This is a genomic window from Streptomyces sp. NPDC047853 (assembly GCF_043204535.1).
GTDB lineage: Bacteria > Actinomycetota > Actinomycetes > Streptomycetales > Streptomycetaceae > Streptomyces.
Genome location: NZ_JBIDCI010000005.1, coordinates 1 through 225,063, shown reverse-complemented (window position 1 = coordinate 225,063; position 225,063 = coordinate 1). Strand labels below are relative to the sequence as shown.

Here is a 225,063-nt window from a genome sequence, read left to right as displayed (position 1 = left end):
GGGCCGGAGGTCCGCCCCGGGGCGAAGAGGCTGAGCCGGGCCGTGCCGTCCGGCAGCAGGACCACCTTGGACGCCTCCAGACCGCCGTGCGTGACGCCCGCCGCGTGCAGGGCGGCCAGCCCCCGTGCCAGCTGGGCGCCCACCGACACCGTCAGCGGCGGCGGCAGACGCCGGTCGGCCGACCGGGCGAGCGTGTTCAGCGCGATGCCGTCGAGGTGCTCCATGACGACGTACGGCACGTCGCCCTCGATGCCGCAGTCCAGGACGGTCACCACGTTCGGGTGCGCGATCTCCGTCAGGCGGTGGGCATCCCGGAGGAACGCCTCGCGTGCCGCGGGGCCGTCCTTCGCGCCGTGCAGCCGGATCGTCACCGTCCGGTTCGTCTGGTTGTCCTCGGCCAGCCACATCCTCCCGGTCGGCGCCAGCCGCCGCACCGGCCGGTAGCGCGCGCCCAGCGCGGCGGGGAAGGGCGACGGGGCCGGGGGCCGCTCCCGCGCGGCCAGTTGCCGGGCGCTCTCCTGGCTGATCGCCGCGAACGCCTGCTTGCCGTCGGCCCGTTCGGTGCCGTCCCGGTCGGGGATCAGCGCGCGGAACTCGCCGGGGGCCCGCCCCGCCCGCTCGTCGATCAGCCCGCCGGTGCGCAGCAGCAGGTCGTGGGTGCGGTTGCGGGCGGTGCGGGGCAGCCCGCGCAGGAGCAGGTCGCGCACGCCGGGACGGAACGCGTACGAGCCGGGCGGCCCGGCGACCGTGGTGAGCAGGCCGCTGAGGATCACCTCGGCCAGGTGCTGGGGCAGTGGGTGCGGTTCGACGGCCGCCTGCACCAACCGCATCACCGGCAGGTCCGGACGCCCGAGCGCCAGATGGCCGGCCAGCCGGAAGGCCGGCGGGGACGCGCTCGCGCGAAAGCGCAGGACCAGTTCCTCGGCGGACAGGCGCGCCACGTCGGTGCGGTCGTCGGCGTCGGCCGGCAGGGGGCGGTGCAGCGCGGCGGCCGCCGCCGGGTACGCCGTGCCGCCCGGACCGGCGACCAGCGCGGCCCAGTTGGCCAGCCATTCCGGCCCCGGTTCCAGGACGGGGACGTGCACCGCCGTCCCGGGCGTCCGGGGAGCGGTGCCGTCGTACGGCGTGAAGGTGAGCGACGCGCTGGGCGCGGCCCGGTGCGGCGCCGACAGCCGGCCCGGGACCGGGGGCAGTGCGGTGTCCCGCCACAACTGCTCCGGCAGCGGCTGGAGCACGGCCAGGGGTGTCCGGTGCGCCCAGCGGCGCAGCGTGTCGAACCAGCGGGTGCCGGCCGGGCCCTCGCGCCACTGCGGTCCCATGCAGTCGCTGATCAGCAGGGTGACCGTACGGCCGTCGGAGGGCGTGTCGGCGCCGCCGCCGCGGACGCTGCCGTCGGGGTCGGCCCGGTGCAGGGCGACCGTGCGGAAGACGCCCGACTGGACCAGGGCGGCGTGCAGTTCGCGCACGAGGGGCTGCCAGACGGGCATCGTGGGGCCCGCGTCGGCCACCAGGTCCAGCCGCAGCCAGCGCTCCCGCACGGGGCGCAGCACCGGCAGCCACCACCGGGGGTCGGCGCCGAGCCGGGCGATGCGGTCGGCGGTCGCCGCCTCGTCCACCTCGTGGCCGACCGGCGCGTCGGTGCGGCGCTTGAGCGGACGCAGGGCGCGTTGCAGGGCCAGGGGGTGGCGCAGCATGGGCGGAGCGGGCGCCAGCAGGGCGCGGTGCGGTTCGGCCGCCGAGGTCCTGGGGGCGGGTGCCGGGGCGGGCAGGCGCAGCGGGGTGCGGAGGGTGTCGGGCACGGGGGCCGGTTCGGCCGGCCGGCCGGGCCGGGGCGCGCGGTCCTGCCGCCGCCGCTGGTCCTGCTCCGGCGCCGTCCGGGGCGCGGGCGGGGTCGGCCCGGGGGCTCGCGCCTCCTCCCCCGGGAGGGGCGCGTCCGTCCCGGCGGTGCCCATCTGCCCGGCCAGCCAGAGGACTTCGGCCAGCTCCAGCGGGGTCGGGCGCGCGTCCGGATCCGTCCGGCCGAGGATGTCGGCCAGGCGGGGCAGGGGCGCCGGGGACCCGGGACGGTCGGCGGGCATCAGAACGCGTCGGGCTGCGCCGAGCGGCCCAGGTACGGCATGAGCTGCTCCGCCAGCTCGTCCAGGGAGTCGGCGCCCAGACCGGAGGAACGGGCCAGGTAGATCGCGTTGAGGAGCTGGTCCGTGGCCAGTTCACCGCTGCCAACCCGGGACAGGAACCGGTCGATCAGCCGCTGCGCGTACGCGTCGGGCCGGCCCAGGTGGGCGCGGACGATCTCGGTGAGGTGGTCGTCGTCCGGCTGCCGCAGGCGCAGCGAGACGCAGCGGCGCAGGAAGGCGGGCGGGAACTCGCGTTCGCCGTTGCTGGTGAGGACGACGAAGGGGAAGGCCCGGCAGCGGACCCGGCCCCGCTCGACCGGCACCCGCTGGTCGGTGCCGTCGATCAGCACCTCGGCCCGTCCGCCGGGGGTGTCCCGGGAGGCCCGCACGAGTTCGGGGATCTCGTACTGGCCCTCCTCCAGGACGTGCAGCAGGTCGTTCGGCAGGTCGAGGTCGCTCTTGTCGATCTCGTCGATGAGCAGGGCGCGCGGGCGGGTGTAGGGGAGGAGGGCGGTGCCGAGCGGTCCGAGGCGCAGGTGGTTCTCGATGCCGGCCCCGGCCGCCGGCTCGTCGGGCCGTTCCGCCGCCTGGTGTGCCGCGTACAGGCGGGAGAGCGGGTCGTACGCGTAGAGGCCGTCGTGGAGGGTGCTGCGGCTGGTGATGTTCCACCGGAGGACCGGGCCGAGCCGCAGTTCCCGGGCGACGGCGTAGGCGAGCGACGACTTCCCGGTGCCGGGAGGGCCGGTGACCAGCAGCGGGCGCCGCAGGTAGAGGGCCGCGTTGACCAGCTGCACCGTGTCCTCGGTGGCCTGGTAGGTGGCGGCGCGGTGGACCCGGTCGGGCGAGGCGGCCGGGGTGTCGCCGTCCGGGTCCGGCGGGTCGAGCACGGGGTGGCCGTCGAAGGCCCGCCAGGGCGGGGGAGGGGGCAGCTGCGCGATGCCGTCGTGCGGGACCGGCGCGCCGGTGTAGACGGGCCACAGGGGCATGGTTCTTCACTCCGAGCGATCGGTGCGGTGGGGCTTCGGCGGGCGGTGGGTGGTCCGGCGGCGGGGTGTCCGGTGGGGTGGGGGGGGTGGGGGGCTGGACGGTGGTGGGCCGTTCCCGGGCGGGGCGGGCGGCGGGCGGTCAGCCGACGGGCGAGTGCAGCAGGGCCGTGGGCTCGGCGAAGCAGCGGGGGTCGTCCCACAGGAGCTGGAGGTCCCTGGCCCAGTGCCCGTCCGGGTCCTCGGCCGCGTCCGCCGTCTCGCGCAGCTCCATGACCAGGCGGGGGAGTTCGGACGGTGGTACGCCCGCCACGGACACGGCCAGCTCGTCGAGGAAGGCCGTGCCGGAGCAGGGACCGTCGTGCCCGTCACCGGGGCACCCGCCGCGTGGCCACAGCAGTACCGGGACCGGCACGTGCAGACCGACCTCGAAGTGTTCGCGCGCCACCCCGGGCGGGGTGGCGAAGCCGGCCAGCTCGGCGTCGTCCCGCAGCCGCTTGCGCAGTCCGGCCGGCCGCTCGCGGGTCCCGCAGTCGACGCGGTGCAGTGTCCCGCCGGGGCTGACCCCGAGCTTGCGCCACTTCTTGCGCAGCTGGTGGCGGAGGCGTCCGCTGCGGTGGCGGTTGCGGTCGGTCACCACCAGCGGGTAGGCGCAGCCCAGGGGCGTGGGGTCGTCCTCGCTGCACGCCCAGTGCGTTACCGGCTCGTTCAGCCACTCGCGCGGCAGCACGAAGGTGAGCAGCTCCTCGGCGCCCGGGTCGAGCTGGGCGAACGCCTCGTCGATGCGCTCCTGCACGAAGGAGCGCACCGCGCCGCGGGCCAGCCGGCGTGCGCCCACGGGGCGGCGCTGCCCGTCCCGGTAGGCGGACACCTCGACGGTGACCTGGTCGGCGCCGGCACCGCTGTGGTCGATCTCCACGACGATGGGCGACCAGGTCGCCGGGCGGGGCGGCGGGGCGTGCAGCAGCGCCTCCAGCCGGTCGGCGAACCGGGCCACCGCGTCCGGCTCGGGCACCTCCCACTGCACGTAGGCGGCGGCCTCCCGCAGCGAGGCGAACCCGCCGTCCGGGGGCGGAGGCGCGAAGGCGTCCATCGCGGAGACGTAGAGCCGCTCGGGGTCGCAGGTCAGGCCGGTCTCCTCGGCCCGGCGCACCAGCGCGTACAGGCGCCTGCGCGCGTCCGCCCGGTGCCCGGGCGTGGGCACCAGCTCGCCCAGCTCCGGCCAGTAGCGGGCCATGACCTCGACGGGCAGCATCCGGCCGACGCGGACGTCCTTGGCGCCGGCGACCGCCGAGACCATGCCGACGACCGTGCCGTCGGCCAGGGTCGCCGCCGCGCCGCTGAATCCGGCGGCCAGCGGCTGCCCGTGCCCCGTGAGCGCCTCCAACTGCACCCACTCGTCCGAGATGAGCGGGCCGGGCAGGGCCCGGTAGGAGGCGAGCATGCCCTCGTCGTACCCCTTCGGGAAGCCGTAGGCGACCAGTTCGGGGACGGGCGCGGTCCGCTCCGCGCCGGGGCGGGCGAAGGCGGCGGGGCTGAGCGGCACCTCGCGGTCCAGCTCCAGCACGGCCAGGTCGCCCACGTCGGCGGCGCCACCCCGCCAGCCGCCGTGCACGGCGACCGTGGCGGACAGCTCGCCCAGCTCCCGGCGGCCCGGGAAGGAGACCGTGACCTCCGCGTCCCCGCTCCACCTGACGACATGGGCGCAGGTCAGCAGCCGACGGGCGGAGACCAGGAACCCCGCGCCGACCTCCTTGCCGCACGCGACGCGGGCGTGCCAGGCGGCACCGCTCATGACCGGCCGGCGGCGTCCGGGCCCAGCGGGCGGGTGGGCGACGACTCCGGCGACCAGCTCAGCCGCACCACCAGGTGCCCCTCCGCCGAGCCCTTGGCGATGACCGCGCCGGCCTCCGCGCTCAGCTTGACGCCGAACTCCAGTTCCACCGAGTCGGGTCTGAGCGAGCCGTCACGGAAGACCCGCAGCGCGGACGCGGCGGCGGCCCGCACGCCGTCCAGGGAGTCCTCGAAGGTGCGCGCCGCCCGAGCCGGTCCGTCGCCGCGGGAGACCAGTCGTGCGCCGTCCTCGCCCTCGACGCCCTCGACGACCACGTGCACGCCGTCCTCGGTCCTGAACTCGACCAACCCGTCCATGGCGCCGCTCGCTCCCCGTGTCCGTCCGTACCTGTGCGGAATGCCATTGTGACGGACGGTACTTGGGCGTGTCCCGCGTTCCCCGGCCGGTCCGGACCCGGACTGGCGGAAACCCGCCAGGGCGCCATTCCGCCACGTCCGGTCAACTCGTCCGTCCCGTACGCCCCCTGAGACTGCTCGCAGCACTCTACGACGACACGAAGAGAGACGTGGATGAGCAGAGGACCAGTCAGACGCGGGGCGACCCTCCTGTCGGCGGGGCTCGTGATCGCGCTGCTGCCGGCCGGGACGGCGGCGGCGCAGGATCCACCCATGGGCAAGGCACGCACCCCGGCCGCTGCCGCCGCCGACACCGTCACCCTCGTCACCGGTGACCGGGTGACCGTGACCGAGCTGGGCGGCGGCCGGAGGACCGTCACCGTGGAGCGGCCCGAGGGCGCCACCGGGGCGGTGCACACCCGCAGTTCCGGCGGCCGGACCACGGTCGTACCCGACGAGGCGCTGCCGTACCTGCGCGACGGCAGCCTCGACGAACGGCTCTTCGACGTCGGTGAGCTGATCGAGCAGGGGCTCGGCGACTCGGCGACCGGTGAGCTGCCGCTGATCGTGACCTACGAGAAGGGCACCCGGGTGGCCACCCCGCGCGGCACCCAGCGGACCCGGGCGCTGCCCAGCGTGCGCGGGGCGGCCGTCGAGGCCGACAAGGGGCGGAACTTCTGGCGGGAATTCACCCGTCGGGGCGCCGGTATCGACGGAGTGTGGCTCGACGGTCGGGTCACCGCCGCGATGGCCGGGTCCAACGCGCAGATCGGCACCCCCGAAGCCTGGCAGGCCGGACTGACCGGCAAGGGCGTCACCGTGGCCGTGCTGGACAGCGGCGTCGACGCGGGCCACCCCGACCTCGCCGGGCGGGTCGCGCAGAGCCGGAGCTTCATAGCCGGGGAGGAGGTGGCCGACCGGCACGGCCACGGCACGCACGTCGCCTCCACCGTCGGCGGCAGCGGCGCGGCCTCCGACGGCGCGGAGCGGGGCGTCGCGCCGGGCGCCACGCTCGCGGTCGGCAAGGTCCTCGACGACTCCGGCTCGGGCAGCGAGTCCGAGATCATCGCCGGCATGGAGTGGGCCGCCCGGGACGTGGGCGCGGACATCGTCTCCATGAGCCTCGGCTCGACCGAGGCCAGCGACGGCACCGACCCGATGGCCGAGGCCGTGAACACCCTGTCCCGCGAGACCGGTGCCCTGTTCGTCATCGCGGCCGGGAACACCGGCGCCCCGTCCTCCATCGGTTCGCCCGGCGCCGCGGACGCCGCGCTGACCGTGGGCGCCGTCGACTCCGCCGACGAAGCGGCCTACTTCACCAGCGCCGGACCCCGCCACGGCGACAACGCCCTGAAGCCCGACCTGTCCGCCCCCGGTGTCGACATCCTCGCCGCCCGGTCCCGGCTCAGCGAGGGCAGCGGCGACTACACGTCGATGAGCGGTACGTCGATGGCGACGCCGCACGTCGCCGGGGTCGCCGCCCTGCTCGCCGAGGAGCACCCCGACTGGTCCGGCGCGCGGCTCAAGGACGCGCTGATGTCCTCGTCGAAGCGGCTCGACGCCTCCGCCTACCACCTGGGCGCGGGCCGGGTCAGCGTGCCGGACGCGATCGGCGCCGCCGTCACCGCCACCGGCAGCGCGGACCTCGGCTTCTTCGCCTGGCCGTACGAGGGCAACGAGCCGGTCACGCGGACCGTCACCTACACCAACGACTCCGACTCCGCGGTCGAGTTGGCGCTGTCCGTGCAGGGCGCGCCCGAGGGCGTCGCCACCCTCGCCGACACCGTCCTCACCGTGCCCGCGCACGGCACCGCCTCCACGACCGTCACCGGGGACGGCGCCAAGGCCCCGGTCGGGACGACGAGCGGCCGGATCGTCGCGACCGGTACGGACGGCACGGTCGTCGCGCACACCGCGTTCGGCATGGTCAAGGAGGAGGAGCGGTACACGCTCACCGTGCGGGTCAAGGACCGCGCCGGTGCGGCCACGCCGGCCGACCTGGTGGTCCAGAAGCTCGCCGAGGGCGTCGACCCCGTCCCCGCGCACGTCGGCGAGTCGGGCACCCTGGAGCTGCGGCTGACCCCGGGGACGTACAGCCTCACCTCCTTCCTGGACGTGCGCGGCAGCCGCGGCGCCGACTCGCTCGGGCTCGGCTTCCTCGCGGCGCCCGAGGTCGTCGTCGACCGGGACCGCGAGATCACTCTCGACGGCCGGACGTTGCGCGAGATCGGCGCCGACGTCGACCGGCGCACCGAGACGCGGCAACTGCTCATGGAGTACGACCGCAGCGGCGGCGGCTCCGACCTGTTCGGCGCGGTCCAGGTGCCCCTGACGTACGACAGCGTCTTCGCGGCGCCCACCGGCCGGAAGGTGACCGAGGGCGACTTCGAGTACCGGACCGTGTGGCGGCTGGGCAAGCCGCTGCTGGAGGTGAAGGGCGTCGGTGAGGCCACCGTCCAGTCGGGCGGCACCCTGATCGAGGGCCGCAGCCGGCTGCCGCTGGTCGACGTCGGGGACGGCCCCTTCCCCGGCGGTGTCCGGGGCAAGGCGGTCCTCGCCCGGCTCACCGAGGGCACCGAACCGGCCGATCTCGCCCAGGCCGCCCAGGACGCGGGCGTCAAGGCGCTGTTCGTGACCGACGACGCGCCCGGCCGGCTGATGCGGTGGTGGGGCACGGACGACAACGCCGACCGGCCGCTGCAGATCGCCACCGTCGGCGCGGCCGACGCGGAGCGGCTGCGGGACGCCGGGCGGGTCGACATGACCGGCACGCGCAACACGCCCTACACGTACGACCTCTCCGAAGGGCACCGCGGTGCCGTGCCCGACCGGGACCTCACCTACGAGCCCGGCCGCCGGGACCTCGCCGAGCTGCGCACCCGCTACCACGCGGCCGAGCCGGCGAGCGGCGGTGAGTTCCGTTACTCGATCACCGACGCCTTCCCCGTCGGGCTGGGTTTCCGGGAGCGGATCGACTACCCCGCCGAGCGCACCGAGTACGTGTCGACCGGACCCGGTCAGCTGTGGCACGAGTCCGTGACGGCCGCCGGCGACGCACTGGAGCAGCGGTCCGGGACCGTCCGGTACGAGGGCGGCTCGCGCGAGGAGCTGAACTGGTTCAAGCCCGTCTGGCACCCCTACCTCGGCACCGGGCTGGGCTGGGGCCAGCAGCGCGCGGGCGACCGGCTCCAGTTCAACGCCCCCGGGTGGGGCGACTCCGGCCCCGACCACACCGGCTTCGGCGACGTGTGGAGCGAGGGCAGCGGGATGTCGCAGACCACGTCGGTGTACCTGGACGGCGAGCTGGTCGACCAGGGGCCGTCCTCCGCCGCCTACGTGTACGGCGCGCCGGCCGACGCGCGCACGTACCGGCTCGTCACCGACACCGCGCTCGACGCCGGACGCTGGAAGCTCGGCACCGAGGGGCACGCCGAGTGGACGTTCCGCTCGGCGGCCACGCCCGGGGACCGGTGGACGTATCTCCCGCTGATCAACCTCTCCTTCGACGTCGACACCGACCTCGCGGGCGAGGTGCGCGGCGGGAAGAAGGTGCGGATCGGGCTCGGCGCGCAGTACGTGGCGGGCGCCCCGGACACCGGGCGGCTCGGCGGCGGGAAGCTGGAGGCCTCCTACGACGGCGGGAAGTCCTGGCAGCGCGTGTCGCTGCGCGGCGGTGACGGGCCGGCGTCCTGGCAGGGGACGCTGAGCGTGCCCCGCCACGCCGAGCACGTGTCCTTGCGGGCCTCGGCACGGGACGACCGGGGCGGCTCGGTCACGCAGGAGATCGTGCGGGCGGTGGCCGTGCGCTGACGCGGGCCGTTCGCCGGTACGCGGACGGCGCCGCCTCCCTGGGACGGGGAGGCGGCGCCGTCGTGTCTCCCGGACCGTCAGACCAGCCAGCCGACGAAGTGGACGAGGCCGGCGAGGATGTCGGTGAGAAGGTTCATGATCGTGCAGCTCCTTGCGCTGTGCATGTGGGGGCCACCCTGGGTGGGACCCCCGGGGGACATGTGCGTCGATCACGGTCTGCAGCCCGTCGCTCGCACACCGTGAGTATCGCTGGTCCCGGCAGCCGCATTCGCTCCTACGGGCGACGATCACCTGTTCCAGGGAACAACTGATCGCCTGTTCGGATCACGCCCAGCTCCGCCAAGTCCTGCGGCCGCAGCCGCAGTTGGTCCGCCGTCGCCTCCACCTGCTCGGGCGGGCGTTTGAGGATCGCCGCCGCCGACTCCGGCGCGATGACGGAGAAGTAGCTGTCCGGGGTCGCCCAGGTGCTGCCGGGCGCGGCCAGCGCCAGCGCCCCGCCCGAGCCGCCCTCGCCGATCACCAGCGTGGTGACCGGCGTGCTCACCGACGCCACCGCGGTGAACAGGTCGGCGATCGCCGCACCCGCGCCCTGCCGTTCCGCCGCCGCGTCGTTCGCCGCGCCCGGGGTGTCCACCAGGGTCAGTACCGGGACGCCCAGCCGGTCCGCGAGCCGGATCAGCCGGGCGGCGGTGCGGTACCCGGCGGGCCGGGTCGCCGTCCCCGTCTGGGCGGCGTACGCGACCGTCCGCCCCGCGTGCTCGCCGAAGCCGCAGAGCATGCCGTCCGGGTCGGCGCCCCCGCAGCGGTCGCCGGAGAGGGCGACCCGATGGGTGAAGTAGGCGTCCAGGTACGCCCCGGCGCGCGGTCGTTCGGGGGAGCGGGCCCGCCGCACCGCGTCCCAGCCCGTCTCCGGCAGGTCCCGCGCGCCGAGCGGTGCGGGCACGGGTGCCGGGTCGTCGGACGGCGCCGTCAGCAGCCGCAGCCACCGGCCCAGCGTGCCGCGCAGCTCCCCGGGCGGCACGACGGCGTCCGCGCTGCCCACCGCCACCTGCGCCTCGGCCGTGTACGCCGCCGGATCGGCGTCCGGCGGCCGGACCCGGGAGCCCGCGAAGCCGACCTGGGCGCCGGGCAGCGCGAGGACCACGTCGGCGCCCGCGCCCAGCGTCGCCCAGCCGCCCCCGGTGGCCGGGTCCCGCAACACGGCGATCTGCGGCAGCCCGGCCGCGCGGGTGAGCGCCGACTGCCGGGCCACGCGCTGGAGCTGGGTCAGCGCGAGCATCCCCTCCTGCATCCGGCTGCCGCCCGTGGCGACCAGCGGCACCACCGGCAGCCGCCGCTCGCGCGCGTGGGCGTACGCCGCCTCCAGCCGGTCACCGGTGCGCCGGCCCAGCGAGCCGCCGAGGAAGCCGAACTCGAAGGCGAGGAACACGGCCGGGGTGCCCAGGACGTGCCCGGTCCCGCAGACGACGGACTCCTCCTCGCCGGTGCGCCCGGCGGCTCGGGCGCGGGCGGCGTCGTAGCCGTGCCAGCCGAGCGGGCCGTCGGGCTCCGACGTGCCCGGGGGGTGCGGCAGTTCGGTGAAGTCGTCGGTGAGCAGGGCGAGGAACGCGCGTGCGGACAGGCGGTCAGTCATGGCTCAGCGCCCGCTTCATGATCTTCCCCATGTCGTTGCGGGGGAGGGTGTCCAACAGGCGCAGGACCCGGGGCCGCTTGTGCGGGGCGAGCCGGCCGGCGACGTGGTCGGCCAGCGCGTCGAGGGTCGGCGGCGCGGCGGGGTCGGCCGGCACGATCCACGCCACGATCCGCTCACCGAGGTCGGGGTCGGGCTCGCCGGTGACGGCGGCCTCGCGCACCCCCGGGTGTTCGAGCAGCGCGTTCTCGATCTCACCGGCCCCGATCTTGTAGCCGCCGCTCTTGATCAGGTCGGTGGCCTTGCGGCCGACGATGCGGACGTAGCCGTCCGGGTCGCGCACCGCCATGTCGCCGGTGCGGAAGAAGCCGTCCGCGGTGAAGGCGGCGGCGGTGGCGTCGGGGCGGTTCAGGTACTCGGTGAACAGGTTCGCGCCGCGCACCTGGATCTCGCCGACGCTCTCCCCGTCCGGCTCCGCGATCGGTGTGCCGTCGTCCTCCACCAGCCGCAGCTCCACCCCCGGCAGCGGTACGCCCACCGTCCCGGCGCGGGGCTCGCCGTCCGCCCGCACGCTCGTGTTCATCAGGGTCTCCGTCATGCCGTACCGCTCGATCACCCGCCGGCCGGTCGCGGCGGCGATCCGCTCGTGGTCGTGCACGGGCAGCGCGGCCGACCCCGACACCAGCAGCCGGGCCCCGGCCAGCGCCTTCGCCAGCTCCGGGTCGCCGGGCAGCGCCTCGGCGATCCGGTGGTACATCGTCGGCACCCCGAACAGCATGGTCGCGCCGGCGTTCAGCTCCCGCGCCGCGCCCTCGGGGGAGAACCTGCCCAGGTGCCGCACGGACCCGCCGCGCCGCAGCGGACCGAGGACGCCGAGCACCAGTCCGTGCACGTGGAACAGCGGAAGCCCGTGCACCAGCACGTCCTCGCCGGTCCACGCCCAGGCGTCGGCGAGCGCGTCCAGGGTCGTCGTCAGCGCGCGCCGGGGGATGACGGCGCCCTTGGGCGGCCCGGTGGTGCCGGAGGTGTAGACGACGAGCGCGGGGTCGCCGTCGCCGGCGCGGTCGTCCCCCGGCGCGCGGACCGGCCCGCGGGCGGCCACGTCGACGTCGACGCGCTCCAGGCCGGCCAGGGCGGGCGGCAGTTCGTCGCCCGGGGCCGCCAGGACGAGGGACGGCTCGCTGTCCGACAGGATGTGCGCGAGCTCCTTGTCGCCCGACTTCGGGTTGAGCGGTACGGCGGGGACGCCGGCCAGCAGCGCGGCCACCACGGCGACCGCGGTCTCCAGCGCCGGGGTCGCCCAGACGGCGACCCGGCCGGCGGCCCCGATCCGGCCGGCCGTGCCGCCCGCCGCGGCGGCCAGTTCCGCGTAGGTCAGGGAACGCTCGCCGAAGCGCAGGGCGGGCCGGTCGGCCGCGGCGCTCGCGGCCGGGAGGAGGGCCGGGAAGAGAGAGGACACGCGTCGTACTCCTTGGTCGTTGCTCGCTGTCACCGGATTACCGGTCGTCCGACGGGACCTACCCGAAGCCGGGCACCACCAGCACCAGCCAGGCCAGCGCGGGTACGGCCGCCACCACGATCCCTCCGTACACCATCAACTGCCGGAAGAAGCGCTCTCGATCGACGTCGGGGGCCGCGGCCAGGACCAGTGCCCCGTTCGTCGAGAACGGACTGACGTCCACCACCGTCGCCGAGACCGCGAGCGCCGCCACCATGCCGACCGCCCCGATCTCGCCCTGCGCGAGGAACGGCACCGCCAGCGGGATCAGCGCCCCCATGATCCCCACCGAGGAGGCGAAGGCCGAGACGAGCGCGCCGATGTAGCAGAGCAGCACCGCGGCCAGCAGCGGTACGCCGATGCCGCCGACGCCCTCGCCGGCCCAGGTGATGGTGCCCATCTCCTCCAGCACGCCGACGTACGTGAGGACACCGCAGATCAGCAGGACCGTCGACCAGGCGATCTCGCCGACCGCGCGGCGGCTGTCGTCCGGCCAGACGGTGCTCAGTACGACGGCGAGGGAGACCGCGGTCAGGCCCGCGTCCAGGTCGAAGCCGAGGACGGCCACGACGAGGGCGACCAGGGCGACCAGGGTGGCGGTCCGGGCGGGGGTCAGGCGCGGTCCCGCGCCGTCGTCGCCGCAGTCACCGCCGTCGCCGGCGGTGTCCTGGCCGGGGCGGACGGCCACGGCGGTGGGGGCGGTGCCGGTGGCCGTACCGGTGCCGGTGGGCACCGTGCCGGAGGTGCCCGTGGCCGGGCCCGCCGTCCCGGTCTTCCCCGTCCCCGCCGTCCCGGTCTTCCCCGTCCCCGCCGTCACCGTGCCCGCACTGCCGTCGCCCGTCCGACCGCCGTCCTCCGGCGCCACCGCCCCCCGCGCCCACAGCTTCCGTCCGCCGAAGAGCGCGAACAGCACGCCCGCGATGAGGAGGTTGGCGATCAGCGAGGCCAGGAAGAGGGTGATCTCGCTGCCCGGCAGGTCCTCGCGCTCGACGATGCCGTTGACGATCGAGCCGTAGATGCTGATCGGCGAGAAGCCGCCCGCCTGCGCGCCGTGCACCACCATCGTGCCCATGAGCAGCGGGCTGATCGCGTACCGGGTGGCGAAGCTCAGCGCGACCGGCGCGACGATGGCGACCGCCGCCGGGCTCACCGCGCCGATCGCCGTGAGGGCGCCGGTGAGCGCGAACATCACCCACGGGATCAGCGCCACCCGCCCCCGCACCAGCCGGACGGCCGCGTGCACCAGCCAGTCGGTGGTGCCGTTGGCCCGGGCGATGGCGAACAGGTAGGTGACGCCGACGAGGACGACGAACAGGTCGCCGGGGAAGCCGGCGAAGATGCCGTCCGCGTCGAGGTCGGCGACGAGCGTACCCACCCCGAAGGCGGCGGCGAAGGCGAGCGCGCCCATGTTGACGGAACGGGTGGTGGCGATGACGAACACCACGACGAGGACGAGGATCGAGACGAGTTCGGGGGACATGCGGGGGCTCCCGAGGGCTGACCTGATTGGCTGAGTGGCTGAGCCACTTGAGTCGTGCGGTTGGTCGGTCAGCGTGGGCCCGCGCCGGGCGGCCGTCAAGGGGTCGCGCACGAATTGGCTCAGCCACTCGGCCACCCGCCGCCCGGTGCTACGCTCCCGGCGAGAGGGGGACCTCGTGACCGACGCCCTGCGCCCCATGGCCAAGCAGCGCCTGTACGAACAGGTGCTGGAGCGGCTGCGCCAGTACGTCACCGACGGCGGTCTGCGGGCCGGGGACCGGCTGCCGCCCGAACGGGACCTCGCCCAGCGGCTCGGCGTCAGCCGGGCCTCGGTGAAGCAGGCGATCGTGGTCCTGGAGGTCCAGGGACTGGTGGAAGCGCGGCACGGCGGCGGGACGTACCTGGTCCGGGACAGCCTCGACGTGGAACCGGTCGAGGACATGGTGGAGCGCCGGCGGCGGCTCCCGGACGTCCTGGAGGCCCGCGAGGCGCTGGAGACGAAGCTCGCCGAACTGGCCGCCGAGCGGCGCACGGAGGACGACCTGGCGGCGATGCGCTCCGCGCTCGCGGTGATGGCCGAGGAGATCGAGCGGGGCGACCACGGCGTCGAGGGCGACCGGCTGTTCCACGCGGCGGTCACGGCGGCGGCGCACAGCAGTCTGCTCGCCGAGTTCATGCGCTCCATCGCCCACCAGATCGCCGAGAGCCGCACCGAGTCCCTGCGCCAGCCGGGCCGGCCCGGCCGCTCCCTCGCCCAGCACCAGGACATCCTCGACGCCGTCGCGGCCGGCCTGCCCCGGCAGGCGGCCGGCGCGATGCGCCGCCACGTCCGCACGGTCGCCAAGGTCCGGCTGCTGGACTGGGACCCCGGAGAGGAGCGGTAGCCGGACCCGGCGGCGGACGGGGTTGCTAGCCTGCGGAGCCGTCACCCGCGCCGTACGAAGAGGGAGCCCGCCGTGCCCCGGATAGCACTCGTCACCTGCCGCCCCGGCCCGCAGATCAGCGTCGACCGCGATCTGCCGGTGCTCGCGGGGGCGCTGGAGGCGGCGGGGGCCGAGGCGTCCGCCGAGATCTGGGACGACGAGGAGGTCGACTGGGCGTCCTTCGACCTCGTCCTGATCCGCTCCACCTGGGACTACAGCTGGCGGGCGGGCGAGTTCACCGCGTGGGCGGAGGAGTGCGGCAAGCTGACGCGGCTGTCGAACCCGGCGGCGGTCGTGCGCTGGAACACCGACAAGCGCTACCTCGGCGACCTCGCGGCGGCCGGTGTGCCCGTCGTCCCCACCCGCTGCATCGCCCCCGGCGAGGCGCCCGACCTGCCCGACGGCCACGAGTACGTCGTCAAGCCCACCTCGGGCGCCGGGGCCCGCTTCGCCGCCCGCTACACGCCCGACGAGCACGCCACCGCGCGGCGGCAGGTGGAGCGGATGCACGCCGAGGGGTTCACGGCGATGGTGCAGCCCTACATGCGCAGCATCGACACCGCCGGGGAGCGGGCGCTGCAGTTCTTCGGCGGGCGCCTGCTGCACGCCTCCCGCAAGGGCGCCGTCCTCACCCCCGGGACGCCGTACGACGAGCGGAAGGTCGCGCACCCCGGCCTGGAACCCTGGTCCCCGACCCCGGCCGAACGTGCGGTCGCCGAGAGCGCCCTGGCCGCCGTACCGGACGCCCCCGAGCTGCTGTACGCCCGGGTGGACCTGGTGGACGGGGAGGACGGGCGGCCCCGGGTGATGGAGCTGGAGCTGGTCGAGCCGAACCTCTTCCTGTGGCTGCACGAGGAGTCGCTGCCGCGGGTCGTCGAGGCGGTGCTGGTGGCGGCCCGCTAACGGCCCCCGACGGCCGTCCGCTGGAGCAGCCCCCAGGTGAACTCGGCGGTGACCTCGTGCCGTCGGCCCCGCGCGTCCGGTGCGGCGAGGGCGAGCCCCCAGCGGGTGGGGGCCGAGCCCTGGAGGGGGCGGGCGGGTGCGAAGGCGCGGGCGACCTCGTCGACCGTGCAGGACCAGGGGGTGAGGTCGTCCAGGGTGCGCAGCTCCGGCCCCTGGGCGCCGGGGGCCCGCACCAGCCACTCGTTCCAGACGACTCCCCGGTCGGCGACCAGCACCTCGAAGCGCAGGTCGGGCCAGAGGGGAAGCCGCCACCGCCGGGCCTCGCACTCCAGGTCGCCGATCCGGCGCGGCGCCGACGACTCGGGTTCGCCGAGGACGGAACGGTACCGGGAGGCGGCCGAACGGGCGCGCGGCGAGCGGAGCATGGCCTGCCAGCGCTTGTTCGCCTCCCGCTGGTCCGCGAGCGAGGCGCCCAGCGCGCGGCGGGCGTCCTCCACCAGCCCGGGGTTGTGGTCGGCCATGCGCCGCAGCAGCACCAGCTGGAAGTCGAGCGGGGTGAAGGGGGCGGGGGGCCGCTGACCGGTGGGCATGGGGACCATCGTCGCCCACCGGCCGGGCGGGCGGTGCGCGGACGCACGCCCATTGCCCCGGGAAACGCGATGTGAGTAGCCTGTGTTCGCTATTCCGATCGCCTGTTGAAATTTCGAACACTAAGGGAGGGGGCCGGACATGGGACGCCTCGTACCAGCCGTGACCCGGGCTCTCGACATACTGGAGCTCTTCCTCGACGGGGACGGCACGCTCTCCGCCCCCGACATCGTGCGCCGGCTCCAGCTGCCGCGCACCACCGTGCACGAACTGGTCACCACGCTCTCCGCCCGCAAGTACATCGTCCCCGTGGCCGGTCAGCCCGGACGGTACCGGCTCGGCGTGCGGCCGTACCAGCTCGGCGCCCGCTACGCCGAGCACCTCGACCTCGCCGCCGAGGGCCAGCAGGTCGCCCGGAGCGTCGCCGAGACCTGCGACGAGACGGTGCACGTGGCGATCCTGGAGGACACGGACGTCATCTACATCGCGAAGGTGGACTCCACGCACGCGGTGCGCATGGTGTCGGCGGCCGGGCGCAGGCTGCCCGCGCACTGCACGTCCGTCGGCAAGATGCTGCTCGCCTCCCTGCCCGAGCCGGAGCTGGCCGCCCGCTTCCCCGACGACGCCCGGCTGACCGCGATGACCCCGAACAGCATCACCGACCCGGCCGCCCTGCGCGAGGCGTTGGCCGGTATCCGGGAGCGGGGCGTCGCGGTGGAGAGCCGCGAGTCCAACCCGGACGTCTCCTGCGTGGCCGCCCCGGTCCGCGACCGCAGCGGCCGGGTCGTCGCCGCGCTGTCGATCTCCGTGCCCATGATCCGCTGGAGCGAGGAGCGTCTCGGCGAGCTGGAACGGCTCGCCGTCGGGGGTGCGGCCGACCTGTCCGAGCGGCTCGGCCACCGGAGCGCGGCATGAGCGCGAGCCGTCCGCCGTACGAGGTGGCCGTCCGGGCGGAGGCGGCTCTCGGCGAGGGCCCCACCTGGGACCCGGCGACGGGACGCCTGCTGTGGATCGACATCCTCGCCTCCCGCGTCCACACCTACGACCCGGCCACCGGCCGGCGTACGGTCCGCCGCACCGAGCAGCACGTCGGCGCCGCCAAGCCGCGCGCGGGCGGCGGGCTGGTGCTCAACCTGCGCGACGGGATCGGCCTGGTCGACCCCGACGACACCTTCCGCTGGCTGCACCGGGAGGTCGTGCCCGGCCGCCGCGGCAACGACGCCGCGGTCGCCCCCGACGGCACCCTGTGGGCCGGCACCATGCGCTACGACGAGGCGACCGGCGGCGGGACGCTGTCCCGGGCCGCGGGGGACGGCACGGTCACCCCGGTGCTGACCGACGTCACGGTGAGCAACGGCACCGGCTGGAGCCCCGACGGCCGGCTGATGTACTACGTCGACACCCCGACCCGGCGCATCGACGTCCTCGACGTCTCCCCTGCCGACGGCCTGGTCTCGGGGCGCCGTCCGCTGGCCGTGATCGAGGACGGCGCCGGCTTCCCCGACGGCCTGTGCGTGGACGCCGAGGGCTGCGTCTGGGTCGCGCTGTGGGACGGGGGCGCGGTGCGCCGCTACACCCCGTCCGGCGACCTGGACCGGGTGATCCCCCTCCCGGTCCCCCGGGTCACCGCCTGCGCCTTCGGCGGCCCCGGTCTGACCGACCTGTACCTCACCACCGCCCGGGTGGGACTGGCGGCACCGCACCCGCTGGCGGGCGCGGTGCTGGTGGTGCCGGACGCGGGGCGGGGGGTGCCCCAGCCGGCGTTCGCGGGCTGAACGGGCGGCGGGGCCGGGGCGGGTGGCCTGCCGCAGGCGCCCGGCCGCTCACGCCCCCGTGCGGTCCAGCCCCCGCAGCACCTCGCGCTCGCCGGGCGTCAGCGGCGGCTGTGCCGGTGGCGGGAGCGCGGGACCGGCGAGGGCGGCCAGGACCGCGTCGGGACGGAACAGGCGGGTCGGCGGCGTGCGCATGCTGGTGACGTCCCACAGGGCCGAGGCCGCCGCGTACGAGCCCGTCGCCGCCCTCGTCAGGCGCCGGGTGTACACCGTCACCACGCGGTCGGCGGCGCCCGGCCGCCCGCCGCGCACCCCCGGGTAGTGGACGTCCTGGCCGACGGCCAGCGACCACGCCGCGTCCACCGAGCGGGCCGCGCCCCGCAGCACCCGCCGGCCGAGACCGGGCGCGCCCGGACCGCCCCGCTCCAGCTCCCGGCCGAGGACCCGCGCTCCGAACGCGGCCACCGTCATGCCCTGCCCGTACGCCGGATTGAAGGTGGCCAGCGCGTCCCCGAGGACCACGAACCCCTCCGGCCAGTGCGGCGACCTCTCCAGGTACCGCCGCACGTTGCTGGTCGACCGGCTCAGGTGCACGTCGGTGAGCGGCTCGGCGCCGGAGATCAGCCGTCCCACGATCGGGTCCGGCAGCGCGAGCGTGTACCGCAGGAAGCCCTCCGGGTCCGCCGGCGGCTCACCACCGCGCGAGCCGCCGCAGCTCACCAGCCAGCGGCCCCCCTCGACCGGCATCACCATCGCGCTGCGGGCGGGCCGGGACACGTACGGGTCGGCCTGCACGACCGTCAGCGGGAACCGCTCCGCACCCACCGGGACCCGGTAGACGCGCGAGGCGTTGACCAGGCCCGAGTCCACGGTCCGCTCCCGGACGCCGGACAGCCCGAGCCCGTCCAGCCAGGCGACGACCCGCGTGCCGCGTCCGCTCGCGTCGACGACCAGGTCGGCGTCGAGGTCCGTGTCCCCGCCGGGCGCGGCGATCCGCACCCCCCGCACCCGCCCCGCGTCGCCGGTCAGCCCGATCACCGCGGCCCGGCGGATCCCGACGGGTCGGTGTTCGAGCACCGCGGCCCGCACCGTCCAGTCCAGCAGCGCCCGGGTGCAGGTCAGCATCACGGGCCCCTCGCGCCGCCATCTGCGCAGCCAGCCCTCGGGCGTGCGGGCCAGCATGCCCGAGCTGAGGGACACCTCGTGGGCTCCGGCGGCGACCAGCCGCTCGCGCAGGCCGAGGCCCGGCACCAGCTCCTCCATGGCGGCCAGGCCGCCGGCCATGAGCAGATGCGCGTGCCGCCCCTGCGGCAGCCCGCGCCGGTGCTCCGGCCCCGGCGGCAGCTCGTCGCGGTCCACCACCACCACCTCGTCGACGCCCGCGGTGGACAGCACGGCCGCGGCCAGCATGCCGGCCAGACCGGCACCGACGACGACAGCTCTACGCGACATGGGGCTCCTCGGGTTCGGCCAGGGATCCGGTCAGGGAGGTGCGCGCCGCTCCGTCGGGCGCGAGGGCCCCGGCGGGTGGACGCACCAGCGCCTGCGCCAGCTCCACCAGCCCGCTCGGGCCGGAGACCTCGGTGGCGTGCAGCCGGTACGAACCGGCGCTCTCGGGTGGTTCCTCACGGGCGCGGGCCCGCCGCGCGGCGTCCGCGAGCATCGCCGCCTCCGCCGCCAGCCGGGCCTCGTGGGGAGTACGGCCACCGCGCAGGGCCGCGTCCCGCACCCGCTCCCGGACCCGGTGGTCGAAGTACGGCGCCAGCGCGAGCAGGGCGTCGTGGATGGACACCTCGCGCCACTGGAGGCGGGCCCGGGGCAGCTGCCACCGGGCGGCCGGCGGTCCGGGGGCGGTGGACACCGGCTCGACCAGGGACCACAGCGGCTCCAGCCGCCGGTAGTCCTCCAGTCCCCGCCAGTGGGCGACCACGGGCGGCAGCAGCCTCGGCAGCACGAACCCCGCCGAGACCAGCAGGGCCGCCAGCGAGGCCATCGGCGGGGCCACCGTGGTGGACAGGAAGTCGAGGTCGTGACCCGTCCAGCGCGCCACGACCGCCGTGTACTTCGCCAGCTGGAACCCCACCACGTCCAGCAGCGCCCCCAGCAGGATCAGCCGCAGCCCGGTGCGCAGCAGCCCGCCCACCTCGCGGCCCCACTTGAGGCAGACGGCGCACATGACCAGCATCGCCGCGCTGTGGCCGAGCAGGTACAGCAGGATCATCTCGCGCATGAACGGGGTGCCGGCGTAGTACGTGTCGAGGTCGGTCAGCCGCTCGGTGTGCGCGTCGGCGAGCGTGAACAGCACGACGATGGCGACCACCAGCAGCCCGTAGGCGGCCATGCTGCGCAGCACCATCCGCCGCACCCGCGCGCGGGGGCCGCCCCGCCAGTTGATCAGCAGCACGAGCACCGCGCAGCTGTACGCGGAGAGCATGCCGTAGGTCAGCGGGGCGCCGAAGTTGGGGACGCCGGTGAGGTCGTTGACGGTGGCGAGGGTGGCGGGGGCCGCGCAGACGAAGACCAGGGCGCCGAGGACGACCGCCGCGCAGGTGGACAGGGTCAGCGGGTTCCGCATGGCCGTGCGCGGCCGCCGGAACAGCAGGACGGACGTCATCCCGAACACCAGGGCCGCCAGATACACGACGAGGCTCACGCCGCCCTCCTCCCTTCGCCGGGGGCCCGGTTCACGGGGTCCCCGCCGTGGTCGTACCGCTCGGCACCGCGGGGACCGCGGGCACCGGCGCGGTGCCGGCCAGCGCGTCGGCGATCCGGTCGAGGACGGCCGGGCCGGGCAGCCGGGCCGTGCCGCGGGCCGCCGGGTGCCGCCCCGCCGGGTCCGCCTCGCGCCGTACCGCGTCGCTGATCACGGCGGCCCAGGCGGCGGCCTCGGCCCGCTCCGGGGCGTCGGTCGCCGCCAGCGCCCCGGCGTGGACCCGGTCGTACAGGTCCCCGTCGAAATACGCGTCCAGGTGGCCGAGCGCGTTGTGGATGCTGGTCCGGCGCCACATCAGCAGGGTGGCGGGGGAGGCGAACCGGGGCCGGGGCAGCCTGAGCGCCCGGCGGGTGAGCAGACCGTCCAGCGCCCGCTCCAGCGGACCGAGCCGGGCGTACGCCCGCCGCGCCCGCCGCCACGCGGTCACCCGGGGCGCGAGCAGCGGGACCAGGACCCCGACGACCGTCAGCAGGGCGCCGAGGCCGGCGGCGGCCGGGGAGACGGTGGTGCCGAGCGCCGACCAGTCGTGCCCGGACCAGCGGGCGCCCACCGCGACGAGCTTGACCACGCTGTAGCCGGCGCCGCACAGCGAGCCGATGCCGAGCAGGGTCAGGCCGGCCCGCAGCCCGCCCCGCACCCGGCGCGCCCAGCGCAGCGCGGACACCGCGGTGACGGTCGCCGCGGTGAGGTGCGCGACCAGGTACAGGACGATCATCTGGGCGAGGAACGGCGTGCGCGCGTAGTAGGTGTCCAGGTCGGTGCGGCGCTCCTCGGGCGCGTCGCCGAGCGCGAAGGTCCCCGCGATGCCGAGGACCACGAGGGCGTAGGCGAGGGCCCAGCGGCGGGCGGTGCGCCGCACCCGGGGCCCGCCGCGCCAGTGGACGACGAGGATCTGGGAGGCGGCGCAGTACCCGGTGATCGCCGCGTAGGTCAGGGGGGCCGCCAGGTTCGGCACCCCGCTCAGCCGGTTGACGGCGCCGACCGTCGGCGGCGCCCCGAGCAGGAAGCAGAGGCCGGCCAGCCCCAGCACCGCGCACAGGGCGCGCAGGTACGGGTCGCGGCGGTGCCGGAGCAGGTCGGGGGCCTTCACCAGCAGACCGAGCCACAGCACTCCGCAGCTCACGTAGTTGATCAGGGCGTTCACCGCGTGGTCCCGCGGTAGTTGAGCGCGGCCCCGATGCGTCCGGCGAGGTCCTGGGGGTCGTCGGGATCGCCGCCCTCCGCGGCGAAGACCGAGTCGGTGGAGGCCTCCAGCCAGGTGCGCAGCCGACCGCCCATCAGCATGCCGAAGCGGTCCGCCTCCTGCTCCTCGGCGAGCGAGAAGTCGGTGCGCGCGGCGACGGGCCGGGGCTGTCCGCCGGCGGCCTCGTCGGGGGCGGAGCGGCGGCGGCTCATGTGCCACACCTCGTGGCAGAGGATCACGATCTGGTGCCACACGGCGGCGCGTTCGTCCACCACCACGTCGTCGTGGTGCTCGCGCTCCAGCCACAGCCCGCTCGCGGTGTGCGGCGGGAACGCCGCCCGGTGCACGACCACGTCGCGGCCCCGCCAGGCGCTGACGGAGGCGACGAGCGCTTCGAACAGGACCTCGGGATCCGCCGGTACCGGCACCCGGATGGGGTCGATGAGGGCGTCAGCGAGACGACGCATCTCCTTCCTGGTACGCACCGCTGTCTCCCTGTTCGCCTGGGTGTGGCTCGGTCACCAGTGCAATATGCCAAGACGGCCGCCGTGCGGGCCAGTTCCGCGTGCCGAGCGGTCACCGGGTGACCGCCGCGGTGTCCCGGGGTGCCGGGGCGCGGGCGCGGACCACGGGCTGCCATGGTGTCCCCCCGCTCTCACTCGCCGCCGTGCTCAAGGCCGTTCGAGCCTACGCGGGTGGATGTGTCCGCGTCATGCGATGCGGGGAGTGAGCGCGGCGCGTGGACGTCCCGGTCCGGATCCCTGCCCGAGTTCTTGCCCGAACCATTGACGCGAAAGCGCTTCCCACCTACGGTCCCGTTCGAAGTTACGAGCGATATTCGATATCTCGAACACCGTGAGCGGATATCCCTGAGCAGATAGGGCAGGGCATGGGACGACCTGGCCTCGATCGCAGGCAACTGCTCGCCGCGATGGGCGGGCTGACGGCCGCCGGGAGCTTCGGCTTCGCGGCGCTCGGTACCGGAGCCGACGCGCTCGCCTCCGGAGCGGACACCCGGGTGCGCTACTGGAACCTCTTCAGCGGCGGCGACGGCTACAACATGATCGCGATGCTGGACTCCTTCCGGAAGGACAACCCCGGCATCGACGTGAAGGACTCCACCCTCCAGTGGGGCAGCCCCTTCTACACCAAGCTCGCCATGGCGGCCGCCGGCAACCGCGCGCCCGACCTCGGCGTCATGCACCTGGGCCGCGTCACCGGCTTCTCGCCGGGCCGCCTCCTGGACCCCTGGGACATGGACCTCCTCGCCCGGTACGGCGTGCGCGAACAGGACTTCAACCCCGCGCTGTGGAAGCGCGCCGTCATCGACGGCAAGCTCTACGCCCTCCCCCTCGACATCCACGTCCAGCTCTGCTTCTACCGCAGGGACGTGCTGAGGAAGGCCGGCCTGCTCGACGCGGACGGCCGGATGGTCCCGGTGACGTCGGCCGACGAGTGGTTCGACGTACTGAAGGAGGCCAAGGCGGCCACCGGGAAGGGACTCCAGACCATCGGGCTGTGGGTCAACGACCAGAACTTCCAGTGGTGGTTCTTCGTCGCCTTCTACACCCAGCTCGGCGGCACCTGGTTCAACGCCGACCACACCGAGGTCACCTTCGACACCGACAAGGCCACCCAGGTCCTGGAGTTCCTGCGCCGGCACATCACCGACGGGTACGCCGACCCCGGCTTCGCGGGCGGCGCGGGCGCCGAGCAGTTCGTCAACGGCGGCCCCTTCGTCTGGGAGGGTAACTGGTCCGTGCCGGTCTTCGACGGAGCGAAGCTCGACTACGGGGCGATGCCGCTGCCGCCCGTCTTCGGGAAGCAGGCCACCCACGCCGAGTCGCACGCCTTCGTCCTGCCCCACCAGGCCGGCCGGGGCGGCCCCGGGAACGAGGGCGCCCACCGACTCGCCGCCTACGTCGTCCGGCACGCCCGGCAGTGGGCGGCCGGCGGCCACATCCCCGCCTTCACCCCGACCCTGTCCACGGCCGCGTACCGGGAGCTGAAGCCCCAGAGCGAGTACGTCTCGGCCATGGACCACCAGGCCACCGAGCCCAAGGTGTGGTTCGCCGGGTCCACCGGCATCCTCGCCCAGCGCGTCGGACCGATCGTCGTCTCCTCCACGCTGGGCTCCGCGAAGCCCGACGCGGTGGCCCGCCGGATGAGGAGCACGCTCGCCCGGCTCCTCGCCTCGAAGAACCCGATGGACGGGAAGACCGCCGCCGAGGGAGGTGCCGTCGCATGACGACCACCAGCGCCGAGACCGTCGTCCGCCCGGCCCGCGCCCGGAGCGCCGCCGCGACCGCCACCGTCCGCCGCAGGCAGGGCTTCCAGCACGGCGGCTGGTTCGTCGCCCCCTTCCTCGTGCTGTTCGGCCTCTTCGTGATCTGGCCGCTGCTGCGCGGCGTGTGGCTCAGCTTCACCGACGCCAACATCTCCGGCGACGCCGCGCGCTTCGTCGGCCTGGACAACTACCGCGAGGCCCTCGACGACCCGCTGATGTGGGACGCCCTCGGGCACAGCGCCTGGTTCACGCTGCTCGTGGTGCCCTGCATCACCGTGCTCGCCCTGCTGCTGGCGCTGCTGGCCCACCACATCGAACGCGGCAAGTGGCTCTGGCGGCTCTGCTTCTTCCTGCCGTTCCTGCTGCCGTCCACCGTCGCCGCCAACCTCTGGCAGTGGCTCTTCAACCCCGGCACCGGCATGGTCAACCACGTCCTCGGCCTCGACACGGCGTGGCTGACCGACAAGTCGTACGCCATGCTCGCCGTCGTCGTCTGCACCCTGTGGTGGACGGTCGGCTTCAGCTTCCTGCTCTATCTCGCCGCGCTCCAGGGCATCCCCGCCCACCTCTACGAGGCCGCCGAGCTGGACGGCGCGAACGCCTGGCACCGCATGCTCCACATCACGCTGCCGATGCTGCGCAACATCACCGGTCTCGTCGTGGCGCTCCAGATCCTCGCCTCGCTCCAGGTCTTCGACCAGGCCGTCGTCATGCAGGACTTCGGGCCGGGACCGGAGGACTCGACGCGCACCTTCGTGCAGTACACCCTCGAACAGGGCTTCACCAGCTACCGCGTGGGCTACGCCTCCGCGATCTCCATCATCTTCTTCGTGCTCATCGCGGCCGTCGCCCTCGCGCGGATGTGGCTGCTGCGCAACCGTGAGGAGGGCGGCCGATGACCACCGCCGCACCGGTACACAAGGACCCGCGCCGCCCCTGGACGCCGAGCCAGATCGCCCTCACCCTGCTCGCCACGGCCGTCTCCGCGGTGTTCCTCGCCCCGCTGGTGTGGGCGCTGTTCACCTCGCTGAAGTCGGAGACCGAGGCCGTCGAGGTGCCCACGCACTGGCTGCCCGAGGACTGGACGGGCCAGGCCTGGAAGGCCCTCTTCGAGACCGGCAACATCACCGCCTGGTTCGTGAACTCCTTCGTCGTGTCGGTGTGCGTGACGACGATCGTGCTGGTCGTGAGCGCGCTGGCCGGATACGGCTTCGCCCGCACCGAGTTCCGGGGGAAGTCCGTCCTGATGGGCGTGGTGATGGCGGGCCTCATGGTCTCCCCGGCCGTGCTCGGTGTCCCGCTGTTCACCACCGTCCAGCAGATGGGGATGGTCGATACCTACTGGGGCATGATCCTGCCGCAGTGCGCGCCCGCCGCGATGGTCTTCATCCTCTACAAGTTCTTCCAGGGCGTCCCGCGCGAACTGGAGGAGGCGGCCTTCATCGACGGCGCCGGCCGCTGGCGCGTCTTCCTCACGATCATCGTGCCGCTCTCCCGCCCGTCCCTGGCGGCGGTCGGCATCTTCACCTTCATCAGCTCCTGGAACAACTTCCTGTGGCCGTACATGGTCACCAACAACCCCGACCTGATGACCATGCCGAACGGCATCGCGACCGTCATGAACTCCTACGGCATCCAGTGGGCCCAGCTCATGGCCGGCGGCCTCATGGCGGGCCTGCCGCTGATCGTCGTCTTCGTCTTCTTCCAGCGCCAGATCGTGGCGGGCGTCGCCCACACGGGCCTGGCCGGCCAGTAGCGCCCCCGAAGAGCCCCCGGGCGCAGCCCCCGGGCAGAGTCCCCCGAAAGGAAAAGATGCGTACCGCCCGCTTCACCCTCGACCCCGCCTTCACCGTCGGCGCCGTCGACCCCCGTCTCTTCGGCTCCTTCGTGGAGCACCTCGGCCGCTGCGTGTACACCGGCGTCTTCGAGCCCGGACACCCCACGGCCGACGACGCGGGCCTGCGCCAGGACGTGCTGGACCTCGTCCGCGAACTCGGCGTCACCGCCGTCCGCTACCCCGGCGGCAACTTCGTCTCCGGCTACAAGTGGGAGGACTCCGTCGGCCCGGTGGAGAACCGCCCCCGCCGCCTCGACCTGGCCTGGCGCTCCACCGAGACCAACCGCTTCGGCCTCTCCGAGTTCATCGCCTTCCTGAAGAAGGTCGGCCCCCAGGCCGAGCCCATGATGGCGGTCAACCTCGGCACCCGGGGCGTCGCCGAGGCCCTGGAACTCCAGGAGTACGCCAACCACCCGGCCGGCACCGCCCTGTCCGACCTGCGCGCCGAGCACGGCGACAAGGACCCCTTCGGCATCCGGCTCTGGTGCCTCGGCAACGAGATGGACGGGCCCTGGCAGACGGGCCACAAGACCGCCGAGGAGTACGGCCGGATCGCCGCCGAGACCGCTCGCGCGATGCGCCAGATCGACCCCGGCGTCGAACTCGTCGCCTGCGGCTCCTCCGGCCAGTCCATGGAGACCTTCGCCGCGTGGGAGGCGACGGTCCTTCAGGAGACGTACGACCTGGTCGACCACATCTCCCTGCACGCCTACTACGAGCCGCTCGACGGCGACGTCGACTCCTTCCTCGCCTCCGCCGTGGACATGGAGTCCTTCATCGAGAACGTCGTCGCCACCTGCGACCACGTGGGCGCCCGCCTGAAGTCCAAGAAGAAGATCAACCTCTCCTTCGACGAGTGGAACGTCTGGTACATGACCAAGACGCAGGCGGAGGTGAGCGCCCTGGACTGGCCCGAGGCGCCCCGCCTGCTGGAGGACAACTACAGCGTCATGGACGCGGTCGTCTTCGGCTCGCTGCTCATCGCCCTGCTCCGGCACGCCGACCGCGTCACCGTCGCCTGCCTCGCCCAGCTGGTCAACGTCATCGCCCCGATCATGACCGAGCCGGGCGGCCCCGCCTGGCGCCAGACGACCTTCTTCCCCTTCGCCCAGGCCTCCCGGTACGGCCGCGGCGAGGTCCTCGACGTGCGGGTGGACTCGCCGACGTACGAGACGAAGAAGTACGGCGAGGCCGACCTGCTGCACGCCACCGCCGTGCGCGCCGAGGACGGCTCCGTCACCGTCTTCGCCGTCAACCGCTCCCGCACCGGGGCCCTGCCGCTGGACGTCGCCCTGAGCGGCCTGGACCTGACCGAGGTCGTCGAGCACAGCGCCCTCGCGGACGCCGACCCCGATGCCCGCAACACGCTCGCCGAGCCCGAGCGGGTCGCCCCGCACCGGGTCGACGGCACGGCCCTGGCGGACGGCAGGCTCACCGCCTCGCTGGAGCCGCTGTCCTGGAACGTGATCCGGCTGCGCTGAGACCGCCGGGGGGCGCGGGCGCCGGCCGGGGTGGCGCGGGCCGGGGAGGGCCGCCGGATCAGCGTCGGCCGGGGGAGGCGACCGGTTCCACCGGCACCCCTCCGGCCGCGCTGCCGAGCAGCTCCAGCCGTACCCGGCCCGGCCCCGGGGCCGTGTCGCCGCCCGACAGGACCGCGAGGGCCAGGGTGTTGGCGGCGGCGCGGGTGCGCAGGATGCCGTTCGGCAGGACGAAGGTCCCCGGCGAGTCCGTCAGGTCGCCCGCGTACTCGCCCATGTTCCAGCCGTTCAGGAAGACCTGGGCGCGGTTGCCGCGGCCCCGGCCGGCGTCGAGGGCCAGGCCGACCGAGGCGTCGACGTCCGGCGGGACGTCTAGCCGGAAGGTGGTCCGGTACCAGGTCACGCCCTGGCGCCGGTCCCCGCCGGCGTCCACTCGGGTGGGGGTGACGGCCTCCCAGCGGCCGTCGTCGTAGCCGGGCAGGTGCCAACCGTGCCGCTCTCCGTACAGCCCGCCCGTGTTGAGCGGACCGCGCACGGGGTCGGGTGCGACCGCGCCCCGGATGCGCCACTCCGCCTTCGGTGACGCCCCTTCGAAGGCGGCCGAGACGAGACCGCGGGCCGACCGGTGGGCGTCCTGGTCGTGCCGGGTACGCCGGACCAGGACGGACAGGACGGGGGAGGCACCGGCGTCCGGCCGTCGCCGCCGGCGCTCGCGCAGCGCGGCCGGGAGCCGGAAGCGGGCCGTGGCCGCCCACGTGCCCCCCTCCCCCTCCCCGCCCGTGCGGTGCGTGCCCAGCGGCTCCCCGTCCAGCCACGCCATCAGCAGGCCCCGCGCACCCGTGCGGTAGGCGAGGGACACGGACTCCAGGCCCGCGGCCGCGGTGAGCCGGCCGCGGTACCAGACGTCGCCGTAGTGGAAGCCGTAGTCGTCGGCGAAGAGCACGGGCTGTCCGTCCGGCACGGGGGTCGTGCCGTGCGAGGTCCGCAGGTCGGCGGTCCGCCAGCCGGAGTCGTCGTAGTCCGGCGCGGACTCGGGGTTCTCCGCGCGGCGCCGCCAGCCGTCGAGCGCGGGCAGCACCAGCTCGGGCACCCCGGGCAACTGCCAGGTGGCCAGCAGGCTGTGGGCGCGGCTGACCGACGTGCTCACCGGCTCGCCGTTCCAGGTCACGTCGGTGATGCCGCGGGGTGCCCACACCTCCAGGGAGCACTCCTCGACGGTGTCACCGGTCAGCCTGACCGTGGAGCCGTCCAGGGCGACGTCGCGCAGCAGCGCCGGGCCGTGCACGAGGACGCGGCCCGACGGGGTCTCGTACGGCCACAGCCGCAGCGAGGCGGCGTCGTCGGCGAAGAGCAGCAGCGTGGTGCGGTCGGACTCACCGCTGCGGATGCGGACCCGGGTCAGCCCGTTCTCGCGCAGCGGCACCGTGACGTGCAGTCGGCCGTGGTCGTACGCCCAGGCCGCCTCCTCGTCGAGCCGGGTCGGCCACGGCTCGTGCGGGCAGTCCAGCACCAGGTGGGCCATCTCCCCGGCCCGGCCCGTGAAGGCGGCGATGTCCAGCCGTCCGACGCTCAGGGTCGCCATGGGCTGCACGGTGGCGTACGCGAGCTTGCGGCCCGAGCCCACGGGCAGCCCGGTGGCGTACAGCCGGGCGTCGCGGGCGGGGACGGTGACCTCCACGTCGGTCCCGCCCATCGGCAGCGTCGACGTCACGTCGGCGGCAGAGTCGTTGCGCAGGACGTACGCGTGCGTGCCGGTGTCCGGGTTGGTCAGGTGCCGCACCTGGAGGCGGGCGTCCGCGGCCCGGACCCCGGGCGCCTCGTCGAGCCGGGTGAAGTCGGGGACGTGGCGCAGCAGGTGCCCGAGCTGGTGGAGCGGGGCGAGCCGGTCCGTGGGCCGGCGCGCCTCGTCGATCGCCGCGGTGGGGTCGTAGGTGGGCGCGGGGGCCGAGGAGGCGGCCAGCCAGCCCCACGAGGTGCCGCCGAACGCGGTGCGCACGCTGTGCAGCGTGACCCCCCGCGCGAGGTGCGCCAGGTGGACGCGCCGTGCCTCGGCGGCGTCGCGGCTGTGCTCGGCCTCCCCCCGGGGGACCGGGGCGCCGGCGTGCAGGACGGGCACCTCGATGCCGTCGGCGCGGAGCCGGTCGTGCAGGCGGGTCAGGCCCGCGCGCTCGGGGGCGTCGACGCGGTAGAGCAGGACGGTGCCGGTGCCGCGGGTGTACTGGTGCCGGGCGGCGACGGCGTTGACGCGGCTCAGCCACTCGTCGGCGTGGCGCGCGTACCCGGCGTCGGTGGTCCCGGCCCCGCCCGCGGCGGACCTCAGCCAGCCCGGGAGGCCGCCGCCGTCCACGTCCGCTCCGATGCGCGGGCCGGGGTGCAGGACGACGTACAGGCGGCTCTCGGCGGCCGTGCGCAGGAACAGGTCCAGGTCGCGGACGCCGGTGAAGTCGTAGGCGCCGGGGGCGGGGGAGTGCTGGTTCCAGGCGAGGCGGACGTCGACCGCGTTGTAGCCGTACGCCCGCATCTTCTGCAGGACGTCCCGCCACAGGGAGGGGCTGGGCAGGCGGAAGGGGTGCAACTCGCCGGACCACAGGCTCAGGCGTCTGCCGTCGACCAGCAGGCTGTACCGGTCCAGGGCGACCCGGTGGCGCACCCCGTCGGCGCCGGGCGGCCCGGGCGGCGGCCCGGTGGGCGCCGGGCCGGCGGCGCCGGAGGCGGGCAGCGTCCGGCCGCTCACACTGCCGCCGAGCGAGAGACCGAGGACGGTGGTGCCCGCGAGGGCGCTGAACGCTCGTCTGCTGAGCCTGCTGAGCTCCAAGGGAGCCTCTCCTGTTGCCGTACTTCCTGCTGCGCCGTACTTCCTGCTGCGCTGCCGGCCATTCTCCACAAGGACCCGGCGATGCGTTAAATGGCCGGACTTCCCGCTGTTCGCGTCCCGCGGGGGTGCCTACCATGCGACCGTTCTGTGAATGTCATGTGCACAACATGTGTAGATGGCGGACGCATTCAACAACACCCACCCCCCACCGAACCGAAGGGGAGATCCATGGCCACCGGCCTGCTCCTGAGCGGCACGATCGCCGCGCTCCTCACCTCCGCGCTGCCGGCGCAGCCCGCCGACGGGTTCGAGGACCCGCCGCCGGACCGGATCGTCATCAAGGTCGCCACCGTGAACGGCTCCGGCTGTCCCCAGGGCACGGCGGCGGTCGCCGTCTCCGACGACAACACCGCCTTCACCGTCACCTACAGCGACTACCTCGCCCAGGCCGGCGGCGACTCCGCCCCCACGGCCTTCCGCAAGAACTGCCAGCTCAACCTGCTCGTCCACGTGCCCCAGGGCTTCACCTACGCCGTCGCCAGCGCGGACTACCGCGGCTTCGCCGCCCTCCAGCCCGGCGCCAAGGGCACCCAGCGGGCCTCGTACTACTTCCAGGGCTCCCCGAACACGGAGTACCGCACCCACCCCTTCAGCGGCCCCTACGACGACAACTGGCAGGCCACCGACACCACCGACTGGGCCCAGCTGGTGTGGGCGCCCTGCGGGGTCCAGCGCAACTTCAACATCAACACGGAGCTGCGGGTGAGCACGGGGACGTCCGACCCCGCCGAGGTGAGCTTCATGACGATGGACTCGACCGACGGCGACATCAGCACGGTCTACCACCTGGCGTGGAAGGAGTGCCCCGAGTCCTGACGGGTGACCCACGGAGGGCGCGGGCCGGCGTCACCGCTCGGCCGGCCCGCGCGCCTGTTCGACGAGGTCGGCGACCTCCTCGCAGTTGACGGCGGACGACTCCGTCGGCGCCGACTCCTCGGCGGGACCCGGCGTCCGACCTCACCCAAGTGCCTTCCGCATGACGCCGGTTCAGGGAATCGGCGCGTTCGAACGGGTCAAGCGTAGAGGGCGGCGTCTCACGGTCCGCCCGGGCGGCACACCAGTGGCTTGTCGAGTTCGGCGCAGGGGCGGTGGCCCTTGGAGCGGATGACGTCCTTGCCGACCTCGTCGGCGAGGTAGCGCAGGAATCCCGCGGCGATCGAGTCCGCCGGCGGCTCGCCGTAGGTGTAGGCGATCTCGGTCTCCCAGAAGGGGTACGCGCCCTGGTCGGCGCCCTCCAGCGTCGCGGGATAACCGTCTATGCGGACCTGCCGCACGCCCTCGTGACCGGTGGCGGAGCCGACCTCGCTGTGGCCGAGGGCGCCGGGCGTGGAGGCGACGGTGTCCAGCAGGGACGGTGTGCCACCGACCTCGCAGCGCCCGGGCCGGACGGCGTCCAGGCTCCGGCAGTCGTTCGTGGTGACCGCGGGCAGCGGCCGGCCGCCCAGGACCCGCTGTTCGAGGGCGGCGCGGGTGCCGGAGCCCGGATGGCGGCTGACCAACTGGATCGGCAGGTCGCGGCCCTTCACCTGGCTCCAGTTGGTGATCCTCCCGGCGTAGATGTCCCGCACCTGCCGCAGGGAGAGGTCCCGCACCCCGGCGTCCTCGCTCACCACCAGGGTGAACAGCGACAGGGCGACCGGCCTGGGAAGCAGCTCCGGACGGCCCTCCGTCTTCGGCCCGTCGCTGAAGGCCAGCCGGTCGCCCAGCCCCGCGGTCCCGTCGGGCGCCGCCTTCCCGCCGGCCGCGACGAGGGTGTCGAGGCCCGGGACGCTGCCCCGGAACGAGTCGTCGGACAGCGGTATCCGGGCGTCCGGACACGTCCTGGTGTACTGCGCGGCGGCCAGTTCCAGCACCGGCCTGAAGGCGGTGGAGCCCGACAGGTGCAGCGTCCCCCGGGCGCAGTCCAGCGGCGCGGCGACCGGGTCCTCGCCGCGGGCGAAGGTGGACGCGGACTGGGCGACACTGACCAGGACGAGCACGGCGAGCAGCCAGCGGACCGGCCGGGACGCGAAGGGGGAGTACTCGGTCTTCCTGGCGGTCCCGCCGCGCACCCCGCCGACGACGGCCGCGGTGACCTCAGGGTCGGGGAACTCGGGCTCGGTGAAGCCCTCCTCACGGTCCAGGACCGCCAGCACCTTGTAGTGGGCCCGGCGGTTGAGTATCACCTTCGGCAGCCGGATGATGCCGTCCGTGGCGGCGAACCCGGGCCGGTCCGGCGTGAAGAAGCTGCGCGGCACGTGGCGGCTGCGCTCGGTCACGGCCATGCCGACCACCCGCCGGCCCGGGAAGGCGATGCTCACGCCCACCGGGTCGGCGGCGGGCGCCACGTAGTCGCCCTCGACGATCGGGGACCAGCCGGCGTTCTCGATGCGCAGCAGCACGACCGACGGGTCGGTCAGCGTCCTGCCGTCCCACTGCATCCGCTGGAACACGCGGGTCTCGGGACCGGAGGTGGACGAGTCCCGGACGGTGGTGTCCATCTGCACGCGGTAGCCGAGCCGTTTGCGTCCCGCCAGGAAGAACTCCCACAGGGCGGCGATCACGGGCACGGCGAGGCCGAGCACGGCGATCACCGACTCCCACGGCACACCGTTCATGACCGACTCCCGAGGCAGGACGGACGTACAGGGACGGGGAGGCCATGGTGACGGCGGGGAGGCGTGTCCGGGCGACGCGCTGCTGACCGTCCGTCAGCAATTCACCGGCGCGTCATGTGAGAGGCGCGGTGTTCCCCGGGCGTTGGTTGCCGGCGTTGCGCGAACCATTGACGCGCAAGGGGTTCGATTCTACGTTCCCGTCCGAAAAGGCGATCGCTGTTCGAAATGCCGGACACGAAGGAGCGTCCCCCCATGACCATCGCGACCATGACGCGCAAGAGAACCGCACTCCTCGCCCTCCCCGCCGCGGCCCTGCTCGCGCTCGTCCCCACCACGGCGTCGGCCTACCCCTACCCCGGCCGGGTCACCGGCTCCGTCGTCACGCACGACCCGACGATGATCCGCACCGCGTCAGGGCAGTACCAGCTCTACGCCACCGGCGGCGGGATCAGCAGCAAGACCTCCTCCGACCGCACCGCCTTCGCCGCCGGAGCGGACGCCTTCGGCTCCCGGCCGAGCTGGTGGTCCCGCTACTCCAGCGTGCCGGAGGCCTGGGCGCCCGACGTCTCGTACCACGGCGGCAAGTACCTGATGTACTACTCCGTCTCGAAGTTCGGCTCCAACACCTCCGCCATCGGCCTCGCCGCCTCCACCACCGGCCGGCCGGGCAGCTGGAGCGACTACGGCATCGTCTACACCTCCGGCTCGTCCAGCGACTACAACGCCATCGACCCGAACCTCTTCGTCGACGACGACGGAAAGTGGTGGCTGTCCTTCGGCAGTTGGTGGACCGGGCTGAAGATGATCCGGATCGACCCGTCGACCGGGAAGCAGCTCTCGTCCGACACCACCCGCCACTCGATCGCCTCCCGGCCCTCCGGGACCAAGGCCGTCGAAGCCCCGTACATCGTCAAGCGGAACGGCTACTACTACCTCTTCGCCTCGTACGACACCTGCTGCGCCGGCACCGGCTCCACGTACAAGGTCAAGGTGGGCCGCGCCACGAGCGTCACCGGGCCGTACCGCGACAGGAACGGCGTCTCGATGATGAACAACGGCGGGACGCCGGTCCTGGAGTCGCACGGCAGCGTCATCGGCCCCGGCGGCCAGTCGATCATGAACGACGTCGACGGCGACCTGATCGTCTACCACTACTACGACGGCAACGACAACGGCACGCCCAAGCTGGGCATCAACCTCCTGAACTGGAGCAGCGGATGGCCCGTCGCCTACTGACCCTGCTGGCCGCGCTGCTGCTCGCCCTCTCGCTGGGGCAGCCGGCCGCGCAGGCGGCCTCCTTCGCCAACCCGGTCAAGGCGCAGAAGGGCGCCGACCCCTGGATCACGTAGCACGACGGCGACTACTACCTGGTGTCGACGAGCTGGAGCGACGTGATCACCGTCCGGAAGTCCCCGACCCTGGGCGGGCTGTCCACCGCGCCCGGCGTGCAGGTGTGGCAGGGCGACGCGGCCTCCCGGTGCTGCAACATCTGGGCGCCCGAACTGCACCACCTGAACGGGCGCTGGTACCTGTACTACGTGGCCGGCCAGGACGTGGCCGACTACAACCCGACCCAGCGCAGCCACGTGCTGGAGAGCGCGGGCCCGGACCCCATGGGGCCGTACACCTACCGGGGGCAGCTCAACTCCGCCTGGATGCTCGACCCCACGGTCGCCACGATCGACGGGCAGCTCTACCTCTTCGGCAGCACGCACGACGGGACGCAGAACATCGTCGCCGCGCGCATGTCCACCCCGTACACGGTCAGTTCCTCCTTCACGACCGTGTCCACGCCGACGTACGACTGGGAACGCTCCGGCGCCCCGGTCAACGAGGGGCCGGAGATCCTCCGGCGGGGCGGCAGGACCTTCCTGGTCTACTCCGCGAGCGGTTGCTGGACCCCGGACTACAAGCTGGGGCAGCTCGAACTGACCGGGTCCTCGCCGACCTCCGCGTCCTCCTGGACCAAGAAGTCCACGCCCCTCTTCCGGCGCAGCGACGGCGACGGCGTCTACGGCCCGGGGCACAACGGCTTCTTCACCTCGCCGGACGGCACCGAGAGCTGGATCGTCTACCACGCCAACGACGCCGCCACCGACGGCTGCGACAACGGGCGTACGGCGCGGGCGCAGAAGTTCACCTGGAACGCCGACGGCACCCCGAACCTGGGCACGCCCGTCCGGCTGGGGGCCGCCCTGCCCGGGCCCTCGGGGGAGCCGTCCACGGTCCGCAGGACGTACACCGTCACCAACCGCAACAGCGGCAAGTGCCTGGAGGTGACCGGTGGTTCGGCCGCGGACGGGGCCGACGTGCGGCAGTACACCTGCAACGGCGGCGCCCACCAGCGCTGGCGCCTGGAGGACCTCGGCGACGACACCCACCGGCTGCTCAACGCGGCCACCGGGAAGGTGCTGGACACCGCCGACTGCTCGGCCGCCGACGGCGCCGACCTGCGGCAGTGGTCCTGGCTGGACAACACCTGTCAGCGGTTCCGGTTCCTCGCCACCGACAGCGGCCACGTCCGGATCGTCAACCGGGCCACCGGCAAGGTCGCCGACGTCGCGAACTGCTCCACCGCCGACTCCGCCGACGTACGGCAGTGGTCCTGGCTGGACAACGCCTGTCAGCAGTGGCGACTGGACCCGGTGTAGGGCGCACCGCTCCGGCCCCGCGCCCTCACCCGGTGCGGCCCATGCCCGCCGCGTTCGGCCAGTTCTGCTGGGCCGGCCAGCCCGCCGCCGGTACCGACTCCAGCCCGTTGGTGCCCCGGACCTGGGCGGCCGTGAGTCCGCCACGGGCCGGGACACCGGGCGGGGTGGGTGCCGGGTAGGGGTCCGCCGCGGGGGCCGGGGCGGGCACGGGCTGCGGGACCGGTGCCGGGTGGGGGACCGGCACCGGCCCGGGGTATGGCGCCGGGTGGGGGACCGGCGCCGGTTGCGGGACCTGCGGCGGCGGGGCCGGCACCGGCATCGGGCCGAGGGCGGCCGCCGCCGGGGCGACGGGCACCGCGGCCGGGAGCGGCATGCCGGTGCCGGTGGCCGCCGGGACGGCCGGTCCCGGGGTGGAGCCACCGTCGGCGAGCGCCCGCAGGCCCGCGCCGTCGGTCTGGCTCAGCAGGCGGTCCACCACCGCCGTGCCCGAGCTGTAACCGGTCCCGGTGGCGGGCTCGGGCACGGCGGCTCCCCTCCCGGTCCCGTAGAGCACCTGTTCCAGGCCGGACACCAGGCGACGGACGTCGGCCTGGGGGCGCACCACGAGACGCAGGAAGCGGCTGGACGAACCGATCTTGTTGCCGCACTCGCGGACCAGGACCCGGTGCTCGGTGAGCATCCGGTCCCGGACGACGGTGCCCTCGGCGCCCACGGGCAGGCGCACGAAGAGGAAGTTGCCCTGGGAGGGGTAGACGGTCAGGCCGGGCAGCGCCGACAGCTGACCGGACATCTCCAGGCGGTCCCGGCGGACCTGGTGCAGGCTCCGCGCGTACTCCGGACCGTGATCGCGCAGCATGAACACCACGTGCTCGGCGAAGGAGTTGAGGTTCCACTTGGGGAGCATGGCGCGCACCCGGCCCGCGAGCGCGGGGTTCGCGACCAGGTAACCGAAGCGGATGCCGTGCAGGCCGAAGTTCTTGCCGAGGCTGCGCAGGACGACGACGTTGGGCCGCAGCATCGCCTCCTGGACCACGCTGGGCTCGGCCTCCGCGTCGGCGAACTCCAGGAAGGACTCGTCGATCACCACCAGGTCCCGGTCGGCCATCGCGTCCATGAACTGCACGAGCGCCTGCTTGTGCAGATAGCCGCCGTCGGGGTTGTTGGGGTTGCAGACCACCACCGCCCGGGTGCCGCGGGCCCGGATGAACTCGGCGTAACGCGCGAGGTCGAGGGCGAAGCCGCCGGACTCCTGGAGCGGGAACATGTCGACCCGTTTGCCGGTCTCCATCGGCTGGTCGGTCCAGCGGCCGAAGGTGGGGACGGGGACGGCGAGGGACTCGCGGACCAGCAGGTGGTCGATCCAGGTGATCAGCTCCGTGGAGCCGTTGCCCATCGCCACGCACTGCGGGGGCAGTTGCAGCAGGCTGCACAGCTCGGCGGTGATGGTGTCGGCACTGCTCGGGTAGTACGTGATGATGTCGCGCAGCCGGGCGGCCATCTCGTCGAACATCGCCGGGGTGGGGAAGTACGGGTTGCAGGGGATGCAGAAGTCCACCGGTCCGGCGCCCGCCCCGCCGCTCTCCCGCGCCAGCGCCGCCATCGACGGGCTGTGTGCCGCGGTGCTGCGGAACAGCGAGGTGACGTTGCCGGACAAGTGGACCTCCGTCGGTGGGGGGCCCGCGGGGGAGCGCGGGCCGCCCCTACATACGGGGGACGGAGTGACACTGTTCAACGCGTGTGAAGAAAGTGTGTTCCTCGTGCGCCCCCGCACGCCCCCGCGCGCCGCCGGACGGCCTCACGCGCCGCCGGACGGCCTCACGCGTCGAACGAGTGCACCGTCGTCGTCCGGTACGTCTGCCCGGGCCGCAGCACCGTCGAGGGGAACGACGGCTGGTTCGGCGAGTCCGGGAAGTGCTGCGTCTCCAGGCACAGGGCGTCGCCCTGGCGGTAGAGGGAGCCGCCGGTGCCGGTCAGGGTGCCGTCGAGGAAGTTGCCCGAGTAGAACTGCAGGCCCGGCTGGTCGGTCGCGATGCGCAGGGTGCGGCCGGAGGCCGGGTCGCGCAGGGTGGCGATGTGCTCGGGGCGGTCGGTGACGCCCTTGTCCAGCACCCAGTTGTGGTCGAAGCCCTTGGCGGTGACCAACTGCGGGTGGGCGTCGCGCAGGTCCCGGCCGACGGTCTTGGCCCGGCGGAAGTCGAAGGGCGTGCCGGACACCTTCGCCCGTTCGCCCGTCGGGATCAGGCCCGCGTCGGTGGGCGTGTAGCGGGACGCCGCGATCGACAGCTCGTGGTCCTCGATCGTGCCGCTGCCCTCGCCCGCCAGGTTCCAGTAGACGTGGCTGGTGAGGTTGACGACGGTGGCCTTGTCGGTGGTGGCCTCGTAGTCGATGCGCCACTCGCCGCGTCGGGTGAGGGTGTACGTCACCTTCGAGCGGAGCGTGCCCGGGTAGCCCATCTCCCCGTCGACGCTGGTGTAGTACAGGACCAGGCCGACGTCGGAGCCCGCGGTGAACGGCTCGACGTCCCACACCCGCTTGTCGAAGCCCTGGGCGCCGCCGTGCAGGCTCTGCTCGCCGTCGTTGACGGAGAGCTGGTAGGCCTTGCCGTCCAGGGTGAAGCGGCCCCGGCCGATGCGGTTGCCGTAGCGGCCGATGAGGGCGCCGAAGTACGGGCTGGACGCCACGTAGTCGTCGAGGTTGTCGAAGCCCGCGGAGACGTTCGCGTACCGGCCCCGGCGGTCGGGGACCTCGAGGGACTGGACGACTCCGCCGTAGGACAGCACCTTCATCCGCGTGCCGCCGTTCTCCAGCGACCAGCGGTACACCTTCGTGCCGTCGGCGAGCCTGCCGAAGAGCTCCTTCACCGGCTTCCTGCCTCCCGTGGCGTGTGCCGTGCCGCCGACCGCGGAGGCGGCGAGGCCGGCGGCTGCTGCTGATGCGATGACCGTGCGTCTGCTCAGTTCCATGTGCGGGCTCCTGTACTTCCGGGAAAGAAGCGGGCCCCGCCTCGGTCGGCGGGGCCCGGGGGACCTACGAACCGACCCTGCGTTTGTTCCACACGTCGAAGCCGACGGCCGCCAGCAGCACAGCGCCCTTGATGACCTGCTGCCAGTCGGTGCCGATGCCGACGAGGTTCATGCCGTTGTTCAGCACGCCCAGGACCAGACCGCCGATGATCGCGCCGAGGACCGTGCCGACCCCGCCGCTCATCGACGCGCCGCCGATGAACGAGGCGGCGATGGCCTCCAGCTCGAAGTTGAGGCCGGCCTTGGGAGAGGCCGCGTTGAAGCGGGCGGCGAAGACCAGACCCGCCAGGGCCGCGAGCATGCCCATGTTCAGGAAGACCAGGAAGGTGACCTTCTTGTCCTTCACGCCCGACAGCTTGGCCGCGGGCAGGTTGCCGCCGATGGCGTAGATGTGGCGGCCGATGATCGCGTTGCGCATCAGGTAGCCGAAGCCGACGACCAGCGCGCCCAGGATGAGCAGCACGATCGGGGCGCCCTTGTAGCTGGCCAGCAGCAGCGTGACCACGAGGACGGCGGCGACCAGCGCGACCAGCTTGAGCAGGAACATCTTGGCCGGCAGCACCTCGAGCGCGAACTCCTGCTGCCGCTTGCGGTCGCGGACCTCCTGGTACACCACGAACGCGATCAGCGCGAAGCCCAGCAGCAGCGTGAGGTTGTGGTAGTTGGTGTCCGGGCCGACCTCGGGCAGGAAGCCGTTGGCGATCTTCTGCAGGTCCTTCGGGAACGGGCCGAGGGTCTGGCCCTCCAGGAAGATCTCGGTGAGACCGCGGAAGAGCAGCATGCCCGCGAGGGTCACGATGAACGACGGTATGCCGAGATAGGCGATGAAGAACCCCTGCACCGCGCCCGCGACGGCGCCGATGGCCAGGCACAGCACCACCGCGACGGGCCAGGACAGGTCGTTCTCGACCATCAGCACCGCGGCCATCGCGCCGATGAACGCGGTCAGCGAGCCGACCGACAGGTCGATGTGGCCCGCGATGATGACGAGCATCATGCCGATCGCGAGGATCAGGATGTAGCTGTTCTGCAGCACCAGGTTGGACACGTTGCGCGGCAGCAGCAGGTCGCCGTCCGACCACACCGCGAACAGCGCCACGATCAGGCCGAGGGCGATCAGCATGCCGTACTGCCGCATGTTGCGGCGCATGCCGTCCAGCATCAGCCGCAGCAGTCCGTCCCCGGCGGCCGACCCGCCCCGGCCGGACGGCGCGGGGGCCGGCGTCTTGGCGGTCACGTCCGTGCTCATCGGGTTACCTCTTTGTCCTTCGTCATCCGACGCATCAGCGCTTCCTGCGAGGCCTCGGCCCGCGAGAACTCACCCGTCAGCCGGCCCGCGGCCATGGTGTAGATGCGGTCGCACATACCGAGCAGCTCCGGCAGTTCGGAGCTGATGAAGACGACCGCCTTGCCCTCGGCGGCCAGCTGGTCGATGACCGTGTAGATCTCGTACTTGGCGCCCACGTCGATACCGCGCGTGGGCTCGTCCAGGATCAGCACCTCGGGACCCGCGAAGATCCACTTGCTGAGGACGACCTTCTGCTGGTTGCCGCCGGACAGCTTGCCCACCGGCTCGAAGACGGTCGGCGCCTTGATGTTCATGGACTTGCGGAAGCCCTCGGCGACCTGCCGCTCCCCGTGCTCGTCGACGACCCCGCGCCTGGCGACCTTGCCCAGCGCGGTCAGCGAGATGTTCCGGTTGATGGTGTCGATGAGGTTGAGGCCGTAGTGCTTGCGGTCCTCGGTGACGTACGCGATGCCGTGCCCGACCGCCTCCGGGACGGTCTTCGTACGGATCTCGGTGCCGTCCCTCAGGACCGTGCCACCCGCGTACCGGCCGTAGGTGCGGCCGAACACGCTCATCGCGAGTTCCGTGCGGCCCGCGCCCATGAGCCCTGCGATGCCGACGATCTCGCCGCGCCGCACCTCGATCGAGACGTCGTCGACGACCTTGCGCTGCTGGTCGATGGGGTGGTGCACGGTCCAGTTGCGGATCTCCAGGGCGGGCGCGCTGCCCTCCTCCGGGTGGTGGGGGGTCCGGTCCGGGAAGCGGTTCTCCAGGTCCCGGCCGACCATCCCGCTGATGATCCGGTCCTCGGTCGTCTCCGCAGCCTTCACGTCGAGCGTCTCGATGGACTGCCCGTCACGGATGATCGTGACCGAGTCGGCGACCCGGCGGATCTCGTTCAGCTTGTGCGAGATGATGATCGAGGTCATGCCCTGGTCCTTCAACTGAAGGATCAGGTCGAGGAGTTTGCCGCTGTCCTCGTCGTTGAGCGCCGCCGTCGGCTCGTCCAGGATGAGCAGCTTCACCTTCTTGGAGAGCGCCTTGGCGATCTCCACCAGCTGCTGCTTGCCCACGCCGATGTCGGCGACCCGGGTCTCCGGGTGCTCGTCCAGACCGACCCGCCGCAGCAGTTCGGTGGCGTGCCTGAGGGTGTCGTTCCAGTTGATCAGCCCGCGCTTGGCGTGCTCGTTGCCGAGGAAGATGTTCTCCGCGATGGACAGATACGGCACCAGCGCCAGCTCCTGGTGGATGATCACGATGCCGTGCTGCTCGCTCGCCCGGATGTCCTTGAACCGGCAGGTCTCGCCCTCGAAGAGGACGTCCCCCTCGTAGCTGCCGTGCGGATGGACGCCGGAGAGCACCTTCATCAGGGTCGACTTCCCGGCGCCGTTCTCCCCGCAGATGGCGTGGACCTCGCCCTGGCGGACGGTCAGCGTGACGTCCGACAGCGCTTTGACACCGGGAAAGGTCTTGACGATCGAGCGCATTTCCAGGACGGGTCCCGCCATGGTCGTGCCTTCCAATCCTTGAGAGAGCCCGGTTACTTCAGGTCGTCGGCGGTGTAGTAGCCGCCGTCGACGAGCTCCTTCTCGTAGTTGGTCTTGTCCACGCTGACCGGCTGGAGCAGGTAGGCGGGGACGACCTTGGCGCCGTTGTCGTAGGACTTGGTGTCGTTGGTCTCGGGCTTCTTGTCGTTCAGGACCGCGTCGACCATGTTGGAGGCGACCTTGGCGAGCTGGCGCAGGTCCTTGTAGACGGTCTGCGTCTGCTCGCCCGCGATGATCGACTTCACCGAGGCGACCTCGGCGTCCTGTCCGGTGACGACGGGCATCGGCTTGGCCTTGGAGCCGTAGCCGTCCGACTTGAGGGCCGACAGGATGCCGATGGAGATGCCGTCGTACGGCGAGAGCACCGCGTCCACCCGGGCGCTGCGATAGCTGGAGGTGAGCAGGTCGTCCATGCGCTTCTGCGCGGTGCCGCCGTCCCAGCGCAGGGTGGTGACCTGGTTGAGGGCGGTCTGCTTGGAGCGGACGATCACCTCGCCCTTGTCCATGTAGGGCTTCAGGACGTTCATCGCGCCCTGGAAGAAGTACTTGGTGTTGTTGTCGTCGTTGGAGCCGGCGAACAGCTCGACGTTGAAGGGGCCCTTCTTGCCCGCCTTCAGACCGAGCTTGTCGACGATGTAGCCGCCCTGGAGCTCGCCGACCTTCTCGTTGTCGAACGAGGCGTAGTAGTCGACGTTCTCCGTGCCGAGGATCAGCCGGTCGTAGGAGATGACCGGGATGTCGGCGTCCTTGGCCTGCTGGAGCACGTTGTTGAGCGACTTGTTGTCGATCGCGGCGACGATCAGGGCGTCCACGCCCTGGGTGATCATGTTCTCGATCTGGGAGACCTGCTGGTCCGGGTCGTCCTCGCCGTAGACGAGCTTGGTCTCGTACCCCTTGGCCTTCAGCTCCTTCTCGACGTTGGCGCCGTCGGCGATCCAGCGCTCGGAGGACTTGGTCGGCATCGCGATGCCGATCGTGCCGCCGTCGGCGCCGCCCTTGTCCTCTTCACTGCCGCCCTCCCCGCTCTGGCCGCAGGCGGTCAGCGTGAGGGCGAGGGAGGCGGCGGAGGCCATCGCGGCGAGTGCGGCTCTGCGGTTGCGCATGGTCATCATCCTTGATGTGGGTGCAGGGTTCGGTCGGGTGGTGCCGACCCGCGAAGAGCTGAGGGTGGATCGACCGATGACAGGTGTGTGTGGGATTGTGCGCGGTCGTGTCTTCTTTTGTGAAGCACGTTTCCGGAACGTTATGACGAGATCTCGAACCGGTGGAGCGGGCCCGGTTCCCGCGAGCCGAGCGGAGCCATGTCCCCGTCCGCCCCGTGCCGCGCGAGCAGGTCCAGCGCCAGCCGGCCGCGCCGCACCCGCTCCTTCGCGGTGGCCAGCGTCAGTTCCCTCAAGTGGTGGCCGTACGGATAGATCCCGGGGGTCTTGGAGAGGCCGAACTTCAGGTACAGCGGGGCGCCGCGCCGGATCAGCTCGGCCACCTCGTACATCCGCACATAGCCGCCGAGGTCGTCGGGAGCCTCGATGTACATGTCCATGGGCGCGGCCGAGACCCGCCGGATCTCGCTCAGGTGATCCGTCGTCAGGTCGCTGGGCACGTTGATGGAGTCGGCGCCGAGCCGCTCGTAGACCGCGTACGAGGCCGGGTTGACCGGCCCCACGAGCGCGGAGAGCTTGAGCGTGGTGCCGGCCGGGAGGAGGCCGGCGGCGCGCGCCCGGTGCAGCGTCCACAGCACGCCCTCGTCGGCCACCAGCAGACACTTCACGCCCAGCTCCGTGGCGCGCACGGCGTCCTCGACACACCCGGCGACCGCGTCGTGGCCGCGTGCCCGCAGACCCGCGCCGCCCGAGTCGGTCCGGGTGGAGCCGCCGATGTCCCAGGTGCCGCGCGGACCGGTGAACAGGCAGAGCTCGATGTCGCGTTCGGCGGTGGCCTCGACCATCTCGGTGATCTCGGCGTCGGTCAGCATCCACACGCCGCTGCCCTGGCTGATCCGGTGGATCGGCACGTCCAGCCGCGAGGACTCCTTCAGCACCACCCCCAGCGCCTCGGGACCCTCGACGGACGGGATCTCGGTGCGCCAGCGGCCGCCGCCCGGGAAGGAGTGCGGCGAGGCGTCGGCGGGGTCCGGGGCGGGCGCGGCCAGGCCGAGCGCGGCGAGCGCCTGCTCGCCGGGCCTGCGTGCGGCGGCCTTGGCGGAAGCGTCGGTCACAAGCTGTCCTTAATGTTCGGTATTTCGGACGGGGTTCGCGGCTCTGGGGACGGGAAGCCCGTGCGGATGGGCGTACGCCGGTACGGGGGCCGTCAGGTCGCCCCCGTACCGGCGTACGGCTCGGGGGGGGCGTGGTCAGGGACGCAGCAGCACCTTGCCGACCTTCGGGTCGCCGGACCCCACCAGCTCGATGGCCTCGGCGAACCCGTCGAGCGGCAGCTCGTGCGTCACCAGCGGCCCCGGGTCGAGCAGGCCGGCCGCGAAGACCCGCACGGTGTGCGCCCAGGCCTCCGGCGGCGCCCCGAACACGGTGTGCACCTCCAGCTGGCGCACCACGAGGTCGGTGGGGTCGAGCCCGTCGGCGCCCGGGGCGGGGATGCCGGTCAGGACCAGACGCCCGCCCCTGCGGAGCAGCGCGGCGGCGGTGCGGGCCGCGTCGGCGGACCCGGCGGTCTCGATGACGACGTCGAAGTCGTCGGGGAGGGGCCGGTCCTTGGTCCGGAAGTCGCTCGCGCCGAATTGCCGCGACAGCGCCTCCCGGTCCCCGCGCGTCCCGACGACCAGCAGCTCGCCCGGGGACGCGGCGCGCAGGAACTGCACGGCGAACATGCCGAGCGTCCCGGTGCCGACGACCGCGACCCGCTCGCCGGGGCGGGCGTTCGCCTTGAGCGCGGCGGCGGCGATGCAGGCGGCGGGCTCCAGCAGGGCGGCGGCGGTGAGGTCGGCGCCGTCCGGCAGGACGTGCAGGAGCCGGGCGGGCAGGGTGAGGGTGGGCGCCATGGCCCCGGGCTCGGTGAAGCCCGTCTCCGCGTACCCGGCCGTGCACAGCGTCGTCTCGCCCGCGTGGCAGCGGTCGCAGACCTGGCAGTTGCGGAACCCCTCACCGACGACCCCGCGTCCGACCAGGCCGGCGGGGACTCCGGCGCCGACCCGCTCCACGGTCCCGGACCACTCGTGACCGGGGGTGAGCGGGTAACGCACGTACCCCTCGGGCCGGTTGCCCTGGTACACCTCGCGGTCGCTGCCGCAGATCCCGGCCGCGTGCACCCGGACCAGGGCCTCACCGGGACCGGGCTCGCGCGGCTCGTGCGGCACGATCCGGTGCTCGCCCGGCGCGTCGACGACGACCGCGCCGCTCATGCCCCGGTCCCCTTCGGCTTGCGCTGCTCCCAGCCCTCGGCCCACAGGTCGAACCGGGCCTGCTGCTGCGGGAACTCGGCCGCCGCGTCGGTGTCCAGCTCGACGCCGAGGCCGGGGGCGTCGGACAGGTGGAAGCACCCGTCCTCCGGGTCCACCTGCGGGGCGCCCTTGACCACCTTCTTGATCTCCGCGTCGGCGAAGTCGTTGAAGTGCTCCAGGATCTTGAAGTTCGGGGAGGTGAAGCCGACCTGGAGGGAGGCCGCGGTGAGCACCGGCCCGCCCACGTTGTGCGGGGCGACCAGCGTGTAGTGGGTCTCGGCGGTGGCGGCGAGCTTGCGGGTCTCCCAGATGCCGCCGATGTGGCCGACGTCGGGCTGGATGATGTCCACGGACTGGTCCTCGAACAGCTCGCGGAACTCGATCCGGTCGTGGATGCGCTCACCGGTGGCGACGGGGATGTCGACCTTCTCGGCGACCTTCCGCAGCGCCTTGAGGTTCTCCGGCGGCACCGGCTCCTCCAGCCAGGCCGGCTTGAAGGGCGCGAGTTCGCGCGCGAGCCGGACGGCGGTGGAGGGCGAGAAGCGGCCGTGCATCTCCAGCATCAGCTCGGCGTCCGGCCCGATGGCGTCCCGCACGGCCTCGATCAGCGAGACGGCGTAGTGCGTCTGCTGCTGGTCCAGCTCGAAGTGCCCGGTGCCGAACGGGTCGATCTTCAGCGCCCGGTACCCGCGCTCCATGACCCCCTGTGCGGCCTTGTGGTACGCCTCCGGGGTCCGCTCGGTCGTGTACCACCCGTTGGCGTACGCCTTGACCTTGTCGGTGACCTTGCCGCCGAGGAGCTGCCAGACCGGGACCCCGAGGGCCTTGCCCTTGATGTCCCAGCACGCCATCTCCACCACGGCGATACCGGACATCACGATCTCGCCCGCCCGGCCGTAGTCGCCGTACTTCATGCGGCGGACCAGGTCCTCGACAGCGAACGGGTCCGATCCGAGAATGTGGTTGGCCTCGGCTTCCTTCAGGTAGCCGAGGAGAGCGTCGGTGTGCCCCAGCATCCGGGTCTCGCCGACTCCGGTGATGCCCTCGTCGGTGTGCACCTGGACGTAGGTCAGGTTGCGCCACGGCGTCCCGACCACGTGTGTGCTGATTCCGGTGATGCGCACGGCGGTTGCCCCTCGCTGTGTTCGATATTTCGTCACTCGTTCGAAATGCTGGCGTGACAGTAAGGAGGGGACGGCGGGGGTGTCAATGGGTCGGACACATAACGGTTTCGGCAGTTTCCCGAGGCGGCGCGGAGCGGTCCGGACCGCTTCCCCACACAACCTTCACAGCGGCCTCTAGGAACACCGCTGTTGCGGAACTTAACCTTCCCGCGTCATGGACTACTGCCTCCCGTGCCGACGGCACCTCAACGGCGCCCTCGCCTGCCCGGGCTGCGGCACCCCAGCCGACGAACTCCACCCGCCCGAGCCTCACTTGCCGGGGCATACGCCGTACGCGGGCCCCACGGAGCCCCCGCGGCACACGGCGCCCGTATGGCCGGCCGCCGAGGAGGCGGACCCGTCGGCCGACACCCCCGACGGCGCTCCCGACGGCGCTCCCGACGGCGCCCCGGACGGCGCCCCGGACGACGCCTTCACCGGCGGCCGGGCCGGCCGCCGCGACCGCAAGGCCGCCGCCCACCGCCGCCGACGTCGCCGGACCCTGTTCGTCGCCGCGGGATTCGTCCTGGCGGCCGGCGGTCTGAGCCTCGCGGAACTCGGCCTGGACGCCCCGGGCTCCCCGGCGACACCGGCGGCCGCCGGGGACGAGACGACGGACGGCGGGGTGACCCGCGAGGTGGGCGAGACCTCGGCCGCACCGGTCGACGGCACGTCGAGAACGACGCCCCCCTCGGGCACGCCGTCCCCCGAAGCCTCCGTTTCCGCCTCTTCCTCCTCCTCGGCCTCGGCGTCGGCATCGGAGTCGGAGTCGGAGTCGGGGTCCCCCGAGGCGGAGGACCCGCGGACGCCGGACCCGGACGAGGACTGGTCCGCGCCCTCGGCCCCGGAGCCGGGGAGCACGCCGCCCCCGTCGACGACCCCGGACGACCCGCCCCCGGCCGCGACCCCCACCCCGGCACCGACGACCCCGACCCCGACCCCGACGGAGACGTGCGACCGCTTCCTGTGGTGGTGCACCTAGGGGCTCGCGTCGCGAGGCTCGCGCCGTCCTCCGCCGCGGAGCGGGCGTCCCGTCGGCGCCGGCCACCGGTCACCGGCGACCGCCCACGCGCGCCCGCCGCCTGCGCAGCGAAACGCAAGCGCCCCCCGCTCAGTCCCGCAGCATCCTCCGCAGCGCGTCCCGCAGAGCCACCCGTTCCCCCTCCGACAACCCGGCCAGCGGCTCCCGGGCGAAGCGCAGGGACTCCCGCAGGCCCCGTGCCACCCGGCGGCCCTCCTCCGTCGCCGCCGCGACCTTCACGCGCCGGTCGGCGGGGTCGGGGCGGCGCTCGACCAGGCCCCGCGCCTCCAGCCGGTCCACGATCCCCGTGACGTTCGACGGCTCGCACTTCAGCTTCTGGGCCAGCTTCCGCATCGGCAGCGGCTCCAGCGACAGCAGGCTGAGCAGCTTGGCCTGCGCCCCGGTCAGGGCGCGTTCGGCGGCCGCCTCCTCGTAGTCGGCGTGGAAACGGGCCACGACCTCGCCGATCAGCTCGACGACTTCCAGGGTGAGCGCGTCGGGTCGGCGGGGGGTGTCGCGTGGTGTGGCCATGGAAACCAGGGTACCCATTTGTTTGACAAGGTGAAATGTTCAGACGCATGGTTGTTTCAGAGGCTGAAACATCGCCTGTGATCCCCGACCACCGGAAAGGCGCCCTCATGACCGACTCCCCCGCCCTCCCCACCGTCAACCGCGAATGGCACCTGCTCAGCCGCCCGGTCGGCTGGCCCAAGCCCGAGGACTTCGCCCTCGTCGAGGCGGAGCTGCCCACCCCGGGCGAGGGCCAGGTCCTGGTGCGCAACCTGTACGTCTCCGTCGACCCGTACATGCGCGGCCGCATGAGCGCCGCCAAGTCCTACGTCGCCCCCTACGAGCTGGGCAAGCCCATGCAGGGCGGCGCGGTCGGCGAGGTCGTCGCCTCCAACGCCGAGGGCCTCGCCGTGGGCGACCACGTCCTGCACTTCTTCGCCTGGCGCGAGTACGCCGCCGTGGACGCGAAGAACGCGGTCAAGGTGGACCCGCAGGCGGCGCCGCTGTCGACGTACCTCGGTGTGCTCGGCATGACGGGGCTCACCGCGTACGCCGGTCTGCTGCGCACCGCCGCCTTCAAGGAGGGCGACTCGGTGTTCGTCTCCGGCGCCGCCGGTGCCGTCGGCAGCCAGGTGGGCCAGATCGCGAAGCTCAAGGGCGCCTCCCGGGTCATCGGCTCCGCCGGCTCCGACGAGAAGGTGAAGCTGCTCGTCGACGAGTACGGCTTCGACGCCGCCTTCAACTACAAGGACGGCCCGGTGAGCGAGCAGCTGCGCACCGCCGCCCCGGACGGGGTCGACGTCTACTTCGACAACGTGGGCGGCGATCACCTGGAGGCGGCCATCGGGTCCCTCAACCGGGACGGCCGCATCGCGATCTGCGGCGCGATCTCCGTCTACAACAACACCCAGCCCGCCCCGGGCCCGAAGAACCTCGCCCGTCTCATCCAGACCCGCGGCCGGATCGAGGGCTTCCTGGTCGGCGACCACTACGACCTCCAGCCGCAGTTCGTCCAGGAGGTCGGCCCCTGGGTCGCCTCCGGTGAGCTCAAGTACCGCGAGACGGTCGTCGAGGGCATCGAGAACAACCTGGAGGCCTTCCTCGGCGTCCTGCGCGGCGACAACACCGGCAAGATGATCGTCAAGCTCTGAGGCCCCCGAGCGAGTCCCCCGAGGCCGACGCCGGGTACCCGGCGCCGGCCTCGCGCGGGAGTGCCCTTCCCGGACTTTCCGGCATGCGGTAGCGTCTTTCCGAAATCCGTCGTGATCGTGGGCGCGAGTCACGGCGGACCGAGGAGGAAGACAACCGCAATGCCGATTCAGCAGTCCGAGGTCCTCTACACCGCCGTAGCCACCGCCGAGAACGGCCGTGACGGCCGGGTGGCCACCGATGACGGCAAGCTCGACGTGGTCGTGAACCCGCCCAAGGAGATGGGCGGCAGCGGCGCCGGCACCAACCCGGAGCAGCTCTTCGCCGCCGGGTACAGCGCCTGCTTCCAGGGCGCGCTCGCCGTCGTGGCCCGCCAGGAGGGCGCCGACGTCACCGGTTCGACCGTCACCGCGAAGGTCGGCATCGGCAAGAACGACGACGGGTTCGGCATCATCGTCGAGATCTCCGCCGAGATCCCGTCCGTGGACGCCGCCACCGCGCGGTCGCTGGTGGAGAAGGCCCACCAGGTCTGCCCCTACTCGAAGGCGACCCGCGGCAACATCACGGTGACGCTCGTCTGACCGGGGCCGTCCGGCACGGACGGGCCGAAGGCCCGACCCGGGACCACGGGGTGCGGCCTCCGGGCCGTCCCCCGGGCTCCCCGGGCCGGTGTGACGGTGCCCGGTAGAGTTCCGCCCATGCGCGATCTCGGGGCGGGTTTCGGTCATCTGATGAAGGGCCAGCGTTGGGTGGCCCGGCACGGCAGGAGCTACGGCTTCGGCCTCCTGCCGGGTCTGATCACCCTGGTCCTGTACGCGGCGGCACTGGTCGGACTGGCCCTGTGGGGCACCGACTTCGTGGCCTGGGCGACCCCCTTCGCCGACGACTGGTCCAGCCCCTGGCCCGGACTCTTCCGCGGCTTCCTCACCGCCGTCCTGTTCGCCCTCGCCCTGCTGCTGGCCGTCCTCACCTTCACCGCCGTCACGCTGCTGGTGGGCCAGCCGTTCTACGAGAGCCTCTCCGAGCGGGTCGACCGTGACGTCTCCCCGGACGGCACCGCCCCCGAGTCGAACCTGCCGCTCCTGCGCGAGCTGTGGATCTCGGGCCGCGACAGCCTCCGGATCCTCGTCCGCGCCCTCGGATGGGGCGTGCTGCTCTTCGCCGCCGGCTTCATCCCGCTCATCGGGCAGACGGTGGTCCCGGTGATCGGCTTCTTCGTCACCGGCTTCTTCCTCACCGAGGAACTGACCTCGGTCGCCCTCCAGCGCCGCGGGGTCCGGCTCCGTGACCGCCTCGCCCTCCTGCGCTCCCGCAAGAGGCTGGTCTGGGGCTTCGGCACGCCGCTCGGCGTGGCCTTCCTGGTGCCGTTCGTCGCGGTCTTCCTGATGCCGGGCGCGGTCGCCGGCGCCACCCTCCTCGCCCGCGAACTGCTGGGCGAGGAGACCCGCGACGGCGACGACGACCGCTCCGACGGCGGCTCCACGGACCCGGCGGTCAGCCCCGGTCCGGCCCCGGCGCACTGACCGCCGCGGCCACGATCGCCCGCACCTGCGCCACGATGTCCAGCCGGCTCCGCACGAACGCGGGGTCGGTGACCGTCCCGGTCGCCGGATCGGTGTTCCCGGCGCCGAACAGCAGCACCGGGGTGTGCACGTGCCCGCCCGGCAGCGTGCCGTGCAGGCCGAGCCGGTCCCGCAGCAGCGTCGCCCGGTAGGCGATCTCGTTGGACAGGTAGTCCCCGCCGCCCCCCGCGCGGGCCGTCGACCCGGGCGTGGGCCCCTCGGGCCGCACGACCGGCTCGGTGGCGCCCGCCGGAATCTCGGTGACACTCGTGTTGTCGTACACGGGGAAGCGCCCGGTGTCCGCGGCCGTGATCGCCGCGTAGGGCAGCGTGGTCGTCGTCCACTGCGGCTGCGTGGCCGGGTCGGCGACGGGCACCGTCTCCGTGCGGGAGACGTTCTCGTTGTCCGCGAAACCGCCCCGCCAGGCCCCGTTGGTCCGCTCCACGTCGAAGCGTCCGACCCGCCCCTGGCTCACGGTCGTGAACAGGTCCACCCGCGGCAGGTACGGGCGTAGCGCCCGCTCCACCGCCCCGTCGGCGAAGTCCCGCCAGCGCACCGGGAACACGGCCGTCTCCACGCGCGCGGGCCCCTCCGGTGTGTCGATCACCGTGCCGTCGAGGGCGAGCGCGGCGGCGCCGGAGGGGTTGGAGATCCGGATGTCACGGTCGAGGGTGAAGGGGTCGAAGCCGGTCAGCAGGACCCGCCTGGTGCGCTCGTCCCGCTCACCGCGAGGCAGGCGGAGGTCGCTCTGGCCGCGGGAGGCCTGCTCCAGCCCGTCGAGCAGCGCCGCCCGCCGCTCCTCGGACAGCCGGAAGCCGGGCGCCCAGGCGCGCAGTTCCCGCGTCATCCCGAGGCGCGCCCAGTACAGCGGGCGGTCGTCGTCCCGGCTGAGGTCCCCGCGCGCCGGGCCGCGCCCCTGCGCCCGGTCCACGGCCCGCCGCCACAGCGCGGTGCCCTCGCGGGCGACGACCCGGCGGGCCTCCCGGTAGGAGTCCGCCCGGTCGAGTCCGCGGGCGAACGCCGGCGCCACCCCGGCGAACCCGGAGCGCCGCAGGATCTCGCGGGGCACCTCCCCGTCGAGGCGCCGTTCCTCGACGGTGGGGGCGGAGGAGACGGAGGAACTGGAGGAGCCGGGGGAGCCGGGGGAGGCGGGGGAGGCGGAAGAGGGGGCCGGGGGAGCCGCCGTGGCCGTCGCCGGGGCCACCAGCCCCGCCACCAGGGCCAGTCCGAGTACGCCGGTCCGAACGCGTAGGTGTGTCAAGGGAGTCCAGGTCCTTCCGTCGCCGTGGGGTGCGCTGCCGGACGGCGGCAGTATCGCGTGACGGAAGGGGCGTGCGCTACGGCACACCTCGCCGAGGAGGGCGAGGAAGCCCCGAAGGTGCCCGGCATGTCCACCGACGCCGAGGTCGTGGACGGGGTGACCGGCTCGTAGGCGTTTGTGAAGGGTTCGTACGAACTCGTGAGCGGACGCTCGATCGCGGACCGTCGGATCACCGCGACGATTACCGTCTGAACCGGGACGTCTCCAGACGGCGTCCCCCCGCGGACAGCCCCGGCCCGGAACCTGACGGCCGGGCCGGGGCTCGCCGGGCCGGCCCGCGGGCACGGGTCACCGTGCCGAGAAGCCGTACACCGTCTCCGAGCGGAACACCTCGCCCGGCCGCAGCACCGTGCCGGGGAACTCCGGCCGGTTCGGGGAGTCCGGGAAGTGCTGCGTCTCCAGCGCGACGCCCGCACCGGGCGCGAAGGGCTCGCCCAGGTGGTCGGCGGTGTAGAGCTGGAGGCCAGGCTCGGTCGTCGACACCGTGAGCACCCGCCCCGACACCGGGTCGGACAGCTCGGCGACCTCCACGGCGGTGTCCGTCACCCCCTTGTCCAGGACGAAGTTGTGGTCGAAGCCCGAACCGACCTGGCGCGCCCGCCGGAAGTCGAAGCGCGTGCCCGTCACGTCCCGCAGTTCGCCCGTCGGGATCAGCGCGGCGTCCACCGGCGTGATCCGGGAGGCGGCCAGCCGCAGCTCGTGGCCGCCCGCGTGGCTGGAGCCGGCCAGGTTGAAGTAGCTGTGGTTGGTCGGGTTCAGCACGGTCGGCGCGTCCGTCACCGCCTCGTAGGCGATCCGCAGCGCGCCCGACCCGTCCAGCGTGTACGTCACCGAGATCTCCACCCGGCCGGGGAAGCCCTCCTCGCCGTCCGGGCTGACCCGGCTGAGCCGGACGCCGTGCCCGCCGTCCCCGACGGGCTCCACGTCCCACACACGCTTGTCGAAGCCCCGCTCGCCGCCGTGCAGCGAGTTCGGCCCCTCGTTGCGCACCGTCGTGTACGTCCGCCCGTCCAGCGGGAAACGGCCGCCCGCGATCCGGTTGGCGTACCGCCCGACGAGCGCGCCCAAGTACGGCCCCGGGTGGGCCAGATAGCCGTCCAGGTCAGCGAACCCCAGCACCACGTCGGCGGTGTGGCCGTCCCGGTCCGGGACCTCGGCCGACTGCACGATCCCGCCGTACGACAGGACCCGGACCCGTACTCCGGACCGCTCCAGGGTCCAGCGGTGGACCGGGGTGCCGTCGGAAAGTGTGCCGAAGAGTTCGCTCATGTGCGGAACTCTAGGACACCCGCAGGTCAGGGCGGTTTCAGGGTTTCTTCGCGGTCACCGCGCGGTACGCGATCTCCGCCAGCCGGGCCTGGCCGCTCACGCTCGGGTGGAACCAGTCCCAGCGGCTCAACTGGTCGGTGCCGAACCGGAATTCGTGCACCGCACCGCCGTCGGTACGGCACCGGCGGTCCTTCGCGCAGACGTCCCGCAGCACGTCGTTGTAGGCCCGCACCCGGTCCCGCACGGTGTTGCGGCGCTGCGTCGCCGCCGCGTCCAGGGCGTCCGCGTCGCCCAGCATCGAGGGGCACAGGCCCAGCTTCCACACCTGCTTGCCCAGCGGGTTGGTGCGCCCCTCGGACCACAGCCGCTTGAGGTCAGGGATGCTCGCCACGTACACCTGGGCCTTCGGCAGCTTCGCGCGCAGGGTGGCCATGGCCTCCTCGAACCGGTCCCGGAAGTCCGCCACCGGGGTCATCGCCGAGGTGGTGGCGCGGCAGGCGTCGTTCGCCCCGACCATCACCGCGACGAGCTGCGGCCTGCGCGCCACCGCCCGCGTCATCTGCCCGGGCAGGTCCTCCATCCGGGACCCGGTGACCGCGTAGTTCCAACTCCGCCCGGCCGCCCCGGCCTGCCCGAGCAGCCGCACCGCGAGGCTGTCGACCTCGGCACTGCTGCCGGTCGCCCACGAGACCTCGGGACAGTCGGACAGGACCGTGCAGGCGTCGAAGCCGCGCGTGATGGAGTCCCCCACGGCGGCGACCGACGCCGGGCTGGTGTCCCAGACCGGGGCCGGACTCGTCCGCTTCGAGGCCGAGGCGGACGGGCCGGGGGAGGCGTCGCCCCCCACGGCGTCGCAGCCCGTCACGCCCAGGACGGCGGCCGCGAGCACGGCGAGCGCGGCACGCGAACGGCGACGGACACGCCGCGCACCCTGCTCCGACCCCTGACCCATGTGGCTCCCACCCCTCGCCTCGTGCCTCCAGTGTCCTCAACCCATGACACCGCGCGGGGGTTCCCGCGAGCGCCGATGCAACGGCCCACACCCGTACAAGCGTCCTACTGGGTGAATACCTGAGGTTTGTCGGCACCGGGACCGACGGTACGTCACACTCCGCCCCCCGGCGCACGGTAGCCTCGGCCTCAACGTGGCCCGCCCGGCCACAGCCGTTCCGCCCGTTCCGAGATGTCCCGCTCAGCCCGGAGGTTCCGGTGACGACACGTGGAGTTCTGTACGTGCACTCCGCGCCGCGCGCGCTGTGCCCGCACGTCGAGTGGGCCGTCGCCGGGGTGCTCGGCACGCGCGTGAGCCTGGACTGGATCCGGCAGCCGGCCGCGCCCGGCACCTGGCGCTCGGAGTTCTCCTGGCAGGGCCGGGCCGGCACCGCCTCCCAGCTCGCCTCCGCGCTGCGCGGCTGGCAGCTGCTGCGCTTCGAGGTCACCGCGGAACCGTCCGCGAACGCGGAGGGCGAGCGCTACAGCTGCACCCCCGACCTCGGCATCTTCCACGCCGTCACCGGCATCCACGGCGACATCCTCGTCCCCGAGGACCGGCTGCGCGCCGCCCTGGTCCGCTCCCGGAGCGGCGAGAGCGACCTGGAGTCCGACCTCGCGAGACTCCTCGGCAAACCCTGGGACGACGAACTGGAGTCCTTCCGCCACGCGGGCGAGGGCGCCCCGGTCCGCTGGCTCCACCAGGTGGTCTGACCGCCGCCGTACGCCGCACACGCAAGGGAAGGGCCCCCACCGACCGGTGGGGGCCCTTCCCTTGCGTCTCGGGTGCGGCTCAGACCGTGCGGAAGGCCAGCACCACGTTGTGTCCGCCGAAACCGAACGAGTCGTTCAGCGCGGCGATCCGGCCCTCGACGGGCAGCTTGCGGGCCTCGCCGCGGACGATGTCCGCCGCGGCCTCGGCCTCGGGGTCGAGGTTCTCGACGTTGATGGTCGGCGGGGCCACCCGGTGGTACAGGGCGAGCACGGTCGCGACGGACTCGACGCCGCCGGCCCCACCGAGGAGGTGACCGGTCATCGACTTGGTGCCGGAGACCGCCATGTGGTCCACGTCGTCGCCGAGGACCTTGCGCAGCGCCTTCAGCTCGGCGATGTCACCGGCCGGCGTCGAGGTGGCGTGCGCGTTGACGTGCACGATCTCGGCCGGGTCCAGGTCGGTGCGGTCCAGCAGGTTCTGCAGGGCGTGCGAGATGCCGCGGCCCTCCGGCTCCGGCTGCACGATGTCGTGGCTGTCGGCGGAGATGCCCTGGCCGACCGCCTCCGCGTAGACGCGGGCACCGCGTGCCTCGGCGTGCTCGGCCGACTCCAGGACGAGGACGCCGGCGCCCTCACCGAGGACGAAGCCGTCACGGCCCGTGTCGAAGGGACGCGAGGCGCCCTGCGGGTCGTCGTTGTTCTTGGACATCGCCATCATGTTGCCGAACGCGGCGATGGGCAGCGGGTGGATCGCCGCCTCCGTGCCACCCGCGACGACGACGTCGGCGCGGCCGGTGCGGATCATCTCGATGGCGTAGCCGATGGCCTCGGCGCCCGACGCGCAGGCGGAGACGGGCGTGTGCACGCCCGCCCGGGCGCCCACGGCCAGGCCCACGTTGGCGGAGGGGCCGTTGGGCATCAGCATGGGGACGGTGTGCGGGGAGACGCGGCGGACGCCCTTCTCCTTCAGCACGTCGTACTGGTCGAGGAGGGTCGTCACGCCACCGATGCCGGAGGCGATGACCGCGCCGAGACGGTCGGGGTCGACCTGGGCCGCCCCCTCCTCGGCGGGGCTCTCGCCCGCCTTGCCGGAGTAACCGGCGTCCTTCCAGGCCTCCTGCGCCGCGATCAGCGCGAACTGGGCCGAGCGGTCCAGACGGCGGGCCTGGGGCCGCGGGATGACCTCGGAGGGGTCCACGGCGACCGGTGCGGCGATGCGGACCGCCTGGTCGGCGGCCCACTCCTGCTCCAGGGGCTTGACGCCGGACTTGCCGGCGACCAGGCCTTCCCAGGTAGAGGCTGCGTCGCCACCCAGCGGTGTGGTTGCGCCGATACCGGTGACGACCACGGTGCGATTGGTCGAGCTCACGGGAATTCTTTCTCCAACGGGATACGGGATTCGTACGGCGCCACCGCCGGGTGGCGGGGCAGTCAGCCCAGGGACGTGATCGGTGGATCAGCCCTGGTTCTTGAGGATGTAGTTGGTCGCGTCGCCGACCGTCTTGAGGTTCTTGACGTCCTCGTCCGGGATCTTGACGTCGAAGCGCTCTTCGGCGGCGACGACGACCTCGACCATGGACAGCGAGTCGACGTCCAGGTCGTCGGTGAAGGACTTGTCCAGCTGGACGTCCTCAACCGGGATGCCGGCGATCTCGTTCACGATCTCGGCGAGACCGGCGACGATCTCTTCCTGAGTGGCGGCCATGATGGCGCTCCTTCGTAGTTTCCATAGGGTGTGGCGGCCCGCCGCGTCGGCGGCGGGTTGGTGCTGGTCTCCGTCCCGGACCGGATGATCCGGCACGGAGTGCCTAGGGGAGGGTAACGACCGTCGCGGCGTAGACGAGACCCGCCCCGAAGCCGATGACGAGCGCGGTGTCGCCGCTCTTCGCCTCGCCGGTCGCCAGGAGCCGCTCCATCGCGAGCGGGATCGAGGCGGCCGAGGTGTTGCCGGTGGTGCGGATGTCACGGGCGACCATGACGTGCTCCGGCAGCTTCAGTGTCTTCACCATCGAGTCGATGATCCGCACGTTGGCCTGGTGCGGGATGAAGACGTCCAGGTCGTCCGGGCTGATCCCGGCCGCGTCCAGCGCCTGCTGGGCGACCTTCGCCATCTCGAACACGGCCCAGCGGAACACCGCCTGGCCCTCCTGCGTGATCGCAGGAAACTTCACGTTGCCCTCGCTGTCGAGGGGCAGCTCCGAGACGTCGCCGATCGCGAACCGGTCCCAGGAGACCGTCTGCTTGATCGTCTCGGACTTGTCGCCCTCCGAGCCCCAGACGGTCGGGCCGATCGCCGGCTCCTGGGAGGGGCCGACCACGACCGCGCCCGCGCCGTCGCCGAAGAGGAAGGCCGTGGCACGGTCCTCCAGGTCGGTCAGGTCGGAGAGCCGCTCCACGCCGATGACCAGGACGTACTCCGCCGAGCCCTCGACGACCATGCCCTTGGCGAGGGTCAGGCCGTAGCCGAAGCCCGCGCAGCCCGCCGAGATGTCGAAGGCGGCGGCCTTGTCCGTGCCCAGCTTGTCCGCGATCTCGGTCGCGACGGCCGGGGTCTGGCTGAAGTGCGACACGGTCGAGACGACCACCGCGCCGATCTGCGAGGCGGCGATCCCGGCGTCCGCGATGGCCTTGCCGGAGGCCTCGATCGACATCGCCGCGACGGTCTCCTCGGGCGAGGCCCAGTGCCGCGTCTCGATGCCGGAGCGCGAGCGGATCCACTCGTCGGACGAGTCGATCTTCTCGAGGATCACCTCGTTCGGCACGACCCGCGTCGGGCGGTAACCGCCGACGCCGAGGATGCGCGCGTACGGGGCGCCCTTGCTGGGCTTGATCTTCGACATGCTCTCGCGCTCCTTGTCAGGCCTGCTGGGCGTGCTCGGCGACGAGCTCGCGGGCCGCGTCGAGATCGGCGGGGGACTTCAGGGCCAGCGTCTTCACGCCCGGCAGCGCGCGCTTGGCCAGCCCGGTGAGCGTGCCACCCGGGCACACCTCGATCAGCGCGGTGACGCCCAGCTCCTGGAACGTCTCCATGCACCGGTCCCAGCGGACCGGGTTGGCGACCTGGCCGACCAGCCGCTCCAGCACCTCGGCACCGGAGGCGACGGCCCGCCCGTCCTTGTTGGAGACGTACGTCACCTTGGGGTCGGCCGGCGTCAGCGCCTTCGCGGCCTCCGCGAGCTTGTCGACGGCGGGCGCCATGTGCTGCGTGTGGAAGGCACCGGCCACCTTCAGCGCGACGACCTTGCGCACGCCCTCGGGCTTGTCCTCGCTCAGCGCGGCCAGCTGCTCCACGGTGCCGGCGGCCACGATCTGACCCGCGCCGTTCATGTTCGCCGGGGTCAGACCGAGCTTCTCCAGGTGCGCGACGCTCACCTCGGGGTCGCCGCCGAGCAGCGCGGACATGCCGGTCTCGGTGACGGCGGCGGCCTCGGCCATCGCCAGGCCCCGACGGCGTACGAGGGACACCGCGGCCGTGTCGTCGAGGACGCCCGCGAAGGCGGCGGCCGTGAACTCGCCGACACTGTGGCCGGCGACGGCGCCGGGCGCGAGGTCGGCGATGTCACCGAGTGCCGCGGCCGAGAGGATTCCGGCCGCCACGAGCAGCGGCTGTGCCACGGACGTGTCTCGGATCTCGTCCGCGTCGGCCTTGGTGCCGTAGTGGGCGAGATCGAGTCCAATGGCGTCGGACCAGGCGGCGACGCGGTCAGCGGCGCCGGGCAGGGCGAGCCAGTCAGTCAGGAAGCCGGGCGTCTGGGCGCCCTGGCCGGGAGCGACGAGTACGAGCACTCTCACACTCTCTCTTGAGGACGGCCACGGCCGCCCGTGGGGACAGGGACGAAGAACGGGAGGGGGTTTTGTGGACCCCCGACAAAAGCTTAGAGTTGCGGATCTCCATCGGCCAGACGCCCCAGGATGAGCGCGATCCGCAGTGTGAACGCAGACCGTACATCAGAGGGTGACCATCCGGTGACGTCAGTCACACGTCGGAGCCGGTAGCGCACGGTGTTCGGGTGAACGAAGAGCATCCGGGCGGCGCCTTCGAGACTGCTCGCCTGTTCGAGATAGACGCTGAGCGTCTCGAGCAGGGCTGCACCGGCCTCCTCCAGCGGTCTGTAGATCTCCTCCACCAACTGCTCGCGGGCCGAGGGGTCGGAGGCGATGGCGCGCTCCGGCAGCAGATCGTCGGCCAGCACGGGGCGGGGCGCGTCCTGCCAGGCGGTGCACGCCTTGAGCCCGGCCGCGGCGGCCTGCGCGGACCGGGTCGCGGCCAGCAGGTCCGGCACCACGGGACCGGCCACGACCGCGCCCTGGGCGAACGGCCCGATCAGCGACTTGGCCACCGCGAGCGGGTTGTCGCTGCCCCCCGCGATCACCACCAGCCGGTCCCCGAGCACCCCGGTCAGCACCTGGAGCTTGGCGTGCCGGGCCGCGCGCCGGATGGCCTCCACGGTCAGCTCGGAATCGCCGTCGGGGGCGGTGCCCAGCACGACGCACACGTGCTCGGGCGAGTTCCACCCGAGGGCGGCGGCCCGCGACACGGCTCCCTCGTCGGCCTCGCCGCTGAGCACGGCGTTCACGACCAGCGACTCCAGGCGCGCGTCCCAGGCACCGCGTGCCTCGGCGGCCTGCGCGTAGACCTGGGCGGTCGCGAAGGCGATCTCCCGGGCGTACACCAGCAGCGCCTCGCGCAGGACCGACTCGTCCCCTGGAGCGGCGACCTCGTCGATCGCGGACTCCATGACCTCGATCGTCGTCCGCACCATCTCCACGGTCTGCCGCAGCGTGATGGCCCGGGTCAGCTCGCGCGGCGCGGTGCCGAAGACGTCGGTGGAGATGGCCTGCGGGGCGTCCGGGTGCCGGAACCACTCGGTGAAGGCGGCGATGCCCGCCTGGGCGACCAGCCCGATCCAGGAACGGTTCTCCGGTGGCATGGCCCGGTACCACGGCAGTGTCTCGTCCATCCGCGCGATGGCCTGCGCGGCGAGCGATCCGGCGGACTGCTCCAGCCGCTTCAGGGTCGCGGTGTGCGAGTGGACGGGCCGGGTGGGGGCGTCGGGCTTGCCGGTTTCGGGTTCGGGCACGGGGACAAGACTGCCTTATCGGGACGGGCGGGTGTGCCGCCGGGGCTACGGTGAACGACGTGATGGACGTACGCCGCGCCGACGAGCGCTTCCCGGGCGGTGATCCGGCAGCCGGGATCGTCTCCCGCCACGCCTTCTCCTTCGGCCCCCACTACGACCCCGACCACCTCCGCTTCGGCGCGCTGATCGCCTGCAACGAGGAGCGTCTCGCCCCCGGCGCCGGCTTCGACGAGCACCCGCACAGCCACACCGAGATCGTCACGTGGGTGGTCGAGGGCGAGCTGACCCACCGCGACACCGCCGGCCACGAGACGGTCGTCCGCGCCGGCGACGTCCAGCGCCTCAGCTCCGCGGCCGGCGTCCGCCACGTCGAGCGCAACGACGGCCCCGCGCCCCTGACCTTCGTCCAGATGTGGCTGGCCCCGCTCACCCCCGGCGGCGACCCCGCCTACGAGATCGTCCGCGGCATCGCCGACTCCACCCCGTACGCCGTCCCGGAGGCCGGCGCGATGCTCCACGTCCGCCGCCTGGCAGCGGGGGAGCGGACGGCGGTGCCGGACGGGGCGTACGTGTACGTGCACGTGGTGCGGGGCGAGGTGACGCTGGGTGGCGAGACCCTGGGCGCGGGCGACGCGGCCCGCGTCACGGACGCCGAGGGGGTGGACGCGGTGGCGGTGACGCGGGCGGAGGTGCTGCTGTGGGAGATGGCGGGACAGTGACGATCCCGGACCCGCCGAAGCCCGTACGGCTTGACTTCGACGGGTCCGGGAAGCGGTCAGGTCAGCGGCTCCGTGAACGGACCCGCCGCTCTCTCGAAGGCCGAAAGGGTGATCGCCGGAACGAGAACGGAATCGTCCTCCATTCCCTCGGGCAGGTGCGCGCGCATGCCCTCAGGGCAGAGGAACGCACCGCTGGGAAGGAGGATCCCCGCCCCGAGCCGGTCCGTCAGCTCGACGATGTAATCCGTGGTGCCGTCTCCGGTTTTCTCCGCCCCAGCGCGGACGGGCGAGAGCACCGCCCGGACCACCTGCAGGTCGGGCGCGGCCAACTCGCCGTCCGAGAACCTGTAGAGGCTCAGGCTGTAACTCACTGCGCTTCCGGCGGTAGCCGCAGGGCTCGGACTGCCTACCGCAGGCCCTGGACGAAGGCCCGCCAGGCGTGTGCGCCGACGGTGAGGACCGGGCCGGACGGGTTCTTGCTGTCGCGCACGGGAACGGAGTCGGCGGCGTGGCCCTCGGCGACCTCGACGCAGTCACCACCGTTGCTTCCGCTGTAGCTGGACCTGCGCCACTCAACGTTGCTCAGTGCTGTGCGGGGTCGCATAGCGTTCCTCCATCACGCGGGTGATCAGTCTCACCGAGTCCTCGGGGGAGAGGGCTGAGGCTTGCAGTCGAGCGTAGCCGAACGAGCGTTCCTTGATCACGTCCGGGCTGGCGGTCATGTGGCCCTGGTCGTAGCCGTCCATGTAGAAGAGGTCGGGGTCCGTATCGAACCGCAGCAGATTGAACGTCCCCATCATGCCCGCGTGTTGGCCCGAGGTCAGCGGCAGGACCTGGATCTGCACCCAGGGCGCGGTCGCGTAGTCCAACAGGCGGGCGAGTTGCCCGCGCATCACGTCCCGGCCGCCGATCTCCCGCAGCAGGGCGGCCTCGTCCAGGATGACCCACAGGGCGGGCGGCCGGTGGCGCAGGAGGATGCGCTGACGCTCCATCCGGGCGGCGACCATCTCGTCCACGTTGCCCCGGTGCTCCACGTCCAGCACCGCCCGCGCGTACTCCTCCGTCTGCACCAGCCCGTACACCAACTGCGCCTGGTACGTGGAGATGTACGTCGCCCTCGCCTCCATCTCCGCGTACGGCTGGAACCACGTGGGCAGTTGGCTGCGCAGCACCAGGCCGATCAGGCGGGAGAAGAGGCCGTCCGTGCCGAGGGCGGCGTCGACCCGTTCGGAGAAGTCCCGGGTCGGGACCTTCTTCGTGGTCTCGATCTGGCCGACCAGTGAGCCGGTGCAGAAGATGATCTCGCCGAGCTGGGCCTGGTTGAGGCGGTGGGCCTCGCGTTGGCGGCGCAGCTCCCAGCCGTAGTAGTCGAGCGGGGAGGCGGTCGGGTCGAGGGACTGGATGTGGGCCACTGCGGTACCTCACTCACTCCGGACTACGGGCGGGGCGGGCGGCAACGTCCGGGGACGTTCGTTGCCCTGTGTAGTCGAGCGTATGCGGAGCGCGTCATCCTCTGTGGTGTGAATCGTGTAACTGGTCCGCCGTCGGCGGACGTTCACTCGAACCACACCGTCTTCCCCTGCCCGTCGCCGTACGGCGTGACGCCTCAGCCGCGCAGTTCCGCCAGCACCGCGTCCGTGAAGGGCGGCCACGCCTCGACCGCCCACGGGCCGAAGGCGCGGTCGGTCAGGGCCACGCAGGCGAGTCCGGCGTCCGGGTCGATCCACAGGAACGTGCCCGACTGGCCGAAGTGGCCGAAGGTGCGGGGCGAGGAGGCGGCGCCCGTCCAGTGGGGGGACTTCCCGTCGCGGATCTCGAAGCCGAGGCCCCAGTCGTTGGGGCTCTGGTGGCCGTAGCCCGGCAGCACGCCCTTGCGGCCCGGGTACTGCACCGTCATCGCCTCGGCGACCGTGCGCGGGTCCAGCAGGCGCGGGGCCTGGACCTCGGCGGCGAAGCGGAGCAGGTCCTCCACCGTGGAGACGCCGTCCTTCGCCGGGGAGCCGTCCAGGGTCGTGGACGTCATGCCCAGCGGCTCCAGCACCGCCTGGCGCGCGTACTCGGCGAACGGCATGTCCGCCGCCTTCGCGATGTGGTCGCCGAGCTGCTCGAAACCGGCGTTGGAGTACAGCCGCCGCTCCCCGGGCGGGGCGGTCACCCGGTGCTCGTCGAAGGCCAGCCCGGAGGTGTGCGCCAGCAGGTGGCGGACCGTCGACCCGGGCGGTCCTGCGGGCTCGTCCAGCTCCACGGCACCCTCCTCGTACGCGACCAGCGCCGCGTACGCCGCGAGCGGCTTGGTGACCGAGGCGAGGGCGAAGCGGTGCGCGAGGGGGCCGTGGGTGCCCAGGATCGTGCCGTCGGCGCGTACGGCACCCGCCGCGGCGGTGGGGACGGGCCAGTTCTCGATCGACGCGAGGCTCTTCAAGGACATGCCCGTGAGCCTAAGCGGGTCACAGGTGCAGCCGCATGGAGGGGTCGGTGTCCCGGGTGAACCCCATCGACGCGTACAGCGGCTCCGCGTCCGGGGACGCGGTGAGCATGACGTGGCCGGCGCCCCGCTCGCGGAACCACTCCAGCAGCTCCTCCATGCACGCGCGGGCGTACCCGCGACGCCGGGCTCCGGGGTCCGTGGCGACGCTGAAGACGTACCCGGTCAGCCCCCGCGGATTGCCGGCCCGCCCGATCCGGTACTCCACCGTGCCCACCACCAGCGCCGCCAGCGCGTCCGGCCGCTCCGGGTGGTCGACGACGAACGCGGCGAAGTCCCCGTCGGGGTCGGCGAGCCGCGCCCGCAGCGTCGGCAGGGAGCCGGCGTGCCAGTCGGTGGAGGGCGGACGGCCCACCGCGTCGAGCATCACCTGACGCAGGCGGAGCACTTCGGCCGCGTCGGCGGCCACGGCACGGCGTACGGGACTCATGCCCGCACGCTAGTGACCCGCCCCGTCGGCTGTCCCGCCCTTTTCCCCCCACCACCGCCTTCTCCCCGCGGGCGCTTGCCTGGAGTGCACTCCAAGGTCATAGCGTGGAACCCATGACGGTGATGCAGACCACGGCCGGGACCCCCGCGCCGCACGCCACCAGAACGGACATCTGCTCCGCCCCGCCCCCGCGCCACCCACGCCCCGACGGGCAGGACCGCTACACCATCAGCGAGGTCGTCGCCTTCACCGGCCTGACGGCCCACACGCTGCGCTGGTACGAGCGGATCGGGCTGATGTCCCACATCGACCGCTCGCACACCGGCCAGCGCCGCTACAGCAACCGCGACCTGGACTGGCTGGACTTCGTCGGCAAGCTGCGCATGACCGGCATGCCGGTCGCCGACATGGTCCGGTACGCGGAGCTGGTGCGTGAGGGGGAGGGCACCTACCACGACCGGCGGGAACTCCTGGAGTCCACGCGCCGCGACGTGCTGACGCGCATCGCCGAGCTGCAGGACACCCTCGCCGTACTCGACCGCAAGATCAGCTTCTACGGGGACGCCGGACGCGCCCGCGGAACGGAGACGACCCGATGACCGACAGCAGCATCCCGACGGTACGGCTCGGCGACGGAGGCCCGCCGGTGGGCGTCCAGGGCCTGGGCTGCATGGGCATGAGCTTCGCCTACGGCCCCGTGGACACCGAGGCGTCGCGGGCGACCCTGGAGCGGGCGCTGGAGCTGGGCGTCACGCTCTACGACACGGCGGACGCGTACGGGGCGGGCGACAACGAGCGGTTCCTGTCGCCGTTCTTCAAGGCGCACCGCGACGAGGTCGTCATCGCGACCAAGTTCGCCCTGTCGATCCCGCCGGACGACCCGACGAAGCGGATCATCCGCAATGACGCGCCGTACGTCCGCCAGGCGGTCGAGGCGAGTCTGCGGCGGCTGGACGTCGACGTCATCGACCTCTACTACATGCACCGGCGCGACGTGAACGTGCCGATCGAGGAGACCGTCGCCGTCATGGCCGACCTCGTCCGCGAGGGCAAGGTCAAGCACCTCGGGCTGAGTGAGGTGACGGGCGCGGAGCTGCGCGCCGCGCAGGCGGTGCATCCGATCGCCGCCGTGCAGTCGGAGTGGTCGCTGTTCAGCCGGGACATCGAGGCGGGCGTGGTGCCGGCCGCCCGCGAGCTGGGCGTGGCCCTGGTGCCGTACTCGCCGCTCGGCCGGGGCTTCCTCACCGGTTCCTTCGTCCACGCCGACCGCGACCTCACGGACGGCGACTTCCGCCGTCAGCAGCCCCGCTTCACCGGCGACAACGCGGCGGCCAACGCGGCCCTCCTCGACCCCGTCCGCACGGTCGCCGAGGCCCACGACGCCACCCTCGGCCAGATCGCCCTCGCGTGGGTCCAGCAGCAGGCGCGGGTGCACGGCCTGCCGGTGATCCCGATCCCGGGGACGCGCAGGCCCGCCCGGGTGGAGGAGAACACGGGCGCGACGCGGATCGTCCTCACCGAGGAGGAACTGGCGGTGCTGGAGCCGATCGCGGGGAAGGTCGCGGGCGACCGGTACGCGGACATGACGTTCACGTCCGCCGGACGGGAGTAGAGCAGCGTCACAGCTCCGCCAGCAGCTCGGCCTTCTTCGAGGAGAACTCCTCGTCCGTGACCAGTCCCTGCTGGTGCAGCTCGCCCAGGTGCCGGATCCGCTCGGCGATGTCCGCGGGGTCGCGCCGAGGCGCCGGGACCGGCACCGGCACCGGGGCGCCCCCGCCCCGCTCCCGTACCGCCGCCAGCACCGCGGCAGCGAACGGCAGCGACTCGTGCACCGGCCCGTACCCGAGCCCGAACACGACCGAGGCGGGGTCCTGGTCGGCCTGCGGGGCGACGGGTGCGGCCTCCCTCGGCAGCAGCCGCAGGTACCCCTCGAAGGCCTCGGGGGACCGCCACTCCACCCCGCCCAGGTCGGCGACCAGGAAGCTCTGGTCGCCGGCCTTCCACTTCGCCGACGAGGCGCCCGTCCAGGACCAGCGGAAGGACACCGCCTTGCCGTCGAAGGACGCCTTCCCGTCGTACGCCTTGAAGTGCAGCGGCGCCTCGGGCGCCGCGACGAGGTACCGCTCGGTCTCGTCGGACCCGGTCAGCAGCGCGCGCAGCTCGTCGGCGTAGTACTCCGCCAGCGTCTCCCGCTCGGCCGGCAGGACGAGCCGGTACGGGTCACCGCTCTCCTTCAGCTGCCCGGCCGCCGCCTCCATCAGCGGGTCGGCGCCCGGGCGCAACTCCATGCGCAGCACGACCGTGCCCCGCCGGCCGGGCGTGAGCGTCACCCCGGCGATCGCCTCGACGGGGACACGGCGTTCCCCGAGGGCCTGGAACAGCTTGGGCGTCCGAATCCCCCGTTCGTAGCGGATGAGCACGGAGTCGGACTCGAACTCCCAGGCGGCATGAAATCCGGCCAGTACGTCACCCATGCGGCTCATCGTATGCGGCACGAGCTCTTCCGTCCCCTCCCCGTGCAAACCGGAGTATCTGCGCCTCTACGCGCGTCAGGCCGCCGCCGTCGCGGACAAATCCGCCCGGCATGTGTCGTTCTCGCCGGCGCAGGCGACCGTGGGGTATGCGCCAACGCCGATCTGCGCGAAGTTCCGGAGGCTCTCCGTGCCCGGCACGAAGTAGCCGCTGTGCCCCTGGGCGCCCCGCGCGGACAGCAGCCGCGCCCCGAACGCCGGGGACACCGGGTCGGCGCCGTGCCCGAGGCCGCCGACCTCCAGGTACGGCACGTCCTGGATCCAGTCGTCGGCGTCCCGCATCGCCCACACCCGGGCCGAGGTGTGCAGCTGGGCGGCCTTCTCGACCCGCATGCCGGGGCTGCCGGCCACCGCGATGTCGGTCACCCGGCGGGGCAGCGCGTCGGCGGCTACGCCGCACACCACCGAGCCGTAGCTGTGGCAGAACAGCGAGACGGGGGCCCGGCCGGGCAGCGCCCGCAGCAGCGCGTTCAGCCGGGCGGCCCCGTGCTCGGCGCGGATCGCCGTGGCCGCCTCCATGCCGAGGCCGCTGGGGGAGGTGTAGTCGGCCCAGGCGATCACGGCCGTGCGGGTGCCGGGGCTCGCCGCGCGCTCGGCCGCGTGGAGCGACTCGGCCATGCCGACGGGCGCCGAGTACTTGCGACGGGTGCGCTGGAAGGTGAGCAGCTCGGTGTCGACGCCGGGCACGACGACCGACACGCGCTCGGCGCGGCCGAGGTCGCCGAAGACCTCGGCGACCTTGCCCGCACCCGCCGGATCGAAGGCGAGGATGTGCCGGTCGCGGTGGAGCAGCGCCTCGTACTGCTGCGCACGCCGGCCGGCCTCGTGCTGGCCCGACAGCGACAGGCGCTTGTCGTTCATGCGCAGCCGCTCCACGGCGCGGGCCTTGCGCAGCGCCGCGCGGTTGGCGAGGTAGCGCAGGTCGACGGGGGCACCGTTCATGTTGCCGACGGCCAGGGAGTAGCGGCGGGCGAGGCTGGTGCGCTGCCACTCGGTGAGCGAGGCGAAGAAGCGGGCCAGTCGGGCGGGGGACGACTGCGCGTCGGGCAGTCGGCGCCCGTCGATCCGGCCGTGCTCCCAGGCCGTGACCGACGCTTCGAGGGCCGTGGGGCCCCGCTGGTTGCGCAGGGCGGTCCAGCCGGTGGTCGCCAGCATCACGAACACCACGGCCAGGGCGAGCAGTGCGCGCCAGACGTTCAGCTGCGGGGAGGTGTCGAAGGAAGTCACTGGGAGGACACACTAGGAGAACGGGACGGTCTCGCGGGAATCCAGTGACACGGATCACGTTTCGATCATGTGCTACGGGGTTGGTTCCGCCCGTCCGGCCCCGTGGGCGCTCCGCCAGTCGCCCGTGAGCGCGGGTTCCACCTGATCGAGGTGGGCGGCGGTCAGCTCGCGCAGCGCCGCGAGACTGGCGTCGCCGCGCGCCGACCAGATCCGTTCCGTCACCCGGATCACCGCGCCGAAGACGGCCACGACCACGCGGGGGCGCGGGTCCGCGTCGAGGTCGAGGCCCTCGCGGTCGGCGACGACCCGGGCGATCTCCTCCTCCAGTTCCGCCGCCCGCCGCAGATGGGCGGCGAGCAGCGCGGGCGTCGACTCGATCACCTGGTAGAAGCGCATGTGCAGCTCCAGCGGGACCAGCCGCTCCACGGCCTCGCCGATGGTGTCCCAGCTCTCGTCGAGCGCCCGGCGCATCGCGGCCGGCGGCGCCTCGCCGGGCGGGCGGCGGCGCACCGCCTCGACGAAGTGCGACTCCGCGAGCCGCGCCACGAAGAAGGCCGCGTCCTCCTTGCTGGCGAAGTAGCGGAAGAAGGTGCGCTGCGAGACATCGGCCGTCTCGGCGATGTCGTCGACGGTCGTCTCCTCGTAACCCCGGTCGGTGAACAGCTCCAGGGCGGACCGCAGCAGCGTGTCCCGGGTGCGCCGCTTCTTGCGCTCACGCAGGCCCGGTGGTGTGGCCGTGTCCGCCATGTTCAAAAGGTTCGCTCCTCGGGTCGGCGCCGGCCTGCTGCCCCGCCGTCGTTTCCGCAGTTCAGGCTAGAGGGAGATGACATGTCAGTTACCGACTAGTGAAATGGTTTGTCAACTGTCAGTGACTGTCACTAGCCTCGAACGTATGACTAGTCAGACCACCATCGACAAGACGGGACCGGGGGACGGGGGGACCTCGTCCGGTGTGTCGGGCCCCGCACCGGCCGGCGGACTGCGCGGCCACCCGTGGCTCACCCTCGTCACCGTCGCCGTAGGGGTCATGATGGTGGCCCTCGACGGCACCATCGTGGCCATCGCCAACCCGGCCATCCAGGTCGACCTGAAGGCCAGCTTCGCCGACGTCCAGTGGATCACCAACGCCTACTTCCTCGCCCTCGCGGTCTCGCTGATCACCGCGGGCAAGCTCGGTGACCGCTTCGGCCACCGGCAGACCTTCCTCATCGGCGTGGTCGGCTTCGCCGCCGCCTCCGGTGCCATCGGCCTGTCCGACAGCATCCCGCTGGTCGTCGCCTTCCGCGTGCTCCAGGGCGTCTTCGGCGCCCTGCTGATGCCGGCCGCGCTCGGCCTGCTCCGGGCGACCTTCCCGGCCGAGAAGCTCAACATGGCCATCGGCATCTGGGGCATGGTCATCGGCGCCTCCACCGCGGGCGGCCCGATCCTCGGCGGCGTCCTGGTCGAGCACGTCAACTGGCAGTCCGTGTTCTTCATCAACGTGCCGGTGGGCGTCCTCGCCGTGGTCCTCGGCGTCATGATCCTGCTGGACCACCGCGCGGAGAACGCCCCGCGCTCCTTCGACGTCCTCGGCATAGCCCTGCTGTCCGCCGCGATGTTCTGTCTGGTCTGGGCGCTCATCAAGGCCCCCGAGTGGGGCTGGGGCGACGGAAAGACGTGGCTGTTCCTCGTCGTGTCCATCGTGGGCTTCGGGCTGTTCGCCTTCTGGGAGACGAGGGTCAGGGAGCCGCTGATCCCGTTGGGGCTGTTCCGTTCCGTCCCGCTGTCGGCGGGTGTCGTCCTCATGGTCATGATGGCGATCGCCTTCATGGGCGGCCTGTTCTTCGTGACGTTCTACCTCCAGAACGTGCACGGCATGAGCCCCGTCGACGCCGGCCTGCACCTGCTGCCGCTCACCGGCATGATGATCGTCGGCTCACCGCTGGCCGGCGTGATGATCACCAAGGTCGGCCCGCGCATCCCGCTCGCGGGGGGCATGGCGTTCACCGCGCTCGCCATGTACGGCATGTCCACGCTGGAGAAGGACACCGGCAGCGGCGTCATGTCGCTCTGGTTCGCCCTGCTGGGCCTCGGCCTCGCGCCCGTCATGGTCGGTGCCACCGAGGTCATCGTCGGCAACGCGCCGATGGAGCTGTCCGGTGTCGCCGGCGGTCTCCAGCAGGCGGCGATGCAGATCGGCGGCAGCCTCGGCACGGCCGTGCTGGGCGCCGTGATGGCCTCCAAGGTCGACAACGACCTGGCGGGCAACTGGGCGGACGCCGGCCTTCCGAGGCTGACGCCGGAAGAGCTGGGGCAGGCCTCCGAGGCGGTCCAGGTCGGTGCGGCTCCGGTGGCCGAGGGCATGCCGGGGCCGATGGTCGCGAAGGTCACGGAGGTCGCGCACGACACCTTCCTCTCCGGCATGAGCCTCGCGTCGCTCGTGGCCGCCGGTGTCGCGGCCGTCGCCGTGCTGGTCGCCTTCCTCACCAAGCGCGGCGCGAACGCGGAGGCCGGCGCGGGCGTGGGCCACATCTGAGGAGTTCCGCGCGTACCGGCCCTGTTTTCGCCCATCCGGGTGACAGGGCCGGAGAACCCTCCCCTCCCACCGACCGTGCAGGTCACAGTGGGTCAAGTCCTCCGCAGGGCACGGGGGCGAGAGGCTGCGGCGCGCTGCCGGAGGGGGGCAGCGCGCGGGCAGCACCTCCGCGGCAGGCATGAGCCGCCGCAGGGGGGTACCCGAACTCCACGATGAGTTCAGGGAGTTGATGATGGCAGGCTTCGGCACCGGATCGCGCAGGCTCCCCCGCTCACGTGGCCGGACGTGGTCACGGACCGGGCCGGATCGCGCGACCCTCGCCGTCGTCGGACTCGTCTGCGCGGTCGCCGGTTTCTTCGTGCTGGGGATCGTCCTCGGCCCCGCCGCGATCGTCTGCGGCCGACTGGCCATAGGCCGCACCGGGGCGGGCCCCCGCCCGGTTCCGGCCGTGGTCGCGGTCGTCCTGGGGGTCATCGACACGGTCCTGGCGGTCCTGTGGCTCATCGGCGCGGCACCCCTGGGCAACGGTCTCCTCTGACCTGCGACCACGTCGGGGGGAGAGTACCCGCGCCTCCGCTACTCCGCGGTGTCGGAGGCGGCGGGGACACGCTCCGAGGCGGGAACGGACGCGGGACCGGGAACGGACGCGGGACCGGGAACGGACGCGGGACCGGGCTCCGCGGGACCCCTCAGCCCCGCGACCTCCGCCCGCAGGGCCCGCACCTCCTCCGTCAGCGCCCGGATCGCCTCGGTCTGCCGCCGCTCCTCCACGTCGTCCCGCTCGAAGCGCGCGAGGAACCACGCCGCGATGTTCGCCGTCACCACACCGAGCAGGGCGATGCCGGACAGCATCAGGCCGACGGCCAGCAACCGCCCCACCCCGGTGGTCGGCGCGTGGTCCCCGTACCCCACGGTCGTCATCGTGGTGAACGACCACCACAGCGCGTCCCCCAGCGTGCGGATGTTCCCGCCGGGCGCGTCCCGCTCCACGGACAGCACCGCGAGCGAGCCGAACATCAGCAGCCCCACCACCGCCCCGGCGACATACGTCGTCAGCCGGATCTGCGGGGCCATCCGGGCACGCCGCCCGACCAGCAGCAGGGTGGAGACCAGCCGCAGCAGCCGCAGCGGCCGGAGCATCGGCAGCGCCACCGCGCACAGGTCCAGCCAGTGCGTACGGACGAACCGCCGGCGGTCCTCGCTGAGCACCAGCCGCACCACGTAGTCCACGACGAAGGCCGCCCACACCAGCCACTCCGCCAGCGCGCACGCCCGGGTCAGGGAGCCGCTCGCGGAACTGTTCACGATGGGGACCGCGTACGCCACCGCGAACAGCACGGCCAGCGCCAGCAGCGGCCGCTGGGTGCGCCGCTCCCAACGCTCCCGTGCCGTCCGCCCCTCGATGCCCTCGCCCGTGCGCGCCATCCCCGCATCGTAGGGAGCCCGGAGGCCGCCCGGGGCGGCGGAGTCGGAACCCCGCCGCCCCGGGCGGCCGTGCGCTCCTAGGCGTCCCCGCCGGCCACGCCCGGGTCGGCCGCCGTTACGTCGAGCAGCCGGTACCGGTCCACCGCCTGCTTCAGCACCGACCGGTCGACCTTCCCCTCCCGCGCCAGCTCGCTCAGCACTCCCACCACGATCGACTCCGCGTCGATGTGGAAGAACCGCCGCGCCGCACCGCGGGTGTCCGCGAAGCCCCATCCGTCCGCGCCCAGCGACTGGTACGTGCCCGGCACCCAGCGCGCGATCTGGTCCGGCACCGCGCGCATCCAGTCGGAGACCGCCACGAACGGGCCCTGCGCACCGGCCAGCTTGCGCGTCACGTACGGGACCCGCTGCTCCTCCTCGGGGTGCAGCAGGTTGTGCTCCTCGCAGGCCACCGCGTCGCGCCGCAGCTCGTTCCAGGAGGTCGCCGACCAGACGTCGGCCCGCACGTCCCACTCCTCGGCGAGGATCCGCTGCGCCTGGACGGCCCACGGCACCGCGACCCCGGACGCCATGATCTGCGCCGGGATCGAACCGCCGGTGGCCTCGCTGAAGCGGTGGATGCCCTTGAGGATGCCCTCGACGTCCACGTTCTCCGGCTCGGCCGGATGCCGGATCGGCTCGTTGTAGACGGTGAGGTAGTAGAAGACGTCCTCGCCGTGCGGGTGCTGCTCGTCCCCGCCGTACATCCGGCGCAGCCCGTCCTCGACGATGTGCGCGATCTCGAAGCCGAAGGCCGGGTCGTACGCCACGCACGCCGGGTTCGTCGAGGCCAGCAGCTGCGAGTGGCCGTCCGCGTGCTGGAGCCCCTCACCGGTCAGGGTCGTGCGGCCCGCGGTCGCGCCCAGTACGAAACCGCGCGCCAACTGGTCACCCATCTGCCAGAACTGGTCGCCGGTGCGCTGGAAACCGAACATCGAGTAGAAGACGTAGACCGGGATCAGCGGCTCGCCGTGCGTGGCGTACGCCGATCCGGCCGCGATCAGCGAGGCCGTGCAGCCGGCCTCCGAGATGCCGTCGTGCAGCATCTGCCCGGTCGGCGCCTCCTTGTAGGCCAGCAGCAGCTCCCGGTCCACCGACTCGTACTGCTGCCCGAGCGGATTGTAGATCTTCGCACTCGGGAAGAAGGAGTCCATGCCGAACGTGCGGTACTCGTCCGGCGCGATCAGTACGAACCGCTTGCCGATTTCCTTGTCCCGCATGAGGTCCTTCAGGAGCCGCACGAAGGCCATCGTCGTCGCGATGGACTGCTGGCCGGACCCCTTCTTCACGGTCGCGTACGTCTTGGCGTCCGGCAGCGCGAGCGGCTTCGACCGCACGACGCGGGTCGGGACGTAGCCGCCGAGACCCAGCCGGCGGTCGTGCATGTACTGGATCTCCTCGGTGTCCCGGCCGGGGTGGTAGTACGGCGGCGGCCCGGACTCCAGCTCCTTGTCGGAGATCGGCAGGTGCAGCCGGTCGCGGAAGCGCTTGAGGTCGTCGACCGTCAGCTTCTTCATCTGGTGCGTGGCGTTGCGGCCCTCGAAGTTCGGCCCCAGCGTCCAGCCCTTGATCGTCTTGGCCAGGATGACCGTCGGCTGGCCCTTGTGCTCCAGGGCCGCCTTGTACGCCGCGTAGATCTTCCGGTGGTCGTGACCGCCGCGGCCCAGGTGCAGGATCTGGTCGTCGGTCATGTTCTCGACCATCGCGCGCAGCCGGTGGTCGTCGCCGAAGAAGTGATCGCGGATGTAGGCGCCGGACTCGGTGGCGTAGGTCTGGTACTGGCCGTCGGGCGTGGTGTTCATCCGGTTGACCAGCACGCCGTCGCGGTCCTGCGCGAGCAGCGGGTCCCAGGTGCGGTCCCACACCAGCTTGATCACGTTCCAGCCGGCGCCGCGGAAGACCGACTCCAGCTCCTGGATGATCTTGCCGTTGCCGCGCACCGGGCCGTCCAGGCGCTGGAGGTTGCAGTTGACCACGAAGGTCAGGTTGTCCAGGCCCTCGCGGGCGGCGATGGAGAGCTGGCCCAGCGACTCGGGCTCGTCCATCTCGCCGTCGCCGAGGTAGGCCCACACGTGCGAGCGCGAGGTGTCCGCGATCCCGCGCGCGTGCATGTAGCGGTTCATCCGGGCCTGGTAGATCGCCCCGATCGGGCCGAGTCCCATCGAGACCGTCGGGAACTCCCAGAAGTCCGGCATCGACCGCGGGTGCGGGTACGACGACAGCATGTGCGGCGCCTTGGACTTCTCCTGCCGGAAGCCGTCCAGGTGCTCCTCGCTGAGCCGGTCGAGCAGGTACGCGCGCGCGTAGATGCCCGGCGAGGCGTGGCCCTGGAAGAAGACCTGGTCGCCGCCGTCGCCCTCGTCCTTGCCCCGGAAGAAGTGGTTGAAGCCCACGTCGTACAGGGACGCCGAGGAGGCGAAGGTCGCGATGTGCCCGCCCACGCCGATGCCGGGCCGCTGGGCGCGCGAGACCATCACCGCCGCGTTCCACCGGGTGGCGTTGAGGATCCTGCGCTCGATCTCCTCGTTGCCCGGGAAGAACGGCTCGCTCTTGGTCGGGATGGTGTTGACGTAGTCCGTGCTGCGCATCTCGGGCACGGCCACGCGCTTCTCACGGGCCCGCTCGATCAGCCGCAGCATCAGGTAGCGGGCCCGCTCCCTGCCGCGCTCGTCGACGGCGGCGTCGAGGGAGTCGAGCCACTCCTGGGTCTCCTCGGGGTCGAAGTCGGGGACCTGACTCGGGAGGCCGCCAATGATGATCGGACTGCGATCATTGCGATCGGATGCGGAAGCCACGCTGTTCCTTCGCTGTCGGAGGGCCACTTTGCCGGGTGTCTGCGCCGATTCCCCGCCGATTCACCATCGTGTACCTCGCGAGGGCAAACGTCATCTGTACCGTGGGGTAACCGGTTCCCCCATGGGGATCGGGGGCACGTTCATTCGAGTCTCGTACCCACACGTGGTTCCCAAATACGCAAACGGGGCAGATAGGTGTGGTGTACGTCACCTTCGGTCTGGACGGCATGGCTGGAGTTGCGGCGACACGGCCGGGATCGTCACCGTTTCGGCGGTCCCAGTCGCCGGGTACTTGCGCGATCCGTCCCGCCCGTGTGGACTACGGCCAATGCTTCGCGCACGCGCGTGGCTGAGACATTCACCAAGACATGATCAGGAGGCAACCCGTGAGCGCGACCGCGGACCACGCGGAGGAGCGGACGAACCCTGCCGCCAGGCTGGGTTTCCAGCCCGGGCAGGTGGTCCAGGAGATCGGCTACGACGACGACGTCGACCAGGAGCTCCGCGAGGCCATTGAGGGCGCCGTCGAGGGCGAGCTGGTGGACGAGGACTACGAGGACGTGGCCGATGCCGTCGTGCTGTGGTTCCGTGACGACGACGGCGACCTGACGGATGCGCTGGTGGATGCCACCACGTACATCGAAGAAGGCGGGTCGATCCTCCTTCTGACGCCGAAGACCGGCCGGTCTGGGTACGTCGAGGCCAGTGACATCTCGGAAGCCGCGACGACGGCCGGACTGACGGCGTCCAAGAGCGTCAGCGTCGGCAAGGACTGGAGCGGCAGCCGACTGGCCACGCCCAAGGCCGCCAAGTCCAAGCGGTAGCCGGCCGGGCTCCGCACCACCCGACTCCGGACGGGCCGACCGCCGTCGGCCCGTCCGCGGGTCCGTGAGGGTCCCTGCGTAGGGTGTTCCCAGCGAACCATCCTCGGAAGGGACGAACAGGACATGGCGATCCAGGTCGGCGACAAGGCCCCCGACTTCGAGCTGAAGGACAACCACGGCGCGACCGTCCGGCTGTCCGACTTCCGCGGCCGCAGGAACGTCGTGCTGCTCTTCTACCCGTTCGCCTTCACCGGCGTGTGCACCGGTGAGCTGTGCGAGGTGCGGGACAACCTTCCGCAGTTCTCCGACCGCGACACCCAGGTGCTCGCCGTGTCCAACGACTCCATCCACACCCTGCGCGTCTTCTCCGAGCAGGAGCGTCTGGAGTACCCGCTGCTGTCCGACTTCTGGCCGCACGGCAACGTCTCGCGCGCGTACGGCGTCTTCGACGAGGACAAGGGGTGCGCCGTCCGCGGCACCTTCATCATCGACCGGGAGGGCGTCGTCCGCTGGACCGTACGCAACGGCCTGCCGGACGCCCGCGACCTGAGCGAGTACGTGAAGGCGCTCGACTCCCTCTGATCCCTCTGACCGACACCGACCTCGACATGCGGCCTCGACACCGAGTGATTTGTCGGTCCCAGGGCCTGCGGGGGGCGGGAACCCGTCACTAGGATCGAATCGTTGATCCGATATCCACGCACTACGGGGCTCCCCGCCCCTGGACACCAATGGAGGACTCGTGGGAGTCAGCCTCAGCAAGGGCGGCAACGTTTCGCTGACCAAGGAGGCCCCCGGCCTCACCGCGGTCATCGTCGGTCTGGGGTGGGACATCCGCACCACGACCGGTACCGACTTCGACCTCGACGCCAGCGCGCTGCTGCTGAACAGCGGCGGCAAGGTCGCCAGCGACGCGCACTTCATCTTCTTCAACAACCTGAAGAGCCCGGACGGATCGGTCGAGCACACCGGCGACAACCTCACCGGTGAGGGCGAGGGCGACGACGAGCAGATCAAGATCGACCTCGCCACCGTCCCCGCCGACGTCGAGAAGATCACCTTCCCGGTCTCGATCTACGACGCCGAGAACCGCCAGCAGTCCTTCGGCCAGGTGCGCAACGCGTTCATCCGCGTCGTCAACCAGGCCGGCGGCGCCGAGATCGCCCGGTACGACCTGTCCGAGGACGCCTCCACCGAGACCGCCATGGTCTTCGGTGAGCTGTACCGGCACGGCGCGGAGTGGAAGTTCCGCGCCATCGGCCAGGGCTACGCCTCGGGCCTGCGCGGCATCGCGCAGGACTTCGGCGTGAACGTCTGAGTCATCGCCACATCCGGGGCGACAGCCCCGACCGTCCGGCGCCGCACGGTTTACGTGCGGCGCCGGACGCGCAGGAAACCCGAGAACCATCACCCGGGGAGGGATCACCATGGGCGTCACGCTTGCCAAGGGGGGCAACGTCTCCCTGTCCAAGGCCGCACCGAACCTCACACAGGTACTGGTCGGGCTGGGCTGGGACGCGCGTTCCACCACCGGAGCACCCTTCGACCTGGACGCCAGCGCGCTGGTGTGCAGCAGCGGCCGGGTGCTCGGCGACGAGTGGTTCGTCTTCTACAACCAGCTCAAGAGCCCGGACGGCTCCGTCGAGCACACCGGGGACAACCTCACCGGTGAGGGTGACGGTGACGACGAGTCGGTGCTGGTCGACCTCTCGGCGGTACCGGCCCACTGCGACAAGATCGTCTTTCCGGTCTCGATCCACATGGCCGACGAGCGGGGCCAGACCTTCGGCCAGGTCAGCAACGCCTTCATCCGGGTGGTCAACCAGGCCGACGGCCAGGAGCTCGCCCGGTACGACCTCAGCGAGGACGCCTCCACGGAGACCGCGATGATCTTCGGTGAGCTCTACCGTTACCAGGGGGAATGGAAGTTCCGCGCGGTGGGGCAGGGGTACGCGTCGGGTCTCCGGGGCATCGCTCTAGACTTCGGAGTCAACGTTTCGTAAAGCCGCGTACGGCGCGGGGGAGCCCCGTACACATACGATTGGGTAGCCAGTGGTTCTGAAAACCTTCGGGTGGTCGTTCGCGGTCACCGCGCTCGGCCTGGTGGCCGCGGTCTTCTACGGGGGGTGGGCCGCCTTCGGCGTCGTGGCGATCCTGTCCGTCCTGGAGATCTCGCTGTCCTTCGACAACGCGGTGGTCAACGCCGGGATCCTGAAGAAGATGAATGCCTTCTGGCAGAAGATCTTCCTCACCATCGGCATCCTGATCGCCGTCTTCGGCATGCGCCTGGTCTTCCCGGTCGTGATCGTCGCCATCAGCGCGTCGCTCGGGCCGATCGAGGCCGTCGACCTCGCCCTCACCGACAAGGACCGCTACCAGGAGCTGGTGACGGACGCCCATCCGTCGATCGCCGCCTTCGGTGGCATGTTCCTCCTGATGATCTTCCTCGACTTCATCTTCGAGGACCGGGAGATCAAGTGGCTCGCTCCGCTGGAGCGCGCGCTGGCCAAGCTCGGCAAGGTCGACATGCTGTCGGTCTGCATCGCCCTGATCGTGCTGCTGGTCTCCGCCATCACCTTCGGCGCCCACGCCCACCAGCACGGCGGCACCCACGCCGACAAGGCCGAGACGGTCCTGCTCTCCGGCATCGCCGGTCTGATCACCTACCTGGTCGTGGGCGGCCTCTCCGGCTTCTTCGAGGACAAGCTCGAAGAGGAGGAGGAGCGCGAGCACGAGGCCGAGGAGCAGGCCGAACGGGCCGGCAAGCCCAAGTCGGCCGTCAAGCTGGCCGGCAAGGCCGCGTTCTTCATGTTCCTCTACCTGGAGGTCCTGGACGCGTCGTTCTCCTTCGACGGCGTCATCGGCGCCTTCGCCATCACCAACGACATCGTCCTGATGGCCCTGGGCCTCGGCATCGGTGCCATGTACGTCCGGTCCCTGACCGTCTACCTGGTCCGCGAGGGCACCCTCGACGACTACGTCTACCTGGAGCACGGCGCCCACTACGCCATCGGCGCCCTCGCCGCCGTCCTCCTGGTGACCATCCAGTACGAGATCAACGAGTTCATCACCGGCATGATCGGCGTGGTCCTGATCGGTGCCTCCTTCTGGTCCTCGGTCCGCCGCAACAAGCGGCTCGCCGCGGCCGGGGGCGACGGCGGCAAGGAGAAGGCGGAGGTCTCCTCCGGGGTGTGAAACCCTGCTCTTCCCGGGCCGGGTTCACCCCCGGTGCGCCTGCTCCGTTGGTGTGAACAGGGCCCGGACGAGGAACGCTCTGTGCGGGGCGGTCGACGAGGACGTTTCCTCGGGGCCGCCCCGTCGGCGGTCTGCGTCAGCGGTCTGTGTCGGCGTTCGGCGTTCGACGGTCGATGAGATGGGGGCGGGAATGGGTTTCTTGGACGGGCTGTGGCGCGGCCGCGAGAGCGAGTTCGACTCGGGCAGCGCGGCGACCAACTCCATCCAGCTGACCAAACGGCACAGCCAGGTCTCCCTGGACCGGCAGGGCGCCGCCACCGGCAACCTGCGCGTCAACCTCACCTGGCGGATGCGGACCTCGGACATCATGGGTTCGCAGCGCGAGAGCCTGCTGCGGCACCCCCTCAAGGCGCTCAAGCCCCCCGAGGTCGTCGGCCACAGCCAGAGCATGGTCAACGTCGACCTCGACCTCGGCTGCCTCTACGAGCTCCAGGACGGCACCCGCGGGGTCGTCCAGCCGCTCGGCGGCTTCCTCGGCGACGTCAACGCCCCGCCGTACGTCAAGCTCAGCGGCGACGACCGGTTCGGCTCCGCCTCCGGGGAGACGATCTACGTCAACCTCGACCACAAGGACGCCATCAAGCGCCTCCTGCTCTTCGCCTACATCTACGACCAGACCCCGGCCTTCGACCGGACGCACGCCATCGTCACGCTGTACCCGAGCAACGGCCCGCGCATCGAGATAGGCCTCGACGAGCGTCACCCGCAGGCCCGGTCCTGCGCCGTGGTGATGATCGAGAACGTGAAGGGCGAGATCCTCGTCCGCCGCGAGGTGAAGTTCGTGTACGGCTTCCAGGGCGAGCTGGACCGGCTGTACGGGTGGGGCCTGCAGTGGGGCCGGGGCCACAAGAGCAAGGCCGAGCGCTGACGCCCGGCCGTGCCTCCCGTGCCCGCTAGCGTCCGATGAACTGGGGGCCCTGCGGCGGCAGCCGGAAGTCCGGGTCGGGCGTCCCGGTGGCCGGCGGCGGGTAGCCGTAGCCGGACTGCGCACCGGTGACCCCCGCCGCGGCGGGCGCCTGCGGGTACCCGTGGTCGGGGCGGCCGGCCGGCTGCGGATAGCCGTAGGTCGGCGGGGCCGCCGGCGGCTGCTGCGGATAGCCGTAGGCGGGCTGGGCCGGTACCCCCGGGGGCTGCTCCGGCGGCAGCGGACGCGAGACCTCCGGGAGGGGCTGCACGGTCGTCGGCTCGTCCGGACCGGCCGTCGGCGGGGCGGGCGTGGACCGCGGGGGCGTGGACCGGTCCGAGGTGTGCGCGGACGATCCGGGCCGCGGGGCCGCCATGGGGTCCTCCGCCCCCTCCGACTCGTCCACCGAGATGCCGAAGTCGGTCGCCAGGCCCTTGAGCCCGTTCGAGTAGCCCTCGCCCAACGCCCGGAACTTCCACCCCTCCCCGCGCCGGTACAGCTCGCCGCAGATCAGCGCCGTCTCCTGGCCCGTCTCCGGCTTGACGTCGAAGTACGCCAGCGGTTCCGCGTCGGCGGCCGAGGCGTCGTGCAGCAGGATGCGCAGGGAGCGGACCCGGTCGAAGGAGACGCCGTCCGCCGACGCCACCAGCAGGATGCGGCCCACCGAGGCCTCGACCCCGGTCAGATCCGTCTGGATCGTGTCGGTCAGGTCCTCGCCGACCCGCTTCTTGCCCAGCCGCCAGACCTGGCCCGAGGGGTGCCGAGGCTGGTTGTAGAAGACGAAGTCCTCGTCGGAACGCACGCGGTCGTCCGGCCCCAGGAGCAACGCGGAGGCGTCGACGTCGGGGACCCCCTGCCCGGGCGTCCAGCGCAGTACGGCGCGTACCGTGGTGGCTTGCAGCGGGACGTTCGACCCCTTCAGCATCGCGTGCGTCATGCCGTCATCCTGCCCTCTCGGTCCTGGTCACGACAATGCGGGGGGCGGGTACCCGGTCCGTGTCGCCTCGCCCCCGGTCGCCGCCGTCGACACGACCGGGTTACCTGGAATTCATGCCCGGTGGGAACCTCCGACATGGATACGTACGTACTATTACCGGCCACCTTCGGACAGTTCGCAGGTCGCCCAGACACTAGCGGGGGAGTTCTCATGCGTCATTTCGGGCAGATTGCCCCCGAAGTGCGGAAGCGCCTCTTCCACAAGGAGCCCTGCACCTTCACCGCGGACTCCCCGGCCCGGCTGCTCGCCGCGGCCCTGGGCGCCACGCTGTACAGCCCGGCCACCCGGCCCCGACTGGCCGACGACATCCTCAAGCAGGGCGCCGCCGGTGTGGTGTCGATGGTGCTGTGCCTGGAGGACTCGATCGACGACGCCGACGTACCGGCCGGCGAGGAGAACCTCGTCCGCCAGCTCACGGACCTGGCGGAACGTTCCGGCGCCGACGTCCCCCTGCTGTTCGTCCGGGTCCGCACCCCCGAGCAGATACCCGACCTCGTCCGGCGCCTCGGCCCCGCGGTGCGCCTGCTGTCCGGCTTCGTGCTGCCGAAGTTCACCGAGGAACGCGGTGTGCCCTTCCTGGAGGCCCTCTCCGCCGCCGAGGCCGCCTGCGACCGCAGGCTCTTCGCCATGCCCGTGCTGGAGTCGCCCGACCTGCTGTACCGGGAGTCCCGCGTGCAGACGCTGGAGGGCATTTTCCGCGCGGTCGACAAGTACCGCGACCGGGTGCTGGCCCTGCGGCTCGGCGTGACCGACTTCTGCTCCTCCTACGGGCTGCGCAGAGGCCCCGACATGACGGCGTACGACATCCAGATCGTCGCCTCCGTCATCGCCGACGTGGTCAACATGCTGGCCCGCGTCGACGGCACCGGATTCACGGTGACCGGCCCGGTCTGGGAGTACTTCCGCGTCCAGGAGCGGATGTTCAAACCGCAACTGCGCCAGAGCCCCTTCCTGGAGGGCCAGGCCGTAGCGCTGCGTCAGAAGCTGATCGAACACTCCATGGACGGTCTGCTGCGGGAGATCTCCCTGGACCGCGCCAACGGCCTGTTGGGCAAGACCTGCATCCACCCCTCGCACGTCCTGCCCGTGCACGCGCTGTCCGTCGTCAGCCACGAGGAGTACAGCGACGCGGCGGACATCCTTCGGCCGGAACGCTGCGGTGGGGGTGTCCTCAGGTCGGCGTACACGAACAAGATGAACGAGGTGAAGCCCCACCGCGCCTGGGCCGAACGGACGCTGCTGCGTGCCGAGGTCTTCGGGGTGGCGAACGAGGACATCGGCTTCGTGGAACTGCTCGCCGCCGGCCTGTCCGAATGAACGCAAGGAACCCATGACCGACGCAAGGACCCCTGCCACGGTGGACCACGGGAGGCACGAGTACATGACGGAGAGGGCGCGCGCCGAGGGGCGGGCCGGAGTCTGGTCCGGAAGCTGGGTGGCCGAGCGGCTCGGCGTCGAAGTCACCGGCGACGAGACGCTGACCGGCATGCTGGGCCTCGCCCTGCGCCGCAACCCCAAGCGGGCGCACCTGCTCGTCTCGAACGTGCTCGGCAAGCACGTCCCCCAGGCGCCGTCCGTGGTGTACGGCCACGGGGTCGCCCTCGGCCGGCGCGTCCGCGACCTGCTCGGCGAGGAAGCGGCCCGGAGCGCCGTCGTCCTGGGCTACGCGGAGACCGCCACCGGCCTCGGCCACTCGGTCGCCGACGGCCTCGGGCCGGCCCCGTACCTGCACTCCACCCGCCGCCCGGTCGCCGGGGTCGCCCGGGCGGGCGGCTTCGAGGAGTCCCACTCGCACGCGACCTCGCACCTGCTGCTGCCCGAGGACCCGGCGCTGCTGGCGGGGGACGGGGCGCTGGTGCTCGTCGACGACGAGTTCTCCACCGGCAACACGGTGCTCAACACCGTGCGCGCCCTGCACGAGCGCTACCCGCGCGAGCGGTACGTCGTGGTGGCCCTGGTCGACATGCGCTCGCCCGCCGACGCCGGCCGGCTGGAGGAGTTCGCCCGCGAGATCGGCGCCCGCGTCGACCTGGTGACGGCCGCCTCGGGCACGGTCCGGCTGCCGCCGGGGGTGCTGGACAAGGGGCAGGAGCTGGTCGCGCGCTACGAGGCCCCGAGCACGGATGCGGATGCGGATGCGGGTGCGGGAGCCGGGACCGGGGGAGCCGCCGGCCGTGTCGCCCGCGTCGACCTGCGCTGGCCCGACGGCGTTCCCGACGGCGGGCGGCACGGGTTCACGGCCGCGCACCGGGAGCGGCTGGAGCAGGCGCTGCCGGAGATGGCGGCGCGGATCGCCGGGGCACTGCCCGCCGGTGCCCGCCGCGTGCTCGTCCTCGGCTGCGAGGAGCTGATGTACGCCCCGCTGCGCCTGGCCCACGCGCTGGAGGGGACCGTCGACGCCGAGGTGCGCTACTCCACCACCACCCGCTCTCCCGTCCTCGCGGTCGACGACCCCGGCTACGCGATACGCACCCGCCTGGTCTTCCCCGCGCACGACGACCCGGCCGACGGCCCCGGCGAGCGCTACGCGTACAACGTCGCGGGCGCCGGCTTCGACGCCGTGGTCGCCGTCGTCGACTCGGCCGCCGACACCCCCGCCCTGCACGCCCGGGACGGACTGCCCGCCCGGCTCGCCGCCCACGTCCCGCACGTCCTGCTCGCGGTCGTCCCGTCGTACGTCCCGACGGCCCCGCACGCCCCCGAAAGGCCCTCCATGCTGCCCGAGCCCCTGCGCGGCCCCGACTTCTCCTCGTACCCGCCCGACGAGGTCGGGTGGCTGCTCCAGGACCTGTCGGACGTGACGCTGGAGGCGCCGACCGAGGAGCGCGAGGAGGCCATCCAGAGCGGCGGCGCGCACTACGCGGAGTCCCTGCCCGTGGAGTACCAGCCCACCGAGCAGTACCAGGAGCTGTTCCACGCGGCGCTGGCCACCTCCGCCGCCCGGCTGGCCCGCGCCGTCGGCGCCGTCACCGAGATCGTGCTCACCGAGCGGTCGCCCCGTCCCGTCCTGGTGTCCCTCGCCCGCGCGGGCACCCCCGTCGGCATCCTCATGCGCCGCTGGGCGCGGTTCCGCCACGGCCTCGACCTGCCCCACTACGCCGTGTCCATCGTCCGGGGCCGCGGCATCGACGCCAACGCGCTGCGCTGGCTGGCGGACCGTCACGACCCCGCCGACGTCGTCTTCGTGGACGGCTGGACCGGCAAGGGCGCCATCACCCGCGAACTCGCCACCGCCCTGCGCGCCTTCGAGGCCTCCGACGGCATCACCGGCTTCGACCCCGAGATCGCCGTACTGGCCGACCCCGCCTCCTGCGTGCGCACCTACGGCACCCGCGACGACTTCCTCATCCCCTCCGCGTGCCTCAACTCGACCGTCTCCGGGCTGATCTCACGCACCGTGCTCCGCGCCGACCTGGTCGGCCCGCACGACTTCCACGGCGCCAAGTTCTACCGCGAACTCAGCGGCGCCGACCTGTCGACGGCCTTCCTCGACGCCGTCTCCGCCCGCTTCCCGGACGTCGCCGACGCGGTCGACGCCCAGACCAAGGAACTCCTCGCCGTCGACCGCACGCCCACCTGGGAGGGCTGGGCCGCCGTCGAACGCATCAGCGAGGAGTACGGCATCCACGACGTGAACCTCGTCAAGCCCGGCGTCGGCGAGACCACCCGCGTGATGCTGCGCCGCGTGCCGTGGAAGGTGCTCGCGCGCGCCGGTGCCGGCGCCGACCTGGACCACGTGCGCCTGCTCGCCGAACAGCGGGGCGTACCCGTCGAGGAGGTCGACGGCCTGCCCTACACCTGCGTGGGGCTGATCCACCCCCGGTACACGCGGGGCGCGACCGGAGCCGACGGCAGGGCGGTGGCGCTCTGATGCCGGTACTCGTCGCCAGCGACCTCGACCGCACGCTCATCTACTCCGCCGCCGCCCTCGGGCTGACCATGCCCGACCTGAGGGCACCGCGGCTGCTGTGCGTCGAGGTCTACGAGAGCAAGCCCCTGTCCTACCTGACGGAGACGGCGGCCCGGCTGCTGACCGACCTCGGTGACGCGGCGCTGTTCGTGCCGACCACCACCCGGACCCGCAAGCAGTACCAGCGCATCAACCTCCCCGGCCCGCCGTCGAAGTACGCGATCTGCGCCAACGGCGGACACCTGCTGGTGGACGGCGTCTCCGACCCGGACTGGCACGCGCGGGTGACGGCACGGCTGGCCGACGAGTGCGCCTCGCTGGCCGAGGTCCGCGACCACCTGGCGCACACCGCCGACCCGCTGTGGGTACGCAAGCACCGGGTCGCCGAGGACCTCTTCGCCTACCTCGTCGTCGAGCGGGAACTGCTCCCCGAGGAGTGGGTGAAGGAACTCGCCGTGTGGGCCGAGAACCGCGGCTGGACGGTGTCCCTCCAGGGCCGCAAGATCTACGCGGTCCCGAAGCCGCTCACCAAGAGCGCCGCCGTGCGCGAGGTCGCCCGCCGCACCGGCGCCGACCTCACGCTGGCCGCCGGCGACTCCCTCCTCGACGCCGACCTGCTCCTCGCCGCGGACCGGGGATGGCGCCCCGGCCACGGGGAGCTGGCCGACTCCGACTGGACGGCGCCGGCGATCAGCGCCTTGCCCGAGCGCGGCGTGCTGGCGGGTGAGCGGATCCTCCGGGAGTTCCTCCACGCGGTGCGTCCGAGTCGCTGACCCCGCCGTCGTGGGCGTCGTGCTCCCCGGAACCGTCCCCGGCGCCCTCCCCGGTGCCGGGGCGGTCGTCGTCGGCCGACGGCCGGGCGTCCGGTCCGTCCCCGCGTCCGCGCCTGCGCTGTCCGCCGCCCGGCCGCATCAGCCGCCTGACGACGAAGGCCAGCAGCGCCAGGGCGGCGAGAGCGAGGATCACCTTCGAGTACGTGGAGGCGATGCCCGAGACCTTGGACCAGTTGTCGCCCAGCGCGTAGCCCGCGAGCACGAACACGGTGTTCCAGATCGCGCTGCCCAGCGTGGTCAGGGCCAGGAAGACGGGCAGCCGCATGCGCTCCACGCCCGCCGGCACGGAGATCAGACTGCGGAAGATCGGGATCATCCGGCCGAAGAAGACGGCCTTGGTCCCGTGCTTCTGGAACCAGGCCTCCGTCTTCTCGATGTCGGAGATCTTCACCAGCGGCAGCTTCCCCGCGATCGCCACCGTGCGCTCCCGGCCGAGCAGCGCGCCGACCCCGTACAGCGCGAGCGCGCCGATCACCGAGCCGGCCGTCGTCCACAGCAGGACGGCGATCAGGTTCATCCGGCCCGAGCTGGCCGCGAACCCGGCCAGTGGCAGGATCACCTCGCTCGGCAGCGGCGGGAAGAGGTTCTCCAGCGCGATGGCGAGGCCGGCGCCCGGGGCGCCGAGCCGGTCCATGAGGTCGTTGATCCACTCCGGTGCCGCGCCGCCGCTCGCGGCCGTCTGCACTGCGATGGCTGTCATGACGGCCACGCTAGGGAATCGGAGCTGAAGGGAGCCTGAGGAAACGCGTGGTACGGCTGGCTCCTGCTGGGCGGCATGGGCGACCCCGGTTCCTTCGTCCTCGGCTGGGCGGCTTCCTCCTCGTGTTCCTCGCCTGGCGGGGAATATGCGGCGGGGCGGGACGGGAGGGAGGCTGCCGGAAACGGCACGGACCGCGCGGAGGCGTCAGCCGCAGCAGCCTCCGCCGCAGCATCCGCCGCCTCCGCCACCCGGCGAGGGGGCGGGCGCCGGTCCGGCGGAGGAGCCGCCGACCGCGACCGTCGACAGCAGCTTCACCGTGTCCCCGTGCCCTGCGGGGCAGGCGGCGGGCGCGGAGGACTCGGCCATGGGACGGCTCAGTTCGAAGGTGTCGCCGCAGCTGCGGCAGCGGTACTCGTAGCGAGGCATGGGCACAGGTTAACCGGCTCGGCCGGACGGGCCGGCCCGTCGGCGCGAACCCGCCGGGCCGGTGGTCGCGCGGGTGGTCAGTGCCCGGCGCCGCGCTCCTCCCGGATGCCGGCCACGACGTCGGCCACCGTTCGCCGGACGGCGTCCGTCTCGGTCAGGAAGTGCCAGTAGTCGGGGTGCCGGCCCTCCAGCGTGGTGATCGCCCGCTCCAGCCGGGCCACGGCCTCGTCCAGCGGGCGCGCGTGCCGGGGGTCGGGGGTGTTGCGGCCCGCCATGGCCAGGCGCTGGGCGTCACGGATCGCGAAGCGGGTGCGTTCGATCTCCTGCGCCGGGTTCTTCTGCACCGCGTTCAACTGACGCAGCCGGTCGCCGGCGGCGGAGACCGCCTCGTCGGTCGCGTTCAGCAGCGCCCGTACGGTCGACAGCAGGGCGGTGGCGTCGGGCCAGCGCTGCTCCTCGCGGGCGGTCCGGGCCTCGGCCAGCTTCCGCTCCGCCTGCCGGACCGACTCGCCGGCCTGGTCCGGCACGTGCTGGAGGTCCTGCCAGCAGGCGACGGTGAACCGCCGGCGCAGCTCGCTCAGCACGGGCTCGACCTGTGCGGTGCGGGTGGTCAGGGCCTGGGCGCGGGTGCGCAGGGAGACCAGGCGGTGATCGATCTCGGCGGCCCGCTCCGGCAGCCGCTCGGCCTCCGCCCGCACCGCCCCGGCCTCCCGGATGACGCGTTCGGCCCGGTCGAGGGTCTCGGGCACGCCGTGCCGGCCCGCGCCCTGGTTCAGCCGGGTCAGCTCCGGTCCCAGGGCGGCGAGCCGGGCGGCGAGGTCGTCCGCCCGCAGCCCGGCCTCCCGTACGGCGTCGAGGGCGTCGGAGGCGGCGAGGAGGGTCTGCCGGGCGCGTTCGACGGCGGGCGCCAGCCGGGCGAGTTGGGTCTCGGCCTTGCCGAGGAGCGGGCCGAGTCCTTCGGCGAAGCGGTCCAGTTCCTGCTTGACGCGGCCCAGTTCGGTCCTGGCGGCGGTCAGTTCGCCGCGGGCGCGGGAGGCGGCGGACGCCTCCAGGTCGTCCCGGTCGAGGTCGTGGGCGTCGACGGCCTCGATGTACTGGTGGCTGGCCTCGTCGATGCGGCGGCCGAGCGCCTCGAAGTCGGTGACCGCGCGCCGGGCGGCGGGGGAGGCGTCGACGGCCGCGATCGTCTCGACCGAGATCCTGAGGTCCCGCTGCGCGGTGTCCAGCTCGTAGAAGGCGGCCGCCGCGTCGTCCTTAGCGGCCTGCGCCTCGGCCCGCTGGCTCTCGGCCCGTCCGCCGAACCACCGCCGGGTGCCGCCCCCGGCGAACGCGGCGGGCAGCGCGAGGGCGGCGAGGAAGGGCAGCCCCACGAGGGTGAGCGTGTCGCGGAGCGCGCCGGGCGGGCGCCGCCGACGGGAGCGGTGCGGCAGGCGCCGCGCGCGCGGCACCATCGGCGAGTACGGCTGCGATGGTGTCGCCGTCACATCCCTCTCCCGTGTCGTCCGGCCTGCCCGGGTCCATTCTCCCACCCGTTGAGGACGAACACACGGGCCCGGTCAGTTCGCGGTTTCGACCGTGACTTCGCCGTCCTGGGTCCGGGCGTTCACCACGTGGGAGCTGGCGTCGTCCCGGGGCACGGACACGTCGACCGAGCCGTCGTCGCTCTCGGCGGACACCTTGTACGTCTCCCGGGGCAGGGAGACGCGCACGGAACCGTCGTCGCTGCGGGTCTCCACCAGGTCCGGGACGGTGGCGAGCCGCAGGCGGACCGAGCCGTCCTGGGTCGAGGCCTTCACCTGGCGGGCGGAGACGTCCGCGCGCAGCGAACCGTCGTCGCTGTGCATCTCCAGCCGTCCCGAGGAGTCGCTGACGCGCACGGACCCGTCCGCCGTCCGGATGTCCAGGCTGTCCCGGAACCCCTGGGCCCGCACGCTGCCGTCGTCGGACCTGACCTTGACGGCGACGCCGCGCGGCACCTCCACGCGGTGCCTGGTGGCGCAGTCGGCGACCATTCCGGAGCAGTGCGTCCGCAGCTCCAGCCGGTCGCCGTCCATGCGCCAGGTCACCTTGGGATCGGAGCCGATGGCGACCGAGCCCTGGAACCACCGGGTCACCTCGACCTCGCCGGAAGGATGGCCGTCGGCGGCCACGATCTCCAGTGCGGAGTCGTCGGCGTCGATGGTCAGCGCGTCGCCCCGGAAGGCGAAGGTCCGGTGGTCGGGGTCCTTGTCCTCGTCGGCGGAGGCGCAGGCGCCGAGGCCGGCGACGAGGACGGCGACGGCACCGGCGGCGGCGAGTGCGCGGACCGGAAGCATGCGGCGGGACATGACGGTTTCCCCCAGGGACGGACGACGAGGCGCCGGCGGGCCGATCCGCGGTGCGGGACCCGGTGCGGCGGGACTCTCCGACCGTACGGAGCGGCGGGCCCCGGCGGGATCCGGGTCACCGGCGGATCGGGGGTGGGGATAACCCCCGCCCATGGCACCCATGGCACCCATGGCACCCGCGGCACCCGTGGCACCCGCGGCCCGGAGCCCTCGGGCGTTGCGGCGCACCGCACGGGGCCATGTAGGCTGTCGACTCGTCCTGGGTGCGTAGCTCAGGGGTAGAGCGCCTGCCTTACAAGCAGGATGTCGGCGGTTCGAAACCGTCCGCGCCCACCGGGACCGGCGCCGCTGTCGTCGGCGCGAAGGCCCTCGGAGATCCTCCGGGGGCCTTTCGTGTGCCCTCCGTCGCGGCCGCCTCGGGGCGGTGTCCCTCCCGTACGTCTCACGCGTCCGTGGCCGGGGTGTCGCCCGGCGGGGCGTCACGGGCCCGCTTCAGCTCCGAGCGGGCGTCCACCTGGTCGGGGCCGGTGATCTGCGACCAGTAGCGGTGGGTGCTGACGAACACGGCGAGCTCCCGCTCGCGCCGTCGGAGCTTCTCCACCTCGGCCTGCTCGTCCGCCGACCAGCCGGGGGAGGCGGGGCGCTCGACCTTGCGCCAGCCGCTGTCGTCGCTGAAGCCGTCGAGTGGCTCGACGGACCAGGGAAGTCTCTTCAGCAGGGCCGCCAGCTCGGCCCGGACCTGGTGCAGTTCCTCCTGACCGGCGAGGAGGTCACTGGGGAAGTCATAGGTCGTAGCCACGGGCTCAATGATACGCCTGTTCGATTTTGAGGCGCGCGTTCCCTTCGGTGGTTCACGCGAAAGGGTGGCCCCCGCGACCGGGGCCGGATGTCAGACCCCTGCCCTACCGTGAGGAGCATGGACGGCGTGGGCGAGTGGACCGGGAGCGGCGCGGAGCAGGTGCGCCTGGTCCCCTGGTCGGAACGGGACCTGTGGCTGCTGCGCAGGACGAACAGCCCGGAGATGACCGCGCACCTGGGCGGCCCGGAGAGCGAGGAGCGGCTCCTCGGCCGGCACCGGAGGTACACCGAGCTGGAGGCGGGGCGGATGTACCGGGTGGTGTCGGCGGACGGTGAAGAGACCGTGGGCTCGATCGGGTACTGGCAGCGGACCTGGCGGGGCGCGGAGGTGTGGGAGACCGGGTGGGCGGTACTGCCCGAGTTCCAGGGGCGCGGACTGGCCGCCTCGGCGGCCCGTGCGGTGACGCGGGCGGCCCGCGCGGCCGGCCGGCACCGGTATCTGCACGCTTTCCCGGACACCGGCCACGCCGCGTCCAACGCGGTCTGCCGCAGGGCCGGCTTCACCCTGCTCGGACAGGCCGACTTCGAGTATCCGAAGGGCCACTGGATCAGGTCGAACGACTGGCGGGTGGACCTGGAGAAGGGAGACTGACCTCATGTGCCGCAGCATCAAGACACTGCGTCCGCCCGTGCTGGCCGAGGAGGCCACGGGGGACGAGATCAGGGCCGCCGCCCTGCAGTACGTGCGCAAGGTCTCGGGGTTCCGTGCGCCGGCCGCGCACAACCGCGAGGTCTTCGATCAGGCCGTGGAGGCGATCACCGCGGCCACGGCCGAGCTGCTCGACGGCCTGGAGGTACGAGGAGGCGCCGGCGCCCAGAAGGCCTCCTGACGCCGTCGCGCCGACCCGATCGTGGGTCGGCGTGCAGCCGTTCGCGCGTCGCGACTAGGCGTGCCGGCGTCCGGAAGGCCATCTGATGCCGTCGCGCCGACCCGATCGTGGGTCGGCGTGCAGCCGTCCGGGTGGCCTGTGGCGGTTATCTGTGCCGGTGCACGGAAGGCCTTCTGATGCCGTCCGCCGCCCTGACCGTGGGTCGGCGTGCAGCCGCCCGCGCGGCCCGTCGCCACTCTTCGTGCCGGTGCCCGGAAGGCCTCCGGCCACCGTCGCGGCGACCCGATGCTGGTCCGGCGCGCACCCGCCCGCGCGGCCCGTCGCGGTTACCCGTCCGCTACGAGGCCTCCGTCGCCCGGGGCCGGGGGCGCATCAGGAACGCGGCCCCGGCTCCCGCGCCGAAGAGGGCGGCCAGTGACACTCCGGCCGCCAGCCAGGTGGCGCCCAGCCACTGGCCGCCGAAGTAGCCGAGGGCCACGCTGTAGGCGGCCCACGCCAGCCCGGCGAGGGCCGACCAGGGGAGGAACTCGCGGACCCGGCGGTGGGCGGTGCCCGCGAGCAGCGAGACCACCGAGCGCCCGGCCGGGGCGAAACGGGCCACCACGACGAGGGCGCCGCCACCGCGGGCGAGCGCCCCGCCGAGACGTTCCTGCGCCGTGACCAGGCGACGGGACCGGGCGATCGCGCGGTCCAGACGCGGACCGCCGCGCCAGGCGAGGCGGTAGACGGCCAGGTCGCCGAGGACCGAGGCGGTCGCGGCGCACAGCGTCAGGACCAGGATGTCGGGGACGTCCTGCGGAACCCGCCCGGCCGCCGCCGCGCCCGATCCCGCGGCCGCCGCGGTGGCCGCCGTGATCACCAGGACACCGCTCGGCAGCACCGGCAGGAAGATGTCGAGGAGCACGGAGACGGCCACCACCACATAGATCCATGGGCTGCTGACCAGCGCACCGACACTGCCGAGACCTTCGACCACCACAACTCCCCGTTCCTCCCCCGTGGGCCGGGCCATGCCGCGGGACGCGGGGACGGCAGGAGCGGCCGATGACAGCCATACAGCGTACGCCGGGGGTGTGACAGACAGTTCACAGGGGGCTCAGGTCTTCACCACGGAGCGTTCACCTGAGAGACGGCCGGAGCGGTCCCGCGGTGCGCCGCGTCCGGATCAGGCCGCGACCGGCGTCTGCCGCTCGGTGACGGACTCCGGCCGCTCGGAGGTGCGCCGGGTGAGCAGCCGGTCCAGGCCGAAGGCGCCGGAGCCGGTGAAGACGAGCAGCAGGAAGGCCCAGCAGAACATGGCCGAGGCCTCGCCGCCGTTCTCCATCGGCCACAGGGCGGACGGCTGGTGGACCTTGAAGTACGCGTAGGCCATGGAGCCCGAGGAGACGAGCGCGGCGGCGCGGGTGCCGAGGCCGAGCAGCACCAGGGTGCCGCCGACCAACTGGATGACGGCCGCGTACCAGCCGGGCCAGGTGCCGGCGTCGACCGTGCCGCCGCCCGACGCGCCGCCCAGGACACCGAAGAGGGAGGCGGCGCCGTGGCAGGCGAAGAGCAGGCCGACGACTATGCGGAACAGGCCGAGGGCGTAGGGCTGGGCGCTGTCGAGGCGTCCGGACATGTGGGGGGTGCTCCTTCGGTCGGGCCGGCCCGACGAGGGGCCGGTGGGGGGACGGAACCGAGTGGGCTGCCCACGTTAGGTGAGCCTAACGAGTACTTGCAAGTTCAACATTAGGCCAAGGCGTGACGTGCGGTGGCGTCGCGGCCGCGGGTCGCGCCACAGGTGGGAGCGCTCCCACAAGTGAGGCGGAGCCCGCCGGTGTGACTTGTTTCGTACCCGGCTCCGCCCCCCGTGACCCGCGGCCGCGGCTACGCCAGCTCGCGCTCCGTGATCAGCCGCAGCGCGGTCGTCCCGTCGCGTTCCGCCTGTGCCTGCTCCAGGCGCAGCCGGGCGGAGCGTCCCCGCAGGGTCAGCGTCATGATCTGGTTGCCGAACCAGGGGCCGCCGGTCTTGCGCCAGCCGACCGCGGGCGCCGCACAGCGCCCGTGCCGGGCGATGCGCCGGCCGAGGGCCCGCGCCGCGGCGCTCCAGCCGAAGCGGAAGCCGAGCCGGATCGAGAGCGGCACCGAGTTGTGGACGGGGGAGCAGGTCAACTGCGCCACCCGGGCGTCGGGGGTGCGCCCCGGCCAGGACGGCTCGGCCACGTAGGCGTGGTGGACGTCGCCGGAGAGCACACTCACCGTCGCGGGCGCCCCCGGCCCGGTGCCGGCCTCGGCGATGAGGTCCGCGAGGGCGTCGAAGGAGGCCGGGAAGGCCGCCCAGTGCTCCAGGTCCGCGCCCCGCCTGATCTTCTCGCCCTGCCGGGCCCAGCGGGCGCCCCGCTCACCGGCGCAGATCGCGGCGTTCCACGCCTCCACGTCGTGCACCAGGTGGGGCAGCAGCCAGGGCAGGGAGGTGCCGATCAGCAGGTGGTCGTACGACTCCCGGTCGTCCATGACCTGCTCGCGCAGCCAGGCGTCCTCGCCCGGGTCGAGCATCGCGCGGTGGTCCTCGTCCAGGACGCGGGCCGCGCGGGAGTCGACCATCAGCAGCCGTACGCGCCCGAAGTCGCGCCGGTAGCTCCAGCGGACGGAGGCCGGGTCGGCGTCGGCCCGCGCGGCGAACGAGCGGAGCGCCTCGGTGCCGTCTTCGGCCTCGCGGACGGCCGCGTAGAGGGGGTCGGCGGCCAGCTCGTCGGGGGACAGGTTGCCGAGCTGCTGGTACACCCAGTAGGACATCAGCCCGCTCAGGATGCGCTCGTTCCACCAGTCGGTGGCCCGCATGTCGGCGAGCCAGGCGGCGGAGGTGTTCCAGTCGTCGATGACGTCGTGGTCGTCGAAGATCATGCAGCTGGGCACGGTGGACAGCAGCCAGCGCACGTCCGGGTCGGTCCACGACTCGTCGTAGAGGTGGCTGTACTCCTCGTAGTCCCCGACCTGGTCGCCCGGCCCCTCGTCCAGGCTCCGGCGGCCGGAGATCCACTCGCGCGTGGCGTCGGAGACCTCGTCGGCGTACACCTGGTCGCCGAGCAGGAGCAGCAGGTCGGGCCGGGCGCCCTCCGGGTCGGCCGCGATGCGGGCGGCCAGGGTGTCCAGCGCGTCCGGGCCCACCGGGTCCTTCCCGCCGGCCGGGGGCGCGGCCCAGCGGCACGAACCGAAGGCGACGCGCAGATCCCCGTCCGCCGGGGAGGTGGCGATCACCGACGGCGGGAAGCGCGAGTCGGGCAGCGGCCACACGCGCGTGTCGTCGAGGAGGACCTCGTACTCCGTCGCCGTGCCCGGGGTCAGGCCGCTCACCGGGACCAGGGCGTAGTGGTGGCCCGCGACGCGGAAGGTGCGGGCCGTGCCCTTGGCGCCGTCGGCGCAGCGGACCTCGGCGGTGCAGGGCCGGTCGGTCTCGACCCAGACGGTCGCGCACGAGCCGTCGGTGTATCTCAGCAGTGGTCCCAGGCGCAGTCCGGCCATGGTGATCCCCTCCTCCGTCGCCCCGTACGGTACGGAACGACGGAGGCCGAGGGGGAGGCTCCGCGCCGAACGCGTGAGGGACGGGACGTCAGCAGTTCGCGAGCTGGCTTTGCAGGGCCGACTTCTCGGCGGAGTCCACCGAGAGGTCGTAGTAATACTTCACCTGTACCCAGGCTCGGGCATATGTGCAGCGGTATGCGGTGCGCGAGGGAATCCAGGTGGCCGGGTCCTGGTCGCCCTTGGACTGGTTGACGTTGTCGGTGACCGCGAGGAGCTGGGGGCGGGTCAGGTCGTTGGCGAAGGACTGGCGCCGGGAGGTGGTCCAGGAGCCGGCGCCCGAGTCCCAGGCCTCGGCGAGCGGGACGAGGTGGTCGATGTCGACGTCGGCGGCGGCGGACCAGGTGGCGCCGTCGTAGGGGGAGTACCAGCTGCCGCTGGTGGCGGCGCAGGAGGAGTCGGTGACGACGCCCGAGCCGTCGCGCTTGAGGACGGTCTCGCGGGTGTTGCAGGCGCCGGACTGCGTGATCCAGTGCGGGAAGAGGTCGCGGTCGTAGCCGGTGCGGTTCTCGGTCCTCACCGTGAGGGTGGCGAGGTAGGAGCGGGCGGTGGCGCCGCTGACCGGGGTGGGGAGGGCGGCGGAGGCGGCCGGGCCGTTGAGGAGCCCGGCGGAGGCTATGAGTCCGGTGAACGCGGCGAGGAAACCGAGCCGTCGACGCGCGTAGAACTTCGACATGCGAACTCCCTGGGGAGGTGGGGGTGTGGGGACGCGGGCAGGGGGAATGCTCGCGACGCCGCATGGCGCACAGGTGTGCGGCCGGTAAGAAGTTAGTGACGTGTGCATGGCACGTCTATGGGTGCGACGGGACTCGTGACGGAGCGCCCCGGGACGTTCGCCCCTCGATGCCGCCCGGGCGCTCGCGTACTATGGACGGCGCAGAAGGGGAGTAGCTCTTCGCCGGACCGTCGACATACTGCTCAGCTCGTCTGAGCCGGCGCCCGGAGGCAGGCCTCGTACGCGGGGCCGGCCAGCGAGACCTTCGGCAAGCAGTGCAGGCCCGTGCCGTACGGCGGGGGCGACCGTGTGCTGCCGTGCCGAGGGGTCCGCAGCGCAGGACCAGCACTCTCGGCGGGGCGGCCCCGACCGATAGAGGAACCCTTGATCAGCCTGACCGTGACGGCCGTAGTCTTCGGCGTCGTCTTCCTCGCGGAACTTCCGGACAAGACCGCGCTCGCCGGCCTCGTCCTCGGCACCCGCTACCGGGCCTCGTACGTCTTCGCCGGCGTGGCCGCCGCCTTCCTGGTGCACGTCGTGCTGGCGGTCGCGGCCGGCAGCGTGCTCACCCTGCTGCCGCAGCAGATCGTGCACGCGGTCACCGGCGTGCTGTTCCTGGGCGGCGCGGCCGTGCTGCTGATGCGGAAGGACGACGAGGACGAGGAGATCCGCAAGCCGGAGGACCAGTCCTTCTGGAAGGTCTCCGGGGCGGGCTTCATGCTCATCCTGGTCGCGGAGTTCGGCGACCTCACGCAGATCATGACGGCGAACCTGGCGGCCCGCTACGACGACCCGCTCTCCGTCGGCCTCGGCGCGGTGCTCGCGCTGTGGGCGGTGGCCGGGCTCGGCATCGTCGGCGGGAAGGCCCTGATGAAGCGGGTGCCGCTGGCGCTGATCACCAAGATCGCGGCGCTGCTGATGCTGGGCCTCGGCCTGTGGAGCCTGTGGGAGGCGGTCGCCGGCTGAGCCCCGGTCCGCGGGCCGGCCCCCGGCGGGACGGGTGTCGGGTGAGGCGAACGGCACGTGAACGTTTCGGCGGGGCGGTGGCGCGACCCCCGGTGCGTTTTGTACCGTGGAGGAACAAAGTGGCTCCCGCCCGTTCTCCCTGACCGGCGGGCGGGGCCGCCTTGTTTCCTCCCCGCGTCTGGAGTCTGCCGATGTCGGCCACCGCCACCACCGTCCTCACCGCCCGTGCCCTGCTGCTGGACATGGACGGCACCCTCGTCAACTCGGACGCCGCCGTCGAGCGCGTCTGGCGGCGCTGGGCCGACCGGCAGGGGCTGGACGGCGACGAGGTCATGAAGGTCGTCCACGGGCGGCAGGGCTACGCGTCGATGGCGTTGCTGCTGCCGGACCGGCCCATGGAGCAGAACCACGCGGACAACGCGCGCATGCTCGCCGAGGAGACCGCCGACACCGAGGGCGTCGTCGAGATCCCCGGGGCGTCGGAGTTCCTCGCCTCGCTGCGCGGTCTGCCGCACGCCCTGGTGACGTCGGCGGACGTGCCGCTGTCCACGGCGCGGATGGCCGCCGCCGGGCTCGCGCAGCCGGACGTCCGGGTCACCGCCGAGTCCGTCGGCGCCAGCAAGCCCGACCCCGAGGGTTTCCTCAAGGGTGCGGCCGAGCTGGGCGTCGCCCCCGCCGACTGCATCGCCTTCGAGGACTCCGGCGCCGGCATCACCGCCGCCCGCGCCGCCGGGATGCGGGTCGTCGGGGTCGGTCCCCGGGCCGCGCTGCACGGGCCCGACGTGGTCGTGGAGGACCTGAGGCGGGTCCGGGTGGAGGCCGGCGCGGACGGGACGCTGCGGCTGCACGTCGGCTGAGCGGCGGCCGGCCGCACGCCGGTGGAGCCACGAGCCGCGGCTGCACGTCGGCTGAGCGGGCCGGTGCGGCCGGCGGCGGCCGCGTTCACGGCTCCCGGGTCTCGGACTCCAGTTGGCGCCGGGTGTCCTGGCCGTAGACGCCGAGTTCGTCGGAGCGGATGCCGCGTGCCCACTGGTAGGTGCGGACCGCGTCCTCGACCCGGTGGCCGTAGGTGCCGTCGATCTCGCCGGTGTAGAGGTACAGCTGCGCCAGGCGCTGCTGGAGTTCGGAGACCTCGGGGCCGCGGTCGCCGCGGTGCAGCGTGGAGCCGCCGTCATCGTCGCGGCCGTCGTCCTCGGACTCCCGCGTCGGGTCCTCGGCCGGCGTGGTCGTCGTGGTCTGGGTCGGCTCGGCCGACGGGGACGGTGTGGGCGAGGCGCTCGACGCCGACGGCGACGGTGAGGCCGACGGGCTCGCGCTGGGGGACGCGGAGGCGGACGGGGACGGTGACGACGAGGTCGGCCGGGCGGACGCGGGGCCCGGCACGGGGGCCGTGGACACCGCGTCGGTCGACGGGTCCGGCACGCTCGCGCGGACCTCGTCCGGCAGCGCCCCGTCCCGCGAGGGACTCTCGTAGGAGAACAGTCCGCTCGCGAACCCGGCCGCGCCCACCACGATCACGAGCGCCCCGGCGGCGCTGAGCAGCACGCCCCGACGCCGTCTGCGCGGCGGGTGTCCGTCAGGGGTGCCTTCCGCATCGGGCCCCGCGGGTGCGGCGGGCGCGGTGGCGGGCTGCTCGAACAGGCGCAGGTCGTGCGCGCTGGGCGCGCCGGTCGAGGGCGCCAGGGGAGTGGGCAGCACGGAGGTCGCCTCCGTCGGCGCCGAGCCGCCCGTACCGGCGCCGACGGCGCGCAGCGTCATGGTGGCGTCCTCGTCCGGCGCGGAAGCCCTGCCGGGCGGGGTGGGGCCGGCCGCGGACGTCGGTGCGGGGGTGGCGGGCGTCCCCGGCGGAGGTGCTGCGGATGCGGGCGCTGGGGCCGCGGGCGTCTCCGCTCCCGGGGAGGGCGCGGTACCGGGTGCGGGCAGGGTGCCGGGTGCGGACGGGGTGCCCGGTGCGGGTGCGGTGCCGGAAGCGAGCGGCGTGCCGGTCGCGGGTGTCGGGCCGGGAGGAGGCGTCGCGGACGGGTGCCCCTCGTCCTCCGGGGCCGCGGGTGCGGGTGCTCCGGAGGCCGGTGCCGTACCGACCCCGGGCGCCGGGGCGGACGCGTCCGTCCCGGCCCCCGGGGCCGGTATCCGCCCGGGGCCGTCGTCCAGGTCCACGTAGGGCCGGATGCGCAGGGGGTCGAAGTCCTCCGCCGCTGCCGCCTGGGCCGTGCGGGCTTCGCGCAGGGCGTCGGACGCCCGCGTTCCGCAGGCGCAGGAGGGCGTGTTGTCGGCCCTCCTGGGCATGCCGCACTCCGGGCACGAGTGGCCCGCGGCAGGCTCCAGCGGCTCCTGCGGCGGCTCTTTCTGCTGTTCCACGCGTTCGTCCCTCCCCTCGCGACTCCCCTCGCGAACTCCAAGGATTATGCAGATCTTCTCCACACTTGCGCGCACACGCCCCCCGAACACGGGCTTCCCGCAGGCGTCGAAACAGGCATATCCGGTCACACCGTCCTGAGTGAGATGCTGACTTCCCGTCAGGCGGCGTGCGCCAGCCGCTTCTCGAACCAGTGCTCGGCGTACGGGTCCTCCTTGTACGCCTCGGTCTCCGTGTAGCCGAGCCGCGCGTACAGGGCCCGGGCCTCGACGAGGTCCCCCCGGGTGTCGAGGACCATCCGCGAGGCCCCGAGTGCCCGTGCGGCGTCCTCGGCGGCCCGCACGAGCAGCGCGGCGCCACCCCGGCCGCGCATGTCCGCGTACAGGAACACCCGGGTCAGTTCGGCGGTGGTGTCGTCCCGCAGCCGCACGCCCGAGGTGCCGGCCGGTTCACCGTCGTACCGGGCGACGAGCAACCGCCCCCGCGGCGCCGCGAGGTCGGCACCCGAGTGCGCGGCGATCTCGCGCTCCAGCTCGGCGGGATCGGTGGGCCGACCCTCGTGCAGCAGGTACCAGCGGTCGCTGACCTCCGTGTAGTACGCCCGCCACAGGGCGGCGGCGACGGGGGAGTCGTGGGGTTCGGGGGCGACGGTCCAGTCCATGACCGGCATTGTCGGGAGGGGGCCGGCTCCCGGCGCAAGCGTATTTTCCCACCGGTGCGCCGTCGGCGCCTCCCGTGCGCTGTTTACGGGGGGACTTGGAGGCAACCCGAACAGCGAACCGGCCCGTTCGGAGAGCCGGTCAGGGCCGAGAACCCGGAAGGCACCCATGTCCACAGGCGTGATCATCGCGTTGATCGTGATCGTGGCCGCCGTGCTCGTCGTTGCGGCCGTACTGGCCCGGCGCGCGCGGGGCCCCCAGCACGGCGTAAGCCTGAAGCGTCGCTTCGGGCCCGAGTACGACCGGGCCGTGGCCCGGCACGACGGCGACACCAAGGCCGCCGAGCGCGAGCTGGCCGAGCGCGTGGAGCGGCACGGTTCGCTGCACATCAGGTCGCTGGAGCCGGCCGAGCGCGAGCGTTACGAGGCGCGGTGGACCGCGGCCCAGGAGCGCTTCGTCGACTCCCCGCGCGAAGCGGTCGGCGAGGCGGACCGGCTGCTCGCCGAGCTGGCCGGTACCCGGGGCTTCCCGGACGGCGGGCAGTACGAGGAGCAGCTCGCGGCGCTGTCCGTGCACCACGCCCACCACGTCGACGGTTACCGGCGCGTGCACCGCGTGACGCACGCGCGGGTGGACGGCGCGCAGGACAGCGGCGCGGGCACGGAGGAGATGCGCGAGGCCATGGTCGCGGCCCGCGCGCTCTTCGAGGAACTGGTGGACTCCTCCCGCCACGACGGCAGCCGGCACCGTGCCGGAGCCGAGGGCGACGGCCGGGCACCGGCCACCCGTACCCAGCACACCTGGTCGTTCAACAAGCGCCAGCCGAAGGAGAGTTGAGCCACATGTCCGATGTGACCCGGCAGACCGGCGGCATCCCCGTCGAGCGAGACAGGCAGACCCCCGACGCCCGGGGCGAGACGGCCCTGGGCACCACACCGCCGCCGCAGCCGACGGAGCCGGCTCCGGGAGCGCGCGCCGATCACGCGGCGGGCACCCGGAGCGAGACGACCCCGGGCCTGCGGACCGACGGTCCGGACCGCACGTCCGGTCTGCGGTCCGACGGTCCGGACCGCACGTCCGGTCTGGGGGCCCACGGTCCGGAGCACACCTCGGGCCGACGGTCCGACGGCCCCGACCGTGCCTCCGACCACCGGTCGGCGCACGGTGAGGGCGCGCTCCTCCCGCACGACGAGCTGGACAAGTTCGGTCAGCGCCTCCACCACGCGGTGGCCGGCTTCGTCGACGCGCCGCGCGCCTCCGTGGAGGAGGCCGACCGCGTCCTGGAGGAGATCGCCGCCCGTCTCGCCGACGCGGTGACGCACCGCCGCACGACCCTGCGCACGTCCTGGCACGACACCGGCGCGGACGACCGCGCGACGAGCACCGACACCGAACAGCTCCGCCTGGCCCTGCGGGACTACCGCGAGCTGGCGGACCGCCTGATGCACCTGTGACGCGTGGGCGTCACCGCTCCGCCGCCCGGCCCTCCCGCCACCGCTCCACGACCTCTTCGACGTCGTAGGGCTTCAGACCCAGCGGGGGGCCGGGCGGCGGCTTGAACATGACGTCGCGGATCTTGACGTTGATCTCCTCGACGATGCGGCGGACCACCCGCTCCGACGGGGCCTTCGCGGCCGCCTCCAGGGCGTCCTCCGCCTCCTTGCGCAGCGCGAGCGTCGGGGGCAGCACGGAGAAGCCCTCACGGGCCATCTTCCGCTTGACCCACCACAGTTCGTCGTAGGTGCCGTCGACCTCGCTCGGCAGGGGCTTGCCCGCGCCGGGCAGCTGTGCGAACTCACCGCGCGCCTCGGCGTCGCGGATCTGCTTGTCGACGAAGGACTCGAAGTCGACGCCCGGGGGCTTTCGCTCGGTCATGACCCCATTGTGCCGGACACCGCACCCCCGACCGATCTACTATGCGGCGGCGACGAGGGAAGGAGCGCACGTGCTCGAACTCACCATGGCCGCCGTGACCGCGGCGGACGCGGGTGCCACGGCCGGCATGCAGATGGCCGAGGCGCCCAGCGAGCCGGGAGCGGTGCTGCGGGTGGGCCGGGACAAGTCCGTGTGCCGGCTGTCGACGCCGGACGACTGGCTGTTCGTCTCCCGGGTGCACCTGGAGTTCCGGTGCGGGGCCGACGGCACGTGGCAGCTGACCTGGTTGCGGGGCTCCCAGCCGGACCCCTCCTCGGAGGTCCGGCTCACCGTCGACGGGTACGCCCGGCCGGTCGGCTACGGCGACACCGTGGGGCTGCCCCGGGGCGGCAGCGGCGAGATCGTGGTCCAGGACCGGGTGGAGCCGCGCAGCGTCAACGTCGGCTTCTACCACGAGGCGTGAGGACGGGCCTCCGGCAGGCGGCACCGGCGCGGGCTCACGCGGTGGTCGCGCGCTCCTCGACCGCCTCGACCGCCGGGGCCGATCCCGGCAGCGGGCGCCCGGCCGACTCCGACATGAACCACACGGCCACACCGCCGACGACGGCCGCGGCCATCATGTAGTACGCGGGCATCATCATGTCGCCCGTCGCCCCGATCAGGGCCGTCACCACCAGCGGCGTCGTCCCGCCGAACAGCGAGACCGAGACGTTGAAGCCGATCGACAGCGACCCGTACCGCACCCGCGTCGGGAACAGCGCGGGCAGCGCGGACGGCATCGACGCCGTGAAGCAGACCAGCAGCAGGCCCAGCGCCGCCATGCCCAGCCCCACGGCGAGCAGACTGCCCTCGCGGATCAGCAGCAACGCGGGGACGGACAGGAGCAGGAAGCCCGCGCAGCCCGCCGCGATCACCGGACGGCGCCCGATCCGGTCGGTCAGCGCTCCGGCGAACGGCTGGACGACCATCATCAGCGCCATCACCGCCAGCACGACCAGCAGCCCGTGCGTCTCGTCGTACTTCAGCTCGCTCGTCAGATAGCTGGGCATGTACGACAGGAGCATGTAGTCGGTGACGTTGAAGACCAGCACCAGGCCGACGCAGAGCAGCAGCGCCCGCCACTGCCCGGTGACCATCTGCCGCAGCGGCACCTTGGGCCGGGTCGCCTCCGCCTTCTCGACCTCGGCGGCGAAGGCCGGCGTCTCCTCCAGCCGCATCCGCAGATACAGCCCGATGATGCCCATCGGCCCCGCGATCAGGAACGGGATGCGCCAGCCCCAGGACGTCATGTCGCCGTCGGAGAGCAGTGCCGTCATCAGCGTCACCAGCCCGGCGCCGCCGATGTACCCGGCCAGCGTGCCGAACTCCAGCCAGCTCCCCAGGAACCCGCGCCGCTTGTCCGGCGCGTACTCGGCGATGAAGGTGGACGCGCCCGCGTACTCGCCCCCGGTGGAGAAGCCCTGCACCAGCCGGGCGACGAGCAGCAGCGCCGGCGCCCAGACGCCGATCGTCGCGTAGGACGGGATCAGCCCGATGGCGAAGGTGCCGGCCGCCATCATGATCATCGTGAGGGCGAGGATCTTCTGCCGCCCCACCCGGTCCCCGAGCGGACCGAAGACCATGCCGCCGATCGGCCGCACCAGGAAGGCCGCCGCGAAGGCGCCGAACGTGGAGAGGAGCTGGGCGGTCGGGTTGCCCGACGGGAAGAAGACCTTGCCGAGCGTCACGGCGATGTAGCTGTAGACGCCGAAGTCGAACCACTCCATCGCGTTGCCGAGCGCCGCGGCCTTCACGGCACGCCGGACGAGCGCGGGGTCGGTGACGGTGGGCGCGGCGGCGCGAGGCGGGGAAGCGGGGCTCGTGCGGGACGGGTGAGCGGCGACGGGGGCAGCCGACAAGACTTCGCTCGCCTACCTTTCGACGGGAACAGGGACGCCACGACCCGCACGGCGGCGCTGTCGCCGGGCCGGAAGAAGCCCGCGGCACACGGCCGCGGGCAGAAAACGACCATAGGCGCTGATGCGCCGCTTACGCCCGGTACGCTTATCGTTGCACTGTGCACCGAAAGGGCGTGCACGCAGGGACGTCCCCGCGTCACGGCCCGCCTCCACCCCCTGTGACCTGTGATCCTTCTCGCTCCTGGGGGAGGTGTCCGCATCCGCTCCGCCCCGTCACCGGTCGAACGCATGACCGGTGGGCCGAAGAAAAAACGGAGCGAAAGGCGGGCGGCGGTCAGGTTGAGCGGGGGTTGCCTGCGTCTCCCTCCGGGGGCGGTGCGAGCCTCATAGGGTTCGCAGGAACAACACATCGCGTACACGGGCGCGGTGGGAGCGGGGCGGGAGGCCGACGAGGCGTGGCGAATGCGGAGCACAGTGGGCGACCGGCGGAGGCTTTCGGAGCCCCGGCCGTCGATGCGACCAGAGCACGGCTGCGGGCCGCGCGCCTCGGGCTGTGGCTGGTCGCCGCCCTCCTCGTCGTACGACAGCTGGCGGCGGTCCTCAGCACCCCGCGGGGGGAACGGCTGACGGATCTGGAGACCTGGGTCGGGCCGCACGGAGTCCTGCACGTCGAGGGCTCGCTGTACGACTCGACGCAGTTCACCGGCACGCCGTTCGTCGGGCTGGTCCTCAAACCGTTCACCCGCGCCGCCGAACAGGCCCTCGGCTGGGGCTGGACCTTCGGCTCGCTGCTGCTCGTGGTGGCCCTGGGGCTGGTCGCCGCCCGCGCCCTGCCGAAGCCGGTGGGCCGCCGTACGGCGCTGCTGGCGGCGCCGGTCGCCGTCAGCCTGCTGATGCTGTCCCTGCCCGTGCGCAACGCGCTGTGGCTCGGCCAGACCAGCATCATCCCGGTCCTGCTCGTCCTGCTGGGCTGCTTCGCCGTACGCGGCGAGCACGCCGACCGGGTCGGCGGGGTGCTGATCGGTGTCGCCGCCGCGTTCCAGCCGACCGTGCTCCTGTTCGTCCCCCTGCTGTGGTTCACGGACCGCAGACGGGCCGCCGTGTCCACCGGGATCACCTTCCTCGCCTGCACGGCCGTCGCGTGGGCCGCCATGGACGAGGACTCCTACACCTACTGGGTGCACCACCTGGCCGGCGTGGGCCTCGGCGGCGCGGCCGACGACCTCGCCAACCAGTCCCTGCACGGCGCGCTGCTGCGGCTCGGGCTCACCGGCCCCCTGGAGATCGCCCTCTTCCTGCTGCTCGGCGCGGCCGTCGCCACCCTCGCCCTGCGCCGCGCCGTGCGCTACGCCCGGGACGGCCAGCTGCTGCTCGCCGTCGCCGTCACGGGCTGCGCCGCCGTCGCGGTGTCCCCGGCCGCCTGGCAGCACCAGCTCCTGTGGGTGCTGCTCGCGGTGGTGGGCCGGGTCGGCAAGCGCGCCTCCGACCGGTACGTCTGGCCGGTCGCCGTGGTCCTGGTGATGACGCTGCCGGCGAAGATGATGCTGCCGAACATGGCGGCCCTGTACCCGCTGCGCGACAACGTGGTCCTGCTCGCGGCCCTGGCCGCCGCCGTCGCCGTGCCGTTCCTGTCCCGCACCTCGCCGTACTTCGACGCGCCGGTCCCCACGAGCTACGCGCCGCCGGTCCCCACCCGCTTCAAGCACGTCCCCCTGCTGCCGTTCCTGCGCCGGGTCCTCACCCGCCCCAACCTCCTCCTGGAACTCCTCCTCATCCGGGTCACCTACGCCGCGTACTCCAAGGTCCGCCTCGCGGCGACCGGCGGCAGCAACTCGGCGGGCCGGGAGCGCGCCGAGGAGCACGGCCGGCAGATCCTGGACATGGAACGCTTCCTGCACATCGACGTCGAGCACGCGATCAACCACGCCGTGGTGAAGATCGGCTGGCTGCGGGACTTCTTCGACTTCTACTACACGTCGTTCCACTTCGTCGTCCCGCTGGCGGTCCTGGGCGTCCTGTACTGGCGCCGCCCCGTCGACTACCGCTGGGCGCGCGCCTCGCTCGGCTTCACCACGCTGCTGGCCCTGGTCGGCTTCTGGCTGTACCCGCTGGCGCCGCCACGGCTGATGCCGGGCCTCGGCATCATCGACACGGTGCACGGCGTGCAGGACTTCACCAAGCCGGACTACGGCACCCTGACCCACCTCACCAACCAGTACGCGGCGATGCCGTCGCTGCACTTCGGCTGGTCGCTGTGGTGCGGGGTGGCGATCGCGGTCATCGCCCCGAAGATGTGGATGAAGGCCCTGGGGCTCCTGCACCCCACCTTCACCGCCGCGGCCATCGTGGCGACCGGCAACCACTGGCTGCTGGACGCGGTGGGCGGGGCGGCCGTGGTCGCCGCCGGTTTCGGCCTGGCCTACCTGTTCCAGGGCCCGAGGGCCCGGGTGGTCACGGCGACGGCCGCCGAGAAGGCCACCCCGGACGCGCAGGCCGTCCCCGCGCCCGCCCGGCCCCCGGCCGAGGACTCCGTGCGGCCCGCCGAGGGGCTCAGCAGCGATCCTCCGTCGCCGGCGAAGGACCGTACCGGGAGCTGAGCCGGTACGCGCCGGGTGCCTCGACGGTCAGGCGGGTGAACTCGCCGTCCCGGGCGAGGCACCCGCCGTCGGCCCGCAGCCACGGCGACCAGGCGACCCGCACGGTCACCGGGCCGGGCCGGTCCACGTGGAGCACCAGGTCGGTGCTGCTCGTCGTCACGACGGTGCCGGGCTCGGAGACGAGCGGTACGGCGTCCCGCACCCGGAACACCCTCCAGTGCGCGTCCTGCCAGACGGGCTCCAGCCAGTCGGGGCGCAGCGCCGGGTCCCGCACGAGGGCCGCCTCGGCCTCGGCGGGGCCGTCCGGCTTGGCGGCCGGGAGCACGACGAAGCCGACCGCCCAGCGGTCCAGCCACTGCCGGTACGTGGTCGCGGAGAAGGTGCCGTCGTAGAAGAGGCGGGCGCGTTCCACGTCCAGCTGCCGGTTCCAGCCGCGGGCCAGGTTGACGTGGGGGGCGAGACCGGCGGCCTCGCGGTGGTCGCGCGCGGGCACCACCTCCACCCGTGTGCGGTCGGCGCCGAGCCCGTCGAGCGCCCGCACGACCCCGTCCGTCTCGGCCGCCCAGGCGGGCACCACCGTGTACTCCCGCAGGTCGTCGTCGGTCTTCTTCACCGTCCACCCCACGGAGAAGACGAGCGCGACGACCAGGAGACCCCGCGCGACCCGCCGCGCCCGGTCCGTGCCGAGCAGCGCCGCGAGCAGCGCGGGAGGCGCGAAGTACTCCGCGAACCGCTCGACGTTCGTGCCGACGGCGGAGGGTATGAGGTACGTCAGCACGGTCCCGGCCGCGTACACGGCCCCGCTCCACCGGGCGACCCGCCAGTCGCGCGGGGCCAGCGCCGCCACGGCGAGACCGAGCACGACCGGTGGCCATATCCGGGAGGCGGGCATCGGCTGCTCCCCGCTGAACGGGAACAGCAGCGTGGTGAGCCCGACGACGGCGGCGGGCGGTACCAGCAGCACCAGGGCCCGCCCCCGGTCCCGTACGAGCAGGAAGCCCGCCCCGACGACGGCCAGGAACAGCCCGGCCACCGGCGACGCCATGGTGGCCAGGGCCGCGTACCCGGCGGCGAGGACCAGTCGCCGCTCCCGGACCAGCACCAGGCACGCGGCCAGCCCGAAGGCGAGGCCGAGCGCGAACGTCGTGCGCCCCGAGGCGACGTTGCACCACAGGGCGAGCGAGGCGAGCAGGGCCACCCACGCGGGCTTGCGTACACCGGTCCGTACGACGAGCACGGCCGCCAGCCAGGCGGCGGCCAGCCCGGAGACGAGGGTGACGGTGCGCACGCCGAACACGGCCATCAGGTACGGCGAGAGCACGCTGTAGTTCGCGGTGTGCACTCCGCCGTACCAGAACAGTCCGTACGGCGAACCGCCGTGCCGCGTGACGAAGTCCGTCCACGCCACCTGCGCGGCGAGGTCACCCCCGCCGGTGGCGAGAAACGCCCACCACACCGCGTACAGCGGGAGGGTGGGCAGGGTCGCGAGCAGCGGCACGCGATGCCGGTGCGCGAAGGCACGCAGGGCACCGCGCGGGGGTCTGCCCGTACGCCCCTCGGGGAGGGCGACGGCGAGTTCGGCAGGGACCACGGTCGGGGAATCCGTTCGGTTTCATCGGCGGGCACGGCGGGTGCACGTGCGTAGACGAGAAATCGAACAGATTAGTTGATCGGTCCCGGTCAGATCACTCCGGGGTGGAGGCCCACCCGACGAAGGCGGCGAAGGTGGCGGGGCTCAGGGTGAGGACCGGCCCCGCCGGGGTCTTGGAGTCACGGACGGCGACGGTGGCGTGACGGGGGAGTGCGGCGACTTCGAGGCAGTTGCCGCCCTGGTCACTGCTGTAGCTGGACTTACGCCACTGGATCTCTGTCAGAGTCGCGTTGCTCCCCATAGCGTTCCTCCATCAAGCGCCGGATCAGCTCCGCCGATTCCCTGAGGGAGAGCGCGGAAGCCTGGAGATGATCGTATCGGAGTGAGCAGTTCTTGACGGTGTTCGGGTTGGCGGACGGGTGCCCACTTCCGTACCCCTCGGTGTAGACAATGGTCGGGTCGCCCGCGAAGCGGTAGAGGTCGAATGAGCCGGTGAGCCCCGCGTGCGCTCCCGCGGTGAAGGGCAGGACCTGGATGTTGATGCGCGGGTCGCTCTCGAAGGCCAACAGGTGGGCGAGTTGCTCACGCATGATGTCCCGGCCGCCGATTTGTTGGAGCAGTGCCGCTTCGCCGAGCACGGCCCAGAAGAGGGGCGGTTCCTCCTTCTCGAAGATGTTCTGGCGGGCGATCCGGACGGCGGTGCGGTCGTCGAGGTTGCTCTGGTCCAGCGCGCCCAGGACGGCACGCGCGTAGGCCTTGGTCTGCAACAGACCGTGGACCATGTGTGTCTCGAACGAGTAGATCTCCGTGGCCCTCGCCTGCAACTCGGCGACCTGTTGGAACCAGGCCGGTTGCTGACTGCGCATCACCAGGTCGATGAGCCGTGACAGTAACCCGCCCGTCCCCAGAGCCGCGTCGACCCTTTCGCTGAACTCCGGCGTCGGCAGCTTTCGGGCCGTCTCGATCTGGCCCACCAGCGAGCCCGTGTAGTTGACGATGTCCCCGAGCTGCCGTTGGGTCAGTCCGGCGGCCTCGCGGTAGCGGCGCAGTTCGAAGCCGTAGTAGTCCAGCGGCGAGGCGCCCGGGTCGAGGACGTTGATGTGGGTCATGCGCAGAGCTCCCTCTCGCACAACTCGGTCCACTCCGGAACCGGTTGTATCCGTTCGGTAGCCCACGGTAGTCGTCCGACGTCAGGCTCGTGCCGTGAACGAATACTTTCCCTCGACCCTCGTGGGTCACCGCTGCGCCGACCAGTACCGGATGAGCTTCACGGCCGGCGCGCACTCCGCCCGGCACGTGCGGCGGATCGTCCGTTCCTTCCTCGCCGAGTGGGGCCTCGCCGGCGTGACGGACGCCGTCGAACTCGGCGTGACGGAGCTGCTCGCCAACGTCGTACGCCATGTCCCGGACCGCCGCTGCACGCTGCTGCTGCGGCGGCGGACGGGCGGCGTGGTCCGGGTCGAGGTGGCGGACGGCAGTCCCCGGCAGCCCGTGCTCGCCGTGCCGGTGCGCGACGACTCGGAGTGCGGCCGGGGGCTGGTGCTGCTGGACGCGGTCGCCGACAAGTGGGGCGTAGGGCCGGGCTCCGAGGGCGGCAAGACCGTGTGGTTCGAGTGCGCGGACCGTGCCGGGACCCCGTCCCCGTAGACGGCCTCGTTAGACGAGCTCCTCCTGCGACGGGACGACGACCCCGTACAGGTCGGCGATGGTGGCGAGAGCGGCGTGGTGCACCTGGCGGGCGTCCACCTCCGTGCCCGCGACCGGCAGCGCGCGGGTGGCGCAGGCGTCGGCCACGACGGTGGGGCGGTTGCCGCGCAGGAAGGCGCCCTGGGCGGTGAAGGCGACGCACATGTGCGTCATGAAGCCGGCGAGGACGAGGTCGCCGTGGCCCGCGGCGTCGACGTGCCGGTCCAGGTCGGTGCCGACGAAGGCGTCTGGGGCCTTCTTGACGACGACGGGCTCCCCGTCGAGCGGGGCGACGCTCGGGTGGATCGCGCCGATCTCGGCCCGGACGTCGTACGGGGTGCCCTCACCGCCGTCGTTGACGACGTGGACGACCTTCGCGCCCTCCTGGCGGGCCCGCGCGAGGAGCCGGGCGCCGGCGTCGAGCGCGTCCTGCCAGCCGTCGAGTTCCATCACGCCGGTCGTGTAGGTGTTCTGGTAGTCGATGAGGACCAGGGTCGAGTCGGCGAGCTTCGCCGGGGTGTCGTCGAGGCCGTTGAGCTGTCGCAGCGTGGTTCTGGGCATGGGGGACCGCCTGAAGTCGTGTGTCGGGGTGGGCAGTTCACCGACGCGGTGACCTGCGCTCATGACGCTACGGCCGGTCCGGTGGTGTCGGCAATGTCGTCTAACCTGCAGATACCGACATCGCTGGTGCCGAGTACGGGGGGTCCGGTGCGCACCGTCAGCCGACTGATCGTCGTCGTCCTCTTCGAGGGCGTCGACCTGCTCGACGTCACCGGGCCGCCGGAGGTGTTCTCCCTGGCCCGGCGTGAGACGGAGGAGGCGGCGGGCTACGACGTCGTCCTCGCCGCCGAGACCATGGACCCGGTCACCACCGGCGCGGGTGTCCGCGTCCTGCCCGACACCACCTTCGGCGAGCTGCGCACCAGGGCCGTCGACACCCTGATCGTGCCCGGTGCCGTCGAGGTGGACGACCGGGGCCGGGTGCACCCGCTCACCGACCCCGGCGTGGTGGAGCGGGTGCGGCAACTCGCCGCCCGCACCCGGCGGGTGACGTCCGTCTGCGTCGGGGCGCACCTCCTGGCGGCGGCCGGGCTGCTCGACGGCAAGCGCGCCACCACCCACTGGTCGACCGCGCGGCGGCTCGCCGAGGACCATCCGGCCGTCGAGGTCGACGCCGACCCGATCTTCATCCGCGAGGGCGACGTCTGGACCGGCGCGGGCATCAGCGCCTGCCTCGACCTCTCCCTCGCCCTGGTCGCCGACGACCTGGGCGAGGACGTCGCCCTGCGCGTCGCCAGGCAGCTCGTGATGTACCTGAAGCGGCCGAGCGGGCAGAGTCAGTTCAGCGTCCCCCTGGAGCGGGTCTCCGCCACGCGGCGGGTCGAGGAGCTGAGGCACCACGTCATGCGCCACCTCGCCGAGCCGCTCAGCGTCGCCGACCTCGCCGCCCGCGCGCACGTCAGTGACCGCCAGCTCACCCGGATCTTCAAGACCGAACTCGGCACGACCCCGCACGCCTACATCGAGTCGGCCCGCGTCGAGGCGGCCCGCCATCAGCTCGAATCGACCGACGCCACCCTGGAACGGATCGCCTCCGCCTGCGGCTTCGGCACCGTCGACACCCTGGTCAGGGCGTTCCGCCGGCGCCTGGACGCGACCCCGACGGAGTACCGGCGGCGGTTCCGGACCACTCCCGCCTGAACCCGCGTCCCGTCCCCGCGTCCCGTCCCCGCGTCACGGGACCCCGAGCGCGGGAGGCCCCGTCGGGGCAGGTGGCCTGGGGGCCCCTGCCCCGACGGGGCTCGGTCTGCCGGGCGGGCGGCTCACCGGCGCCCGGCGAAGGCCGGTGCCGTGCGCGGCGCTCCTCGGCTCAGCCGAAGTTCACGTCGCTGCACCACATGTACGCCTGGTCGAGGTGCGAGGCCTGCCAGATCACGAACACGATGTGGTGTCCGGTGTACCCGGAGGTCTGCACCGGGAAGGTGATGTTCTGCGCCGGGGCGTAGCGGCCGGTCTGCGTGATGAAGTCGAGGTTGCCCCAGCCCAGGGTCTGGGTCTTGGGGTCGAAGCCCTGCTTGCTCACGTAGACCTTGAAGTAGTCGGCACCGTGGGACGCCTGGTCGTACAGCTGCACCGAGAAGTTGTTGCCGACGTTGGTGGTCTTCCACTGGCCGGGCTTGTTCAGGCTGGCGTTCCTCGACAGGTTGTTGCTGCAGAGCGTCCCGTCGGGGGTCTTCGCCTGGAACTGGCCGCCGAGGCCGTCGCGGAGGGCGCTCATCCAGTTCCACATGGTGTCGGCGTTGGCCTGGAAGGCCTGCCAGCACATGGGGTCCTGGGTCTGCATGGCCGGGTTCGTGTGGTTGCTGCCCCACGTCTTCCAGCACTGGTAGGCGCGGGTGGCGGGACCGACGATGGTGCCGTGGGCCTGGGCGGGGGTCGACCAGGCCAGGGCGCCGGCGACCACGGCGAACAGCATGACGAGCGCCTGGAGAGGCCGGCGGAGGGCCGACCGAGAACGCCCGGTTAACGGACTCGTTGTGCGCATGTGGGGGGAACTCCTTCCAGAGGCAAGGCTGTAATGGGAGCGCTCCCAAAGTGACGACTCCTCAGTGAAATGTCAATGAAACAGACAAACTTGATCACGGGGGTGGGTCGCGGTCGGGGAATCCGCCCTGGTGCGGGCGCCGGCGCCCTTCCCGAAACGGGCATCAGCCCCTCCCGAATCGGGCGTCGGCCCCTCCCGCGGCGCCTCCGGAACCACTCCATGCCGTCGAGTCCCACCCATCGCATCCGGAGGGGCGACGGCTTACCATGACGCCGCGTCAGTTCACGGTCCCGCGCATCCGGGCCGGCAGAGGAGACCGCCGTCACGGCCGAGTCCCCGCCAGCACCACGCAAGCCGTTCGGTCAACCGTCACTCCATCGAGATGAGGTTCCATGAACCGAAACCGAACCGCCGTCGGCGCGTTCGTCGTGGCCCTGTGCACCGCCGGCCTCGCCCTCGGCCCGACGACCGCCGCGAGCGCCGCCGAGGCGAAGTCCCGCGTCGGAGCCGACTGGGAGACCCAGTCGATCGTCTTCACGGCCGCCGCGGGCCACACCAACGACCTCAACGTCTTCTTCATGTACACCAGCGACGGCATCCAGCGGATCGGCTTCCGCGACGTGGTACCGCTCCAACCGGGCGACCACTGCGCGCACTCCTCGCCCGAGGACACCACCGCCGTCGTCTGCGAACTGCCCGCCGAAGGCCCCCGTCCCGACCGGATCGACATCCACCTCGGCGACGGCGACGACACGGTCGCCGCCTTCACCCCCGGCGTCGGCACCGTCAGCGGCGGCTCCGGTGACGACGAACTGCACGCCCACACGGCACGCACGGTGCTGGGCGGCGACGGGGACGACATGGTCATGGGACCCGCCGTGCTGCACGGCGGCGACGGCATGGACCACCTCATGGGCGACGACGAGAACCAGCGGATGTGGGGTGGCGCGGGCGACGACATGATCGAGGGCTACGGCGGCGACGACGCCGTGTACGCCGGCTCCGGCGACGACCACGCCATGGGCGGGGACGGCCGCGACATCCTGCTCGGCGGTCCCGGCGCCGACATGCTGCACGGCGAGGGCGGCGACGACCTCGTCGGTGGCGGCCCAGGCAAGGACACCGTCGACGGCGGACCCGGCCGCGACCTCGTCCTCCCGTAGACGCACCCGGCGCACCGCCCCCTCGTGCGCGCCGCCCCGGTCACCCGGGGCGGCTCACCTCGTCGGCCGCTCGAAGGCGACCGGCGCCTCGAAGGCCGCCCGGCGGGTGGCCCGGCGCAGCGCCTTCAGGACCGGCGTGCCGAGCGCGAGGGTCAGGACCACCGTCACGGCGGCGCGGCCCCCGTCCCAGCCGAGGGACGTGGCCAGGCAGTAGGCGAAGAAGCGGGCCAGGTTGTCCGGGACGGAGGCGTCCGGGTCGAAGGCGATGTTCGAGGCGAGCCTGTTCATGAAGGTCCAGCCCGCGAGGTTCATCGCCGTGCCGTAGGCGAACGCGGCCAGGAAGCCGTAGGCGGCGAGCACGAGCAGCTCCGCACGGCCGCGCAGCCGGTCGGGGAAGGGCAGCAGACCCGCGCCCATCGTGAACCAGCCCATCGACAGCATCTGGAACGGCAGCCACGGGCCGACCCCGCCCGTGAGCAGCGCGGACGCGAACATGGTGACCGAGCCGAGGACGAAGCCGAAGCCGGGACCCAGGACCCGGCCGCTCAGCACCATCAGGAAGAACATCGGTTCCAGACCGGCCGTCCCCGCGCCGATGGGGCGCAGCGCCGCGCCCGCCGCCGCCAGCACGCCGAGCATCGCCACGGCCTTGGGGCCGAGGCCCGACTCCGAGATCGTCGCCGCGACCACCGCCACCATGAGCACCAGGACACCCGCGAACAGCCACGGCGCGTCCTGGGTGTGGGCGTTGACCGAGGCGTCCGGCGGCGCGAGGAAGGGCCAGCCGAAGCCCGCCACCCCCACCGCGCTGACCAGCACGAGGGCGGCGACGGAACGGGGGCCGAGGCGGACGGCGCGGACCTGGCGGTCATGGGGAGCGGTGCCGGCGCCGGTCATGCCAGGGCCTCCCGCACCTGGGCGACCGTCAGCCACTTCCGCGGCGCCAGCACCTTGGCGACCTGCGGTGCGAAGGACGGCGAGGCCACCACCACGTCCGCCGCCGGACCGTCGGCGATCACCTCGCCCTCGGCGAGCAGAACCACCCGGTCGGCCAGCTCGGCGGCCAGCTCCACGTCGTGCGTGGCCAGCACGATCGCGTGGCCCTCGGCGGCCAGGCCGCGCAGCACACCGGCCAGCCGGGCCTTGGCCGCGTAGTCCAGGCCGCGCGTCGGCTCGTCCAGGAGCAGCAGCGGCGGGCGGGCCGTCAGGACGACGGCCAACGCGAGGGTGAGGCGCTGGCCCTCGGAGAGGTCGCGGGGGTGGGTGTCGTCGGTGACGCCGGGCAGCAGCTCCGTCAGCAGGGCGCGACAGGTGCCCTCGGCCGCCTCCGCGTCCCGGTCGGCGGCCCGGCACTCGGCGGCGACCGTGTCGGCGTACAGCAGGTCGCGCGGCTCCTGCGGAACCAGGCCCACCCGGCGGACGAGATCCCGGGGGGAGGTGCGGTGCGGTACGGCGTCGCCGGTCCGCACCGAGCCCGAGGACGGCTCGACGAGGCCGACGAGGGCGGACAGGAGGGTGGACTTCCCGGCTCCGTTGCGGCCCATGAGGGCGACCGTCTCGCCGGGGGAGACGGTCAGGTCGACGTCGCGCAGCGCCTGGACCCGGTCGCGGCGGACGGCCAGGGAGCGGACCTCGGCGGCGTACAAGGCGGGGGCGGAGGGCGTCCGCGGGGCCTTGCCGCGCCAGCGCCGGCGAGGGGCGGGGGGCGCCGGAAGCGTGGCGGCCGGCGGCGTGCGGCCCGGGATCTCCCGGCCGGCCAGCCGGTCCCGCAGCGGGGCCGCGCGGCGCCGGGCGTCCCGGACCGTCAGCGGCAGCGGGGACCAGCCCGCCAGCCGGCCGAGCCCCACCACCGGCGGATACACCGGGGACACGGCCATCACCTCGGCCGGCGGGCCGAGCAGCGGGGCCGCGCCCGGGGAGGGCAGCAGGACGACCTGGTCGGCGTACTGGACGACCCGCTCCAGGCGGTGCTCGGCCATCAGGACCGTCGTGCCGAGGTCGTGGACGAGGCGCTGGAGGACGGCCAGGACCTCCTCCGCCGCGGCCGGGTCCAGGGCCGAGGTCGGCTCGTCCAGGACGAGCACCTCGGGGTGCGGGGTGAGGACCGAGCCGATGGCGACGCGCTGCTGCTGGCCGCCGGAGAGCGTGGCGATCGGGCGGGCCCGCAGGTCGGACAGGCCCAGCAGGTCGAGGGTCTCCTCGACGCGGCGGCGCATGACGTCCGGGGGGAGGCCGAGGGACTCCATGCCGTAGGCGAGTTCGTCCTCGACGGTGTCCGTGACGAAGTGGGAGAGCGGGTCCTGGCCGACGGAGCCGACCACGTCGGCGAGTTCGCGCGGCTTGTGGGTGCGGGTGTCGCGGCCGGCCACGGTGACCCGGCCGCTCAGCGTGCCGCCGGTGAAGTGCGGCACGAGGCCGCTGACGGCACCGAGCACGGTGGACTTGCCGACGCCGGACGGACCGGCGAGCAAAACGAGTTCGCCTTCGGGAACCTCGAAGTCGATGCCCCGGACGGTGGGTCCGGCCATGCCGTCGTACGTGACCGACACGTCCTCGAAGCGGATCACGACGACTCCTTGGCGGGTACGGGACCGGGGGCGGGGGCGACGAACGCCGGGAGCAGGCCGATCAGTACGGCCGCCGCCGGCCACAGCGGCAGGGTGGGGGCGACCAGGGGGACCACTCCGGGGTGCAGGGCAGCCGGCTCGCGGGCGGCGGCGAGGAACATCAGGGCCGCGACCGCGACGCCGGAGGCGGTGACCAGCCAGGCGCGGGCGTCCCAGGGGTCGGGGCGGTAGCGGGTGCGAACGGTTCGGCGACCGCCGAGCCACAGCCCGGCCAGGGCCGCGGCGACGCCGAGCACGAGCACCGGGACGCCGTACGTGCCGCCCGCGGCGGTCAGCAGCCCGTACGTCCCCGCGCAGACGCCGAGCAGGCCGCCCAGGGTGAGGGCGGCGGTGGTCCGGCGTACGGGGGCGGGGACCTGGGCGGTGCGGCCGTAGCCGCGGGCGTCCATCGCGGCGGCGAGGGCGACGGAGCGCTCCAGCGCGCCCTCCAGCACCGGGAGTCCGACCTGGAGCAGGCCGCGCACACCCTTGTCGGGTCGCCCCCGCAGGCGGCGGGCGGCGCGCAGCCGCTGGACGTCGGCGATGAGGTTCGGGGCGAAGGTGAGGGCCACGACGACGGCCACGCCCATCTCGTACAGGGCGCCGGGGAGGGACTTGAGGAGGCGGGAGGGGTTGGCGAGGGCGTTCGCGGCGCCCACGCAGACCAGGAGGGCGGCCAGCTTCATCGCGTCGTACAGCGCGAAGGCGAGGCCCTCGGCGGTGACCCGGCCGCCGAGCCGGATGCCCTGCGCCCAGTCGGGGAGGGGGACTTCGGGGAGGGTGAAGAGGGTGTGCGTGCCGGGGATGGGGGAGCCCAGGACGGTGGTGAACAGCAAGCGGACGACCAGGACGGCCAGGGCGAGCTTGACGAAGGCGCCGTAGGAGCGGGACCAGGGGGCGTGGGGGCGGCGGGTGATGACCACGTAGGCGGAGACGGTGACGAGGAGGGCGAGCAGGAGGGGGTTGGTGGTGCGGGTGGCGGCGGTGCCGAGGGCCAGCGCCCAGAGCCACCAGGCGCCGGGGTGCAGGCTCTCGGGGCGGTGGCGGGGGGCGGGGACGCCCGACCGGGCCGCCGGAGTGCCCCCGGCGGGTGCGTATCCGGCCTCCGCCCGGGACGCGGCGGTACGACCGCCCGCGGCCGGGACGCGCGCCGGGGTGCCGGGGGCAGGGTCAGTCGGTGGCATTCCGGCGCCGCCTCGCCTGCCAGGTCGCCGCTCCGGCGAGGACCGCCACCAGGGCGATGCCCGCGTAGAGGCCGACCGAGGGGCCGTCGTCGTCCCGGGTGCTCGTCCCGTCCGCGGTCGCCGTCGGCTGCTCCTTCTTCCCTTCCTGCTTCTGCCCCTGCTGCGACACCTGTTCGCCGCAACCCGCCTCCGGGTACCCCGCGATGGCGCACAGCAGGGCGTTGGTGTCGTAGCGCAGCGGGCCCGCGACGGCGGCCAGGGCGTCGGCCGTCGTCGCGTCGGGGGAGACCCGGGCGCAGGCCGTGCGCGGAGCCGGCGGGTTCTCGCCGGCCGGGGCGTCGGACGCGGTGCCGAAGTCGAGGACGAGGGCGACGCGCTTGCTGCCGTCCTCGGCCGGTGTCTTCGCGCAGATCGACGCGAAGCCGGCGGTGCCGCGCGGCTGGGCCGCGTCGTCCGAGTTCTCGCTCACCGAGAAGCGGAAGCCCTGGACGTCGCCGTCGGAGGGGCGGACGAGGGACGGGCCCTGGGTGGCGTAGATCCACCGGTCGCCGTCGCGGTCCCAGAAGGACCAGTAGCGGTAGCCGGCGGCCTGCGCCTGGCCCGCGGTCCCGATCAGCAGGAACGCGGCCAGGAAGAGGAGGACGACGCGGCGCCTCACGGCTGCCGCTTCTTGTTGCGGCCGCTCAGCAGGAAGCCGACGCCGATGCCGAAGACCAGGCAGACGCCGACGAACCACCAGACGCCGAAGCCGGAGTCGTCCTTCTCGTCGTTCTCCTTCGCGCCGTCCTCGTCGCTCGCGGTGGCGCTGTCGCTCACCTTGCCGCCCTGCGGGCTCGGACCCGTCGCGTTCAGCGCCGCCACCAGGTCGGTGCCGCCGAAGGCACGCGGGTCGGCGCCGGTGGCGTGGGCGGCGAGGATCAGCTGGGCGTAGGCGGCCGGGCCGCTCTGCGCGGCCCACTTCGCGCTGTTCTTCTCCAGCCACGCCAGCGGCTTCGCCGCCTGGTCGGCCCCGCCCTGCGCGGCGAGTGCGACGACCGCGTCGGCGGTGTTGCCGTAGTCGGGCTGGTCGGCGGAGCCGCCGAGGGCGGACGTGAGGTGGCCCTTCTCGGCGACGACCGCGGCGAGGTGGGCGGCGCCGTTCGCGGCGGCCTGCTCGCGGGTGGGCTTCTTCGCGTCGGCGCAGGTGGCGGCGGCGGACTTCGCACCGGCCTTCGTGACCAGGCCCTTGCCGAGCGCGCCGAGGACTCCGGCGGCCGTCGCGTCCGCGTTGGCGAGCAGCTTGCCGTCCTTGTCGGGCTGGAAGGCGAAGGCGCCCGCGCCCTTGTCCGCGGCACAGGGCAGCGCGAACGTCAGCAGGGCGTCGTACGGCGACCTGCCGTCCTTGACGACCTGCTCGGGGTCGGTCTCCGTGGCGGTCAGCGCGCCGATGACGACGGACGTGGAGTTGGCGTCGCTGGGACCGCCGGGGGTGTAGCCCCAGCCGCCGTCCTCGTTCTGCACGGACTTCAGCCACTTCAGGGCGGACTCGACGACGTCGCCGTGTCCGCCGACGGCCCACAGCGCCTGGACGGCGGCGGCCGTGCTGTTGGTGTCGACCATGGTCTTGGCGTCGCAGGCCTTGGCCGGGTCGGCCCGGTACGGGGCGAAGGCGCCGCTCTTGCACTGCTGCCCGGTGAGCCACTGCACGGCCTTCGGCGACGGGACCACGCCCACGGTGTCCTGGGCGAGCAGCGCGAGGGACTGCCGCCAGACGCCGTCGTACTGGGGGTCGGCGGTGCCGTACAGCCCGGAGGACCCGGACTTGGCCGGGGCGGACGCGGAGGCGGACGGTGACGGATCGGCGGCGACCGCGGGCGCGGCGGCGGCGCCGATCACGGCTATGGCGGCCAGGGCCGCGGCGCTGCTGCGACGGCGGACGTTCATGATCGGCGGGTGCCTTTCCCTGCGCGGAGTCGGGCAGCACGGGCACCCCCGGGCGGCTCGGCCCCGTATGCCTCGACGGTGCCCGTGCGCCGGCGGGTGCCGGGCACGTGAGCCGGTCACGTCCGCCCGGGGCAGTCCGGCTCACCGGCCGCGCGGGCCCTCACGGGGTGCGGCGAACGGCTCACGGTTGCGGGTCAGCGCCGGAATTGCACCGGCTTCCCCCCGTACGGGTGTGATGACGACGCGGCCACTTTACCCGGAGGCGACAGGGCCGGTCCGGGGCGCCCGTCCGCCCGCCCCGGTGCCCGCCAGGTCGATCAGGCGGCACACCGTCTCGATGTCCGCGCCCACCTGCGCGAGCGACGCCCGGCCGGAGAGCCAGGCGATCAGGGTGGAGTGCCAGGTGTGCTCGACGACGCGGACCGCGGAGAGCTGCTCGGCGGTGGGGGCCTCCGGTCCGCCCATCGCCTCCAGGATGATCGCGGTGGTCTGCCGGGAGACCTGGTCGACCTCCGGGGAGACGCTGCGGTCGGCGAAGGTCAGGGCACGGGCCATCGCCTCGGCCAGCCGCGGTTCGCGTTGCAGGGCGGCGAAGGCCCGCATCAGGGTCTGCGCCACCCGGTCGGCCGCCGTGGCCCCGGCCGGCGGGCTCTCGCGCAGCGTGCCGTGCAACTGCTCCAGCTGGTCGTGCATGGTCGCGACCAGCAGATGGACCTTGGACGGGAAGTACCGGTAGAGCGTGCCGAGGGCGACCTGCGAGGACTCCGCGACCTCCCGCATCTGCACCGCCTCGAACCCGCCCCGGCAGGCCAGCCGGGCGGTCGCGTGCAGGATGCGGCGGCGCCGGGCCCGCTGCCGCTCGGTGAGCGGCGGGCCGGCGGGCCGGCGCGCCGGACGGGGGGCTTCCGCTTCCGGGTTCTCCACCTCGGCCACCTCCTCCCCCTCGGCCGGCCCACCGGGCGCCGCACGGGGCGCCCGGCCGTGGCGTGAATCACCTGATCCACTCGTCACAGCGCACCTACCTGCCGGTAGATTCGGAGCCTCTGACGATCAAGTCTGAAACTTGTTCTAGATTAACGTCCCGGCATAGTGTCGCGGGACAATGCAGTGAGAAGGGGGCCCCGAGTGACCGCTGAGGCCAGTCGGACGGGTGCCCGTCCCGAGCCCGCCGCCGACGGCATGCGACCGCTCCGCATCGCGCTCCTCACCTACAAGGGGAACCCGTTCTGCGGCGGCCAGGGCGTCTACGTGCGCCACCTCTCCCGCGAACTGGCCCGCCTCGGCCACCGGGTGGAGGTCATCGGCGCCCAGCCCTACCCCGTGCTGGACGAGGGCCTCGGGGACCGGCTGTCCCTCACCGAGCTGCCCAGCCTCGACCTCTACCGCCAGCCCGACCCCTTCCGCACCCCGAAGCGCGGCGAGTACCGCGACTGGGTCGACGCGCTGGAGGTCGGCACGATGTGGACCGGCGGCTTCCCCGAGCCGCTGACCTTCTCGCTGCGCGCCCGCCGCCATCTGCGCGCCCGTCGCGGCGACTTCGACGTCGTCCACGACAACCAGACCCTCGGCTACGGGCTGCTGGGCGACGTGGGCGCCCCCCTGGTCACCACGATCCACCACCCCATCACCGTCGACCGGCAGCTCGAACTCGACGCCGCGGACGGCTGGAAGCGCCGGTACTCCGTGCGCCGCTGGTACGCCTTCACCCGCATGCAGAAGCGCGTCGCCCGCCGCCTGCCCTCGGTGCTCACCGTCTCCGGCACCTCCCGCCGGGAGATCATCGACCACCTCGGCGTCCGGGACGACCGCATCCACGTCGTCCACATCGGCGCCGACACCGACCTGTTCTCGCCCGATCCGTCGGTGCCCGTGGTGCCGGGCCGGATCGTGACGACGTCCAGCGCGGACGTGCCGCTCAAGGGCCTGGTCTTCCTCGTCGAGGCGCTGGCGAAGACACGTACCGAGCACCCCCGCGCGCACCTCGTCGTCGTCGGCAAGCGGCCCGCCGAAGGGCCCGTCGCGCAGGCCATCGAGCGGTACGGGCTCGAAGGCGCCGTCGAGTTCGTCAAGGGCATCACGGACGCCGAACTGGTCGACCTGGTGCGCTCCGCCGAGGTCGCGTGCGTGCCGTCGCTGTACGAGGGGTTCTCGTTGCCGGCCGCCGAGGCCATGGCGACGGGCACCGCGCTGCTGGCCACCACCGGCGGGGCCGTCCCGGAGGTCGCCGGACCCGACGGGGAGACCTGCCTCGCGGTGCCGCCGGGCGACGCGGGCGCCCTGGCCGCCGGGTTGAACCGGCTGCTCGGCGACCGCGAACTGCGGGTCCGGCTCGGCGCGGCCGGCCGCGAGCGCGTGCTGCGGCACTTCACCTGGGCCCGCGCCGCCGAGGGCACGGCCGCCCGCTACCGCGAGGCCGTCGGCCCCCTTGCGACCTCCCCCGGGGCCGTCCCCGCGGCCCCCACCAGTGACACCGGCGTCTACCCCGAAAGCAGGGCCACGTGCTGACCGTCGACTTCTCCCGGTTCCCGCTCGCCCCGGGCGACCGCGTGCTGGACCTCGGCTGCGGGGCCGGCCGGCACGCGTTCGAGTGCTACCGGCGCGGCGCCCGGGTCGTCGCGCTGGACCGGAACGCCGAGGAGATCCGCGAGGTCGCCAAGTGGTTCGCGGCGATGGAGGAGGCCGGTGAGGCCCCGGCCGGCGCCACCGCCACCGCGATGGAGGGCGACGCGCTGGCCCTGCCCTTCCCGGACGAGTCCTTCGACGTCGTCATCATCTCCGAGGTGATGGAGCACATCCCCGACGACAAGGGCGTCCTCGCCGAGATGGTCCGCGTCCTCAAGCCCGGCGGGCGCATCGCGATCACCGTGCCCCGCTACGGTCCCGAGAAGGTCTGCTGGACCCTCTCCGACGCCTACCACGAGGTCGAGGGCGGCCACATCCGCATCTACCGCGCGGACCAGCTCCTCGACCGCATCCGCGAGGCGGGTCTGAGGCCCTACGGCACCCACCACGCGCACGCGCTGCACTCGCCGTACTGGTGGCTGAAGTGCGCCTTCGGCGTCGACAACGACAAGGCGCTGCCGGTGCGGGCGTACCACAAGCTGCTGGTCTGGGACATCATGAAGAAGCCGCTGGCGACGCGGGTCGCCGAGCAGGCGCTGAACCCGCTGATCGGCAAGAGCTTCGTGGCGTACGCGACCAAGCCGCACCTGCCGCCGGTGGACGCCGCGTGACCTCGCCCCGCAGCCCTCGCACCCCCCGCACCGAACACCTGGTCCTGCCCGGCGTCCTCACCGACGCCGAGGCCGCCGCGACCGTCCGCGGCATCCTCGCCGCGCAGCGCGAGGACGGCGCCATCCCGTGGTTCCGCGGGCACCACCTCGACCCGTGGGACCACGTCGAGGCCGCCATGGCCCTGGACGCGGCCGGCGAGCACGAGGCCGCCGAGCGGGCGTACGAGTGGCTGGCCCGGCACCAGAACCCGGACGGCTCCTGGTACGCGGCCTACGCCGACGGCGACTTCGGTGACGTCACCGACCGCGGCCGGGAGACCAACTTCGTCGCCTACGTCGCGGTCGGCGTCTGGCACCACCACCTCGCCACCGGCGACGACACCTTCCTGGACCGGATGTGGCCCGTCGTGCACGCGGCGGTCGAGTTCGTGCTGGGCCTCCAGCAGCCGGGCGGACAGATCGGCTGGCGGCGCGACGACGACGGCACCGACACCACCGACGCCCTGCTGACCGGCAGCTCCTCCATCCACCACGCGCTGCGCTGCGCGCTCGCCATCGCCGAGCAGCGCGAAGAGCCGCAGCCCGACTGGGAGTTGGCGGCGGGCGCGCTGCGGCACGCCATCCGCCGCCACCCGGAGCGGTTCCTGGACAAGGGCCGCTACTCGATGGACTGGTACTACCCGGTGCTGGGCGGCGCGCTGACCGGCACCGAGGCGAGGTCCCGCATCGCGGAGAGCTGGGACCGCTTCGTCGTCCCGGACCTCGGGGTGCGCTGCGTCGTCCCCAACCCGTGGGTCACGGGAGGGGAGTCGGCCGAACTCGCGCTCGCCCTGTGGGCGGTGGGCGAGTCCGACCACGCCCTGAAGATCCTCCAGTCCATCCAGCACCTGCGGGACGCGGACAGCGGCCTGTACTGGACGGGCTACGTCTTCGACGACGACGCCGTCTGGCCGCGGGAACTGACCACGTGGACGGCCGGCTCCGTGCTGCTCGCCGTGGCCGCGCTCGGCGGACACGAGGCGACCTGCCAGGTCTTCTCCGGCGATCGCCTGCCCCGGGGGCTGGACCCGGACTGCTGCGTCTGAGCGGTGAGCGGACGAGCGGTCAGCGGTGGCCGACGCGGCCCGCGATGGCGTGGCCGATGAAGAGGTAGACCACGGCGGCCAGGCCGTAGCCGGCGACGACACGCGCCCACGCCTCGTCGAAGGTGAACAGGTCGCGGGACCAGCCGGCGAGCCAGTTGGCCGCGTCATGGACGAACTGCACCAGGTCGTTGCCCCGGTTGGCGTCCAACAGGTACATCAGTATCCACAGGCCGAGGATGAGGGCCATGATGTCCGCGACGACCGCGATGGCCCTGCCCGCGGAACTGGATCCGTGGTATCTAGACATGCCTTGCGTATGGCCCCGGAAGCCGGACGGAAACCTGTGCGAACGGCCCCCCTTCCGGAACCGGGTCCGGACGGGGGGCCGTTGGGTCGGGCGCGGGGCCTCGCGCGGGCTCAGCCGCGCTGGATGCCCGAGGTGTCCTGGAGGACGCCGCGGCGGCCGTCCTGCGTCTGGGCGACCAGGTTCGCACCGCGCTGCTCGACGGCCAGGTACCAGGTGCCCGGCGCCAGCTCGGCGATCGGCGTGGGCGAGCCGTCCTCCGCGAACAGCGGACGCGGCACCGGCACGGCGAACCAGAACGGCGAGAAGTCCCCGGCCGGCTGCGCCTGCGCCTGCTGCGGCTGGGGGCTCTGCGGCTGCGGCTGACCCGGCTGCGGCTGGCCGCCGAAGGACGGACCCGGCTGACCGGGCTGACCGGGCTGGCCCGGCTGACCGGGCTGGCCGCCGTACGGCTGCTGCTGCGCGCCCGGGTAGCCGTAACCACCCTGCGGCTGGCCGCCGTAGGGCTGCGGCGCGGCCGGACGGGGGGCCGGGATCAGGGCGCCCTTGAGGGCCGGGACCAGCGGGGTGGCGACGGCCGCGGCGGCCATGACCAGGGTGGCGATGAGGGCGAGGATCAGGCCCAGGCCCGCACCCAGGTCGCCGATGAAGCCGCCGTCGCCGTCGAAGGCGCCGGCCGGGTCGAAGATGTTGCCGAGCGCGCACCAGGCCGCGAAGACCGTGAACGCGACGCCGAACTGGCCGAGGTCCAGCCCCGCCACCTTCTTCGGCTGCGGCAGCGCGCGCGCCACGACGACCAGCGCGGCGCCGATGATGCCCGCCAGGACGACACCGAGCACGACCGGCCCACTGCCCCACAGGCTGGGGATGTCGGCGCTGTCCGAGGCGCCGTCGATCGAGTAGATGTCGAGGAACGACGCGATGAACAGCAACACCGCTGCTCCGATCACCACGCCGTCGCCTCGAGTGAGGGAGCGGATATTCACTTCAGGTCCTTCGTAGGTCGTCTCGTCGTCGGTAGAGGCGTCGCTGTCACCATGTCGCCGTCAGGTTCCGGAGTGAAGCGCGGGGGTGGCCCCTCATCGTACGGATGACACTATCGTCCGCACATCGGGGCTGTCCGCAGGGACCAGCGCGCTGATCGCTACCCGCGCAGGAAACTCACGATTCCCTCAGACATCCCTTGCGCGGCCTTCTGCCGCCACGCGCCGCTGGTCAGCAGCGCCGCGTCCGCGCCGTCGCGCATGTTGCCGCACTCGATGAAAACCTTGGGAACCGTTGACAGATTGAGACCGCCCAGGTCCGTGCGCGTGACGAGACCGGTGCCGCCGCCGACGTAGTTGGAGGGCGCGCTGCCCGTGGCACGGACGAAGTTGCCCGCGACGCGCTCACCCAACTCGGCGGACGGGGCGACGATGGCACGGGTGTCGGCCGCGCCGTCGCGCACGGAGCCCGGCAGGATCACGTGGAAGCCGCGGTTGCCGGCGCCCGACCCGTCGGCGTGGATCGAGATGGCGGCGTCCGCCTTCGCCTCGTTGCCGATCCGGGCCCGCTCGTCCACGCAGGGTCCGTACGAACGGTCGTCGTCCTGCGTCAGTTTCACCGTGGCGCCCTGCTGCTGGAGCAGGGTGCGCAGCCGGTGGGCGACGTCCAGGGTGAACTTCGCCTCCGGCCAGCCCGCGTCGGTGGCCGTGCCGGTGGTGTCGCACTCCTTCCAGTGCGTACCGACGTTCACCTTGCGGTTGATCTCGGCGGTGTGCCGGAAGTTGCCCGGGTTGTGCCCCGGGTCGATGACGACGACCTTGCCCTTGAGCGGGCCGGACGCAGCGGCGGGCGCGGACTCGGAGGGGGACGGCTTCCGCGTGGTGGCGGTGGGTGAAGGGGACGAGCCCGTCGGCGCCTTGGCGTCGCCGGTCGCCGAGGAGGTCGCGGAAGAGGTCGCGGAGGACGCAGCGCCGGAGGACGGCGCCTGCGACGTGCGCTCGCCCGCACGGTCCGCGCCGCCCCCGCCGTCGTCCGGACCGCCGACCGCCGCGTACACCCCCCACCCGAGCAGCGCGCCGGGCACGAGCGCGGCGATCGCCACGGTCAGCGGACGGCGCAGGGGGGAACGGCGGGGCTGGGGTGGATCGATGTCCGGGCCTGTGTACGACACGCAGCGACTCTAGACCGCGCCCTCAGATCCCCGCGCCGGTTCGCCGCAGGACGCGCAGCGAGTCGGTCACCGAGACCTCGGTGAACGCGCCGGACGCCAGGGCCCGGAGGTAGAGGCGGTACGGGGCCTGGCCGGTGAACTCGTCGGCCGGTTCCGGGAAGACGTCGTGGATGACCAGGAGGCCGCCGTCGGACACGTGCGGTGCCCAGCCCTCGTAGTCGGCGCCCGCGTGCTCGTCGGTGTGGCCGCCGTCGACGAAGACCAGGCCGAGCGGGGCGTTCCAGACCGACGCGACCTGGGGCGAGCGCCCGACGAGAGCCACCACGTGCTCCTCCAGGCCGGCCCGGTGGAGGGTGCGGCGGAAGGTGGGGAGGGTGTCCATCACGCCCAGCTCGGGATCGACCGTCTCCGGGTCGTGGTACTCCCAGCCCGGCTGCTGCTCCTCGCTGCCCCGGTGGTGGTCGACGGTGAGCGCGGTCACCCCGGCCCGGCGGGCGGCGTCGGCGAGCAGGACGGTGGAGCGCCCGCAGTACGTACCGACCTCCAGCAGCGGCAGCCCGAGCCGGGCCGCCTCCACGGCCGCCGCGTACAGGGCGAGGCCCTCGTGCACGGGCATGAACCCCTTCGCGGCCTCGAAGGCGGCGAGGGTGGAGGGGACGGGGGCCGCGGACATGAGGGTGCCTTTCGGTGGTGCGGGTGCGGGTGCGGGTGCTCGGGTGCGGGTGCGGGTGCGGGTGCGCGTGGGGGTGCGGGTGCGGACGGGGGTCGGGGTCGGTGCGGTTTGCTGCCGGTGCCGGTGCCGGTGCCGGTGCCGGTGCCGGTGGTGCCGGTGCGGGTGGCGGGCACGTGTCGGCGCCCCATGCTGCCGCACCCCCCGCCGCGTGGTGCGACAGGGGGTGCGGGAGCCGTGGCGGTGCGGATCAGGCCGAGACCGTCTCGCCCGGCAGGGTCAGGTCCAGGTCCACCGACCGGTCGCCGCCGGTGTGGGTGGCGGAGTGGGCGAGCGGACCGTGGCCCGCGGCGCGGGCGGCCAGGACGTACGGCCCCCCGGCGGGGACCGCGAGGGCGTAGCCGCCGTCCCCGTCGGAGAGGGTCGCGCCCGCCTGGCGGCCGTGCCGGTCGATCAACGTGACGTTGGCACGGGCGACGGGGGAACCGTCGGCGGTGAGGACCCGGCCGCGGAAGCCGCGCGGCGCCTCGCCGTCCCGGGGCTCCCCGGCGAGTGCCCGCTCGGCGCGGGCCAGGTTCGCGTCCTCCTCGCTGCTCGCGCGCAGCTGCGTGGTGGCGGCCGGGCGGCGGCGGGGGAGGAAGAAGGCCAGCGCCAGACCGGCGACGACCGCGCCGGTCGCGATCAGGAAGGAGACGCGGAAGCCGTGCATGGTGGGGACCGCGACACCGCCCACGTCGTTCGCGGTGTTGGCCAGCACCATGCCTATGACGGCGCTCGACACCGACGTACCGATGGACCGCATCAGGGTGTTGAGGCCGTTGGCGGCGCCCGTCTCCGAGGCCGGGACCGCGCCGATGATCAGCGCGGGCAGGGAGGAGTAGGCGAGGCCGATGCCGGCGCCGATCAGCACCGAGGTGACGACGGTCTGCCAGGCGGCGCTCATCAGACCGAGGCCGCCCGCGTAGCCGGCCCCGATGATCACCAGGCCGAGGAGCAGCGTCGTGCGCGGGCCGTACCGGGCGGAGAGACGGGCGTACACCGGCGCGGTGAACATCATCGTCAGGCCCAGCGGGGCCACGCACAGACCCGCGACGACCATCGACTGCCCCAGGCCGTAACCGGTCTCGGAGGGCAGCTGGAGGAGCTGCGGCAGGACGAGCGAGATGACGTAGAAGGAGACACCGACCATGATCGAGGCGAGGTTGGTGAGCAGCACCTCTCGGCGGGCGGTGGTGCGCAGGTCGACCAGCGGGGCCTTGACGCGCAGTTCCATCAGGCCCCACAGGAACAGGACCACGGCGGCGGCGGCGAACAGACCGAGCGTGGTGGGCGACGACCAGCCCCAGTCGCTGCCCTTGGTGATCGGCAGGAGGAAGAGGACCAGACCGGCCGCGAGACCGAGTGCGCCCGGCAGGTCGAAGGAGCCCTTGGCGCGCAGCGGTGACTCCGGGACGACCAGGAGGGTCAGGGCGATGGCGAGGACGCCGAGGCCGGCGGCACCGTAGAACAGGGCGTGCCAGTCGGTGTGCTGGGCGACCAGGGCCGCGGCGGGCAGCGCCAGTCCGCCCCCGACGCCGATCGAGGAGCTCATCAGCGCCATCGCCGAGCCGAGCCGTTCGCGGGGCAGCATGTCGCGCATGAGGCCGATGCCGAGGGGTATCGCGCCCATCGCGAAGCCCTGGAGGGTACGGCCGACGATCATCGGGATCAGGGCGTCGGTGAACGCGCTGACCAGCGCGCCCACCACCATCACCGACAGGCTGGCGATCAGCATGCGGCGCTTGCCGAACAGGTCGCCGAGGCGGCCCATGATGGGCGTGGCCACGGCTCCCGAGAGGAGGGTGGAGGTCAGGACCCAGGTGGCGTTGCCGGGCGTCGTGTCCAGGAGCCGGGGCAGGTCCTTGATGACCGGGACGAGCAGGGTCTGCATCACCGCGACGACGATGCCCGCGAAAGCGAGCACCGGGACGGTGGCCCCGCTCGCTGTGCGGGCGGGCTCGTCGGTCGTCGTGTGGGACATGGGGTGAGGCCTCCAGGCCGGGGAGCGGCGCGTACGGTGCGGGAAGAGCGGGAAGATCGGTACGGGGTGTGTGGTGACTGAACCTCGTGCGCCGGGGCAACTATTCCGTTGCTTCGAGTCGCTAACGAATTCTTGACCTTCTCTTGGGGGAGAGGAGCCTCGCGGCGACGGTGGGTCCGGGGGCCTAGGACCGGCCGGGGACCAAATACCGATGCAAGGGGCACCTTCGCGTTGAGACCATGGCACCCATGCTCGAAGCCACCGGCACCACCGCCACCGCCCGGATATCCCCCCGCCGTACGCCCCCCACCTGGCTCCTCGTGGCGCTCGCCTGCGCCGGACAGTTCCTGGTCGTGCTCGACGTCTCCGTCGTCAACGTCGCCCTGCCGTCGATGCGGGCCGACCTCGGACTGAGCCCGCAGGGGTTGCAGTGGGTGGTCAACGCCTACGCCATCGGCTTCGCCGGGTTCCTGCTGCTCGGCGGCCGGGCCGGCGACCTGTACGGGCGCAAGCGGATGTTCCTGGTGGGGCTCGGTCTCTTCACGCTGGCCTCGCTCGGCGGCGGCCTCGCCCAGGAAGGGTGGCAGCTGCTGGCCGCGCGGGCCGTGCAGGGGCTGGGGGCGGCGGTGCTGGCGCCGTCGACGCTGACGATCCTGACCGCGGCGGTGCCGGAGGGCGCGGCCCGGGCCCGGGCGATCGCGACCTGGACCGCCGTGGGCGCGGGTGGCGGCGCCGCGGGCGGACTGGTGGGCGGCGTCCTCGTGGACGGGCTGTCCTGGCGCTGGGTGCTGCTGATCAACGTGCCGGTGGGCGCGGTGGTACTGGCCGGCGCCGTGCTGTGGCTGACCGAGAGCCGGGCCGGCGAGCGGCGGCGCCTGGACCTGCCGGGTGCGCTCCTGGTGACCGCCGGACTGGCCACGCTGGCCTACGGCATCTCCCAGACCGAGTCCGAGGGCTGGACGGCGGCGGCGGCCCTGGTGCCGCTGCTGGCCGGGCTCGCGCTGCTGGGGCTGTTCCTGCTCGTCGAGGCGCGCACCGCGACCCCGCTGATGCCGCTGGGGCTGCTGCGGCTGCGGTCGGTGGCGTCGGCGAACGCGGCGATGCTGGTGTCCGGCTCGTCGATGTTCGCGATGTGGTTCTTCATGACGCTGTACGCGCAGAACGTGCTGGGCTACTCCCCGCTGGAGGCCGGCCTCGCCCTCGTGCCCAGCTCCCTCGCGGTGGTCCTCGGCTCGAAGGCGGCACCGCGCTTCATGCCGGTGATCGGCGCCCGGAACGTGGCCGTGCTGGGCACGCTGGTCGCGGCGGTCGGTTTCGGCTGGCAGTCGACGATGACCGCCGACGGCGCGTACCTGACCGCGATCATGATCCCCGGGGTGCTGATGATGCTGGGCGCGGGGCTGGCGGCGACTCCGCTGGCGTCGCTGGCCGTCTCCGGGGCCGCCGCGGGGGACGCCGGACTGGTCTCCGGGCTGATCAACACCTCCCGGACGATGGGCGGTTCGCTGGGCCTCGCCGTGATGTCGACGATCGCGGCGTCCCGGGCCGGGGGAGAGCACGCGGGGCCCGTGGCGCTGACGGAGGGGTACGCGCTGGTGTTCCGCACGGCGACCGTGGTGCTGGTCGCCGGCGCGGCCCTGATGTGGGCGTGGCTGCCGGCGGCGAAGCCGCGCGAGGAGCGGGCGCCGCGGGCGTAGGGCCTCGCGGGCGCCTCGCGGGGGCGGAGGGGCCGGGTGGTGCCTGTGCCCGGTGCCTGGTGTCCGGTGCGGGGTGGGGCCGCCCCCGGGGGTGCCGGTCCTGCGCGGCCGGCGTCCCGTACCGTCGTGCCCGCCGTGCGTGCCCGCCGACGTCCGCCGTGTATGCCCGCCGATGTCCGCCGTGCGTGCCCGCCGACGTCCGCCGTGCCCCAGGTGACAGGAGAGCCGGAGCCATGCCCATCGACGCAGCCCGGGCGCTCGCCGCCGCACCCCGCGTCCGCGAGATCGCCTGGGACCACAGGGACGTCATCCTCTACCACCTCGGCATCGGCGCCGGCCGTCCCGCCACCGACCCCCGCGAGCTGCGCTACACCCTGGAGTCCCGGCTGCACGTCCTGCCGAGCTTCGCGACGGTCGCGGGCGGCGGACCGCCGGGAGTCATCGGCGGGCTGTCCACGCCCGGTGTCGACGTCGACCTCGCCCGGGTCCTGCACGGCGGGCAGTACCTGCGCCTGCACCGGGCCGTACCGGTGCGGGGCCGGGCGAGCGCGGCCTCGCGCCTCGTCGCCGCGTACGACAAGGGCACGGCGGCCGTCCTCGTCCTGCGCACCGAGGTCACCGACGAGGACGGGCCGTTGTGGACCGACGAGGCCGAGATCTTCGTCCGCGGGGAAGGGGGGTGGGGTGGTGCGCGGGGACCGTCCGGGCGCCCGGCGCCACCGCCCGCCGAGCCACCGGACCACGTGGCCGAGGTGCCCGTACGCGAGGACCAGGCGCTGCTCCACCGGCTCTCCGGCGACTTCAACCCCCTGCACGCCGACCCGGAGTTCGCCGCGCGCGCCGGTTTCGACCGGCCCGTCCTGCACGGCCTGTGCACCTACGGCTCCGCGCTCAAGTCGGTCGTCGACGCGCTGCTGGACGGAGACGTGCGCCGGGTGCGCGCGTACCGCACGCGCTTCGCCGGGGTCCTCTACCCGGGCGAGACGCTGCGGGTGCGGATGTGGAGGTCGGCGGACCGGGACGGCGAGAGCGCGGTGCGGGTGACCGTGAGCGCCGTGGAGCGGGGCGACGCCCCCGTCCTGGCCGACACCGTCGTCCGGTACGCCTGACGGCGACGGCGACGGCGACTTGCGACGGCGACCGGCGACGGCCACGGCCCCGCCCGTCGGATGCGACGAGCGGGGCCGTGGCCGTCCCGTGTGCTTCTTCTCCGTGCCGTCAGGCGGCCGTCCCGGACTCCTCGGCCGGCTTGCGGTGGCGGCCCCGCGGGACCGTACCGCCGTCCTGGCCGGCGACGGCTCCCCGGTGCCGGCCGTGGCCGGTCCCGATCTGGTCAAGCTCGGCGCCGTCGGCCTGCATGGGCTGGGTCGTGCTGGCGTCGTTCATCGGAAGGAATTCACCCCGTCAACATGATCGTTCCTACAGCCGGGCGAGTGTAACCGGGACACCTCGGCCCGAATCCAGGCGGCCGTGCCGACCGGGACTACTTCGTTACAAGCCGTGCCAGCGGAGCCTGTTGCAGCGGCACGGGACGTGGCGGAGCGGGGGCCGGGGCGGTCGAAGTGTCCGGTCTGTCCGGTGTGCCGAGCCCGTCGGGGCCGTCGGAGCCACCCGAGCCGTCCGGCCCGTGCGGAGCGGACTCCTCCGCGTCCTCGGCGCTCCCGCCGCCCGTGCCGCCCGCGGCCCCTGCGCCGCCCGAGCCCTCCGCGTCGGGCGCCGCCAGCCGGGCCACCGCGCACGGCGACGACGGTGTGGCGCACGGCAGCCGCAGCTCCCCTTCCGCGGTCCACCACCCGGCCCCCGCCAGCCACCCCTCGGGTGCCGGAAGGTGCCGCACCTCCCGCTCGGCCGGCCGCCACACCGCCACCCAGCTTCCGAACGCGCCGTCCACACGCAGCGCCACCGCGCAGCGCTCCGGCGTCAGCGCCTGACCCGGCTGGATCGCGAACGGCGTCACGACGCAGTCCGTCAGCCGCAGGCACTCCGGGAAGCGCACCGGCAACGTGCTGCCCAGCACGCCCCAGCCGAGCCGTCCCCGGCCCGGGGAGGGTGCGTCGGAGCGGATCAGCGCCAGGCCGCTGTCCGGGTCGGCCAGCAGTATCCGGTCGTCGCTGTCCGCGGCGATCTGCAGCAGCGGCGACACCTCGCCGTCCCGCTCCAGGTCCACCACGACCGCCTTGGTGCGCCCCCCGGTCTCCCGGTCCACGGCCAGTATCCGGCCCGTGCGGTCCAGCCAGGCCCCGCCCGAGCAGCGGCCGGGGACCTCGGCGACCCGCTCGGGCCCGAAGGCGCCGCCCGCGACCTGCCACAGCACCGTCGTACGCGGGCCGACCGCCAGGGCGTACGCCCGCTCGCCGCCCGGGGCCGGCGGCAGCAGCCGCAGGCGGGTGGTGTCCGCGGGGCACTCGACCGCGCCGAGCGGCAGCTCACCCGTGCCGGGCCCGGTCGGGTAGAGGAGGGAGAAGAGGTGCCGGCCCGCCGCCGTACGGTGGACCAGCACCCGCCCGTCGCCCATCGGCTGCACCTCGGTACCGGGCTCCTCCGGCTGGTTGCCGGGCAGCGGCACCGCGTACGGCTCGGGGCCGTCGAGGGTCCAGCGCTCCGGGTACCAGGAGTCCCCGCTCCGGGTGAGGCGCGCGGCGTAGGCGCCCTCCGCGGCGATGCTGCAGCCCGCCCGGGGCGGGCCGCCGCTCCCGGGGTCCGCCGAAGGCTCGATAGCACAGGCTGTCATCGTTCGGTCACCTCCGGCGACGAAGCTAGTTATCGCACGCACGGGCGGGGCACCGGCAACCGTCCCCGTCACACAAACGTGTGGCACAGGAACGATTCGCCTGAGGGGTGGACGTGTGATGTGCTGCGGCGGACCGGGCCGGCCGCGGGGGCACGCTGCGGGTACGACGGCGCAGAACGGCCAGGTAGCCTTGCGTGCGTGCCCCGTCTGTCAGAAGTCATCGCCGCGCTGGAGAACCTGTGGCCCGCCGAGCGGGCCGAGTCCTGGGACGCGGTCGGCACCGTCGTGGGCGACCCCGACCAGGAGGTGTCCCGGGTCCTGTTCGCCGTCGACCCGGTCCAGGAGACCGTGGACGAGGCGGTGACGCTGGGCGCCGACCTCCTCGTCACCCACCATCCGCTGTACCTGCGGGGGACGACGACGGTGGCGGCCTCCACCTTCAAGGGCCGCGTGGTGCACACGCTCATCAAGAACGACATCGCCCTGCACGTCGCCCACACCAACGCCGACACCGCCGACCCCGGCGTCTCCGACGCGCTGGCCGGGGCGCTCGACCTGCGGGTGGTGCGGCCCCTGGTGCCGGACGCCGGCGACCCCGAGGGCCGCCGGGGTCTCGGCCGGGTGTGCGAGCTGGAGCACCCGCTGACCGTCCGCGAGTTCGCCGCCCGCGCCGCCGAGCGGCTGCCCGCCACCGCGCAGGGCATCCGCGTGGCCGGCGACCCGGAGGCCACCGTCCGCACGGTCGCCGTCAGCGGCGGTTCCGGCGACAGCCTCTTCGCGCACGTGCGGGCGGCCGGTGTCGACGCGTACCTCACCGCCGACCTGCGCCACCACCCCGCGTCCGAGTTCCTCGCGGACCGCGCCCACCGTCCTCTCGCGCTGCTCGACGCGGCGCACTGGGCCACCGAGTGGCCCTGGTGCGAGCTGGGCGCGGCCCAGCTCGACGAGATCTCCGACCGCCACGGCTGGGACCTCAGGGTCCACGTCTCCAAGACGGTCACCGACCCCTGGACCGCCCACGCGGCGTCCACCCCGACCTCCGACGCACTGGGAGCCCCCAACTGAAAGCCGCGCCCGCCGACCAGATCCGACTGCTGGACGTCCAGGCCCTCGACGTCCGTCTCCAGCAGCTCGCGCACAAGCGCAGGTCCCTGCCCGAGCACGCCGAGATCGACTCGCTGACCAAGGATCACACCCAGCTGCGCGACCTGCTCGTCGCCGCGCAGACCGAGGAGAGCGACTGCTCCCGCGAGCAGACCAAGGCCGAGCAGGACGTGGACCAGGTGCGCCAGCGCGCCACCCGCGACCAGCAGCGCCTCGACTCGGGCGCCGTGACTTCTTCGAAGGACCTGGAGAACCTCCAGCGCGAGATCGTCTCCCTCGCCAAGCGGCAGGGCGACCTCGAGGACGTCGTCCTGGAGGTGATGGAGCGCCGCGAGTCCGCCCAGGAGCGGGTCGCCGAGCTGACCGAGCGGGTCGGCGCCGTGCAGGGGAAGATCGACGACGCCACGGCGCGCCGGGACGCCGCTGTTGAGGAGCTGGACGCCGAGGCGGCCTCCGTGACCAAGGAGCGCGAGGTCGTCGCGGGCTCCGTCCCCGAGGACCTGCTGAAGCTCTACGAGAAGCTGCGCGGCCAGCAGGGCGGCGTCGGCGCGGCCAAGCTGTACCAGCGCAGCTGCCAGGGCTGCCGGCAGGAGCTGGCGATCACCGAGCTGAGCGAGATCCGCTCCGCGGCACCCGACACGGTCGTCCGCTGCGAGAACTGCCGCCGCATCCTGGTGCGCACGGCGGACTCCGGGCTGTAAGGGGCCGGTCGGGTGGGAGACGCGGTGGCAGGTCCGGCCGCTCCCGCACGGGAGTTCGTCGTCGAGGCCGACGGCGGTTCCCGGGGGAACCCGGGACCCGCGGGCTACGGCGCCGTGGTGCTGGACGCGGTGACGGGGGAGACCCTCGTGGAGGCCGCCGAGTACCTCGGGGTCGCCACGAACAACGTGGCCGAGTACCGGGGCCTGCTGGCCGGCCTGCGTGCGGCGCGGGAGCTGGACCCGGAGGCGACCGTCCGGGTCCGCATGGACTCCAAGCTCGTCGTCGAGCAGATGTCGGGCCGCTGGAAGATCAAGCACCCCGACATGAAGCCGCTGGCGGCCGAGGCGGCGCGCGTCTTCCCGCCGGGGCGGGTGACGTACGAGTGGATGCCCCGCGCGAGCAACAAGCACGCCGACCGCCTGGCCAACGAGGCGATGGACGCGGGAGCCCGGGGCGAACGGTGGTCGCCGTCCGGGTCGACGGCGGACCTGGACGCGGGCGACGCCCGCGCGGCGGCTGCCGCCGAGGCACCGGTGGTCGGCGAAGCAGCGGCCGTCGGCGAAGTACCGGCCGTCGGCGAGGCACCGGCTGTCGGCGCCGCTCCCGGTGCCGGTGACCCGGCCGCGTCCGAGGTCGCGGCGCCGGCCACCGCCACGGGCACCTCCGCGCGGGGCACCTCCGCGCGGGACGCCTCCGCGCCGGGCACCTCCGTGTCGGACGCCGCCGCAACGACCGACGTGCGGGCCGCGAAGGCCGTGGCCTCCCCCGGCTGGGGACCCCCCGACATGGGCGCCCCCGCCACCTTCGTCCTGCTCCGGCACGGGGAGACGCCCCTGACGCCGCAGAAGCGGTTCTCCGGGAGCGGCGGCAGCGACCCGTCCCTGTCGGCCGCCGGCCGGGAGCAGGCCGAGAAGGTCGCCGCGAGCCTCGCCCGGCGCGGCACGGTCCAGGCGGTCGTCGCCTCACCCCTCGCCCGCACCAGGGAGACCGCCCGGATCGTCGCCGCCCGCCTCGGTCTGGAGGTCACGGTCGAGGAGGGCCTGCGGGAGACCGACTTCGGCGCCTGGGAGGGGCTCACCTTCGGCGAGGTGCGCGAGCGGTACCCCGACGACCTGAACGCGTGGCTGTCCTCCCCGGACGCGGAACCGACCGGCGGCGGCGAGAGCTTCGCGGCGACCGGCGCCCGGGTCGCCGCCACCCGCGACAAGCTGGTCGCGGCGTACGGGGGCCGCACGGTACTGCTGGTGTCCCACGTGACGCCGATCAAGACGTTCGTACGGCTGGCCCTGGGCGCTCCGCCCGAGTCGCTGTTCCGCATGGAACTGTCGGCGGCGTCCCTGTCGGCGGTGGCGTACTACGCGGACGGCGGCGCGAGCGTCCGCCTGTTCAACGACACGTCCCACCTGCGCTGAGCGCCACCGCCTCACGGGCGAGCCGCTCCACCCGCGCCCAGTCCCGGTCGGCCACCGCGTCCTTGGGAAGCATCCAACTCCCGCCCACGCACCCGACGTTGGGCAGCGCGAGGTACTCCGGTGCGGAGTCCGGCCCGATGCCGCCGGTCGGGCAGAAGCGGGCCTGCGGCAGCGGGGCGGCCAGCGCCTTGAGGTAGGCGGTGCCGCCCGCGGCCTCGGCCGGGAAGAACTTCATCTCCCGCACCCCGCGCTCCAGCAGCGCCACCACCTCGGACGTGGTCGACACCCCCGGCAGGAAGGGCACCCCGGATCCCCGCATCGCGTCCAGCAGCGTGTCCGTCCACCCCGGACTGACCAGGAACCGCGCCCCCGCCGCCACCACCGCGCCGACCTGCTCCGGCGTGATGAGCGTGCCCGCGCCGACCACCGCGCCCGGCACCTCGGCGGCGATCGCGCGGATCGCGTCGACGGCGACCGGCGTCCGCAGCGTGACCTCGATCGCGGGCAGCCCGCCGGCGACCAGCGCACGGGCGAGCGGCACGGCGTCCGCGAGGTCGTCGACGACCACGACGGGCACGACGGGGGCGAGGTCCAGTACCGAGACGGCGGGGGAGGAGGGCAGCGGTGAGCTCATGCCCTCATGGTGCCGTCGGGGAGCAGTCTGTGCAACGAGCGTTGCGACATGCGCAACGAAGCCCTGATCCGGTTCAGTGGATCTCCGCCACCAGCACGTCCAGCGACCACGGCTTCCCCGTCTTCGCGGGTGCCTCGGCCTCCACCTCGTACCCGAGGTCCCGCAGCGCCTCGACCAGCTCGGCGGGCCCCTCGGGCGCGATCCCGGCCGCCAGCAGACTCCGGACGATCCGCCCCTTGGTCGCCTTGTTGAAGTGGCTGACCACCTTCCGCGTCGGCGCGTGCAGCACCCGCACGGTCGCCGTCCGCCCCGCGACCTCGCCCGTCGGCCTCCAGGCCGCCGCGTACGCCGACGAACGCAGGTCCAGCACCAGCCCGCCCCCCGCGGCCTCGGGCAGCACCTCGGCCATCGGCGCCCGCCAGAAGGCACCCAGGGCCCCGAGCGCGGGCAGCTTCACACCCATCGAGCAACGGTAGGAGGGAATCCGGTCGGTCACCCGCACCGCGCCCCACAGCCCCGAGAAGACCAGCAGCGACCGTGCCGCGCGCCGCTTGGCGGCCGCGTCGAGCGAGGCCAGGTCCAGGGCGTCGTACAGCACCCCGGTGTAGATCTCCCCGGCCGGACGCGCGCCGGCCGTCCGCAGCTCCGCGTTCTTGGCGACCTCGCCGCGCAGGCCCTCGCTCAGTCCGAGCACCTCGCGCGCCTTCTCCTCGTCACCGGCGCACAGCTCGACCAGCTCGCCGAGGACGGTCTCCCGGGCGGGGGCCAGCCCCGGCAGGGACAGCGACTCCGGCTTCAACGGCGCACCGCGGCCGGAAGCGGCCTTCCCCTCGGACGGCGGCAGCAGGACAAGCACGCGTACTCCTTCGGATCGAGCTGTCGGGCCCCCGCTCAGGGTACGGCGTACCCCTCGCGTGCCTGGTCGACGGCCCGGACGAGCGCCGCGGGGTCGTCGGCGTGACAGCGCACGACCCGCACCTCGCGCCGCCGCCCGAAGAAGCCGACGTGCACGACGGGCTCGGTCAGCTCGACGGTGACGGAGGTCTGGAGGCCCACGGCGAGGTTCAGCTCCCCGTCCGCCGGCTCGTGCGCGGCCCGCAGCTCCCGTCGCACGGACGCGATCCGCTCCAGTGGTATCCGCACGTCGACGTGGACGGCCCGGCGGACCCGCAGTGTGCCGCCGACGGGATCCAGGACGTGCGGCCGGACCACGGACGCGGCGTGCAGCCCGACCACGAACACGACGGTGTACACGTCCAGGACCAGCACCACGTGGTGCACGGCGGGCCAGTCGCGCAGCAGCAAGGACATCATCACGGACTCGACCACGCACACGAACGCGATGCCCCACATCATCGGGCCCTGCCCCCGCGTGTGCCCGAAGACCGGCAGGCCCTCCGCCGCCCCGTGCGTCCGCCGGGCCGCCCACAGCCACAGACTCGCCAGCAGGCGCAGCTCGTGCCGAAGGAGGAGCCACGGCACCGTCGCCAGGGACCGCCCCCTCACGGCTGCCGCCCCCGTCCGCGCGCGACGGCGGCCAGGGCCTGCCGGATCGCCTCGGCCTGCCCCGGCGCGAAGTCGGCGTACAGCGCGCGCAGCATGCTGTGCCCGGAGTCCAGGTCGACGCCCTCCTCGGGCAGCAGCTCCGCGGGCAGGCAGCCGGCGAGCGTCTCGGCCGCCTCCGCGACGCGCGGGTCGTCGGCTTCCGCGTCCGCCAGCTCGTCGAGCAGCGCGTACGCGTGGTGGGCGCGCGCCACCGCCTCCGGCGAGCCCAGGGCGCCCCGCAGAGTGGCCAGCAACCCCTCCCGGTCCTCCGGCGCCATCGTGCTCTCCAGCAGCGCCAGCATCTCCCGGTCCCGTACGGCCATGGGGGAGCCGGAGACGTCCCCCATGCCCGCGAACAACCCGGCCAGCTCCGGCGAGACCGGACCCTCGGGCGGCATCCCGCCCTCCGCCTCCAGCAACGCCCGGAGCCGCGCCCGGCGCTCCCCGATCGCCGCCTCCTGCCGCGCCAGGTCGGCGTCCAGCTCCGCCAGCACCTCGGCCAGGTCCTTCCCGGCCTCGTCCGCGAGCACGTCCCGCACCTCCGCCAGCCCGAGCCCCAGCTCGGTCAGCCGCCTGATCCGGGCCAGCACGACGACGTGCCGCAGGGTGTACGTCCGGTATCCGTTGGCCAGCCGTTCCGGCTCGGGCAGCAGGCCCTGATGGTGGTAGTGCCGCACGGTCCGCGTGGTGACGCCGACGGCGTCGGCGAGTTCTCCGATCCGCATGGCCCCAGTAGAAACGTTGACGCTGCGACAGGGTCAAGCGGCGTGGCTCCGGCTCCGGACGGAGGCCGTGATCGTGTGCCACGATCGAGGGAACGGTTCCCGATCTCTCGGACAGGTGATCAGCCGATGTCCCACTCGGGCGAGCGACCGAAGGAGGGGCGTGACATGACGGCCATGGCCCACGAGCCGCTGACCCAGGCGGAGGTCCTGCTGGAGGGGTTCCTCGCCCTGGACACGCCGGAAGGCTTCCGGGCCGAGCTGATCGAGGGGGAGATCGTGGTGACACCGCCGCCGGACGGGGATCACGAGGACTACATCAATCTGATCGTGAAGCAAGTGATCAGGCGGTCCCGGACCGACATGGATTTCTCCGGCAACAAGGGCCTGAAGCTGAGGAGCGGAGGCGCCTGCCCGAAGGACCACGCGATCCCGGACGGCACCTTCGCCCCGACCGACCTGCGGCTCTACCGCGGCGCCGACCCCTGGATGCCGTGCGAAGGCGTCGCCCTGGTCCTGGAGGTGACCTCGACCAGGCCGCAGGCCGACCGCGAGGCCAAGCGCCGCTGCTACGCCCGAGGAGGCATCCCCCTCTACCTCCTCGTCGACCGCGAAGCCACCTCGATCACGCTGTTCAGCGACCCGGAGAGGGACGACTACCGCGAGCACCGCACCCGCCCCCTCGGCAAGCCGCTCGCCCTCCCCGCCCCCTTCGACCTCGACCTGGACACCGCGGACTTCCTCTGATCCCGTCGGGTCACGGCGCCCGGCGGACGGGTGCGCGGCGCACGCCCGGTACCATGGTCGACACGGCAGACGAGCCGGGCGGACGGCCGCGTGAAGACCCTCACGGGACTTCCCGAGGAACGTCCGGGCTCCACAGGGCAGGGTGATGGCTAACGGCCACCCGGGGTGACCCGCGGGACAGTGCCACAGAAAGCAGACCGCCCGGGACTCCGGTCCCGGGTAAGGGTGAAACGGTGGTGTAAGAGACCACCAGTGCCCAGGGCGACCTGGGCAGCTAGGTAAACCCCACCCGGAGCAAGGTCAAGAAGGAAGCACCCCGGTGCTTCTGCGCGGACGTTCGAGGGCTGCCCGCCCGAGTCCGCGGGTAGACCGCTGGAGGCCGGTGGCAACGCCGGTCCTAGATGGATGGCCGTCGCCGACGGGCCCGCGAGGACCCGCCGGAACAGAACCCGGCGTACAGCCCGACTCGTCTGCCGCCACCTCCCGGGTGCCTGGAAGGCCCCGTCCCGGCCGCCGCGGCCGCGCTTCCCCGTTCCGTCGCATCCATGAGTGCGCTTCGCTGCTGTTCGAAACTTTCGGTGCGTGTGGTCGAGCTTTCCGATCAGCTGATCCGGCCGCTGCTCATGAGGGTCCCTGTGGCGGTGATTCAGCGTGTATGAGCTGGGGTTCGATCCTTAGAGTCGTACCGAGATCGCGGGCGAAGGTTTCGAAACATCTACCGAAACTGTTGACGGTCGACGTGTACAGGCCAACACTGGCGCCGATGTCGAACCCCACAGGAGAGGAAGCACCGTCATGAACGTGCTCGTCCCACCGAGGCGCCGCCGCAGAGGCGCCTTCGTGACGCTCCTCGTCAGAAGTGCCTGGGCCGTCGCCCTGGCCGCCCTCGCCGCGATGATGCTGCCGGGCACCGCCCACGCCGGCACGGTCGTCACGACCAACCAGGAGGGCACCAACAACGGCTACTACTACTCGTTCTGGACCGACAGCCAGGGCACCGTCTCCATGGACATGGGGTCGGGCGGTCAGTACAGCACCTCCTGGCGCAACACCGGCAACTTCGTCGCCGGGAAGGGCTGGAGCAACGGCGGACGCCGGACCGTGCAGTACTCGGGCACCTTCAACCCGTCCGGCAACGCGTACCTGACCCTCTACGGGTGGACGGCGAACCCGCTCGTCGAGTACTACATCGTCGACAACTGGGGCACCTACCGGCCCACGGGCGAGTTCAAGGGCACCGTGACCACCGACGGGGGCACCTACGACATCTACAAGACCACCCGCTACAACGCGCCCTCCGTCGAGGGCACCCGCACCTTCGACCAGTACTGGAGCGTGCGGCAGTCCAAGCGGACCGGCGGCACCATCACCACCGGCAACCACTTCGACGCGTGGTCGCGGGCCGGGATGCCGCTGGGCAGCTTCAACTACTACATGATCATGGCCACCGAGGGCTACCAGAGCAGCGGCAGCTCCAACATCACGGTCGGGGGCACCGGTGGCGGCGGTGGCGGCGGTGGTGGCGGCGGTGGCGGTGGCTGCACCGCGACCCTGTCCGCCGGGCAGAAGTGGGACGACCGGTACAACCTCAACGTCTCCGTCAGCGGGGCCAGCAACTGGACCGTGACGATGAACGTGCCCTCACCGGCGAAGGTCCTGTCCACCTGGAACACCAGCGCCAGTTACCCGAGCGCCCAGACCCTGACCGCCAAGTCCAACGGCAGCGGCAACAACTGGGGCGCCACCATCCAGGCCAACGGCAACTGGACCTGGCCGTCCGTCTCCTGCGCCGCGGGCTGACCCGGGGACGAGGAGAGAAGAGAGGAGGACCCCCTTCCCATGCGCAGCAGACCTCGCCCCTCATGGCGCTCCCTGGTCACCGCGGTGTCCGTCACCGCCCTGGCCGTCGCGGGCACCGCCGCCGCCGACGCGGCCCCGGAGCGGGCCGCCGCCTGCAACGGCTACGTCGGGCTCACCTTCGACGACGGCCCCTCCGGCACCACCCAGGCCCTGCTCAACGCGCTCAGGCAGAACGGCCTGCGGGCCACCATGTTCAACCAGGGCCAGTACGCGGCCCAGAACCCGGCCTTGGTCCGGGCCCAGGTCGACGCCGGCATGTGGGTCGCCAACCACAGCTACACCCATCCGCACATGACCCAGCTGAGTCAGGCCCAGATGGACTCCGAGATCTCCCGGACGCAAGCGGCCATCGCCGACGCGGGCGGCGGCACGCCGAAGCTGTTCCGCCCGCCGTACGGCGAGACCAACGCCACGCTGCGGGCGGTCGAGGCCAAGTACGGGCTGACCGAGGTGATCTGGGACGTCGACACCCAGGACTGGAACAACGCGAGCACCGACGCGATCGTGCAGGCCGTCTCACGGCTGGGCAACGGCCAGGTCGTCCTCATGCACGACTGGCCCGCCAACACGCTCGCGGCGATCCCGCGCATCGCGCAGACCCTGGCCGCCAAGGGCCTGTGCGCCGGCATGATCTCGCCGCAGACCGGACGGGCGGTCGCCCCCGACGGCGGCGGGGACGGCGGTGGTGGCGGGGGTGGCGGTACATGTACCGCCACCCTGTCCGCCGGGCAGCGGTGGGGGGACCGGTACAACCTCAACGTGTCCGTCAGCGGGAGCAGTGCCTGGACGGTGACGATGAACGTGCCGTCCCCGGCCAAGGTCCTGTCCACCTGGAACGTCAACGCCAGTTACCCGAGCGCCCAGGTGCTGACCGCCAAGTCCAACGGCAGCGGGGGCACCTGGGGTGCCACCATCCAGGCCAACGGCAACTGGACCTGGCCGACGGTCTCCTGCGCCGCGGGCTGACCGGCACCACCGTCCGGTGTCCGGGCCCGGGGCGCTCCCGGGCCCGGCACTTCATCCGTCCGACGGCAGCGACCGCCCCGCCACCCGCTCCAGGTGGTGCCCGAACACCTCCCGCGCCCGGGGCGTCAGGGTCCGCAGCGCCACCAGGGCCGTGATCACGACGTCGCACAGCTCCGCCTCGACGTCGTCCCAGGTGTGGGTGACGCCCTTGCGCGGGTTCTGGCCGGTGGCGCCGATCACCGCCTCGGACACCTCGCCCACCTCCTCGGACAGCTTCAGCATGCGCAGCAGCAGGCCCTCCCGGCCGGCGACGGGCTGATCCGCCTCCAGCCACTGCCACAGGGCGTCGACGGTGTCCCAGAGATCGGCGGGGAGGCCGCCGCGGTCGTCACTCATGCGGGGCAGCCTGCCACGTACGCCGCGGCCTCCTCGGCGATACGTCAGTCGAACAAGGGTTCCTGCTGCCCCTCGGCGGCCCTGCGGACCCGCTTGTTCCGGGCCCCCACGATCACCGCCGTGGCCGCCGCCGTCGCCGCGAACGCGGCCGGGACCATCCAGTTCCGGTTGACCGCGTGGCCGAGCGCGTGGTCCAGGGAGAGGCGGCCCGGGCCGGCGACCGCGAGCCCGGCGGCCGTCAGACCGAGGGAGGCCGCGTACTCGTACCCGCCGGACTGGGCGAAGAAGCCGTTGGGGGCGTGCACCGCCGCCGCGCCCGCCATCGCCCCGGCCGCCGCCGCGCCCGCGGCCGGTGTGGCCAGACCCAGCGCCAGCAGCGACCCGCCCCCGGCCTCGGCCAGCCCCGCCGCGGTGGCACTGGCCCGGCCCGGTGCGTAGCCCATGGCCTCCATGGCCTGGCCGGTGCCCGCGATGCCGCCGCCACCGAACCAGCCGAGCAGCTTCTGCGCGCCGTGCGCGGCCAGGACACCGCCGGTGCCCAGGCGGAGCAGCAGCAGCCCCAGGTCACGCCGGTCACAACAGTTCACGTCGACTCCTCGCAGACGGCGGCTCACCTCCCCACCGTGACCCGCCCGTGCCGCGGGGGCCCGCCGCGGACGCCGTTCGGGTGGTGGGAAGGGGCTGGGCCGACCGACGGGCCGGGTGGCGGGGGTGAGGGGGCGGTGTGACGCTGCCGCCATGACGATTCAGACCACGCGACTCAGCGACCCGGCCGTCCGCGCCTTCGTCGCCGCCGTCAACGCCCACGACCGCGAGGGCTTCCTCGCGCTGCTCGCGCCGGACGCCACCATGTCCGACGACGGGAACGACCGGGACCTCGCCCAGTGGATCGACCAGGAGATCTTCTCCTCCAACGGCCACCTGGAGGTCGACAACGAGTCGAACGGCGGCCGCGCCCTCATCGCCCGCTACCGCAACGACACCTGGGGCGAGATGCGTACGCGGTGGAGCTTCACCGTGGACGAGGACGGCCGGATCGCGCGGTTCGAGACCGGGCAGGCCTGAGCCTCGGCCGGGTGATCCACGCGGCAGCCGTTCCGCCCACCGGCGTGCATCCCGCGGTCCCCCGCGGGATCCACCCCCGGCCGGTGCGGCGGAACGACTGCCGCCTCCCCCCCCTCGGTGTGGCCTGTGGAGCGGTACGGAAGGCCAACCCCCCAAGTGTGAAGCTCCGGTGAAGGAGAGTTGAGCATACGTCCGCCACCGGCCGCAATACCGCGGAGTGCACAATTCCGCTTGTGTGGAACCGGGCGGGCCGCGCGGCGGGCGCCCTCAGCCGCGCCCCACGTACGGCATCGCCGTCGCCATGACCGTCGCGAACTGCACGTTCGCCTCCAGCGGCAGCTCCGCCATGTGCCGCACCGTGCGCGCCACGTCGGCGACGTCCATCACCGGCTCGGGTGAGGTCTCCCCGTTGGCCTGGAGCGCGCCGGTCTGCATGCCGGCCGTCATGTCGGTCGCCGCGTTGCCGATGTCGATCTGGCCGACCGCGATGCCGTAGGGCCTGCCGTCCAGGGACAGCGACTTGGTCAGGCCGGTCAGGGCGTGCTTGGTCGCGGTGTACGCCACCGAGTGCGGGCGCGGGGTGTGGGCCGAGATCGAGCCGTTGTTGATGATCCGGCCGCCCTGCGGGCTCTGCTCCTTCATCTGCCGGTACGCCGCCTGCGCGCACAGGAACGCGCCGTTCAGGTTGGTGTCCACCACGTGCCGCCACGCCTCGTAGGGCAGTTCCTCGACCGGCACCCCGCCCGGACCGAACGTCCCGGCGTTGTTGAACAGCAGGTCCAGCCGTCCGAAGCGCTCGCGTACTGCGGTGAACAGGGCCGCCACGTCCTGGGGGCGGGACACGTCGGCGCGGACGGGGAGCGCCGAGGAGTCCGCCGGCGCGAGAGCGGCCGTCTCCTCCAGGGTCTCGGGGCGCCGGCCGGAGAGGGCCACGGACCAGCCGGCCGCCAGCAGTTCGAGGGCGACCGCCCGGCCGATGCCCGATCCGGCACCCGTGACGACGGCCACCTTCTGCGCTCCGACGGTTTCCTCGTCGGCGGTTCTCACGGTGTTCATGACTCGGCAGCGTACGCGTGGCGGAACATCCGGAACTCATCCGTCCGACATGGGATCGCCATGTCCGCGCCAAGCCAGGGACGTCCCCGGCCCTTCGAATGCCCCATGCAACCACCTGCATGGGGAGGAACGGATGTCACCCGCGAACCACCAGGCCCAGGCCCAGGCCCAGTCCCAGCCCTCGTACGCCCCCGAACTCCGCGCCGCCGCCCGGAACCTGGGCCGCCGCCGCTTCCTGACCGTCACCGGCGCCGCCGCGGCGCTCGCGTTCTCCGTCAACCTGCCGACCGCGGGCACCGCGAGCGCCGCCGAACTCGACGCGGCCCAGCTCACCGCCGACCCCTTCACGCTCGGCGTCGCCTCCGGCGACCCGCAGTCCGACTCCGTCCTGCTGTGGACGCGCCTGGCTCCCGTTCCGTACCAGGCCGACAGCGGACTGCCCGCGAAACGCGTCGACGTGAGCTGGGAACTGGCCCTGGACGAACGGTTCCGACGCGTCGTCAGAAGGGGCCGGGCCACCGCCCACCCCGAGTTCCACCACACCGTCCACGTCGAGGTCGACCACCTCGCGCCGGGCCACGTCTACTACTACCGCTTCCGCGCCGGCCGCTGGGTCAGCCCGGCCGGCCGCACCCGCACCGCGCCCGCCCGCCACAGCCGGGCCTCCGACCTCACCTTCGGCGTGGTCTCCTGCCAGAAGTACGACGAGGGCTACTACACCGCCTACAAGCACCTGGCCCAGGACGACGTGGACGTCGTCTTCCACCTCGGCGACTACCTCTACGAGTACGCCGTCAACGCCACCGGCGGCTCCCGCGCCTACCCCGCGGGCACCCTCCCCGGCCTCTTCAACCGCGAGACGGTGACGCTGGAGGACTACCGCCTGCGGTACGCCCTCTACAAGTCGGACCCCGACCTGCGGGCCGCGCACGCCGCGCACCCGTTCATCGTCACCTGGGACGACCACGAGACCGAGAACAACTACGCCGACGGGACGCCGGAGAACAGCGTCCCGCCGGAGGAGTTCCTCATCCGCCGCGCCGCGGCCTACCGGGCCTACTGGGAGAACATGCCGCTGCGCCGCCCGCAGCTGCCCGACGGCGCGGACCTCCAGCTGTACCGCCGTCTGCACTGGGGCCGGCTCGCCCAGTTCGACGTGCTGGACACCCGCCAGTACCGCTCCGACCAGGCCTACGGCGACGGCTGGCAGTTCCCCGGCCCCGAGTCCGAGGACCCGGGCCGCACGCTGACCGGCGACGCCCAGGAGCGCTGGCTGATCAACGGCTGGCACCGGTCGGACGCCCTGTGGAACGTGGTGCCCCAGCAGGTCACCTTCTCGCAGCGGTACAACATGACCACCACGCCGTCCAAGGTCTCCATGGACTCCTGGGACGGCTACCCGGCCTCCCGCGAGCGCGTACTGGCCGGCGCGCAGGCCGCCGGCATCGAGAACCTCATGGTCCTCACCGGCGACGTGCACGTCTCCTACGCCTTCGACATCAAGCGCGACTTCTCCGACCCGGGCTCCCGGACCCTGGGCACGGAGATCGTGACGACCTCCGTCACCAGCGGGCGCGACGGCTCGGAGAAGCCGTCCAACTGGGACACGCTCATGACCGCCAACCCGCACCTGAAGTTCTTCAACGGGCGACGCGGCTACGCGACGGTCTCCCTCGGCCGGGAGCTGGCGCGCGCCGACTTCAAGACGGTCTCCCACGTGACCACCGAGGGCGCGCCGCTCACCACCGCCGCGTCCTTCGTGACGGAGGTGGGGGAGCAGGGGCTCAAGCCGGCGTGACCTCGCGGCCGGCGGACACCTCGGCGGAGTCGCCCGCGTGCTCGCCCGGCAGCTCGCCGGGGTAGCGGACGCCGACGCGGTCCCGGATCGCGTCGAGCGTCCGCATCACGGCCAGCGTGCTGTCGAGCGGAACCAGCGGGGACTCGGTCTCCCCGGCGCGCAGGGACCGCATCACCTCCTGGGCCTCGTGCTTGAGGCTGGCCCGGGGCCCGTCGGCCGGATCGGCCCGGAACTCCTCCGGGTCCCGGCCGTCGCGGTGCAGCACGAAGTGGTCCGGGAAGAAGAAGCCGTACGGGACGTCGATGCGGCCCTGGGACCCGGTGACCGAGGCGGAGTTGGGCGTACCGCCGGTGATGGAGCAGTGCACCGAGGCGAGAGCGCCGCTCTCGTAGGTGAGCAGCGCACCCGTCTGGAGATCGACGCCCTCGTCCGAGAGCACCGCTCGCGCCGTGATGTCCGAGGGCTCACCGAGCAGCAGCTGCGTGAACGACACCGGGTACACCCCCAGGTCGAGCAGCGCGCCGCCGCCCTGCGCGGGGTCCCGCAGCCGGTGCGCGGGAGGGAAGGGGCCCGCCAGGCCGAAGTCCGCCTGGACGCTGCGGACCTCGCCGATCGCGCCGTCCTCCACGAGCGCCTTCAGCCGCCGCACCAGCGGATTGCAGTACATCCACATCGCCTCCATCAGGAAGCTGCCGTTCCGGCGGGCGAGCGCGACCAGTTCCCCCGCCTCGCGCGCGTTCAGCGTGAACGGCTTCTCGCACAGCACGTTCCGCCCCGCCTCCAGGCACAGGCCGGCGGCGGCCCGGTGCGAGGAGTGCGGGGTGGCGACGTACACGACGTCGACCTCCTCGTCCCGCGCCAGCGCCTCCCACCCGCCGTAGGCCCGCGGTATCCCGAAGCGCTCCGCGAACGCCTTCGCCGACGCCTCGGTCCGCGAGGCCACCGCCACGACCTCCGCGTCCGGCAGATCGACCAGATCCGCCGTGAACGTCGCCGCCATCCCGCCGGTCGCCAGAATCCCCCAGCGCACCTTCTGCCCGGTCACCGCTGACACCCTGCCCCACCCTCGCTCAGGTTGTTCGAGTCTGTTCGTTCAAGTCCGTACGAGCTGAGAGCATAGGTGCCGGATCTGCAGAAGAGGGAGGGGCACATGCCCGAGCGCGGGCCGTCCATACCGCACACGACCCCGGACACCACACCGGACACCGCACCGAAGACCTCGAAGCCCGCGCGGGCGGCCGGACCGGAAACGGGGCCGGCCGTCCGCGCGCTGAGCGCCACCCGCCGCACGGGCTGGCTCGTCACGCTCGTCCTCGGCGGACTGACCGCCACGCCGCCACTGGCGATGGACATGTACCTCCCCGCGCTCCCCGAGGTCACCCGGGCGCTGTCCGCGCCCGCCGCGACCGTCCAGCTCACGCTCACCGCCTGCCTGGCCGGCATGGCCCTCGGCCAGCTCGTGGTCGGACCGATGAGCGACCGGTGGGGCCGCCGGCGGCCGCTGCTGTCCGGACTCGCCGTCTACGTCGTCGCCACCGCCCTGTGCGCCGTCGCGCCCACCGTCGAACTCCTCGTCGCCTTCCGGCTGGCGCAGGGACTCGCGGGCGCCGCCGCGATCGTCATCGCCCGCGCCGTCGTCCGCGACCTGTACGACGGTGTGGCGATGGCCCGCTTCTTCTCCACCCTCATGCTGATCTCCGGCGTCGCCCCCGTCGTAGCGCCGCTCATCGGCGGGCAGATCCTGCGGGTGACGGACTGGCGGGGCGTGTTCGTGGTGCTCACCGTGGTCGGGGTGGCGCTCGGCGCCGTCGTGTGGGCCAGGCTGCCCGAGACGCTCCCCCAGGCGCAGCGGCACGCGGGCGGGGTCCGCGACACCCTGCGCGCGATGCGCGGGCTGCTCGCCGACCGCGCCTTCACCGGCTACATGCTCGCGGGCGGCTTCGCCTTCGCCTCGCTCTTCGCCTACATCGCGGCGTCCCCCTTCGTCATCCAGGAGATCTACGGCGCCTCGCCCCAGACCTTCAGCCTGCTGTTCGGCCTCAACTCGATCGGCCTGGTCGTCGTCGGGCAGATCAACGGCAAGATCCTGGTCGGCCGGGTCCGGCTGGACCGGGTGCTGGGCCTCGGGCTCCTCATCGTCGTCGCCGCCGCGACCGCCCTGCTGCTGATGTCCCTGGGCGTCTTCGGGGAGGTCGGGCTGGTGCCGGTCGCCGCCGCGCTGTTCGTGCTGATGTCCGCGATGGGGCTCAGCCTGCCCAACACCCAGGCGCTCGCGCTGATGCGGGTCAGGACGTCCGCCGGTTCCGCCTCGGCGCTGCTCGGCACGTCCTCCTTCCTCATCGGCGCCGTCGCCTCCCCGCTCGTCGGGGTGGCGGGGGAGGACACCGCGCTCCCGATGGCCGTGGTGCAGCTGGTGGCGGCGCTGGTGGCACTCGCCTTCTTCGTGACGATGTGCCGTCCGGCGGCCGAGCGGCCCGCCGGGTCGCCCGCCGGGCGCGCGGCCGGGGCGGCCGGTGCGTCCCATGAGGGGAGAGAGAGCTGAGCGCCCCGAGACTGCGCCACGGCACCCCGGAGCGGGCCGGACTCGACCCCGGGCAGCTCCGCCGTGTCGTCGAGGACGTGCACGCCCTCACCGCCGGTGAGCGGCCCTGGGCGGCGGGCGCCGTCGTGGCCGTCGGACGCGGCCCCGTGCTCGCCGTCGAGGAGGCGGCGGGCTGGGCGGTGCGCTACGCCGCCTACGATCCGCGCACCGACACGGGCGTCGAGCTGCCCGCCCGCTCCCGGGTGCCGACGACCGTCGGCACGCCCTTCGACCTGGCCTCCCTGACGAAGGTGTTCACGGCGGTCGCCGCCGTGCAGCAGATCGAACGCGGCACGCTCGGCATCGACGCGGAGGTCGGCGCCTACCTGCCGGACTTCCGGGCCGCCGCCGTGCACCGCGTCACCGTCCGGCAGCTGCTCACCCACACCTCCGGGCTACGGCCCGAACTCCCGCTGTACGACTGCGCCGACGACGAGGAACGGCTGCGGCGGCTGCGGGCGGAGCCGCCGGTGGGGGTACCCGGCACGTACTGCTACTCGGACCTGAACATGCTGCTGCTCCAGCACGTCCTGGAACGCATCACGGGGCGCACCCTCGACGTCCTGGTCAACGACGGGATCACCCGCCCGCTGGGCATGACGGCGACGCGCTTCGGGCCGTGCCCGGGCGCGGCCGCGACGGAGGACCAGCGGCGGCCGTGGGCCAAGGCGGACCGGGGGATGCTGCGGGGTGTCGTCCACGACGAGAACGCCTGGGCGCTGGGCGGGGTGGCCGGGCACGCGGGCCTCTTCTCCACGGGGCGGGACCTCGCGGTCTTCTGCCGCGCGCTGCTGGCGGGGGGCTCGTACGGGCCGGCGCGCATCCTCGGGCCGGACTTCGTGGAACTGCTGCTGACCGAGCCGGGACTCGGGTTCGCCCTGGACCAGCCGTGGTTCATGGGGGGCCTCGCGGGGCGCGGGGCGGCCGGGCACACCGGCTTCACGGGGACGATGCTGGTGCTCGACCGGGCGACGGACACCTTCGCGGTGCTCCTCGCCAACACGGTCCACCCGCGTCGCCGCCCGCCGGACAACGGGCCCCGGGCGGCGCTCGGGACACGGGTGGCCCGAGCGGTGCGGGAGATCTGAGCGGACACTCTCGAAGACCGGCGGGACGCACCGGGCCACCGGCGCCCGCGCCGCCGGTGGCCCGGCGTTCGCGCCGTCGGTGGCCCGGCGTTCGCGCCGCCGGTTGCCTGGCGCCCGTGTCGCCGGGTGTCCGGCGTTCGCCCCGCCGGTCGGCCGCCCCGCAAGGCGCGTTCAGCCGGTTGCTCGGTGATCGCCCTGCCGCTTGCCCGCCGCTTCCCGGTGCCTGCCCTGCCGCATGCCGGCCGCTTGCCTGCCGCTTCCCGGTGCCTGCCCTGCCGCATGCCGGCCGCATGCCCGCCGCTTTCCCGGTGCCTGCTCGGCCGCTCGCCCCGCCGCTCGCCCAGTGCTCGCCCCGCTGGTCCGCCCGCCGCTCACCCGCCGCGCGCCCGCTGGTCCGCCCGGCGCCCGCCCCGCCGCTCGCCCCTCCGAGGCCCCGCCGCCCGCCCCGTAGAATCGCCGGGTGAACGACCCCGCCACCCCCTCCGACGCCCTGCGCGCCGCCCTCGCCGGTCTGGTCGACGGGCTGCCGCCCCGGCAGGCCGCGCAGGCCGTGGAGCGGCTGATCGCCAACTACCGCGGGGACACCCCGACGGACGCCCCGATCCTGCGGGACCGTGCGGACGTCGTCGCCTACGCCGCCTACCGGATGCCGGCGACCTTCGCGGCGGTGCGGTCGGCGCTGGAGGCGTTCGCGGACGCCGTGCCGGGATGGGTGCCGGGCAGTCACGTCGACGTGGGGGGCGGCACCGGCGCGGCCACCTGGGCCGTCACCTCCACCTGGGCGGGCGTGCGCCCGGTGACCGTGCTGGACTGGGCCGAACCCGCGCTCGCCCTCGGGCGGGAGATCGCCGCCGCCCGTCCGGAGCTGCGCGAGGCCCGCTGGCAGCGCTCGCGGATCGGAGCGGCGCTCACCGTGGAGAGCACCGATCTCGTCACCGTGTCCTACGTCCTCAACGAACTGACGGCGGCCGACCGCGCCGCCCTCGTCGACGCCGCCGCGGGTGCCGCGCAGTCCGTCGTGATCGTCGAGGCCGGCACCCCCGACGGCTACGCCCGGGTCATCGAGGCCCGCGACCGGCTGATCTCCGCCGGCTTCCGGGTCGCCGCCCCCTGTCCGCACAGCGCCGCCTGCCCCATCGTGCCGGGTACGGACTGGTGCCACTTCGCCGCGCGGGTCAGCCGCTCCTCACTGCACCGCCAGGTCAAGGGCGGCTCCCTCGCCTACGAGGACGAGAAGTTCAGCTACGTGGCCGCCACCCGGCTCCCTGCCGCGCCGGCCCCCGCCCGCGTCGTCCGGCGTCCGCAGATCCGCAAGGGGCAGGTCCTGCTCGACCTGTGCGAGGCGGACGAGCGGCTGAGCCGCCGGACGGTCACCAAGCGCCACGGCGACCTCTACAAGGCCGCCCGCGACACCGACTGGGGCGACCCCTGGCCTCCGCCGGAGGCGTGAGGCAGGGGTCGCCGAGGGGAGGGTCCGCGGGCGCGCCCGCGCATTACGACGCCTCGTCGCTCCGCTCCGTCTCCGGCTGCTGGTCCCGCTGCCGCTCCTGGAGCTTGCGCAGCAGTTCCCGCTTCTGAGCCTGCGGGTCCAGTCCGCCGCCGATCCGGCCGCTGCGGTCGCCGCCGCGCAGGGCGTTGCGGCCGAGCTTCTGGCGGGTACCACCGACACCCAGCATGTTTCCGGCTCCACCTCGGGACATGGGGCCCTCCTCTCTCGATGCGATACGTTGCGTCTCGTTTTCCTCAAGCATTACTCTCCGGCGAGACGAGACGTCTTGTCAACCTGATAAATTCGGACCATGGATGTCCAGAAGTCCACCCACGCCCCGAAGCCCACCCCCGAGCGGCCGCGCCCCGACGGCACCCGTCGCAGCCAGCGGTCCCGCCAGGCCATCTACGAGGCCGCCCTCGCGCTGGTCGCGGAGGTCGGCTACCCCAAGACCACGATCGAGGGCATCGCCGCCCGCGCCGGCGTCGGCAAGCAGACGATCTACCGCTGGTGGTCCTCGAAGGCCGACGTCCTGCTGGAGGCCTTCCTGGACCTGAGCGAGCAGGCCGCACGCGCCGCGGGCGAGGACACGTACGCCATCCCGGACACCGGGGACCTCGCCGCCGACCTCAAGGCCGTGCTGCGCGCCACCGTCGACGAACTGCACGACCCGAGGTACGAGGCGCCCTACCGTGCCCTGGCCGCCGAGGGCGTGGTCAACGAGCAGCTCGGCAGGGACTTCCTCACCAAGCTCCTGGAGCCCTCGCTCCAGCTCTACGTCGACCGGCTGCGCGCCGCCCAGGACTCCGGCCACCTGCGGCCGGAGGTCGACCCGCGGATCGCGCTGGAACTCTTCGTCGCCCCGCTCGCCCAGCGCTGGCTGCAGCGCAGCGGCCCCCTCTCGCACGCCTACACCGACACGCTGGTCGACTACGCGCTCCACGGGCTGGCTCCGCGCTGACCGGAAGCCTGAGCGAAGGTCTGACCGGAAACCTGAGCCACGGCCTGACCGAAGCCTGTCCGAAGGCCTGTCCGAAGGGCCTGACCAGGGGAGTTTGTCCCTTCCCGACCCCGAAGCGCGAAATGGTGCGACCATGAGGCATGCTGGTGCGCACGACGGCGAGGCGAGGGGATAGATGAGCGCGGAGTTCGGCGGTCGGAGCGGTCTGCAGGACAAACTCTCCCAATGGCTGCGCGGACGCCGCCCCAAGGAGGCCGCCGGTGACGGTGGCCGGGAGGACCTGCTGCTCGCCGCCGCCGGAGCGGGACTGCCCCTGGCGCCCGCCGCGCACCCGGCCGGTTACCGCTGCTCCTGCGACCGTGTCGGCTGTCCCACGCCCGCCCGGCACCCGGTGTCCTTCGCCTGGCAGACGCAGTCCACCACCGACCGCGCGCAGATCGAGCGCTGGGCCCGCCACCAGCCCGAGGCGAACTTCATCACCGCGACCGGCATGGTGCACGACGTCCTCGACGTCCCCCTCCAGGCCGGTCGCGAGGCGCTCGGGCGGCTGCTCGACGCCGGCATCGAGGTCGGCCCGGTCGCCGAGAGCGACGACGGCCGCATGCTGCTGTTCACCCTCACCCGCGGCACCCCCGAGGACGAGGACGAGTGGTGGCCCTGCGAGTTGGACTGCCACCCCGAGACCATGGACGAGCACCCCGGCCTGCGCTGGCACTGCCGGGGTTCCTACGTCCTCGTACCGCCCGCCCGGCTGCCCGGTGAGGACCGGACGGTGCACTGGGTGCGCGGCCCCGAGCACCCGCTGCCGGACCCGCTGACCCTGTTGGAGACCCTCACCGACGCCTGCGCCCGGCACGCCGGCGAGGTCAGCGACCACGCGGGCACGGCCTGGCCCTCCCGCCGCTGAGCACCTCCGGGCGCTACTCGCCCTTCGCCGACGTCAGCCCCTGGACCCGGCCCAGGACCGTCACCTTCGCGCCGGCCGAGTCCGCCGCCGGGGTGAGCGCGATCTCGTTGGAGACGAACTCCATCGTCAGCGACTGCTTGATCTCGCCGTCCGTCAGTGCCAGCACGTCCTTGTTCGGCGCCGGAACGGACGCGCCCTGCGCGGCGGTCCGCTTCTCGAAGTGCCGCGAGCTGAAGAACGCCAGCGCCCCGCCGTCCCGGGTACGCAGGGCCAGCGGCGCGTAGTCGCCGTTCGTCAGCGGCTCGTCGATGTACTGGGTGACCAGGCCGGGACGGATCGACCGCTTCTCGCGCAGGGTGCGCCAAGCGCTGGTGTGGACGCCGTCGGCGAAGGAGTCGCCGCCGTCCTTCAGATAGCCCGTGTAGTCCTCGCTCAGCTCGGCGGGCGGGACGGTCACGTCGGTGGAGTTCGCGGGGACGGCCTCGGCCCAGCCCTCCGCGTCGGTCTTGAACTCCGGCACCTTGCCGGGGGCGACGAGCGTCAGGTACGCCGCCTGCCAGGTCTCCTCCAGGCCGTGCCGGGTGAAGACCAGCAACCAGCGTGCGTCGGAGCCCTTGTTGGCCTTGGTGTCCGCGACGAACCAGCGCGGCCAGCCGGCCTTCTTCGGGATCGTGAACCTCGCGTCCGTCAGCTCCAGCGGGGCGTGCGCGGGGTTGCCGTCGGGATGGTTGGTCCGGCCCGCCTTCAGCCGCGCCGAGTCGATGGCGGCGAGGGCGCCGGTGGTGTGGTCGGCGTCCAGGGAGGCGTCGTACGCCTTGTCGGCCGCGTTGTACGCGGCGGTGAACTCCTGGAGCGCCTTCGCGGCCTCGGCCCGGGTCGCCGACGGGAGCACCTCGCGCTCGCCGTGCACCACCACGCATCCGCTCGCCGTCAACGACAAAGCGGTCGCCGAGGCCGCCATCAGCGCGCTCCGGTCAAGCCTGCGGGGCCTACGAGGGCCGCGATCCCTGCTCATCAGGTTCTTCACCTTCCCCTTCCCGGAGGCGAACCCTACCGGGACGGACCGGCGCCCGAACGGCGGGACCGGGTACAGCGGCCACACCGTGACCTCGGGTCAGGGCTCGCGCCGCGGGACGACCAGCAGGGCCTCCGTGCGCGGGTGCGGCACCACCTCCACCGGCTGCTCGTAGACCTCGGACAGCAGCCCTTCGGCAAGGACCCGTGCCGGTGGCCCGTCGGCCGCTATCCGGCCCCGGCGCAGCAGCGCGATCCGGTCCGCGTACGCCGCCGCCAGGGAGAGGTCGTGCAGGACGACGACCACCGCGTCCCCGGCCCGCGCCCGTTCCCGGCACAGCCGCAGCACCAGTTCCTGGTGGCGCAGGTCCAGTGCCGCGGTCGGTTCGTCGAGCAGCAGCAGCGGCGCGCGTTGCGCGAGCACCCGGGCGAGCGCGACCCGGGCCCGTTCGCCGCCGCTCAGCGCGGAGAAGGGCCGGCCGGCGAAGGCGGTCACCTCCGTGCGCGCCATCGCCTCGGCCACGGCCGCGTCGTCCTCGACGGCCAGGCCCGTCCCGGCCCAGGGCGCGCGGCCCATCCGGACCACGTCCTCCACCGGGAACGGGAAGGACAGCGACGCCGACTGGGGCAGCACGGCCCGGCGCAGGGCCAGTTCGGGGGCGGACCAGCGGGCCACCGCCCGGCCGTGGACGCGGACGACTCCTCCGGCGACCGGCACGTCGGCCGCCAGGGCGCCCAACAGGGTCGACTTCCCCGCCCCGTTGGGCCCGGCCAGCGCCAGCACCTCGCCCGCGCGGACGGTGACGTCCACCCCGTCCAGGACCGGCCGCCCGCCGAGGTGGACGCGTACGCCCTCGGCCTCGGCGAGGATCTGGCCCGGCGCGGCCCCGGGCGGCGGCACCGGACGGGACGGTACGAGGCGCAGCCACCGCCCGGCGCCCGCGGACTTCGTGCCCCTCATGCCCAACCCCCTTGCCTGCGCCGGGTGCGGCGCAGCAGCCAGAAGAAGAACGGGCTGCCCAGCAGCGCCGTCAGCACCCCGAGCGGCAGTTCGGCGGGGACCGCCACGGTGCGGGCCGCCAGGTCGGCGGCGAGCAGCACCAGCGCGCCGAGCAGCGCGCTGCCCGGGATCAGGAACCGGTGTCCGGGACCCGCCACCATCCGCAGCAGGTGCGGCACGACGAGCCCGACGAAACCGACGACCCCGGCCACGCTCACGGCCGCCGCGGTCAGCAGCGCGATCACCAGCACCAGCACGATCCGCAACCGCTCCACGTCCACGCCCAGGTGGCGCGCCGGGCGTTCGCCGAGCGCGAGGAGGTCGAGCCGGCGGGCGTACAGCGGGGCGAGCCCGAGGCCCAGCACCGCGCACGGCAGGACCGCCAGCACCTTCGGCCAGGTCGCCTGGGCCAGCGAACCCAACTGCCAGAAGGTGATCTGGTTGACCGCCGCCGTGTCCGCGAAGAACAGGAACAGGCCGATCAGGGCCCCCGCGAAGGCGTTCACCGCGATGCCGGTGAGGATCAGCGTGACGACCTCGGTGCGGCCGCCCGAGCGGGACATGGCGTACACCACCAGGACGGTGACCAGGCCGGCGGCGAAGGCGAAGACGGAGACCGTCCAGTTGCCGAGGAAGTCCAGGCCGAACGCGATGGCGCCGACCGCGCCGACCGCCGCGCCCGACGAGACGCCGATGACGCCGGGTTCGGCGAGCGGGTTGCCGAACACGCCCTGCATCAGCGCGCCCGCGCAGCCGAGCGAGGCGCCGACGAGCAGGGCGAGCACGATCCGCGGGAACCGCACGTTCCACAGCACCGACTCGGCCACCCGGTCCAGTTCCGTACCGCCGAGCCCGGCCCGGTGCAGCAGCGACCCGAGGACGTCGCCGACCGGGACCGGGTAGGCGCCGGTGCCGGCCGCGACCGGCACCAGGACCAGGAGACCGGCGGCCAGGGCGGCGGTCAGCAGCCAGGCGGTGGTGCGGGGGCGGCGCGGCGCGGACGGCGCGACGGGAGCCGGGGGACGGTTTGTCTTGTCCAGTACGGTCATCCGGCCTCGCCGCCCTCGCCGTACAGCTGGGTCACGACCGACTTCAGCACCTGGTCGGTGCGCGGGCCGTAGTTGAGGAGCACACCGTCCTCGACCGAGACGATCCGGCGGTCCAGGCCGGCCGGGGTCTGGGCCACACCGGGGAGTCCGACCAGTCCCTCGACGCCGCCGACCGACTCGAGTCCCTTGCTCATGACGAGGATCGCGTCGGGCGCGGCCTTCACGAGCGCCTCGCTGGTGAGGGGGGTGAAGTCCTTGCCCAGGCCGGAGGCCGCCCCGGCGTCCACCCCGCCGGCCGCCTCGATCAGCGAGCCCGCGCCGGAGTCAGCGCCGCCGATGAGGTAGACCGAGGCCGAACCGCGCAGGTACAGGAAGGCGACCCGGGGCGCGGCTCCCTTCGAGGAGGCGTCCGGGACGCCCTCGCGGACGGCCGCGATCCGCTCCTCGGAGCGAAGGGCCAGTTCCTTCCCGGCCGCCGGTACGCCGAGCGCGCCGGCGACCGCGCCGATGCGCGGGCCCACGTCGTCCAGGCCCTTGGCGGCCGCCACGGACAGCACCGGGACACCGGCGGCGCGGATCTGCTCCACGGCCTCCACCGGGCCGGTGGTGGTCTCGGCGATCACCAGGTCGGGCCGCAGGGACAGCACGCTCTCGGCGGAGACGTCGTGGCCCCGGGTGACGACGGGAAGTCCCGCCGCCTGCTCGAAGGTGGCGGTGACGTCGCGGGCGACGACCCGGTCGCCGAGGCCGAGGGTGAAGACGATCTCGCTGAGGCTGCCGGACAGGGGCACCACGCGCTCGGCGCGCTCCACCGTCACCCGCTCGCCGTCGGCGGAGCGGACGGTCACCGGGAGCTTCGGCTCGGGTCTCGTCGCGAGCGGCTCGACCCGGTCGGCGACGGCCTCCTGCTTCGCGGCGGCCCCCTGCCCGACACCGGCACCGCCACCGGCACCGGACGAGGCTTCCGAGGAGCCTCCGCATCCGGTCGTGGCCAGGGAGAGGGCGAGCACGGACAGCAGTGCTCCCGCCAGTCGGTTCCGCAAGCGTCGCACGGGGTGTCCGTTCCTTTCGTCGGCCGACAGCATCGGTCGGCTAGAGCTTAGGTTAGCCTTACCTTTGTTCGCTACCGGCCCCCCGATCCGGAGGACTTCGCATGCCCGCCCGTCTACGCGCCCTGGTCACCGTGGTGTGCGCGGCCCTCCTCGGTGTCCTGCTGCCCGCGGCCACCGCACACGCCGAGAGCCGGACCGTGCAGGGCGGACGGCTCGACTGGGGCGTCAAGTCGTCCTTCCAGAGCTATGTCACCGGGCCGGTCGCGCAGGGCAGTTACTCCCTGACGGGAGGAGCGGCCACCGTCGGCGGGAGCGCCTTCCGCTTCCACTCGGCGGCCGGCACCTACGACGGCGGCACGGGTGCCTTCCGGGCCGCCTTCTCCGGCGGCGTCCGCTTCCTCGGCCACCCCACCGGCGGCGGCGGCCACCAGCTCGACCTCACCGTCAGCCGTCCCACCGTGAGCATCTCCGGCGCCACCGGCACGCTCTCCGTGGACGTCGTGAGCAAGGCGAAGGGCACCGGGGCGGTCACGACGTCCCGTCAGGTGCCCTTCGCCTCCCTCTCCCTCGGCGGCATCGACATGCGCGGCGGCGGCAGCACCGTCGCGCTCGCCGATGTGCCCGCCACCCTCACCGCCGAGGGCGCCCGGTCCTTCGCCGGCTACTACACCGCCGGCACCGCGCTGGACCCGGTGAGCCTGTCGGTCGACGTACGGGCGGCGGCGAGGCCGCAGGAGCAGCGACGGGAGAAGGAGCGGGAGGAGCAGCCGTCCGCCGCGCCGACCCGGTCCCCGGAGCGGCGGCAGTCCGCCGGGGGCGCCATCGAGGACGGCGCCGTCGACTGGGGCGTGCGCCGCACCTTCCGCGAGTACGTCACCGGCGACATCGCCGACGGCAGGTGGGCCCTCACCGCGGGCGCCCAGGACGGCGGCGCCCTCTTCCGCTTCCCCGGCGGCGAGGGGACGTACGAGGACGGCGACCTCACCGCCGCTTTCGAGGGCGCGGTGCGCTTCACCGGCGCGCACGGCCTCGACCTCCGGTTCAGCGGCGTACGGGCCCGCGTCGAGGACGGCACGGGCACGCTGTACGCCGACGTGGACAGTCCCCGCCTCCAGGCCGAGAACGTCCCCCTGGTCACCTTCACCGCCGGGAACCCGAAGCCGGCCGGCGGCCTGGTCCGCATCACCGAGGCCCCCGCGAAGCTCACCGCGCGCGGCGCCGAGGCCTTCGGCGGCATGTACCGGGCGGGCACCGCGATGGACCCCGTCTCCCTGGCCGTCGCCCTCACCGCCGACGCGAAGCTGCCCGCCCTGCCCGACCTGGGCAGCGGCCCCACCGCGAGCGCGAGCCCGCAGCGGGAGCAGGCGCGGCAGGAGGCACCCGAGGCCTCGACGCGACCCGTCGCGAGCGCCGCGGACGACGGTGACTTCCCCGTCCTGCCCGTCGCCCTCACGGCCGGAGCCGTACTGCTGGCGGCCGCGGCCCTCGTGGCCCCCACCGTCCGCAGGCGCCGCACCCGGCCCGCGGCTTCCCCCTCCGACCAGGGCTGAACCTCCGGACCGTTCCGCCCCCCCCGGACCGTTCCGCCCCCCGGACCGTTCCGCCCCCCCCGGACCGTTCCCTCCCCCGGACCGTTCCGCCCCCTCGGACCATTCCGCCCCGACCGGCGGACCCACCACGCAAGGAGAACCGAGCCATGCCCGTCAGACGACGCCGCTCCACCACCCTCGCCGCCGCCGTGGCGACCGCCGCCGCGCTCGGCGCCACCGCTCTCGCCGGCCTCGGCGCCACCACCGCCTCCGCGGCCGAGCGCCCCCTCACCGGTTACGAACTGACCTGGGGCATCAAGCAGTCGTACCGCACCTACGTCGGCATGTTCGGCGGCTTCACCCCGTCCGGGGGCGCCTCCCAGGCCGCCGGCAACGGCGCGTTCACCTTCGTGGACGGCACCGGCACCTACGACGGCTCGGGCCACACCGTCGACCTCGCCTTCAAGGGCGGCCTGGTGAGCAGGTCCGCCGCCCACGGCTTCGAGATCACCTTCAGCGACGTGCGCTTCGACAGCAAGGCCGGCGAGGTCACCGCCGACCTGAAGAAGGTCGACACCTCCCAGGGCGCACCCAAGGTCACCGAGGGCGACGACGTCCCGCTCGCCACCGTCACCGTCACCCGCGCGATGACCGACATGGCGACCACGCTCACCGCCGAGGCGGGGGAGTACCTCGGCAGCGCGTCCTACGCGGGCGCGGCCGGCGACCCGCTGACGGTGGTGAAGAAGGCGGCGCCGGAGCCCAGCCCCACCCCCACCACCAGCGCCCCCACCACCGAGCCCTCCCCGACCGCCTCGCAGACGCAGACCACGGAGCCCCAGCCGTCGGCCACGCAGAGCTCGACCGCCGCGCCCTCCCCGACCGCGACCGCCGGCACCTCAGCTTCCCCCACCGCCACCGCCACCGCCTCCGCCACGGCCACCGCGACCCGGGCCCCCGCCCAGGGCGCCATAGCCGACGGCACCCTCGGCTGGGGGGTGAAGGAGTCCTTCCGCGCCTACGTCGTCGGTGACATCGCCAAGGGCCGGGTCACCGTCTCGGGCGGTGCCACCCAGGCGGGCGGCAACGGCGCCTTCACCTTCACGGACGCCACCGGAACCTACGACACGGACGCCGGCAGGCTCACCGCCTCCTTCCGGGGCGCGGTGAACTTCAAGGGCCACGAGTCGAACGGCGCGTACGGCCTCGACCTGACCCTGAGCAACCTCAAGGCCACCCTCGACGGCGGCGCCGGTCAGCTGACCGCCGACGTGGACAGCCTGGGCACGCGGACCGAGGGTGTGGTCCTGGCGGATCTCGAGGCCCGGTCCGCCGACCTGACCGCGCGGGACGACGTCATCACCGTCGACGCTGTCGCCGCCACCCTCACCGGGGCCGGCGCGAAGGTCTTCGGCACCTACCCGGCCGGCACCGCGCTCGACACCGTCGACCTCTCGGTGGCGCTGAGCGAGGACGCCCAGCTGCCGGGCGGCGGCAGCACGGGCACGTCCGGCGGCTCGGGTGGCACGGGCGGCACGGGCACGTCCGGCGGCACCGGCGGTTCGACCACCGGCGGCTCCACCGTCGGCGGCACCGGCTCCACCGTCGGCGGCGCGGGCTCGACCACGGGCGGCCTGACCGGCGGCGGCAGCCTGGCCTCCACCGGCTCGGACCTTCCGGGCCCGGCGCTCGGTGCGGCGGCCGGTGCCGCGGTCGCCCTCGGCGCGGGCGCGGTGTTCGCCGCCCGCAAGCGGCGGTCGCGGGCGTGAGCGGCGGCCGCGGGCGCGGGCGACGGTAGCGAGCAGCAGGCCGGGGGGTGTCCCGGGCGGGCGGGGGCCCGCCCGGCCCCCGGGCCTCCTGCCGGGGACCCCCGCCCGAGACATCCCCGCTGCCCACACGATGTTTGAATGCCCCGGTGACTGACTACGACGTACTGCGCGTCTTCTGCGCGCCGAACGGCGGCTACGGCAACGAACTCGGCGTCGTCCGGGACGGCTCCGTGCTGCCGGACCCCGCGGAGCGGCAGCAGCTGGCCGCGGAACTCGGCTTCAGCGAGACCGTGTTCGTCGACGACCCCGAGCGCGGTGTCATCGACGTCTACACGCCCGCTGTGCGCCTGCCGTTCGCCGGGCACCCCTGCGTCGGCACGGCCTGGCTGCTCGACGTCCCCGAGATCGTCACCCCGGCCGGGGTGGTGGGCGTCCGGCTGGACGGCGAGTTCAGCTGGATCGAGGCCCGCCCCGAGTGGGCACCGCCGCGGACCCTGCGCCAGTACGCCGGGGTCGCCGAGGTCGAGGAGCTGCCGGTGCCGGCGGCGGGGGAGTGGGTCTACGCCTGGGCGTGGGAGGACGAGCCGGCGGGACGCGTGCGGGCCCGCGCCTTCCCGGGGCGCGACGACGGCATCGACGAGGACGAGGCGACCGGCGCGGCGGCCCTGCTGCTGACCGAGCGGCTGGGCCGCGCCCTCAACATCACGCAGGGTGCGGGCTCGCAGATCCTCACGGCCCCTCAGCCCGAGGGCTGGGTCGAGATCGGCGGACGGGTGCGCCTGGAGCGGTGAAGGGTGCCCGGTACCGCACCTCCGTACGGGTGGAACAGCGTGTGCGCGCGACCGCCAGGGGTTACCTCTGGGCGTGACCGCTCAGTTCCCCCGCGAGAGGAAACCCATGCGCATCCGTTCCGCCTTCGCCACGGTCCTGCTGACCGCCGCCATGACCGCCGGCGGCGTGGCGACCGCCACCGCCTTCGACGGCCCGCTGCACGGTGACGAGGACGCCACCTGCAGCCCGTACTTCGGCGCCATCACCACGGACAGCACGGGCGACCTCTACTTCGGCGGCATCAACTGCCGCAGCGACGACTACGACATCGACAACTGAGGTCGGCACGTCGTGGGAAACCGGTCCCCCTCGGCCGTCGGCCGAGGGGGACCGGTGCGTGCACGCGGGCACGGGCCGCTCACGCGGAGAGCGGGAACTCCTCGCCCAGCCCCCGGAAGACCGCCGTGTTCAGGGCGAAGGCGCGCTTGCACTCGGCGACGACCCGCTGCTTCTCCAGGTCGTCCGCGCGGATGCCGTCCAGCAGCTCCCGGTACTCGCGCTTGAAGGCGGCCGGGTTGGTGATCTCCTCGAAGACGTAGAAGCGGACTCCGTCGCCCTTCTTGGCGAAGCCCCAGGTCCGCTCCGCCCTGTCCCGGATGATCTGGCCGCCGGACAGGTCGCCGAGGTAGCGCGTGTAGTGATGGGCCACGTACCCGGCCGGCCACCGCTCGGCGCACTCGCGCACCCGGGCCGCGTACGCCTCCGTCGCGGGCAGGGCGGTCAGGCCCGCACGCCACCGCGGGCCGCGCAGATGCGCCAGGTCACGCTCCAGCGAGTCCAGCCGCATCAGCTCCGGCCGCACGAACGGCCCGGCCACCGGGTCCGCCGCCAGCCGGCCGGCCGCCGCCTCCAGCGCTTCGTACACGAACCACAGCTGCTCGGTGTAGCGCGCGTACGCGTCGACGCCGAGCCGCCCGCCCAGCAGGTCGCTCATGAAGGTCGAGGTCTCGGCCTCCACGTGCTGCTCGTGGGAGGCGGTGCGGATGAGCGTCGAGAAAGAGTCCATGGGGCCGATCTTGCATGGTTAGGCTTACCTAAGTCAATGGTTTTCCGACGGCCTGTCGGTAAGAGGGTACCGAGACGTGCGACGGCCCGCCCTCCGAGGAGAGCGGGCCGTCAGGCGGGTGCGCGGCGGTCGGCTACGGAAGGGTCAGGATCTCCGCGCCCGAGTCCGTCACCACGAGGGTGTGCTCGAACTGCGCGGTCCGCCTGCGGTCCCTGGTCACGACCGTCCAGCCGTCGTCCCACATGTCGTACTCGTGGGTCCCGAGCGTCAGCATCGGCTCGATCGTGAAGGTCATCCCGGGCTGGATGACGGTCGTCGCGTGCGGGCTGTCGTAGTGCGGGACGATGAGCCCGGAGTGGAACGCCGTGCTGATCCCGTGACCGGTGAAGTCCCGCACCACCCCGTACCCGAACCGCTTGGCGTACGACTCGATGACCCGGCCGATGATGTTGATCTGCCGGCCCGGCCGGACCGCCTTGATCGCGCGGGCCAGGGACTCGCGGGTCCGCTCGACCAGCAGCCGGCTCTCCTCGTCCACGTCGCCGACCAGGTAGGTCGCGTTGTTGTCGCCGTGCACACCGCCGATGTACGCCGTCACGTCGAGGTTGACGATGTCGCCGTCGCGCAGCACCGTCGAGTCCGGGATGCCGTGGCAGATGACCTCGTTGACGGAGCTGCACAGGGACTTCGGGAAGCCGCGGTAGCCGAGCGTCGACGGGTAGGCGCCGTGGTCGCACATGTACTCGTGCGCGACCCGGTCCAGCTCGTCCGTCGTCACGCCGGGCGCGATGAGCTTCGCGGCCTCCTCCATCGCGCGCGCCGCGATCCGGCCGGCCACGCGCATCGCCTCGATCGTCTCGGGCGTCTGCACCTCCGGTCCGGTGTACGGCGACGGCGCGGGTTTGCCGACGTACTCGGGCCGGCGGATGTTTCCGGGTACGGAACGGGTGGGAGACAGCTCCCCTGGTACGAGCAGCGACTGGCCAGACATGTCAGCGAGTCTAACCAGCGGGCATAAGAGAGCATGTCCCTGGCGAAAGGAGCCGGTCATGGCCCTGTTCAAGAAGCGCACGGTCGGAAAACCGGGCGAGTGGTACTACTGCCTGGAGCACAAGAAGGTCGAGGAAGGCCCCGACTGCCCGGCCAAGAACCGCTTCGGGCCGTACGCCTCCCGTACGGAGGCCGAACACGCGATGCAGACCGCCCGCGAGCGCAACCTCGAGTGGGAGAACGACCCGAAGTGGCACGACGCCTCCGCGGCCCGCGCCGACGAGGACTGAACGAGGCCCGGACGCCCCACCCCGCCCCGTCACCAGCGTGACGGAGGCGGGGCCGTCAGGTGGTCCGCCAGGCGGGAGAGGCGGTCACGGAAGCGGCGGCGGCCCCGGGGCGGCGGTACCGCGTTCTCCCCGGCCGCCGCGCTGACCAGGTGCTGCACGGTGTCCAGGTCCAGCTCCGCCCCGTCCGGCACGGTCAGCGCCTCGTGCGCCATGGCCGTCAGCTCCCGCTCGCCCGCGCCCAGCGCCAGCACCGTCGCCCCGGCCCGGCGGGCGTCGTGCACCCCCTCCAGGAGCGGGGCGCCGGGATCGTCCGGCGCCACCACGAGCAGCGTCTCCCCGCGCCGGGCCGCCGCCAGCCGCCCCAGCCCGACCGCCAGGTGCGCCGGGTCCGAGGGACGGGCGCCGTGCCGTACGAGCGTGGGGGCCAGCTCCGGCGTCCCCGACCAGGCGGCCTCGTCCACCAGGTGCGCCGCCAGGTGCCAGGGCTCGTACCCGGCGGTGCCCACCAGCAGCAGCCCGCCCCCGTGCGGCACGACCGAGTTCCGCAGCGCCCCCGCGAACCTCCGGGTGGCCCCCAGCCACTCGGTCCCGGCGAGCACTTCCCGCAGCAACGCGACCCGTACGGCGTCCATGGGCCCGCATCCTGCCGCAACCCGCCCCGCGCGCACCGGCGTTCGGCCCGCATTCGCCCGACCCGGGGACGACCCGGGGTGGCCCGGGGTGGCCCGGGGACGGCCCGGGGACGGCCCGGGGGTGGCCTGGGGGTGGCCCCGGGGGTGGCCCGGGGACGACCCGGGGGTGGCCTGGGATGGCCCGGGGGTGGCCCGGGGACGGCCCGGGGATGGCCTGGGGATGGCCTGGGGATGGCCCGGGGATGGCCCCGGGAACGACCCGGGTTGGCCCCGGTGACGGGCACGGCTCCCGGCGGCACCTGGACCCGGCCGGGGGCGGGCGGGACATAGGGTCGGCCCATGACCTCTACCGACAGTGCTGCACAGAAGGCCCCCGCCAAGGACCCCTGGGACCTGCCCGACGTCTCCGGGCTGGTCGTCGGCGTGCTCGGCGGCACCGGCCCCCAGGGCAAGGGCCTCGCCTACCGCCTCGCCAAGGCCGGCCAGAAGGTGATCGTCGGCTCCCGCGCCGCCGAGCGCGCCGAGGCCGCCGCCGAGGAGATCGGCCACGGCGTCGAAGGCGCCGACAACGCCGACACCGCCCGCCGCAGCGACCTCGTGATCGTCGCCGTGCCCTGGGACGGCCACGGCAAGACCCTGGAGTCCCTGCGCGCGGAACTGGCCGGCAAGCTCGTCGTCGACTGCGTCAACCCGCTCGGCTTCGACAAGAAGGGCGCCTACGCGCTCAAGCCCGAGGAGGGCAGCGCCGCCGAGCAGGCCGCCGCCCTGCTGCCGGACAGCCGGGTCACCGCCGCCTTCCACCACCTCTCGGCGGTCCTCCTCCAGGACCCGGAGATCGAGGAGATCGACACCGACGTCATGGTGCTCGGCGAGGAGCGGGCCGACGTGGAGATCGTGCAGGCCCTCGCCGGACGCATCGCCGGCATGCGCGGCGTCTTCGCCGGCCGGCTCCGCAACGCCCACCAGGTCGAGTCGCTGGTCGCCAACCTGATCTCCGTCAACCGCCGCTACAAGGCACACGCCGGGCTCCGCGTCACGGACGTGTGAGGCGATGGGGGACACTGGGGGGTGCCAGATGTACCGCATCACCCGCAGTACCCGCCGTGTCCCCCGACAGGAGCCCGCCCCATGCCCCGCCTCGCCGTCTACGCCCTGGTCGTCTGCGTCCTCGCCGTGACCGCCGCCGTCGTCTCCTTCGTGCAGGGCAGCGTGCTGATCGGCGTCGTGTGGGTGCTGCTGTCGGGCCTGTCGTCCAACATGTGCTGGTACTACGTCAAGCGCGGCCGCGACGCCCGCCGCTCCCCGTCCGTCACGGGCTGACCGAGCACAGCTCGTCGGTCTGCCAGAAGCGGTACAGCTCGAAGCCGCAGTACGTGTCGGCCTCGCCGATCCCGAGGCCGCGCAGGAGCGCGTCGACCGCGTCGAAGAACACCCCGTTGACGGCCGGGATCCACAGCAGCGCGAACACGATCAGCAGCCCGAACGGCGCGAGCGGCTCCACCTGCCGGCGCACGGTGTACGACAGCCACGGCTCGATCACCCCGTAGCCGTCCAGGCCCGGCACCGGCAGGAAGTTCAGGATCGCCGCCGTGACCTGGAGCAGCGCCAGGAACGCCAGCGCCAGCCGGAAGTCGCGCGGCACGCCGTCCAGCGCGTCCAGCCAGAACGGGGCCGTGCACACCACGGCGAACAGCACGTTGGTCAGCGGGCCCGCCGCCGAGATCAGGCTGTGCCGCCAGCGGCCCCGGATGCGGCCGCGCTCGATGAACACCGCGCCGCCCGGCAGCCCGATCCCGCCCATGATCACGAACAGCACCGGGAGCACGACGCTCAGCAGGGCGTGCGTGTACTTCACCGGGTTCAGCGTGAGGTAGCCCTTCGCGCCGACCGAGATGTCCCCGCTGTGCAGGGCGGTACGGGCGTGCGCGTACTCGTGCAGGCACAGCGAGACCACCCACGCCGCCGTCACGAACAGGAACACGGCCAGGCCCGGCTGCTCGGCGAACCCGGTCCAGGTGGCCCAGCCGGTGACCGCGGCGACGGCGACGATCCCGAGGAACACGGGACTGATCCGCCGGTCGCTGGGGCGGGCGGTGGCGGTGCTCATGGGACTCCCTGGCTGTCGGACGGCACGGTGGGGCACGGGGACCGCCCGACCGTACCGGGTCGTGATCCAGAACGTCCCGGGGCCGGTCGCCGGTTCCCGTGCCCCGCGCCGCGCCGCGGAAACCCCATGACCGGCCGCCACGGCACCAGGGACAATGGTCCCGTGCGCTACCGCATCCTCGGCACCACCCAGGCACTCCGCCCCGACGGCACCGCCGTCCCGGTCGGCGGGGCGCGGCTGCGCGCGCTGCTGACGGTGCTCGCCCTGCGTCCCGGCCGAGCGGTGCCCGCGGCGCTGCTGGTGGAGGAGGTGTGGGACGGCGACCCGCCGGCCGACGCGCCGGGTGCGCTGCAGGCGCTGGTCGGGCGGCTGCGCCGGACGCTCGGCGCGGAGGCGGTCGTCTCGGCCGACGGCGGCTACCGGCTCACCGCCGCCCCCGAGGACATCGACCTGCACCGCTTCGACCGGCTGGCCGCCGAGGGCACCCGAGCCCTCGCCGACGGGGACCCCGGCAAGGCGGCCGCCGTACTGGACGACGCCCTCGGCCTGTGGCGCGGCCCCGCCCTCGCCGACCTGCCCGACCGCACCGCCGAGGCGGCCCGCTGGAACACCCGGCACCTGGACGTGCTGCGCGCCCGGCACACCGCCGCCCTGGACCTCGGACAGGCCGAGCAGTCGCTGCCCGAGCTGACCGCGCTCTGCGACGGCCGTCCCCTGGACGAGCCGCTCCAGGCCCTGCGGCTGCGCGCCCTGCGCGACACCGGCCGCACCGCCGAGGCCCTGGCCGCCTACGAGGCCGTACGCCGCCACCTCGCGGACCGGCTCGGCACCGATCCGGGACCGGAACTGCGCTCCCTGCACGAACAGTTGCTCCGCCCTGCGACGCCGGCCCGGTCCACGAACGCGGGAGGGCCGGCGAGTACCGGGCACCGTGCGGGCCCCGGGGGCCCCGTGCGCCCTGACGGGCGCGTGCCCTCCGCGGGGACCGGGGGGACGGCGCGGGACCGGACCCCCGGCGCGCCGGGGACCCGCGTCGGGCCCACGAGCCCTGGCGGACCTGACGGTCCGACGGGGGCGGGTGCGCCCGGGGCGGCTCCCGGCGGCCCCGGACAGCCCGGTCCACCCGCGAGGCCCGGAGGTACCGGCGGCCCGACGGAGGCCGGTGCGCCCGTGCCGTCCGGGGGTACGGCGGGGCCCGCAGGGCCCGGTACGCCTGAGCCGTCCGGGGGCGCGGCGGGGGCCGCGGGGTCCGGTACGTCTGAGCCGTCCGGCGGTCCCATGGGTCCGGCGAGTCCGGCGAGTCCGGCGAGCCCGGCGGGGTCCGGCGACCCTGGGCCGCCGGCGACGCCCGGCAGTCCCAGGGGTCCGGTCGGTCCGACGAGTCCGGCGGTGCCCGCCGCTCCCGTGCCGCCGACGGTGCCCGGCACCCCCGGGGGGCCTCCGGCTTCCGCGGGGCCCGCGACGGCTGCCTCCGGCGCGACGCCCCCGGCGTCCCCCGCGTCCGAGGCGGGTGCCGCGGGCCGGGCCGCCCCGGCCGGAGGCCCCTCCGCGCCCCGACGCCGGGGCAACCTCCGCGCCCGGCTCACCTCCTTCGTCGGCCGGGACGCCGACCTGGAGGCCCTGCGCGGCGACCTGGCGACCGCCCGTCTCGTCACCCTGCTCGGGCCGGGCGGCGCCGGCAAGACCCGGCTGTCGCAGGAGGCCGCCGAGGGCGTCGGGGACACCGCGCCGGACGGCGCCTGGCTCGCCGAACTCGCCCCCGTCGACGACCCCGGCGCCGTACCGGAGGCCGTCCTCACCGCCCTCGGCGCCCGCGAGACCGTCCTGTACGGCGCCGGGGCCGAGGAGATGCGGGCCGTCGCCGCCACCGACCGGCAGACGTCCGCCGTGGAACGCCTCGTCGAGCACTGCGGCCGGCGCCGCATGCTGATCGTCCTCGACAACTGCGAGCACGTCGTCGAGGCCGCCGCCCGGCTCGCCGAGGAACTCCTCGCCCGCTGCCCGGGCCTGACCATCCTCGCCACCAGCCGCGAACCCCTCGGCGTGCCGGGGGAGTCGCTGCGCCCGGTGGAGCCGCTGCCGGAACCGGCCGCGCTGCGCCTGCTCGCCGACCGCGGTGCCGCCGCCCGCCCCGGCTTCCGCACCGACGCCGACGAGGAGACCGCGGCGGCCTGCGCCGAGATCTGCCGCCGCCTCGACGGCCTGCCGCTGGCGATCGAGCTGGCCGCGGCCCGGCTGCGCATGCTGACCCCGCGCCAGATCGCCGACCGCCTCGACGACCGCTTCCGCCTGCTCACCTCCGGCAGCCGCACCGTCCTGCCCCGCCAGCAGACGCTGCGCGCGGTCGTCGACTGGTCCTGGGACCTGCTCGACGACGAGGAGAGGGACGTACTGCGGCGCCTGTCCGTCTTCGCCGGCGGCTGCGACCTCACCGCAGCCGAGGCCGTGTGCGGGCCCGCGGCCCTGGACTCCCTCGGCTCCCTCGTCGACAAGTCACTGGTCGTGGCCGCCCCGTCCCCCGGCGACGGCATGCGCTACCGGCTCCTGGAGACCGTCGCCGAGTACGCCGGCGAACGCCTCGACGAGACCGGCGGCCGCGCCGCCGCCGAGCGCGCGCACCTCACCCACTACCGGGAACTCGCCCGGACCACCGACCCGTTGCTGCGGGGCCCGCGGCAGCTCGCCGCCATCGAGCGGCTGGAGCGCGAGTACGAGAACCTGCGCACCGCGCTGCGCCACGCTGTCGCCGAGCGCGACGAGCAGGAGGCGCTGAGCCTGTCGCTGTCGCTGGTCTGGTACTGGCAGATGCGCGACCTGCGCGTGGAGGCGCGGAACTGGTTCAGCGAGGTCATGACGCTCGGCCCGGACCCCTTCGCCGAGCCGGTCCGCCGGGCCGAGCCGGTCTGGGAGCGGTGCACGGCCACCCCGCCCCCGCTGACCGGCGAGGTGCTCGCCGAGGCCCGCCGCGGCGTCCACCTGGCCCACCTCGCCTGCATGGACACCGAGCTGGAGGCCTGGCAGAAACCGGAGGCCAAACGCAAACTGCGGGCCATCGCCGGGACGTACGAACCGGGCATGCCCCAGACCTGCACCCCGCCCGGCCTGCTCTGGTTCTTCGCGGTGATGCTCTCCGGCGACATGGAGCGGCTGCGCGAGATCATGGACGCCAGCGTGCGCACCTGCCGTGAGACGCCGGGGTTCGAGTGGGGCCTGGCCGGCAGCCTCCAGATGCGCGCCAACTTCCTCGCCAACCGCACCGACTGGGCGGGCGACGCGGCCCGTGACGCCGACGAGGCGCTGGAGATCTACCACCGCCTCGGCGACGCCTGGGGCACCGCCGAGGCGCTCGCCGCCCGCGCCGAGGCCCGTGAGCGCAAGGGCGAGTTCCGGCTCGCCGCCGCCGACTACCGGGCCGCCGCGAAGGAGGCCGAACGGCTCGGCGCGCACGCCCAGGTGGACATCCTGGACGCCCGCCTCGGCAGCGTGCTGCTGGAGTGCGGGGACGCCGAGGAGGGCGAGCGCACCCTGCGTGCGGTGATCGAGCGGACCGAGGGGACGGGACACAACGGCGCCATGCCGGCCGCCCGGCTCTTCCTCGCCGGGCGGCTCGGCATGACCGGGCGGACCGCCGAGGCGGGCGAGCAGCTCCGGCTGCTGCGCCGGGACTTCGCCATCTCCCACTTCGTCGTCTTCGACGCCTTCATCCTCGCCGCGGAGGCGTGGGTCGCCACGCTGGAGGGCCGGCACGAGGAGTGCCTGGTCAAGGTGCGCAAGTCGCTGGAGCGGGCCGACGACCCGCTCTCCGCGGCCATCGCCCCGCACATGCGCTCCTCGTACCTGACCATCGCCGCGATGGCGATGGCCCGCGTGGACGGCGGGCAGCGGGCCACCGACGCGGCACGCTGCCTCGGCGCCGCCGACGCGATGCTGCCGTCGGCCCACGTCGCGATGGGCCTGGAGCGTGACGGGCGCGCCCGCGCCGTCGGGAGGGTCATCGAGGCGCTGGGCAGTGAGGCGTACGAGGCCGCGTACGCCGAGGGCGCCGGCCTCACCGCGGAGGAGGCCGTCGCCCTCGTCTGACCCGGGCCGGGTCAGGTCTTCGTGCGGAACTTGTGGATGGCGACCGGCGCCATCACCGCGGTGATCGCCACCGACCAGCCGAGCGTGATCCACAGGTCGTGCGCGACCGGACCGCCCACCATCAGCCCGCGCGCCGCGTCGGCGAGCGTGGAGAGCGGGTTGTAGTCGGTGAAGGCCTGCAACCAGCCCGGCATCGACTGCGTCGGCGCGAAGATCGACGAGCCGAACTGCAACGGGAACAGCACCATGAACCCCATCGCCTGCACGGACTGCGCGTTCTTCAGGATCACGCCCAGGGTGAGGAACACCCACATGATCGAGGAGGCGAACACCGCCGACAGGCCCACGGCGGCGAACAGACCGCCCCAGTGGACGATGTCGAAACCGACCAGGACGGCGACGATCATCAGCACCGTGGTCGCGAACAGCATCCGCAGCATCTCCACCGCGATCTTCGCGAAGAGCACGGAGCCGCGCCCGATCGGCAGGGACCGGAAGCGGTCCATGACACCGGAGTTGAAATCCTGGCTGAAGCCGGTGCCGACGCCCTGCGACAGCGTCATGCTCATCATGGCGATCATGCCGGGGATGACGTACTGCACGTAGCCGTCCTGCCCGCCGCCCAGCGCCTGGCCGATCGACCCGCCGAAGACGTACACGAACAGCAGGGTGAAGACGACCGGCATCAGCAGGGCGTCGAACATCGACTCCGGGTCCTGCCGGATCCACAGCAGGTTGCGGCGGACCAGGGCGCCGGTGTGCCGCACGTGCCCGCGCACGGAGATGCGGGCGTCGTCGGTGGTGGTCAGGGTGGCGGCGCTCATACGGCGACCTCCTCGCGGGCGTCGGCGGGCGCGGGGTCCTGCGGGGCACTGGCGCGGTGGCCGGTGAGGGACAGGAAGACCTCGTCCAGGCTGGGCAGTTCGGTGGTGACGGAGGCGAGCGTGATGCCGCGCGCGGTGACCGCGCCGACCACGGCGGTCAGTTGCTCGTCGCTGAGGATCGGCACCAGGACGGCCCCGCGCTCCGCGTCCACCGTGGTGTCGGCGAGCCCGGTGATGCCCAGCTCGTCCAGGTGGGCGGCGAGCGGGCGCAGGTGCAGCGGGTCGGTCGGACGGACGCGCAGGGTGCGCCCGCCGACCTTGGCCTTCAGCTGCTCGATGCCGCCGTTCGCGATGACCTTGCCGCGGTCGACGACGGTCAGCTCCGAGGCGAGCTGCTCGGCCTCCTCCATGTACTGGGTGGTGAGCAGCACGGTGACGCCGTCGCCGACCATGCGCTTGACCTCGTCCCACACCTCGTTGCGGGTGCGCGGGTCCAGGCCGGTGGTGGGCTCGTCCAGGTAGAGCACGGCCGGGTGCCCGATCATGGAGGCGGCCAGGTCGAGACGGCGCCGCATGCCGCCCGAGTAGGTGTGCGCGGGGCGCTTGCCGGCCTCGGTGAGCGAGAACCGCTCCAGCAGTGCGTCGGCCCGGGCGCGCGCGTCCCTGCGGGACAGGTCGAGCAGCCGGCCGATCATGTACAGGTTCTCCCAGCCGGGGAGCTTCTCGTCCACGGACGCGTACTGCCCGGTCAGTCCTATCACCCGCCGCAGCTGGCGCGGCTGGCGTACGACGTCGTAGCCGGCGACGTGCGCCGAGCCCGCGTCGGGGGTGATCAGGGTGGACAGGATGCGGACGAGGGTCGTCTTGCCGGCGCCGTTCGGCCCGAGCACACCCATCACGGTGCCCTCGCGCACGTCGAGGTCGACGCCGTCCAGTGCCTTGGTCTCGCCGTAGTGCTTGACCAGCCCCCGCACGGTGACCGCGCTGCCCGCGGCCCGGGGGTCGTCGTCGATTCGCTTCATGACGACGACGTTGTCAGCCCCCGCCGACAAACCGCCGACATCCCACCGACAGCCGCTCCGCCCCGCCGACAGACCGCCGACAGCGCCGCCACGGTGCACGGGGGGATGCCGGACGGTACGCCGAAAAGCACCGGCCCCGCCGACGGGGGAAGATCGGCGGGGCCGGTGTCGTACCGCGGTGGCTCAGTGGACGGAGTGCTCCTCCTGCGGGAACGTTCCGCCGACGACGTCGTCGGCGAAGGCCTTCGCCGCGTCGCCGATGACCTGGCGCAGGTCGGCGTACTTCTTCACGAACTTCGGCACCCGGCCGCCGGTCAGCCCGAGCATGTCGGTCCACACCAGCACCTGGGCGTCCGTCTCCGCGCCCGCGCCGATCCCCACGGTCGGGATGTGCAGCGTCCGCGTGACCTCGGCGGCCAGCTCGGCCGGGACCAGCTCCAGGACGACCGCGAAGGCGCCCGCGTCCTGCACCGCCTTGGCGTCGCGCAGCAGCTGCTGGGCCGCCTCCTCGCCGCGCCCCTGGACCCGGTAGCCCATGGCGTTCACGGACTGCGGGGTGAGGCCGATGTGGGCCATCACGGGGATGCCGGACTCCACCAGCAGCTCGATCTGCCGGTGCGAGCGCTCGCCGCCCTCCAGCTTGACCGCCCCCACCCCGGCCTCCTTCACCAGCCGGGTCGCCGAGCGCAGCGCCTGCACCGGGCCCTCCTGGTAGGAGCCGAAGGGCAGGTCGCCGACGATCAGGGCGCGGCTGGTGCCCCGGACCACCGCGGCCGAGAGCATGGTCATCTCGTCCAGGGTGACGGGCACGGTGGACTCGTAGCCGAGGTGGCAGTTGCCCGCGGAGTCGCCGACGAGCATGACCGGGATGCCGGCCTCGTCGAAGACGGACGCGGTCATCGCGTCGTACGCGGTGAGCATGGGCCACTTCTCGCCGCGCTCCTTGGCGGCGGTGATGTCCCGGACGGTGATGCGGCGGTTGCTCTTGCCCCCGTACAGCGCCTTGCTCCCGTCGGCGGGGCGCTGAGGGGTGGGGGCAGCCGAAAGCTGCGTCATGGCAACGGCTCCTTCATGTCATCTCGAGGCGCCCTCACGGCGTCCCCGGATCCCCTCCATGGTGGCACCTTCCGCGTCCCGGCGGCTAGGGGACCCTCGTCACGGGGTGCCGAGCCCGTGAAGCGGGGGGCGAATGTGCTCGTTGTGTCACAGAGCCGCCCGTCTCGACTCCGTTCGGAACTCCGGACGGCGACTCGTACGTCCTCGTGCCCGTACGGCCGTCGCAGGACGGCAGGATCGGACCCGATCATCCCCTAGGGTGCTGAGTCACGGGGGGGAGCGACGGTGTGCACGGCAGGCAGTGAGGCGACGGTATGGCGCAGCAGGCGTACATGACGGAGACGGACAACGGCGGCTCGGGGCCCGAGCACCGGGGCACCCGGCTTCGGCGCCTGTGGGACCGGGCGGTCACCGGCTGGCGGGGCGACCGGCGGATCTGGCGCCGGGGCCTGGTCACGGCCGCGGTGGCGATCGTCCTGGCCGTCGTCATGGCGGCCCACTCGCACATCCCGAACGCCATCGGGAACCTCGGCAGCCTCACGGAGACCTTCCTGCCGTGGTTCGGTCTGCTGATCCCGGTCCTGCTGGTGATCGCCCTCGCGCGCAAGTCGGCGACGGCGCTGATCGCGCTGGTCCTGCCGGTGTCGGTGTGGCTGAACCTCTTCGGCGGACTCCTCTTCGACAAGACCGGTGCCGGCGGCGACCTCACGGTGGCCACCCACAACGTCAACGCCGACAACGCCGACCCGGCCGGCACCGCCCGTGCCGTGGCCGCGGCCGGCGCGGACGTGCTGGCGCTGGAGGAGCTGAAGGCGTCCGCCGTGCCGACGTACGAGAAGGCGCTGGCGTCGAAGTACCGGCACCACGCGGTGGTCGGCACCGTCGGGCTGTGGAGCAAGTACCCGGTGAGCGGCGTGAAGGCCGTCGACATCCGGCTCGGCTGGAAGCGCGCCATGCGCGCCACCGTCGCCACGCCCTCCGGGCCGGTCGCGGTGTACGTCGCCCACCTGCCGTCCGTACGGGTGAAGCTGGAGGCGGGTTTCACCGCCCGGCAGCGCGACAAGAGCGCCGACGCCCTCGGCGAGGCCATCGCCGACGAGAAGCTGCCCCGCAAGATCCTGCTCGGCGACCTCAACGGCACCATGAACGACCGCGCGCTCACGGCCATCACCTCCCAGATGCGCTCCCCGCAGGGCGCCGTGGGGGACGGCTTCGGCTTCAGCTGGCCGGCGTCCTTCCCGATGGCCCGCATCGACCAGATCCTGGTCACCGGCGTCGAACCGGAGACCAGCTGGACCCTGCCGGCGACCGGCAGCGACCATCTGCCGATCGCCGCGCGTGTGAGGGTCGACACAACGGCATCCTGAAAGTGCCTGGTCAGCGCCGTTCGGGCAGCTGCCGGACACCCGTCCGTCACCTCGCGGAATACTCGCCCTGAGAGGCTTTGTTCCGTACGGGAACATAGCGAAGCAGTCCCGTACGCACACCTCCGCTCGAAAGGCGAGTCCCCTTCATGCCCCTGGCCCTGCTCGCCCTTGCCGTGGGCGCCTTCGGCATCGGTACCACCGAGTTCGTGATGATGGGCCTGCTGCCCGACGTCGCGGACGACCTGGACATCTCCATCCCCAGCGCCGGCCACCTGGTCTCGGCGTACGCGCTCGGCGTCGTCATCGGCGCCCCGCTGCTCGCGGCGGCGACCGCGCGGATGTCCCGCCGCACGGTGCTGATCGCGCTGATGGCCCTCTTCGTGGCCGGCAACGCGCTGTCCGCGTTCGCCCCCGGCGAGGTCTCCCTCCTCGCCGCCCGCTTCGTCAGCGGCCTGCCGCACGGCGCCTTCTTCGGTGTCGGCGCGGTCGTCGCCACCGGCATGGTGGCGCCGGAACGCAAGGCCCGCTCCGTCTCCCTGATGTTCCTGGGGCTGACGGTCGCCAACATCGTCGGCGTGCCCGCGGCCACCGCCATGGGCCAGCAGCTCGGCTGGCGGGCCACCTTCCTCGGCGTGAGCGCGATCGGCGTCGCGGCGATAGCGGCCCTCGCGGTCCTGATCCCGCGCGACCACGCCCCCGCCCCCGCCTCGGGGCTCCGCGGCGAACTGGCCGCCCTGCGCTCCCTGCCCGTCTGGCTCGCCCTCGGCACGACCGTCGCGGGCTTCGGCGCGCTCTTCGCCGCCTACAGCTACATCACGCCGATGCTCACGGACGCCGCCGGCTTCGCCGAGGCCAGCGTGACGCTGCTGCTGGCCCTGTTCGGCGTCGGCGCCACCGCGGGCAACCTGCTGGGCGGCCGCCTCGCCGACCACTCCCTGCGGGGCACCCTCTTCAGCGGCCTGGCCTCCCTGGTGGTGGTCCTCGCCCTCTTCCCGCTGCTGATGCGCACCGAGGTCACGGCGGCCGTCGCGGTGGCCCTGCTGGGCATGGCCGCCTTCCTCACCGGCTCCCCCCTCCAGCTGATGGTGATGGAGAAGGCCGCCGCGGCCCCCTCCCTCGCCTCCTCGGCCAACCAGGCCGCCTTCAACCTCGCCAACGCGGGCGGCGCCTGGATCGGCGGCCTCGCCCTCGCGGCGGGCTTCGGCACCACGTCCCCGGCGACGGCGGGTGCGGCCCTGGCCGTCCTCGGCGTGGGCGTCGCGGGCGCGGCGTACGCGGTGGACCGGCGCCGGGCCGCCGCCGCTCCGGTACACGGACGCGAGCGCGTGGTCGCGGGGCACGTGCCGGAGGCGGTGGAAGCCGCACGGCGGTGACGGTGGGGGTGCCGTGCGGGCCGGTTCGGCTGCCCGCACGGCACTTCGGCCCCGGCCCGTCGGTCCGGTGACCCGGTGGTGACCGAGGCGTGGCCGCCTGGCCGACGGCAGGCAGGTGCTCCTCCAGGGCGCTGGCGGGCCGGCGGCAGCGGCGCCGGTGCCCGGCGGCACCGAGAACCGTGTGCGCAGCCCTCCGCGCGGCGCGAGGATGCGCCACATGACCGTCCTCGTCACCGCCCCCGCCCGCCTCGGTGACACCGGCCTGCCGGACGGACGCCTGCTCGGCTGGGCCGAGTGGGGCCCGCCGGACGGCGTTCCGGTCCTGCTGTGCCCCGGCGCGGCCACGAGCCGCCGACGCGGCTTCGGCGCGGGCGTCGTGGACGCGCCGGGCGTCCGCCTGGTCTGCGTGGACCGCCCCGGACCCGGCGCCTCGACCCCCGGCCGCACCTTCGCCGGCTTCGCCACCGACGTCCGCGCCCTGTGCGCCCTGCGGGGCCCGGGCCGCCCGGCCGTGGTCGGCAACTCCCAGGGGCGCCCCGTTCGCCCTGGCCCGCGCGGAGGCCGGCGTCGCCTCCGTGCTGTCCCTGGTCTCGGCCGCCGACGAGGCGGCGGCCCCCGAGTTCGCAACCGCCCTGCCCGCGGAGCTGCGCGCGCTGTGCTGCGCCGGCAGCTCGAACTCCTGCTGGAGGTCGGGCGATTGCGGCACGTGGAGATCCACGTGATGCCGACGTCTCGCGCTGATCACCCGCGAGGCGGGCGGATGCGGGTGCTCAAGTTCGAGGACGGCACGGCGGTCGGGCGGGCCGACGACATGTCCGGCGACCGGCCCGTCACGGATCCCCGGCAGCTGCGCATCCTCGACCTGCGCCACGGCAGTATCCGGGCCGAAGCCCTGCCCACCCGGGAGTCAGTGGCCTTCATCGAACAACTGCTGCGGGAGACATGAGCCGTAAGGACACAGCCGGGCACCCCGCCGACCCGGCCTGGATCAAGAGCAGCTACAGCGACACCAGCGAGCCGAGCGACTGCGTCGAGGTCGCGACAACCCCCGCCACCGTCCACGTCCGTGATGCCAAACGTCCCGACGGCCCCCGCCCCGCCGTGGCCCCCGCCGCTTGGGCTGCGCTCGTGGCCGGGCCCGGCGTCAGGGCCTAGCCGTCCGGTTCTGGACCGGTATCCCCGGACCGGGCACAGGAGTTACTCATGGTGACGCCCAGTCGCTGACAGATGCGAATGGCCGTGGCGACATCACCACAGCAGCCTTGCTCGACTAATAGCCGGACATAACGTGTCATAGGTCGCAACCAGGTCACCCGGAGTGGGACGGACGGCCACGTGTGACACCCCGGGTCCGGCACCCGTCGGTCACCCGGACACGGGCCGCACACAGGACATCGGATGAGGAGAACTGCCGATGAGCGAGTCCGTACAGACCGGAACCGGGGCCACCAGGGAAAAGGTGAGGACGGAAACGTCCGCCACGGCCGACCAGGCGAAGCAGGCCGCGAGTCAGGTCGCGGGAGCCGCGGCGGACCAGGCCCGCTCGGTGGTCGGTGAGGCGCAGCAGCAGGCGGGCACGGTCCTGGAGGAGATGCGAAGCCGTGCGATGAACGAGGCCGAGGGGCAGACCAAGCGTGCGGCCGGCCAGCTGCGCCAGTGGGCGAGCGACCTCTCGGGTCTGGCCGCGCACGCGCGTGACGACTCTCCGGCCCGCAGCCTGGTGGCGCACGCGGCGGACCGAGGCAGTCAGGCCGCCGACTACCTGGACGAGCGGGGCGTCGAGGGAATCGTCGGCGACCTGCAGCACTTCGCCCGGCGGCGGCCCGGCGCCTTCCTCGGCGGGGCTCTGCTGGCCGGACTGGCCGTCGGCCGCCTGGCGAAGGCGACGGGAGCCGCGTCAGGGCCCGACGGGCGGGGGACGGGCGGGCAGACTGTGCCGACCGGTCCTCCGGCGATCTCCGCGGAGGAGAGGGCCATGCCGCCGTCCGTGCCGCCGACCGTCGGGCACTTGACGGACGGCAGCCCGGACCGTGGGCGTCCGGAGGTATGAGATGGCCACCCTCTCCCCTCACCGGGGCACGGGAGCGCACCAGGAGCCCCGCGAACAGGAGCGGTCCGTGAGCCACCTGCTGTCCGCGGTCACCGCGGACCTGCAGACCCTGTTCCGGCAGGAGGTCGAGCTGGCCAAGGCCGAGGTCAGGGACGAGGCGAGCCGGGCGGGCAAGGCCGCCGGAATGTTCGGCGGTGCCGGCTTCGCGGGCTACATGGTCCTGCTGTTCCTGTCGCTGGCCGCCGTGCTCGGCCTGGCCAACGTGATCGACGGGGGCTGGGCGGCCCTCGTCGTCGCCGCCGTCTGGGGGGTCGCCGCGGCCGTGCTCTATCAGAAGGGCCGCACGCGGATGAGCACCGTCTCGCCGAAGCCGGAGCGAACCGTCCAAACCATGAAGGAGAACGCGGAATGGGCACGTCACCCGACCAAATGAGGACCGAGATAGAGGCGACCCGAGGCCGGCTGGCCACGGACGTGGACCGGCTCGCCGACCGGACCAGTCCCCGCCGCGTGGCACGGCGCCGCACCGCCCGGATGCGCGGAACGATGTCCGGCATGCGCGAGCGAGTGATGGGCACGGCCTCGGACACCGCGCACGGCGTGCGGGACACCGCTCAGTCGGCCGCCGGTTCGCTCCAGGAGGGCACCGGGCAGGCGGTCGGGTCGGCCCGCGACGCCGCAGGACAGGCGGCCGGCACCGCGCGCGACGTGGCCGAACAGGCGGGACACGCCGTACAGCAGGCGCCCGACATGGCCCGCAGCCAGACCCAGGGCAACCCCCTGGCGGCCGGTCTCGTCGCCTTCGGGGTCGGAGTGCTGGCGTCCTCGCTGCTGCCCGCCTCGCGCACCGAGCGGCAGAAGGCCTCCGAGCTGATGCGGAGCGAGGCCCTGGAACCCGTGAAGGGCGCCGCGGCCGAGTCTGCGCAGCACCTCAAGGAAGGCGCGAGGGAAGTGGCGCAGGAGGCGGCCGCAGAGGTGAAGGGCACGGCGGCCGAGGCCGCCCGCACCACGCAGGGCGAGGCCCGCGACCAAGGCGGCAAGGTCACCGAACAGGCCCGCGACTCCGGCCGGCACCTCGCGGACGAGGCCCGGCACCGTGCCGGGCCCGGCTGAGAAGGCTCACACGGCGGGACCGGCTGAAGAAGTACACACTCTCCGGTACCCGCCCCGATCTGCTTCACGGACCGGATGCCCGGCCGCCCCGGGCGCAGAGCTGCACCGAAGACGGCGACGGGCCCCGGACACGGGGTCCGGGGCCCGTCGCACGTCGGCGTGCGGCTCAGACCATGGTCGTGTGCGCGTGGCCCTGCGCCGACGTGCCGCCGGGGGTCGCCGAGGCGCCCAGACCGGCGCTGACGGAGAGCGGGCCGGCCTCCGTGTAGAGGCCGCCGCCGAGGGCGCCACCGACGGCTATGACGGCCGCACCGGCGTCGACGCCGATGGTGCCGCCGGACACCTGGTCCAGGTCCGCGTCGGAGATCTCAGCGGTTTCGACCTGGGGGACGAAGTTCATGGCAGGTCTTTCCTTTCGTGCCAATGGCAAGGGGAGCGGTGAGGCACGCACGCCCGCGTTCCGGGTGGGGGTTCCGGAGCCGGTCACCGGCGTGCCGCGCACTGATCAAAGCACGGTGGTGAACGCCCCACCATCCGCGCGTTGTTGGCGGCACGCCGTCGGCGTCGCCGCGTCCATCAGTGTGTGAATGCCGTCAGGGAAAGGGCCCGTGTCTTCACGCTACCCGCCGGTCATGGGGGGCGCCCGGAGCCGTTACGCGCACGGTGAGCACGGCCCGGCTCCGTCACGGCCTGCCTGTGCGACCGTGCGATGAACGGTGTGCAGGTCCGAGGGATTTCCGGCGGCGGCCCCGGACCGGTCGCCGGCTCGGGGGAGTAACTCGGGGGAGTAACACGACGGAGGGGCCGGCGGTCCTTCGACCGCCGACCCCTGCGTCACGCGAGCGGGGCGCGCTCCGGCCCCTACAGCACCGGCAGCGACTTCCGCAGCTCGAAGGCGGTGACCTGGGAGCGGTACTCCTCCCACTCCTGCCGCTTGTTGCGCAGGAAGAAGTCGAAGACGTGCTCGCCGAGGGTCTCGGCGACCAGGTCGCTGCGTTCCATCAGGGCGAGGGCCTCGCCGAGGTTCTGGGGGAGGGGCTCGATGCCCAGTGCGCGGCGCTCGGCGTCGGAGAGGGCCCAGACGTCGTCCTCGGCGCCCGGCGGGAGTTCGTACCCCTCCTCGATGCCCTTGAGGCCGGCGGCGAGGAGGACGGCGTAGGTCAGGTACGGGTTGGCGCCGGAGTCGATGGAGCGGACCTCGACGCGGGCCGAGCCGGTCTTGCCGGGCTTGTACATCGGGACGCGGACCAGGGCCGAGCGGTTGTTGTGGCCCCAGCAGATGTACGAGGGGGCCTCGCCGCCGGCGCCGGCGGTGCGCTCGGAGCCGCCCCAGATGCGCTTGTAGCTGTTCACCCACTGGTTGGTGACGGCCGAGATCTCCGCCGCGTGCCGCAGCAGGCCCGCGATGAAGGAGCGGCCGACCTTGGAGAGCTGGTACTCGGCGCCGGACTCGTAGAACGCGTTGCGGTCGCCCTCGAAGAGGGACAGGTGGGAGTGCATGCCCGAGCCCGGGTACTCCGAGAACGGCTTCGGCATGAAGGTGGCCTGGAGCCCCTGCTCCAGCGCGACCTGCTTCATGACCAGGCGGAAGGTCATGATGTTGTCGGCCGTGGAGAGCGCGTCGGCGTAGCGCAGGTCGATCTCCTGCTGGCCGGGGGCGCCCTCGTGGTGGGAGAACTCGACCGAGATGCCCATCGACTCCAGCATGGTGATCGCCTGGCGGCGGAAGTCCATGCCGATGTTCTGCGGGGTGTGGTCGAAGTACCCGGAGTTGTCGGCCGGGGTCGGCACCCTGCCGTCGACCGGCTTGTCCTTCAGCAGGAAGAACTCGATCTCCGGGTGGGTGTAGAAGGTGAAGCCCAGGTCGGAGGTGCGGGCCAGGGCGCGCTTGAGGACGTAGCGCGGGTCGGCGAAGGACGGCGAGCCGTCCGGCATGAGGATGTCGCAGAACATGCGGGCCGTGCCGGGGGCCTCCGCGCGCCAGGGCAGGACCTGGAAGGTCGAGGGGTCCGGCTTGGCGATCATGTCGGACTCGTAGACCCGGGCGAAGCCCTCGATCGCCGAGCCGTCGAAGCCGATGCCCTCGTCGAAGGCCTGCTCCAGCTCGGCCGGGGCCACGGCGACGGACTTGAGGAAGCCCAGTACGTCCGTGAACCACAGGCGTACGAACCGGATGTCGCGCTCCTCCAGCGTCCGGATCACGAACTCCTGCTGCTTGTCCATCTTCCGCTTCCCCATCCTTGCTGGTCAGCCCGCCTGTCTCCGGTACGGCGGGAGGCGGCCCTGCACCTGAGCATCACACCACAGCACGGTTTCGTACGCGTTGCGGGCCTCGGTCGGCCCACCGATCCTCACCGCAGCGTAGAGGCCACGTGTTCGATCGGGCCATTCCTGAGGCCCCGCCGCGACAGATCCTGTGATCTCCCTACGACTGGACCCTCCTTCCCCCTTACGATCAGCGGACTCCACCGCCCCCCTTTTCCCAGAAGGGCACACCCCATGGGTTCCGCCAAGAAGAGCAGCAACCAGGCGCGGCAGGCACGCATAGCCGAGATGCGGCGTGCCGAGGAGGCCCGCGACCGCCGGAACCGGATCCTCACGATCGCGGTCAGCACCGTGGTCGTCGCCGGTCTCGTCGTCGGCGGGGTCTTCCTTGTCCGGTCGCAGTCCGACGACTCCGGCGACGACACGGCCTCGGACGGCAAGAGCACCTCCGGCAAGTTCGTCGCCGGCGAGGACGGGGTGCAGACCTGGAAGGGGACGCTGTCGCGCAACCACGTCACCAAGAAGGTGTCCTACCCCGTCGATCCGCCCGTCGGCGGCGACCACAACCAGGCCTGGATGAACTGCAACGGCGACGTCTACGACAAGCCGCTGAACAACGAGAACGCGGTGCACTCCCTGGAGCACGGCGCCGTCTGGGTGACCTACACCGACCAGGCGCCGAAGGCCGACGTGGAGAAGCTGGCGGCGAAGGTGAAGAAGACGCCGTACTCGCTGATGAGCCCGGACGGCAAGCAGAAGGACCCGATCGTGCTGTCCGCCTGGGGGCACCAGCGCACGGTGACCGGCGCCGACGACCCGAACGTGGACACGTTCTTCGAGAAGTTCGTCCAGGGTGAGCAGACCCCCGAGCCGGGGGCCGCGTGCACGGGCGGGCTGTCCCAGTGACACCCAGGCGGGCCGGCTGGATCGCGGGGGCCGCCGCGGCGGCCCTCGTCGCGGCCGGCGCGATCACCTACGCCGTCGCCGGGGACGACGGCGCGAGCCGCGTCCCGACCGCCGACTCCGCTGACGCCGGGTTCGCCCGGGACATGGCGGTCCACCACCAGCAGGCCGTGGAGATGTCGTACCTCGTGCGCGACCGCACCGAGGACGAGGAGGTGCGGCGGCTCGCCTACGACATCGCGCAGACCCAGGCCAACCAGCGCGGCATGCTGATCGGCTGGCTCGACCTGTGGGGGCTGCCGAAGGTGTCGTCCGACCCGCCGATGACCTGGATGGGCATGGGCGACATGCCCTCCGCCGGGGAGGGCTCCCTGATGCCGGGGATGGCCACCGACGCCGAGATGGAGAAGCTGGCGACGCTCGACGGGGAGCGGGCCGAGGTCTACTGGCTCCAGCTGATGACGGAGCACCACCGGGGCGGCGTCCACATGGCCGGGGGATGCGTCGACCGGTGCACGGTCGGGGTGGAGAAGCGGCTGGCCCGGGGGATGGTGGAGTCGCAGGAGTCGGAGATCCGGCTGATGGCCGACCTGCTGGCGGAGCGGGGCGCGAAACCGCGGACATGAGGCGGACACCGGAACGACACCCCATTGTGTCGTTCTGACGATTAAGCTGGCCGGGTGCCTCGACTACGACTCGCCCTGAACCAGATCGACGCCACCGTAGGCGACCTCGCCGGCAACGCGGAGTCGGTGGTCCGCTGGACCCGGCACGCCGCCGGGCAGGGAGCGCACCTGGTGGCGTTCCCGGAGATGATGCTGACCGGCTACCCCGTCGAGGACCTGGCCCTCAGGCCGTCCTTCGTGGAGGCCTCCCGCGCCGCCCTGGCCTCCCTGGCGACGCGCCTGGCCGAGGAGGGCCTCGGCGAGCTGCCGGTGGTCGTCGGCCACCTCGACCGCTCGGCGACCGCCCGGCCCCGGTACGGGCAGCCGGCCGGCGCCCCGCAGAACGCGGTGGCGGTGCTGTACGGCGGCGAGCCGGTGCTGACCTTCGCCAAGCACCACCTGCCCAACTACGGCGTCTTCGACGAGTTCCGCTACTTCGTCCCCGGCGACACCATGCCGGTGGCGCGGGTGCGCGGCGTCGACGTGGCCCTCGCCGTCTGCGAGGACCTGTGGCAGGACGGTGGCCGGGTGCCGGCCGCCCGCTCGGCCCGGGCCGGACTGCTGCTCTCCGTCAACGCCTCGCCGTACGAGCGCGACAAGGACGACACGCGGCTGGAGCTGGTGCGCAGGCGAGCCCGGGAGGCCGGGTGTACGACCGCCTACCTCGCGATGACCGGCGGGCAGGACGAGCTGGTCTTCGACGGCGACTCGATCGTGGTCGACCGGGACGGCGAGGTCGTCGCGCGGGCGCCGCAGTTCACCGAGGGCTGCGTGGTGCTCGACCTCGACCTCCCGCTCGCCGACAGCGACGCGCCGGCCGGCGTCGTGGACGACGGGCTGCTCATCGACCGGGTCGTGCTGTCCGAGGAGCCGGCGCCGGCCGCCGACGGGCCGGAGCTGTCCGGCGGGCACGCGGAGCGGCTGGACGACGACGAGGAGGTCTACTCGGCCCTCGTCGTCGGCCTGCGCGCGTACGTCGCCAAGAACGGCTTCCGCTCGGTGCTCCTCGGCCTCTCCGGCGGCATCGACTCCGCGCTGGTCGCGGCGATCGCCTGCGACGCGGTGGGCGCGGAGCACGTGCACGGCGTGTCGATGCCGTCGAAGTACTCCTCCGGGCACTCCCTGGAGGACGCGGCGGAGATGGCCCGGCGCACCGGGCTGCACCACCGCACCGTGGCGATCGAGCCGATGTTCGACGCGTACATGGACGCGCTGGGCCTGACCGGCCTCGCGGAGGAGAACCTCCAGTCGCGGCTGCGCGGGACGCTGCTGATGGCCCTCTCCAACCAGGAGGGCCACCTCGTGCTGGCACCGGGCAACAAGTCGGAGCTGGCCGTGGGGTACTCGACGCTCTACGGCGACTCGGTGGGCGCCTACGGGCCGATCAAGGACGTGTACAAGACGTCGGTGTTCCGCCTCGCCGCCTGGCGCAACCGGGCGGCCGGGGCCCGCGGCCAGGTCCCGCCGATCCCCGAGAACTCGATCACCAAGCCGCCGAGCGCGGAACTGCGTCCCGGCCAGGTCGACACGGACTCGCTGCCCGACTACCCGGTGCTGGACGCGATCCTGGAGCTGTACGTCGACCGGGACCGGGGCGCGGACGAGATCGTGGCCGCCGGGTACGACCGGGAGCTGGTGATAAGGACGCTGCGCATGGTCGACACCGCGGAGTACAAGCGGCGCCAGTACCCGCCGGGCACCAAGATCTCCCCCAAGGGCTTCGGCAAGGACCGCCGGCTCCCGATCACCAACCGCTGGCAGGAGCGGGGCTGACGGCGGGGCCCGGCCCCGTCAGCCCCGCACGTCCGGCCGCCGCTACCCCTGCCGCTTCTGGTCGGCCAGCACCTGGTGCAGCGGCTCCGACCCGCGGCGCCGGTACTCCTGGATCGACCAGCCGTTGCCGTCGGGGTCCTTGAAGTACATGAACGTGGCGCCGTCGTCCGGCGTGTACTCCACCGGCTCGGACACCTCCAGGCCCCGCTCCACCAGCTCCGCGCGGGCCGCCTTGATGTCGGCGACGCAGAGCTGGAGTCCCTGGTAGGAGCCGGGGGCCGGCGCGGTCTCTCCCTGGGTCATGTCCCAGATGGCGTCACCGAGGGCGATCGAACAGCCCGAGCCCGGCGGCGTCAGCTGGACGATGCGCATCCCCGGCATGACCTCCTGGTCGATGTCGACGTGGAAGCCGACCTTGTCACGGTAGAAGTCCCGGGCCCGGTCGATGTCGGACACGGGCAGCGGGATCACTTCGAGGGTGAAATCCATGGCATGACTCCTTCGACGTCCTTGTCGAACACGGTGACGCTGGTACGGAACGGTGGTCAGTAGTGGTACCGCGCCTGGACGATGATCAGCTCGTCGTCGGTGGGCTTGTAGACCAGGCGGTGCGTGTCGTCGATGCGGCGTGACCAGTAGCCCGACAGGTCGCCCTTCAGCGGCTCCGGCTTGCCGATGCCCTTGAACGGGTCGCGGGAGATGTCGGTGATCAGCTTGTTGATCCGTCTGGTCACCTTCCGGTCGCTCTCGGCCCAGTGGACGTAGTCCTCCCAGCCGTGCGACGTGAAAGCGATCCTCACGCCCGCTCCGCGTCCGGGTCGATCAGCTCCCGCGGCCGTGCGCCACCGGCCTCGGCCTCCGCGATCGAGTCGAGCAGGCGGCGGGCGTTCTTGGGCGAGCGCAGCAGGTGCACCGTCTCCGTCCAGGCGGTGAAGTCCTCCTCCGACATGAGCACGGCGTTTCCCTTGCGGGAGGTGATGTGCACCGGGGCATGGTCCTCGTTGACCTGCTCTATCAGCGGGAACAGGTTCTGACGGGCTTCGCTGGCGGTGATGGACATACCGGTGCCTCCCTTCGCGGCTTGTACAAGATATCGTACGAGTCGACGGGTGGCCACCGGAGGACGGAGCCGGTACTCCCCGGCGCCCGCACGGCGCCTCCCGGTTACGCTCGGGCCGTAGGACCTTGATCCGGAGGGCGACAGGAGACCGGGATGACGACGCCGGGACGCAGGAGCAGTACCTTCACGCGGCTGCTGCGGCACGGCTTCACCGATGCCTCGGCCGCCGAGCGGCTGCTGGACGGCGGGGAGCTGGCGGCGGTCCGCGACGACCCGGTCCTGCTGGAGGCGCTGGGCGCCACCGCCGACCCGGATCTCGCCCTGCACGGCCTGGTCCGGCTGCTGGAGGCGCAGCCCGACCCCACCGCCCGCCGGGAGCTGCTGGACACCCTCATAGCGGCCAAGCCCCTGCGCGACCGTCTCCTCGGCGTGCTCGGCGCCTCCGAGGCGCTCGCCGACCACCTCGCCCGGCACGCCGGTGACTGGCAGGCCCTGGTCACCTACGAACCGCGTGACCTGCACCGCGGGGTGGCCGAGTTCGAGCGCGGTCTCGCCGAGGCCGACGACCCCGTCTCGCTGCGCGTCGCCTACCGGCGCTGCCTGCTGTCCATCGCCGCCCGCGACGTGTGCGGCACCATCGACGTCGCCGAGACCGCCGCCGAGCTGGCCGACCTCGCCACCGCCACCCTGCGCGCCGCGCTCGCGCTGGCCGAGGCCGCCGCGCCGGAGGACGCCGCGCTGTGCCGGCTCGCGGTGATCGCGATGGGCAAATGCGGCGGACACGAGCTGAACTACGTCTCCGACGTGGACGTGATCTTCGTGGGCGAGCCCGCGGAAGGCGTCGACGAGGCCGACGAGACCAAGGCGATGCGCGCCGCGACCGCGCTCGCCTCGCACCTGATGCGGATCTGCTCCGAGACCACCGTCGAGGGCTCCATCTGGCCCGTCGACGCCAACCTCCGCCCCGAGGGCCGCAACGGCCCCCTGGTGCGCACCCTCAGCAGCCACCTCGCCTACTACCAGCGCTGGGCCAAGACCTGGGAGTTCCAGGCGCTGCTCAAGGCCCGCCCGGTGGCCGGCGACGCCGCGCTCGGCGCCGAGTACGTCGCCGCCCTCCAGCCGCTGGTGTGGCAGGCCGCCGACCGCGAGAACTTCGTCGCCGACGTGCAGAAGATGCGCCGCCGGGTGGTGGAGACCATCCCCGTCGCCGAGGTCGACCGGCAGCTCAAGCTGGGCCCCGGGGGCCTCAGGGACGTCGAGTTCGCCGTGCAGCTGCTCCAGCTCGTGCACGGCCGGGCGGACACCTCCCTGCACAGCGGTACGACCCTGGACGCGCTGGAGGCGCTGGCCGCGGGCGGGTACGTGGGCCGGGCCGACGCCGCCCAGCTCGACGAGGCGTACCGCTTCCTGCGCTCCATGGAGCACCGCATCCAGCTCCACCGGCTGCGGCGCACCCACCTCGTGCCCGAGGACGAGGCCGACCTGCGCCGCCTCGGCCGCTCCCTGGGCCTGCGCACCGACCCGGTCACCGGGCTGCTGCGCGCGTGGCGGCGGCACGCCTCCGTCGTACGGCGGCTGCACGAGAAGCTGTTCTACCGGCCGCTGCTCGACGCCGTCGCCCAGCTGGCGCCCGGCGAGACCCGGCTGAGCGCCGAGGCCGCCCGGGAGCGCCTGGTGGCCCTCGGGTACGCCGACCCGGCCGGCGCGCTGCGGCACCTGGAGGCGCTGGCGTCCGGCGTCACCCGCAAGGCGGCCATCCAGCGCACCCTGCTGCCCGTGCTCCTCGGCTGGTTCGCCGACTCCGCCGACCCGGACGCCGGCCTGCTGGGCTTCCGCAAGGTCTCCGACGCCCTCGGCAAGACGCCCTGGTACCTGCGGCTGCTGCGGGACGAGGGGGCGGCCGCCGAGAACCTGGCCCGCGTGCTCTCCGCCGGGCGGCTCGCCCCCGACCTGCTGATGCGGGCGCCCGAGGCCGTCGCGCTGCTCGGGGACGGCGACGGCGGGGGACTGGCGCCGCGCGCGCGGCCCCAGCTGGAGCAGGAGATACTCGCCGCGGTCCGCCGCGCCGACGGCGCGGAGCAGGCGGTCACGGCGGCGCGCGGGGTCCGGCGCCGGGAGCTGTTCCGTACGGCCGCCGCCGACATCATCGGCTCCTACGGCACCGAGGCGCGGCCCGTCGAGGCCGACCCGGGCGCCCTGGTGGACCGGGTCGGCGCCGCCGTGTCCGACCTGACGGCGGCGACGCTGGCGGGCACGCTCCGGGCCGTCGTGCGGGAGGGCTGGGGGGACACCCTGCCGACCCGGTTCGCGATCATCGGCATGGGCCGGTTCGGCGGGCACGAGCTGGGCTACGGCTCGGACGCGGACGTGCTCTTCGTGCACGAGCCCCGGGACGGGGTGGACGAGCGGGAGGCGGGCGACGCCGCCAACAAGGTCGTCTCCGAACTGCGGCGCCTGCTCCAGGTGCCGAGCGCCGACCCGCCGCTGCTGATCGACGCCGACCTGCGTCCGGAGGGCAAGTCGGGGCCGCTGGTGCGCACCCTGAAGTCGTACGAGGCCTACTACCGGCGCTGGTCCCTGATGTGGGAGCGGCACGCGCTGCTGCGGGCCGAGTGCGTCGCGGGCGACGCGGACCTGGGGCGGCGGTTCGTCGAGCTGGTCGATCCGCTGCGCTACCCGGCGGACGGGCTCGGCGAGGACGCCGTACGGGAGATCCGGCGGCTCAAGGCCCGGATGGAGTCCGAGCGGATGCCGCGCGGCGCGGACCCCAAGCTGCACGCCAAGCTGGGGCCGGGCGGCCTGTCGGACGTGGAGTGGACCGTGCAGCTCACCCAGTTGCGGCACGGGCACAGGGAGCCGGGCCTGCGGACCACCCGGACGCGCGAGGCCCTGGCCGCCGCGTGCGAGGCCGGGCTCGTCCCCGCGGAGCACGCCGCGACGCTCGACGAGGCGTGGGTCCTGGCGACCCGCGTCCGCAACGCGGTGATGCTGGTGCGCGGCCGGGCCGGGGACACCTTCCCGAGCGACCCGCGCGAGCTGGCCGCGGTGGGCCGCTACCTGGGCCACGGCCCCGGCCACGCGGGCGACATGCTGGACGAGTACCGGCGCACGACCCGGCGGGCCAGGGCGGTGGTGGAGGAGCTGTTCTACGGGGCGTGACCGGGACGTACCGCGGCTAAGCCCGCGTCGGCAGCCAAGCCCTCCGCCGCTCCGCCCCCGGTACCGTCCGGGGCAGCGCGTGCGGCAGCGCCCCGTACCAGAGCCCCGCCACCGCGTACCCGAACCCCAGGCACAGCACACCGCCCACCGCGTCCAGCCAGAAGTGGTTGGCCGTGGCGACGATCACCACGAGCGTGAGCGTCGGGTAGAGCAGTCCCAGTCCCCGCACCCACGGCACCGACGCCAGTGCGAAGATCGTCAGCCCGCACCACACCGACCAGCCGATGTGCATCGACGGCATCGCGGCGTACTGGTTCGACATGTTCTTCAGGTCCCCGGAGGCCATCGACCCCCACGTCTCGTGGACCATCACGGTGTCGATGAAGTGCCCGCCGTTCATCAGGCGCGGCGGGGCCAGCGGATACAGGTAGTAACCGACCAGGGCGACTCCCGTGGTCGCGAAGAGGACCAGCCGGGTCGCCGCGTACCGCCCGGGATGACTGCGGTACAGCCACACGAGAACACCCAGCGTCACCACGAAGTGCAGCGTGGCGTAGTAGTAGTTCATGCCGACGACCAGCCAAGTCACCGAGTTCACGGCATGGTTCACGGACTGTTCGACGGCGACGCCGAGTTGCTGCTCCAGGCGCCAGATCCAGTCGGCGTTGCGCAGGGCCTCGGTGCGCTGCTCCGGCACCGCGTTGCGGATGAGGGAGTACGTCCAGTAACTGAGCGCGATCAGCAGGATCTCGAACCACAGCCGGGGCCGACGCGGTGCGCGGAGCCGGCGCACCAAGCCCCGCCCCGTCGACTCCGTGACGGGGTGCCGAACGCCCTCTTCCCGGCGTTCCGGAGTCCTCACGGTCACGTCACCCATAGGCATGAAGTCTGCCAGAAAAGCCCTGTCCCACCGATCATCCCCCGGGAGGATCCGAGCCGCATCCGGCCACTACGGGTGGCGTCAGGACCGGTTCCGGTCGCCCGGCGCCGACGCCGTCGACCCGCGCACCACCAGTTCCGGCATGAACACGAACTCGCTGTGCGGCGCGGGTGTCCCGCCGATCTCCTCCAGCAGCGTACGCACCGCCGCCTGCCCCATCGCCGGGACCGGCTTGCGGACGGTCGTCAGCGGCGGGTCGGTGAAGGCGATCAGCGGCGAGTCGTCGAAGCCGACGACCGAGATGTCCTTCGGCACGTCCAGGTCGCGCTGCCGGGCCGCCCGTATCGCGCCCAGCGCCATCATGTCGCTGGCGCAGACCACCGCGGTGCAGTCGCGCTCGATCAGGGCTGTGGCGGCCGCCTGGCCGCCTTCGAGCGTGTACAGGGAGTGCTGGACGAGTTCCTTCTCGACGGTCTCGGCGCTCAGGTCCAGTTGCTCCTGGACGGTGCGGACGAATCCCTCGATCTTGCGCTGCACCGGTACGAACCGCTTCGGCCCGAGGGCCAGCCCGATGCGGGTGTGGCCGAGCGAGACGAGGTGCGTGACCGCGAGGCTCATCGCGGCGCGGTCGTCGGGGGAGATGAACGGCGCCTGCACCTTCGACGAGAACCCGTCGACGAGGACGAAGGGCACGCCCTGCGCGCGCAGCCGCTCGTAGCGCTCCATGTCGGCGGTGGTGTCGGCGTGCAGCCCCGAGACGTAGATGATGCCCGCGACCCCGCGGTCGACCAGCATCTCCGTCAGCTCGTCCTCCGTGGAGCCGCCCGGGGTCTGGGTGGCGAGGACCGGCGTGTAGCCCTGGCGGGTCAGCGCCTGGCCGATGACCTGGGCCAGCGCCGGGAATATCGGGTTCTCCAGCTCCGGGGTGATCAGCCCGACCAGGCCCTCGCTGCGCTGCCGCAGCCGCACGGGACGCTCGTAGCCCAGCACGTCGAGCGCGGCGAGCACGGACTGGCGGGTGGTGGCGGCGACGCCCGGCTTCCCGTTGAGGACGCGGCTGACGGTCGCTTCGCTCACGCCCGCCTGGGCGGCGATGTCGGCAAGCCGTGTGGTCACAGGGGTGGACTGTACCTGTCGCCCGCCGCCTTGCCCACCGATCGGACGCCGTGGACGGCCTGTTGGACGGCCCGGCGCCGGCTGCTGCGTCATCGCGCTCCTTCGAGAAAGTGGCGGCAAGAGCTTGCAGAGTCTTGCACAACCGGCCCGATACCGCTCGGCCCCCGTAAACAAGCGTCTCACGACGGTCGCCAACAGGTCACGCACGGATAACTTCGGAGATCTCTTGCACTTTTTTGCTGCAAGACCTTTCGCCGTGCTTGCAACGCTGTTACGTTCACGTCGCCCGACGGCAGCAACGGCGCGGTCGGTGTCGGCAGGAGCGGCGGACGGGCCCGCACCCTGCACCACACGGGCTTTCACCCTCAAGGAGAACTCATGCGGCGTGGCATAGCGGCCACCGCTCTGGTGGCGTCCCTCGCCCTCGCGGCGACGGCGTGCGGCGGGGACGGCGACAGCGACAGCGAGTCCGGCGGACCGGTCACCATCACTTACTGGGACACCTCCAACGCGACCAACGAGGCGCCGACCTACAAGGCCCTGGTCAAGGAGTTCGAGGCCGCCAACAAGGACATCAAGGTCAACTTCGTCAACGTCCCCTTCGACCAGGCGCAGAACAAGTTCGACACCGCCGCCGGTTCCAAGGGTGCGCCCGACGTGCTGCGCTCCGAGGTCGGCTGGACCCCCGCCTTCGCCAAGAAGGGCTTCTTCCTGCCGCTGGACGGCACCGAGGCCCTCGCCGACCAGGCCAAGTTCCAGCCCAACCTGATCGAGCAGGCCAAGTACGAGGGCAAGACCTACGGCGTCCCGCTGGTCACCGACACCCTCGCCCTGGTCTACAACAAGGCCCTGTTCGAGAAGGCCGGCGTCGAGGTCCCCAAGACCTGGGACGACCTGAAGAAGGCCGCCGCCACCATCAAGGACAAGACCGGCGCCGACGGCTACTGGGGCTCCACGGCCGGCTACTACGGGCAGCCGTTCCTGTACGGCGAGGGCACCGACACGGTCGACGCCGAGGGCAAGAAGATCACCGTGAGCTCGCCCGAGGCCAAGAAGGCCTACGCCACCTGGCAGGGCCTGTTCGACGGCAAGGGCCTGCACAAGGCCGACACCACCGCCGACGCCTACGCCCACATCCAGGAGGCGTTCGTCAGCGGCAAGGTCGCCTCGATCATCCAGGGCCCGTGGGAGATCACCAACTTCTACGCGGGCTCCGCCTTCAAGGACAAGGCCAACCTGGGCATCGCCACCGTCCCGGCCGGCTCCACCGGCAAGGCGGGCGCGCCGACCGGCGGCCACAACCTGTCGGTCTACGCCGGCTCGGACCAGGCCCACCAGGAAGCCGCGCTGAAGCTGGTCAACTTCATGACCTCGGCGAAGTCCCAGGAGACCATCGCCCTGAAGAACTCCACGCTGCCCACCCGCGACGACGCCTACACCGCCAAGGTCAAGGCCGACCCGGGCATCGCCGGCTACCAGACGGTCCTGCCCGCCGCCCAGCCGCGGCCGGCGCTGCCGGAGTACGGCTCGCTGTGGACCCCGCTGGACGAGCAGCTGCCCCAGATCGCGGGCGGCAAGAAGTCCCTGGACGAGGGTCTGGGCGACGCCGAGACCGCCATCGCGAAGCTGGTGCCGGACTTCAGCAAGTGAGTCCGCGTGGCCGCCGGGTCCCCCACCGGAGGGGAGGGACCCGGCGGTCACCGGCCTGAGCGCCGCACCTCCCTCGAACCTCCCGCTCGTCCCGATGCATCCGAAGGTGTCGAACCATGACAGTCGCCATCGACCGCGCGACCGGCAAGCGCCGCGGTGACCGCACCCCGCGGCCCGGCCTCGGCCGGCGTCTCAAAGACGGCTACCAGAAGCACTGGTACGCCTATGCCATGATCGCGCCGGTGGCCGTCGTGATCGGCGTCCTCGTGCTCTACCCGCTCGGGTACGGCCTGTACCTCACCCTCACCGACGCCAACAGCCTCAACACGGGGCGCACGATCGGCGTCAACGAGATCGAGGCCACCTACAAGTTCGTCGGCCTGGACAACTACGCCGACATCCTGTGGGGCCCCACCGCCTACGACCGCTTCTGGTCCCACTTCATCTGGACCATCGTGTGGACGGCGGTCTGCGTCGGCCTGCACTTCTTCATCGGCCTCGGCCTCGCGCTGCTGCTCAACCAGAAGCTGCGCGGCCGGACCCTCTACCGGCTGGTCCTGGTCCTGCCGTGGGCCGTGCCCACCTTCGTGACGGTCTTCGGCTGGCGCTTCATGCTCGCCGACGCCGGCGTCATCAACTCCGCCCTGGACTGGCTCCACCTGCCGACCCCGGCGTGGCTGGAGGACACCTTCTGGCAGCGGTTCTCCGCGATCATGGTGAACACCTGGTGCGGTGTGCCGTTCATGATGGTCTCCCTCCTCGGCGGCCTGCAGTCCATCGACAACAGCCTCTACGAGGCCGCCGAGATGGACGGCGCGAGCGCCTGGCAGCGCTTCCGCTACGTCACCCTGCCCGGCCTCAGGGCGGTCAGCTCCACCGTCGTGCTGCTCGGCATCATCTGGACCTTCAACCAGTTCGCCGTGATCTTCCTGCTGTTCGGCAACACGGCCCCCGAGGCGCAGATCCTCGTCACCTGGGCGTACCAGCTGGGCTTCGGTCAGCAGCCGCGCGACTTCGCGCAGTCCGCGGCCTACGGCATCCTGCTGCTGGCCATCCTGATCGTCTTCACCTCCTTCTACCGCCGCTGGCTGAACCGCAATGAGCAGCAGCTCGCGAACTGAGGCAGGAGCCACCATGAGCACCACGACCGCCCCGGCGTCCGCCCCGGCCGAGCAGACCGGCACCGCGCCCGACACCCGGCCGCGCACAGTGCGCGGCCGCGGCGAACGCAGCCGCGCCGCGTCCCTCGCCTCCCACGGCATCCTGACCGTCGCCAGCCTGATCGCGCTCTTCCCGGTCGCCTGGCTGGTGTACCTGTCGCTCGGCCCGGACAAGGACGACTACCTGCACCCCGGGCGCATCTGGTCGAAGATGACCCTGGACAACTACGCCTTCGTCCTCGAGCACACGAACTTCTTCGACTGGCTGAAGAGCTCGCTGATCGTCTCGCTGGGCACCACGGTCATCGGCGTGATGGTCGCCGCCACCACCGGCTACGCCGTCTCGCGGATGCGCTTCCCCGGCTACCGCAAGCTGATGTGGGTCCTGCTGGTCACCCAGATGTTCCCCATCGCCGTCCTGATCGTGCCGATGTACCAGATCCTGTCCGAGCTCCAGCTCGTCGACAGCTACCTCGGCCTGGTCCTCGTCTACTGCTCGACCGCGGTGCCGTACTGCGCCTGGCTGCTCAAGGGCTACTTCGACACCATCCCCTTCGAGATCGACGAGGCCGGACGCGTCGACGGCCTGTCCCCCTTCGGGACCTTCTTCCGGCTGATCCTGCCGCTGGCCCGGCCGGGCCTCGCGGTCGCCGGCTTCTACAGCTTCATCACGGCCTTCGGCGAGGTCGCCTTCGCCTCCACGTTCATGCTGAGCGACACGAAGTACACCTTCGCGGTGGGACTCCAGAGCTTCGTCAGCGAGCACGACGCGCAGCGCCACCTGATGGCCGCCACCGCGGTGCTCGTCGCCATACCCGTCTCCGCCTTCTTCTACCTCGTGCAGAAGAACCTGGTGACCGGCCTCACCGCCGGCGGCACGAAGGGCTGACGCCCCCCTCGGAACGTCCGGCCGCGGTGCCCATCCGACCCCGCAGCACCGCGGCCGGCCGCATCCCCTCGTCGCCCCCACCCACGCCTTCCTGACCGGAACCCGTCACATCACAAGGACGCCATGAGCCAGCAGCACTCCGCCGCACCGGCCCCCACCTCCGCCACCGCCACCGTCGCGGGGCGCCGCGACTGGTGGCGGGACGCGGTCATCTACCAGGTGTACCCGCGCAGCTTCGCCGACAGCAACGGCGACGGCATGGGCGACCTGGAGGGTGTCCGCACCCGTCTGCCGTACCTGCGCGACCTGGGCGTGGACGCCGTGTGGCTCAGCCCCTTCTACGCCTCCCCGCAGGCGGACGCCGGTTACGACGTCGCCGACTACCGGGCCGTCGACCCCATGTTCGGCAGCCTGCTCGACGCCGACGCGCTGATCCGCGACGCCCACGGGCTCGGCCTGCGGATCATCGTCGACCTGGTCCCGAACCACTCCTCCGACCAGCACGAGTGGTTCAAGCGCGCCCTCGCCGAGGGCCCCGGCTCCCCTTCCCGGGACCGCTACCACTTCCGCCCCGGCAAGGGCGCGAACGGTGAACTGCCCCCCAACGACTGGGAGTCGATCTTCGGCGGCCCGGCCTGGACCCGGGTGACGGAGCCGGACGGCACCCCCGGCGAGTGGTACCTGCACCTCTTCGCCCCCGAGCAGCCCGACTTCAACTGGGAGCACCCGGCGGTCGGCGACGAGTTCCGCTCGATCCTGCGCTTCTGGCTGGACATGGGCGTCGACGGCTTCCGCATCGACGTCGCCCACGGCATGGTGAAGGCGAAGGGGCTGCCCGACCTTGGATCCCACGAGCAGCTGAAGCTGCTGGGCAACGATGTCATGCCGTTCTTCGACCAGGACGGCGTCCACGACATCTACCGGCAGTGGCGGCTCATCCTCGACGAGTACTCGGATGCACTGGGGTCCGAAGGGCCTTCCGCAGAAGGGCGGGGGCGGGAGACGGGTGGGCGCATCTTCGTCGCCGAGGCGTGGACCCCGACCGTCGAGCGCACGGCGAACTACGTCCGCCCCGACGAGCTGCACCAGGCCTTCAACTTCCAGTACCTGGGCACCCACTGGGACGCCGAGGAGCTGCGTACGGTCATCGACCGCACGCTGGACGCCATGCGCCCCGTCGGCGCCCCCGCCACCTGGGTCCTCTCCAACCACGACGTCACCCGCCACGCCACCCGCTTCGCCAACCCGGCGGGCCTCGGCACCCAGATCCGGCTGGCCGGCGACCGCGTGCTGGGCCTGCGCCGGGCCCGCGCCGCCACCCTGCTCATGCTGGCCCTGCCCGGCTCGGCCTACGTCTACCAGGGCGAGGAACTGGGCCTGCCGGACGTCGTCGACCTGCCCGACGAGGTGCGCCAGGACCCGGCGTACTTCCGCGGCGCCGGCCAGGACGGCTTCCGCGACGGCTGCCGGGTGCCGATCCCCTGGACGCGCACGGGGCCGTCGTACGGCTTCGGCGACGGCGGCAGCTGGCTCCCGCAGCCGGCCGGCTGGGGCGAGCTGAGCGTCGAGGCGCAGACCGGCGAGAGCGGCTCGACCCTGGAGCTGTACCGCGCCGCGCTCGCCGTCCGCCGCGACCACGCCGACCTCGGTGCGGGCGACGCGGTGGAGTGGCTGCGGGCCCCCGAGGGCGTCGTCGCCTTCCGGCGCGGCGAGTTCGTGTGCGTCGCCAACACCACCGGCGAGTCGGTGACGGTCCCCGCGCACGGGCGGGTCCTGCTGGCCAGCGGTGAGGTGACCGAGGCGGACGGCGAGGCGAAGGTGCCGGCCGACACGACGGTGTGGTGGACGCGGGCCTGACCGCCCGCCCACCGGGGCCCGTCGTTCCCCTCCGGGAGCGGCGGGCCCGTCGCGTGCGGTGCGCCCGGGCGGTCAGGCTCCGTCGCCGGGTGCCCACAGGGCCGCGCGGACCGTTCCCTCCCGGAGGTCCCGCTGGGGCAGCCGGAGTCCGAGGGAGGTCTCCAGGGCGTGGAAGTAGAGGGCGAACTCGTCGGTCACCTCGGGGTGGTCCAGTTCGGCGCGGCGGATCGCCCGGTTGAGGAAGTCGAGTCGGCCGCCGCGGACGTAGGGGGTGCGGCCCCGGTCGTAGTGGATCAGCTCCATGATCCCGTCGTCGTCGACCCGGTGGCCGTCGCGCATGAGGTCGAGGGTGTAGATGGCCTTCGCGGAGCAGGCGCTCAGCAGCACGCTCTCGGTCACGGCCATCCCGGCGAGCGCCGCCCCGCCGCCCCGGACCGCGGGCGGTAGGTCGTGGTACAGCAGGAACGCCCAGTCACCCGCCTGCCCGAAGCAGCAACTGCGCCAGTCCGTGTTCCAGTGGCCGCGGTCGGCGCCGGTCATGTCGGTGAGGTCGGACAGCCGGGTCCCCGCGGCGACGTGCGCGGGGTCGGCTCCGTGCAGCAGGGCGATCCCCTCGGCGCTGACGTTCTCGCCCCGGTAGAACGCGAGGTGGGTGTAGGGCGACTGCTCGTGCCACGAGCGGGTGATCCACGCGAACCCCTCCAGCGGGTCGCGGCCGCAGGGGGGAGCGGGGTCCTCGCCGCCCGGGCCGCCGGCGCGGAGGTCGCGGCCCCAGGCGGGGTCGATCCGGTCCATCAGCCGGGCCTGGCCGGCGACCGTTGCGTCGAGCCCGCGGACGGCCTCCTCGGCCAGGCAGTACAGCGCCTCGTCGAAGTCGCGGGCGAGGAACACCTCGTCGTAGGGACCGCTGTAGCCCCACACCGTGCCGTCGTCCTCCAGGACGACACAGAGGCCGGTGCACCCGTCCTCCACCCGTTCCTCGTACTGCTCGTACGACGTGCAGACGGGCGGGAGCGGGATGTCGTCGAGCAGGGCGGAGCCTGCGGCCAGCCGGCGCCAGGCCTGTGCGAGTGCGTCTGCGGTGATCTGCATGGGCGCAGTATGCGACCGGGCACCGACAACGCACCGGCGCGTCCCGGCCGGCCGGCTGCGGGATGCCCGGCTTCCCGGCTTCAGGCTTCCAGGCTTCCGGTGCACCTTCCTGCCCCGACTTCGGCGCGACCGCTGCCCTTTCGGTCGATGAACCCTTAACATCTGCGTCACCGCAAGGTTTCTGAAGGTTTCAGCAAGAGCATTCAAGGGATCTTCGGGCGCCTTCGGCTCCCCACAGCGCCTTCGACGATGAAGGAACCCCACATGGCACGCAGAGCCCTCACGGGGGCGGTCGCGCTGGCGGCCGCCCTTGTCATGACCCCGACGATGCCCGCGCAGGCCTCCCCGCCCGGCGCCAAGGACGTCACCGCCGTCCTCTTCGAATGGAACTTCGCCTCCGTCGCCCGGGAGTGCACCCGCACCCTCGGCCCCGCCGGCTACGGCTACGTCCAGGTCTCCCCGCCCGCCGAGCACATACAGGGCGGGCAGTGGTGGACCTCCTACCAGCCCGTCAGCTACAGGATCGCCGGGCGGCTCGGCGACCGCACCGCCTTCAAGAACATGGTCGACACCTGCCACGCGGCCGGGGTGAAGGTCGTCGCCGACGCCGTGGTCAACCACATGTCCGCGGGCAGCGGCACCGGCACCGGCGGCTCCTCGTACGGCAAGTACGACTACCCCGGCCTCTACTCCTCGTACGACTTCGACGACTGCCGCTCCCAGATCAGCGACTACCGGAACCGGTACAACGTCCAGCACTGCGAACTGGTCGGCCTCGCCGACCTCGACACCGGCGAGGACTACGTCCGCGGGAAGATCGCCGGCTACCTGAACGACCTGCTCTCGCTCGGCGTCGACGGCTTCCGCGTCGACGCGGCCAAGCACATCCCGGCCGCCGACCTCGCGAACATCAAGTCCCGGCTGAGCAACCCCGGGGTGTACTGGAAGCACGAGGTCATCTTCGGTGCCGGGGAGGCGGTCCAGCCGACCGAGTACACCGGCAGCGGCGACGTCCAGGAGTTCCGCTACGCGTACGACCTCAAGCGCGTCTTCACCAACGAGAACCTCGCCTACCTGAAGAACTACGGCGAGGGCTGGGGGTACCTGGGCAGCGGCGTCTCCGGTGTCTTCGTCGACAACCACGACACCGAGCGCAACGGCTCCACGCTGAACTACAAGGACGGCGCGAACTACACCCTCGCCAACGTCTTCATGCTGGCCTGGCCCTACGGCGCGCCCGACGTCAACTCCGGCTACGAGTGGTCGAACCATGACGCCGGACCCCCGAACGGCGGTCAGGTGAACGCCTGCTGGCAGGACGGCTGGAAGTGCCAGCACGCCTGGCCCGAGATCAGGTCGATGGTCGCCTTCCGCAACGCCACCCGCGGCCAGGCGGTCACCAACTGGTGGGACAACGGCAACGACGCCATCGCCTTCGGCCGCGGCAGCAAGGGCTACGTCGTCGTCAACCACGAGTCGGGCGCGCTCACCCGCACCTACCAGACCTCGCTGCCGGCGGGGACGTACTGCGACGTCCAGAGCAACAAGCCGGTGACCGTGAACGGTTCGGGCCAGTTCACCGCCACGCTCGGCGGCAACACCGCGCTGGCGCTGTACGCCGGCAAGTCCGCCTGCTGAACGGGCGGACGGGGCAGGGGTCGTGGGAGTTCGTGAAAGTTCTTTCCGTTACTTTCACGACCCTTGCCGCAACTCTTGCGACAGCGCTACCGTCTCGCCGGGGTCGGACCCGATCGAGCCGTCGTCGCAAGGAGCTCACGCCCGTGATACCGAGCAGGCCGGTGCCTGACACGCGCCGCACCGCACGAGCGAGAAGGGTCGCGGCCGTCACCGTGGCCGCGCTCGCCGCAGCCCTCCTCCCACCCCTCGCCGCGCGGGCCGACGCCCCGCCCCCGCCCCCGTCGGACGCGAAGCTCGCGCAGGCCGCCGCCCGGCACGATCTCACCCGCGAGCAGTTCTACTTCGTCCTGCCGGACCGCTTCGCCAACGGCGACACCCGCAACGACAAGGGCGGCCTGACCGGCACCCGCCTCACCACCGGCCACGACCCCACCGACAAGGGCTTCTACCAGGGCGGCGACCTCAAGGGCCTCACCGACCGGCTCGACTACATCAAGGACCTGGGCACCACCTCCATCTGGATGGCGCCCCTCTTCAAGAACCAGCCCGTGCAGGGCACCGGAGAGAACGCCTCCGCCGGCTACCACGGCTACTGGATCACCGACTTCACCCAGGTCGACCCGCACTTCGGCACCAACCAGGACCTCAAGAACCTCATCTCCAAGGCGCACGCCAAGGGCATGAAGGTCTTCTTCGACGTCATCACCAACCACACCGCCGACGTCGTCGACTACGAGGAGAAGTCCTACGGCTACCTCTCCAAGGGCGCCTTCCCGTACCTGACGAAGGACGGCGAGCCCTTCGACGACGCCGCCTACGCCGACAACGCCGACAACGCCGACGGCTCCGGCCGCTTCCCGCGGGTGGACGCGGGTTCCTTCCCCCGCACACCGACGGTCCCGGCGGCCAAGAGGAACCTCAAGGTCCCCGCCTGGCTCAACGACCCCGCCATGTACCACAACCGGGGCGACTCCACCTGGGCCGGCGAGTCCACGACCTACGGCGACTTCTCCGGCCTCGACGACCTGTGGACCGAGCGGCCCGAGGTCGTCGACGGCATGGAGAAGATCTACCAGCGGTGGGTCAGGGACTTCGGCATCGACGGCTTCCGCATCGACACCGTGAAGCACGTCGACATGGGGTTCTGGACCCAGTGGGCCACCGCGCTCGACGCGTACGCCGCGAGGAAGGGCCGCGAGGACTTCTTCATGTTCGGCGAGGTCTACTCCGCCGACACCGCCGTCACCTCCCCGTACGTCACCCAGGGCCGCCTGGACTCCACACTGGACTTCCCCTTCCAGGACGCGGCCCGCGCCTACGCCTCCCAGGGCGGCAGCGCGCGGAAGCTCGCCGCGGTCTTCGGTGACGACTGGAAGTACACGACCGACAAGGCCAACGCCTACGAACAGGTCACCTTCCTCGGCAACCACGACATGGGCCGCTTCGGCACCTTCCTGAAGCAGGACGACCCGGACGCCACCGACGCCGAACTGCTGAAGAAGGGCAGGCTCGCCAACGAGCTGATGTTCCTCAGCCGCGGCAACCCGGTGATCTACTACGGCGACGAGCAGGGCTTCACCGGCGCCGGCGGCGACAAGGACGCCCGCCAGCCGATGTTCGCCTCCCGCACCGCCGACTACCTGGACGACGACCAGCTCGGCACCGACCGCACCCACGCCCAGGACGCCTACGACACGCGAGCACCGCTCTACCGGCAGATCAGTGCTCTCGCCAAGCTGCGCAAGGCCCACCCCGCCCTCGCCGACGGCGTCCAGACCGAGCGCCACGCGGCCGATGGCGCCGGCGTCTACGCCTTCTCCCGTACCGACGCACGCAGCGGCACCGAGTACGTCGTCGCCTTCAACAACGCCGGTGAGGCGAAGACCGAGACCTTCCCGACCGGTTCGGCCGGCATGACCTTCCGCGGCCTCTACGGCACCGACGCCACCGTGCGCTCGGGCGCCGACAAGAAGGTCACGGTCACCGTGCCCGCCGGGTCGGCCGTCGTCCTCAAGGCCGCCGGCAGGCTCGCCGAGCCCGCCACCGCCCCGACGATCACCCTCACCGCCCCCGAGCCCGGCGCCACCGGCACCGTCGAGCTGTCCGCCGACGTCACCGGCGGGCAGCTGAACCGCGTCGTCTTCGCCGCCCAGACCGGCAACGGCACGTGGCGCACCCTGGGCTCCGCCGACCACGCCCCCTACCGGGTCACCCACACCGTCGGCGAGGACACCCCGGCCGGCACCGCCCTGCGCTACAAGGCGGTCGTCGTCGACTCGACCGGCCGCACCGCCGGCGCCACGGCCGCGTCGACCACCGGCACCCCGCCCGTCGAGCAGCCCCCCACCGCCGTCTCCCGCGACCACGCGATCGTCCACTACCAGCGTGAGGACGGGAACTACGACGACTGGGGCCTCTACGCCTGGGGCGACCTCGCCGAGGGCGAGGCCACCGAGTGGCCGGACAGCCACCCGTTCACCGGCCGCGACGCCTACGGCGCCTTCGCCCACGTCAAGCTGAAGCCGGGCGCCACCGACGTGAACTTCCTGGTCATCGACAAGGACGGCAACAAGGACGTCACCGCCGACCGCACCATCGACGTCACCCGCACCGGCGAGGTGTGGATCGAACAGGGCGAGGAGCGGGTCGTCACGGAGCGCCCCGATTACCCCGCCCAGGACACGACCAAGGCGGTCCTCCACTACCAGCGCGCCGACGGGGACCTCGACGGCTGGGGCCTGCACGTCTGGGGCGGCGCCGCGCACCCCACCGACTGGGCGAAGCCCCTGGCGCCGGTACGGACCGACCCCTACGGCGCCGTCTTCGAGGTCCCGCTCACCGAAGGCGCGACCAGCCTCAACTACATCGTCCACAAGGGCGACGAGAAGGACCTGCCCACCGACCAGGTCCTGGACCTCCAAGCCGTCGGTCACGAGGTGTGGCTGCTGGGCGGCGAGGAGAAGTACCTGCTGCCGCAGCCCGCGGGCTCCGCGGCCGCCGTCGACCTCACCACCTCCGAGGCGGTCTGGATCGACCGGAACACCGTCGCCTGGAACGGCTCCGAAGGCGCCGCCTCCACCCAGCTGCTGGCCTCCCGCACCGGCTCGATCAAGGCCGTGGACGGCGCCCTGACCGGCGACGACGAACAGTGGCTCCGCCTGACGGGAACCACCCTCACCGACGCCCAGAAGGCGAAGTACCCGCACCTGAAGGAGTACACCGCCTGGTCCGTCGACCCGCGCGACCGCGACCGGGTGCGCGAGGCCCTGCGCGGACAGGTCGTCGCCTCCCAGCGCACCGCCGACGGCGCCGTCCTGGCGGCCACGGGCGTGCAGATCGCCGGCGCCCTCGACGACCTGTACGCGGCCGGCGCGACGAAGGCCGCCCTCGGCCCCACCTTCCGCCACGGCCGCCCCACGCTGTCCGTGTGGGCGCCGACCGCGCAGCACGTGTCCCTGGAGATCGACGACCGCACGGTCCGGATGCGGCGCGACGACACCACCGGCGTCTGGTCCGTCACCGGCCCGAAGTCCTGGAAGGGCGAGGACTACCGCTACGCCGTCAAGGTGTGGGCGCCCGACGCCGGCCAGGTCGTCACCAACAAGGTCACCGACCCCTACTCGCTCGCCCTGACCACCGACTCCGAGCGCTCCCTCGTCGTCGACCTGGGTGACCGCTCCCTCGCCCCGCGCGGCTGGGAGAGCTACGACAAGCCCGCGGCCGTCCCCCTGCGTGACGCCCAGATCCAGGAGCTGCACATCCGCGACTTCTCCGTCGCGGACCGGACGGCGGACGCCCGCCACCGGGGCACCTACCGCGCCTTCACCGACAAGGACAGCGACGGCTCGAAGCACCTGCGGGAGCTGGCGGAGGCGGGCACCTCCCACGTCCACCTCCTCCCCGCCTTCGACATCGCCACGATTCCCGAGCGCAAGTCCGACCAGGCCACCGTCGACTGCGACCTGGCCGCGCTCCCGGCCGACTCCGACCAGCAGCAGGAGTGCGTGGCGAAGGCGGCGGCGAAGGACGCCTACAACTGGGGCTACGACCCGTACCACTACACGGTTCCCGAGGGCTCCTACGCCACCGACCCGGACGGCACCGCCCGCACGGTCGAGTTCCGCGAGATGGTCAAGGCGCTCAACGACGACGGTCTGCGGGTCGTCATGGACGTCGTCTACAACCACACGGCGGCGAGCGGCCAGGCGAGGACCAGCGTCCTCGACCGGATCGTCCCGGGCTACTACCAGCGGCTGCTGGCCGACGGTTCGGTGGCGAACAGCACCTGCTGCGCGAACACCGCCACCGAGAACGCCATGATGGGCAAGCTCGTCGTCGACTCGGTCGTCACCTGGGCCAAGGAGTACAAGGTCGACGGCTTCCGCTTCGACCTCATGGGCCACCACCCGAAGGCCAACATCCTCGCGGTCCGCAAGGCGCTGGACGCGCTGACCCTCGCGAAGGACGGCGTCGACGGAAGGAAGATCATCCTGTACGGCGAGGGCTGGAACTTCGGCGAGATCGCCGACGACGCCCGCTTCGTCCAGGCCACCCAGAAGAACATGGCCGGCACCGGCGTCGCGACCTTCTCCGACCGGGCCCGCGACGCCGTGCGCGGCGGCGGCCCCTTCGACGAGGACCCCGGCGTCCAGGGCTTCGCCTCCGGCCTGTTCACCGAGCCCAACGGCTCCGAGGCGGGTGGCACCCCGGCCGAGCAGCGGGCCCGCCTGCTGCACTACCAGGACCTGATCAAGGTCGGCCTCTCCGGCAACCTCGCCGGCTACACCTTCACCGACACCAGCGGCAAGGAGGTCAAGGGCTCCGAGGTCGACTACAACGGCGCCCCCGCCGGATACGCCGCAGCACCCGGCGACGCCCTCGCCTACGCCGACGCGCACGACAACGAGACGCTCTTCGACGCGCTCGCCTTCAAGCTGCCGAAGGACACCTCGGCCGACGACCGGGCCCGCATGCAGGTCCTCGCCATGGCGACCGCCGCCCTCTCCCAGGGCCCCGCGCTCTCCCAGGCGGGCACCGACCTGCTGCGCTCCAAGTCGCTGGACCGCAACTCCTACGACAGCGGCGACTGGTTCAACGCCGTCCACTGGAACTGCGCCGACGGCAACGGCTTCGGCCGGGGCCTGCCCCCGGCCGCCGACAACCAGGACAAGTGGCCCTACGCCAAGCCCCTGCTGAGCACGGTGAAGACCGGCTGCGCGCAGATCACGGGAGCCTCCGCGGCCTACCGGGACCTGCTGAGGATCCGTACGGGCGAGAAGGACTTCTCCCTCGCCACGGCGGGCCAGGTGCAGTCCCGGCTCACCTTCCCGCTCTCCGGCGAGCAGGAGACGCCCGGCGTGATCACCATGCGCCTCGGTGACCTGGTGGTCGTCTTCAACGCCACGCCCGAGCGGCAGCACCAGCGCGTCGAGGCGGCGGCCGGAACCGGCTACCGACTGCACCCGGTGCAGGCGTCCGGAACCGACCCCGTCGTGAAGAAGGCCGCCTACGCGCAGGAGTCGGGCACCTTCACGGTCCCGGCCCGCACCGTGGCCGTATACACCCGCGCGGGCTAGCGGGGCGCTGCGGTTAGGGTGCTCCTGTCCGCCGTAGAACAGGAGCACCCATGCCGCAGATCACCGTCGAGCGTTCCGCGTCCCTCGACGACATCGACTGGGAGGAGTTCGCGCTCGCCCTGCACCCGGTGGTCGTCGACACGGCCGCCGCGCGGCTGGAGGCGTGCAAGACGCGGATCCTGCGCAGCGAGGACGAGGCCGTCGGGGGCGAGCGGGAACGGCACGCCATCGTGAACGTCTCGATCGCCCTGCTGGCCGGACGCTCCGACGAGACCAAGGCGCGGCTCACCGAGGCCGTGGTGGAACTGCTGCGGGGGCACGTCCAGCCCCGGGACGGGGTCACCCTGCACCTGTCGGCCGAGGTGCGCGACCTCGACCCGTCCTACCGCAAGGCCGAGGTCTGAGCTACGACGCCAGCGCGATCAGCCGGCCGACCAGGTCCCCGAACGGGCCGTCGGCCGGCTCCTCGGCGAGGACCCGGCGCAGCAGCGCGCCCATCTCCTCGTCGTGGGCGGCGCTCACCGCGGTCAGCGCGGCGAAGTCGTGCACCAGCTGGGTCTCCAGCTCGGCGCGCGGGATGCGGCGCCCGTCCAGCCAGATCAGGGCCGTCGACTCGGCCAGCGAGATCCAGGAGCGGACGACCAGCTCCAGCCGCGCGGGCGGGTCGGTGACGTCCAGGTGCGAAAGGATCTGGACATACGCGGCCTGCCGTACGGAGTCCACGAGGGCGTTCGTCGTGGAGCTGCCGACCGCCGGACCGCCGCGCATCAGCGCCGAGAACCCGGGGCCGTGCTCGTCGACGAAGTCGAAGTAGCGGCCCATCACCCGCAGCAGCCGCGCGCCCAGCGGACCCTCCCGCGGCTCCACGAACCGGGCCGCGAGATCGTCCGAGGCACGCTGCAACGCGGCCTCGTAGAGGCTGAGTTTGCCGGGGAAGTAGTGGTACACGAGCGGACGCGAGATGCCCGCGGCCGACGCTATCTCGTCGATGGAGACCTCGTCGGGCGAGCGGCGGCTGAACAGCTCGAGCGCGACGCCGATCAACTGCCGCCGCCGCTCCTCGACGCCCATTCTGCGACGCACCCCGGTAGTCATACGAACACCTTACCGATCGAATCCGGCCCCCGAACGGGCCGGACCGGCCATCGGCGTTCACAGGTCCGGTGAGCGTCGCTCCGCGCGCCGGCCGGCGTGGTCCGCGGGCCTCAGCGCAGCCCGCCGATCGTCCGGCCGCCTTCCAGGGTGCCCTTCAGCTCGGCCCGCGCACCCTGCTCGGCCTTCGCCGTCAGCAGGTTCCCGTCGGCGGAGTCGCTGATACCGCCGCTCGCCTCGATCCGCCCGGTGCCCCGGTCCCCGGCGGCGAGCAGGTACCAGTGCCCGCCCTCCGACTTCCACAGCACCCCGGCCAGCACGTGCGGGTCGCGCTCGCCGCACGTCGGCACGTCCTGCGCCTTCGCCGCCACCGCGCCCTGCACCCCGCCCGGCGTCCGGAACTGGGCCAGCACCCGGGCGCCGTCACCCCGCCAGGTCTCGGCCCGGGTGCACACCCAGGCACCGGCACCGCTCGCGTCGGGCAGCGGCTGACTCGCGTACGCCCAGGCGTTCACCGACCGCACACCCTGGCCGCGCACGGACCCCAGCGAGCAGGCGTACGGCGCCCAGGCCGTCGCCTCCGGGCCAGAAGCGTCCTTCACCGAGCCGGGACGGCCGGTGGTGAGGCGGGCCGGCACCAGTTCGCCGAGGTCGGTCACCAGACGGGTGTCCGAGCCGTCGGCCAGCTCCAGCGCGTTCCAGGACGTGCACGCGCCGGACTGCTGCTGCACGGGGCCGGCCAGCGGCGAGGTCACGCCGTCGGTCAGCGTCAGGTCCCGGGCACCGGCGTCCGGCTCGGTGAGGTCCCGCCCGGCCGCCCCGGTCACCCAGGGTGCCGTCAGGTAGCGGACATTGCCGTCGGCCCGGCCCAGGACCACCGCGTTCGCCTCGGACCGGCGGGCGCCGTCGGTGCGCGCGAAGTCCAGGGCGGCGCCGGCCGCGCCGTCCTTCGGCTCGGCGTACCGGACGAGCCGCAGGCCGTCGTGGAGGATCACCACGCGCGCGTTGTCGACGGCTCCGGCGTACAGCAGCTGGGGCGGGCCGGCCGGGCCGCCGGTCGCGGTGCCCGGCGTCGCCGAGACGCCCACGCTCTCGCCGGGCCGGGCCCACACGGCCAGGGCGCGGCGCAGCAGTTCCTCGTCACCGGTGAGGTCACCGCGGGCCGGCCACACCGAGAAGTCGGTGCGCGCCGAGGTCTTCCACGCGTCGGGGGCGGCCTTCGTCAGCCCGGCCGGGTCCAGGGCCGCCTCGGCCGCCGGGTTCCGCGCGTAGGCGGGGGCGGCGGCGCCGTCCGGCCCCCAGCCGTCGCCGGGCAGCCCCAGCAGCGCCCCGCACACCACGAGGGCCGCCCCGGCGACCAGGGCGGCCCTCGTGTGCTGCCGGCGGCGCATCAGATCGGTCGGCCGGGCCTGCAACGAGCAGGGGTCGAACTCGGGCGAGGCGAGCAGCGCGTACCGGGCGGGGACCTCGTCGGCCTCCCGCAGCGCGGCGTCGGCGTCGGCGACCCCGGCGGCCGCGAGCAGCTGCCGTACGGCGGCGTCGGGGAGGTTCTCCAGCCCGCGCAGCACATAGGCGGCCCGGCCCGGCGCGGTCAGGGCGGACAGCTGCTGGTCCAGGGCGAGTTCGTCGGCGCCGCCGGAGCGCGGGAAGAGCTTGAGCCCGCGCACCTGGGGCAGCAGCGGCGGCAGCTGGGACCGCCTGGGCCGGGCGCGCCGCATGAGGGGCAGGCCTGCCTCCAGCGCCGTACGCACCACCCGGAGGCGGATCAGTGCGTATCCGGGGTCGAGGTCCCGGCCGGCCGACTGGGCCGGGACCACGGGGGTCGTCGTCCGGTTCCGGGGCAGTGCGCGCTGGGTGAGGGCGTGCGCGGTCAGCACCCGGCGGCTGCGGCCGAGGCCCGGCGGCAGCACCAGGTAGGCGAGCCGGACCAGGCGCGGATAGTGCTCGACGAGCGCGGCCTCGGCCTGCTCGACGTCGACGACCGGGTCGGCCGAGGAGACGGAGGACGATGCGGGGGGCGGGGCGACATCCTGTGACTGCACGTTCAGCAGAACGAGCGAATCGGTGGATGGTCACCGTGCGGGGGCGGGGCTAGTCGTCGGTCTCCACGAGCAGTCGCGCATAGGTGGCCATCGAGCGCTGGTAGCGCGGAAGATGGGGTGCCAGCGCGCCGAGCACCAGGGACAGGCCCTCGCGGTCGCGGCCCATGCTCGACAGGCAGAGCGCCAGCGTGGCGCGCACCGCGTCGTCCAACTCGTCGGAAGGGGCGACCAGTTCGGGCGAGAGCAGCTTCACGCCCTCCTGCGGGTGACCGGTGTTGCGCAGCGAGCTGGAGAGCTGGATCTTCGCCCGGCGGCCCTTGTAGCCGCTGACCTCGCTCAGACCACGGGCCAGCGCCTCACGGTACAGCGGCACGGCCCGGTCGGAGTGGCCCGTGGAGTCCCAGGCGCAGGCCCGCTCGAACAGGCCGAGGGGGCTGTCGGCGGGCAACTCGTCGGCGAGGGCGTCGATCAGCGCGCGGAAGGCGGCGCCGTCGTCCCCGGTGTCGGTGCGGTCGTCGAACGCCGCCCATGCGGCGGCGACACGGTCTTCCCAGTCCTGGTCCACGGCGCCACTTTCGCACGACCGTGCCCGTAAGGACACGTGCGTCACCGAATGCCCCTTCGCTTTCTGAGTACTTCGCGCCTCGGGACCGTATCGATGACGAAAGCCCTCGCCGGGGCTTCGCGCGGCATGACGCCGGAAACGGACCGGAGGAACACATGAGGCTGACCCGACCGATGCTCGCGCTGGCGGCAGCGGCGGCGGTGGTGGCGCTGACGGGCTGCGGAGCCGACGGGGACGGCGCGGCGGCCGTGCCCGAGACCGCGACCGGCAGCCTGGAGCACCTGGCCGCCGAGGTGGAGTGCGACCCGAACATGCAGACCGACGCCGACACCATCCGCCAGGCGCTGTGCGAGAAGGGCGAGGAGAAGTACGTCCTCGCCACCTTCGCCACCGACCGCGGCCAGCGCGAGTGGATCAACACGGCCAAGGACTACGGCGGTCACTACCTCGTCGGCCGCAAGTGGGTGGCCGTCGGCCACGAGGACGTCGTGGCCGGCCTGCGCGGCCGGCTCGGCGGCACCCTGGAGGAGGGCGCGCGGCACGACGGCGGCGCGCACCCGGCCGGGCACGGCGGGCACGGCGGCTGACCCCGGCCGGGGGACGGCGAAGAGGGCCGGCGGCGGGTCTCCCCGTCACCGGCCCTCGCGCTGCGGCGGTGCCGCGGCTACTGGCAGTCCTCGCCGTTGTTGATGCAGTCCACGACCTCGTTCATCAGGTCCTCGTCCATGACGTTGATGAAGTCGTTGTGGTCGGTGATCGGCTTGTGCAGCTGCTCCGGGAAGCTGTCCACGGCGTACGGGTTCCGCACCTGGCCGTTCTCGACGGTCGGGGTGGGGATGTCGTACACCAGGCGGACCTGGAGCTGGGGGATGGCCTGGAAGCCGCCCGGGCAGCTGCCGTCCGCCTGGACGAACGCCATGTGGTCCCGGTGGTTGGCGCTGTCGGTGTTCTGGCCGTCCCAGCAGCTCTGGAAGTTGGCCGTGCGCACCACCTGGCTGCCCTCGGGGCACAGCGGGTACTTGTCCGTGACCTGCCGGTCCTCGAAGCCGGTGCAGCTCCAGGAGCTGTTGGCGTTCGCGTCGCCGTTGGTGAAGGACTTGGCGTCACCGGTGATGATGCGCAGGAACCTCGGCATGGCGACCACGTCGCCCTGCTGGTTGCCGACGAACCTCAGCTCGGCCTGGGCCGGTTCGAGGATCCTGCCGATGTTGCCCTCGGCGCCACCGCCCTGCTCGTTCGCGTCGAACTCCTGCGTACCGTCCTGGAGGCGCAGCACCGGCCAGTAGTAGGTGGACTTGTCGCCCTGGTTCTGGCAGGAGGTGTCCGCCGCCGCCAGGTCCTCGTCGCTGGAGAAGGCGTCGTTGTCCTGGTTGCCGACGTAGTCGTGCGTGTGGTGGGCGCCGTTGTCGACGCCCGGGGCGGCGATCAGGTTGTCACTGTTGAAGAGGTTGTTCTCGTTGACACCGCAGTCCGTGGTGAAGGTGCCGGTGGAACCGCCGTCGCCGTCGGCCGCCAGCCCGTTCTGGCTGTTGCGGGAGTTCGGCTGGACGTCGTTGATGTCGACGAAGTCGTCGGCGACCGGGCCCGCGACGCCGTTGCCGTTGTCGTCCTGGTTCTGGCCGTCGTCCTGGCCGCCCCCGTTCTGACCGCCGTCGTCCTGGCCTCCGCCGTCCTGCCCGTCTCCGTTCTGGCCGTCGTCCTGGCCTCCGCCGCCCTGTCCGCCGCCGTCCTGCGGCTGCTCGGCGGGCTGTCCCTGGCACCCGGCCAGCTCGTCCAGGTTCTCGTCGGCCCGGCCGCCGGCCCGGTTGATCTCCAGCTGGATCCGGTCGATGATCGCCTTCCGCCGGTCCTTCAGCGGGCCGAGGATGGCGTTGCGGACGAACTGCGCGTCACCTGCCTGCGCCTGCCGCGTGGTGGCGAGTCGCTGATAGGCGTCGGTGATCTGGCTGTCCAGCGTGGCCAGTTCGCCGTCGACCTCGCCGCGCGCCCGGTCCGGAACGCCGGAGATCTGCTGGCCCACGTCGGGGCAGTCGATCGTCGCGACCTGCGCGGCGGCGGACCTCGTGCGGTGCTGCCCGGGGCCCTCCTCGTGCGCCGAGGCGTTGAAGTTGGCCCACAGCAGCCCGCCCCCGCCGACCGCCAGGGCCGCCGCCCCGGCTACGACCTTGGTGGCCAGCGGCGAACGGCGTTTTCTTGTGTTGCGTCCCATGGAACTCCTCTGACTTCCTTGCGGGGCATCGAGGGCGCCCGACAGGAGTGAAGCGGCTCCCTTCCATACGGAGGCGGTCCCTGGGGTGTTCAGCCGTCCGGGTGATTGCCGGGTTCCGTGGGGCGGACGAGGTCAGCGACCGTGGTCCAGATACGCGAGAACGGCCAGCACACGGCGGTTGTCGTCGTCCGAGACCTCCAGACTCAGCTTGGCGAAGATGTTCGCCGTGTGCTTCGCGATCGCCCGCTCCGTCACGACGAGCCTGCCCGCGATCGCCGCGTTGGTCCGCCCCTGCGCCATCAGTTCCAGCACCTCCAGCTCCCGGGGCGTCAGCCGCTCCATCGGCCGGTCCGCCGCCGCACGCCGGCTGAGCAGCTGCTGGATGACCTGGGGGTCCATCACCGTGCCGCCCGCCGCCACCCGCCGTACCGCGTCCACGAACTGCTCGGCGTCGAGGACCCGGTCCTTGAGCAGGTACCCGACCCCGCCGGTGCCGTCGGCGAGCAGCTCGCGCGCGTACAGCTGCTCCACGTGCTGGGAGAGGACCAGGACCGGCAGCCCCGGCTTCCTGCGGCGGGCCTCCAGCGCGCACTGCAGGCCCTCGTCGGTGTGGGTGGGCGGCAGCCGGACGTCGACCACGGCGACGTCCGGCTCCAGCTCGGCCAGCGCCCGGGACAGCTCGGGGCCGGTCTCCACGGCCGCGGCGATCTCGAAGTCGTGGGCCTCCAGGAGCCGGACGAGTCCGTCGCGCAGCAGGAACAGGTCTTCGGCTAGGACAACGCGCAAGGGATCTCCATGGTGACCATGGTGGGGCCGCCCGCGGGCGAGCTGACGGCCATGACGCCGTCGAATGTACCGAGCCGCCGTTCCACCCCCGCGAGGCCCGACCCTGCGGCCACCGCCGCCCCGCCCCTGCCGTTGTCCGTGACGGTGACGCGCAGCCGCCCCTCGGCGTGGTGCACGTCGATCCAGATCCGGTCGGCACCGGAGTGCTTCACGGCGTTGGTGAGGACCTCGCTGACCGCGAAGTACGCGGCGGCCTCCACGGGCGCCTCCGCGCGGCCGGGCAGGTCCACGGCGACCTCGGCGTCCACCGGCAGCCGCAGAGCCAGGGCGCGTACGGCGTCCCCGAGGCCGCGCTCGGCCAGCACCGGCGGGTGGATGCCGCGCACGAGTTCCCGCAGCTCGGTGAGGGCGTCGGCGGAGGACCGCCTGGCCTGCGCGAGCAGCTTCCTGGCCTGCTCCGGGTCCTTCTCCAGCAGCGCCTCGATGGTGCCGAGGTCCATGCCCATGGCGACCAGCCGGGCCTGCGCCCCGTCGTGCAGGTCGCGCTCGATGCGGCGCAGCTCGGCGGCGGAGGTGTCCACGGCGTCGCGCCGGGTCTCGGTCAGCACCCGCACCCGCTCGGCCAGTTCGCCCTGGCCGGAGCCGAGGACCGCGCCGGTGAGCCGGAAGTGGGCGCGCAGCAGGCGCGGGGTGAGCCAGAGGGCGGCGAGCAGCAGCACGGCGCCGAGGCCCGCGGCGTAGAGGGCGGAGATCTGGTCGGTGACCCGGACGAAGCCGTACCAGTAGCCGTCGGGCAGGACCCGCCACAGGCCGACCGCGATGGCGAACCCCTCCAACGGGTACAGCGGCAGCGCGAAGGCCAGCAGCGCGGTGACGGCGCCCGCCGTCATGTCGACCGGCAGCCAGCGGAAGTCGCGCCAGGTCGCGGGGTCGCCGAGCATGCCGAAGGTGCGCGCCCACGGATTGGCGTCCGCGGGCAGCGGCCGGTACGCCCGCGGGATGCGCACCCCCGCCCACTCGGCGGCGAGCAGCCGCCGACGGTCCGCGAACGCCCGTACCCCCGTGAGCACCCAGGGCGTGGTGACCAGGCCGATCCCGATCGGGATCAGGGCGACGGAAACGAGGGTGAGGCAGAAGCACAGCACCGAGCCGATCAGGCAGAGCGGCACCAGCGCGAGCCCCCGCACGGCCGCCAGGGCCACGTCCCGTGTCGGTGCCCGGTCCCGGCCGGGGCCCGCGCCGACGCCGCTGTTCTTCGTCTCGATGTCCATGCCCGTAGTCTCGCCCGGGCCGCGGCGGCCGGTCACGGGGCCGAGCCCCCCGGTCCGGGGGTGGTGCCAGGTACACCCCCGGCGGCCCGCCGGTGCCTCGGACGCCTCCCGGTCGGGGCGGGCCGGGGCGGGTCGGGTCAGGCTTCCCCGGGTGCGTCCCGGCCGGCCGCGAGGACCTTCGCCTCCGTCTCCGGGTCGAGACCGACCGGCGGACGGTCCGGGCGCCGGGGTGCCGTGCCGCCGATCCCCTCCAGCCAGGACCAGGTGTCGGTGACGGTGGCGCCGACCGGGCGGCAGGTCAGGCCGGTCGCCAGCGCCCGGGAGACGTCCGCGCCGTGCAGGGCGTCGTGCAGGTCGCTGCCCGGCGGTGTCCACACCGGCAGCTGCGTCCACGGCTCGACCCCGGCGGCGAGGACGGTGCCGGGCTCGGTCCAGCGCAGCTCGGCGGGGGCGCCGGTGGCGGTGACACAGGCGTCGAGCAGGGCGCCCATCGTGGCGTGTCCCTGCGGCGAGACCAGGTTGTACGGTCCGCTCAGCTCCCGCTCCACGGCGCCGAGGACCCAGCCGGCCAGGTCGCGGACGTCGACGTACTGCACGGGCAGGTCGCGCGGGCCCGGCGCGAGCACCGGGCCGCCGCGCGCCACGCGGGTCAGCCACCAGGGCAGCCGCCCGATGTTCTCGTACGGGCCGAGGATCAACCCGGACCGGGCGAGCACCGAGCGGTCCGCGCCGAAGGCGTCCAGGACCGCCAGCTCGGCGCCCCGCTTGTCCCGGGCGTAGTCGGTCTGCTCCGCGTCCGCCGAGGCGCCGTCGACGAGCGCGGCCTCCTCGGTGTACCCGGCGGGCGGGGCCCAGGCGTACACCGAGCAGCTCGACACGTACACGTAGCGGGAGGCGCGGCCCCGCAGCAGCCGCGCCGCGTCCCGCACCGCGCGGGGCGCCGCCGACCAGGTGTCGACGACGGCGTCCCACGTGCCGTCGGCCAGGGCGGTGAGTCCGTCGGGGGCGGTGCGGTCGCCGTGCAGCGACCGGACACCGGGCGGTGGCGCGTGCCGCCCGCGGTGGAAGACGGTCACCTCCCAGCCGTGACCGAGCGCCGCCTCCACCACGGCCCGCCCCACGAACTCCGTACCGCCCAGCACCAGTAGCCTCATGCGGGCCACTGTGCCCGGCGCCCGGACCGAAGGGAACGCCCGTCTGCCGACAGCAGAGACTCAGCGTCCCGTGGGCGGCGTGTACTTGTAGCCGACGCGCCGCACCGTCTGGATCGTCCGCCGGTGCTCGGCGCCGAGCTTCCGGCGCAGCCGCGCGACGTGCACGTCGACGGTGCGGCCGTCGCCCACGTGGCCGTACCCCCACACGGTCATGACCAACTGGTCACGGGTGTGCACCCGGTGGGGGTGGCTGACGAGGTGGGCGAGCAGCTCGAACTCCAGGTAGGTCAGGTCGAGTTCGCGGCCGTCGACGGCCGCCGTGCGCCGCGCGGCGTCGATCCGGACGAGCGGGTCGCCGCCCTGTCCGCCGCCCTGCCCGCCGGTCTCCTCCCCGGTGTCCCTCGCCGCCGTCGCGAGGCCGCCGACGGGCAGGAACGGCGGCTGCTGGTCGGCCGGGACGAGCACCAGGTAGCCGACCATCGGCGGGCGGCCCGGCAGCGAGGGCAGGGTGTGCGGGGGAGCGGGCAGCCAGGTGGCGCCCGGCGGCAGGAAGTCCGTGACGTCCACCGTCTCGTCCCGGTCGACGGCGCGCAGTCCGTGCCGGTGGCCGACGGAGGGGGGCAGGGCGGGGGCGGGGGAGTCGAGGGTGACGGTGGACAGGGAACGGGTGGTCGCCATGAGACGTCAGCTCTTTCGCGCGAGAGGTTCGTCGGGTGGGGCGACGGGCGCGAGTCGGTGATCGGGCGCGTCGCGGGGACGTACGTCGTGCGCGCCGGCGGAAGGCCCGCAGGGGGTACGCCCCGGGTGCGAGCCCGGTGGTGTACGGCCTGGGGGGTACGCCCGGTGGGGGTACGGCTTCCTAGCGGGCCGGCGCGATCGTCGCGCGGCAACACACCCGGTCGAAGTCGTCGTGCTGACGGGAGGGCCAGAAGGGCTCGAGGTCATGGCGACCTGTCACTGCGTGCTTCCGGAAGCTGGCCATGGGCCCATTGAAGCAGACACGGGCCCGCGGCAGGAGTCTCCTCTCACTGCGTGGACGCCGATCGGCGCGAAGTCGCCGCCGTCCGGCCGCCGTCCGGGCGCCGTCCGGGCCGCGCGGGCAGCGCGGGCAGCGCGAAGGGCGCCCACCGTCGTGGTGGGCGCCCTGCGGAGCGGGTGGGGGCCGGGTCAGACCTGGCCGGCCTTGTCCAGCGCGGTGCAGCAGGTGTCGACGAGCAGGCGGGTCACCACGTACGGGTCGACGTTGGCGTTGGGACGGCGGTCCTCGATGTAGCCCTTGCCGTCCTTCTCGACCTGCCACGGGATGCGGACCGAGGCGCCACGGTCGGAGACGCCGTAGGAGTACTCGTTCCACGGGGCGGTCTCGTGCAGGCCGGTCAGGCGGTCGTCGATGCCGGCGCCGTAGTTCTTGACGTGGTCCATCGGCTTGGAGCCCTCGCCGAGCGACTCGGCGGCGGTGATGATCGCGTCGTAGGACTCGCGCATCGCCTTGGTGGAGAAGTTGGTGTGCGCGCCCGCGCCGTTCCAGTCGCCCTTGACCGGCTTGGGGTCGAGGGTGGCGGAGACGCCGAAGTCCTCGGCGGTGCGGTAGAGCAGCCAGCGGGCGACCCACAGCTGGTCGGAGACCTCCAGCGGCGCCAGCGGGCCGACCTGGAACTCCCACTGGCCGGGCATGACCTCGGCGTTGATGCCGGAGATGCCGAGACCGGCCTTCAGGCAGTTCTCCAGGTGGGCCTCGACGACGTCGCGGCCGAAGATCTCGTCCGAGCCGACGCCGCAGTAGTAGCCGCCCTGCGCGGCCGGGAAGCCGCCCTCGGGGAAGCCGAGCGGGCGGGCGCCCTTGAAGAAGGTGTACTCCTGCTCGATGCCGAAGATCGGCTCCTGCGCGGCGAACCGCTCGGCCAGCTCGGCCAGCGCGGCGCGGGTGTTGCTGGGGTGCGGGGTCATGTCCGTGTCGAGGACCTCGCACAGCACCAGGATGTCGTCGCCGCCGCGGATCGGGTCGGGGCAGGAGAAGACCGGCTTGAGCACGCAGTCCGAGGAGCTGCCCTCGGCCTGGTTGGTGGAGGAGCCGTCGAAGCCCCAGATCGGCAGGGCGTCCAGGCCCGCGGGGGCGTCCGTGATGATCTTCGTCTTGGAACGGAGCTTGGCCGTCGGCTCGGTGCCGTCGATCCAGATGTACTCGGCCTTGAAGGTCACGGGGACACATCCTTCGGGGTGGGTCTGGGCGCACTTGCGGGTGCTGCGGCGCCGGGCCGGACCGGGGCGTCGCGTCTGCTGCCGTGCAGCGTGCCAACAGGCGATTTCCCGTCCGTTGCCCGTATGTGAACCCCGTGTTACCTGCCGAGGGTGTGGCGCGAATCTCACGCCCCGGCACCCGGCCCGGCACCCGGACCGGCACCCGCCCCGGCACCCGCCCCGGCGCCCGGCCCGGCACCCGGACCGCCCCTGGGCCGGTCCGAGGCCGGGTCCGAGGCTTACGCCACCTTCTCGATCAGCGCCCGCCGGATCAGGAACTTGCCCTCCTCCCGGACCTGCTCGAAGGCCGCGTCGTTGAGCAGGACGCAGCTCCCCGAGGCGGAGGCGACCTCCACCGTCGTGGACTTGGCGTTGTCCAGGTTGGTCACCCTGAGCCTGGTGCCCACCGGGAACTGGTTGCTGGACGCGGCGGGCGCGCCGCCCTCGCCGGAGAGGGTGACGGTGGAGCCGGCGCACACCTGCTCACCGGCCTGGGCGGCACCTCCCGCCTGACCCGCTTCCTGCCCGGCGTCCTGGCCCGCGCCTTGCCCGGCGTCCTGGCCCGCCTCCGCGCCGTTCTGCGGCGGCTGCGCGGCCTGGGAGTCCTGAGCCGACTCCCCGACCGTGCAGCCGGACGCCGCCTGCTTGCGCTCGATCTCCGCGAGGACCGCCTCGCGGTTGGCGATCCGGGCCTCGGACTGCGCGTCGGGAGCGGCCCGCTGGCCCTCGATGAAGCGCTGGTTGTTGCCGAGCGCGGTGGCCAGGCCCTGGCAGACGGAGGAGTCCTGAGCGGACTTCGTCCGGGCGTGCTGGGCGGGCTGGGTGGCGTTCGAGGCGGTGGCCGCCACGAACGCCCCGCCACCCGCCACCGTCGCCGCGCCGAGCAGCAACGCGATCCTCTTCTTCGTACCGAGACTTCTTCTGCGCGACATGCGCGCCTCCTGAGAGCTGGGGGAGCGTACGCCGCTATGTACGGGACATCGGACGGAGTTGCTCAGCGACCGGCCCGGTACGCGTGAACACCTGCGTCACAGTCACCCCTCCCCGCCGGGGCGAGCCACGGGTCAGCGGGACAGGGCGTCCCGGACCGCCTCGTCGGTGCGGCCCACGACGGCCGTCCCGTCGTCCGCCGTGATGATCGGACGCTGGATCAGCTTCGGGTGTGCGGCGAGCGCGGCGACCCAGCGGGGGCGGGACGCCTCGTCGCGGGGCCAGTCCTTCAGGCCCAGATCCTTGGCGGCGGCCTCCTGGGTGCGGGTGATGTCCCACGGTTCGAGCCCGAGGCGGGTGAGCACCTCGCGGATCTCGTCCTCGCTCGGTACGTCCTCCAGGTAGCGGCGGACCGTGTAGTCGGCGCCCTCGGCGTCCAGCAGGCCGATCGCGCTGCGGCACTTGGAACAGGCCGGGTTGATCCAGATCTCCATGCCGCACACCGTAGCCCGGGGGCGCGGGAACCCGTTCGCCCCGTGTGCCACAGCGACCCCGAAAGCCCTTGTGGCCAGGGGCTTTTGTCAGTGGGGGGCGGTAAAATTGAAGCAGTGTTCGAGGGTGTCGCCGGGTGGTCCGGACGGCGCCCTGACCGCGACAGGAGGATGCCCGTGCCCGCTGCCGCACTGAAGCCGAAGCCGTTGCCCACCCAGTCCACCGCCAAGCGGCCCGTCCTGCTCGACCTGCCGTACGAACCCGTGGAGAAGCGTCCGCTGCCGGCGGGCCGCCCCCGCGAGTGGTACGTCTCGCACAACCGCCGGCTCAAGGCGATGCGGCTGGCCATCGCCCTGCTCGACTCCGGCGTCTACCTGCCGACCCAGGCGCGCAACGAGAGGATAAGGAGCGCCGCGCAGACCATCGGCGTCCACCCGCCGTCGGACACGACGTGCCACATGGTGCGGGCGCTGATGCGGTACTCGCGCTGAGCTCACGCCGGACACCGCCGCGTCCCACGCGGTGTCCGGCACCCCCTAGTAGGGCGCCCGGAAGTCGACGTACCCCAGCAGGACGATCACCGCCGCCACACAGCCCAGCACCACGACGGTCGACACCCACGACGACCGGCGTCCGGAGCGGCCCACGTGCTCGGGATCGGCGCGGAAGGGGACCGGTCCGGGCGGGTTCTCCTTCCAGCGCGCGGCGAGCATCCGGGCGCGTGCGGAAGGCTCCTTGTGCTCGGCGCCGTCCGCCCACCGCAGGTCGAACTCGCGCTCCTCGTCGTCCCGTTCGGGCATGTCCGATCCCTCTCCCCGTCCCCTGACTCGAACAACCGTGTCAGTATCCATGATCCCGGGCCGGGTTCCGCCAGGGGCGGTTTCCGGCCGACGACGGCGCCCCCGCCCCCTGACGGACAGGGGACGGGGGCGCCGGACGGTCCGGACGGGCCGGGCGTCGATCACACGTCGAAGTACATCTCGAACTCGTGCGGGTGCGGACGCAGCTGGAGCGGGGCGATCTCGTTCGCCCGCTTGAAGTCGATCCACGTCTCGATCAGGTCCGGGGTGAACACGTCGCCCTGGAGGAGGAACTCGTGGTCGGCCTCCAGGCGGTCCAGGACCGCGCCGAGCGAGGTCGGGACCTGCGCCACGTTGGCGTGCTCCTCGGGAGCCAGCTCGTAGAGGTCCTTGTCGATCGGCTCGGCCGGCTCGATCTTGTTCTTGATGCCGTCCAGGCCCGCCAGCAGCAGGGCCGAGAAGGCCAGGTACGGGTTGCCGGAGGCGTCCGGCGCGCGGAACTCGACGCGCTTGGCCTTCGGGTTCGAGCCCGTGATCGGGATGCGCATCGCGGCCGAGCGGTTGCGCTGCGAGTAGACCAGGTTCACCGGCGCCTCGAAGCCCGGCACCAGGCGGTGGTAGGAGTTCACCGTCGGGTTGGTGAAGGCCAGCAGCGACGGGGCGTGCTTGAGGATGCCGCCGATGTAGTAGCGCGCGGTGTCCGACAGGCCGGCGTAGCCCTGCTCGTCGTAGAAGAGGGGCTCGCCGCCCGACCACAGCGACTGGTGGACGTGCATGCCCGAGCCGTTGTCGCCGAAGATCGGCTTCGGCATGAAGGTCGCCGTCTTGCCGTTCTTCCACGCCACGTTCTTCACGATGTACTTGAAGAGCTGGAGGTCGTCGGCCGCGGCGAGCAGCGTGTTGAACTTGTAGTTGATCTCCGCCTGGCCGGCCGTGCCCACCTCGTGGTGCTGGCGCTCGACCTGGAGGCCGGACCGCTCCAGCTCCAGGGAGATCTCGGCGCGCAGGTCGGCGAAGTGGTCGACCGGCGGGACCGGGAAGTAGCCGCCCTTGTAGCGGACCTTGTAACCGCGGTTGTCCTCCAGCGCACCGGTGTTCCAGGCGCCGGCCTCGGAGTCGATGTGGTAGAAGGACTCGTTCGCGCTGGTGGCGAAGCGGACGGAGTCGAAGACGTAGAACTCCGCCTCCGGACCGAAGAACGCCGTGTCGGCGATGCCCGTGGAGGCGAGGTAGGCCTCCGCCTTCTTCGCCACGTTCCGCGGGTCGCGGGAGTACTGCTCGCCCGTGATCGGGTCGTGGATGAAGAAGTTGATGTTGAGGGTCTTGTCCCGGCGGAACGGGTCGATGCGCGCGGTCGACAGGTCGGGGCGCAGGGACATGTCCGACTCGTGGATGGCCTGGAAGCCGCGGATCGAGGAGCCGTCGAAGGCCTGCTCGTCGTCGGGGTCGAACGCCGCGGCGGGCAACGTGAAGTGCTGCATGACGCCCGGCAGGTCGCAGAACCGGACGTCGACGAACTTGACGTCTTCGTCGGCGATGTACTTCTTGGCGTCGTCGGCGTTCTGGAACATCCAGCTCCTCCTACTCCCGACCGTCCCGCCGGGGTGGTAGATCGTTCGTGCGGCCAGTGCGGGTGGCACACGCTTCCTCGACCCTAGGGACGGGTGATTTCTCGGGCGTGACCCATTTGTTTCGCAGAAGTTAACCGGCTCCGTTCCAGCCTAGGCCTCCTCCGCGCCCGGCACACCCCGCCGTCTGCCCCTCGGCGCCTCCTTCACGCCCCCTCCGTCCGGAGGTCATATGCGGGCGCAGTACCGTGGACGGGTGGACAACAGGCAAGCAATCGGATCGTGGCTTTCCGGGCCGCGCGCGGCCATCGAGGAGGCCGGCGCGGACCTCGGGTACCGGGGCGAGCAGCTCGGTCTGCCGGAGGAGGGGCCGGGGTCGATCGCCCGCCCGGGCCGGCGGATCGGCGCCATGGCCGTCGACTGGGGTCTGTGCCTCCTGATCGCATACGGCCTGATCACGGACGGCTACGACCAGGTGACCGGCAACTGGGCCCTGCTGATCTTCTTCGTGCTGAGCGTGCTGACCGTCGGCACGGTCGGCTACACCCCGGGCAAGCGCCTGCTCGGCCTGCGCGTGGTCGACCTCGCCACGGGCCGCCCGAGCCCCGTGCGCGCCCTGCTGCGCTCGGTGCTGCTGTGCCTCGCCCTGCCGGCGCTGATCTGGGACCGCGACGGCCGGGGCCTGCACGACCGGCTGGCGCGCACCGTGGAAATCCGGATCTGACGCGGGCGCCGCGAGGTCCGTGAGGTCATGGAACGGCCCCGCGCGTGCGGTACGGCGATGGGGGCGACCGGAGTGATCCGGTCGCCCCCATCGCCGTACCGGCGTCGCGGAGTCGTCCTGCGAGGTGCCTAGGGTCAGCGACCCCTGGGGTTGCCCCCCTTGGGCATGCGCATGCCCTTCGGCATCGGGCCCTTGGGCAGCGGCATGTTGCTCATCAGGTCGCCCAGGGCGCGCAGCCGGTCGTTGGTCACGGTGACCTGCGGGCCGGACAGGACGCGGGGGAGCTTCAGCATGGTCGTACGCAGCTTCTTCAGCTCGACCTGACCCTCGCCGGTGCCCACGACCAGGTCGTGCACGGGCACGTCGGCGACGATGCGGTTCATCTTCCGCTTCTCCGCCGCGAGCAGGGTCTTCACCCGGTTCGGGTTGCCCTCGGCCACCAGCACGATGCCGGCCTTGCCGACCGCGCGGTGCACGACGTCCTGGTTGCGGTTCATCGCCACCGCGGGGGTCGTCGTCCAGCCCCGGCCGATGTTGTCCAGCACGGCCGCCGCGGCGCCGGGCTGTCCCTCCATCTGACCGAAGGCCGCCCGCTCGGCCCGGCGTCCGAAGACGATCGCCGTCGCGAGGAAGGCGAGCAGCACGCCCAGGATGCCGAGATAGATGGGGTGACCGATCAGGAAACCGATCGCGAGGAGGACACCGAAGACGACGATGCCGACACCCGCGAGCACAAGACCGATCTTCTTGTCGGCCTTGCGGGTCATCTTGTAGGTCAGAGCGATCTGCTTCAGTCGCCCGGGATTCGCAGCGTCCGCTGCAGGTTCCTTCCTCGCCATGGCACGAAGTCTACGTGCCCCCGAAAGCGCCGACGACGGCAGTGCCCGGCACGGGCGGGCGGGACGGCGAGGGGGCCGGGGTCAGGAGCGGCCGGAGACGGTCTGGCCGAGCACGCGCTCCGTCTCGATCCGGTCCTTGGCGCGGCGGCGGTCCTCCAGCACGGAGGTCCAGGCGTTGCGCCGCGCGGTGCGCTGGCCGCTGCTCATCAGCAGTGACTCGACGGCCCGCAGGGCGGTGGTGAACGACGGGATGGCGGTGGCGCGAACGGGCGCGGCCTGCATCGTGGAGGTCCCCCCTCGGTACGGCTCCGGGCACGGAGACGGGTGTACGTGGTGTGATTCCAGGGTCACTGATTGGTGTTACCAGGGCGTGACCCGCCGGTCAAACGGACATGAAGACGCGATGCCCGCGGGTGCCACGGCGGCGCGGCCCCGACCGGTGTCCTCAACTGCGAGGACGGTCGGGACCGCGGCGTCACGGCCACTACTGGCCGGTAGGTCCTTGTGCGTGAATTCACACGCCGGGTGCGCGCCCCTGTCAGGCCGCGGCGCCCTGACGCTGCTCCATGGCCATCTGGTAGAGCCGCCCCGCGCGGTAGGAGGAGCGGACCAGCGGGCCGGACATGACGCCGGAGAAGCCGATCTGCTCGGCCTCCTCCTTCAGCTCCACGAACTCCTGCGGCTTCACCCAGCGCTCCACGGGGTGGTGGCGCACGGACGGGCGCAGGTACTGCGTGATGGTGATCAGTTCGCAGCCGGCCTCGTGCAGCTGCTTCAGCGCCTCGCTGATCTCCTCACGGGTCTCGCCCATGCCGAGGATCAGGTTGGACTTGGTGACCAGGCCGTAGTCGCGGGCGTCGGTGATGACCTTCAGGGAGCGCTCGTAGCGGAAGCCGGGGCGGATGCGCTTGAAGATGCGGGGGACGGTCTCGACGTTGTGCGCGAAGACCTCGGGGCGGGAGGCGAAGACCTCCTCGAGCAGCTCGGGCACCGCGTTGAAGTCGGGGGCGAGCAGCTCGACCTTGGTGCGGCCGGCCTCGCGCTCCGCCGTCTGCTGGTGGATCTGGCGCACCGTCTCGGCGTACAGCCAGGCGCCGCCGTCGGGAAGGTCGTCGCGGGCGACGCCCGTGATGGTGGCGTAGTTCAGGTCCATGGTGACCACGGACTCGCCGACCCGCCGCGGCTCGTCGCGGTCGAGCGCCTCGGGCTTGCCGGTGTCGATCTGGCAGAAGTCGCAGCGCCGCGTGCACTGGTCGCCGCCGATGAGGAAGGTCGCCTCGCGGTCCTCCCAGCACTCGTAGATGTTCGGACAGCCGGCTTCCTGGCAGACCGTGTGCAGGCCCTCGCTCTTCACGAGGTTCTGCATCTTCGTGTACTCGGGGCCCATTTTCGCCCGGGTCTTGATCCACTCGGGCTTGCGCTCGATGGGGGTCTGGCTGTTGCGGACCTCCAGGCGCAGCATCTTGCGTCCGTCGGGTGCGACTGCGGACACGACCGGCTCCCTAGCGTTTGATTCTTCGGCGTGACCCAGGGTACGCCCGTTGATTTGGTGGCCCGCGAGAGTGCTGGCCCTGCTGGGGGCTGCCGCCCCCGGACCCCCGCCGTCGGCTTGATCGGCCTCGTCGTCAAACGCCGGACGGGCCGGGTTTATGCCCGCGGTCAGGCCGCGGGGGCCTTCTCGATCTCCCGCGGCCTCAGGTCCGCGTTCTCCAGGACGTCGCGCAGGTGGCGCTCGATCACCGGCAGCACCTCCTCGATGGTCACGTCCCGCCCGAGCTCGTTCGCCAGGGAGGCGACGCCGGCGTCGCGGATGCCGCACGGGATGATGCGGTCGAACCACTTGTTGTCCGGGTTCACGTTCAGCGCGAAGCCGTGCATGGTGACGCCCTTGGCCACCCGGATGCCGATCGCCGCGATCTTGCGGTCCTCGCGGCGCTGGCCCGCGTTGGACGGGGCGTACTCGGGCCCGTTCAGCCGGGGGTCGAACTCCTCGTCGGCCAGCCGGGGGTCGAAGTCCAGGGACAGACCGCCGAGCGCCGGGCGCCGCTCGACCGGGTCGCCGAGGACCCAGACCCCGCTGCGGCCCTCGATGCGGGTGGTCCCGAGGCCGAACTCCGCGCAGGTGCGGATCAGGGCCTCCTCCAGCCGCCGCACGTGCGCCACCACGTCCACCGGGCGCGGGAGCTTCTGGATCGGGTACCCCACCAGCTGACCCGGACCGTGCCAGGTGATCTTCCCGCCGCGGTCCACGTCGATCACGGGCGTCCCGTCCAGCGGGCGCTCGCTGTCCGCGGTGCGCCGGCCGGCGGTGTACACCGGCGGGTGTTCGAGGAGCAGCACCGTGTCGGGGACCTCGTCGGCGAACCGCGCCGCGTGCACCCGGCGCTGCTCGTCCCACGCCTCCTGGTACTCGACGCGCTCGGCACCGAACCCCATGCGGACGAACCGCAGCTCACTCACGGCAAGTGCCTCCCTGGAAGGTCGTAAGGCACGAAGGGTGCCCACGCCACTGTACGACCGTCCGGGTCCCGTCAGCCGAGCGGGCGTTCCTCACACGATCGGATGAATGCCGGTCGAAGTGTGCGATCGGGCGCTTACTCTCCGCTACATTCACGCCGTTCACGAGGCCATAAGGGCTGCTCACAGGCGCTCCGGGCACATCGAACGGCCCGGAAGGCAGGAGACCGCACCGCACCATGACGGAACGACCCGCGCAGCGCACCCCCAACCGCCAGCTCGCCGCGCTCATCGCCGAAGCGGGGTTCTCGAACGCGGGTCTCGCGCGTCGCGTCGACCAGCTCGGACTCGAACACGGCCTGGACCTGAGATACGACAAGACGTCCGTCACCCGGTGGCTGCGCGGCCAGCAGCCCCGCGGTACCACCCCGGCCCTGATCGCCGAGGTCTTCACCCGGCGCCTCGGCCGCCGCCTCAGCGCCCAGGACCTCGGTCTGGACGCCTGCGCGCCCGTCTACGCGGGGCTGGAGTTCGCCGCCACCCCGGACGAGGCCGTCGACATCGTCGCGGGGCTGTGGCGCAAGGACTCCGGCAGCCACGCCGAGCTGCGCAAGATCGCCTTCACGCCGGCGGGCCTCGTCGTGCCCAGCAGGGACTGGCTGATCGGCCGCGCCGACGAGAAGGTGGCCCGCGTCGAGGTGCCCGTCCGGATCCCCGCGCAGGGCCGTCCGGCGGTGCCCAGGGGGCCTGTCCCGCTCGACCCGGACCGCCGGCGGGCCCCGGCCGAGCGCGGCCCCGGCCAGAAGGTCACCGGCGGCGACCTCGCCGCGCTGCGCTCGGTCGGCGAGCTGTTCCGCAGCCTGGACGACCGGTACGGCGGCGGACACGCCCGCCAGGCCCTGGTGCGCTACCTGGAGCACGAGCTGGAGCCGATGCTGCGCGGCACCTACGGGGAGCAGACCGGGCGGCGGCTGTTCTCGGCCGCCGCCGACCTGACCCGGCTCGCGGGCTGGACGTCGTACGACATCGCCGCGCACGGCCTCGCCCAGCGCTACTTCGTCCAGGCGCTGCGGCTCGCGCAGGCGGCGGGGGACCGGGCGTACGGCTCCTACGTGCTGGTCACCATGAGCCGCCAGGCCGTCTACCTGGGGCACGGGCGCGAGGCGGTCCAACTGGCCAGGGTGGCGCAGCAGGGCGTGGGGACCTCCGCGCCGCCCGTGGTGCAGACGCTGCTGCACGCGGCCGAGGCGCGGGCGCACGGGGTGCTCGGCGAGGTGCGGGCGTGCACCGCCTCACTGGTGAGGGCCGAGCGCGCCCTGGAGGCCGCCCGGCCCGGGGACGAGGTGCCGCACTGGGCGCGCTTCTTCGACGAGGCGCAGCTCGCCGACGAGTTCGGGCACTGCCACCGCGACCTCCAGCAGTTCCGCGCCGCCGCCCAGTACGCGGAGCGCTCACTGCTCCTGCGCGCCCCCGTCTACGCCCGCAGCCGGCTCTTCTGCCGGGTGGTGCTGGCCACCGCCCGCCTCGGGCTCGGGGAGCTGGACCAGGCCTGCCAGCTGGCCGCCGAGGCGGCCGGCCAGGCGGCCGAGATGCGGTCGGTCCGGGCGGCGGAGTACGTCCGCGACTTCGAACGGCGCCTGGAGCCGTACCGGGACGCGGCGCCCGTGCGGGGCTACCGGGACAGGGTGGCGGCGCTGGGCTAGGTGTACTGACCCGTGAGGTTGGGGACGCGGCTGGCGGGTGGTTGGCCTTTCAGCGCGGTGTGTCCGCGGTGGTGATTGTAGGTGTGCAGCCACTGCGGGAACGCTTCCCTGCGCTCGGCTTCTGACCGGTAGGGGCGGGCGTAGGCCCACTCGTCCAGCAGGGTGCGGTTGAAGCGTTCGACCTTGCCGTTCGTCTGGGGCCGGTAGGGCCGGGTGCGCTTGTGCGTGATCCCGGTCCGGGTCAGCTCGTCGCGCCAGTCGCGTGAGCGGTAGCAGGAGCCGTTGTCGGTCAGCACCCGCTCGACGGTGATCCCGGCCCGGGCGAAGTAGGCGTGGGCCCGCCGCCAGAAGCCCGTGGCGGTTCCCTTCTTCTCGTCCGCGTGGATCTCGCTGTAGGCGAGGCGGGAGTGGTCGTCGACGGCGGTGTGCAGGTAGCTGTAGCCGAGGTTGGGGCGGCCGTGACGGGTGCGGGGCCGGGTGGGATCGCGGTGTGCGGAGCTGTTGCGGCTGCCCTGGGCCCTGCCGTGGG

The 225,063-nt window shown here is 73.1% G+C and carries 209 protein-coding genes, 1 tRNA gene, 1 other RNA gene, 1 pseudogene and 1 riboswitch (1 of these 213 only partly in view); of the genes and pseudogenes, 92 read left to right on the top strand and 120 right to left on the bottom strand.

Features of this window, described 5'->3' with window-relative positions:
• From ACGF5T_RS12480 to ACGF5T_RS12465, 4 genes are all read right to left on the bottom strand, one after another.
• Positions 1-2,078 carry the 5' portion of an SAV_2336 N-terminal domain-related protein gene (locus ACGF5T_RS12480; protein WP_366766547.1) on the bottom strand. It extends 2,527 nt beyond the left edge of the window, so 2,078 of the gene's 4,605 nt are visible here — the first part of the coding sequence; the start codon lies at positions 2,076-2,078; the stop codon falls past the left edge of the window.
• Positions 2,078-3,103 (bottom strand): MoxR family ATPase, encoded by a 1,026-nt coding sequence (locus tag ACGF5T_RS12475; RefSeq protein WP_366766548.1) that lies wholly within the window; start codon positions 3,101-3,103, stop codon positions 2,078-2,080. The genes ACGF5T_RS12480 and ACGF5T_RS12475 overlap by 1 nt, the downstream gene beginning before the upstream one ends.
• Positions 3,104-3,242: 139 nt before the next feature.
• Entirely contained in the window at positions 3,243-4,895 is a 1,653-nt protein-coding gene (locus ACGF5T_RS12470; RefSeq protein WP_356603133.1) for a trypsin-like peptidase domain-containing protein, read from the bottom strand.
• Positions 4,892-5,251, bottom strand: coding sequence for a CU044_2847 family protein (locus ACGF5T_RS12465; protein ID WP_361014582.1), 360 nt, complete (start codon positions 5,249-5,251; stop codon positions 4,892-4,894). Before ACGF5T_RS12465 ends, ACGF5T_RS12470 begins: the two co-directional genes overlap by 4 nt.
• Before the next feature lie 213 nt (positions 5,252-5,464).
• Here ACGF5T_RS12465 and ACGF5T_RS12460 point away from each other — a divergent pair, with 213 nt between their 5' ends.
• Positions 5,465-9,100 (top strand): S8 family serine peptidase, encoded by a 3,636-nt coding sequence (locus ACGF5T_RS12460; protein ID WP_366766549.1) that lies wholly within the window; start codon positions 5,465-5,467, stop codon positions 9,098-9,100.
• A 77-nt stretch (positions 9,101-9,177) separates the two neighbouring features.
• Here ACGF5T_RS12460 and ACGF5T_RS12455 read toward each other — a convergent pair whose 3' ends face one another.
• From ACGF5T_RS12455 to ACGF5T_RS12440, 4 genes are all read right to left on the bottom strand, one after another.
• Positions 9,178-9,300: a hypothetical protein gene (locus tag ACGF5T_RS12455; RefSeq protein ID WP_356603127.1), complete on the bottom strand. Its 123-nt coding sequence runs from the start codon at positions 9,298-9,300 to the stop codon at positions 9,178-9,180.
• A 74-nt stretch (positions 9,301-9,374) separates the two neighbouring features.
• Entirely contained in the window at positions 9,375-10,733 is a 1,359-nt protein-coding gene (locus tag ACGF5T_RS12450; protein ID WP_366766550.1) for a carboxyl transferase domain-containing protein, read from the bottom strand.
• Positions 10,726-12,189, bottom strand: a complete 1,464-nt coding sequence (locus tag ACGF5T_RS12445) for an acyl-CoA synthetase (protein ID WP_366766551.1) — start codon at positions 12,187-12,189, stop codon at positions 10,726-10,728. Before ACGF5T_RS12445 ends, ACGF5T_RS12450 begins: the two co-directional genes overlap by 8 nt.
• Before the next feature lie 58 nt (positions 12,190-12,247).
• Positions 12,248-13,708, bottom strand: coding sequence for an SLC13 family permease (locus ACGF5T_RS12440; RefSeq protein ID WP_366766552.1), 1,461 nt, complete (start codon positions 13,706-13,708; stop codon positions 12,248-12,250).
• A 175-nt stretch (positions 13,709-13,883) separates the two neighbouring features.
• Between ACGF5T_RS12440 and ACGF5T_RS12435 the strand changes: the two genes are divergently transcribed.
• Both ACGF5T_RS12435 and ACGF5T_RS12430 read left to right on the top strand, forming a co-directional pair.
• Entirely contained in the window at positions 13,884-14,591 is a 708-nt protein-coding gene (locus ACGF5T_RS12435; RefSeq protein ID WP_356603119.1) for a FadR/GntR family transcriptional regulator, read from the top strand.
• Between the two features lie 72 nt (positions 14,592-14,663).
• Positions 14,664-15,533, top strand: a complete 870-nt coding sequence (locus ACGF5T_RS12430; protein WP_366766553.1) for a hypothetical protein — start codon at positions 14,664-14,666, stop codon at positions 15,531-15,533.
• On the opposite strand, the gene ACGF5T_RS12425 is transcribed toward ACGF5T_RS12430, so the two are convergent.
• Complete coding sequence (locus ACGF5T_RS12425) at positions 15,530-16,132, bottom strand: hypothetical protein (protein ID WP_366766554.1); 603 nt, start codon at positions 16,130-16,132, stop codon at positions 15,530-15,532. The genes ACGF5T_RS12430 and ACGF5T_RS12425 overlap by 4 nt on opposite strands.
• Positions 16,133-16,262: 130 nt before the next feature.
• Here ACGF5T_RS12425 and ACGF5T_RS12420 point away from each other — a divergent pair, with 130 nt between their 5' ends.
• Both ACGF5T_RS12420 and ACGF5T_RS12415 read left to right on the top strand, forming a co-directional pair.
• Positions 16,263-17,036, top strand: coding sequence for an IclR family transcriptional regulator (locus tag ACGF5T_RS12420; RefSeq protein ID WP_356603113.1), 774 nt, complete (start codon positions 16,263-16,265; stop codon positions 17,034-17,036).
• A complete protein-coding gene (locus ACGF5T_RS12415) occupies positions 17,033-17,896 on the top strand; it encodes an SMP-30/gluconolactonase/LRE family protein (RefSeq protein ID WP_356603111.1) in 864 nt (287 codons plus the stop codon). Before ACGF5T_RS12420 ends, ACGF5T_RS12415 begins: the two co-directional genes overlap by 4 nt.
• 48 nt (positions 17,897-17,944) lie before the next feature.
• Here ACGF5T_RS12415 and ACGF5T_RS12410 read toward each other — a convergent pair whose 3' ends face one another.
• Genes ACGF5T_RS12410 through ACGF5T_RS12395 form a run of 4 tightly spaced genes read right to left on the bottom strand, consistent with a single transcriptional unit; the run spans position 17,945 to position 22,274 of the window.
• Positions 17,945-19,345, bottom strand: a complete 1,401-nt coding sequence (locus ACGF5T_RS12410) for an FAD-dependent monooxygenase (RefSeq protein WP_366766555.1) — start codon at positions 19,343-19,345, stop codon at positions 17,945-17,947.
• On the bottom strand, positions 19,335-20,546 hold the full coding sequence (locus tag ACGF5T_RS12405; RefSeq protein ID WP_356603107.1) for an MAB_1171c family putative transporter: 1,212 nt from the start codon (positions 20,544-20,546) through the stop codon (positions 19,335-19,337). Before ACGF5T_RS12405 ends, ACGF5T_RS12410 begins: the two co-directional genes overlap by 11 nt.
• Before the next feature lie 31 nt (positions 20,547-20,577).
• On the bottom strand, positions 20,578-21,750 hold the full coding sequence (locus tag ACGF5T_RS12400; protein WP_366766556.1) for an MAB_1171c family putative transporter: 1,173 nt from the start codon (positions 21,748-21,750) through the stop codon (positions 20,578-20,580).
• Positions 21,747-22,274: a toxin gene (locus tag ACGF5T_RS12395; protein WP_366766557.1), complete on the bottom strand. Its 528-nt coding sequence runs from the start codon at positions 22,272-22,274 to the stop codon at positions 21,747-21,749. Before ACGF5T_RS12395 ends, ACGF5T_RS12400 begins: the two co-directional genes overlap by 4 nt.
• Positions 22,275-22,678: 404 nt before the next feature.
• Here ACGF5T_RS12395 and ACGF5T_RS12390 point away from each other — a divergent pair, with 404 nt between their 5' ends.
• From ACGF5T_RS12390 to ACGF5T_RS12375, 4 genes are read left to right on the top strand one after another with little or no spacing between them, the layout of a single operon-like run.
• Complete coding sequence (locus ACGF5T_RS12390; protein WP_366766558.1) at positions 22,679-24,037, top strand: extracellular solute-binding protein; 1,359 nt, start codon at positions 22,679-22,681, stop codon at positions 24,035-24,037.
• Entirely contained in the window at positions 24,034-24,975 is a 942-nt protein-coding gene (locus ACGF5T_RS12385) for a sugar ABC transporter permease (RefSeq protein WP_361014613.1), read from the top strand. Before ACGF5T_RS12390 ends, ACGF5T_RS12385 begins: the two co-directional genes overlap by 4 nt.
• The gene (locus ACGF5T_RS12380) at positions 24,972-25,832 is read left to right on the top strand and encodes a carbohydrate ABC transporter permease (RefSeq protein WP_366766559.1); all 861 of its coding nucleotides are present in this window, start codon (positions 24,972-24,974) and stop codon (positions 25,830-25,832) included. The genes ACGF5T_RS12385 and ACGF5T_RS12380 overlap by 4 nt, the downstream gene beginning before the upstream one ends.
• 56 nt (positions 25,833-25,888) lie before the next feature.
• Positions 25,889-27,394 carry an alpha-N-arabinofuranosidase gene (locus ACGF5T_RS12375; protein ID WP_366766560.1) on the top strand — a complete coding sequence of 502 codons (1,506 nt, stop codon included), beginning with the start codon at positions 25,889-25,891 and terminating at the stop codon, positions 27,392-27,394.
• Between the two features lie 58 nt (positions 27,395-27,452).
• Here the strand turns inward: ACGF5T_RS12375 and ACGF5T_RS12370 are convergent, their stop codons facing one another.
• Positions 27,453-30,206: a beta-galactosidase gene (locus ACGF5T_RS12370; protein ID WP_366766561.1), complete on the bottom strand. Its 2,754-nt coding sequence runs from the start codon at positions 30,204-30,206 to the stop codon at positions 27,453-27,455.
• A gap of 228 nt (positions 30,207-30,434) precedes the next feature.
• Between ACGF5T_RS12370 and ACGF5T_RS12365 the strand changes: the two genes are divergently transcribed.
• A complete protein-coding gene (locus ACGF5T_RS12365) occupies positions 30,435-31,082 on the top strand; it encodes a DUF4360 domain-containing protein (RefSeq protein WP_356603091.1) in 648 nt (215 codons plus the stop codon).
• A gap of 218 nt (positions 31,083-31,300) precedes the next feature.
• On the opposite strand, the gene ACGF5T_RS12360 is transcribed toward ACGF5T_RS12365, so the two are convergent.
• Complete coding sequence (locus tag ACGF5T_RS12360; RefSeq protein ID WP_356603089.1) at positions 31,301-32,863, bottom strand: substrate-binding domain-containing protein; 1,563 nt, start codon at positions 32,861-32,863, stop codon at positions 31,301-31,303.
• Positions 32,864-33,130: 267 nt separating this feature from the next.
• On the opposite strand from ACGF5T_RS12360, the gene ACGF5T_RS12355 reads away from it, so the two are divergent.
• Together ACGF5T_RS12355 and ACGF5T_RS12350 are read left to right on the top strand one after the other, a co-directional pair.
• Positions 33,131-34,099 carry an arabinan endo-1,5-alpha-L-arabinosidase gene (locus ACGF5T_RS12355; protein WP_366766640.1) on the top strand — a complete coding sequence of 323 codons (969 nt, stop codon included), beginning with the start codon at positions 33,131-33,133 and terminating at the stop codon, positions 34,097-34,099.
• Positions 34,081-35,514: pseudogene (locus tag ACGF5T_RS12350) on the top strand (family 43 glycosylhydrolase). Before ACGF5T_RS12355 ends, ACGF5T_RS12350 begins: the two are co-directional and overlap by 19 nt.
• Positions 35,515-35,539: 25 nt before the next feature.
• Here ACGF5T_RS12350 and ACGF5T_RS12345 read toward each other — a convergent pair.
• The 8 genes from ACGF5T_RS12345 to ACGF5T_RS12310 all read right to left on the bottom strand — a co-directional run bounded on the left by ACGF5T_RS12345 (position 35,540) and on the right by ACGF5T_RS12310 (position 45,891).
• A complete protein-coding gene (locus ACGF5T_RS12345; RefSeq protein WP_366766562.1) occupies positions 35,540-37,168 on the bottom strand; it encodes a histidinol-phosphate transaminase in 1,629 nt (542 codons plus the stop codon).
• A gap of 161 nt (positions 37,169-37,329) precedes the next feature.
• The gene (locus tag ACGF5T_RS12340; RefSeq protein ID WP_361014630.1) at positions 37,330-38,478 is read right to left on the bottom strand and encodes an aldose epimerase family protein; all 1,149 of its coding nucleotides are present in this window, start codon (positions 38,476-38,478) and stop codon (positions 37,330-37,332) included.
• A 64-nt stretch (positions 38,479-38,542) separates the two neighbouring features.
• Positions 38,543-39,787, bottom strand: coding sequence for a multiple monosaccharide ABC transporter permease (mmsB, locus tag ACGF5T_RS12335; RefSeq protein ID WP_356603081.1), 1,245 nt, complete (start codon positions 39,785-39,787; stop codon positions 38,543-38,545).
• Positions 39,784-41,334 (bottom strand): multiple monosaccharide ABC transporter ATP-binding protein, encoded by a 1,551-nt coding sequence (mmsA, locus tag ACGF5T_RS12330; RefSeq protein WP_356603079.1) that lies wholly within the window; start codon positions 41,332-41,334, stop codon positions 39,784-39,786. The genes mmsB and mmsA overlap by 4 nt, the downstream gene beginning before the upstream one ends.
• Positions 41,335-41,366: 32 nt before the next feature.
• A complete protein-coding gene (chvE, locus tag ACGF5T_RS12325; protein ID WP_356603077.1) occupies positions 41,367-42,476 on the bottom strand; it encodes a multiple monosaccharide ABC transporter substrate-binding protein in 1,110 nt (369 codons plus the stop codon).
• Positions 42,477-42,616: 140 nt separating this feature from the next.
• On the bottom strand, positions 42,617-43,588 hold the full coding sequence (locus ACGF5T_RS12320; RefSeq protein ID WP_366766563.1) for a hypothetical protein: 972 nt from the start codon (positions 43,586-43,588) through the stop codon (positions 42,617-42,619).
• A 135-nt stretch (positions 43,589-43,723) separates the two neighbouring features.
• On the bottom strand, positions 43,724-44,728 hold the full coding sequence (locus ACGF5T_RS12315; RefSeq protein WP_366766564.1) for an alcohol dehydrogenase catalytic domain-containing protein: 1,005 nt from the start codon (positions 44,726-44,728) through the stop codon (positions 43,724-43,726).
• Positions 44,725-45,891 (bottom strand): mandelate racemase/muconate lactonizing enzyme family protein, encoded by a 1,167-nt coding sequence (locus ACGF5T_RS12310; RefSeq protein ID WP_356603071.1) that lies wholly within the window; start codon positions 45,889-45,891, stop codon positions 44,725-44,727. The genes ACGF5T_RS12315 and ACGF5T_RS12310 overlap by 4 nt, the downstream gene beginning before the upstream one ends.
• 214 nt (positions 45,892-46,105) lie before the next feature.
• On the opposite strand from ACGF5T_RS12310, the gene ACGF5T_RS12305 reads away from it, so the two are divergent.
• Positions 46,106-46,912, top strand: a complete 807-nt coding sequence (locus tag ACGF5T_RS12305; RefSeq protein ID WP_366766565.1) for a hypothetical protein — start codon at positions 46,106-46,108, stop codon at positions 46,910-46,912.
• 129 nt (positions 46,913-47,041) lie between these two features.
• Here the strand turns inward: ACGF5T_RS12305 and ACGF5T_RS12300 are convergent, their stop codons facing one another.
• Complete coding sequence (locus ACGF5T_RS12300) at positions 47,042-47,482, bottom strand: MarR family transcriptional regulator (RefSeq protein WP_356603067.1); 441 nt, start codon at positions 47,480-47,482, stop codon at positions 47,042-47,044.
• A 107-nt stretch (positions 47,483-47,589) separates the two neighbouring features.
• Here ACGF5T_RS12300 and ACGF5T_RS12295 point away from each other — a divergent pair, with 107 nt between their 5' ends.
• The 3 genes from ACGF5T_RS12295 (at position 47,590) to ACGF5T_RS12285 (ending at position 50,133) form a co-directional block, all read left to right on the top strand.
• Entirely contained in the window at positions 47,590-48,612 is a 1,023-nt protein-coding gene (locus ACGF5T_RS12295) for an NADP-dependent oxidoreductase (RefSeq protein WP_356603065.1), read from the top strand.
• Positions 48,613-48,771: 159 nt separating this feature from the next.
• The gene (locus ACGF5T_RS12290; RefSeq protein WP_053130225.1) at positions 48,772-49,191 is read left to right on the top strand and encodes an organic hydroperoxide resistance protein; all 420 of its coding nucleotides are present in this window, start codon (positions 48,772-48,774) and stop codon (positions 49,189-49,191) included.
• A gap of 117 nt (positions 49,192-49,308) precedes the next feature.
• Positions 49,309-50,133, top strand: a complete 825-nt coding sequence (locus tag ACGF5T_RS12285; protein WP_366766566.1) for an EI24 domain-containing protein — start codon at positions 49,309-49,311, stop codon at positions 50,131-50,133.
• Here the strand turns inward: ACGF5T_RS12285 and ACGF5T_RS12280 are convergent.
• The 3 genes from ACGF5T_RS12280 to ACGF5T_RS12270 all read right to left on the bottom strand — a co-directional run bounded on the left by ACGF5T_RS12280 (position 50,105) and on the right by ACGF5T_RS12270 (position 53,714).
• Positions 50,105-51,433 (bottom strand): pyroglutamyl peptidase, encoded by a 1,329-nt coding sequence (locus ACGF5T_RS12280; protein WP_366766567.1) that lies wholly within the window; start codon positions 51,431-51,433, stop codon positions 50,105-50,107. The genes ACGF5T_RS12285 and ACGF5T_RS12280 overlap by 29 nt on opposite strands.
• A 348-nt stretch (positions 51,434-51,781) precedes the next feature.
• Positions 51,782-52,762: an aldose epimerase family protein gene (locus tag ACGF5T_RS12275; protein WP_366766568.1), complete on the bottom strand. Its 981-nt coding sequence runs from the start codon at positions 52,760-52,762 to the stop codon at positions 51,782-51,784.
• A gap of 37 nt (positions 52,763-52,799) precedes the next feature.
• Positions 52,800-53,714, bottom strand: a complete 915-nt coding sequence (locus tag ACGF5T_RS12270) for an SGNH/GDSL hydrolase family protein (RefSeq protein ID WP_356603058.1) — start codon at positions 53,712-53,714, stop codon at positions 52,800-52,802.
• 257 nt (positions 53,715-53,971) lie between these two features.
• On the opposite strand from ACGF5T_RS12270, the gene ACGF5T_RS12265 reads away from it, so the two are divergent.
• Positions 53,972-54,466 carry a DUF3145 domain-containing protein gene (locus tag ACGF5T_RS12265; RefSeq protein WP_356603055.1) on the top strand — a complete coding sequence of 165 codons (495 nt, stop codon included), beginning with the start codon at positions 53,972-53,974 and terminating at the stop codon, positions 54,464-54,466.
• Between the two features lie 79 nt (positions 54,467-54,545).
• Here the strand turns inward: ACGF5T_RS12265 and ACGF5T_RS12260 are convergent, their stop codons facing one another.
• The 5 genes from ACGF5T_RS12260 to fasR form a co-directional block, all read right to left on the bottom strand.
• A complete protein-coding gene (locus tag ACGF5T_RS12260) occupies positions 54,546-55,835 on the bottom strand; it encodes a beta-ketoacyl-[acyl-carrier-protein] synthase family protein (protein WP_356603053.1) in 1,290 nt (429 codons plus the stop codon).
• Positions 55,836-55,922: 87 nt separating this feature from the next.
• On the bottom strand, positions 55,923-56,171 hold the full coding sequence (locus ACGF5T_RS12255; protein ID WP_053130192.1) for an acyl carrier protein: 249 nt from the start codon (positions 56,169-56,171) through the stop codon (positions 55,923-55,925).
• Between the two features lie 103 nt (positions 56,172-56,274).
• A complete protein-coding gene (locus ACGF5T_RS12250) occupies positions 56,275-57,306 on the bottom strand; it encodes a ketoacyl-ACP synthase III (protein ID WP_356603051.1) in 1,032 nt (343 codons plus the stop codon).
• A 16-nt stretch (positions 57,307-57,322) separates the two neighbouring features.
• Positions 57,323-58,252, bottom strand: coding sequence for an ACP S-malonyltransferase (locus ACGF5T_RS12245; protein ID WP_366766569.1), 930 nt, complete (start codon positions 58,250-58,252; stop codon positions 57,323-57,325).
• Between the two features lie 89 nt (positions 58,253-58,341).
• Entirely contained in the window at positions 58,342-59,547 is a 1,206-nt protein-coding gene (gene fasR / locus ACGF5T_RS12240) for a fatty acid biosynthesis transcriptional regulator FasR (RefSeq protein WP_356603047.1), read from the bottom strand.
• 62 nt (positions 59,548-59,609) lie between these two features.
• On the opposite strand from fasR, the gene ACGF5T_RS12235 reads away from it, so the two are divergent.
• Positions 59,610-60,266, top strand: coding sequence for a pirin family protein (locus tag ACGF5T_RS12235; protein ID WP_366766641.1), 657 nt, complete (start codon positions 59,610-59,612; stop codon positions 60,264-60,266).
• 56 nt (positions 60,267-60,322) lie between these two features.
• On the opposite strand, the gene ACGF5T_RS12230 is transcribed toward ACGF5T_RS12235, so the two are convergent.
• The 5 genes from ACGF5T_RS12230 to ACGF5T_RS12210 form a co-directional block, all read right to left on the bottom strand.
• The gene (locus tag ACGF5T_RS12230) at positions 60,323-60,637 is read right to left on the bottom strand and encodes a hypothetical protein (protein WP_366766570.1); all 315 of its coding nucleotides are present in this window, start codon (positions 60,635-60,637) and stop codon (positions 60,323-60,325) included.
• Positions 60,638-60,672: 35 nt separating this feature from the next.
• Positions 60,673-60,870, bottom strand: coding sequence for a DUF397 domain-containing protein (locus tag ACGF5T_RS12225; protein ID WP_366766571.1), 198 nt, complete (start codon positions 60,868-60,870; stop codon positions 60,673-60,675).
• The gene (locus ACGF5T_RS12220) at positions 60,839-61,678 is read right to left on the bottom strand and encodes a helix-turn-helix transcriptional regulator (protein ID WP_366766572.1); all 840 of its coding nucleotides are present in this window, start codon (positions 61,676-61,678) and stop codon (positions 60,839-60,841) included. Before ACGF5T_RS12220 ends, ACGF5T_RS12225 begins: the two co-directional genes overlap by 32 nt.
• Before the next feature lie 194 nt (positions 61,679-61,872).
• Positions 61,873-62,694, bottom strand: a complete 822-nt coding sequence (locus ACGF5T_RS12215) for a serine hydrolase domain-containing protein (RefSeq protein ID WP_361011282.1) — start codon at positions 62,692-62,694, stop codon at positions 61,873-61,875.
• Between the two features lie 19 nt (positions 62,695-62,713).
• On the bottom strand, positions 62,714-63,181 hold the full coding sequence (locus ACGF5T_RS12210) for a GNAT family N-acetyltransferase (RefSeq protein ID WP_356603043.1): 468 nt from the start codon (positions 63,179-63,181) through the stop codon (positions 62,714-62,716).
• Between the two features lie 113 nt (positions 63,182-63,294).
• On the opposite strand from ACGF5T_RS12210, the gene ACGF5T_RS12205 reads away from it, so the two are divergent.
• Positions 63,295-63,780 carry a MerR family transcriptional regulator gene (locus tag ACGF5T_RS12205; protein ID WP_356603041.1) on the top strand — a complete coding sequence of 162 codons (486 nt, stop codon included), beginning with the start codon at positions 63,295-63,297 and terminating at the stop codon, positions 63,778-63,780.
• Entirely contained in the window at positions 63,777-64,793 is a 1,017-nt protein-coding gene (locus ACGF5T_RS12200; RefSeq protein ID WP_366766573.1) for an aldo/keto reductase, read from the top strand. The genes ACGF5T_RS12205 and ACGF5T_RS12200 overlap by 4 nt, the downstream gene beginning before the upstream one ends.
• A 7-nt stretch (positions 64,794-64,800) precedes the next feature.
• On the opposite strand, the gene ACGF5T_RS12195 is transcribed toward ACGF5T_RS12200, so the two are convergent.
• The 3 genes from ACGF5T_RS12195 to ACGF5T_RS12185 form a co-directional block, all read right to left on the bottom strand.
• Positions 64,801-65,655: a DUF4429 domain-containing protein gene (locus tag ACGF5T_RS12195; protein ID WP_356603037.1), complete on the bottom strand. Its 855-nt coding sequence runs from the start codon at positions 65,653-65,655 to the stop codon at positions 64,801-64,803.
• A 75-nt stretch (positions 65,656-65,730) separates the two neighbouring features.
• Positions 65,731-66,939 carry an alpha/beta hydrolase family protein gene (locus ACGF5T_RS12190; RefSeq protein WP_361011289.1) on the bottom strand — a complete coding sequence of 403 codons (1,209 nt, stop codon included), beginning with the start codon at positions 66,937-66,939 and terminating at the stop codon, positions 65,731-65,733.
• Positions 66,940-67,011: 72 nt separating this feature from the next.
• Entirely contained in the window at positions 67,012-67,686 is a 675-nt protein-coding gene (locus ACGF5T_RS12185) for a TetR family transcriptional regulator (protein ID WP_356603033.1), read from the bottom strand.
• Positions 67,687-67,831: 145 nt separating this feature from the next.
• Between ACGF5T_RS12185 and ACGF5T_RS12180 the strand changes: the two genes are divergently transcribed.
• Positions 67,832-69,454: an MFS transporter gene (locus ACGF5T_RS12180; RefSeq protein ID WP_366766574.1), complete on the top strand. Its 1,623-nt coding sequence runs from the start codon at positions 67,832-67,834 to the stop codon at positions 69,452-69,454.
• A 229-nt stretch (positions 69,455-69,683) separates the two neighbouring features.
• The gene (locus ACGF5T_RS12175) at positions 69,684-69,992 is read left to right on the top strand and encodes a small hydrophobic protein (protein WP_366766575.1); all 309 of its coding nucleotides are present in this window, start codon (positions 69,684-69,686) and stop codon (positions 69,990-69,992) included.
• 38 nt (positions 69,993-70,030) lie between these two features.
• Here ACGF5T_RS12175 and ACGF5T_RS12170 read toward each other — a convergent pair whose 3' ends face one another.
• Positions 70,031-70,879 (bottom strand): ion channel, encoded by an 849-nt coding sequence (locus ACGF5T_RS12170; RefSeq protein WP_366766576.1) that lies wholly within the window; start codon positions 70,877-70,879, stop codon positions 70,031-70,033.
• A 77-nt stretch (positions 70,880-70,956) separates the two neighbouring features.
• Positions 70,957-73,713: a pyruvate dehydrogenase (acetyl-transferring), homodimeric type gene (gene aceE / locus ACGF5T_RS12165; RefSeq protein WP_356603026.1), complete on the bottom strand. Its 2,757-nt coding sequence runs from the start codon at positions 73,711-73,713 to the stop codon at positions 70,957-70,959.
• A gap of 386 nt (positions 73,714-74,099) precedes the next feature.
• Between aceE and ACGF5T_RS12160 the strand changes: the two genes are divergently transcribed.
• From ACGF5T_RS12160 to ACGF5T_RS12135, 6 genes are all read left to right on the top strand, one after another.
• On the top strand, positions 74,100-74,537 hold the full coding sequence (locus tag ACGF5T_RS12160) for a DUF3052 domain-containing protein (protein WP_053130143.1): 438 nt from the start codon (positions 74,100-74,102) through the stop codon (positions 74,535-74,537).
• Positions 74,538-74,660: 123 nt separating this feature from the next.
• Complete coding sequence (locus tag ACGF5T_RS12155; protein ID WP_361011298.1) at positions 74,661-75,119, top strand: peroxiredoxin; 459 nt, start codon at positions 74,661-74,663, stop codon at positions 75,117-75,119.
• A 160-nt stretch (positions 75,120-75,279) separates the two neighbouring features.
• Positions 75,280-75,855, top strand: coding sequence for a calcium homeostasis/redox stress adaptation protein (locus ACGF5T_RS12150; RefSeq protein ID WP_053130137.1), 576 nt, complete (start codon positions 75,280-75,282; stop codon positions 75,853-75,855).
• A 109-nt stretch (positions 75,856-75,964) separates the two neighbouring features.
• The gene (locus ACGF5T_RS12145) at positions 75,965-76,540 is read left to right on the top strand and encodes a TerD family protein (protein ID WP_053130134.1); all 576 of its coding nucleotides are present in this window, start codon (positions 75,965-75,967) and stop codon (positions 76,538-76,540) included.
• Between the two features lie 49 nt (positions 76,541-76,589).
• Positions 76,590-77,732 (top strand): DUF475 domain-containing protein, encoded by a 1,143-nt coding sequence (locus ACGF5T_RS12140; RefSeq protein ID WP_053130132.1) that lies wholly within the window; start codon positions 76,590-76,592, stop codon positions 77,730-77,732.
• A 190-nt stretch (positions 77,733-77,922) separates the two neighbouring features.
• Positions 77,923-78,660 carry a Tellurium resistance gene (locus ACGF5T_RS12135; RefSeq protein ID WP_356611343.1) on the top strand — a complete coding sequence of 246 codons (738 nt, stop codon included), beginning with the start codon at positions 77,923-77,925 and terminating at the stop codon, positions 78,658-78,660.
• A 25-nt stretch (positions 78,661-78,685) separates the two neighbouring features.
• On the opposite strand, the gene ACGF5T_RS12130 is transcribed toward ACGF5T_RS12135, so the two are convergent.
• Positions 78,686-79,633, bottom strand: a complete 948-nt coding sequence (locus ACGF5T_RS12130; protein WP_366766577.1) for a TerD family protein — start codon at positions 79,631-79,633, stop codon at positions 78,686-78,688.
• A 210-nt stretch (positions 79,634-79,843) separates the two neighbouring features.
• Here ACGF5T_RS12130 and ACGF5T_RS12125 point away from each other — a divergent pair, with 210 nt between their 5' ends.
• The 3 genes from ACGF5T_RS12125 to ACGF5T_RS12115 all read left to right on the top strand — a co-directional run bounded on the left by ACGF5T_RS12125 (position 79,844) and on the right by ACGF5T_RS12115 (position 84,376).
• A complete protein-coding gene (locus ACGF5T_RS12125) occupies positions 79,844-81,010 on the top strand; it encodes an HpcH/HpaI aldolase/citrate lyase family protein (protein WP_356611347.1) in 1,167 nt (388 codons plus the stop codon).
• A 64-nt stretch (positions 81,011-81,074) separates the two neighbouring features.
• Positions 81,075-83,564: a phosphoribosyltransferase gene (locus tag ACGF5T_RS12120; RefSeq protein WP_366766642.1), complete on the top strand. Its 2,490-nt coding sequence runs from the start codon at positions 81,075-81,077 to the stop codon at positions 83,562-83,564.
• Positions 83,564-84,376 (top strand): HAD family hydrolase, encoded by an 813-nt coding sequence (locus ACGF5T_RS12115; protein ID WP_356611349.1) that lies wholly within the window; start codon positions 83,564-83,566, stop codon positions 84,374-84,376. Before ACGF5T_RS12120 ends, ACGF5T_RS12115 begins: the two co-directional genes overlap by 1 nt.
• On the opposite strand, the gene ACGF5T_RS12110 is transcribed toward ACGF5T_RS12115, so the two are convergent.
• The 4 genes from ACGF5T_RS12110 to ACGF5T_RS12095 all read right to left on the bottom strand — a co-directional run bounded on the left by ACGF5T_RS12110 (position 84,294) and on the right by ACGF5T_RS12095 (position 87,889).
• Positions 84,294-85,136, bottom strand: coding sequence for a DedA family protein (locus tag ACGF5T_RS12110; RefSeq protein ID WP_361011310.1), 843 nt, complete (start codon positions 85,134-85,136; stop codon positions 84,294-84,296). The genes ACGF5T_RS12115 and ACGF5T_RS12110 overlap by 83 nt on opposite strands.
• Before the next feature lie 204 nt (positions 85,137-85,340).
• A complete protein-coding gene (locus ACGF5T_RS12105) occupies positions 85,341-85,562 on the bottom strand; it encodes a zinc ribbon domain-containing protein (protein ID WP_356611353.1) in 222 nt (73 codons plus the stop codon).
• Between the two features lie 77 nt (positions 85,563-85,639).
• The gene (locus ACGF5T_RS12100; RefSeq protein WP_366766578.1) at positions 85,640-87,046 is read right to left on the bottom strand and encodes a hypothetical protein; all 1,407 of its coding nucleotides are present in this window, start codon (positions 87,044-87,046) and stop codon (positions 85,640-85,642) included.
• A gap of 72 nt (positions 87,047-87,118) precedes the next feature.
• Positions 87,119-87,889, bottom strand: a complete 771-nt coding sequence (locus ACGF5T_RS12095; RefSeq protein ID WP_366766579.1) for a DUF4097 family beta strand repeat-containing protein — start codon at positions 87,887-87,889, stop codon at positions 87,119-87,121.
• A gap of 261 nt (positions 87,890-88,150) precedes the next feature.
• Between ACGF5T_RS12095 and ACGF5T_RS12090 the strand changes: the two genes are divergently transcribed.
• Positions 88,151-88,222: transfer RNA gene (locus ACGF5T_RS12090), tRNA-Val, on the top strand.
• A 109-nt stretch (positions 88,223-88,331) separates the two neighbouring features.
• Here the strand turns inward: ACGF5T_RS12090 and ACGF5T_RS12085 are convergent.
• Positions 88,332-88,688, bottom strand: a complete 357-nt coding sequence (locus ACGF5T_RS12085; protein ID WP_366766580.1) for a hypothetical protein — start codon at positions 88,686-88,688, stop codon at positions 88,332-88,334.
• A 117-nt stretch (positions 88,689-88,805) separates the two neighbouring features.
• On the opposite strand from ACGF5T_RS12085, the gene ACGF5T_RS12080 reads away from it, so the two are divergent.
• Together ACGF5T_RS12080 and ACGF5T_RS12075 are read left to right on the top strand one after the other, a co-directional pair.
• Positions 88,806-89,339 (top strand): GNAT family N-acetyltransferase, encoded by a 534-nt coding sequence (locus ACGF5T_RS12080; RefSeq protein WP_366766581.1) that lies wholly within the window; start codon positions 88,806-88,808, stop codon positions 89,337-89,339.
• Positions 89,340-89,343: 4 nt separating this feature from the next.
• Positions 89,344-89,577 (top strand): DUF2277 domain-containing protein, encoded by a 234-nt coding sequence (locus ACGF5T_RS12075; protein ID WP_366766582.1) that lies wholly within the window; start codon positions 89,344-89,346, stop codon positions 89,575-89,577.
• Positions 89,578-89,914: 337 nt separating this feature from the next.
• Here the strand turns inward: ACGF5T_RS12075 and ACGF5T_RS12070 are convergent, their stop codons facing one another.
• The 4 genes from ACGF5T_RS12070 to ACGF5T_RS12055 all read right to left on the bottom strand — a co-directional run bounded on the left by ACGF5T_RS12070 (position 89,915) and on the right by ACGF5T_RS12055 (position 93,811).
• Complete coding sequence (locus tag ACGF5T_RS12070; protein ID WP_366766583.1) at positions 89,915-90,589, bottom strand: VTT domain-containing protein; 675 nt, start codon at positions 90,587-90,589, stop codon at positions 89,915-89,917.
• 153 nt (positions 90,590-90,742) lie between these two features.
• On the bottom strand, positions 90,743-91,195 hold the full coding sequence (locus tag ACGF5T_RS12065) for a DoxX family protein (protein ID WP_356611366.1): 453 nt from the start codon (positions 91,193-91,195) through the stop codon (positions 90,743-90,745).
• A 248-nt stretch (positions 91,196-91,443) separates the two neighbouring features.
• Positions 91,444-93,078 (bottom strand): alkaline phosphatase D family protein, encoded by a 1,635-nt coding sequence (locus ACGF5T_RS12060; RefSeq protein ID WP_366766584.1) that lies wholly within the window; start codon positions 93,076-93,078, stop codon positions 91,444-91,446.
• A gap of 88 nt (positions 93,079-93,166) precedes the next feature.
• Entirely contained in the window at positions 93,167-93,811 is a 645-nt protein-coding gene (locus ACGF5T_RS12055; RefSeq protein WP_356611370.1) for an HNH endonuclease family protein, read from the bottom strand.
• 423 nt (positions 93,812-94,234) lie between these two features.
• Between ACGF5T_RS12055 and ACGF5T_RS12050 the strand changes: the two genes are divergently transcribed.
• Entirely contained in the window at positions 94,235-94,816 is a 582-nt protein-coding gene (locus ACGF5T_RS12050; RefSeq protein WP_356611372.1) for a TMEM165/GDT1 family protein, read from the top strand.
• 191 nt (positions 94,817-95,007) lie between these two features.
• Positions 95,008-95,673, top strand: coding sequence for an HAD family hydrolase (locus tag ACGF5T_RS12045; RefSeq protein WP_356611374.1), 666 nt, complete (start codon positions 95,008-95,010; stop codon positions 95,671-95,673).
• A gap of 85 nt (positions 95,674-95,758) precedes the next feature.
• On the opposite strand, the gene ACGF5T_RS12040 is transcribed toward ACGF5T_RS12045, so the two are convergent.
• On the bottom strand, positions 95,759-97,174 hold the full coding sequence (locus tag ACGF5T_RS12040) for a peptidoglycan-binding domain-containing protein (protein WP_366766585.1): 1,416 nt from the start codon (positions 97,172-97,174) through the stop codon (positions 95,759-95,761).
• A 158-nt stretch (positions 97,175-97,332) separates the two neighbouring features.
• On the bottom strand, positions 97,333-97,833 hold the full coding sequence (locus tag ACGF5T_RS12035; protein ID WP_366766586.1) for a GNAT family N-acetyltransferase: 501 nt from the start codon (positions 97,831-97,833) through the stop codon (positions 97,333-97,335).
• Positions 97,834-97,999: 166 nt separating this feature from the next.
• Between ACGF5T_RS12035 and ACGF5T_RS12030 the strand changes: the two genes are divergently transcribed.
• Positions 98,000-98,668 carry a hypothetical protein gene (locus ACGF5T_RS12030; RefSeq protein ID WP_356611379.1) on the top strand — a complete coding sequence of 223 codons (669 nt, stop codon included), beginning with the start codon at positions 98,000-98,002 and terminating at the stop codon, positions 98,666-98,668.
• A 5-nt stretch (positions 98,669-98,673) separates the two neighbouring features.
• Entirely contained in the window at positions 98,674-99,285 is a 612-nt protein-coding gene (locus tag ACGF5T_RS12025; protein ID WP_361011331.1) for a hypothetical protein, read from the top strand.
• A gap of 10 nt (positions 99,286-99,295) precedes the next feature.
• Here ACGF5T_RS12025 and ACGF5T_RS12020 read toward each other — a convergent pair whose 3' ends face one another.
• The gene (locus tag ACGF5T_RS12020; RefSeq protein ID WP_356611383.1) at positions 99,296-99,706 is read right to left on the bottom strand and encodes a DUF1992 domain-containing protein; all 411 of its coding nucleotides are present in this window, start codon (positions 99,704-99,706) and stop codon (positions 99,296-99,298) included.
• Positions 99,707-99,776: 70 nt separating this feature from the next.
• Here ACGF5T_RS12020 and ACGF5T_RS12015 point away from each other — a divergent pair, with 70 nt between their 5' ends.
• Positions 99,777-100,169 carry a hypothetical protein gene (locus ACGF5T_RS12015; RefSeq protein WP_361011334.1) on the top strand — a complete coding sequence of 131 codons (393 nt, stop codon included), beginning with the start codon at positions 99,777-99,779 and terminating at the stop codon, positions 100,167-100,169.
• A 34-nt stretch (positions 100,170-100,203) separates the two neighbouring features.
• Here ACGF5T_RS12015 and proP read toward each other — a convergent pair whose 3' ends face one another.
• Positions 100,204-101,604 (bottom strand): glycine betaine/L-proline transporter ProP, encoded by a 1,401-nt coding sequence (gene proP, locus ACGF5T_RS12010; RefSeq protein WP_366766587.1) that lies wholly within the window; start codon positions 101,602-101,604, stop codon positions 100,204-100,206.
• Between the two features lie 455 nt (positions 101,605-102,059).
• Here proP and ACGF5T_RS12005 point away from each other — a divergent pair, with 455 nt between their 5' ends.
• The gene (locus tag ACGF5T_RS12005) at positions 102,060-104,201 is read left to right on the top strand and encodes a bifunctional glycosyltransferase 87/phosphatase PAP2 family protein (protein ID WP_361011340.1); all 2,142 of its coding nucleotides are present in this window, start codon (positions 102,060-102,062) and stop codon (positions 104,199-104,201) included.
• On the opposite strand, the gene ACGF5T_RS12000 is transcribed toward ACGF5T_RS12005, so the two are convergent.
• The 3 genes from ACGF5T_RS12000 to ACGF5T_RS11990 all read right to left on the bottom strand — a co-directional run bounded on the left by ACGF5T_RS12000 (position 104,155) and on the right by ACGF5T_RS11990 (position 106,901).
• Complete coding sequence (locus tag ACGF5T_RS12000) at positions 104,155-105,792, bottom strand: hypothetical protein (RefSeq protein WP_361011343.1); 1,638 nt, start codon at positions 105,790-105,792, stop codon at positions 104,155-104,157. The genes ACGF5T_RS12005 and ACGF5T_RS12000 overlap by 47 nt on opposite strands.
• Positions 105,793-105,886: 94 nt before the next feature.
• Complete coding sequence (locus tag ACGF5T_RS11995) at positions 105,887-106,093, bottom strand: DUF397 domain-containing protein (RefSeq protein WP_366766588.1); 207 nt, start codon at positions 106,091-106,093, stop codon at positions 105,887-105,889.
• Entirely contained in the window at positions 106,053-106,901 is an 849-nt protein-coding gene (locus ACGF5T_RS11990; protein ID WP_366766589.1) for a helix-turn-helix transcriptional regulator, read from the bottom strand. Before ACGF5T_RS11990 ends, ACGF5T_RS11995 begins: the two co-directional genes overlap by 41 nt.
• Before the next feature lie 94 nt (positions 106,902-106,995).
• Here ACGF5T_RS11990 and ACGF5T_RS11985 point away from each other — a divergent pair, with 94 nt between their 5' ends.
• Complete coding sequence (locus ACGF5T_RS11985; protein ID WP_366766590.1) at positions 106,996-107,439, top strand: ATP-binding protein; 444 nt, start codon at positions 106,996-106,998, stop codon at positions 107,437-107,439.
• A 9-nt stretch (positions 107,440-107,448) separates the two neighbouring features.
• Here the strand turns inward: ACGF5T_RS11985 and ACGF5T_RS11980 are convergent, their stop codons facing one another.
• Positions 107,449-108,039: a cysteine hydrolase family protein gene (locus tag ACGF5T_RS11980; RefSeq protein ID WP_356611399.1), complete on the bottom strand. Its 591-nt coding sequence runs from the start codon at positions 108,037-108,039 to the stop codon at positions 107,449-107,451.
• 147 nt (positions 108,040-108,186) lie between these two features.
• On the opposite strand from ACGF5T_RS11980, the gene ACGF5T_RS11975 reads away from it, so the two are divergent.
• Positions 108,187-109,179 carry a helix-turn-helix domain-containing protein gene (locus ACGF5T_RS11975; RefSeq protein ID WP_356611400.1) on the top strand — a complete coding sequence of 331 codons (993 nt, stop codon included), beginning with the start codon at positions 108,187-108,189 and terminating at the stop codon, positions 109,177-109,179.
• Positions 109,180-109,348: 169 nt separating this feature from the next.
• Here the strand turns inward: ACGF5T_RS11975 and ACGF5T_RS11970 are convergent, their stop codons facing one another.
• Positions 109,349-109,954, bottom strand: a complete 606-nt coding sequence (locus ACGF5T_RS11970) for a lytic polysaccharide monooxygenase (protein ID WP_356611402.1) — start codon at positions 109,952-109,954, stop codon at positions 109,349-109,351.
• 461 nt (positions 109,955-110,415) lie between these two features.
• Between ACGF5T_RS11970 and ACGF5T_RS11965 the strand changes: the two genes are divergently transcribed.
• On the top strand, positions 110,416-111,186 hold the full coding sequence (locus ACGF5T_RS11965; RefSeq protein ID WP_366766591.1) for a calcium-binding protein: 771 nt from the start codon (positions 110,416-110,418) through the stop codon (positions 111,184-111,186).
• A 54-nt stretch (positions 111,187-111,240) separates the two neighbouring features.
• On the opposite strand, the gene ACGF5T_RS11960 is transcribed toward ACGF5T_RS11965, so the two are convergent.
• The 6 genes from ACGF5T_RS11960 to ACGF5T_RS11935 all read right to left on the bottom strand — a co-directional run bounded on the left by ACGF5T_RS11960 (position 111,241) and on the right by ACGF5T_RS11935 (position 117,823).
• Positions 111,241-112,083 carry an ECF transporter S component gene (locus tag ACGF5T_RS11960; RefSeq protein WP_366766592.1) on the bottom strand — a complete coding sequence of 281 codons (843 nt, stop codon included), beginning with the start codon at positions 112,081-112,083 and terminating at the stop codon, positions 111,241-111,243.
• The gene (locus ACGF5T_RS11955; RefSeq protein ID WP_366766593.1) at positions 112,080-113,753 is read right to left on the bottom strand and encodes an ATP-binding cassette domain-containing protein; all 1,674 of its coding nucleotides are present in this window, start codon (positions 113,751-113,753) and stop codon (positions 112,080-112,082) included. The genes ACGF5T_RS11960 and ACGF5T_RS11955 overlap by 4 nt, the downstream gene beginning before the upstream one ends.
• Positions 113,750-114,976 carry an energy-coupling factor transporter transmembrane component T gene (locus ACGF5T_RS11950; protein WP_356611410.1) on the bottom strand — a complete coding sequence of 409 codons (1,227 nt, stop codon included), beginning with the start codon at positions 114,974-114,976 and terminating at the stop codon, positions 113,750-113,752. The genes ACGF5T_RS11955 and ACGF5T_RS11950 overlap by 4 nt, the downstream gene beginning before the upstream one ends.
• Complete coding sequence (locus ACGF5T_RS11945) at positions 114,963-115,634, bottom strand: SCO2322 family protein (protein WP_361011365.1); 672 nt, start codon at positions 115,632-115,634, stop codon at positions 114,963-114,965. The genes ACGF5T_RS11950 and ACGF5T_RS11945 overlap by 14 nt, the downstream gene beginning before the upstream one ends.
• Positions 115,631-116,899 (bottom strand): prenyltransferase/squalene oxidase repeat-containing protein, encoded by a 1,269-nt coding sequence (locus ACGF5T_RS11940; RefSeq protein WP_366766594.1) that lies wholly within the window; start codon positions 116,897-116,899, stop codon positions 115,631-115,633. The genes ACGF5T_RS11945 and ACGF5T_RS11940 overlap by 4 nt, the downstream gene beginning before the upstream one ends.
• Positions 116,900-117,028: 129 nt before the next feature.
• Positions 117,029-117,121, bottom strand: a riboswitch (cobalamin riboswitch).
• Between the two features lie 30 nt (positions 117,122-117,151).
• Positions 117,152-117,823 (bottom strand): TetR family transcriptional regulator, encoded by a 672-nt coding sequence (locus ACGF5T_RS11935; RefSeq protein WP_366766595.1) that lies wholly within the window; start codon positions 117,821-117,823, stop codon positions 117,152-117,154.
• Between the two features lie 201 nt (positions 117,824-118,024).
• Here ACGF5T_RS11935 and ACGF5T_RS11930 point away from each other — a divergent pair, with 201 nt between their 5' ends.
• The 3 genes from ACGF5T_RS11930 to ACGF5T_RS11920 are packed head-to-tail and all read left to right on the top strand — an operon-like array spanning position 118,025 to position 121,217.
• On the top strand, positions 118,025-119,404 hold the full coding sequence (locus ACGF5T_RS11930) for a glycosyltransferase family 4 protein (RefSeq protein WP_366766596.1): 1,380 nt from the start codon (positions 118,025-118,027) through the stop codon (positions 119,402-119,404).
• Positions 119,398-120,132: a methyltransferase domain-containing protein gene (locus ACGF5T_RS11925; RefSeq protein WP_366766597.1), complete on the top strand. Its 735-nt coding sequence runs from the start codon at positions 119,398-119,400 to the stop codon at positions 120,130-120,132. The genes ACGF5T_RS11930 and ACGF5T_RS11925 overlap by 7 nt, the downstream gene beginning before the upstream one ends.
• Positions 120,129-121,217 (top strand): prenyltransferase/squalene oxidase repeat-containing protein, encoded by a 1,089-nt coding sequence (locus tag ACGF5T_RS11920; protein WP_366766598.1) that lies wholly within the window; start codon positions 120,129-120,131, stop codon positions 121,215-121,217. The genes ACGF5T_RS11925 and ACGF5T_RS11920 overlap by 4 nt, the downstream gene beginning before the upstream one ends.
• A 19-nt stretch (positions 121,218-121,236) precedes the next feature.
• Here ACGF5T_RS11920 and ACGF5T_RS11915 read toward each other — a convergent pair whose 3' ends face one another.
• The 5 genes from ACGF5T_RS11915 to ACGF5T_RS11895 all read right to left on the bottom strand — a co-directional run bounded on the left by ACGF5T_RS11915 (position 121,237) and on the right by ACGF5T_RS11895 (position 126,366).
• Positions 121,237-121,524, bottom strand: a complete 288-nt coding sequence (locus ACGF5T_RS11915; RefSeq protein ID WP_356611423.1) for a hypothetical protein — start codon at positions 121,522-121,524, stop codon at positions 121,237-121,239.
• Positions 121,525-121,634: 110 nt separating this feature from the next.
• Positions 121,635-122,507: a hypothetical protein gene (locus tag ACGF5T_RS11910; protein WP_356611424.1), complete on the bottom strand. Its 873-nt coding sequence runs from the start codon at positions 122,505-122,507 to the stop codon at positions 121,635-121,637.
• 158 nt (positions 122,508-122,665) lie between these two features.
• On the bottom strand, positions 122,666-123,676 hold the full coding sequence (locus ACGF5T_RS11905; RefSeq protein ID WP_366766599.1) for an N-acetylmuramoyl-L-alanine amidase: 1,011 nt from the start codon (positions 123,674-123,676) through the stop codon (positions 122,666-122,668).
• A gap of 22 nt (positions 123,677-123,698) precedes the next feature.
• On the bottom strand, positions 123,699-124,349 hold the full coding sequence (locus ACGF5T_RS11900) for a class I SAM-dependent methyltransferase (protein WP_366766600.1): 651 nt from the start codon (positions 124,347-124,349) through the stop codon (positions 123,699-123,701).
• 247 nt (positions 124,350-124,596) lie between these two features.
• Positions 124,597-126,366 carry an MFS transporter gene (locus ACGF5T_RS11895; RefSeq protein WP_366766601.1) on the bottom strand — a complete coding sequence of 590 codons (1,770 nt, stop codon included), beginning with the start codon at positions 126,364-126,366 and terminating at the stop codon, positions 124,597-124,599.
• 248 nt (positions 126,367-126,614) lie between these two features.
• Between ACGF5T_RS11895 and ACGF5T_RS11890 the strand changes: the two genes are divergently transcribed.
• Both ACGF5T_RS11890 and ACGF5T_RS11885 read left to right on the top strand, forming a co-directional pair.
• The gene (locus ACGF5T_RS11890) at positions 126,615-128,063 is read left to right on the top strand and encodes an MFS transporter (protein ID WP_361011376.1); all 1,449 of its coding nucleotides are present in this window, start codon (positions 126,615-126,617) and stop codon (positions 128,061-128,063) included.
• Between the two features lie 233 nt (positions 128,064-128,296).
• Positions 128,297-129,172, top strand: a complete 876-nt coding sequence (locus ACGF5T_RS11885; protein ID WP_366766602.1) for a MaoC/PaaZ C-terminal domain-containing protein — start codon at positions 128,297-128,299, stop codon at positions 129,170-129,172.
• 109 nt (positions 129,173-129,281) lie between these two features.
• Here the strand turns inward: ACGF5T_RS11885 and ACGF5T_RS11880 are convergent, their stop codons facing one another.
• Positions 129,282-129,449 carry a hypothetical protein gene (locus ACGF5T_RS11880; RefSeq protein WP_356611434.1) on the bottom strand — a complete coding sequence of 56 codons (168 nt, stop codon included), beginning with the start codon at positions 129,447-129,449 and terminating at the stop codon, positions 129,282-129,284.
• A 97-nt stretch (positions 129,450-129,546) separates the two neighbouring features.
• On the bottom strand, positions 129,547-130,794 hold the full coding sequence (locus tag ACGF5T_RS11875; protein WP_366766603.1) for a hypothetical protein: 1,248 nt from the start codon (positions 130,792-130,794) through the stop codon (positions 129,547-129,549).
• A gap of 198 nt (positions 130,795-130,992) precedes the next feature.
• Between ACGF5T_RS11875 and ACGF5T_RS11870 the strand changes: the two genes are divergently transcribed.
• The 3 genes from ACGF5T_RS11870 to ACGF5T_RS11860 are packed head-to-tail and all read left to right on the top strand — an operon-like array spanning position 130,993 to position 134,012.
• Positions 130,993-131,859: a Nif3-like dinuclear metal center hexameric protein gene (locus ACGF5T_RS11870; RefSeq protein ID WP_356611437.1), complete on the top strand. Its 867-nt coding sequence runs from the start codon at positions 130,993-130,995 to the stop codon at positions 131,857-131,859.
• On the top strand, positions 131,856-132,599 hold the full coding sequence (locus ACGF5T_RS11865; protein ID WP_356611510.1) for a C4-type zinc ribbon domain-containing protein: 744 nt from the start codon (positions 131,856-131,858) through the stop codon (positions 132,597-132,599). The genes ACGF5T_RS11870 and ACGF5T_RS11865 overlap by 4 nt, the downstream gene beginning before the upstream one ends.
• Before the next feature lie 24 nt (positions 132,600-132,623).
• On the top strand, positions 132,624-134,012 hold the full coding sequence (locus tag ACGF5T_RS11860; RefSeq protein WP_366766604.1) for a bifunctional RNase H/acid phosphatase: 1,389 nt from the start codon (positions 132,624-132,626) through the stop codon (positions 134,010-134,012).
• Here ACGF5T_RS11860 and eda read toward each other — a convergent pair.
• The 4 genes from eda to ACGF5T_RS11840 all read right to left on the bottom strand — a co-directional run bounded on the left by eda (position 133,987) and on the right by ACGF5T_RS11840 (position 136,916).
• Positions 133,987-134,646, bottom strand: a complete 660-nt coding sequence (eda, locus tag ACGF5T_RS11855) for a bifunctional 4-hydroxy-2-oxoglutarate aldolase/2-dehydro-3-deoxy-phosphogluconate aldolase (RefSeq protein ID WP_366766605.1) — start codon at positions 134,644-134,646, stop codon at positions 133,987-133,989. The two genes, ACGF5T_RS11860 and eda, sit on opposite strands and share 26 nt — an antisense overlap.
• 73 nt (positions 134,647-134,719) lie before the next feature.
• Positions 134,720-135,502 (bottom strand): peroxide stress protein YaaA, encoded by a 783-nt coding sequence (gene yaaA, locus ACGF5T_RS11850; RefSeq protein WP_366766606.1) that lies wholly within the window; start codon positions 135,500-135,502, stop codon positions 134,720-134,722.
• Positions 135,503-135,537: 35 nt separating this feature from the next.
• Positions 135,538-136,137, bottom strand: coding sequence for a hypothetical protein (locus tag ACGF5T_RS11845; protein WP_356611511.1), 600 nt, complete (start codon positions 136,135-136,137; stop codon positions 135,538-135,540).
• Between the two features lie 11 nt (positions 136,138-136,148).
• Positions 136,149-136,916 carry a MerR family transcriptional regulator gene (locus ACGF5T_RS11840; protein ID WP_366766607.1) on the bottom strand — a complete coding sequence of 256 codons (768 nt, stop codon included), beginning with the start codon at positions 136,914-136,916 and terminating at the stop codon, positions 136,149-136,151.
• Positions 136,917-137,090: 174 nt separating this feature from the next.
• On the opposite strand from ACGF5T_RS11840, the gene ACGF5T_RS11835 reads away from it, so the two are divergent.
• The 4 genes from ACGF5T_RS11835 to ACGF5T_RS11820 all read left to right on the top strand — a co-directional run bounded on the left by ACGF5T_RS11835 (position 137,091) and on the right by ACGF5T_RS11820 (position 140,486).
• On the top strand, positions 137,091-137,660 hold the full coding sequence (locus tag ACGF5T_RS11835; RefSeq protein WP_366766643.1) for a Uma2 family endonuclease: 570 nt from the start codon (positions 137,091-137,093) through the stop codon (positions 137,658-137,660).
• A gap of 70 nt (positions 137,661-137,730) precedes the next feature.
• Positions 137,731-138,133: RNase P RNA component class A (gene rnpB / locus ACGF5T_RS11830), an RNA gene on the top strand.
• Between the two features lie 322 nt (positions 138,134-138,455).
• Positions 138,456-139,460 carry a glycoside hydrolase family 11 protein gene (locus tag ACGF5T_RS11825; RefSeq protein ID WP_366766608.1) on the top strand — a complete coding sequence of 335 codons (1,005 nt, stop codon included), beginning with the start codon at positions 138,456-138,458 and terminating at the stop codon, positions 139,458-139,460.
• A 39-nt stretch (positions 139,461-139,499) separates the two neighbouring features.
• A complete protein-coding gene (locus ACGF5T_RS11820) occupies positions 139,500-140,486 on the top strand; it encodes a polysaccharide deacetylase family protein (RefSeq protein WP_366766609.1) in 987 nt (328 codons plus the stop codon).
• 51 nt (positions 140,487-140,537) lie between these two features.
• Here the strand turns inward: ACGF5T_RS11820 and ACGF5T_RS11815 are convergent, their stop codons facing one another.
• Together ACGF5T_RS11815 and ACGF5T_RS11810 are read right to left on the bottom strand one after the other, a co-directional pair.
• Entirely contained in the window at positions 140,538-140,882 is a 345-nt protein-coding gene (locus ACGF5T_RS11815; RefSeq protein ID WP_356611448.1) for a MazG-like family protein, read from the bottom strand.
• A gap of 44 nt (positions 140,883-140,926) precedes the next feature.
• Complete coding sequence (locus tag ACGF5T_RS11810) at positions 140,927-141,469, bottom strand: DoxX family membrane protein (RefSeq protein ID WP_366766610.1); 543 nt, start codon at positions 141,467-141,469, stop codon at positions 140,927-140,929.
• 151 nt (positions 141,470-141,620) lie between these two features.
• On the opposite strand from ACGF5T_RS11810, the gene ACGF5T_RS11805 reads away from it, so the two are divergent.
• Positions 141,621-141,947: a nuclear transport factor 2 family protein gene (locus tag ACGF5T_RS11805; RefSeq protein ID WP_356611451.1), complete on the top strand. Its 327-nt coding sequence runs from the start codon at positions 141,621-141,623 to the stop codon at positions 141,945-141,947.
• A 267-nt stretch (positions 141,948-142,214) separates the two neighbouring features.
• On the opposite strand, the gene ACGF5T_RS11800 is transcribed toward ACGF5T_RS11805, so the two are convergent.
• Positions 142,215-143,003 (bottom strand): SDR family oxidoreductase, encoded by a 789-nt coding sequence (locus tag ACGF5T_RS11800; RefSeq protein ID WP_361011440.1) that lies wholly within the window; start codon positions 143,001-143,003, stop codon positions 142,215-142,217.
• Between the two features lie 133 nt (positions 143,004-143,136).
• Between ACGF5T_RS11800 and ACGF5T_RS11795 the strand changes: the two genes are divergently transcribed.
• Positions 143,137-144,801, top strand: coding sequence for an alkaline phosphatase D family protein (locus tag ACGF5T_RS11795; protein WP_366766611.1), 1,665 nt, complete (start codon positions 143,137-143,139; stop codon positions 144,799-144,801).
• On the opposite strand, the gene ACGF5T_RS11790 is transcribed toward ACGF5T_RS11795, so the two are convergent.
• Positions 144,788-145,846 carry a Gfo/Idh/MocA family oxidoreductase gene (locus ACGF5T_RS11790; protein ID WP_366766612.1) on the bottom strand — a complete coding sequence of 353 codons (1,059 nt, stop codon included), beginning with the start codon at positions 145,844-145,846 and terminating at the stop codon, positions 144,788-144,790. The two genes, ACGF5T_RS11795 and ACGF5T_RS11790, sit on opposite strands and share 14 nt — an antisense overlap.
• Positions 145,847-145,951: 105 nt before the next feature.
• Between ACGF5T_RS11790 and ACGF5T_RS11785 the strand changes: the two genes are divergently transcribed.
• The 3 genes from ACGF5T_RS11785 to ACGF5T_RS11775 all read left to right on the top strand — a co-directional run bounded on the left by ACGF5T_RS11785 (position 145,952) and on the right by ACGF5T_RS11775 (position 149,920).
• Positions 145,952-147,343: a multidrug effflux MFS transporter gene (locus ACGF5T_RS11785; RefSeq protein WP_356611457.1), complete on the top strand. Its 1,392-nt coding sequence runs from the start codon at positions 145,952-145,954 to the stop codon at positions 147,341-147,343.
• A 77-nt stretch (positions 147,344-147,420) separates the two neighbouring features.
• Positions 147,421-148,470 (top strand): serine hydrolase domain-containing protein, encoded by a 1,050-nt coding sequence (locus ACGF5T_RS11780; RefSeq protein ID WP_392887667.1) that lies wholly within the window; start codon positions 147,421-147,423, stop codon positions 148,468-148,470.
• A gap of 460 nt (positions 148,471-148,930) precedes the next feature.
• Positions 148,931-149,920 (top strand): small ribosomal subunit Rsm22 family protein, encoded by a 990-nt coding sequence (locus ACGF5T_RS11775; RefSeq protein WP_366766613.1) that lies wholly within the window; start codon positions 148,931-148,933, stop codon positions 149,918-149,920.
• A 43-nt stretch (positions 149,921-149,963) separates the two neighbouring features.
• Here ACGF5T_RS11775 and ACGF5T_RS11770 read toward each other — a convergent pair whose 3' ends face one another.
• The gene (locus tag ACGF5T_RS11770; RefSeq protein ID WP_174532209.1) at positions 149,964-150,170 is read right to left on the bottom strand and encodes a DUF6243 family protein; all 207 of its coding nucleotides are present in this window, start codon (positions 150,168-150,170) and stop codon (positions 149,964-149,966) included.
• 99 nt (positions 150,171-150,269) lie between these two features.
• Between ACGF5T_RS11770 and ACGF5T_RS11765 the strand changes: the two genes are divergently transcribed.
• Positions 150,270-150,920: a TetR/AcrR family transcriptional regulator gene (locus tag ACGF5T_RS11765; protein WP_361011451.1), complete on the top strand. Its 651-nt coding sequence runs from the start codon at positions 150,270-150,272 to the stop codon at positions 150,918-150,920.
• A 175-nt stretch (positions 150,921-151,095) separates the two neighbouring features.
• A complete protein-coding gene (locus tag ACGF5T_RS11760; protein ID WP_356611462.1) occupies positions 151,096-151,827 on the top strand; it encodes a bifunctional DNA primase/polymerase in 732 nt (243 codons plus the stop codon).
• Between the two features lie 13 nt (positions 151,828-151,840).
• Here the strand turns inward: ACGF5T_RS11760 and ACGF5T_RS11755 are convergent, their stop codons facing one another.
• The 4 genes from ACGF5T_RS11755 to ACGF5T_RS11740 all read right to left on the bottom strand — a co-directional run bounded on the left by ACGF5T_RS11755 (position 151,841) and on the right by ACGF5T_RS11740 (position 155,975).
• Complete coding sequence (locus ACGF5T_RS11755; RefSeq protein WP_361011453.1) at positions 151,841-152,842, bottom strand: hypothetical protein; 1,002 nt, start codon at positions 152,840-152,842, stop codon at positions 151,841-151,843.
• A 99-nt stretch (positions 152,843-152,941) separates the two neighbouring features.
• Complete coding sequence (locus tag ACGF5T_RS11750) at positions 152,942-153,802, bottom strand: heme ABC transporter ATP-binding protein (RefSeq protein ID WP_361011456.1); 861 nt, start codon at positions 153,800-153,802, stop codon at positions 152,942-152,944.
• Positions 153,799-154,890 (bottom strand): iron ABC transporter permease, encoded by a 1,092-nt coding sequence (locus ACGF5T_RS11745; RefSeq protein ID WP_361011459.1) that lies wholly within the window; start codon positions 154,888-154,890, stop codon positions 153,799-153,801. The genes ACGF5T_RS11750 and ACGF5T_RS11745 overlap by 4 nt, the downstream gene beginning before the upstream one ends.
• On the bottom strand, positions 154,887-155,975 hold the full coding sequence (locus tag ACGF5T_RS11740) for a hemin ABC transporter substrate-binding protein (protein WP_392887660.1): 1,089 nt from the start codon (positions 155,973-155,975) through the stop codon (positions 154,887-154,889). The genes ACGF5T_RS11745 and ACGF5T_RS11740 overlap by 4 nt, the downstream gene beginning before the upstream one ends.
• A gap of 68 nt (positions 155,976-156,043) precedes the next feature.
• Here ACGF5T_RS11740 and ACGF5T_RS11735 point away from each other — a divergent pair, with 68 nt between their 5' ends.
• The 4 genes from ACGF5T_RS11735 to ACGF5T_RS11720 all read left to right on the top strand — a co-directional run bounded on the left by ACGF5T_RS11735 (position 156,044) and on the right by ACGF5T_RS11720 (position 160,350).
• Positions 156,044-157,492 carry an HtaA domain-containing protein gene (locus tag ACGF5T_RS11735; RefSeq protein WP_366766615.1) on the top strand — a complete coding sequence of 483 codons (1,449 nt, stop codon included), beginning with the start codon at positions 156,044-156,046 and terminating at the stop codon, positions 157,490-157,492.
• A 146-nt stretch (positions 157,493-157,638) separates the two neighbouring features.
• Positions 157,639-159,240: an HtaA domain-containing protein gene (locus ACGF5T_RS11730; RefSeq protein WP_366766616.1), complete on the top strand. Its 1,602-nt coding sequence runs from the start codon at positions 157,639-157,641 to the stop codon at positions 159,238-159,240.
• Positions 159,241-159,386: 146 nt separating this feature from the next.
• Positions 159,387-160,031 (top strand): PhzF family phenazine biosynthesis protein, encoded by a 645-nt coding sequence (locus ACGF5T_RS11725; protein WP_366766617.1) that lies wholly within the window; start codon positions 159,387-159,389, stop codon positions 160,029-160,031.
• Positions 160,032-160,137: 106 nt separating this feature from the next.
• Positions 160,138-160,350 (top strand): hypothetical protein, encoded by a 213-nt coding sequence (locus ACGF5T_RS11720; RefSeq protein WP_356611474.1) that lies wholly within the window; start codon positions 160,138-160,140, stop codon positions 160,348-160,350.
• 79 nt (positions 160,351-160,429) lie between these two features.
• Here ACGF5T_RS11720 and ACGF5T_RS11715 read toward each other — a convergent pair whose 3' ends face one another.
• On the bottom strand, positions 160,430-161,077 hold the full coding sequence (locus tag ACGF5T_RS11715; RefSeq protein WP_356611476.1) for a biliverdin-producing heme oxygenase: 648 nt from the start codon (positions 161,075-161,077) through the stop codon (positions 160,430-160,432).
• Positions 161,078-161,210: 133 nt separating this feature from the next.
• Positions 161,211-162,068 carry a type I methionyl aminopeptidase gene (gene map / locus ACGF5T_RS11710; RefSeq protein ID WP_366766618.1) on the bottom strand — a complete coding sequence of 286 codons (858 nt, stop codon included), beginning with the start codon at positions 162,066-162,068 and terminating at the stop codon, positions 161,211-161,213.
• A gap of 58 nt (positions 162,069-162,126) precedes the next feature.
• Here map and ACGF5T_RS11705 point away from each other — a divergent pair, with 58 nt between their 5' ends.
• Positions 162,127-162,357, top strand: coding sequence for a hypothetical protein (locus ACGF5T_RS11705; protein WP_356611480.1), 231 nt, complete (start codon positions 162,127-162,129; stop codon positions 162,355-162,357).
• Positions 162,358-162,386: 29 nt separating this feature from the next.
• On the opposite strand, the gene ACGF5T_RS11700 is transcribed toward ACGF5T_RS11705, so the two are convergent.
• On the bottom strand, positions 162,387-162,989 hold the full coding sequence (locus ACGF5T_RS11700; protein WP_366766619.1) for a hypothetical protein: 603 nt from the start codon (positions 162,987-162,989) through the stop codon (positions 162,387-162,389).
• A 339-nt stretch (positions 162,990-163,328) separates the two neighbouring features.
• On the opposite strand from ACGF5T_RS11700, the gene npdG reads away from it, so the two are divergent.
• Both npdG and ACGF5T_RS11690 read left to right on the top strand, forming a co-directional pair.
• Positions 163,329-164,036, top strand: coding sequence for an NADPH-dependent F420 reductase (gene npdG, locus ACGF5T_RS11695; RefSeq protein ID WP_366766620.1), 708 nt, complete (start codon positions 163,329-163,331; stop codon positions 164,034-164,036).
• Between the two features lie 81 nt (positions 164,037-164,117).
• On the top strand, positions 164,118-164,309 hold the full coding sequence (locus ACGF5T_RS11690) for a hypothetical protein (RefSeq protein ID WP_356611486.1): 192 nt from the start codon (positions 164,118-164,120) through the stop codon (positions 164,307-164,309).
• Here the strand turns inward: ACGF5T_RS11690 and ACGF5T_RS11685 are convergent.
• A complete protein-coding gene (locus ACGF5T_RS11685; protein ID WP_356611488.1) occupies positions 164,299-165,096 on the bottom strand; it encodes a site-2 protease family protein in 798 nt (265 codons plus the stop codon). The genes ACGF5T_RS11690 and ACGF5T_RS11685 overlap by 11 nt on opposite strands.
• A 126-nt stretch (positions 165,097-165,222) precedes the next feature.
• On the opposite strand from ACGF5T_RS11685, the gene ACGF5T_RS11680 reads away from it, so the two are divergent.
• Positions 165,223-169,176: a BTAD domain-containing putative transcriptional regulator gene (locus ACGF5T_RS11680; protein WP_366766621.1), complete on the top strand. Its 3,954-nt coding sequence runs from the start codon at positions 165,223-165,225 to the stop codon at positions 169,174-169,176.
• Between the two features lie 11 nt (positions 169,177-169,187).
• On the opposite strand, the gene ACGF5T_RS11675 is transcribed toward ACGF5T_RS11680, so the two are convergent.
• The 3 genes from ACGF5T_RS11675 to panB form a co-directional block, all read right to left on the bottom strand.
• Positions 169,188-170,000 (bottom strand): ABC transporter permease, encoded by an 813-nt coding sequence (locus ACGF5T_RS11675; RefSeq protein ID WP_356611491.1) that lies wholly within the window; start codon positions 169,998-170,000, stop codon positions 169,188-169,190.
• Entirely contained in the window at positions 169,997-171,022 is a 1,026-nt protein-coding gene (locus ACGF5T_RS11670; protein WP_356611493.1) for an ATP-binding cassette domain-containing protein, read from the bottom strand. Before ACGF5T_RS11670 ends, ACGF5T_RS11675 begins: the two co-directional genes overlap by 4 nt.
• 183 nt (positions 171,023-171,205) lie before the next feature.
• A complete protein-coding gene (gene panB, locus ACGF5T_RS11665) occupies positions 171,206-172,078 on the bottom strand; it encodes a 3-methyl-2-oxobutanoate hydroxymethyltransferase (protein WP_356611495.1) in 873 nt (290 codons plus the stop codon).
• Between the two features lie 314 nt (positions 172,079-172,392).
• On the opposite strand from panB, the gene ACGF5T_RS11660 reads away from it, so the two are divergent.
• The 7 genes from ACGF5T_RS11660 (at position 172,393) to ACGF5T_RS11630 (ending at position 177,981) form a co-directional block, all read left to right on the top strand.
• The gene (locus ACGF5T_RS11660; protein ID WP_356611496.1) at positions 172,393-173,445 is read left to right on the top strand and encodes an endonuclease/exonuclease/phosphatase family protein; all 1,053 of its coding nucleotides are present in this window, start codon (positions 172,393-172,395) and stop codon (positions 173,443-173,445) included.
• Positions 173,446-173,591: 146 nt separating this feature from the next.
• Positions 173,592-174,818: an MFS transporter gene (locus tag ACGF5T_RS11655; RefSeq protein WP_356611498.1), complete on the top strand. Its 1,227-nt coding sequence runs from the start codon at positions 173,592-173,594 to the stop codon at positions 174,816-174,818.
• Between the two features lie 217 nt (positions 174,819-175,035).
• Positions 175,036-175,764, top strand: a complete 729-nt coding sequence (locus ACGF5T_RS11650; RefSeq protein ID WP_366766622.1) for a Scr1 family TA system antitoxin-like transcriptional regulator — start codon at positions 175,036-175,038, stop codon at positions 175,762-175,764.
• On the top strand, positions 175,761-175,973 hold the full coding sequence (locus ACGF5T_RS11645; RefSeq protein ID WP_366766623.1) for a DUF397 domain-containing protein: 213 nt from the start codon (positions 175,761-175,763) through the stop codon (positions 175,971-175,973). Before ACGF5T_RS11650 ends, ACGF5T_RS11645 begins: the two co-directional genes overlap by 4 nt.
• A 259-nt stretch (positions 175,974-176,232) precedes the next feature.
• Positions 176,233-176,868 carry a hypothetical protein gene (locus ACGF5T_RS11640; RefSeq protein WP_366766624.1) on the top strand — a complete coding sequence of 212 codons (636 nt, stop codon included), beginning with the start codon at positions 176,233-176,235 and terminating at the stop codon, positions 176,866-176,868.
• A gap of 67 nt (positions 176,869-176,935) precedes the next feature.
• Complete coding sequence (locus tag ACGF5T_RS11635) at positions 176,936-177,301, top strand: phage holin family protein (protein WP_356611504.1); 366 nt, start codon at positions 176,936-176,938, stop codon at positions 177,299-177,301.
• Positions 177,277-177,981, top strand: coding sequence for a DUF3618 domain-containing protein (locus ACGF5T_RS11630; RefSeq protein ID WP_366766625.1), 705 nt, complete (start codon positions 177,277-177,279; stop codon positions 177,979-177,981). Before ACGF5T_RS11635 ends, ACGF5T_RS11630 begins: the two co-directional genes overlap by 25 nt.
• A gap of 166 nt (positions 177,982-178,147) precedes the next feature.
• Here the strand turns inward: ACGF5T_RS11630 and ACGF5T_RS11625 are convergent, their stop codons facing one another.
• Positions 178,148-178,381 (bottom strand): hypothetical protein, encoded by a 234-nt coding sequence (locus ACGF5T_RS11625; protein ID WP_361011496.1) that lies wholly within the window; start codon positions 178,379-178,381, stop codon positions 178,148-178,150.
• 461 nt (positions 178,382-178,842) lie between these two features.
• The gene (gene glnA / locus ACGF5T_RS11620) at positions 178,843-180,204 is read right to left on the bottom strand and encodes a type I glutamate--ammonia ligase (protein WP_053142361.1); all 1,362 of its coding nucleotides are present in this window, start codon (positions 180,202-180,204) and stop codon (positions 178,843-178,845) included.
• 276 nt (positions 180,205-180,480) lie between these two features.
• Here glnA (ACGF5T_RS11620) and ACGF5T_RS11615 point away from each other — a divergent pair, with 276 nt between their 5' ends.
• Genes ACGF5T_RS11615 through ACGF5T_RS11605 form a run of 3 tightly spaced genes read left to right on the top strand, consistent with a single transcriptional unit; the run spans position 180,481 to position 183,587 of the window.
• Positions 180,481-181,152 (top strand): DUF3105 domain-containing protein, encoded by a 672-nt coding sequence (locus tag ACGF5T_RS11615; protein WP_356610676.1) that lies wholly within the window; start codon positions 180,481-180,483, stop codon positions 181,150-181,152.
• Entirely contained in the window at positions 181,149-181,775 is a 627-nt protein-coding gene (locus tag ACGF5T_RS11610; RefSeq protein ID WP_366766626.1) for a DUF305 domain-containing protein, read from the top strand. The genes ACGF5T_RS11615 and ACGF5T_RS11610 overlap by 4 nt, the downstream gene beginning before the upstream one ends.
• 54 nt (positions 181,776-181,829) lie before the next feature.
• Entirely contained in the window at positions 181,830-183,587 is a 1,758-nt protein-coding gene (locus tag ACGF5T_RS11605; RefSeq protein WP_356610674.1) for an NAD+ synthase, read from the top strand.
• Between the two features lie 42 nt (positions 183,588-183,629).
• Here ACGF5T_RS11605 and ACGF5T_RS11600 read toward each other — a convergent pair whose 3' ends face one another.
• The 3 genes from ACGF5T_RS11600 to ACGF5T_RS11590 are packed head-to-tail and all read right to left on the bottom strand — an operon-like array spanning position 183,630 to position 184,647.
• The gene (locus tag ACGF5T_RS11600; protein ID WP_366766627.1) at positions 183,630-184,076 is read right to left on the bottom strand and encodes a VOC family protein; all 447 of its coding nucleotides are present in this window, start codon (positions 184,074-184,076) and stop codon (positions 183,630-183,632) included.
• A 56-nt stretch (positions 184,077-184,132) separates the two neighbouring features.
• Complete coding sequence (locus tag ACGF5T_RS11595) at positions 184,133-184,387, bottom strand: Txe/YoeB family addiction module toxin (RefSeq protein WP_053129813.1); 255 nt, start codon at positions 184,385-184,387, stop codon at positions 184,133-184,135.
• Positions 184,384-184,647, bottom strand: coding sequence for a type II toxin-antitoxin system prevent-host-death family antitoxin (locus tag ACGF5T_RS11590; RefSeq protein ID WP_356610672.1), 264 nt, complete (start codon positions 184,645-184,647; stop codon positions 184,384-184,386). Before ACGF5T_RS11590 ends, ACGF5T_RS11595 begins: the two co-directional genes overlap by 4 nt.
• A gap of 153 nt (positions 184,648-184,800) precedes the next feature.
• On the opposite strand from ACGF5T_RS11590, the gene ACGF5T_RS11585 reads away from it, so the two are divergent.
• Complete coding sequence (locus ACGF5T_RS11585) at positions 184,801-187,806, top strand: bifunctional [glutamine synthetase] adenylyltransferase/[glutamine synthetase]-adenylyl-L-tyrosine phosphorylase (protein WP_361011507.1); 3,006 nt, start codon at positions 184,801-184,803, stop codon at positions 187,804-187,806.
• 16 nt (positions 187,807-187,822) lie between these two features.
• Here the strand turns inward: ACGF5T_RS11585 and ACGF5T_RS11580 are convergent, their stop codons facing one another.
• Together ACGF5T_RS11580 and ACGF5T_RS11575 are read right to left on the bottom strand one after the other, a co-directional pair.
• Positions 187,823-188,683, bottom strand: a complete 861-nt coding sequence (locus ACGF5T_RS11580) for a phosphatase PAP2 family protein (protein ID WP_366766628.1) — start codon at positions 188,681-188,683, stop codon at positions 187,823-187,825.
• A gap of 84 nt (positions 188,684-188,767) precedes the next feature.
• Positions 188,768-189,802 carry a LacI family DNA-binding transcriptional regulator gene (locus ACGF5T_RS11575; protein ID WP_356610669.1) on the bottom strand — a complete coding sequence of 345 codons (1,035 nt, stop codon included), beginning with the start codon at positions 189,800-189,802 and terminating at the stop codon, positions 188,768-188,770.
• Positions 189,803-190,180: 378 nt separating this feature from the next.
• Between ACGF5T_RS11575 and ACGF5T_RS11570 the strand changes: the two genes are divergently transcribed.
• The 4 genes from ACGF5T_RS11570 to ACGF5T_RS11555 all read left to right on the top strand — a co-directional run bounded on the left by ACGF5T_RS11570 (position 190,181) and on the right by ACGF5T_RS11555 (position 195,358).
• Positions 190,181-191,452, top strand: coding sequence for an extracellular solute-binding protein (locus tag ACGF5T_RS11570; protein ID WP_366766629.1), 1,272 nt, complete (start codon positions 190,181-190,183; stop codon positions 191,450-191,452).
• A gap of 116 nt (positions 191,453-191,568) precedes the next feature.
• Complete coding sequence (locus ACGF5T_RS11565) at positions 191,569-192,573, top strand: sugar ABC transporter permease (RefSeq protein WP_356610667.1); 1,005 nt, start codon at positions 191,569-191,571, stop codon at positions 192,571-192,573.
• Between the two features lie 13 nt (positions 192,574-192,586).
• The gene (locus tag ACGF5T_RS11560) at positions 192,587-193,501 is read left to right on the top strand and encodes a carbohydrate ABC transporter permease (RefSeq protein ID WP_361011512.1); all 915 of its coding nucleotides are present in this window, start codon (positions 192,587-192,589) and stop codon (positions 193,499-193,501) included.
• Positions 193,502-193,624: 123 nt separating this feature from the next.
• Positions 193,625-195,358, top strand: a complete 1,734-nt coding sequence (locus ACGF5T_RS11555) for a glycoside hydrolase family 13 protein (RefSeq protein WP_361011515.1) — start codon at positions 193,625-193,627, stop codon at positions 195,356-195,358.
• 72 nt (positions 195,359-195,430) lie between these two features.
• On the opposite strand, the gene ACGF5T_RS11550 is transcribed toward ACGF5T_RS11555, so the two are convergent.
• The gene (locus ACGF5T_RS11550; protein WP_366766630.1) at positions 195,431-196,450 is read right to left on the bottom strand and encodes a hypothetical protein; all 1,020 of its coding nucleotides are present in this window, start codon (positions 196,448-196,450) and stop codon (positions 195,431-195,433) included.
• Positions 196,451-196,714: 264 nt separating this feature from the next.
• Between ACGF5T_RS11550 and ACGF5T_RS11545 the strand changes: the two genes are divergently transcribed.
• The 3 genes from ACGF5T_RS11545 (at position 196,715) to ACGF5T_RS11535 (ending at position 204,068) form a co-directional block, all read left to right on the top strand.
• The gene (locus ACGF5T_RS11545) at positions 196,715-198,088 is read left to right on the top strand and encodes an alpha-amylase family protein (RefSeq protein ID WP_366766631.1); all 1,374 of its coding nucleotides are present in this window, start codon (positions 196,715-196,717) and stop codon (positions 198,086-198,088) included.
• Between the two features lie 161 nt (positions 198,089-198,249).
• Positions 198,250-203,664: a pullulanase-type alpha-1,6-glucosidase gene (gene pulA, locus ACGF5T_RS11540; RefSeq protein ID WP_392887634.1), complete on the top strand. Its 5,415-nt coding sequence runs from the start codon at positions 198,250-198,252 to the stop codon at positions 203,662-203,664.
• A gap of 50 nt (positions 203,665-203,714) precedes the next feature.
• Positions 203,715-204,068 (top strand): isomerase, encoded by a 354-nt coding sequence (locus tag ACGF5T_RS11535; RefSeq protein WP_366766633.1) that lies wholly within the window; start codon positions 203,715-203,717, stop codon positions 204,066-204,068.
• 1 nt (position 204,069) lies between these two features.
• On the opposite strand, the gene ACGF5T_RS11530 is transcribed toward ACGF5T_RS11535, so the two are convergent.
• From ACGF5T_RS11530 to ACGF5T_RS11520, 3 genes are all read right to left on the bottom strand, one after another.
• Entirely contained in the window at positions 204,070-204,735 is a 666-nt protein-coding gene (locus ACGF5T_RS11530) for a TetR/AcrR family transcriptional regulator (protein WP_356610687.1), read from the bottom strand.
• Between the two features lie 134 nt (positions 204,736-204,869).
• Entirely contained in the window at positions 204,870-206,798 is a 1,929-nt protein-coding gene (locus tag ACGF5T_RS11525) for a hypothetical protein (RefSeq protein WP_366766634.1), read from the bottom strand.
• Between the two features lie 49 nt (positions 206,799-206,847).
• Positions 206,848-207,363 carry a tetratricopeptide repeat protein gene (locus ACGF5T_RS11520; RefSeq protein WP_356610659.1) on the bottom strand — a complete coding sequence of 172 codons (516 nt, stop codon included), beginning with the start codon at positions 207,361-207,363 and terminating at the stop codon, positions 206,848-206,850.
• 155 nt (positions 207,364-207,518) lie between these two features.
• Between ACGF5T_RS11520 and ACGF5T_RS11515 the strand changes: the two genes are divergently transcribed.
• Entirely contained in the window at positions 207,519-207,950 is a 432-nt protein-coding gene (locus ACGF5T_RS11515) for a hypothetical protein (RefSeq protein WP_356610658.1), read from the top strand.
• Positions 207,951-208,027: 77 nt separating this feature from the next.
• On the opposite strand, the gene ACGF5T_RS11510 is transcribed toward ACGF5T_RS11515, so the two are convergent.
• The 8 genes from ACGF5T_RS11510 to ACGF5T_RS11475 form a co-directional block, all read right to left on the bottom strand.
• The gene (locus tag ACGF5T_RS11510) at positions 208,028-209,572 is read right to left on the bottom strand and encodes a DUF1996 domain-containing protein (protein WP_366766635.1); all 1,545 of its coding nucleotides are present in this window, start codon (positions 209,570-209,572) and stop codon (positions 208,028-208,030) included.
• 132 nt (positions 209,573-209,704) lie between these two features.
• Complete coding sequence (locus ACGF5T_RS11505) at positions 209,705-210,358, bottom strand: response regulator transcription factor (protein ID WP_366766636.1); 654 nt, start codon at positions 210,356-210,358, stop codon at positions 209,705-209,707.
• On the bottom strand, positions 210,343-211,629 hold the full coding sequence (locus ACGF5T_RS11500; RefSeq protein WP_366766637.1) for a sensor domain-containing protein: 1,287 nt from the start codon (positions 211,627-211,629) through the stop codon (positions 210,343-210,345). Before ACGF5T_RS11500 ends, ACGF5T_RS11505 begins: the two co-directional genes overlap by 16 nt.
• A gap of 137 nt (positions 211,630-211,766) precedes the next feature.
• Entirely contained in the window at positions 211,767-212,783 is a 1,017-nt protein-coding gene (locus ACGF5T_RS11495; RefSeq protein ID WP_366766638.1) for an SDR family oxidoreductase, read from the bottom strand.
• Between the two features lie 60 nt (positions 212,784-212,843).
• A complete protein-coding gene (locus ACGF5T_RS11490; protein ID WP_361011533.1) occupies positions 212,844-213,461 on the bottom strand; it encodes a winged helix-turn-helix domain-containing protein in 618 nt (205 codons plus the stop codon).
• Between the two features lie 489 nt (positions 213,462-213,950).
• Complete coding sequence (gene glnII, locus ACGF5T_RS11485; protein WP_361011536.1) at positions 213,951-214,982, bottom strand: glutamine synthetase; 1,032 nt, start codon at positions 214,980-214,982, stop codon at positions 213,951-213,953.
• Between the two features lie 278 nt (positions 214,983-215,260).
• Entirely contained in the window at positions 215,261-215,953 is a 693-nt protein-coding gene (locus ACGF5T_RS11480) for a hypothetical protein (RefSeq protein WP_356610651.1), read from the bottom strand.
• A gap of 132 nt (positions 215,954-216,085) precedes the next feature.
• On the bottom strand, positions 216,086-216,445 hold the full coding sequence (locus tag ACGF5T_RS11475; RefSeq protein WP_366766639.1) for an arsenate reductase family protein: 360 nt from the start codon (positions 216,443-216,445) through the stop codon (positions 216,086-216,088).
• A gap of 174 nt (positions 216,446-216,619) precedes the next feature.
• Between ACGF5T_RS11475 and ACGF5T_RS11470 the strand changes: the two genes are divergently transcribed.
• Positions 216,620-216,934 carry a hypothetical protein gene (locus ACGF5T_RS11470; protein ID WP_356610649.1) on the top strand — a complete coding sequence of 105 codons (315 nt, stop codon included), beginning with the start codon at positions 216,620-216,622 and terminating at the stop codon, positions 216,932-216,934.
• A gap of 45 nt (positions 216,935-216,979) precedes the next feature.
• On the opposite strand, the gene ACGF5T_RS11465 is transcribed toward ACGF5T_RS11470, so the two are convergent.
• The gene (locus tag ACGF5T_RS11465) at positions 216,980-217,243 is read right to left on the bottom strand and encodes a hypothetical protein (RefSeq protein ID WP_356610648.1); all 264 of its coding nucleotides are present in this window, start codon (positions 217,241-217,243) and stop codon (positions 216,980-216,982) included.
• A 161-nt stretch (positions 217,244-217,404) separates the two neighbouring features.
• On the bottom strand, positions 217,405-218,814 hold the full coding sequence (gene glnA, locus ACGF5T_RS11460; protein WP_356610647.1) for a type I glutamate--ammonia ligase: 1,410 nt from the start codon (positions 218,812-218,814) through the stop codon (positions 217,405-217,407).
• 253 nt (positions 218,815-219,067) lie between these two features.
• Between glnA (ACGF5T_RS11460) and ACGF5T_RS11455 the strand changes: the two genes are divergently transcribed.
• Positions 219,068-219,535, top strand: coding sequence for an RDD family protein (locus tag ACGF5T_RS11455; RefSeq protein WP_356610646.1), 468 nt, complete (start codon positions 219,068-219,070; stop codon positions 219,533-219,535).
• A gap of 134 nt (positions 219,536-219,669) precedes the next feature.
• On the opposite strand, the gene ACGF5T_RS11450 is transcribed toward ACGF5T_RS11455, so the two are convergent.
• The 4 genes from ACGF5T_RS11450 to lipB all read right to left on the bottom strand — a co-directional run bounded on the left by ACGF5T_RS11450 (position 219,670) and on the right by lipB (position 222,834).
• A complete protein-coding gene (locus ACGF5T_RS11450) occupies positions 219,670-220,374 on the bottom strand; it encodes a DUF4191 domain-containing protein (protein WP_053129711.1) in 705 nt (234 codons plus the stop codon).
• 81 nt (positions 220,375-220,455) lie between these two features.
• A complete protein-coding gene (locus tag ACGF5T_RS11445) occupies positions 220,456-220,656 on the bottom strand; it encodes a hypothetical protein (protein ID WP_053129709.1) in 201 nt (66 codons plus the stop codon).
• A gap of 256 nt (positions 220,657-220,912) precedes the next feature.
• Positions 220,913-221,866 (bottom strand): lipoyl synthase, encoded by a 954-nt coding sequence (gene lipA, locus ACGF5T_RS11440; protein ID WP_356610644.1) that lies wholly within the window; start codon positions 221,864-221,866, stop codon positions 220,913-220,915.
• Positions 221,867-222,033: 167 nt separating this feature from the next.
• Positions 222,034-222,834, bottom strand: coding sequence for a lipoyl(octanoyl) transferase LipB (gene lipB, locus ACGF5T_RS11435; RefSeq protein ID WP_356610643.1), 801 nt, complete (start codon positions 222,832-222,834; stop codon positions 222,034-222,036).
• Between the two features lie 236 nt (positions 222,835-223,070).
• On the opposite strand from lipB, the gene ACGF5T_RS11430 reads away from it, so the two are divergent.
• Positions 223,071-224,534, top strand: a complete 1,464-nt coding sequence (locus ACGF5T_RS11430; protein ID WP_356610642.1) for a regulator — start codon at positions 223,071-223,073, stop codon at positions 224,532-224,534.
• On the opposite strand, the gene ACGF5T_RS11425 is transcribed toward ACGF5T_RS11430, so the two are convergent.
• A partial coding sequence (locus ACGF5T_RS11425; RefSeq protein ID WP_392887619.1) for an integrase core domain-containing protein occupies positions 224,531-225,063 on the bottom strand: 533 nt, incomplete at its 5' end. The genes ACGF5T_RS11430 and ACGF5T_RS11425 overlap by 4 nt on opposite strands.

Coding starts and splice junctions, on each gene's coding strand:
- ACGF5T_RS12465 (WP_361014582.1), bottom strand. CDS start 5,251: ATGGACGGGTTGGTCGAGTTCAGGACCGAGGACGGCGTGCACGTGGTC.
- ACGF5T_RS11815 (WP_356611448.1), bottom strand. CDS start 140,882: ATGAGTGACGACCGCGGCGGCCTCCCCGCCGATCTCTGGGACACCGTC.
- ACGF5T_RS11465 (WP_356610648.1), bottom strand. CDS start 217,243: ATGCCCGAACGGGACGACGAGGAGCGCGAGTTCGACCTGCGGTGGGCG.
- map (WP_366766618.1), bottom strand. CDS start 162,068: ATGTCTGGCCAGTCGCTGCTCGTACCAGGGGAGCTGTCTCCCACCCGT.
- ACGF5T_RS12195 (WP_356603037.1), bottom strand. CDS start 65,655: ATGGGTGACGTACTGGCCGGATTTCATGCCGCCTGGGAGTTCGAGTCC.
- ACGF5T_RS12455 (WP_356603127.1), bottom strand. CDS start 9,300: ATGTCCCCCGGGGGTCCCACCCAGGGTGGCCCCCACATGCACAGCGCA.
- ACGF5T_RS12025 (WP_361011331.1), top strand. CDS start 98,674: ATGTCCGATGTGACCCGGCAGACCGGCGGCATCCCCGTCGAGCGAGAC.
- ACGF5T_RS12130 (WP_366766577.1), bottom strand. CDS start 79,633: ATGACGCACGCGATGCTGAAGGGGTCGAACGTCCCGCTGCAAGCCACC.
- ACGF5T_RS11640 (WP_366766624.1), top strand. CDS start 176,233: ATGAGCGAGTCCGTACAGACCGGAACCGGGGCCACCAGGGAAAAGGTG.
- ACGF5T_RS12375 (WP_366766560.1), top strand. CDS start 25,889: ATGCGTACCGCCCGCTTCACCCTCGACCCCGCCTTCACCGTCGGCGCC.
- ACGF5T_RS11570 (WP_366766629.1), top strand. CDS start 190,181: ATGCGGCGTGGCATAGCGGCCACCGCTCTGGTGGCGTCCCTCGCCCTC.
- ACGF5T_RS12470 (WP_356603133.1), bottom strand. CDS start 4,895: ATGAGCGGTGCCGCCTGGCACGCCCGCGTCGCGTGCGGCAAGGAGGTC.
- ACGF5T_RS11730 (WP_366766616.1), top strand. CDS start 157,639: ATGCCCGTCAGACGACGCCGCTCCACCACCCTCGCCGCCGCCGTGGCG.
- ACGF5T_RS11675 (WP_356611491.1), bottom strand. CDS start 170,000: ATGAGCGCCGCCACCCTGACCACCACCGACGACGCCCGCATCTCCGTG.
- ACGF5T_RS12225 (WP_366766571.1), bottom strand. CDS start 60,870: ATGCGACCCCGCACAGCACTGAGCAACGTTGAGTGGCGCAGGTCCAGC.
- ACGF5T_RS11660 (WP_356611496.1), top strand. CDS start 172,393: ATGGCGCAGCAGGCGTACATGACGGAGACGGACAACGGCGGCTCGGGG.
- ACGF5T_RS12035 (WP_366766586.1), bottom strand. CDS start 97,833: ATGGACTGGACCGTCGCCCCCGAACCCCACGACTCCCCCGTCGCCGCC.
- ACGF5T_RS11805 (WP_356611451.1), top strand. CDS start 141,621: ATGACGATTCAGACCACGCGACTCAGCGACCCGGCCGTCCGCGCCTTC.
- ACGF5T_RS12450 (WP_366766550.1), bottom strand. CDS start 10,733: ATGACTGACCGCCTGTCCGCACGCGCGTTCCTCGCCCTGCTCACCGAC.
- ACGF5T_RS12300 (WP_356603067.1), bottom strand. CDS start 47,482: ATGGCCACACCACGCGACACCCCCCGCCGACCCGACGCGCTCACCCTG.
- ACGF5T_RS11980 (WP_356611399.1), bottom strand. CDS start 108,039: ATGCCCAGAACCACGCTGCGACAGCTCAACGGCCTCGACGACACCCCG.
- ACGF5T_RS11630 (WP_366766625.1), top strand. CDS start 177,277: ATGGGCACGTCACCCGACCAAATGAGGACCGAGATAGAGGCGACCCGA.
- npdG (WP_366766620.1), top strand. CDS start 163,329: ATGACCTCTACCGACAGTGCTGCACAGAAGGCCCCCGCCAAGGACCCC.
- ACGF5T_RS11700 (WP_366766619.1), bottom strand. CDS start 162,989: ATGGACGCCGTACGGGTCGCGTTGCTGCGGGAAGTGCTCGCCGGGACC.
- ACGF5T_RS12295 (WP_356603065.1), top strand. CDS start 47,590: ATGACCGACTCCCCCGCCCTCCCCACCGTCAACCGCGAATGGCACCTG.
- ACGF5T_RS12145 (WP_053130134.1), top strand. CDS start 75,965: ATGGGCGTCACGCTTGCCAAGGGGGGCAACGTCTCCCTGTCCAAGGCC.
- ACGF5T_RS11965 (WP_366766591.1), top strand. CDS start 110,416: ATGAACCGAAACCGAACCGCCGTCGGCGCGTTCGTCGTGGCCCTGTGC.
- ACGF5T_RS12155 (WP_361011298.1), top strand. CDS start 74,661: ATGGCGATCCAGGTCGGCGACAAGGCCCCCGACTTCGAGCTGAAGGAC.
- ACGF5T_RS12250 (WP_356603051.1), bottom strand. CDS start 57,306: ATGTCGAAGATCAAGCCCAGCAAGGGCGCCCCGTACGCGCGCATCCTC.
- ACGF5T_RS11875 (WP_366766603.1), bottom strand. CDS start 130,794: ATGACAGCCTGTGCTATCGAGCCTTCGGCGGACCCCGGGAGCGGCGGC.
- glnA (WP_356610647.1), bottom strand. CDS start 218,814: ATGTTCCAGAACGCCGACGACGCCAAGAAGTACATCGCCGACGAAGAC.
- ACGF5T_RS12440 (WP_366766552.1), bottom strand. CDS start 13,708: ATGTCCCCCGAACTCGTCTCGATCCTCGTCCTCGTCGTGGTGTTCGTC.
- eda (WP_366766605.1), bottom strand. CDS start 134,646: ATGAGCTCACCGCTGCCCTCCTCCCCCGCCGTCTCGGTACTGGACCTC.
- ACGF5T_RS12070 (WP_366766583.1), bottom strand. CDS start 90,589: ATGGCCCGGCCCACGGGGGAGGAACGGGGAGTTGTGGTGGTCGAAGGT.
- ACGF5T_RS11685 (WP_356611488.1), bottom strand. CDS start 165,096: ATGAGCACCGCCACCGCCCGCCCCAGCGACCGGCGGATCAGTCCCGTG.
- ACGF5T_RS12255 (WP_053130192.1), bottom strand. CDS start 56,171: ATGGCCGCCACTCAGGAAGAGATCGTCGCCGGTCTCGCCGAGATCGTG.
- ACGF5T_RS11560 (WP_361011512.1), top strand. CDS start 192,587: ATGAGCACCACGACCGCCCCGGCGTCCGCCCCGGCCGAGCAGACCGGC.
- ACGF5T_RS11580 (WP_366766628.1), bottom strand. CDS start 188,683: ATGGGTGACGTGACCGTGAGGACTCCGGAACGCCGGGAAGAGGGCGTT.
- ACGF5T_RS11785 (WP_356611457.1), top strand. CDS start 145,952: ATGCCCGAGCGCGGGCCGTCCATACCGCACACGACCCCGGACACCACA.
- ACGF5T_RS12205 (WP_356603041.1), top strand. CDS start 63,295: ATGACGGTGATGCAGACCACGGCCGGGACCCCCGCGCCGCACGCCACC.
- ACGF5T_RS11940 (WP_366766594.1), bottom strand. CDS start 116,899: ATGAACGTCCGCCGTCGCAGCAGCGCCGCGGCCCTGGCCGCCATAGCC.
- ACGF5T_RS12200 (WP_366766573.1), top strand. CDS start 63,777: ATGACCGACAGCAGCATCCCGACGGTACGGCTCGGCGACGGAGGCCCG.
- ACGF5T_RS12055 (WP_356611370.1), bottom strand. CDS start 93,811: ATGTCGAAGTTCTACGCGCGTCGACGGCTCGGTTTCCTCGCCGCGTTC.
- ACGF5T_RS11750 (WP_361011456.1), bottom strand. CDS start 153,802: ATGAGGGGCACGAAGTCCGCGGGCGCCGGGCGGTGGCTGCGCCTCGTA.
- mmsA (WP_356603079.1), bottom strand. CDS start 41,334: ATGGCGGGACCCGTCCTGGAAATGCGCTCGATCGTCAAGACCTTTCCC.
- ACGF5T_RS12355 (WP_366766640.1), top strand. CDS start 33,131: ATGACGCGCAAGAGAACCGCACTCCTCGCCCTCCCCGCCGCGGCCCTG.
- ACGF5T_RS11950 (WP_356611410.1), bottom strand. CDS start 114,976: ATGCCACCGACTGACCCTGCCCCCGGCACCCCGGCGCGCGTCCCGGCC.
- ACGF5T_RS12270 (WP_356603058.1), bottom strand. CDS start 53,714: ATGGGTCAGGGGTCGGAGCAGGGTGCGCGGCGTGTCCGTCGCCGTTCG.
- ACGF5T_RS12425 (WP_366766554.1), bottom strand. CDS start 16,132: ATGGTCCCCATGCCCACCGGTCAGCGGCCCCCCGCCCCCTTCACCCCG.
- ACGF5T_RS12275 (WP_366766568.1), bottom strand. CDS start 52,762: ATGAGCGAACTCTTCGGCACACTTTCCGACGGCACCCCGGTCCACCGC.
- ACGF5T_RS12060 (WP_366766584.1), bottom strand. CDS start 93,078: ATGGCCGGACTGCGCCTGGGACCACTGCTGAGATACACCGACGGCTCG.
- ACGF5T_RS12180 (WP_366766574.1), top strand. CDS start 67,832: ATGACTAGTCAGACCACCATCGACAAGACGGGACCGGGGGACGGGGGG.
- ACGF5T_RS11530 (WP_356610687.1), bottom strand. CDS start 204,735: ATGGGCGTCGAGGAGCGGCGGCGGCAGTTGATCGGCGTCGCGCTCGAG.
- ACGF5T_RS11885 (WP_366766602.1), top strand. CDS start 128,297: ATGCCCATCGACGCAGCCCGGGCGCTCGCCGCCGCACCCCGCGTCCGC.
- ACGF5T_RS11650 (WP_366766622.1), top strand. CDS start 175,036: ATGACCGTCCTCGTCACCGCCCCCGCCCGCCTCGGTGACACCGGCCTG.
- ACGF5T_RS11705 (WP_356611480.1), top strand. CDS start 162,127: ATGGCCCTGTTCAAGAAGCGCACGGTCGGAAAACCGGGCGAGTGGTAC.
- ACGF5T_RS12020 (WP_356611383.1), bottom strand. CDS start 99,706: ATGACCGAGCGAAAGCCCCCGGGCGTCGACTTCGAGTCCTTCGTCGAC.
- ACGF5T_RS11740 (WP_392887660.1), bottom strand. CDS start 155,975: ATGCTGTCGGCCGACGAAAGGAACGGACACCCCGTGCGACGCTTGCGG.
- ACGF5T_RS11735 (WP_366766615.1), top strand. CDS start 156,044: ATGCCCGCCCGTCTACGCGCCCTGGTCACCGTGGTGTGCGCGGCCCTC.
- ACGF5T_RS12390 (WP_366766558.1), top strand. CDS start 22,679: ATGGGACGACCTGGCCTCGATCGCAGGCAACTGCTCGCCGCGATGGGC.
- ACGF5T_RS11795 (WP_366766611.1), top strand. CDS start 143,137: ATGTCACCCGCGAACCACCAGGCCCAGGCCCAGGCCCAGTCCCAGCCC.
- ACGF5T_RS11760 (WP_356611462.1), top strand. CDS start 151,096: ATGAGCGCGGAGTTCGGCGGTCGGAGCGGTCTGCAGGACAAACTCTCC.
- ACGF5T_RS11840 (WP_366766607.1), bottom strand. CDS start 136,916: ATGCGGATCGGAGAACTCGCCGACGCCGTCGGCGTCACCACGCGGACC.
- ACGF5T_RS11680 (WP_366766621.1), top strand. CDS start 165,223: ATGACCGGCCGCCACGGCACCAGGGACAATGGTCCCGTGCGCTACCGC.
- ACGF5T_RS12210 (WP_356603043.1), bottom strand. CDS start 63,181: ATGAGTCCCGTACGCCGTGCCGTGGCCGCCGACGCGGCCGAAGTGCTC.
- ACGF5T_RS11895 (WP_366766601.1), bottom strand. CDS start 126,366: ATGTCCCACACGACGACCGACGAGCCCGCCCGCACAGCGAGCGGGGCC.
- ACGF5T_RS11590 (WP_356610672.1), bottom strand. CDS start 184,647: ATGTCCATCACCGCCAGCGAAGCCCGTCAGAACCTGTTCCCGCTGATA.
- ACGF5T_RS12125 (WP_356611347.1), top strand. CDS start 79,844: ATGCGTCATTTCGGGCAGATTGCCCCCGAAGTGCGGAAGCGCCTCTTC.
- ACGF5T_RS12065 (WP_356611366.1), bottom strand. CDS start 91,195: ATGTCCGGACGCCTCGACAGCGCCCAGCCCTACGCCCTCGGCCTGTTC.
- ACGF5T_RS11645 (WP_366766623.1), top strand. CDS start 175,761: ATGAGCCGTAAGGACACAGCCGGGCACCCCGCCGACCCGGCCTGGATC.
- ACGF5T_RS11835 (WP_366766643.1), top strand. CDS start 137,091: ATGGCCCACGAGCCGCTGACCCAGGCGGAGGTCCTGCTGGAGGGGTTC.
- glnA (WP_053142361.1), bottom strand. CDS start 180,204: ATGGACAAGCAGCAGGAGTTCGTGATCCGGACGCTGGAGGAGCGCGAC.
- ACGF5T_RS11495 (WP_366766638.1), bottom strand. CDS start 212,783: ATGAGGCTACTGGTGCTGGGCGGTACGGAGTTCGTGGGGCGGGCCGTG.
- ACGF5T_RS12290 (WP_053130225.1), top strand. CDS start 48,772: ATGCCGATTCAGCAGTCCGAGGTCCTCTACACCGCCGTAGCCACCGCC.
- ACGF5T_RS12045 (WP_356611374.1), top strand. CDS start 95,008: ATGTCGGCCACCGCCACCACCGTCCTCACCGCCCGTGCCCTGCTGCTG.
- ACGF5T_RS12235 (WP_366766641.1), top strand. CDS start 59,610: ATGGACGTACGCCGCGCCGACGAGCGCTTCCCGGGCGGTGATCCGGCA.
- ACGF5T_RS11915 (WP_356611423.1), bottom strand. CDS start 121,524: ATGTCTAGATACCACGGATCCAGTTCCGCGGGCAGGGCCATCGCGGTC.
- ACGF5T_RS12360 (WP_356603089.1), bottom strand. CDS start 32,863: ATGAACGGTGTGCCGTGGGAGTCGGTGATCGCCGTGCTCGGCCTCGCC.
- ACGF5T_RS11755 (WP_361011453.1), bottom strand. CDS start 152,842: ATGAGCAGGGATCGCGGCCCTCGTAGGCCCCGCAGGCTTGACCGGAGC.
- ACGF5T_RS12120 (WP_366766642.1), top strand. CDS start 81,075: ATGACGGAGAGGGCGCGCGCCGAGGGGCGGGCCGGAGTCTGGTCCGGA.
- ACGF5T_RS12285 (WP_366766566.1), top strand. CDS start 49,309: ATGCGCGATCTCGGGGCGGGTTTCGGTCATCTGATGAAGGGCCAGCGT.
- ACGF5T_RS11500 (WP_366766637.1), bottom strand. CDS start 211,629: ATGGACATCGAGACGAAGAACAGCGGCGTCGGCGCGGGCCCCGGCCGG.
- ACGF5T_RS11715 (WP_356611476.1), bottom strand. CDS start 161,077: ATGGACTCTTTCTCGACGCTCATCCGCACCGCCTCCCACGAGCAGCAC.
- ACGF5T_RS11450 (WP_053129711.1), bottom strand. CDS start 220,374: ATGGCGAGGAAGGAACCTGCAGCGGACGCTGCGAATCCCGGGCGACTG.
- ACGF5T_RS12110 (WP_361011310.1), bottom strand. CDS start 85,136: ATGACAGCCATCGCAGTGCAGACGGCCGCGAGCGGCGGCGCGGCACCG.
- ACGF5T_RS11655 (WP_356611498.1), top strand. CDS start 173,592: ATGCCCCTGGCCCTGCTCGCCCTTGCCGTGGGCGCCTTCGGCATCGGT.
- ACGF5T_RS12315 (WP_366766564.1), bottom strand. CDS start 44,728: ATGAGCGGCGCGGTCGTCGTCGACGCGCCGGGCGAGCACCGGATCGTG.
- ACGF5T_RS11545 (WP_366766631.1), top strand. CDS start 196,715: ATGGCACGCAGAGCCCTCACGGGGGCGGTCGCGCTGGCGGCCGCCCTT.
- ACGF5T_RS11515 (WP_356610658.1), top strand. CDS start 207,519: ATGAGGCTGACCCGACCGATGCTCGCGCTGGCGGCAGCGGCGGCGGTG.
- ACGF5T_RS12305 (WP_366766565.1), top strand. CDS start 46,106: ATGGACTACTGCCTCCCGTGCCGACGGCACCTCAACGGCGCCCTCGCC.
- ACGF5T_RS11490 (WP_361011533.1), bottom strand. CDS start 213,461: ATGGCGACCACCCGTTCCCTGTCCACCGTCACCCTCGACTCCCCCGCC.
- chvE (WP_356603077.1), bottom strand. CDS start 42,476: ATGCGCAACCGCAGAGCCGCACTCGCCGCGATGGCCTCCGCCGCCTCC.
- ACGF5T_RS12075 (WP_366766582.1), top strand. CDS start 89,344: ATGTGCCGCAGCATCAAGACACTGCGTCCGCCCGTGCTGGCCGAGGAG.
- ACGF5T_RS11670 (WP_356611493.1), bottom strand. CDS start 171,022: ATGAAGCGAATCGACGACGACCCCCGGGCCGCGGGCAGCGCGGTCACC.
- ACGF5T_RS12105 (WP_356611353.1), bottom strand. CDS start 85,562: ATGCCTCGCTACGAGTACCGCTGCCGCAGCTGCGGCGACACCTTCGAA.
- ACGF5T_RS11535 (WP_366766633.1), top strand. CDS start 203,715: ATGCCGCAGATCACCGTCGAGCGTTCCGCGTCCCTCGACGACATCGAC.
- ACGF5T_RS12340 (WP_361014630.1), bottom strand. CDS start 38,478: ATGGAACTGAGCAGACGCACGGTCATCGCATCAGCAGCAGCCGCCGGC.
- ACGF5T_RS11510 (WP_366766635.1), bottom strand. CDS start 209,572: ATGGGACGCAACACAAGAAAACGCCGTTCGCCGCTGGCCACCAAGGTC.
- ACGF5T_RS12460 (WP_366766549.1), top strand. CDS start 5,465: ATGAGCAGAGGACCAGTCAGACGCGGGGCGACCCTCCTGTCGGCGGGG.
- ACGF5T_RS11825 (WP_366766608.1), top strand. CDS start 138,456: ATGAACGTGCTCGTCCCACCGAGGCGCCGCCGCAGAGGCGCCTTCGTG.
- ACGF5T_RS11995 (WP_366766588.1), bottom strand. CDS start 106,093: ATGGGGAGCAACGCGACTCTGACAGAGATCCAGTGGCGTAAGTCCAGC.
- ACGF5T_RS12095 (WP_366766579.1), bottom strand. CDS start 87,889: ATGTCCCGCCGCATGCTTCCGGTCCGCGCACTCGCCGCCGCCGGTGCC.
- ACGF5T_RS11720 (WP_356611474.1), top strand. CDS start 160,138: ATGCGCATCCGTTCCGCCTTCGCCACGGTCCTGCTGACCGCCGCCATG.
- ACGF5T_RS12380 (WP_366766559.1), top strand. CDS start 24,972: ATGACCACCGCCGCACCGGTACACAAGGACCCGCGCCGCCCCTGGACG.
- ACGF5T_RS11800 (WP_361011440.1), bottom strand. CDS start 143,003: ATGAACACCGTGAGAACCGCCGACGAGGAAACCGTCGGAGCGCAGAAG.
- ACGF5T_RS12185 (WP_356603033.1), bottom strand. CDS start 67,686: ATGGCGGACACGGCCACACCACCGGGCCTGCGTGAGCGCAAGAAGCGG.
- ACGF5T_RS11880 (WP_356611434.1), bottom strand. CDS start 129,449: ATGAACGACGCCAGCACGACCCAGCCCATGCAGGCCGACGGCGCCGAG.
- ACGF5T_RS11970 (WP_356611402.1), bottom strand. CDS start 109,954: ATGCTGTTCGCCGTGGTCGCCGGCGCCCTGGCCTGGTCGACCCCCGCC.
- ACGF5T_RS12135 (WP_356611343.1), top strand. CDS start 77,923: ATGGGTTTCTTGGACGGGCTGTGGCGCGGCCGCGAGAGCGAGTTCGAC.
- ACGF5T_RS11430 (WP_356610642.1), top strand. CDS start 223,071: ATGACGGAACGACCCGCGCAGCGCACCCCCAACCGCCAGCTCGCCGCG.
- ACGF5T_RS11990 (WP_366766589.1), bottom strand. CDS start 106,901: ATGACCCACATCAACGTCCTCGACCCGGGCGCCTCGCCGCTGGACTAC.
- ACGF5T_RS11765 (WP_361011451.1), top strand. CDS start 150,270: ATGGATGTCCAGAAGTCCACCCACGCCCCGAAGCCCACCCCCGAGCGG.
- ACGF5T_RS11690 (WP_356611486.1), top strand. CDS start 164,118: ATGCCCCGCCTCGCCGTCTACGCCCTGGTCGTCTGCGTCCTCGCCGTG.
- ACGF5T_RS11475 (WP_366766639.1), bottom strand. CDS start 216,445: ATGGAGATCTGGATCAACCCGGCCTGTTCCAAGTGCCGCAGCGCGATC.
- ACGF5T_RS12030 (WP_356611379.1), top strand. CDS start 98,000: ATGTCCACAGGCGTGATCATCGCGTTGATCGTGATCGTGGCCGCCGTG.
- ACGF5T_RS12385 (WP_361014613.1), top strand. CDS start 24,034: ATGACGACCACCAGCGCCGAGACCGTCGTCCGCCCGGCCCGCGCCCGG.
- ACGF5T_RS11890 (WP_361011376.1), top strand. CDS start 126,615: ATGCTCGAAGCCACCGGCACCACCGCCACCGCCCGGATATCCCCCCGC.
- ACGF5T_RS11625 (WP_361011496.1), bottom strand. CDS start 178,381: ATGAACTTCGTCCCCCAGGTCGAAACCGCTGAGATCTCCGACGCGGAC.
- ACGF5T_RS12215 (WP_361011282.1), bottom strand. CDS start 62,694: ATGTCCTTGAAGAGCCTCGCGTCGATCGAGAACTGGCCCGTCCCCACC.
- ACGF5T_RS12365 (WP_356603091.1), top strand. CDS start 30,435: ATGGCCACCGGCCTGCTCCTGAGCGGCACGATCGCCGCGCTCCTCACC.
- ACGF5T_RS11615 (WP_356610676.1), top strand. CDS start 180,481: ATGGGTTCCGCCAAGAAGAGCAGCAACCAGGCGCGGCAGGCACGCATA.
- ACGF5T_RS12410 (WP_366766555.1), bottom strand. CDS start 19,345: ATGTCGCGTAGAGCTGTCGTCGTCGGTGCCGGTCTGGCCGGCATGCTG.
- ACGF5T_RS11600 (WP_366766627.1), bottom strand. CDS start 184,076: ATGGATTTCACCCTCGAAGTGATCCCGCTGCCCGTGTCCGACATCGAC.
- mmsB (WP_356603081.1), bottom strand. CDS start 39,787: ATGAGCACGGACGTGACCGCCAAGACGCCGGCCCCCGCGCCGTCCGGC.
- ACGF5T_RS12115 (WP_356611349.1), top strand. CDS start 83,564: ATGCCGGTACTCGTCGCCAGCGACCTCGACCGCACGCTCATCTACTCC.
- ACGF5T_RS11585 (WP_361011507.1), top strand. CDS start 184,801: ATGACGACGCCGGGACGCAGGAGCAGTACCTTCACGCGGCTGCTGCGG.
- ACGF5T_RS12415 (WP_356603111.1), top strand. CDS start 17,033: ATGAGCGCGAGCCGTCCGCCGTACGAGGTGGCCGTCCGGGCGGAGGCG.
- ACGF5T_RS12080 (WP_366766581.1), top strand. CDS start 88,806: ATGGACGGCGTGGGCGAGTGGACCGGGAGCGGCGCGGAGCAGGTGCGC.
- ACGF5T_RS12175 (WP_366766575.1), top strand. CDS start 69,684: ATGATGGCAGGCTTCGGCACCGGATCGCGCAGGCTCCCCCGCTCACGT.
- ACGF5T_RS12420 (WP_356603113.1), top strand. CDS start 16,263: ATGGGACGCCTCGTACCAGCCGTGACCCGGGCTCTCGACATACTGGAG.
- ACGF5T_RS11745 (WP_361011459.1), bottom strand. CDS start 154,890: ATGACCGTACTGGACAAGACAAACCGTCCCCCGGCTCCCGTCGCGCCG.
- ACGF5T_RS11820 (WP_366766609.1), top strand. CDS start 139,500: ATGCGCAGCAGACCTCGCCCCTCATGGCGCTCCCTGGTCACCGCGGTG.
- panB (WP_356611495.1), bottom strand. CDS start 172,078: ATGACGCAGCTTTCGGCTGCCCCCACCCCTCAGCGCCCCGCCGACGGG.
- ACGF5T_RS11770 (WP_174532209.1), bottom strand. CDS start 150,170: ATGTCCCGAGGTGGAGCCGGAAACATGCTGGGTGTCGGTGGTACCCGC.
- ACGF5T_RS11960 (WP_366766592.1), bottom strand. CDS start 112,083: ATGACCGGCGCCGGCACCGCTCCCCATGACCGCCAGGTCCGCGCCGTC.
- ACGF5T_RS11480 (WP_356610651.1), bottom strand. CDS start 215,953: ATGTCGCGCAGAAGAAGTCTCGGTACGAAGAAGAGGATCGCGTTGCTG.
- ACGF5T_RS11555 (WP_361011515.1), top strand. CDS start 193,625: ATGAGCCAGCAGCACTCCGCCGCACCGGCCCCCACCTCCGCCACCGCC.
- ACGF5T_RS11550 (WP_366766630.1), bottom strand. CDS start 196,450: ATGCAGATCACCGCAGACGCACTCGCACAGGCCTGGCGCCGGCTGGCC.
- ACGF5T_RS12170 (WP_366766576.1), bottom strand. CDS start 70,879: ATGGCGCGCACGGGCGAGGGCATCGAGGGGCGGACGGCACGGGAGCGT.
- ACGF5T_RS11900 (WP_366766600.1), bottom strand. CDS start 124,349: ATGTCCGCGGCCCCCGTCCCCTCCACCCTCGCCGCCTTCGAGGCCGCG.
- ACGF5T_RS11445 (WP_053129709.1), bottom strand. CDS start 220,656: ATGCAGGCCGCGCCCGTTCGCGCCACCGCCATCCCGTCGTTCACCACC.
- ACGF5T_RS12475 (WP_366766548.1), bottom strand. CDS start 3,103: ATGCCCCTGTGGCCCGTCTACACCGGCGCGCCGGTCCCGCACGACGGC.
- ACGF5T_RS11565 (WP_356610667.1), top strand. CDS start 191,569: ATGACAGTCGCCATCGACCGCGCGACCGGCAAGCGCCGCGGTGACCGC.